Annotated in this window: 221 protein-coding genes, 1 tRNA gene and 2 pseudogenes (1 of these 224 running past the window's edge); 113 read left to right on the top strand and 111 right to left on the bottom strand. The window is 63.9% G+C overall.

Features of this window, described 5'->3' with window-relative positions; all coding sequences use genetic code 11:
* Window positions 1-609, top strand: partial view of a PhzF family phenazine biosynthesis protein gene (locus D3227_RS01125; protein WP_120011848.1) — the 3' portion only. It extends 228 nt beyond the left edge of the window; 609 of the gene's 837 nt are visible here — the last part of the coding sequence; its start codon lies off the left edge, out of view; it ends in the stop codon at window positions 607-609.
* Between the two features lie 2 nt (window positions 610-611).
* Here D3227_RS01125 and D3227_RS01120 read toward each other — a convergent pair whose 3' ends face one another.
* The 3 genes from D3227_RS01120 to D3227_RS01110 form a co-directional block, all read right to left on the bottom strand.
* Window positions 612-1,877, bottom strand: a complete 1,266-nt coding sequence (locus tag D3227_RS01120) for an LLM class flavin-dependent oxidoreductase (protein WP_120011847.1) — start codon at window positions 1,875-1,877, stop codon at window positions 612-614.
* The gene (locus tag D3227_RS01115) at window positions 1,874-2,842 is read right to left on the bottom strand and encodes an LLM class flavin-dependent oxidoreductase (RefSeq protein WP_120011846.1); all 969 of its coding nucleotides are present in this window, start codon (window positions 2,840-2,842) and stop codon (window positions 1,874-1,876) included. Before D3227_RS01115 ends, D3227_RS01120 begins: the two co-directional genes overlap by 4 nt.
* A gap of 99 nt (window positions 2,843-2,941) precedes the next feature.
* Complete coding sequence (locus tag D3227_RS01110; RefSeq protein WP_120011845.1) at window positions 2,942-3,862, bottom strand: LysR family transcriptional regulator; 921 nt, start codon at window positions 3,860-3,862, stop codon at window positions 2,942-2,944.
* 138 nt (window positions 3,863-4,000) lie between these two features.
* On the opposite strand from D3227_RS01110, the gene D3227_RS01105 reads away from it, so the two are divergent.
* From D3227_RS01105 to D3227_RS01090, 4 genes are all read left to right on the top strand, one after another.
* On the top strand, window positions 4,001-5,218 hold the full coding sequence (locus D3227_RS01105) for a urate hydroxylase PuuD (RefSeq protein ID WP_120011844.1): 1,218 nt from the start codon (window positions 4,001-4,003) through the stop codon (window positions 5,216-5,218).
* Window positions 5,219-5,220: 2 nt separating this feature from the next.
* The gene (gene guaD, locus D3227_RS01100; protein WP_120011843.1) at window positions 5,221-6,537 is read left to right on the top strand and encodes a guanine deaminase; all 1,317 of its coding nucleotides are present in this window, start codon (window positions 5,221-5,223) and stop codon (window positions 6,535-6,537) included.
* 73 nt (window positions 6,538-6,610) lie between these two features.
* Entirely contained in the window at window positions 6,611-7,114 is a 504-nt protein-coding gene (locus D3227_RS01095; RefSeq protein WP_120011842.1) for a heme-degrading domain-containing protein, read from the top strand.
* Window positions 7,111-8,391, top strand: a complete 1,281-nt coding sequence (locus tag D3227_RS01090) for a glycerate kinase type-2 family protein (RefSeq protein ID WP_120011841.1) — start codon at window positions 7,111-7,113, stop codon at window positions 8,389-8,391. The genes D3227_RS01095 and D3227_RS01090 overlap by 4 nt, the downstream gene beginning before the upstream one ends.
* Window positions 8,392-8,445: 54 nt before the next feature.
* Here the strand turns inward: D3227_RS01090 and D3227_RS01085 are convergent, their stop codons facing one another.
* The 3 genes from D3227_RS01085 to D3227_RS01075 are packed head-to-tail and all read right to left on the bottom strand — an operon-like array spanning window position 8,446 to window position 11,977.
* Window positions 8,446-9,117 carry a UdgX family uracil-DNA binding protein gene (locus D3227_RS01085; RefSeq protein WP_120011840.1) on the bottom strand — a complete coding sequence of 224 codons (672 nt, stop codon included), beginning with the start codon at window positions 9,115-9,117 and terminating at the stop codon, window positions 8,446-8,448.
* A 59-nt stretch (window positions 9,118-9,176) separates the two neighbouring features.
* Complete coding sequence (locus D3227_RS01080) at window positions 9,177-10,598, bottom strand: glutamine synthetase family protein (RefSeq protein WP_167480559.1); 1,422 nt, start codon at window positions 10,596-10,598, stop codon at window positions 9,177-9,179.
* Window positions 10,595-11,977: an aspartate aminotransferase family protein gene (locus D3227_RS01075; protein WP_120011838.1), complete on the bottom strand. Its 1,383-nt coding sequence runs from the start codon at window positions 11,975-11,977 to the stop codon at window positions 10,595-10,597. Before D3227_RS01075 ends, D3227_RS01080 begins: the two co-directional genes overlap by 4 nt.
* Before the next feature lie 155 nt (window positions 11,978-12,132).
* On the opposite strand from D3227_RS01075, the gene D3227_RS01070 reads away from it, so the two are divergent.
* Window positions 12,133-12,585, top strand: a complete 453-nt coding sequence (locus D3227_RS01070) for a hypothetical protein (protein WP_120011837.1) — start codon at window positions 12,133-12,135, stop codon at window positions 12,583-12,585.
* Between the two features lie 6 nt (window positions 12,586-12,591).
* Here the strand turns inward: D3227_RS01070 and D3227_RS01065 are convergent, their stop codons facing one another.
* Both D3227_RS01065 and D3227_RS01060 read right to left on the bottom strand, forming a co-directional pair.
* On the bottom strand, window positions 12,592-13,566 hold the full coding sequence (locus D3227_RS01065; RefSeq protein WP_120011836.1) for a WD40 repeat domain-containing protein: 975 nt from the start codon (window positions 13,564-13,566) through the stop codon (window positions 12,592-12,594).
* Window positions 13,567-13,812: 246 nt separating this feature from the next.
* Window positions 13,813-14,868, bottom strand: a complete 1,056-nt coding sequence (locus tag D3227_RS01060) for a CobW family GTP-binding protein (RefSeq protein WP_120011835.1) — start codon at window positions 14,866-14,868, stop codon at window positions 13,813-13,815.
* A 166-nt stretch (window positions 14,869-15,034) separates the two neighbouring features.
* On the opposite strand from D3227_RS01060, the gene D3227_RS01055 reads away from it, so the two are divergent.
* Window positions 15,035-15,766 carry an intradiol ring-cleavage dioxygenase gene (locus D3227_RS01055; RefSeq protein WP_120012187.1) on the top strand — a complete coding sequence of 244 codons (732 nt, stop codon included), beginning with the start codon at window positions 15,035-15,037 and terminating at the stop codon, window positions 15,764-15,766.
* Window positions 15,767-15,986: 220 nt separating this feature from the next.
* The gene (locus tag D3227_RS01050; RefSeq protein ID WP_120011834.1) at window positions 15,987-16,457 is read left to right on the top strand and encodes a MarR family winged helix-turn-helix transcriptional regulator; all 471 of its coding nucleotides are present in this window, start codon (window positions 15,987-15,989) and stop codon (window positions 16,455-16,457) included.
* 166 nt (window positions 16,458-16,623) lie between these two features.
* On the opposite strand, the gene D3227_RS01045 is transcribed toward D3227_RS01050, so the two are convergent.
* Window positions 16,624-17,496, bottom strand: a complete 873-nt coding sequence (locus tag D3227_RS01045) for an AraC family transcriptional regulator (RefSeq protein WP_120011833.1) — start codon at window positions 17,494-17,496, stop codon at window positions 16,624-16,626.
* Between the two features lie 35 nt (window positions 17,497-17,531).
* On the opposite strand from D3227_RS01045, the gene D3227_RS01040 reads away from it, so the two are divergent.
* The 5 genes from D3227_RS01040 (at window position 17,532) to D3227_RS01020 (ending at window position 21,675) form a co-directional block, all read left to right on the top strand.
* A complete protein-coding gene (locus tag D3227_RS01040) occupies window positions 17,532-17,939 on the top strand; it encodes a DUF2000 family protein (RefSeq protein WP_120011832.1) in 408 nt (135 codons plus the stop codon).
* A 208-nt stretch (window positions 17,940-18,147) separates the two neighbouring features.
* Window positions 18,148-19,032: a DMT family transporter gene (locus D3227_RS01035; protein WP_167480574.1), complete on the top strand. Its 885-nt coding sequence runs from the start codon at window positions 18,148-18,150 to the stop codon at window positions 19,030-19,032.
* 68 nt (window positions 19,033-19,100) lie between these two features.
* Entirely contained in the window at window positions 19,101-20,123 is a 1,023-nt protein-coding gene (locus D3227_RS01030; RefSeq protein WP_120011830.1) for a LacI family DNA-binding transcriptional regulator, read from the top strand.
* On the top strand, window positions 20,120-21,103 hold the full coding sequence (locus D3227_RS01025; protein WP_120011829.1) for a 2-hydroxyacid dehydrogenase: 984 nt from the start codon (window positions 20,120-20,122) through the stop codon (window positions 21,101-21,103). The genes D3227_RS01030 and D3227_RS01025 overlap by 4 nt, the downstream gene beginning before the upstream one ends.
* A gap of 161 nt (window positions 21,104-21,264) precedes the next feature.
* Window positions 21,265-21,675 (top strand): hypothetical protein, encoded by a 411-nt coding sequence (locus tag D3227_RS01020; protein ID WP_167480558.1) that lies wholly within the window; start codon window positions 21,265-21,267, stop codon window positions 21,673-21,675.
* 9 nt (window positions 21,676-21,684) lie between these two features.
* Here D3227_RS01020 and D3227_RS01015 read toward each other — a convergent pair whose 3' ends face one another.
* On the bottom strand, window positions 21,685-22,458 hold the full coding sequence (locus D3227_RS01015) for a gamma-glutamyl-gamma-aminobutyrate hydrolase family protein (RefSeq protein ID WP_120012185.1): 774 nt from the start codon (window positions 22,456-22,458) through the stop codon (window positions 21,685-21,687).
* A 304-nt stretch (window positions 22,459-22,762) separates the two neighbouring features.
* On the opposite strand from D3227_RS01015, the gene D3227_RS01010 reads away from it, so the two are divergent.
* Complete coding sequence (locus D3227_RS01010; RefSeq protein ID WP_120011827.1) at window positions 22,763-23,872, top strand: TRAP transporter substrate-binding protein; 1,110 nt, start codon at window positions 22,763-22,765, stop codon at window positions 23,870-23,872.
* A 106-nt stretch (window positions 23,873-23,978) separates the two neighbouring features.
* Here the strand turns inward: D3227_RS01010 and D3227_RS01005 are convergent, their stop codons facing one another.
* The 4 genes from D3227_RS01005 to D3227_RS00990 all read right to left on the bottom strand — a co-directional run bounded on the left by D3227_RS01005 (window position 23,979) and on the right by D3227_RS00990 (window position 28,516).
* Entirely contained in the window at window positions 23,979-25,007 is a 1,029-nt protein-coding gene (locus D3227_RS01005) for a zinc-dependent alcohol dehydrogenase family protein (RefSeq protein ID WP_120011826.1), read from the bottom strand.
* Between the two features lie 19 nt (window positions 25,008-25,026).
* Window positions 25,027-26,817: a TRAP transporter large permease gene (locus D3227_RS01000; protein WP_120011825.1), complete on the bottom strand. Its 1,791-nt coding sequence runs from the start codon at window positions 26,815-26,817 to the stop codon at window positions 25,027-25,029.
* Window positions 26,814-27,419, bottom strand: coding sequence for a TRAP transporter small permease subunit (locus D3227_RS00995; RefSeq protein ID WP_120011824.1), 606 nt, complete (start codon window positions 27,417-27,419; stop codon window positions 26,814-26,816). Before D3227_RS00995 ends, D3227_RS01000 begins: the two co-directional genes overlap by 4 nt.
* A gap of 191 nt (window positions 27,420-27,610) precedes the next feature.
* A complete protein-coding gene (locus D3227_RS00990; protein WP_120011823.1) occupies window positions 27,611-28,516 on the bottom strand; it encodes a branched-chain amino acid ABC transporter permease in 906 nt (301 codons plus the stop codon).
* Window positions 28,517-28,598: 82 nt separating this feature from the next.
* On the opposite strand from D3227_RS00990, the gene D3227_RS00985 reads away from it, so the two are divergent.
* The 10 genes from D3227_RS00985 (at window position 28,599) to D3227_RS00940 (ending at window position 40,664) form a co-directional block, all read left to right on the top strand.
* Entirely contained in the window at window positions 28,599-29,207 is a 609-nt protein-coding gene (locus D3227_RS00985) for a CGNR zinc finger domain-containing protein (RefSeq protein WP_120011822.1), read from the top strand.
* Window positions 29,200-29,727 (top strand): hypothetical protein, encoded by a 528-nt coding sequence (locus D3227_RS00980; RefSeq protein ID WP_167480557.1) that lies wholly within the window; start codon window positions 29,200-29,202, stop codon window positions 29,725-29,727. The genes D3227_RS00985 and D3227_RS00980 overlap by 8 nt, the downstream gene beginning before the upstream one ends.
* A 213-nt stretch (window positions 29,728-29,940) precedes the next feature.
* The gene (locus D3227_RS00975) at window positions 29,941-33,414 is read left to right on the top strand and encodes an indolepyruvate ferredoxin oxidoreductase family protein (protein ID WP_120011820.1); all 3,474 of its coding nucleotides are present in this window, start codon (window positions 29,941-29,943) and stop codon (window positions 33,412-33,414) included.
* Between the two features lie 142 nt (window positions 33,415-33,556).
* Complete coding sequence (locus D3227_RS00970; protein WP_120011819.1) at window positions 33,557-35,869, top strand: putative bifunctional diguanylate cyclase/phosphodiesterase; 2,313 nt, start codon at window positions 33,557-33,559, stop codon at window positions 35,867-35,869.
* Between the two features lie 169 nt (window positions 35,870-36,038).
* Window positions 36,039-36,803, top strand: a complete 765-nt coding sequence (locus D3227_RS00965; RefSeq protein WP_245451608.1) for an N-acyl amino acid synthase FeeM domain-containing protein — start codon at window positions 36,039-36,041, stop codon at window positions 36,801-36,803.
* Between the two features lie 127 nt (window positions 36,804-36,930).
* The gene (locus D3227_RS00960; RefSeq protein WP_120011817.1) at window positions 36,931-37,080 is read left to right on the top strand and encodes a DUF3096 domain-containing protein; all 150 of its coding nucleotides are present in this window, start codon (window positions 36,931-36,933) and stop codon (window positions 37,078-37,080) included.
* Window positions 37,081-37,244: 164 nt separating this feature from the next.
* On the top strand, window positions 37,245-37,469 hold the full coding sequence (locus tag D3227_RS00955) for an aa3-type cytochrome c oxidase subunit IV (RefSeq protein WP_006202402.1): 225 nt from the start codon (window positions 37,245-37,247) through the stop codon (window positions 37,467-37,469).
* Window positions 37,470-37,553: 84 nt separating this feature from the next.
* On the top strand, window positions 37,554-38,843 hold the full coding sequence (locus tag D3227_RS00950) for a Re/Si-specific NAD(P)(+) transhydrogenase subunit alpha (RefSeq protein ID WP_120011816.1): 1,290 nt from the start codon (window positions 37,554-37,556) through the stop codon (window positions 38,841-38,843).
* Complete coding sequence (locus D3227_RS00945; protein WP_120011815.1) at window positions 38,843-39,265, top strand: NAD(P) transhydrogenase subunit alpha part 2; 423 nt, start codon at window positions 38,843-38,845, stop codon at window positions 39,263-39,265. Before D3227_RS00950 ends, D3227_RS00945 begins: the two co-directional genes overlap by 1 nt.
* Before the next feature lies 1 nt (window position 39,266).
* Window positions 39,267-40,664, top strand: coding sequence for an NAD(P)(+) transhydrogenase (Re/Si-specific) subunit beta (locus D3227_RS00940; RefSeq protein WP_120011814.1), 1,398 nt, complete (start codon window positions 39,267-39,269; stop codon window positions 40,662-40,664).
* A gap of 77 nt (window positions 40,665-40,741) precedes the next feature.
* Here the strand turns inward: D3227_RS00940 and D3227_RS00935 are convergent, their stop codons facing one another.
* Genes D3227_RS00935 through D3227_RS00910 form a run of 6 tightly spaced genes read right to left on the bottom strand, consistent with a single transcriptional unit; the run spans window position 40,742 to window position 47,806 of the window.
* Window positions 40,742-41,221: a MarR family winged helix-turn-helix transcriptional regulator gene (locus tag D3227_RS00935; RefSeq protein ID WP_120011813.1), complete on the bottom strand. Its 480-nt coding sequence runs from the start codon at window positions 41,219-41,221 to the stop codon at window positions 40,742-40,744.
* A complete protein-coding gene (locus tag D3227_RS00930) occupies window positions 41,203-41,787 on the bottom strand; it encodes an amino acid synthesis family protein (RefSeq protein WP_120011812.1) in 585 nt (194 codons plus the stop codon). The genes D3227_RS00935 and D3227_RS00930 overlap by 19 nt, the downstream gene beginning before the upstream one ends.
* Window positions 41,780-42,661, bottom strand: a complete 882-nt coding sequence (locus D3227_RS00925) for a UPF0280 family protein (RefSeq protein ID WP_120011811.1) — start codon at window positions 42,659-42,661, stop codon at window positions 41,780-41,782. Before D3227_RS00925 ends, D3227_RS00930 begins: the two co-directional genes overlap by 8 nt.
* A complete protein-coding gene (locus D3227_RS00920; protein WP_120011810.1) occupies window positions 42,661-44,199 on the bottom strand; it encodes a 6-hydroxynicotinate reductase in 1,539 nt (512 codons plus the stop codon). Before D3227_RS00920 ends, D3227_RS00925 begins: the two co-directional genes overlap by 1 nt.
* Window positions 44,196-46,949 (bottom strand): molybdopterin-dependent oxidoreductase, encoded by a 2,754-nt coding sequence (locus tag D3227_RS00915; RefSeq protein ID WP_120011809.1) that lies wholly within the window; start codon window positions 46,947-46,949, stop codon window positions 44,196-44,198. The genes D3227_RS00920 and D3227_RS00915 overlap by 4 nt, the downstream gene beginning before the upstream one ends.
* The gene (locus D3227_RS00910) at window positions 46,946-47,806 is read right to left on the bottom strand and encodes an FAD binding domain-containing protein (RefSeq protein ID WP_120011808.1); all 861 of its coding nucleotides are present in this window, start codon (window positions 47,804-47,806) and stop codon (window positions 46,946-46,948) included. Before D3227_RS00910 ends, D3227_RS00915 begins: the two co-directional genes overlap by 4 nt.
* Before the next feature lie 287 nt (window positions 47,807-48,093).
* On the opposite strand from D3227_RS00910, the gene pncA reads away from it, so the two are divergent.
* Entirely contained in the window at window positions 48,094-48,708 is a 615-nt protein-coding gene (gene pncA, locus D3227_RS00905) for a bifunctional nicotinamidase/pyrazinamidase (RefSeq protein ID WP_120011807.1), read from the top strand.
* 129 nt (window positions 48,709-48,837) lie between these two features.
* The gene (locus tag D3227_RS00900; RefSeq protein ID WP_342633986.1) at window positions 48,838-50,163 is read left to right on the top strand and encodes a sodium:proton antiporter; all 1,326 of its coding nucleotides are present in this window, start codon (window positions 48,838-48,840) and stop codon (window positions 50,161-50,163) included.
* Here D3227_RS00900 and D3227_RS00895 read toward each other — a convergent pair whose 3' ends face one another.
* The 8 genes from D3227_RS00895 to gcvA form a co-directional block, all read right to left on the bottom strand.
* Window positions 50,164-50,883: an ABC transporter ATP-binding protein gene (locus D3227_RS00895; RefSeq protein WP_120011805.1), complete on the bottom strand. Its 720-nt coding sequence runs from the start codon at window positions 50,881-50,883 to the stop codon at window positions 50,164-50,166. It lies immediately after the preceding gene.
* Window positions 50,880-51,605 (bottom strand): ABC transporter ATP-binding protein, encoded by a 726-nt coding sequence (locus D3227_RS00890; protein WP_120011804.1) that lies wholly within the window; start codon window positions 51,603-51,605, stop codon window positions 50,880-50,882. The genes D3227_RS00895 and D3227_RS00890 overlap by 4 nt, the downstream gene beginning before the upstream one ends.
* Window positions 51,602-52,564, bottom strand: coding sequence for a branched-chain amino acid ABC transporter permease (locus D3227_RS00885; RefSeq protein ID WP_120011803.1), 963 nt, complete (start codon window positions 52,562-52,564; stop codon window positions 51,602-51,604). The genes D3227_RS00890 and D3227_RS00885 overlap by 4 nt, the downstream gene beginning before the upstream one ends.
* Window positions 52,561-53,442 (bottom strand): branched-chain amino acid ABC transporter permease, encoded by an 882-nt coding sequence (locus D3227_RS00880; protein WP_120011802.1) that lies wholly within the window; start codon window positions 53,440-53,442, stop codon window positions 52,561-52,563. The genes D3227_RS00885 and D3227_RS00880 overlap by 4 nt, the downstream gene beginning before the upstream one ends.
* A 158-nt stretch (window positions 53,443-53,600) precedes the next feature.
* Window positions 53,601-54,905, bottom strand: coding sequence for an ABC transporter substrate-binding protein (locus D3227_RS00875; protein WP_120011801.1), 1,305 nt, complete (start codon window positions 54,903-54,905; stop codon window positions 53,601-53,603).
* 153 nt (window positions 54,906-55,058) lie between these two features.
* Window positions 55,059-56,513, bottom strand: coding sequence for a hypothetical protein (locus D3227_RS00870; RefSeq protein ID WP_120011800.1), 1,455 nt, complete (start codon window positions 56,511-56,513; stop codon window positions 55,059-55,061).
* A 201-nt stretch (window positions 56,514-56,714) separates the two neighbouring features.
* Window positions 56,715-58,019: a nicotinate phosphoribosyltransferase gene (gene pncB, locus D3227_RS00860; RefSeq protein ID WP_120011799.1), complete on the bottom strand. Its 1,305-nt coding sequence runs from the start codon at window positions 58,017-58,019 to the stop codon at window positions 56,715-56,717.
* Window positions 58,020-58,155: 136 nt separating this feature from the next.
* Window positions 58,156-59,130, bottom strand: a complete 975-nt coding sequence (gcvA, locus tag D3227_RS00855; protein WP_120011798.1) for a transcriptional regulator GcvA — start codon at window positions 59,128-59,130, stop codon at window positions 58,156-58,158.
* A 262-nt stretch (window positions 59,131-59,392) separates the two neighbouring features.
* On the opposite strand from gcvA, the gene speB reads away from it, so the two are divergent.
* From speB to D3227_RS00815, 8 genes are all read left to right on the top strand, one after another.
* Window positions 59,393-60,454: an agmatinase gene (speB, locus tag D3227_RS00850; RefSeq protein ID WP_120011797.1), complete on the top strand. Its 1,062-nt coding sequence runs from the start codon at window positions 59,393-59,395 to the stop codon at window positions 60,452-60,454.
* Window positions 60,455-60,534: 80 nt separating this feature from the next.
* Window positions 60,535-61,341, top strand: coding sequence for a transporter substrate-binding domain-containing protein (locus tag D3227_RS00845; RefSeq protein WP_120011796.1), 807 nt, complete (start codon window positions 60,535-60,537; stop codon window positions 61,339-61,341).
* A 100-nt stretch (window positions 61,342-61,441) separates the two neighbouring features.
* Window positions 61,442-62,110, top strand: a complete 669-nt coding sequence (locus D3227_RS00840; RefSeq protein ID WP_120011795.1) for an amino acid ABC transporter permease — start codon at window positions 61,442-61,444, stop codon at window positions 62,108-62,110.
* A complete protein-coding gene (locus D3227_RS00835) occupies window positions 62,107-62,754 on the top strand; it encodes an amino acid ABC transporter permease (RefSeq protein WP_120011794.1) in 648 nt (215 codons plus the stop codon). Before D3227_RS00840 ends, D3227_RS00835 begins: the two co-directional genes overlap by 4 nt.
* Before the next feature lie 68 nt (window positions 62,755-62,822).
* Complete coding sequence (locus tag D3227_RS00830) at window positions 62,823-63,911, top strand: ABC transporter substrate-binding protein (RefSeq protein ID WP_167480556.1); 1,089 nt, start codon at window positions 62,823-62,825, stop codon at window positions 63,909-63,911.
* Window positions 63,912-63,992: 81 nt separating this feature from the next.
* Entirely contained in the window at window positions 63,993-65,030 is a 1,038-nt protein-coding gene (locus D3227_RS00825; protein WP_120011793.1) for an ABC transporter ATP-binding protein, read from the top strand.
* Window positions 65,027-65,881 (top strand): ABC transporter permease, encoded by an 855-nt coding sequence (locus D3227_RS00820; protein WP_120011792.1) that lies wholly within the window; start codon window positions 65,027-65,029, stop codon window positions 65,879-65,881. Before D3227_RS00825 ends, D3227_RS00820 begins: the two co-directional genes overlap by 4 nt.
* Complete coding sequence (locus D3227_RS00815) at window positions 65,878-66,681, top strand: ABC transporter permease (RefSeq protein ID WP_120011791.1); 804 nt, start codon at window positions 65,878-65,880, stop codon at window positions 66,679-66,681. Before D3227_RS00820 ends, D3227_RS00815 begins: the two co-directional genes overlap by 4 nt.
* 56 nt (window positions 66,682-66,737) lie before the next feature.
* Here the strand turns inward: D3227_RS00815 and D3227_RS00810 are convergent, their stop codons facing one another.
* The 10 genes from D3227_RS00810 to D3227_RS00765 form a co-directional block, all read right to left on the bottom strand.
* Complete coding sequence (locus D3227_RS00810) at window positions 66,738-68,141, bottom strand: MATE family efflux transporter (RefSeq protein ID WP_120011790.1); 1,404 nt, start codon at window positions 68,139-68,141, stop codon at window positions 66,738-66,740.
* A gap of 262 nt (window positions 68,142-68,403) precedes the next feature.
* Window positions 68,404-69,990 carry an FGGY-family carbohydrate kinase gene (locus tag D3227_RS00805; protein ID WP_120011789.1) on the bottom strand — a complete coding sequence of 529 codons (1,587 nt, stop codon included), beginning with the start codon at window positions 69,988-69,990 and terminating at the stop codon, window positions 68,404-68,406.
* On the bottom strand, window positions 69,987-70,670 hold the full coding sequence (locus D3227_RS00800) for an HAD family hydrolase (protein WP_120011788.1): 684 nt from the start codon (window positions 70,668-70,670) through the stop codon (window positions 69,987-69,989). The genes D3227_RS00805 and D3227_RS00800 overlap by 4 nt, the downstream gene beginning before the upstream one ends.
* A 16-nt stretch (window positions 70,671-70,686) precedes the next feature.
* Window positions 70,687-72,165: a mannitol dehydrogenase family protein gene (locus D3227_RS00795; RefSeq protein WP_120011787.1), complete on the bottom strand. Its 1,479-nt coding sequence runs from the start codon at window positions 72,163-72,165 to the stop codon at window positions 70,687-70,689.
* A gap of 165 nt (window positions 72,166-72,330) precedes the next feature.
* Window positions 72,331-73,101, bottom strand: coding sequence for an L-iditol 2-dehydrogenase (locus D3227_RS00790; protein WP_120011786.1), 771 nt, complete (start codon window positions 73,099-73,101; stop codon window positions 72,331-72,333).
* A 2-nt stretch (window positions 73,102-73,103) separates the two neighbouring features.
* Window positions 73,104-74,102 (bottom strand): ABC transporter ATP-binding protein, encoded by a 999-nt coding sequence (locus D3227_RS00785; RefSeq protein WP_120011785.1) that lies wholly within the window; start codon window positions 74,100-74,102, stop codon window positions 73,104-73,106.
* A 45-nt stretch (window positions 74,103-74,147) separates the two neighbouring features.
* Entirely contained in the window at window positions 74,148-74,972 is an 825-nt protein-coding gene (locus D3227_RS00780) for a carbohydrate ABC transporter permease (protein ID WP_120011784.1), read from the bottom strand.
* A gap of 11 nt (window positions 74,973-74,983) precedes the next feature.
* Window positions 74,984-75,856, bottom strand: coding sequence for a carbohydrate ABC transporter permease (locus D3227_RS00775; RefSeq protein ID WP_120011783.1), 873 nt, complete (start codon window positions 75,854-75,856; stop codon window positions 74,984-74,986).
* A gap of 143 nt (window positions 75,857-75,999) precedes the next feature.
* Window positions 76,000-77,310 carry an ABC transporter substrate-binding protein gene (locus D3227_RS00770; RefSeq protein WP_120011782.1) on the bottom strand — a complete coding sequence of 437 codons (1,311 nt, stop codon included), beginning with the start codon at window positions 77,308-77,310 and terminating at the stop codon, window positions 76,000-76,002.
* A gap of 199 nt (window positions 77,311-77,509) precedes the next feature.
* Complete coding sequence (locus D3227_RS00765) at window positions 77,510-78,418, bottom strand: LysR substrate-binding domain-containing protein (protein ID WP_120011781.1); 909 nt, start codon at window positions 78,416-78,418, stop codon at window positions 77,510-77,512.
* 110 nt (window positions 78,419-78,528) lie between these two features.
* On the opposite strand from D3227_RS00765, the gene D3227_RS00760 reads away from it, so the two are divergent.
* A complete protein-coding gene (locus tag D3227_RS00760) occupies window positions 78,529-78,714 on the top strand; it encodes a hypothetical protein (protein WP_120011780.1) in 186 nt (61 codons plus the stop codon).
* A 21-nt stretch (window positions 78,715-78,735) separates the two neighbouring features.
* On the opposite strand, the gene D3227_RS00755 is transcribed toward D3227_RS00760, so the two are convergent.
* Complete coding sequence (locus tag D3227_RS00755) at window positions 78,736-79,695, bottom strand: sugar-binding transcriptional regulator (protein WP_120011779.1); 960 nt, start codon at window positions 79,693-79,695, stop codon at window positions 78,736-78,738.
* A gap of 246 nt (window positions 79,696-79,941) precedes the next feature.
* On the opposite strand from D3227_RS00755, the gene D3227_RS00750 reads away from it, so the two are divergent.
* A complete protein-coding gene (locus D3227_RS00750; protein WP_120011778.1) occupies window positions 79,942-80,574 on the top strand; it encodes an HAD family hydrolase in 633 nt (210 codons plus the stop codon).
* A 9-nt stretch (window positions 80,575-80,583) separates the two neighbouring features.
* On the opposite strand, the gene D3227_RS00745 is transcribed toward D3227_RS00750, so the two are convergent.
* The 8 genes from D3227_RS00745 to ureC all read right to left on the bottom strand — a co-directional run bounded on the left by D3227_RS00745 (window position 80,584) and on the right by ureC (window position 86,832).
* A complete protein-coding gene (locus D3227_RS00745) occupies window positions 80,584-81,351 on the bottom strand; it encodes a class II aldolase and adducin N-terminal domain-containing protein (RefSeq protein ID WP_120011777.1) in 768 nt (255 codons plus the stop codon).
* 95 nt (window positions 81,352-81,446) lie between these two features.
* Window positions 81,447-82,088: an urease accessory protein UreG gene (ureG, locus tag D3227_RS00740; protein ID WP_120011776.1), complete on the bottom strand. Its 642-nt coding sequence runs from the start codon at window positions 82,086-82,088 to the stop codon at window positions 81,447-81,449.
* On the bottom strand, window positions 82,085-82,525 hold the full coding sequence (locus D3227_RS00735; protein ID WP_120011775.1) for a DUF3995 domain-containing protein: 441 nt from the start codon (window positions 82,523-82,525) through the stop codon (window positions 82,085-82,087). Before D3227_RS00735 ends, ureG begins: the two co-directional genes overlap by 4 nt.
* Window positions 82,522-83,211 carry an urease accessory protein UreF gene (locus D3227_RS00730; RefSeq protein WP_208646330.1) on the bottom strand — a complete coding sequence of 230 codons (690 nt, stop codon included), beginning with the start codon at window positions 83,209-83,211 and terminating at the stop codon, window positions 82,522-82,524. The genes D3227_RS00735 and D3227_RS00730 overlap by 4 nt, the downstream gene beginning before the upstream one ends.
* Window positions 83,186-83,791 carry an urease accessory protein UreE gene (locus D3227_RS00725; RefSeq protein WP_120011774.1) on the bottom strand — a complete coding sequence of 202 codons (606 nt, stop codon included), beginning with the start codon at window positions 83,789-83,791 and terminating at the stop codon, window positions 83,186-83,188. The genes D3227_RS00730 and D3227_RS00725 overlap by 26 nt, the downstream gene beginning before the upstream one ends.
* Window positions 83,788-84,393, bottom strand: a complete 606-nt coding sequence (locus tag D3227_RS00720) for a glutathione S-transferase family protein (RefSeq protein ID WP_120011773.1) — start codon at window positions 84,391-84,393, stop codon at window positions 83,788-83,790. The genes D3227_RS00725 and D3227_RS00720 overlap by 4 nt, the downstream gene beginning before the upstream one ends.
* A gap of 45 nt (window positions 84,394-84,438) precedes the next feature.
* Window positions 84,439-85,032, bottom strand: coding sequence for a hypothetical protein (locus D3227_RS00715; protein ID WP_120011772.1), 594 nt, complete (start codon window positions 85,030-85,032; stop codon window positions 84,439-84,441).
* Window positions 85,033-85,119: 87 nt separating this feature from the next.
* On the bottom strand, window positions 85,120-86,832 hold the full coding sequence (gene ureC, locus D3227_RS00710; protein WP_120011771.1) for an urease subunit alpha: 1,713 nt from the start codon (window positions 86,830-86,832) through the stop codon (window positions 85,120-85,122).
* Window positions 86,833-86,996: 164 nt separating this feature from the next.
* On the opposite strand from ureC, the gene D3227_RS00705 reads away from it, so the two are divergent.
* Both D3227_RS00705 and D3227_RS00700 read left to right on the top strand, forming a co-directional pair.
* Window positions 86,997-87,377: a hypothetical protein gene (locus tag D3227_RS00705; RefSeq protein WP_120011770.1), complete on the top strand. Its 381-nt coding sequence runs from the start codon at window positions 86,997-86,999 to the stop codon at window positions 87,375-87,377.
* Between the two features lie 147 nt (window positions 87,378-87,524).
* Complete coding sequence (locus tag D3227_RS00700; RefSeq protein WP_120011769.1) at window positions 87,525-88,013, top strand: hypothetical protein; 489 nt, start codon at window positions 87,525-87,527, stop codon at window positions 88,011-88,013.
* Between the two features lie 26 nt (window positions 88,014-88,039).
* Here the strand turns inward: D3227_RS00700 and D3227_RS00695 are convergent, their stop codons facing one another.
* From D3227_RS00695 to D3227_RS00675, 5 genes are read right to left on the bottom strand one after another with little or no spacing between them, the layout of a single operon-like run.
* Entirely contained in the window at window positions 88,040-88,345 is a 306-nt protein-coding gene (locus D3227_RS00695; protein WP_120011768.1) for an urease subunit beta, read from the bottom strand.
* A 10-nt stretch (window positions 88,346-88,355) separates the two neighbouring features.
* Window positions 88,356-88,955 carry a HupE/UreJ family protein gene (locus D3227_RS00690; RefSeq protein ID WP_167480554.1) on the bottom strand — a complete coding sequence of 200 codons (600 nt, stop codon included), beginning with the start codon at window positions 88,953-88,955 and terminating at the stop codon, window positions 88,356-88,358.
* Window positions 88,956-88,983: 28 nt separating this feature from the next.
* Window positions 88,984-89,238 carry a DUF1272 domain-containing protein gene (locus D3227_RS00685; RefSeq protein WP_120011766.1) on the bottom strand — a complete coding sequence of 85 codons (255 nt, stop codon included), beginning with the start codon at window positions 89,236-89,238 and terminating at the stop codon, window positions 88,984-88,986.
* Between the two features lie 9 nt (window positions 89,239-89,247).
* Window positions 89,248-89,550: an urease subunit gamma gene (locus tag D3227_RS00680; protein ID WP_059188709.1), complete on the bottom strand. Its 303-nt coding sequence runs from the start codon at window positions 89,548-89,550 to the stop codon at window positions 89,248-89,250.
* 36 nt (window positions 89,551-89,586) lie between these two features.
* A complete protein-coding gene (locus D3227_RS00675; protein ID WP_167480553.1) occupies window positions 89,587-90,423 on the bottom strand; it encodes an urease accessory protein UreD in 837 nt (278 codons plus the stop codon).
* Between the two features lie 209 nt (window positions 90,424-90,632).
* Here D3227_RS00675 and D3227_RS00670 point away from each other — a divergent pair, with 209 nt between their 5' ends.
* The 3 genes from D3227_RS00670 to D3227_RS00660 all read left to right on the top strand — a co-directional run bounded on the left by D3227_RS00670 (window position 90,633) and on the right by D3227_RS00660 (window position 92,927).
* Complete coding sequence (locus tag D3227_RS00670) at window positions 90,633-90,887, top strand: acyl carrier protein (RefSeq protein ID WP_115141430.1); 255 nt, start codon at window positions 90,633-90,635, stop codon at window positions 90,885-90,887.
* Window positions 90,888-90,891: 4 nt separating this feature from the next.
* Window positions 90,892-92,100 carry a beta-ketoacyl-[acyl-carrier-protein] synthase family protein gene (locus tag D3227_RS00665; RefSeq protein ID WP_120011765.1) on the top strand — a complete coding sequence of 403 codons (1,209 nt, stop codon included), beginning with the start codon at window positions 90,892-90,894 and terminating at the stop codon, window positions 92,098-92,100.
* A 122-nt stretch (window positions 92,101-92,222) separates the two neighbouring features.
* Window positions 92,223-92,927: a glutathione S-transferase family protein gene (locus D3227_RS00660; RefSeq protein ID WP_120011764.1), complete on the top strand. Its 705-nt coding sequence runs from the start codon at window positions 92,223-92,225 to the stop codon at window positions 92,925-92,927.
* Window positions 92,928-92,954: 27 nt separating this feature from the next.
* On the opposite strand, the gene D3227_RS00655 is transcribed toward D3227_RS00660, so the two are convergent.
* The 4 genes from D3227_RS00655 to D3227_RS00640 all read right to left on the bottom strand — a co-directional run bounded on the left by D3227_RS00655 (window position 92,955) and on the right by D3227_RS00640 (window position 97,129).
* Window positions 92,955-93,302, bottom strand: a complete 348-nt coding sequence (locus tag D3227_RS00655) for a hypothetical protein (RefSeq protein ID WP_120012177.1) — start codon at window positions 93,300-93,302, stop codon at window positions 92,955-92,957.
* A 77-nt stretch (window positions 93,303-93,379) separates the two neighbouring features.
* Entirely contained in the window at window positions 93,380-94,006 is a 627-nt protein-coding gene (locus tag D3227_RS00650) for a nucleoside triphosphate hydrolase (RefSeq protein ID WP_120011763.1), read from the bottom strand.
* Between the two features lie 85 nt (window positions 94,007-94,091).
* Window positions 94,092-95,198 (bottom strand): hypothetical protein, encoded by a 1,107-nt coding sequence (locus D3227_RS00645; RefSeq protein WP_120011762.1) that lies wholly within the window; start codon window positions 95,196-95,198, stop codon window positions 94,092-94,094.
* A gap of 113 nt (window positions 95,199-95,311) precedes the next feature.
* The gene (locus D3227_RS00640; protein ID WP_120011761.1) at window positions 95,312-97,129 is read right to left on the bottom strand and encodes a methyl-accepting chemotaxis protein; all 1,818 of its coding nucleotides are present in this window, start codon (window positions 97,127-97,129) and stop codon (window positions 95,312-95,314) included.
* 433 nt (window positions 97,130-97,562) lie between these two features.
* Here D3227_RS00640 and D3227_RS00635 point away from each other — a divergent pair, with 433 nt between their 5' ends.
* The 3 genes from D3227_RS00635 to D3227_RS00625 all read left to right on the top strand — a co-directional run bounded on the left by D3227_RS00635 (window position 97,563) and on the right by D3227_RS00625 (window position 100,146).
* The gene (locus D3227_RS00635; protein ID WP_120011760.1) at window positions 97,563-98,450 is read left to right on the top strand and encodes a D-alanyl-D-alanine carboxypeptidase family protein; all 888 of its coding nucleotides are present in this window, start codon (window positions 97,563-97,565) and stop codon (window positions 98,448-98,450) included.
* A 212-nt stretch (window positions 98,451-98,662) separates the two neighbouring features.
* The gene (locus tag D3227_RS00630; protein ID WP_120011759.1) at window positions 98,663-99,574 is read left to right on the top strand and encodes a DUF1003 domain-containing protein; all 912 of its coding nucleotides are present in this window, start codon (window positions 98,663-98,665) and stop codon (window positions 99,572-99,574) included.
* Window positions 99,575-100,069: 495 nt separating this feature from the next.
* Window positions 100,070-100,146, top strand: a tRNA-Arg gene (locus tag D3227_RS00625).
* 191 nt (window positions 100,147-100,337) lie between these two features.
* Here the strand turns inward: D3227_RS00625 and D3227_RS00620 are convergent.
* Genes D3227_RS00620 through D3227_RS00615 form a run of 3 tightly spaced genes read right to left on the bottom strand, consistent with a single transcriptional unit; the run spans window position 100,338 to window position 101,829 of the window.
* Window positions 100,338-100,919: a nucleotidyl transferase AbiEii/AbiGii toxin family protein gene (locus D3227_RS00620; protein ID WP_281034887.1), complete on the bottom strand. Its 582-nt coding sequence runs from the start codon at window positions 100,917-100,919 to the stop codon at window positions 100,338-100,340.
* On the bottom strand, window positions 100,850-101,245 hold the full coding sequence (locus D3227_RS43670) for a nucleotidyl transferase AbiEii/AbiGii toxin family protein (protein ID WP_281034886.1): 396 nt from the start codon (window positions 101,243-101,245) through the stop codon (window positions 100,850-100,852). Before D3227_RS43670 ends, D3227_RS00620 begins: the two co-directional genes overlap by 70 nt.
* Window positions 101,246-101,250: 5 nt before the next feature.
* Entirely contained in the window at window positions 101,251-101,829 is a 579-nt protein-coding gene (locus tag D3227_RS00615) for a hypothetical protein (RefSeq protein ID WP_120011758.1), read from the bottom strand.
* A 263-nt stretch (window positions 101,830-102,092) separates the two neighbouring features.
* Here D3227_RS00615 and D3227_RS00610 point away from each other — a divergent pair, with 263 nt between their 5' ends.
* The 3 genes from D3227_RS00610 to D3227_RS00600 all read left to right on the top strand — a co-directional run bounded on the left by D3227_RS00610 (window position 102,093) and on the right by D3227_RS00600 (window position 103,476).
* Entirely contained in the window at window positions 102,093-102,455 is a 363-nt protein-coding gene (locus D3227_RS00610; RefSeq protein ID WP_120011757.1) for a hypothetical protein, read from the top strand.
* Window positions 102,456-102,582: 127 nt separating this feature from the next.
* On the top strand, window positions 102,583-102,912 hold the full coding sequence (locus D3227_RS00605) for a protamine-2 (modular protein) (protein ID WP_120011756.1): 330 nt from the start codon (window positions 102,583-102,585) through the stop codon (window positions 102,910-102,912).
* 213 nt (window positions 102,913-103,125) lie between these two features.
* A complete protein-coding gene (locus tag D3227_RS00600; RefSeq protein ID WP_120011755.1) occupies window positions 103,126-103,476 on the top strand; it encodes a hypothetical protein in 351 nt (116 codons plus the stop codon).
* Between the two features lie 51 nt (window positions 103,477-103,527).
* On the opposite strand, the gene D3227_RS00595 is transcribed toward D3227_RS00600, so the two are convergent.
* The 3 genes from D3227_RS00595 to D3227_RS00585 form a co-directional block, all read right to left on the bottom strand.
* Complete coding sequence (locus D3227_RS00595) at window positions 103,528-104,580, bottom strand: IS630 family transposase (protein ID WP_120011754.1); 1,053 nt, start codon at window positions 104,578-104,580, stop codon at window positions 103,528-103,530.
* A gap of 66 nt (window positions 104,581-104,646) precedes the next feature.
* Entirely contained in the window at window positions 104,647-106,125 is a 1,479-nt protein-coding gene (locus D3227_RS00590; protein WP_245451606.1) for an ROK family protein, read from the bottom strand.
* 168 nt (window positions 106,126-106,293) lie between these two features.
* Window positions 106,294-107,199, bottom strand: coding sequence for a tagatose-bisphosphate aldolase (locus tag D3227_RS00585; protein WP_120011753.1), 906 nt, complete (start codon window positions 107,197-107,199; stop codon window positions 106,294-106,296).
* Between the two features lie 172 nt (window positions 107,200-107,371).
* Here D3227_RS00585 and D3227_RS00580 point away from each other — a divergent pair, with 172 nt between their 5' ends.
* From D3227_RS00580 to D3227_RS00565, 4 genes are all read left to right on the top strand, one after another.
* Window positions 107,372-108,298 carry a sugar-binding transcriptional regulator gene (locus tag D3227_RS00580; RefSeq protein WP_120011752.1) on the top strand — a complete coding sequence of 309 codons (927 nt, stop codon included), beginning with the start codon at window positions 107,372-107,374 and terminating at the stop codon, window positions 108,296-108,298.
* 492 nt (window positions 108,299-108,790) lie between these two features.
* A complete protein-coding gene (locus D3227_RS00575; protein ID WP_120011751.1) occupies window positions 108,791-109,771 on the top strand; it encodes an ABC transporter substrate-binding protein in 981 nt (326 codons plus the stop codon).
* A 92-nt stretch (window positions 109,772-109,863) separates the two neighbouring features.
* A complete protein-coding gene (locus D3227_RS00570; RefSeq protein WP_120011750.1) occupies window positions 109,864-110,919 on the top strand; it encodes an ABC transporter permease subunit in 1,056 nt (351 codons plus the stop codon).
* The gene (locus D3227_RS00565) at window positions 110,912-111,664 is read left to right on the top strand and encodes an ATP-binding cassette domain-containing protein (RefSeq protein WP_120012173.1); all 753 of its coding nucleotides are present in this window, start codon (window positions 110,912-110,914) and stop codon (window positions 111,662-111,664) included. Before D3227_RS00570 ends, D3227_RS00565 begins: the two co-directional genes overlap by 8 nt.
* 48 nt (window positions 111,665-111,712) lie before the next feature.
* Here the strand turns inward: D3227_RS00565 and D3227_RS00560 are convergent, their stop codons facing one another.
* Both D3227_RS00560 and D3227_RS00555 read right to left on the bottom strand, forming a co-directional pair.
* Window positions 111,713-112,789: an NAD(P)H-dependent flavin oxidoreductase gene (locus D3227_RS00560; protein WP_120011749.1), complete on the bottom strand. Its 1,077-nt coding sequence runs from the start codon at window positions 112,787-112,789 to the stop codon at window positions 111,713-111,715.
* 77 nt (window positions 112,790-112,866) lie between these two features.
* Window positions 112,867-113,979, bottom strand: coding sequence for a LacI family DNA-binding transcriptional regulator (locus D3227_RS00555; RefSeq protein ID WP_167480552.1), 1,113 nt, complete (start codon window positions 113,977-113,979; stop codon window positions 112,867-112,869).
* Window positions 113,980-114,600: 621 nt separating this feature from the next.
* Here D3227_RS00555 and D3227_RS00550 point away from each other — a divergent pair.
* From D3227_RS00550 to D3227_RS00540, 3 genes are all read left to right on the top strand, one after another.
* Window positions 114,601-115,563, top strand: a complete 963-nt coding sequence (locus tag D3227_RS00550) for a sugar-binding protein (RefSeq protein WP_120011748.1) — start codon at window positions 114,601-114,603, stop codon at window positions 115,561-115,563.
* Between the two features lie 123 nt (window positions 115,564-115,686).
* Window positions 115,687-117,231, top strand: a complete 1,545-nt coding sequence (locus tag D3227_RS00545; protein WP_120011747.1) for a sugar ABC transporter ATP-binding protein — start codon at window positions 115,687-115,689, stop codon at window positions 117,229-117,231.
* Window positions 117,232-117,304: 73 nt separating this feature from the next.
* Complete coding sequence (locus D3227_RS00540) at window positions 117,305-118,300, top strand: ABC transporter permease (protein ID WP_120011746.1); 996 nt, start codon at window positions 117,305-117,307, stop codon at window positions 118,298-118,300.
* Between the two features lie 2 nt (window positions 118,301-118,302).
* On the opposite strand, the gene phnN is transcribed toward D3227_RS00540, so the two are convergent.
* The 9 genes from phnN to D3227_RS00495 all read right to left on the bottom strand — a co-directional run bounded on the left by phnN (window position 118,303) and on the right by D3227_RS00495 (window position 127,715).
* Window positions 118,303-118,932 (bottom strand): phosphonate metabolism protein/1,5-bisphosphokinase (PRPP-forming) PhnN, encoded by a 630-nt coding sequence (gene phnN, locus D3227_RS00535; protein WP_167480551.1) that lies wholly within the window; start codon window positions 118,930-118,932, stop codon window positions 118,303-118,305.
* Complete coding sequence (locus D3227_RS00530) at window positions 118,929-120,068, bottom strand: alpha-D-ribose 1-methylphosphonate 5-triphosphate diphosphatase (RefSeq protein WP_120011745.1); 1,140 nt, start codon at window positions 120,066-120,068, stop codon at window positions 118,929-118,931. Before D3227_RS00530 ends, phnN begins: the two co-directional genes overlap by 4 nt.
* A gap of 18 nt (window positions 120,069-120,086) precedes the next feature.
* Entirely contained in the window at window positions 120,087-120,794 is a 708-nt protein-coding gene (locus tag D3227_RS00525; RefSeq protein WP_120011744.1) for a DUF1045 domain-containing protein, read from the bottom strand.
* A 151-nt stretch (window positions 120,795-120,945) separates the two neighbouring features.
* Window positions 120,946-121,758 (bottom strand): 5-deoxy-glucuronate isomerase, encoded by an 813-nt coding sequence (iolB, locus tag D3227_RS00520; protein ID WP_120011743.1) that lies wholly within the window; start codon window positions 121,756-121,758, stop codon window positions 120,946-120,948.
* Window positions 121,759-121,763: 5 nt separating this feature from the next.
* A complete protein-coding gene (locus D3227_RS00515; RefSeq protein WP_120011742.1) occupies window positions 121,764-121,982 on the bottom strand; it encodes a DUF3329 domain-containing protein in 219 nt (72 codons plus the stop codon).
* A gap of 64 nt (window positions 121,983-122,046) precedes the next feature.
* Window positions 122,047-122,964 carry a myo-inosose-2 dehydratase gene (gene iolE / locus D3227_RS00510; protein WP_120011741.1) on the bottom strand — a complete coding sequence of 306 codons (918 nt, stop codon included), beginning with the start codon at window positions 122,962-122,964 and terminating at the stop codon, window positions 122,047-122,049.
* A 43-nt stretch (window positions 122,965-123,007) separates the two neighbouring features.
* Entirely contained in the window at window positions 123,008-124,852 is a 1,845-nt protein-coding gene (iolD, locus tag D3227_RS00505; RefSeq protein ID WP_120012167.1) for a 3D-(3,5/4)-trihydroxycyclohexane-1,2-dione acylhydrolase (decyclizing), read from the bottom strand.
* A gap of 26 nt (window positions 124,853-124,878) precedes the next feature.
* Entirely contained in the window at window positions 124,879-126,813 is a 1,935-nt protein-coding gene (locus tag D3227_RS00500; RefSeq protein WP_120011740.1) for a bifunctional 5-dehydro-2-deoxygluconokinase/5-dehydro-2-deoxyphosphogluconate aldolase, read from the bottom strand.
* Window positions 126,814-126,986: 173 nt separating this feature from the next.
* Window positions 126,987-127,715, bottom strand: coding sequence for an SDR family NAD(P)-dependent oxidoreductase (locus D3227_RS00495; protein WP_120011739.1), 729 nt, complete (start codon window positions 127,713-127,715; stop codon window positions 126,987-126,989).
* 139 nt (window positions 127,716-127,854) lie between these two features.
* Between D3227_RS00495 and D3227_RS00490 the strand changes: the two genes are divergently transcribed.
* Window positions 127,855-128,745, top strand: a complete 891-nt coding sequence (locus tag D3227_RS00490) for an AraC family transcriptional regulator (protein ID WP_120012165.1) — start codon at window positions 127,855-127,857, stop codon at window positions 128,743-128,745.
* 55 nt (window positions 128,746-128,800) lie between these two features.
* Here D3227_RS00490 and D3227_RS00485 read toward each other — a convergent pair whose 3' ends face one another.
* Window positions 128,801-129,646: a MurR/RpiR family transcriptional regulator gene (locus tag D3227_RS00485; protein ID WP_167480550.1), complete on the bottom strand. Its 846-nt coding sequence runs from the start codon at window positions 129,644-129,646 to the stop codon at window positions 128,801-128,803.
* Between the two features lie 155 nt (window positions 129,647-129,801).
* On the opposite strand from D3227_RS00485, the gene D3227_RS00480 reads away from it, so the two are divergent.
* Window positions 129,802-130,911: a Gfo/Idh/MocA family protein gene (locus D3227_RS00480; protein ID WP_120011737.1), complete on the top strand. Its 1,110-nt coding sequence runs from the start codon at window positions 129,802-129,804 to the stop codon at window positions 130,909-130,911.
* Between the two features lie 40 nt (window positions 130,912-130,951).
* On the opposite strand, the gene D3227_RS00475 is transcribed toward D3227_RS00480, so the two are convergent.
* The 7 genes from D3227_RS00475 to D3227_RS00445 form a co-directional block, all read right to left on the bottom strand.
* Entirely contained in the window at window positions 130,952-132,043 is a 1,092-nt protein-coding gene (locus D3227_RS00475; RefSeq protein ID WP_120011736.1) for a 3-deoxy-7-phosphoheptulonate synthase, read from the bottom strand.
* Window positions 132,044-132,254: 211 nt separating this feature from the next.
* The gene (locus D3227_RS00470; RefSeq protein ID WP_120011735.1) at window positions 132,255-133,049 is read right to left on the bottom strand and encodes an SDR family oxidoreductase; all 795 of its coding nucleotides are present in this window, start codon (window positions 133,047-133,049) and stop codon (window positions 132,255-132,257) included.
* Window positions 133,050-133,079: 30 nt separating this feature from the next.
* A complete protein-coding gene (iolG, locus tag D3227_RS00465; RefSeq protein WP_120011734.1) occupies window positions 133,080-134,072 on the bottom strand; it encodes an inositol 2-dehydrogenase in 993 nt (330 codons plus the stop codon).
* A 105-nt stretch (window positions 134,073-134,177) separates the two neighbouring features.
* The gene (locus D3227_RS00460) at window positions 134,178-134,948 is read right to left on the bottom strand and encodes an ATP-binding cassette domain-containing protein (protein WP_120011733.1); all 771 of its coding nucleotides are present in this window, start codon (window positions 134,946-134,948) and stop codon (window positions 134,178-134,180) included.
* 2 nt (window positions 134,949-134,950) lie between these two features.
* Window positions 134,951-136,027, bottom strand: a complete 1,077-nt coding sequence (locus tag D3227_RS00455; RefSeq protein WP_120012163.1) for an ABC transporter permease — start codon at window positions 136,025-136,027, stop codon at window positions 134,951-134,953.
* Window positions 136,028-136,142: 115 nt separating this feature from the next.
* Window positions 136,143-137,084, bottom strand: a complete 942-nt coding sequence (locus D3227_RS00450) for a sugar ABC transporter substrate-binding protein (protein ID WP_120011732.1) — start codon at window positions 137,082-137,084, stop codon at window positions 136,143-136,145.
* A gap of 333 nt (window positions 137,085-137,417) precedes the next feature.
* Complete coding sequence (locus D3227_RS00445; RefSeq protein ID WP_120011731.1) at window positions 137,418-138,449, bottom strand: LacI family DNA-binding transcriptional regulator; 1,032 nt, start codon at window positions 138,447-138,449, stop codon at window positions 137,418-137,420.
* Window positions 138,450-138,634: 185 nt separating this feature from the next.
* On the opposite strand from D3227_RS00445, the gene D3227_RS00440 reads away from it, so the two are divergent.
* The 4 genes from D3227_RS00440 to D3227_RS00425 are packed head-to-tail and all read left to right on the top strand — an operon-like array spanning window position 138,635 to window position 142,161.
* Entirely contained in the window at window positions 138,635-139,726 is a 1,092-nt protein-coding gene (locus tag D3227_RS00440; RefSeq protein WP_120011730.1) for a fatty acid desaturase family protein, read from the top strand.
* 40 nt (window positions 139,727-139,766) lie between these two features.
* The gene (locus D3227_RS00435) at window positions 139,767-140,081 is read left to right on the top strand and encodes a Rieske (2Fe-2S) protein (protein WP_120011729.1); all 315 of its coding nucleotides are present in this window, start codon (window positions 139,767-139,769) and stop codon (window positions 140,079-140,081) included.
* A complete protein-coding gene (locus tag D3227_RS00430; RefSeq protein ID WP_167480549.1) occupies window positions 140,078-141,316 on the top strand; it encodes an NAD(P)/FAD-dependent oxidoreductase in 1,239 nt (412 codons plus the stop codon). The genes D3227_RS00435 and D3227_RS00430 overlap by 4 nt, the downstream gene beginning before the upstream one ends.
* A gap of 38 nt (window positions 141,317-141,354) precedes the next feature.
* On the top strand, window positions 141,355-142,161 hold the full coding sequence (locus tag D3227_RS00425) for a 3-methyl-2-oxobutanoate hydroxymethyltransferase (protein ID WP_120011728.1): 807 nt from the start codon (window positions 141,355-141,357) through the stop codon (window positions 142,159-142,161).
* 18 nt (window positions 142,162-142,179) lie between these two features.
* On the opposite strand, the gene D3227_RS00420 is transcribed toward D3227_RS00425, so the two are convergent.
* The 5 genes from D3227_RS00420 to hslV form a co-directional block, all read right to left on the bottom strand.
* Window positions 142,180-143,139, bottom strand: coding sequence for a DUF1402 family protein (locus D3227_RS00420; protein ID WP_120011727.1), 960 nt, complete (start codon window positions 143,137-143,139; stop codon window positions 142,180-142,182).
* A gap of 139 nt (window positions 143,140-143,278) precedes the next feature.
* On the bottom strand, window positions 143,279-144,592 hold the full coding sequence (gene hslU / locus D3227_RS00415) for an ATP-dependent protease ATPase subunit HslU (protein ID WP_120011726.1): 1,314 nt from the start codon (window positions 144,590-144,592) through the stop codon (window positions 143,279-143,281).
* A 5-nt stretch (window positions 144,593-144,597) separates the two neighbouring features.
* The gene (locus D3227_RS00410; protein WP_120011725.1) at window positions 144,598-145,197 is read right to left on the bottom strand and encodes a DUF2585 domain-containing protein; all 600 of its coding nucleotides are present in this window, start codon (window positions 145,195-145,197) and stop codon (window positions 144,598-144,600) included.
* Window positions 145,198-145,734, bottom strand: a complete 537-nt coding sequence (locus D3227_RS00405; RefSeq protein ID WP_120011724.1) for a GNAT family N-acetyltransferase — start codon at window positions 145,732-145,734, stop codon at window positions 145,198-145,200.
* A complete protein-coding gene (gene hslV, locus D3227_RS00400; RefSeq protein ID WP_006201294.1) occupies window positions 145,724-146,275 on the bottom strand; it encodes an ATP-dependent protease subunit HslV in 552 nt (183 codons plus the stop codon). Before hslV ends, D3227_RS00405 begins: the two co-directional genes overlap by 11 nt.
* 226 nt (window positions 146,276-146,501) lie before the next feature.
* On the opposite strand from hslV, the gene hisB reads away from it, so the two are divergent.
* From hisB to D3227_RS00335, 13 genes are all read left to right on the top strand, one after another.
* Entirely contained in the window at window positions 146,502-147,101 is a 600-nt protein-coding gene (gene hisB, locus D3227_RS00395) for an imidazoleglycerol-phosphate dehydratase HisB (protein ID WP_006201293.1), read from the top strand.
* 3 nt (window positions 147,102-147,104) lie between these two features.
* Window positions 147,105-147,578: a DUF2628 domain-containing protein gene (locus D3227_RS00390; protein WP_120011723.1), complete on the top strand. Its 474-nt coding sequence runs from the start codon at window positions 147,105-147,107 to the stop codon at window positions 147,576-147,578.
* 1 nt (window position 147,579) lies between these two features.
* Window positions 147,580-148,230 carry an imidazole glycerol phosphate synthase subunit HisH gene (gene hisH, locus D3227_RS00385; protein WP_120011722.1) on the top strand — a complete coding sequence of 217 codons (651 nt, stop codon included), beginning with the start codon at window positions 147,580-147,582 and terminating at the stop codon, window positions 148,228-148,230.
* Complete coding sequence (locus D3227_RS00380) at window positions 148,230-148,520, top strand: DUF1330 domain-containing protein (RefSeq protein ID WP_120011721.1); 291 nt, start codon at window positions 148,230-148,232, stop codon at window positions 148,518-148,520. Before hisH ends, D3227_RS00380 begins: the two co-directional genes overlap by 1 nt.
* Before the next feature lie 2 nt (window positions 148,521-148,522).
* Window positions 148,523-149,254, top strand: a complete 732-nt coding sequence (gene hisA / locus D3227_RS00375; RefSeq protein ID WP_120011720.1) for a 1-(5-phosphoribosyl)-5-[(5-phosphoribosylamino)methylideneamino]imidazole-4-carboxamide isomerase — start codon at window positions 148,523-148,525, stop codon at window positions 149,252-149,254.
* Complete coding sequence (locus D3227_RS00370; RefSeq protein ID WP_120011719.1) at window positions 149,251-150,087, top strand: arginase family protein; 837 nt, start codon at window positions 149,251-149,253, stop codon at window positions 150,085-150,087. Before hisA ends, D3227_RS00370 begins: the two co-directional genes overlap by 4 nt.
* Entirely contained in the window at window positions 150,084-150,878 is a 795-nt protein-coding gene (gene hisF, locus D3227_RS00365) for an imidazole glycerol phosphate synthase subunit HisF (RefSeq protein WP_167480572.1), read from the top strand. The genes D3227_RS00370 and hisF overlap by 4 nt, the downstream gene beginning before the upstream one ends.
* Window positions 150,879-150,886: 8 nt before the next feature.
* Complete coding sequence (locus D3227_RS00360; RefSeq protein WP_120011717.1) at window positions 150,887-151,210, top strand: phosphoribosyl-ATP diphosphatase; 324 nt, start codon at window positions 150,887-150,889, stop codon at window positions 151,208-151,210.
* Window positions 151,211-151,233: 23 nt separating this feature from the next.
* Window positions 151,234-152,193, top strand: coding sequence for a type I pantothenate kinase (gene coaA / locus D3227_RS00355; protein WP_120011716.1), 960 nt, complete (start codon window positions 151,234-151,236; stop codon window positions 152,191-152,193).
* A 78-nt stretch (window positions 152,194-152,271) separates the two neighbouring features.
* Window positions 152,272-153,279, top strand: coding sequence for a glycosyltransferase family 2 protein (locus D3227_RS00350; protein WP_245451605.1), 1,008 nt, complete (start codon window positions 152,272-152,274; stop codon window positions 153,277-153,279).
* Window positions 153,279-154,049: a class I SAM-dependent methyltransferase gene (locus D3227_RS00345; protein ID WP_120011715.1), complete on the top strand. Its 771-nt coding sequence runs from the start codon at window positions 153,279-153,281 to the stop codon at window positions 154,047-154,049. The genes D3227_RS00350 and D3227_RS00345 overlap by 1 nt, the downstream gene beginning before the upstream one ends.
* A 7-nt stretch (window positions 154,050-154,056) precedes the next feature.
* Window positions 154,057-154,473, top strand: coding sequence for a GtrA family protein (locus D3227_RS00340; RefSeq protein WP_120011714.1), 417 nt, complete (start codon window positions 154,057-154,059; stop codon window positions 154,471-154,473).
* A complete protein-coding gene (locus tag D3227_RS00335) occupies window positions 154,470-156,080 on the top strand; it encodes a hypothetical protein (RefSeq protein ID WP_120011713.1) in 1,611 nt (536 codons plus the stop codon). The genes D3227_RS00340 and D3227_RS00335 overlap by 4 nt, the downstream gene beginning before the upstream one ends.
* On the opposite strand, the gene D3227_RS00330 is transcribed toward D3227_RS00335, so the two are convergent.
* The 3 genes from D3227_RS00330 to D3227_RS00320 all read right to left on the bottom strand — a co-directional run bounded on the left by D3227_RS00330 (window position 156,043) and on the right by D3227_RS00320 (window position 158,876).
* Window positions 156,043-156,660, bottom strand: coding sequence for an alpha-ketoglutarate-dependent dioxygenase AlkB family protein (locus D3227_RS00330; RefSeq protein WP_120011712.1), 618 nt, complete (start codon window positions 156,658-156,660; stop codon window positions 156,043-156,045). The genes D3227_RS00335 and D3227_RS00330 overlap by 38 nt on opposite strands.
* 94 nt (window positions 156,661-156,754) lie before the next feature.
* The gene (gene arfB, locus D3227_RS00325; RefSeq protein ID WP_120012157.1) at window positions 156,755-157,192 is read right to left on the bottom strand and encodes an alternative ribosome rescue aminoacyl-tRNA hydrolase ArfB; all 438 of its coding nucleotides are present in this window, start codon (window positions 157,190-157,192) and stop codon (window positions 156,755-156,757) included.
* An 82-nt stretch (window positions 157,193-157,274) separates the two neighbouring features.
* Window positions 157,275-158,876: a phosphoenolpyruvate carboxykinase gene (locus tag D3227_RS00320; protein WP_120012155.1), complete on the bottom strand. Its 1,602-nt coding sequence runs from the start codon at window positions 158,874-158,876 to the stop codon at window positions 157,275-157,277.
* 342 nt (window positions 158,877-159,218) lie between these two features.
* Between D3227_RS00320 and D3227_RS00315 the strand changes: the two genes are divergently transcribed.
* The 13 genes from D3227_RS00315 (at window position 159,219) to D3227_RS00250 (ending at window position 177,068) form a co-directional block, all read left to right on the top strand.
* Entirely contained in the window at window positions 159,219-159,920 is a 702-nt protein-coding gene (locus tag D3227_RS00315) for a response regulator transcription factor (RefSeq protein WP_006201274.1), read from the top strand.
* Between the two features lie 22 nt (window positions 159,921-159,942).
* Window positions 159,943-161,727: a sensor histidine kinase gene (locus D3227_RS00310; RefSeq protein WP_120011711.1), complete on the top strand. Its 1,785-nt coding sequence runs from the start codon at window positions 159,943-159,945 to the stop codon at window positions 161,725-161,727.
* A 17-nt stretch (window positions 161,728-161,744) separates the two neighbouring features.
* Window positions 161,745-162,206, top strand: coding sequence for an HPr kinase/phosphorylase (locus D3227_RS00305; RefSeq protein WP_120011710.1), 462 nt, complete (start codon window positions 161,745-161,747; stop codon window positions 162,204-162,206).
* A gap of 164 nt (window positions 162,207-162,370) precedes the next feature.
* Window positions 162,371-162,772: a PTS sugar transporter subunit IIA gene (locus D3227_RS00295; protein ID WP_010912939.1), complete on the top strand. Its 402-nt coding sequence runs from the start codon at window positions 162,371-162,373 to the stop codon at window positions 162,770-162,772.
* A complete protein-coding gene (locus D3227_RS00290; protein ID WP_120011708.1) occupies window positions 162,769-163,065 on the top strand; it encodes an HPr family phosphocarrier protein in 297 nt (98 codons plus the stop codon). The genes D3227_RS00295 and D3227_RS00290 overlap by 4 nt, the downstream gene beginning before the upstream one ends.
* 176 nt (window positions 163,066-163,241) lie before the next feature.
* On the top strand, window positions 163,242-164,642 hold the full coding sequence (gene ahcY / locus D3227_RS00285) for an adenosylhomocysteinase (RefSeq protein ID WP_120012153.1): 1,401 nt from the start codon (window positions 163,242-163,244) through the stop codon (window positions 164,640-164,642).
* 186 nt (window positions 164,643-164,828) lie between these two features.
* Window positions 164,829-167,387, top strand: coding sequence for a sensor histidine kinase (locus D3227_RS00280; protein ID WP_120012151.1), 2,559 nt, complete (start codon window positions 164,829-164,831; stop codon window positions 167,385-167,387).
* Window positions 167,388-167,395: 8 nt separating this feature from the next.
* Entirely contained in the window at window positions 167,396-168,901 is a 1,506-nt protein-coding gene (gene tsaE / locus D3227_RS00275; RefSeq protein ID WP_120011707.1) for a tRNA (adenosine(37)-N6)-threonylcarbamoyltransferase complex ATPase subunit type 1 TsaE, read from the top strand.
* Window positions 168,898-169,626, top strand: a complete 729-nt coding sequence (locus D3227_RS00270; RefSeq protein WP_120011706.1) for a nucleotidyltransferase family protein — start codon at window positions 168,898-168,900, stop codon at window positions 169,624-169,626. Before tsaE ends, D3227_RS00270 begins: the two co-directional genes overlap by 4 nt.
* Window positions 169,623-172,742: a double-strand break repair protein AddB gene (gene addB / locus D3227_RS00265; protein WP_120011705.1), complete on the top strand. Its 3,120-nt coding sequence runs from the start codon at window positions 169,623-169,625 to the stop codon at window positions 172,740-172,742. Before D3227_RS00270 ends, addB begins: the two co-directional genes overlap by 4 nt.
* Entirely contained in the window at window positions 172,739-176,257 is a 3,519-nt protein-coding gene (addA, locus tag D3227_RS00260; protein ID WP_120012149.1) for a double-strand break repair helicase AddA, read from the top strand. The genes addB and addA overlap by 4 nt, the downstream gene beginning before the upstream one ends.
* 73 nt (window positions 176,258-176,330) lie before the next feature.
* Window positions 176,331-176,654 (top strand): thioredoxin, encoded by a 324-nt coding sequence (trxA, locus tag D3227_RS00255; protein WP_120011704.1) that lies wholly within the window; start codon window positions 176,331-176,333, stop codon window positions 176,652-176,654.
* A gap of 132 nt (window positions 176,655-176,786) precedes the next feature.
* On the top strand, window positions 176,787-177,068 hold the full coding sequence (locus D3227_RS00250; protein ID WP_120011703.1) for a cupin domain-containing protein: 282 nt from the start codon (window positions 176,787-176,789) through the stop codon (window positions 177,066-177,068).
* 25 nt (window positions 177,069-177,093) lie between these two features.
* On the opposite strand, the gene D3227_RS00245 is transcribed toward D3227_RS00250, so the two are convergent.
* The 6 genes from D3227_RS00245 to D3227_RS00220 form a co-directional block, all read right to left on the bottom strand.
* Window positions 177,094-177,513: a VOC family protein gene (locus tag D3227_RS00245; protein WP_120011702.1), complete on the bottom strand. Its 420-nt coding sequence runs from the start codon at window positions 177,511-177,513 to the stop codon at window positions 177,094-177,096.
* A gap of 30 nt (window positions 177,514-177,543) precedes the next feature.
* Complete coding sequence (locus D3227_RS00240; protein WP_120011701.1) at window positions 177,544-178,869, bottom strand: bifunctional folylpolyglutamate synthase/dihydrofolate synthase; 1,326 nt, start codon at window positions 178,867-178,869, stop codon at window positions 177,544-177,546.
* A gap of 62 nt (window positions 178,870-178,931) precedes the next feature.
* The gene (gene accD / locus D3227_RS00235) at window positions 178,932-179,858 is read right to left on the bottom strand and encodes an acetyl-CoA carboxylase, carboxyltransferase subunit beta (protein WP_120011700.1); all 927 of its coding nucleotides are present in this window, start codon (window positions 179,856-179,858) and stop codon (window positions 178,932-178,934) included.
* A gap of 36 nt (window positions 179,859-179,894) precedes the next feature.
* Entirely contained in the window at window positions 179,895-180,734 is an 840-nt protein-coding gene (gene trpA / locus D3227_RS00230) for a tryptophan synthase subunit alpha (RefSeq protein ID WP_120011699.1), read from the bottom strand.
* A gap of 2 nt (window positions 180,735-180,736) precedes the next feature.
* Window positions 180,737-181,987 (bottom strand): tryptophan synthase subunit beta, encoded by a 1,251-nt coding sequence (gene trpB / locus D3227_RS00225; protein ID WP_120011698.1) that lies wholly within the window; start codon window positions 181,985-181,987, stop codon window positions 180,737-180,739.
* Window positions 181,988-182,074: 87 nt separating this feature from the next.
* Window positions 182,075-182,734 carry a phosphoribosylanthranilate isomerase gene (locus D3227_RS00220; RefSeq protein ID WP_120011697.1) on the bottom strand — a complete coding sequence of 220 codons (660 nt, stop codon included), beginning with the start codon at window positions 182,732-182,734 and terminating at the stop codon, window positions 182,075-182,077.
* Between the two features lie 111 nt (window positions 182,735-182,845).
* On the opposite strand from D3227_RS00220, the gene D3227_RS00215 reads away from it, so the two are divergent.
* Window positions 182,846-183,064, top strand: coding sequence for a hypothetical protein (locus D3227_RS00215; protein WP_120011696.1), 219 nt, complete (start codon window positions 182,846-182,848; stop codon window positions 183,062-183,064).
* Between the two features lie 109 nt (window positions 183,065-183,173).
* Here the strand turns inward: D3227_RS00215 and D3227_RS00210 are convergent, their stop codons facing one another.
* The 4 genes from D3227_RS00210 to D3227_RS00195 all read right to left on the bottom strand — a co-directional run bounded on the left by D3227_RS00210 (window position 183,174) and on the right by D3227_RS00195 (window position 186,552).
* Window positions 183,174-183,932, bottom strand: coding sequence for a M48 family metallopeptidase (locus D3227_RS00210; protein WP_120011695.1), 759 nt, complete (start codon window positions 183,930-183,932; stop codon window positions 183,174-183,176).
* A gap of 119 nt (window positions 183,933-184,051) precedes the next feature.
* Window positions 184,052-184,519 carry a DUF2852 domain-containing protein gene (locus D3227_RS00205; RefSeq protein WP_120011694.1) on the bottom strand — a complete coding sequence of 156 codons (468 nt, stop codon included), beginning with the start codon at window positions 184,517-184,519 and terminating at the stop codon, window positions 184,052-184,054.
* A gap of 116 nt (window positions 184,520-184,635) precedes the next feature.
* A complete protein-coding gene (locus D3227_RS00200) occupies window positions 184,636-185,778 on the bottom strand; it encodes a benzoate/H(+) symporter BenE family transporter (protein ID WP_120011693.1) in 1,143 nt (380 codons plus the stop codon).
* 3 nt (window positions 185,779-185,781) lie between these two features.
* Window positions 185,782-186,552: an alpha/beta hydrolase gene (locus D3227_RS00195; protein WP_120012147.1), complete on the bottom strand. Its 771-nt coding sequence runs from the start codon at window positions 186,550-186,552 to the stop codon at window positions 185,782-185,784.
* Window positions 186,553-186,761: 209 nt separating this feature from the next.
* Between D3227_RS00195 and infC the strand changes: the two genes are divergently transcribed.
* The 8 genes from infC (at window position 186,762) to D3227_RS00155 (ending at window position 193,656) form a co-directional block, all read left to right on the top strand.
* The gene (gene infC, locus D3227_RS00190; protein ID WP_081482097.1) at window positions 186,762-187,298 is read left to right on the top strand and encodes a translation initiation factor IF-3; all 537 of its coding nucleotides are present in this window, start codon (window positions 186,762-186,764) and stop codon (window positions 187,296-187,298) included.
* Window positions 187,299-187,453: 155 nt separating this feature from the next.
* A complete protein-coding gene (locus tag D3227_RS00185) occupies window positions 187,454-188,104 on the top strand; it encodes a methyltransferase family protein (RefSeq protein ID WP_120011692.1) in 651 nt (216 codons plus the stop codon).
* 193 nt (window positions 188,105-188,297) lie between these two features.
* The gene (rpmI, locus tag D3227_RS00180; RefSeq protein ID WP_006201248.1) at window positions 188,298-188,501 is read left to right on the top strand and encodes a 50S ribosomal protein L35; all 204 of its coding nucleotides are present in this window, start codon (window positions 188,298-188,300) and stop codon (window positions 188,499-188,501) included.
* Window positions 188,502-188,591: 90 nt separating this feature from the next.
* Complete coding sequence (gene rplT, locus D3227_RS00175) at window positions 188,592-188,993, top strand: 50S ribosomal protein L20 (protein ID WP_006201247.1); 402 nt, start codon at window positions 188,592-188,594, stop codon at window positions 188,991-188,993.
* A 95-nt stretch (window positions 188,994-189,088) separates the two neighbouring features.
* Window positions 189,089-190,174, top strand: coding sequence for a phenylalanine--tRNA ligase subunit alpha (gene pheS / locus D3227_RS00170; protein ID WP_120011691.1), 1,086 nt, complete (start codon window positions 189,089-189,091; stop codon window positions 190,172-190,174).
* Window positions 190,171-190,608: a GFA family protein gene (locus D3227_RS00165; RefSeq protein ID WP_120011690.1), complete on the top strand. Its 438-nt coding sequence runs from the start codon at window positions 190,171-190,173 to the stop codon at window positions 190,606-190,608. Before pheS ends, D3227_RS00165 begins: the two co-directional genes overlap by 4 nt.
* Entirely contained in the window at window positions 190,605-193,013 is a 2,409-nt protein-coding gene (gene pheT, locus D3227_RS00160) for a phenylalanine--tRNA ligase subunit beta (RefSeq protein WP_120011689.1), read from the top strand. Before D3227_RS00165 ends, pheT begins: the two co-directional genes overlap by 4 nt.
* A gap of 40 nt (window positions 193,014-193,053) precedes the next feature.
* The gene (locus tag D3227_RS00155) at window positions 193,054-193,656 is read left to right on the top strand and encodes a nucleotidyltransferase family protein (RefSeq protein WP_120011688.1); all 603 of its coding nucleotides are present in this window, start codon (window positions 193,054-193,056) and stop codon (window positions 193,654-193,656) included.
* A 159-nt stretch (window positions 193,657-193,815) separates the two neighbouring features.
* Here the strand turns inward: D3227_RS00155 and D3227_RS00150 are convergent, their stop codons facing one another.
* A complete protein-coding gene (locus D3227_RS00150; protein ID WP_120011687.1) occupies window positions 193,816-194,811 on the bottom strand; it encodes an aldo/keto reductase in 996 nt (331 codons plus the stop codon).
* Between the two features lie 181 nt (window positions 194,812-194,992).
* Here D3227_RS00150 and D3227_RS00145 point away from each other — a divergent pair, with 181 nt between their 5' ends.
* The 5 genes from D3227_RS00145 to D3227_RS00125 all read left to right on the top strand — a co-directional run bounded on the left by D3227_RS00145 (window position 194,993) and on the right by D3227_RS00125 (window position 199,895).
* Window positions 194,993-195,883 (top strand): LysR family transcriptional regulator, encoded by an 891-nt coding sequence (locus tag D3227_RS00145; protein WP_120011686.1) that lies wholly within the window; start codon window positions 194,993-194,995, stop codon window positions 195,881-195,883.
* A gap of 36 nt (window positions 195,884-195,919) precedes the next feature.
* A complete protein-coding gene (locus D3227_RS00140; RefSeq protein ID WP_120011685.1) occupies window positions 195,920-196,498 on the top strand; it encodes a cytochrome b in 579 nt (192 codons plus the stop codon).
* 67 nt (window positions 196,499-196,565) lie between these two features.
* Complete coding sequence (locus D3227_RS00135) at window positions 196,566-197,141, top strand: YceI family protein (RefSeq protein ID WP_120011684.1); 576 nt, start codon at window positions 196,566-196,568, stop codon at window positions 197,139-197,141.
* 81 nt (window positions 197,142-197,222) lie between these two features.
* On the top strand, window positions 197,223-198,209 hold the full coding sequence (locus tag D3227_RS00130) for a Gfo/Idh/MocA family protein (protein WP_120011683.1): 987 nt from the start codon (window positions 197,223-197,225) through the stop codon (window positions 198,207-198,209).
* Window positions 198,210-198,239: 30 nt separating this feature from the next.
* Window positions 198,240-199,895, top strand: coding sequence for an FAD-binding dehydrogenase (locus D3227_RS00125; protein WP_120011682.1), 1,656 nt, complete (start codon window positions 198,240-198,242; stop codon window positions 199,893-199,895).
* Between the two features lie 55 nt (window positions 199,896-199,950).
* Here D3227_RS00125 and D3227_RS00120 read toward each other — a convergent pair whose 3' ends face one another.
* Together D3227_RS00120 and D3227_RS00115 are read right to left on the bottom strand one after the other, a co-directional pair.
* Entirely contained in the window at window positions 199,951-200,847 is an 897-nt protein-coding gene (locus tag D3227_RS00120) for an alpha/beta hydrolase (protein WP_120011681.1), read from the bottom strand.
* A gap of 53 nt (window positions 200,848-200,900) precedes the next feature.
* A complete protein-coding gene (locus tag D3227_RS00115) occupies window positions 200,901-201,266 on the bottom strand; it encodes a VOC family protein (RefSeq protein WP_120012145.1) in 366 nt (121 codons plus the stop codon).
* Between the two features lie 147 nt (window positions 201,267-201,413).
* On the opposite strand from D3227_RS00115, the gene D3227_RS00110 reads away from it, so the two are divergent.
* The 4 genes from D3227_RS00110 to D3227_RS00095 all read left to right on the top strand — a co-directional run bounded on the left by D3227_RS00110 (window position 201,414) and on the right by D3227_RS00095 (window position 203,355).
* The gene (locus D3227_RS00110; RefSeq protein WP_245451604.1) at window positions 201,414-201,734 is read left to right on the top strand and encodes a hypothetical protein; all 321 of its coding nucleotides are present in this window, start codon (window positions 201,414-201,416) and stop codon (window positions 201,732-201,734) included.
* Between the two features lie 50 nt (window positions 201,735-201,784).
* Window positions 201,785-202,675, top strand: coding sequence for a sigma-70 family RNA polymerase sigma factor (locus tag D3227_RS00105; protein ID WP_120011680.1), 891 nt, complete (start codon window positions 201,785-201,787; stop codon window positions 202,673-202,675).
* Between the two features lie 12 nt (window positions 202,676-202,687).
* Window positions 202,688-202,912 (top strand): type II toxin-antitoxin system prevent-host-death family antitoxin, encoded by a 225-nt coding sequence (locus tag D3227_RS00100; protein WP_120011679.1) that lies wholly within the window; start codon window positions 202,688-202,690, stop codon window positions 202,910-202,912.
* Between the two features lie 98 nt (window positions 202,913-203,010).
* Window positions 203,011-203,355 (top strand): hypothetical protein, encoded by a 345-nt coding sequence (locus D3227_RS00095; protein WP_245451603.1) that lies wholly within the window; start codon window positions 203,011-203,013, stop codon window positions 203,353-203,355.
* A 186-nt stretch (window positions 203,356-203,541) separates the two neighbouring features.
* On the opposite strand, the gene D3227_RS00090 is transcribed toward D3227_RS00095, so the two are convergent.
* The 3 genes and pseudogenes from D3227_RS00090 to D3227_RS00080 form a co-directional block, all read right to left on the bottom strand.
* A complete protein-coding gene (locus tag D3227_RS00090) occupies window positions 203,542-204,408 on the bottom strand; it encodes a diacylglycerol kinase catalytic domain-containing protein (RefSeq protein ID WP_120011678.1) in 867 nt (288 codons plus the stop codon).
* 42 nt (window positions 204,409-204,450) lie between these two features.
* On the bottom strand, window positions 204,451-205,434 hold the full coding sequence (locus D3227_RS00085) for an SPFH domain-containing protein (RefSeq protein WP_120011677.1): 984 nt from the start codon (window positions 205,432-205,434) through the stop codon (window positions 204,451-204,453).
* 20 nt (window positions 205,435-205,454) lie between these two features.
* Window positions 205,455-205,733: pseudogene (locus D3227_RS00080) on the bottom strand (NUDIX hydrolase); the annotation flags it as partial.
* Window positions 205,734-206,039: 306 nt separating this feature from the next.
* Between D3227_RS00080 and D3227_RS00075 the strand changes: the two are divergent.
* The 3 genes from D3227_RS00075 (at window position 206,040) to D3227_RS44235 (ending at window position 208,085) form a co-directional block, all read left to right on the top strand.
* The gene (locus D3227_RS00075) at window positions 206,040-206,294 is read left to right on the top strand and encodes a helix-turn-helix domain-containing protein (protein ID WP_120011676.1); all 255 of its coding nucleotides are present in this window, start codon (window positions 206,040-206,042) and stop codon (window positions 206,292-206,294) included.
* The gene (locus D3227_RS00070; RefSeq protein ID WP_120011675.1) at window positions 206,294-207,607 is read left to right on the top strand and encodes a type II toxin-antitoxin system HipA family toxin; all 1,314 of its coding nucleotides are present in this window, start codon (window positions 206,294-206,296) and stop codon (window positions 207,605-207,607) included. Before D3227_RS00075 ends, D3227_RS00070 begins: the two co-directional genes overlap by 1 nt.
* A 184-nt stretch (window positions 207,608-207,791) precedes the next feature.
* A complete protein-coding gene (locus tag D3227_RS44235) occupies window positions 207,792-208,085 on the top strand; it encodes a DUF7678 domain-containing protein (protein ID WP_425374475.1) in 294 nt (97 codons plus the stop codon).
* A gap of 193 nt (window positions 208,086-208,278) precedes the next feature.
* On the opposite strand, the gene D3227_RS00065 is transcribed toward D3227_RS44235, so the two are convergent.
* Window positions 208,279-208,539 (bottom strand): hypothetical protein, encoded by a 261-nt coding sequence (locus D3227_RS00065; protein ID WP_208646328.1) that lies wholly within the window; start codon window positions 208,537-208,539, stop codon window positions 208,279-208,281.
* Window positions 208,540-208,605: 66 nt separating this feature from the next.
* Between D3227_RS00065 and D3227_RS00060 the strand changes: the two genes are divergently transcribed.
* Both D3227_RS00060 and D3227_RS00055 read left to right on the top strand, forming a co-directional pair.
* Window positions 208,606-208,953, top strand: coding sequence for a hypothetical protein (locus tag D3227_RS00060; RefSeq protein WP_120011673.1), 348 nt, complete (start codon window positions 208,606-208,608; stop codon window positions 208,951-208,953).
* A gap of 488 nt (window positions 208,954-209,441) precedes the next feature.
* A complete protein-coding gene (locus D3227_RS00055; RefSeq protein WP_120011672.1) occupies window positions 209,442-210,086 on the top strand; it encodes a hypothetical protein in 645 nt (214 codons plus the stop codon).
* A 511-nt stretch (window positions 210,087-210,597) separates the two neighbouring features.
* Here the strand turns inward: D3227_RS00055 and D3227_RS00050 are convergent.
* Entirely contained in the window at window positions 210,598-210,951 is a 354-nt protein-coding gene (locus tag D3227_RS00050; protein ID WP_120011671.1) for a hypothetical protein, read from the bottom strand.
* A gap of 246 nt (window positions 210,952-211,197) precedes the next feature.
* Here D3227_RS00050 and D3227_RS00045 point away from each other — a divergent pair, with 246 nt between their 5' ends.
* From D3227_RS00045 to D3227_RS42535, 3 genes are all read left to right on the top strand, one after another.
* Window positions 211,198-212,724: a winged helix-turn-helix domain-containing tetratricopeptide repeat protein gene (locus D3227_RS00045; protein ID WP_208646327.1), complete on the top strand. Its 1,527-nt coding sequence runs from the start codon at window positions 211,198-211,200 to the stop codon at window positions 212,722-212,724.
* A 749-nt stretch (window positions 212,725-213,473) separates the two neighbouring features.
* On the top strand, window positions 213,474-215,219 hold the full coding sequence (locus tag D3227_RS00040) for an adenylate/guanylate cyclase domain-containing protein (RefSeq protein ID WP_120011669.1): 1,746 nt from the start codon (window positions 213,474-213,476) through the stop codon (window positions 215,217-215,219).
* A 335-nt stretch (window positions 215,220-215,554) separates the two neighbouring features.
* Window positions 215,555-216,289 (top strand): YHS domain-containing (seleno)protein, encoded by a 735-nt coding sequence (locus tag D3227_RS42535; protein WP_245451602.1) that lies wholly within the window; start codon window positions 215,555-215,557, stop codon window positions 216,287-216,289.
* Here the strand turns inward: D3227_RS42535 and D3227_RS00030 are convergent.
* From D3227_RS00030 to D3227_RS00015, 3 genes are all read right to left on the bottom strand, one after another.
* Window positions 216,286-218,436: an adenylate/guanylate cyclase domain-containing protein gene (locus D3227_RS00030; RefSeq protein ID WP_245451601.1), complete on the bottom strand. Its 2,151-nt coding sequence runs from the start codon at window positions 218,434-218,436 to the stop codon at window positions 216,286-216,288. The genes D3227_RS42535 and D3227_RS00030 overlap by 4 nt on opposite strands.
* Window positions 218,437-218,721: 285 nt before the next feature.
* Window positions 218,722-219,030, bottom strand: coding sequence for a hypothetical protein (locus D3227_RS00020; RefSeq protein WP_120011666.1), 309 nt, complete (start codon window positions 219,028-219,030; stop codon window positions 218,722-218,724).
* Between the two features lie 216 nt (window positions 219,031-219,246).
* Entirely contained in the window at window positions 219,247-220,434 is a 1,188-nt protein-coding gene (locus D3227_RS00015) for an HNH endonuclease signature motif containing protein (RefSeq protein WP_208646326.1), read from the bottom strand.
* Between the two features lie 232 nt (window positions 220,435-220,666).
* Between D3227_RS00015 and D3227_RS00010 the strand changes: the two genes are divergently transcribed.
* Window positions 220,667-221,044, top strand: a complete 378-nt coding sequence (locus tag D3227_RS00010) for a DUF7678 domain-containing protein (RefSeq protein ID WP_120011664.1) — start codon at window positions 220,667-220,669, stop codon at window positions 221,042-221,044.
* A 42-nt stretch (window positions 221,045-221,086) separates the two neighbouring features.
* On the opposite strand, the pseudogene D3227_RS00005 reads toward D3227_RS00010, so the two are convergent.
* Window positions 221,087-221,507: pseudogene (locus tag D3227_RS00005) on the bottom strand (hypothetical protein); the annotation flags it as partial.

Here is a 221,507-nt window from a genome sequence, read left to right as displayed (position 1 = left end):
GGTGCGGGCCTCGTCCGGCAATTCGGGGACGGGACTTTTGCACTGACCCTCAACCAGGCCAGCATCTCCGTCGAAGGGTTTCGCGAAGGCACGAACATTGCCGCCGCGCTGCAGTCGCCACCGACGCGCAGCAAGGCCGCTCCGCCGGAGCTTCTTGCACAGACGCTGGCGCTGTTCGGCTACTCGGCTGAGGATCTCGATCCGGCCATTCCACCGGCGCTGATCCATGGCGGCGCCGACCACCTCGTGCTTGCGCTGAAGTCGCGCAAAGCGCTCGCAGCGATGGCCTACGACCTGAAAACCGGACAGGCGCTGATGCGCCGCGAAGGGCTGGTGACGATCCTGCTCGCCTACGCCGAGACGCCGCGCCTCTTCCACAGCCGCAACCCGTTCGCCTCCGGCGGCGTCTATGAGGATCCGGCAACGGGGGCCTCGACCGCCGCCTTCGCCGGCTATCTGCGCGACATTGGCTGGCCGCATGGTGGCGGCATCGACATCGTCCAGGGCGAGGATATGGGCATGCGCTCGCGCCTGCATGCCGACATCCCATCCACACCCGGCAGTTCGATCAGGGTGACCGGAACCGCCCGGATGATGAACGGCGGCTAACTTTACGCCGGCCGCTTCAAGCCGAGATGCTCGCGCAAGGTGCGGCCTTCGTACTCCGTGCGGAACAGGCCGCGCCGCTGCAGTTCCGGCACAACGAGCGTGGCAAAGGCATCCAGCTCGCCGGGGAACCAGGACGGCATAACGTTGAAGCCGTCGGCCGCACCGCCTTCGAAGCGCGCCTGCAATTCGTCGGCGATCTGCGCCGGCGTGCCGACGACGCGCCAGTGGCCGCGCGCGCCGGCGAAGTGCCGGGCAAGGTCGCGGATGGAAAGGTTGTCGCGGCGCGACTGCTCGATGACCAGCGCCTGTCGGCTCTTCATGCCTTCGCTGGGCGGCAGTTCCGGCAGCGGTCCGTCGATCGGATAGCGCCAGAGATCGGAGATGCTGAGATAGCTGGAGAGCAGCGCGACGCCGACGTCGTCGGGGATCAGCTCCTGCAATTGCTCGTATTTCTCGCGAGCTTCTGCTTCCGTTTCGGCCACCACGGGTGCTACGCCGGGCATGATCTTGATATCGTCCGGCTCGCGTCCGTAGGCCGCAAGCCGCCCCTTGAGATCGTCGTAAAAGGCTTTTGCTTCCTCGAATGTCTGCGCCGCGCTGAACACGACATCGGCGGTCCTGGCGGCGAGGTCCTTGCCGTCCTCCGATGCTCCCGCCTGCACCATGACCGGCGCGCCCTGCAGCGAGCGCGGCAGGTCGAGCGCATCCTTGACCGAGAAGCTTTGGCCATCATGGCTGAGGCCGCCAGTGTCGGCGCCGCGCCAGAGGCCGGCGACCACGGCGGCGAATTCACGTGCCCGCTCGTAGCGGTCGGCATGCGGGCGCAGGCCGGTCGAGCCGAAATTGGCGGCCTCGATGTGGCTCGCCGAGGTGACCAGGTTCCAGCCGGCGCGGCCGCCGCTCAGTTGATCGAGCGACGCAAAGGTCCGTGCCAGCCCGTAGGGCTCGTTGTAGCTGGTCGAAGCGGTTGAGACGAGGCCGATGCGCTCGGTCTGGACGGCGAGCGCCGCCAGCAGGCTGATCGGCTCGAAGCCGATCGAGCGCGAGGTCTGACTGGCGATGCCGACATTGGCCTCGCGCAGGCCGGCCGCATCCTCGCAGAAGATCATGTCAAGCTTGGCCGCCTCGGCCGTCCGCGCCAGCTGGATGTAATGATCGATGTCGATACCCGCCGTCACATGCGCCTCAGCATGGCGCCAGGCAGCGATGTGGTGGCCTGTCGCCCACAGGAAGGCGCCGAGCTTCATCTGTTTCCTGCGCGCGGTCATGGCCTGTTGCTCCCGCCAAGTCCGAGATGCGCGCGCAGCGTCGTGCCGGTGTAGTCAGGCCGCAGCAGGCCGCGACGGCTCAGTTCCGGCAGGACACGATCGACGAAATCCTCGCCCGCCAAAAGTTCTGCCGGCAAGACCAGGCTGAATCCGTCGCAGCCTTTCGAGCCTAACCTTGCTTCGAGCTTGTCGGCGGCAAGCTCGCGGCCTGCGGCGACTGATATCAGCACCTTCACGGCGTCCGGGTTGCGTCCGGCGCCAAGCGTCCGGCGTTTCAGATCGTCATAGGCGGCTTTCGTGGCCTCCGGCGGTGTTTCCTCTAGCAGGATGACATCGGCCACGCGGACAGCGAAATCGCGATCCGCCAGGCCCGACATGACGAGCACTGGCGTATCCTGCGGCGAGCGCGCGACGTTGAGCGGGCCGCGCACCGTGAAGAACTCGCCCTTGTGGTCGAGCAGGTGCATCTTTTCCGGGTCGTGGAAGCGGCCGCCGGCCTTGTCGAACAGCAGCGCATCCGTATCCCAGCCTTTCCACAAGCCCTGCACGATACCGATGAATTCTTCGGCGCGACGGTGGAAATCGCTCTCCGAAAACCCATCCGGCCGGCTGAAGTTGGCCGCCTCGCGCGGATCCTGGACCATGGCCGCGTTCCAGCCCACTCGGCCGTGGCTGATGATGTCGAGGGAAGCAAAACGGCGCGCCAGATTGTAGGGCTGGTGGGCAAGCGTCGAAGCACCCGCAACGAGCCCGATCCTTTCGGTCACTGTCGCAAGTGCGGCCAGAAGGGTGGTCGCCTCGAACGGGCTGCCTGCTTGCCGGCTGCCTGCCGCGGAGTCGGAAATGATGACCATATCCAGCCCGGCCGCCTCCGCCTTCCGCACGAAGCCAGCTATGCCGCTGAAATCCAGTTCGGCGGCCTGCCCTGCAGCGGAAGCGATATTGAGCGATACAGCGAGATGCATGACGCGAACCTAAGTTCGCCTTCGCGTAAGGCAAGCCCGTCGAGTGGGCCAGCGCGCCATCACTTGCCGGCCAGCGCGCCATCACTTGCCGGCCAGCCCTTATTTGCCAGCAAGTATATCCTTGATCAGCCGCTGACAGCGCTCGGCCATGAAGTCGAGCAGCAGCCGCACCTTGGGGTCCTGCAGCTTCTTGTGCGGGTAGACGGCAGCGAACTGCACCGGCGTCGGCGGCGTGTCGGCAAGGATCACTTTCAGGCGCCGGTCGCGGATGAACGGCTCGACCTCGAAGCGCGGCTTGTTGATGATGCCGCGTCCCGACAGCGCCCAGCCGGTCAGCACATCGCCATCATCGGTGTCATAGGGGCCGTGCACCTCGAATTTCTGCGGGCCGCCCGACATCTGTAGCGTCCACACATATTCGCGCGCACCGGAATAGCGCAGCATCAGGCAGTCGTGCTTCATGCCGATCAGTTCGTGCGGCTCGGCCGGTTCGCCGCGCGCCTCCAGATATTTCGGCGCCGCCACCAGCACGCGCTCGCATTCCATGATGCCGCGCATCCTGAGGCTGGAATCCTCGATGATGCCGAGACGGAAGGCGACGTCGATGCCTTCCTTCATGATGTCGACATTGTGGTCGGAAAGGCGGAGCCTGACTTCGATATCGGGGTATTTGTCGTGGAAATCGGGAATGCCCGACGCCACCAGCCGCCGGCCGAGGCCAAGCGGTGCAGTGACCCTGATGGTGCCACGCGGCTGGCCGGACAGTGCCGAGACGGCAGCTTCCGCCTCGGTGATCGCTTCCAGCACCTGCTTGGCGCCGGTGTAGAACACGGTGCCATGCTCGGTCGGCATCAACTGCCTGGTCGTGCGGTTGAACAGGCGGACGCCGAGATGTTTTTCCAGTTCCTTGATGCGGTTGGAGGCGACCGCCGGCGAAATGCGCATGTCGCGGCCCGCCGCCGACAGATTGCCGAGTTCGACGACGCGGACGAAAACGGCGATGTTGTCGAGATAGGCCATGCGGGTTTCGTGGCTCTCAAGCGGCTGCGTGGAACCAACCTAGTATTTTCCATTTTTTTTTGAAAGTCATCGTGCACCTCGCCTCTTTTCGTTTGCGCGCCACGCCGTAAAGTCAGCTGATCGGCAGGGACGATTGCAATGATGGATTTCGCGATTTTCTGGGACTGGCTGAGTTTCGCCGTGCGCTGGCTGCATGTCATCACCGGCATCGCCTGGATTGGCTCGTCCTTCTATTTCGTCGCCCTCGACCTCGGCCTGCGCCAGCGCCCAGAACTGCCCGCCGGCGCCTTCGGCGAGGAATGGCAGGTGCATGGCGGCGGCTTCTACCACATCCAGAAATATCTGGTGGCGCCGGCCGAAATGCCGGAGCACCTGACCTGGTTCAAATGGGAGTCCTACGCCACCTGGCTTTCCGGCTTCGCCATGCTGTGCGTCGTCTATTATGCCGGCGCCGACCTGTTCCTGATCGATCCGAACGTGCTGCCCATGTCGGTGCCTACAGGCATCCTGCTGTCGCTGGCGACCATCGGCGTCGGCTGGGTGGTCTATGATCTGCTCTGCCGCTCGCCGCTCGGCAAAAGCGACACCGGCCTTATGCTGGTGCTCTATGGCGTGCTGGTGTTTATCGCCTGGGGGCTCACCCATCTGTTCACCGGCCGCGCCGCCTTCCTGCATCTCGGCGCCATCACCGCGACGATCATGTCGGCCAACGTCTTCATGGTCATCATCCCCAACCAGAAGATCGTCGTTGCCGACCTGATCGCCGGCCGCAAGCCCGATCCGAAATACGGCAAGATCGCCAAGCAGCGCTCGCTGCACAACAACTACCTGACACTGCCCGTGCTGTTCCTGATGCTGTCGAACCACTATCCGCTGGCGTTTGCTACCCAGTTCAACTGGGTCATCGCCTCGCTGGTGTTCATCATCGGCGTGCTGATCCGGCACTATTTCAACAGCGTCCATGCACGCAAGGGCAACCCGACCTGGACCTGGCTCGGCGCCGCCGTGCTGTTCGTCATCATCATCTGGCTGTCGACGGCGCCGAAAGTGCTGACCGGCGAGCCCAAGGCCTCCGCCGCGGCCGAGGTCTACATCGCCTCGGCGCATTTCCCGGCCGTGCGCGATACCGTGCTTGGCCGCTGCTCGATGTGCCACACGCAAGAGCCGGCCTATGAGGGCATCTACCATGCGCCAAATGGCGTGATGCTGGACACCGATGCGGCCATCGCCGAGCATGCCCGCGAGATTTACCTGCAGGCAGGACGCAGCCACGCCATGCCACCCGCCAACGTCACCCAGATCAGCGACAAGGAGCGGGCGCTGCTGGTCGCCTGGTTCGAAGGCGCAGGGAAATAAGCATGAGCTCCATCATCCTTCTGCGCGGCCGCACGCTGTCCTTCCTGCGCTGGCCTGAAAGCATCGACGACCATGCCGCCTGGCGCTACGAGGAGGATGGCGGCCTCCTGATCCGCGATGGCCGGATCATTGCGGCCGGCGCCTATGCGCAAGTCGAGAAACAGGCTGGCGAAGGCGTCGAAAAAATCGACCATCGGCCGCATCTGCTGCTGCCCGGTTTCATCGACGCGCATGGGCATTTTCCGCAGATGCAGGTCATCGCCTCCTATGGCGCCGAACTGCTCGACTGGCTGAACAAATACACCTTTCCGGAGGAGACGAAGTTCGCCAACGCCCAGCACGGCCGCCGCATCGCCAGGCTGTTTTTGAACGAAATGGTGCGGCACGGCACGACGACCGTCGCTGCCTATTGCTCGGTGCACAAGGCTTCCGCCGAGGCCTTCTTCGCCGAGTCGCATGACCGCAACATGCTCAACATCGCCGGCAAGGTGATGATGGACCGCAACGCGCCGGACGGCGTGCTCGACACGCCGCAATCGGGCTATGACGACAGCAAGGCGCTGATCGCGGAATGGCACGGCAAAGGGCGGCAGCATTATGCCATCACGCCACGCTTCGCCATCACCTCGTCGCCGGAGCAGTTGGAGATGGCCGGCGCGCTCTGCCGCGAACACCCCGATCTCCACATGCAGACGCATCTGTCGGAAAACCACGCCGAAATCGCCTTCACCCAGGAGCTCTATCCGTGGTCGCGCGACTACACCGACGTCTACGAGCACTATGGGCTTTTGGGAAAAAGGAGCCTGTTCGGTCACTGCATCCATCTGTCGGAACGCGAGGCGGACGCGCTGTCGGGTTCCGGATCGGTGGCGGTGTTCTGTCCGACCTCGAACCTGTTCCTCGGCTCTGGCCTGTTCGACTATCAGCGCTACCGCACGCGTGACAAAGCCCTGCGCATCGCCGCTGCCACCGACGTCGGCGGCGGCACCAACTATTCGATGCTGCGCACCATGGACGAGGGTTACAAGGTGATCGCGCTGAACGGCGAGAAGCTCAACCCGTTCCAGTCTTTCTGGCAATTAACACGCGGCAATGCCGAGGCGCTGTCGGTTGCGGAAAAAGTCGGAACGCTGGATGAGGGAACGGACGCCGACATCGTCGTGCTCGACGCAAATGCCACGCCGGCGATGCGGCTGAGGATGGAGACGGTGGGATCGTTGGCCGAGGAGCTGTTCCTGCTGCAGACGCTGGGAGACGACCGCACTGTCCGCGAGGTCTATGTGGCGGGGCGCCCGGCCAAGCGCGACATGGCGGCCTGATCCGGTGCGTTCCCCGCTTGACCCGGCGGCAGCCATCGGTCAAAGCGTGCGGCGACATTGACAGGGGAACGAAATGGCCGTTGCCGACGACATCGCTCTGATCAAGAAACAGGAAGCCTCGCTCGTCTTTCCTTCCTTTGACGAGGCCGTCGCCTTCAAGATCGGTTCGGCGATCCGCGATCGGGCGCTGGCCGAGACCATGCCGATCATCGTCGACATCAGGACTTTCGACCGGCCGCTCTTCTACGCTGCGATGCCGGGCTCGAACGCCTCCAATCCGGACTGGGCGCGGCGCAAGATCAATGTGGTGAAGCGGTTCCTGAAGAGTACCTACCGCATGGTGCTGGAGCAGCAGCGCCCGGACCGCACCTTCAAGGTGGGCGAAGGGCTGGATATTGCCGATTACGTGCTGGCCGGCGGCGGCTTTCCGGTAACGGTCAAGGGCGCCGGCGTCATCGGTGTCATCGCCGTCTCGGGCCTGCCGGAGCGCGAAGACCACGGCGTCGTGGTCGATGCGCTGTGCAAATATCTGCGCGTTGACGCAGCCGAACTGGCATTGCCGCCGGAAGCAAAATGACAGAATTCGATCCGAAGACCTTCCTCACCTCCGTCTTCAACGCCGCCGTCGCCGCCGCCGATCCCGAACGGACCATCCGGGATCATTTGCCGGCGAAGCCAATGGGCCGCACCATAGTCATCGGCGCCGGCAAGGGCTCGGCGCAGATGGCGGCTGCGTTCGAGAAGGTGTGGGACGGTCCGATCGAAGGACTGGTCGTCACCCGTTACGGCTATGGCGCCAAATGCGAGCGCATCGAGATCATCGAAGCGGCGCATCCGGTGCCGGATGCGGCCGGGCTCGAAGCCTCACGGCGATTGCTGGAGAAGGTCCAGGGACTGAGCGCGGACGACCTGGTGGTGGCGTTGATTTCGGGCGGCGGTTCGGCGCTATTGCCTTCGCCGGCCGACGGCCTGACGCTGGCCGACGAGATCGCCGTCAACGAGGCGCTGCTTGCCTCCGGCGCGCCGATCGCGGCGATGAACACGATCCGCAAGCATCTCTCGACGATCAAGGGCGGCCGGCTGGCCGCAGCCGCCCATCCGGCCAAGGTGGTGTCGCTGGTCGTCTCGGACATTCCCGGCGACAATCCGGCGCTGGTCGCCTCCGGCCCGACCGTTCCCGACACCGGCAGCCGCGAGGACGCGCTGGCCTCGATCGCCGCCTATGGCATGAAATTGCCGGCTTCGGTGATGGCGCATATCAATTCGCCCGCCGCCGACGCGCCGCGCCCGGACGATCCGCGCTTTGCAGCCAATGAAGTGCACCTGATCGCCTCGGCCGGCGTATCACTGGAAGCGGCAGCCGCCGAGGCCAGGCGGCAAGGCATAAAGGCCGTCATCCTTTCCGACTCGATCGAAGGCGAGGCGCGCGAAGTCGGCGGCGTCCATGCGGCGATCGCGCGCGAGGTGGCGACCCGCAACCGGCCTTTCCAAAAGCCGGTGCTAATCCTCTCCGGTGGCGAGACCACGGTGACACTCCGTGCCAAAGGCAAGGGCGGCCGCAACTCGGAATTCCTGCTCGCCTTCGCCATTGGCATCAGCGGCATGGAGGGCGTTCACGCGCTCGCCGCCGACACCGACGGCATCGATGGTTCGGAAGACAATGCCGGCGCCTTTGCCGATGGCTCGACGGTCTCGTGCATGCGCACGGCGGGCGTCGACGCCAAGGCGATGCTAGCCGCCAACAATGCCTGGACGGCCTTCAATGCCGTCGGCGATCTGTTCGTCCCCGGTCCGACTGGCACGAATGTCAATGATCTGCGGGCAATCCTGATCCGCTCTATCCCTTTGTCTTGAGGCAATTCTGGACGGAAAACCGCTACGCACTTTTCTTGGAATTGCTCTGCTGGATCAGGCGGCCATCAGCGACTTTACCGCTTTCATGTCCTGCAGGAATCGCCCGCGTTCGGCGTCCTTGTCCGCCGCTTCGCGGATGCGCAGGATGAAGGACGGATGGATGGTGATGAACACGCGCAGGCCGTCGTCACGCTCTATCACCTGGCCGCGCATCTTGGTTACAGGCACCGCCTTGCCGAGCAGCGACTGCGCCGCCGTCGCGCCCAGCGCTACGACGACATCCGGTTTGATTAGCCCGATCTCCCTGTCCAGCCACCAGCGGCAAGCCTGGACCTCGCCGGCATTCGGCTTGGAATGAATGCGGCGCTTGCCGCGCGGCTCGAACTTGAAATGCTTGACCGCGTTGGTGACATAGGTTTTCTGGCGATCGACGCCGGCATCGTTCAGGATGACATCGAAGATCTTGCCCGCCGGCCCGACGAAAGGTTTGCCGGCCAGATCCTCCTGGTCGCCCGGCTGTTCGCCGACGAAGATAACTTCGGCACTCTGCGGTCCCTCGCCGAACACCGTCTGGGTGGCGTCGCGCCACAACGGACAGCGGCGGCAGCTCTCAGCTGCTTCACGGAGCCCTCCGATGGAGCCGGCATTGTCCTCGCCAAGTTCGGCACGCGGCCTATGTCCGGCGGGTGTCTTCGCCTTGTGCGACAGGCCTGTGGTCGCCGTCATCCGCCTCATCCACTTCGATAGGAAAAAGAGCGGGGCGGACGATGGTTCCGGCCAGCTGCTCACACCTCGTGCAGATAGAGATGATAGTCCAGTTCGCTGACGGTGCGGGCAACGCGCAGATATTCAGATTGCTTGATCGCCACGAAGGTCCGGTGCAGATCTTCGCCGAGCGCACCTTTCAGGAACGTTGAAGCCCGCGCGGCCTCGATCGCGGCGCGCCAGTCCACCGGCATCGTCGTTCGCGTGACAGCCGATTCATAGCCGTTGCCGGTGGTTTCCGGGCCAGGGTCGAGGCCGTCGTCCAGTCCTATGACGATGCCGGCGAGCACCGTCGCCGCCACCAGATAGGGGTTGGCATCAACGCCGGACGGCCGGTGCTCGATGCGCCGGTTTTTGGCGTCGCCCGCCGGCACACGCAACGCCACCGAACGGTTGTTTACACCCCAGGTCGGCGCCACCGGTGCATAGGACTGCGAGACGAAGCGCCGCCAGGAATTTGCATGCGGCGCAAACACCAGCATCGATTCGGCCATCGTCTGGATCAGGCCGCCGAGCCCCTGCAGCAACGGCAGCGACCAGCTTTCTCCGCCGGCTTCGGCAAAGACGTTCCTGCCGGTATCGTCCTGCAGCGAGACATGGAAATGCATACCCGAGCCGGCATATTTCTCGATCGGTTTGGCCATGAAGCAGGCGGTGACACCATGACGACGGGCCTGTGCCCGCACCAGCCGCTTCAGCATGACGAGGTCGTCAGCCGCCCGCATCACATCCATGCGGTAATTCAGCGTCAATTCGTACTGGCCGGGCGCATATTCGGAAATGACCGTTTCGGCCGGAATGCCTTGCGCCTTGGCTGCGGCATAGATGTCGGAAAACAGCGGCTCCATGCCGTGCAGATGGTCAACGGAGTAGACCTCGGTCTTGCCCGAACTGCGGCCATCGAGTACAGCGCGGGCCGGCTGCACCTTACCCTCGGCATCGCGCTCGTTGGCAAGCAGGAAGAATTCGAGCTCGAAGGCGCCGGCCGGGTGCAGGCCCTTGGCCGCCAATATGTCGACTTGCCTGGCCAGAGCCAGCCTCGGGTCGGACGACATTGGCTGGCCGTCGAGGTGATACATCGCCATTAGCACCTGGCCGCGCGGCGGGTTTGTACCGAACAGCGGCACCAGCGTGCCGGGGATCGGCCATGCCCTGAGGTCGCCGTCACCGGTCGTCCAGATCAGCCCGGTCTCGTGCACATCCTCGCCGGTGATGTCGAGGCCGAGAATCGAGATCGGCATGTGCCGGCCGCCCTCGAAAATGCTCATCAATTCGTGCCGGCGCACGATCTTGCCGCGGCCGACGCCGTTGGCATCGGTCAAGACGATGTCGAAGGCTTCGATCTCGGGATGGGCGTCGAGGAAAGCTTTCGCTTCGCTGGGCGTCGAGCCCGAAGGCGAGGTCACTGTCGCATTTGAGGTTGGCATGCGCGCTTGTCTCATGCCGCAAGCCTTGCCGCAACTGCGCCAAAGGCGGTGATCAGCCGGTTCACTTGGGCCGCGGTGGTTGCCGGCGAGATCAGCATCATGTTGTGGAACGGCGCGATCAGCATGCCCTGATTGACCAGTGCGACATGGATCGCGGCCTCGAGTTCCGGCGCATGCGCTGCTTCGGCCTCGGCGCCATTCCGCAAGGGGCCGGGCGCGCAGATGAACTCGACGCGGGCGCCGACACGGGCAGCATGCCAGGGCAGGCGATAGCGGTCGATGACCCCGGTCAGTCCGGCGTGGAGCCGCAGCGCCAAACGGCCCATATGGAGATAGTTCTCGTCGGTCATCACCTCCTCCAGCGTGGCTCGCATCGTCGCGAACTGCAGCGGGTTGCCCGACAGCGTCGTGCCCATGCCGGAATAACCCGGCTCCTTGGTCAGGTTATAGGCAGCATAGCGCGTGGCGACATCCTCGCTCATGCCCCAGACGCTCGCCGGCACGCCGCCGGCGATCGGCTTGCCGAGCACGAACAGATCCGGCTCCAGTCCGTATGTCCTGGTGTAGCCGCCGGGACCGGTCGAGATGGTGTGGGTTTCGTCGATCAAGAGCAGTGTGCCGGCCGCGCGGGTCAGTTTGCGCAGCGCGTCGTGAAAGCCGGGGTCGGGCAGCACCATGCAGGAGTTGGTCAGCACCGGTTCGGTGATAACGCAGGCGATATCCTTGCCGCGCAACGCGGCTTCCAGCGCCGGCAAATCATTGAACTCGATAACCCCGGTCTTCTGGGTGAGGTCGCGGAATTCGCCAGCCAGCCCCGGCCGGTTGACCGGCCTGCCTTCAACCAGCCGCACCATCGTCTCGTCGACCGAGCCGTGATAGCAGCCGTTGAAGACCAGGATCTTTTCCCGACCGGTGACGGCGCGGGCAACGCGCAGCGCAAAGCGGTTGGCGTCGGTCGCCGTCGTCGCAATCTGCCAGAACGGCAGGCCGAAATGCCGCTGCAACAGCGGGCCGATGGCGAGCGCGTCCTCGGAAGGCAGCATGTAGGTCAGGCCGCGCCCGGCCTGGCGGCGGATGGCACGCGCGACCGGCGGCGGCGAATGTCCGAACATCGAGCCGGTGTCACCGAGGCAGAAATCGTCGAGCCGGTTGCCATCGATATCGGTAATAGTTGCGCCTTTGGCGCTGTCGACCAGTATCTGGAACGGTGTCGGCCAGTCGTTCATCCAATGCATCGGCACGCCGCCGAAGAAACCGGGCAGGCCGTTGCCGGCCTTCGCCGCCGATTTCGGCCGCGCCTTGCGGAAAACCTCCGCCTCCGTCTCGCGCAGCCTGGCGATGCGGTCGCGGCCGATACCACCGATCGAAGTCCTTGAATGGTCGATTGAATGCATGAGGGCCCTCTCGCCTGGCACTGTAGACAATCGCAGTCTCAACCCGCAATTGGCCGCCTGGCTGCCCTGCATTGGCTCAGCGCCACCCGGCTGGCGCTTGACCGCGAGGCGAAATCCGGCGCCAATACGGGCGGCTTGTGGTTTGGGGGGGAAAAATGCGGGCGATCATCTGCACTACGACGTTGCTTATGTCGGCTGGCGCGGCCTTTGCGAGCGGCGGTATCTGGTGTTCGGCTGAAGATGCGGCGGCAATATTCCAGGTCGAAGCCGGGGTTACCAGGGGCATGGGCGGGCCGACCTTCAACTTTCGCGGCGATCTCGAAATTCTCAACAGGCCTGCCGGTGACAGCCTGCGCAAGACCGTCTTCGAGGATTCCAACCTGACGCAGTACTGGCTCGATGGCAAGGAACTGCGGCTGAACGTCTATCGCGAGCACGAAGTCGCGCAACGCATCAACTCGGTCGAACTGACGATCCTGACCAAAACCAGTGACGAAGGCGTCTATGACGGGGGCTACACGCTCGCCATCTACGACGCCGCGGCGGATGCGGACCAGGACGGCAAGCCGGTTGAAGTCACCGGCAAGGTATCCTGCGGGGCTGAGTAGGGAAGACTACGCCGTGATGTCGATGACGCCGCAGTCGCCGGCCGCGCTGCCGAAGGCGATGCGGCGCTCTTCCTTGTCCCACATCATCGAGGTGATGGCGCCCTTGCCCGGGCGGCGCAGAAGCACCTCCTTGGCATCGGCAAAGCGCACCGCCATCACCATTCCGTCGTCATAGCCGACGGCGACGACATCCTGGCTCGGATGGCAGGTGACCGTGGTCACCATGGCATTGCCGCGCGTGCCGAGCTCCAGCGGCGCCTTGCCCATCGGCCCGTCCTTGCCCGAAAACGGCCAGACGATCGCCGCCGGCGCGCCGGAACTCGCCAGCCATTTGCCCTTGGCGCTCCACGACAGGCTTTTGACCTTTCCGGGATAGCCGCTCATGCGCATGTGCTTGCCGTCGGCCAGCTTCCAGCCATGCAGTGCATTTTCCTGCATGGTGGTGACGAGGAAGGCGGCGTCCGGCGAAAAGGTGACGCCGGTGTGGGCGCCGGCCCATTCGAGCTCGACCGGCTTGCCCTCAGCTGCCGGGAAATGCAGCGTCGCGCCATTGTAGCGGGCGACACCGAAGCGCATGCCCTTTGGCGAAAAGGCCAGCCCCTCGACCGAGCGCGGATGCGCGAATTGCTTTGTCTTGCCGTCGGCGAAGCGCACATAGGCGGTCTTGCCGGAGGCGAAGGCGACGGCGCCCTGCGGTCCGGCGGCGACGCTGGTGATCCATTTCTTGCCGGCGCTCGCCAACTCCGCGGCATTGCCGCCGGCGTTGACGGCAAACACCTTGCCGTCCTCGCCACCGGTGATCAGCCGGTCGTTGGCCGCGTCATGGAAGGCGGCGAGCAGCCCATCATGGACCTGCACGGTCTTGTGGCCATGGTCGAGCCGGTGGACAGCGCCATCGGCCAGCGCGAAATGCGGCACGTCGCCGAGGAAGACGGCGGCGACGCAGTGGCCTTCGAGGTCAAGCGGGGCGACGGTGGGCATACGAGCTGGTCCATTCGAGATTGTTGGCGGCCGTCTACGCCAGCGCGGCTAGGTTCGGCTCCACCTTCTCGCCTTGTGGGAGAAGGTGGATTGGCGCGCAGCGCCAAGACGGATGAGGGGTGTTGGGCGGATCACCGTCGGTGCCAAGCTGGAACACCCCTCATCCGACCGAGCTTCGCTCGGCCACCTTCTCCCACAAGGGGAGAAGGAAGAAGGGGCAGCGCTAACCCTAAACTGGCCTGGAAATCAAGCGGCCTGGCAGGCCTCGAAGCTCTTCTTCAGCCGTTCGGCATCGAGTTCGCGGCCGATGAAGACCAGCCGGCTCTCGTGCTTTTCGCCGTCCTTCCAGGCGCGCTGGTGGTCACCTTCGATGATCATGTGGACGCCCTGGATGACATAGCGCTCATCGTCGCCCTTGAGCGCGATGATGCCCTTCAGCCGCAGGATGTTCGGGCCTTCCATCTGGGTGATCTTTTCGATCCAGGGGAAGAATTTCTTCGGGTCCATCTCGCCGCCGCGCAGCGACACCGACTGCACAGTCACATCATGGATGTCGGACGGATGCGCGTGATGGTGATGGTCGTGTCCGTCATGGTCATGGTGATGATGATCCTGGTCGTGGTCATGATGGTCGTGATCATGATCTTGCGCCTCGAGGAAATGCGGATCGTTCTCAAGTGCCCGGGAAAGGTCGAAAGCACCGCGATCGAGCACCTCGGCCAGCGCCACGCCGGCGCGCGTGGTGCGATGGATCCTAGCCGCCGGGTTGATGGCGCGGATCGTCGCCTCGACCTTGGCGAGTTCGTCGGGTGTCACGAGATCGGTCTTGTTGAGCACGACGACGTCGGCGAAGGCGATCTGGTCCTCGGCTTCCTTGGAATCCTTCAGCCTGAGCGGCAGGTGCTTGGCGTCGACCAGCGCCACCACGGCGTCGAGCCTCGTCTTGGAGCGCACGTCGTCATCCATGAAGAAGGTCTGCGCCACCGGCACCGGGTCGGCAAGGCCGGTGGTCTCGACGACGATGGCGTCGAAGCGGCCAGGGCGGCGCATCAGGCCCTCGACGACGCGGATCAGGTCGCCGCGCACCGTGCAGCAGACGCAGCCATTGTTCATTTCGTAGATTTCCTCGTCGGATTCCACGATCAAATCATTGTCGATGCCGATCTCGCCGAATTCGTTGACGATGACGGCATAGCGCTTGCCGTGGCTTTCCGAGAGGATGCGGTTGAGCAGCGTCGTCTTGCCGGCACCGAGATAGCCGGTGAGGACGGTTACGGGGATCTGCGTCTGCGCTTCGCTCATGTCTTGCCTCAAAAAGTTAGGGCCTCGAATGATCTGCGCCCCGAAAATCGGGATCTCGAAAAGTCCGGGCCTCGAAAGGGATATTGTCGGTTCCATATAGGATGTGCGCTATGTTTTTGCACGAGGCAAACCACTGGGCCAAACAGGCCGGCGCGAGAGGGGCCAGATGTCCAACAAACCGCCCATAATGCCATTGAACAGGCGTCAGGCGCTCGGCCTCATCGCCGTGACAGCCGGCGGCGGCGCCTTCCTGCCGGCTGCCGCAAGGGCCGCGCAGGCTGCGCCCTATGCCGGGCTTGCCCTGTTCGATGCCGGCGCCGGCGTCTGCACCATCACGCCTGAGGTGACGGAAGGGCCATTTTATTTCGACCCTGAGCTCGAGCGTGCCGATGTCACCGAAGGCAAGAAGGGCGTCGGTCTCAATGTGCGACTGCAGGTCGTCGATGCCACCTGCCAACCGCTTGCCGGTGCCCGCGTCGATATCTGGCATTGCGATGCGCAAGGGCACTATTCCGGCTACCCGGGACAGGGCGACGGCCAGGATGTCGATACCTCCGGCCAGACATTCCTGCGCGGCTGGCAGAAGACGGACGCAAGCGGCATCGTCTCCTTCGCCACCATCTATCCCGGCTGGTATCGCGGCCGCACCACGCACATCCACTTCAAGGTCTTCCCCGACGAACGATCGGTGATGACCGGCCAATTGTTCTTCCCCGACGGCTTGAGCGACCAGATCTTTGCAACGGTCGAGCCCTACAACGACCGTCCTGGCAAACGCGACACCTCGAATGCGCGAGACGGCATAGCGAGACGGGCCGGACCCTTGTCGCAGGCCGCCTTGCGCGAAGCGGCGGATGCCTTTCAGGCGTTGCTGGTCGTTGCTGTAAAGGCTGGCTGAACTCCGTTTGGGCCCCCGGCCGTGCCCACGGGAAAAGTCCTCCGGCCCAAAAAGTCGTTTGTCATCTAACTGAAATAAACATCTGGCATTCACCACGGCGGACATCGCAATGCTTGCCGGCAAAGCTGTTTTCGCAAGCCGGATTCTTTGTGATCGTCGATTGCCAACTGGCAGGCAGGCTCTATGCTGCCGGCACCGGTTCGGCCGAAGAGGGATGACCATGGCCAAGGCGGACAAAACTGCAACAATGAGCCGGCTGCATTCGGCGGCGCGGCTGGCGCGTACGGCACTTGCCGCGCGGCTTCTGGCGCACGGTTTCTATGCCGGACAGGACCAGATCATGCTGTCGCTCGACCGCGAGGACGGCCAGACACCGGGCAACCTCGCCGGCCGCCTCGGCGTGCGCCCGCCGACCATCACCAAGACCATCAACCGGCTGCAGGCGCAGGGTTTCCTGGAAAAGCGCGCTTCGGTGAACGATGCCCGTCAGGCTCACATCTTCCTCACCGGGACCGGCCGCGAGATCATCCACGCCATCGAGAAATCGGTGAAGAAGACCGAGAAGCAGGCGCTGAAGGGCCTCGACAAGAAAGACCAGAAGGCGCTGTTCAAGCTGCTCGCCCGCATCGAAGCCAATCTCTCGAACGAGGAATTGGTGCTGATCGACGACGACGCCGATCTCGATGACTGACGAGCGACGCGTCAGCGTCGTCTCGCCTGCGCGATGCGAAAGCGTCGTCCTCTACCGGCGACGCATCTTGCGTCGTCCTCTACCGGCGACGCATCTTGCGTCGTCCTCTACCGGCGATGCATCTTGCGTCGTCCGGCGTGCATTGTTCACCTTCGTGAGCGGGGGTCTACGCTGCCGCCGCCGATGGGCCGCGCACAAGCGCCGACCAGCGTCCCGGCGTCAGGCCGAATGCCTTCTTGAAATGACGGTTGAAATGGCTCTGGTCGCTGAAGCCGGCGGCAATGGCGATCTCGGCCAGCGCCTCTCCCGCCTCGATCATGCGCCGTGCCCGCTGCAGCCGGCGCATCAAAAGGAAACGGTGCGGGCTCGTGGAATAGGTCGCGCGGAAATGGCGCGAAAGCGCATAGCGGTCCAGACCGGTGACGGCTACCAGTTCATCGGACCGCACCGCCCGCTCGGCATTCTCTTCCAAATAGTCGCGCGCCAGTGCTGCGGCGCGCCAAGCCGTCTTTTCCATCGGCTTTGCCGGCTGTCCGGCATGGCGCTCCAGATTCTGTGCCAGCTGCGCAATGAAATCGGCGACAAACAACTCGTCCAGTTCCTCATCGAGCGACGCCAGTGCGGAAAGCAGCGTGCCACGTAAAGCCGGATCGCTCACCACGGCATCCTCGACGAAAGGCAATGGGGCGCCGCCCAGGCAGTCGAGCAGCAGCGACGGCTCCAGATAGAGTATCCGGTAGTGCAAGCCATCCTCGGTGCCTGCGCCGCCGTCGTGCAGTTCATCGGGATGCAGAACGATGATCTGGCCGGGCAGGCTGTGATGCGCCGCGCCGCGATAGCGGAAGCTCTGTACGCCGTGCAGCGTCACCCCGATCGCGTAGGTATCGTGGCGGTGGAGATCGAAGGCGTTGCCATGGAAACGCGCCTCGATGCGCTCGATGCCGACCGTGTCGGGCGCCGAGACGATGCCATCTTCGGCCGCATCCCAGCACAAACGTTCAAGACCCTGGAGGGCCTCCCGGCCTAGATCGTGCGTCATCGCTTCAACAACACCTTGGAACTGGCGACTGTCTCATGTTCGATACGAAATTTGCAATCGTGCTCAGGCAAGATCTTCCCGTCTGGCAGAAACTCAACGTCACCGCCTTCCTGACCAGCGGCGTCGTCGCGCAATTTGCCGATATCATCGGCGAGCCCTATCGCGACCGTGCCAGCAACATCTACAACCCGCTGTCGATCCAGCCGGTCATCGTGCTCTCGGCCGACGGCGCGACACTTGGCGCGATCCACCGGCGCGCTCTGGAGCGCGGCGTGACGACGTCGCTCTATGTCGAGGAGATGTTCTCGACCGGCTTTGACGCCGCCAACCGCGCCGTCTTCGCCGAATTCGCCCCAGATGACGCCAAGGTTGTCGGGATCGCGCTGCGCGCCGAGAAGAAACTGGTCGACAAGATCACCAAGGGCGCCCGCATGCACGCCTGAAGCAGAATCGGGTTGGATCGCAGCGTTCTGCCGGTGATGCCGTCTCGCTCTGAGCCTGTCGCCGGCGCTTGTTGTGCCAGTCGCTTTTGGCTTGCCGGCAGGCGGCGATTGCCGCAAAGGTGACCTATCTACCTTTCCTTCCGGCCCGAAATTGAGCGTTCCCAGAAAACCAGACGAAAGCGCGACGCCGCCGGCGGCGATGCTGTTGATGCTTTCCACCTATGTCTGCTTCACCTTTCTCGACACCAGCAGCAAGTATCTCGTGCTGGCCGGCGTCTCGGCGCTGATCGTCGCCTGGGCCCGCTTCACCGTCCATGTGTTGCTGGTCGGCGTCTTTCTGCGCGGATGGCGCGAGCCGTCGCGTTTTCGCGCCAACAATCTGTGGGCCCACATTCTGCGCGGCGCCTTCCTGTTCGGATCGACCATGTGCAACATCATGGCGCTGCGAACCCTGCAACTGGCCGAGACCACCTCGATCTACTTCTTCGGCCCGATGGTGATCACCGCACTTGCCGGCCCGCTGCTCGGCGAATGGGCAGGCTGGCGCCGCTGGCTGGCGATCCTGACAGGCTTTGTCGGCGTGCTCGTCATCACCCGACCGGGCGTCGGCGTTTTCGGCATCGGGCATCTCCTTGCGCTCGGCTCGATGCTGTCGAACTCCTTCTATGTCATCATGACCCGCCGCATGTCGGCCACGGAGACTTCGGAGAGCCTCATCCTGTTTTCGGCGCTGGCGCCGGCGGTGCTGCTCCTGCCCACACTGCCGTTTTCGCTGTCGCTGCCGCAGGACGCCTGGCACTGGTCGGTCCTCTTGATGCTCGGCGTGTTCGGCGCCACCGGCCATTGGCTCCTGGTCCAGGCCTATCGCCTGGCAACGACCACGGCACTCGCCCCCTACCCCTATTCGCAGATGGTGTGGATGATCCTGTCCGGCTGGATCATCTTCCACCAGTTTCCCGACCGCTGGACGCTGGTGGGTGCGGCCATCATCGTCGCCAGCGGCCTTTACATCATTCATCGCGAACACCGGCTTCGCCTGCGCAATCACGCGGCGCTGGACGCGGAGGCGGAAACGCTGGCAAAAAAACTTTGATTTGCTCCCGATCGATGGCATAAGAGCCGCCTTTAAACAGTTTAAATCGCTTCGGGGAGCGCAAGGCGCTGGCACAGAAGATCAAGCTTTCGACGATCGCGGATGCCCTTGGCGTGTCCACGGCCACGGTATCGCTTGCGCTGCGCGACAGTCCGCTGGTCGCCGGCAGCACCCGCGACCGCATCAAGGAACATGCCCGCGCCATCGGTTATATCTACAACCGCCGCGCCGCCAGCCTGCGCACCTCGCGCTCGGGCATCGTCGGCGTCGTCGTGCACGACATCATGAACCCCTTCTTCGCCGAGATCCTGCGCTCGATCGAAAGCGAGCTCGACCGCAGCCGGCAGACCTTCATCCTGTCGAACCATTACGACCAGCTCGAAAAGCAGCGCACCTTCATCGACACGCTGCTGCAGCTTGGCGCCGACGGCGTCATCATGTCGCCGGCCATCGGCACACCTGCCGAAGACATCATCATGGCCGAGGAAAACGGCCTGCCGGCGGTGCTGATCGCGCGCTCTGTCGCCGGGGCCGACGTGCCGGTCTTCCGCGGCGACGATGCCTATGGCACTGGGCTTGCCACCAACCACCTGATCTCGCTTGGCCACAAGCGCATCGCCATGATCGGCGGCACCGACCAGACCTCGACCGGCCGCGACCGCTATCAGGGCTATGTCAACGCCATGGAAGCGGCGGGGCTCGAGGTCAGGCCGTCCTGGCGCATCGCCGGGCCGCGCACCAAGCAGGCCGGTTTCGAGGCCGCTGGACAGTTTTTGGCGCTCAAAGACAAGCCAACTGCCGCCTGCTGTTGGAATGATCTCGTCGCCATCGGGCTGATGAACGGCATCGCGCGCGCTGGCCTGGTGCCGGGCGTCGACATTTCCGTCACCGGCTATGACGATCTCGAGGAGGCTGCGATCGCAACGCCGGCACTGACCACGGTCTGGAACGGCCAGCGCGAGGTCGGCCGTCGCGCCGCGAGCGCCTTGCTGGACAAGCTGAACGGACAGACGGTGCGGCCGTCGCAGGAACTGATCAAGCCGGAACTGCATGTGCGTCAGTCGACCGGCAAGCCGGTGGAGCGTGCATGACAAAGCCTGAACTTGGAGAGCCGGTCGCCATTCTGGTGCCCGGCCATTTCAACGAGCACGCCATCGGCCGCATCGACCAGGCATTCCAGCGGGTGACGATCGAACAGGCCGACCCGGCTCTTGTCACCGAGGAGATGCGGCGCACGGTGCGCGGCATCGCTTCGTTCGGCGGGATAAATGCCGCCTTGATGGATGCGCTGCCCAACCTCGAGATCATCGCCAATTTCGGCGTCGGCTATGATTCGGTCGACGCCAGCCACGCCGCGCAAAGCGGCATCATGGTCACCAATACGCCCGACGTGCTGACTGAGGAGGTCGCCGACACGGCGATCGGCCTCTTGATCAACACCGTGCGCGAAATGTATGCCGCCGAGAAATGGCTGCGCGACGGCAGCTGGGTGAAGAACGGCGCCTATCGCCTGAGTCGGCTTACCTTGCGCGGCCGCAGCGTCGGCATCTTCGGCATGGGTCGCATCGGGCTGGCCATTGCCCGGCGGCTGGAAGCCTTCGGCCTGCCGGTCGCCTATCACAACCGCCGCCAGGTCGAGGGCCTGGCCTATCAGTATCATCCGACGCTGAAGGGGCTTGCCGAAGCGGTCGACACGCTGATCTCGGTGGCGCCGGGCGGCGCTTCGACGGAAAAGGCCGTCAATGCGGAGATCCTGTCGGCGCTCGGAGCGAACGGCGTCTTCATCAACATCGGTCGCGGCAGCACGGTGGATGAGGCTGCGCTTGCCGCGGCCCTTGCCAACGGCACCATCGCCGCTGCCGGGCTCGATGTCTTTGCCGACGAACCCAGCGTGCCGGAGGCGCTGCTGGCAGCGCCCAACACCTCGCTGCTGCCGCATGTCGGCTCGGCATCGGAGCATACCCGCCGGGGCATGGCGGACCTCTGCGTCGACAATCTGGTGTCGTGGTTTGCCGAGCGCCGGCCGCTGACCCCGGTGCCGGAGACGATGCATGTGAAAGCGGGCGGCTGAGCGATGGCCCGCCACACTTATTAACGTCGGCTTAACGCTTTGAAATCATCCTGCATACTTCGTTATGCATATTCTCAAAAACCCGCAGGGGTTTTGGGTTCATGCATCAGGGCAAGATTTTGAAGCGCGCTGCCGCGCCTTCGAATGCGCGGAGAAACAGAGTGAAGACGCTTTCAGCACTGATTGCGGTTGCCGCGCTGGCCGGCGGCGTCCAGCTTTTCCACGGCGGCAGTGGCGCAAGTGTCGCCAGCGAAGCCGCACCGGCAAGCACCTACCGGCTGACGGCCAATGGCGATGAAGCCGCCTGCACTGTCCATCGCGGCGCTGAAGTCTCGGACGGTCTGTCGCTGTTGACGATCGCCTCGACCTGCCGCCGGCTTTTGCCTGGCATCGAGCGCGCGAAATTCTGGCGCGAGCAGGACGACGGCACGGTTGCCTTCAGCGTCAACGGTACCGATCCGATCGTCACCTTTGCCGTTGCCGATGGCGACGGCTACGAATCCTACGCACCCGCGTTGCCGCTGCTGTCGCTGGCGGCAGCCGACAGAGATTATTCGGCTGCCGGCAACTGATAATCGGGATTATTCCGCCGCGGCGCGCGCGCCGGACTTCGCCGCCGCATGCAGGCGCACGGCGTCGCCGAAGGCGCGGAATATCTTGGCCGAGTTACCGTCCGACTTGACCCAATATTCAGGGTGCCATTGCACGCCGACTGCGAAGGCGCGCGCGTCTCGCACGGAGACCGCCTCGACCGTGCCGTCGTCGGCGACTGCCTCGATCTGCAGCTTCGGACCGATCTGGTCGACCGCCTGGCGGTGCACGGAGTTGACTGTGATCTCGCCCGCGCCGAACACGCCTGCCAGGCAACTGCCGGGCTTGATCGACACTTTCTGGTGGATGGCGAAGCGTTCGTCCTGATTGTCGCTCACCGGCGCGCGGTGGTCGAGCGTGCCTTCGCGTTCCTGGATCTCGGTGGCTAAAGTGCCGCCCAGCGCCACGTTCATTTCCTGGATGCCGCGGCAGATGGCGAGCAGCGGCACGCCGCGCTCTACCGCCCGACGGATCAGCGGCAGCGTCGTGGCGTCGCGCGCCGGATCGTAAGGACCGTTCTTTTCGCTGGCATCGCCGCCATAGAGCGAGGGATGCACGTTCGATTTCGAACCGGTGACCATGACGCCGTCGACCGACGACAAGAGTTCATCGAAATCGAGCCGATCGCCGAAGGAAGGTACCAGCACCGGGAAGACGCCGGCGCCCGAAATCGCCGCCTCCAGATATTGCTGCGGGGCGGCATGCCAGGTGTAGTTGTCGAATTGGCGGACGTCGGTCGAGATGGCGACGAGCGGCTGCTGCATTTTGGGTCCGGTATCCATTGGGAGCTAAGGAATTATTCTGCCTACAAAATAGGCGATCCGAAGGCACTTTTCCATGACAAGTTTCATCGCGCCTTATGGGCCACGGAATCGGGTCGGGATTTAGCATTAGACTATAGTTGCAGGCCGTGCGCCGGCGCTGCGAATTCCGCGAATGCGCCGTCGTCAAATCCGGCTGCCGCGCTGGACTCGACCTTTTGCCTGTGTATTGTTTCGCCCCAGGCCGAGCCGGGAAATCGAGGATGTTCCCGAAAATTGGTCTGCTGATCCAAAAGGGAGGAACTGCATGGATCGTCGTTCATTCATTCGCAAGGCAGGCGTAACCGGTGTAGGGGCCGCGGCGGCGGCCGCAACGCTTGCCGCGCCCGCTATCGCCCAGTCCAATCCGAAAGTGACGTGGCGGCTGGCTTCGTCCTTCCCGAAGTCGCTCGATACGATCTATGGCGGCGCCGAGGTCTTCTCCAAGATGCTGTCGGAAGCGACCGACGGCAACTTCCAGGTCCAGGTTTTTGCAGCCGGCGAGCTCGTCCCCGGTCTGCAGGCGGCCGACGCCACCACCGCCGGTACCGTCGAGGCCTGCCACACGGTGGCATATTATTACTGGGGTAAGGATCCGACCTGGGCGCTGGGCGCGGCGGTGCCGTTCTCGCTCAACGCGCGCGGTATCAATGCCTGGCACTATCATGGCGGCGGCATCGACCTGTTCAACGAGTTCCTCGCCACGCAGGGGCTGTTCGGCCTGCCGGGCGGAAACACTGGTGTGCAGATGGGCGGCTGGTTCCGCAAGGAGATCAACACGGTCGCCGACCTTTCCGGCCTGAAGATGCGCATCGGCGGCTTTGCTGGCAAGGTGGTCGCCAAGCTTGGCGTCGTGCCACAGCAGATAGCCGGCGGCGACATCTATCCGGCGCTGGAAAAGGGCACCATCGACGCCGCCGAATGGGTCGGCCCCTATGACGACGAGAAGCTCGGCTTCTACAAGGTCGCGCCCTATTACTACTACCCCGGCTGGTGGGAAGGCGGACCGACGGTCCACCTGATGTTCAACAAGGCGAAATATGAAGAGCTTTCGCCCGCCTACAAGTCGCTGGTGCACACCGCCGCCCAGGCGGCCGACGCCAACATGCTGCAGAAATACGACCATCTCAATCCTGCGGCGGTGAAGCGGCTGGTGGCCGGCGGCGCCAAGCTGAAGCCCTTCAGCCAGGAGATCATGGCCGCCTGCTTCGAAAAGGCGAACGAGGTCTATGCCGAAATGGAAGCCTCGAACGCGCCGTTCAAGAAGATCTGGGATTCGATCAAGGCGTTCCGCAAGGAGCACTATCTCTGGGCTCAGGTGGCCGAATACAATTACGACACCTTCATGATGGTCCAGCAGCGCAACGGCAAGCTGTAGACACTTCGACTTTCCTGCTCAAAAAGACCCCGGGCTCCTTCGCCCGGGGTTCTTCTTTTAGCCAACGCAATGTTGGCCTCGACTGGTATCCTCCTGGCCGGGCACTTCAACTGCTGCGTGGCATCACCAGCACCTTGACCTCGCCCGGAGCCGGCGGGTTGGCGATCACCGACGGTGCCTCTTCGAGCGTCACCTGCCTGGAGATCAGCCTATCGATCTCGATCGCACCCGAGGCGATGAGTTGGGCAGCGCGGCCATGGGTGTAAGGATTGAGGAAGGAGCCCAAAACCTTCAACTCCCGAAACAACAGGTCGAAGGGCTCGAACGCCACCTTCATGCCTTGCGGCACCACGCCGACGATGATGACCGTGCCGCCGGCCCTGGCCAGCCGCATCGATTGCTCGACGGTGTCGCGGACGCCGGCGCATTCGAACACCACGTCGACGCCGCCGGGAACCAGCCCCGCCGATCCGGCGACGGCATCGATGACGTCGACCGCAGCTGGATCGACCGTTGCCGTCGCGCCGATATCCTCGGCAAGGGAGCGCCGCGAGGCCTGTCGCGTCGACAGGATGATGGTCGTTGCCCCCGCGAGCTTCGCCAACTGCACGGTGAGCAGGCCGATCACGCCGCCGCCGAGCACGGCCACCGAAGCGCCCGGCTTGATCGCGGCGAGATCGACGCCGTGCAGGCAGCAGGCAAGCGGTTCGCAGAAGGCGCCATGCGTCGGCCTGAGATCAGCCGGCAGAAGAAACGCCTGCTTTTGCGGCAGCACGACATAGTCGGCAAAGCCACCGTCACGGTGGATGCCGATGGCATTCAGATTGCTGCAGAGATTGACCCGGCCGGCGTGACAATGCTTGCAGCGGCCACAGGCGATGTTGGGATCGCCGGTGACCCGGTCGCCGACGGAGAAGCCGGAGACAGCAGCCCCGACCGCTTCGACTATGCCGGAAAATTCATGCCCGGGCGTCACCGGCGGTTTGCAAGGGAACTCGCCGTGGAACAGATGCCGGTCGGTGCCACAGACGCCGCAGGCCTCGATACGCACCAGCAAGTCGTCCGGCCCGGCGGACGGCTTGCCGACCTCACGCAGCGCGATATGGCCCACTGCCTCCAGGCGGACCGCTTTCATTTCTGTCGAGCCTCCAGCATCAGTTGAAATTCGGCGGCTGCGAGAGGTCAGTTGCCGGCGGCGACGGCTTGGCGGGCGGAGCATCGCCGAAGTTCGGTGGTTGCGACAGGTCGTTGGCAGGTGCCGCCGGTGCAGCGCCGCCATTGGCCGGTGCGCCGCCATCCGCCGGCGGCGCGCCCAGCGGTGACAGACCAGGCATGTCCGGCAGCTGAATGTCGATCGTGCCGGGATCGACCGCCGCGCCCTTGTAGTGCATCACCATTTGCGGGAAGGCGATGGTCAGCCCGATCATGATCACCTGGATGCAGACGAAGGGTACCGCGCCCCAGTAGATCTGGCCGGTGGTCACCGGCGCGATCTGCTTACCGGTGAGGCGGTCGAGATAGGGCACGCGCGCGGCGACCGAGCGCAGGTAGAACAGCGCGAAGCCGAAGGGCGGGTGCATGAAGGAGGTCTGCATGTTTACGCCGAGCAGCACGCCGAACCAGATCAGGTCGATGCCGAGCTTGTCGGCGGCCGGCGCCAAAAGTGGCACGATGATGAAGGCGAGTTCGAAGAAATCGAGGAAGAAGGCGAGCAGGAAGACCAGAATGTTGACGCCGATGAGGAAGCCGACCTCGCCGCCCGGCAGCGACGTCAGCAGATGCTCGACCCAGATGTGACCGTTGACGCCGTAGAAGGTCAGCGAGAACACGCGCGCGCCGATCAGGATGAACAGCACGAAGGACGACAGCCTGGTCGTCGAGGCCAGCGCCTGCTTGATCACGTCAAGCGACAGCCGCCCCTTCATCGCCGCCATCAATAGCGCGCCGACGGCGCCCATGGCGCCGCCTTCGGTCGGCGTGGCGATGCCGAGGAAGATGGTGCCCAGCACCAGGAAGATCAGCGCCAACGGCGGGATCAGCACGATAATCACCTGCTGCGCCAGCCTGGACATCATGTTGAAGTTCAGCCGCTGGTCGGCGATCGCCACGATGTAGATCAGGACCACGCCGATCGTGGCGCCGAGGATGTCGGCATTGTCGCCATGCGCCGGCGCTAGATAGCGATAGGCCGCATAGGAAACCGCTATTGTCACCAGCAGCGCCGCGATCAGCGACAGCACGCCATGGCCGAGCGTGCGGGCCTCCAGCGGCAGCGCCGGCATGGAACTCGGCCGGACGATCGACATGATCAGGATGTAGGCCATGTAGATGCCGGTCAACACCAGGCCGGGGATCAGCGCGCCGGCATACATGTCGCCGACGGAGCGGCCGAGCTGGTCGGCCAGCACGATCAGCACCAGCGAGGGCGGGATGATCTGGGCCAGCGTGCCGGAAGCAGCGATGACGCCGGATGCCAGGCGCCGGTCATAGCCGTAGCGCAGCATGATCGGCAGCGAGATCAGGCCCATGGCGATGACGGACGCCGCCACCACGCCCGTCGTGGCTGCCAGCAGCGCGCCGACGAAGATCACCGCATAGGCCAGGCCGCCACGGATCGGCCCGAACAGCTGGCCGATGGTGTCGAGCAGGTCCTCGGCCATGCCGGAGCGTTCGAGCACGATGCCCATGAAGGTGAAGAAGGGGATGGCCAGCAGCGTGTCGTTGGACATCACCCGGCTGCCGTAGAAATTGTCGGGCAGCGCGTGCAGCAGCGGCCAGGCCAGGTTGATCGACCCGCCCGAATAGGGCGACAGCACGACACCGATGAAGAAGAACATGAGGCCGTTGGCGGCGAGCGAGAAAGCAACTGGATAGCCGATCAAAAGGAAGATGATCAGCGAGGCGAACATGATCGGCGCCATGTTCTGGGCGATGAACTCGATCATGGGCGCACCTCCTGGGCGAGCGCCTTGGCTTCTTCGGCGAGTGCCTTGGCCTCGAGCTCCGCCTGTTCATGCGCCGATATGAAGGGATTGGGATCGTCCATGTCGCCGCGCATGATGGCGATCTTCTTGATGATCTCGGAGATGCCCTGCAGCGCCAGCAGGAAGAAGCCGACCAGCAGGATGGCTTTTGCCGGCCAGATGATCAGCCCGCCGGAATTGTTCGACATTTCGCCGCTGCGGAACGACAGCGACACATAGGGGACGAAATAGATCACCATCAGCGTCACGAACGGCATCAGGAAGAAGAGGTGGCCGAGCAGGTCGATCCAGTGCTGCACACGACGCGAGAACATGCCGTAGACGATGTCGATGCGGATATGGTCGTTCTGCTTCAGCGTGTAGGCGGCGGCCAGCATGAAGGCGGCGCCGAACAGGTACCATTGCAGTTCCAGCCAGGCGTTGGACGAAATGTCGAACGCCTTACGGATGACGGCATTGCCGGCGCTCACCAGGATTGCCAGCAGGATCAGCCACGACACCCATTTGCCGATGAACTCGTTCACACGGTCAATCGTTCTGGATAGAGCGAGAAGCCCTGCCATGCATTCCTCCCTGATGTCGGAGGCGCGCCGGTTCCCCTTATTTTCCGTCGCGCCACTGTGGCCCAACGGTATGCCGTGCGTGGCTCGGCGGGTCAACACGGCAGAGGCAGGCTAAACGCTGTTGTGGGGTGGTGAACGGTGCAAAACCGCCAACTCACCACGCGGCATCCAACCAAAGTCGCAGACGCGGTTCAGGCGATCTTCTGCTGGTCGCGGCCGGCGCCGATCAGCACCAGCATGGCGACGAGGAAGAGGTACATCCAGGCATCGCGCCATTCGAGTGGAAAATAGCCGGCCCAGAGCGATTCGGCCATGCCGAAGGCGGCCGCGCCAAGTGCGGCCTTGAGCGGCGAGAGATAGCCGCCGACCGCCGTCACGAACAGGATCTTCAGCCCGTAGACCAGGCCGGTGCCGAAGCTGATATTGCCGTAGTAAATGCCGGCAAGAATGCCGGCCAGCGCAGCGCACAGGCCACCGAACAGCACCGCCAGCCGAAACACCGCGCGCACGTTGACGCCGCACATCGCCGCCGCCCGCGGATCGTCCGACACCGCCCGCCAGGAGCGGCCGAAGCTTGAGCGGGCGAATGCCCAGGCGGCGAGCGCCAGCACACCTATCACGGCAGCGCAGTCGAGCAACTGGATCAGCGTCAGCGTCGCCTTGAAGCCGGCACTCTCAGCAAAGATCACCGGCCGGGCCAGCATCGGCGGCAGCCAAAGATCATGGGTGTCGGCGGCGATGCGGCTGGCCTCCGACAGCACCAGCAAGATGCCTAGGGTCGTCACTACGATCGCGTTCGGCGAGCGGTCGGCAAGGGGTTCGAAGACGCTGCGCGACAAGACATGGCTGATCAGCGCCGCATAGAGCAGCGCCGCAACAATGCCGAGCGCGACCGCGGCGTAGAGGGTCAGCCACAGCGCCTGGTAGCCGAAGGCAGCCGTGAGGATCATCGCGTGCCCGCAAAAGGCGAACATGGCGCCATAGGCAAGGTTGGTCCGGTGCAGCAGGCCGTTGGTCAGCACATAGCCGAAGGCGAGCAAGGCATAGAGCGCGCCCGAATGCAGCCCGTTCAGAACCTGCTGGAAGAAGTAGAGCATAAGAAACCCTTCGGGTCGTGAGGATGAGGTTTGCATTCGAAATCTAACTTGTCAAATGCGATTTATCGGTTAGATTTCGGATATGACAGTCTCCTGGACCCCGCATCGTTTCACTGGCGGCATCCTCGCGCTCGACGCGGCGAACACGGTCGTTTTGCGGTTCGATCCGGAAAAGACCTTCGACCGTTTTGACAATCCGGCCGAGATCGCGCGCTTTGCCGACGCGGCGAGCGGATTTCGCGCGACGGAGCTTGGCGGGCGGCGGCTGGAGGCGCAGTCTCCGGCGGAGATTGCCGCGATCGTGCTGTCGATCCGCGAGACGACCGACCGCCTGTTTCGCCACGCAGTGTCGAAAGGCGCTCTCGCCACCGGCGATCTGCCGGGTTTCCTGCAAGCCTGTGCCAAGGGTCTGGCCGGCAGCCGGACCGAAATCGGCGCGCCGGGGCAGCCGTTCGGAGACCCGGCGACGCCGATCGCCTTCGAGGCAGCACTTGCCGTCTCGGCGCTGTCGCTGTTGCGCGACGATACGGTCGCCAGGCTAAGGATCTGTCCCAACTGCAGCTGGCTGTTCGTCGACCGCAGCCGCAACTCCAGCCGCCTCTGGTGCGACATGGCGGTCTGCGGCAACCGCCAGAAGGCAAACCGCTACTATCGCCGCCGTACGGCGGCCAGGGAGGTCACCAATGTCTAGGACATATTCGCGTTCGATGGTTCTCGGCGCCGCCCTGCTGGCGGCGGCGGCACTTGGCGCCTGCCGCGACTCCGGCAAGGAGCAGCTGTTCGCCATTTCCGGCAAGCTCTTTGAGTTCAACTATCGGCTGGGCATCGCCACCTATGTCATCACGCTCAAGCCGCTGCGGCCGATGGGCGAAGGACAGGTTGCCGTGGTCAGTTTCCAGAACCCGGCCGGTGGCGATCCAATCATCGTCAACCAGAAGATCTGGCCGAAGCTGCCGCATATAACGCTGACCAGCCCGCCGCTGACCTGCGTGGTCAAGGACAAGCCCTATGCGGTGTCGATCCGCATCGAAGATTCCAGCGGCACGCTTCTGCAGAGCTTCGAGACGACGCTGACCTCGTCGCTGGATCAGTCGATCCTGCCCGATCGTCCCCTGGTGGTCGGCCCGGTCTACGAGCTCAACAAGGATATGGCCGGCCATGTCGACGGCAAGCTGCCGGGCGAGCCGAAGCCGGATTGCTCGAAGGCCTGACACGCCTGCAGCGGAGCCGCCGCCGGAACTTTCCTTGCGGACCGCTGCGGCGCAATTTTCATACGCCTATGGATGCGCGCCGGATCGTTCGTTGCGCACTGCCTGGCACCTTCGATTTTGTTTGACCTCCCCTGCAAAGGGGGGAAAGACTGCGGCATCCGACTCCTACGTTGGCTGCGCGCTCCAGCGCGGCCTCCGCAGAGGAAATGCCTTATGACGCTGCACGACGTCGCGCTCGACGACAAGTTCGATCTTGGAAAGGAGCGCATCTTCCTCTCCGGCGCGCAGGCCGTCATCCGCATGCTGTTGATGCAGCGCGAGCGCGACCGCCGCGCCGGCCTCAACACAGCCGGCTTCGTCTCCGGCTATCGCGGCTCGCCGCTCGGCGGCCTGGACATGCAGTTGTGGAAGGCCAAGAAGCAGCTCGCCCAATCCGACATCGTCTTCCAGCCCGGTCTCAACGAGGAGCTTGCCGCCACCGCCTGCTGGGGCACGCAGCAGGCGGAATTGCTGGGTGAAGGCACGCATGACGGTGTCTTTTCGGTCTGGTACGGCAAGGGGCCGGGCGTCGACCGTTCCGGCGACGTGTTCCGCCACGCCAATCTCGCAGGCTCCTCGAAGCATGGCGGCGTGCTTGCCCTGATGGGCGACGACCACATGGCCGAATCCTCGACCAACGCGCATGCCACCGAATTCCTGTTCGTCGACACCATGGTGCCGATCCTCAATCCGGCCGGCGTCCAGGAAATCATCGATTATGGGCTCTACGGCTTTGCCATGTCGCGCTTCGCCGGCACCTGGGCGGCGATCAAATGCGTCAAGGACAACATCGAATCGACGGCCTCGGTCGATGCCTCGCTCGAACGGCTGAACATCGTCGTGCCGGAGTTCGAGATGCCGCCCGGCGGCCTCAACATCCGCCATGAGATCGACATGCTCGGCCAGGAAGAGCGGCTGCATGAATACAAGCGCGCCGCCGCATCCGCCTTCATCCACGCCAACGGGCTGAACCGGATTGTCTATTCAGGCGGCCGCAAGCCGAAGCTTGGCGTCATTACCATCGGCAAGAGCTATCTCGACGTCCGCCAGGCTCTAGAGGATATCGGCATCGACGAGGCGGCAGCCAACCGCATCGGCATCAGGCTGTTCAAGGTCGGCTGCCCATGGCCGATCGACCTCCAGCATATCGCCGAGTTTGCCCGCGGCCTCGATACTATCGTCGTCGTCGAGGAGAAGCGCTCGCTGATCGAGGTGCAGCTGCGCGAAAACCTCTACGGCACCGCGACGCAGCCGGTCATCGTCGGCAAGAAGGACGAACGCGGCGACTGGCTGTTCCCGGCCAAGGGTGCGCTCGATCCCAACGAGATCGCGATCGCGCTCGGCGAGCGCATCTTGCGCACCATCGGGCCGTCGGAAGAGATCGCCAAGCGGGTGGCGAAATTGCGCCAGTTCCAGGCGATGCTCGCCGACACGTCGGACATCGCCTCGCGCACGCCGTTCTTCTGTTCCGGCTGCCCGCACAATTCCTCGACCAAGGTGCCCGACGGCTCGCTGGCCGCCGCCGGCATCGGCTGCCACTTCATGGCGCTGTGGATGGACCGCAACACCGTCGGCTTCACCGCCATGGGTGGCGAGGGCGCGCAATGGGTCGGCCAGGCGCCGTTCTCGAAGCGCAACCATATCTTCCAGAACCTCGGCGACGGCACCTACAACCACTCCGGCGCGCTGGCGATCCGCTTCGCGCTGTCGACAGGCGCCAACATCACCTACAAGATCCTCTACAACGACGCCGTCGCCATGACCGGCGGCCAGCCGCATGAGGGCGGCCTGACCGTCGACATGATCGCCAGGCAGGTGCGCGCCGAGGGCGTCGAGCGCATCGCGGTCGTTACCGATGAGCCGGGCAAATATGCCGGCAAAGCCGAGTTCCCGGCCGGCGTCACCATCCATCACCGCGACGACCTCGACCTCGTCCAGCGCGAATTGCGCGCGGTCAAGGGCATCTCCGTGCTGCTCTACGACCAGACCTGCGCCGCCGAAAAGCGCCGCCGCCGCAAGCGCGGCACCTTCCCCGATCCCGACAAGCGCGTCTTCATCAACGAACTGGTCTGCGAGGGCTGCGGCGATTGCGGCGTGCAGTCGAACTGCGTCTCGATCCAGCCGGTCGAGACCGAATTCGGCCGCAAGCGCAGGATCGACCAGTCGAGCTGCAACAAGGATTTCTCCTGCGTCAACGGCTTCTGTCCGTCCTTCGTCACCGTGCACGGCGCCAAAATCCGGAAGGCCGAGGGCACCGCCGGCAAGTCCGATCCGCTGGACGGCGTGCCGGCGCCGGCCGAATTCCCGCTCGGCGAGCAAGGCTGGGCGGCGATCATCGACGGTGTCGGCGGCACCGGCGTCGTCACCATCGGCGCGGTGCTCGGCATGGCGGCCCATCTCGAGGACAAGGGCTGCGGCATGATCGACATGGCCGGGCTGGCCCAGAAGGGCGGCTCGGTGTTCACCCATGTGCGCATCGCGCGCACGCCCGACGATATCCACGCCATCCGGGTTTCGGCCGGCAAGGCCGATCTCGTGCTGGGCTGCGATCTCGTCGTGTCCGGCGCCCAGAAAGTGCTGGCGGCGGTGCGCGAGGGACACACCATCTTCCTCGCCAACACCGCCGAGATCATGCCAGGCGAATTCGCACGCTCGGCCGACTTCTCGCTGCCCGTCGAACGGCTGAAAAAGGCCATTCGCTCCGCCGCCGGTGACGACAGGGCGCACTTCTTCGATGCCACCAGCACCGCAACCGCTTTGTTCGGCAATTCGCTCGGCGCCAACATGTTCATGCTCGGCTTTGCCTTCCAGCATGGCGGGCTGCCGCTGTCGGCCGAGGCAGTCGAGAAGGCGATCGAACTCAACGGCCAAGCGGTGGCGATGAACATTGCCGCCTTCCGCTGGGGCCGCCGCGCCGCCCACCAGCCGGATTTGGTGCGCGGTCTCATCGCCCAGCCGGGCAAGGCGTCCAGCGCGGTCGCCGAGACGCTGGACGACATCATTGCCCGCCGCGTCGCCTTCCTGAGCGCCTATCAGAACGCCGCCTATGGCAGGCGCTTTGCCGACAAGATCGCTCCGCTGCGCGCTGCCGAAGCCAGGGCAGTGCCGGGTTCGACCGCGGTGACCGAGGCCGCCGCAAAAAACCTGTTCAAGCTGATGGCGATCAAGGACGAGTATGAGGTGGCGCGGCTCTACACCGACGGCTCCTTCGCCGCCGAACTGTCAAAACAGTTCCAGAGCTACGAAAAACTCGAATTCCACCTGGCGCCGCCGATCATGGGCCGGCGCGGCAATGACGGAAAGCCGCGCAAATCGAGCTTCGGCCCGTGGATGATGAAGGGGTTCCGCCTGCTGGCGGCGATGAAAGGCCTGCGCGGCACCGCTTTCGACCCGTTCGGCTACAGCGCGGAAAGGCGCATGGAGCGGCAGCTTCTTGCCCAATACGAGGCCGATCTGGAGCTTGTCGCCGCGGCGCTGGCGCCGGGCCGGATCGAGGCCGCCGCCGCGCTGGCCTCGGTGCCGGCGCTCATTCGCGGTTACGGCCATGTCAGGCAGGCGAGCGCCGAAAAGGCCGCCGGAGAACGCTCGCGGCTGCTCGAGCGCCTGGCAAAAGTGCCGGCAAGGCCCGAACTTCAAGCCGCCGAGTAGGCCGATACGCCTTGTTTACCTGAAGACCAGTTTCCCGGGCTTGCCCCCGGGAAAATACTTGACGGCAGGGCCTGAAACGGCGTCTCTAAACCTTTCTTAAGGCGAATGTGAAATGACTGCGGTTCGTGCGACACCGCGGGCCATGCAAGAACACAAAACCGGAGAGATAGGTGAGGACGTCTATGCTGGGTTCGTGCGATCGTTGTTCAACGATCCCGGAATCCTGCTGATCGGCGCTTTTTGCCACGGACTCATCGGTGTTCTTGTCTATCTGACCTCAAAGCATCCGGCCTACCTCGCCCTGGCGGCAATCATGCTCGGCGCCGGCCTTTACCGCTATTACGGCATCCGCAAAGGCCAGCGCGAAGGCAATTTCGACAGCTATGAAGCGGCCAAGACCTGGGAACGCTACTACCTGGTCGGCGGCACCATCCAGGCTTTCTTCATGGGGCTTTTCTGCCTCACGACCATCTACCTCATCCCGGACATGTTCGGAGAAAGTGCCGCGATCGCCGTCATAATGGGCTCGACGGTGACGATCGTCGGCCGCAATTACGGCTCCAAGACCATGGTTGCGGTGCAGGCCTTCACGGTCGTGCTGCCGATCGCGATCGGGCTGATGCTCAAGGGCGACGTGCCCACCTTCATCCTCGGCCTCTATATCGTGCCGTTCATCTTCATCATCACCCGAATGGCCGCACACGTCCGCACCGTGCTTTTCGATGCCATTTCGGAGCGCAAGACCGCGGCCAGGCTGGCAGAGCGCTTCAACCGGGCGCTGAACACCATGTCGCATGGCCTGGTGATGCTTGGTCCCGACGGCAAGGTGGTGGTCGGCAACGCCGAAGCCGCGCATCTGATGTCGCTGAAATCGCCTGACCAATTGCTCGGCCGATCGATCCACTCGCTGCTCCTGCGCGGCGTTGCCGGCGGCATGCTGTCGCCAAAGGACTGCCGCTATGTCGAGGCGCAGCTGACGCGGGCGCTGCGCGAGGGCCGCGACCGCAAGGTGCTGGTTTCCTTCTCCACCGGCCAGCACTACGAGTTTTCGGCACGCGAAGGCAGCCAGGACCTGGGCGTCATCACCTTCGAGGATGTCACGGCGCGCGTCGAAGCCGAGGAAAAAATCCGCTTTATGGCGCGCTATGACAGCCTCACCGGCCTGCCGAACCGCGCCTATTTCCACGAACTGGTCGGCGAATCGATGGCCTCCGGCGACCGCGACCGTCTCTGCGGCCTTGCGGTACTCGACCTCGACGATTTCAAAAGCGTCAACGACACGCTGGGCCACCCGGTCGGCGACGGCCTGATTTACGCCGTCGCGGAGCGGCTGGCGGCCGTTGCCGGGCAAGGCATCACCGTCAGCCGCTTCGGCGGCGACGAGTTCATGGTCTTCTTCGACCGCATCGAGGATGAAAGCCACCTGACCAGCCTGCTCGACCAGATTTTCGGCGACCTGCAGGGCGAAGTCGACGTCGCCGGACATGGGCTGCGCATCCAGGCCAGCGCCGGCGCGGTGCTGTCCAAAGTCGAGGACACCGATGTCGACGCCATGATCGTCAAGGCGGACCTGGCGCTCTACAAGGCCAAGGAGCTCGGCAAGAACAACTGGCGGCTGTTCGAGGCCGCGATGGACGCCGCCTTCCGCAACCGCCAGCTGATGAAGGCGGACCTGCGCAGCGCGATCGAGAGCAAGGGCCTGCGCGTCGTCTATCAGCCGATCGTCTCGATGAGCACGATGCGCATTGCCAGCTGCGAGGCATTGTGCCGCTGGGACCATCCCGATCTCGGGCCTGTTTCGCCAAGCATCTTTATTCCACTGGCCGAGGAAATGGGCATCATTTCCGAGATCAGCACCTTCGTGCTTCAGGCGGCCTGCGGGGAATGCGCCAAATGGCCCGACCAGACCAGCGTTTCGGTCAACCTTTCCGCCAAGGACTTCCGCAACAGCGACGTCATCCAGAAAGTCCGCGACGCGCTGGCCACGTCCGGGCTCGCGGCCGCCCGCCTGGAGATCGAAGTCACCGAAACCGCGCTGCTCGACGACAAGTCGCTGACCCGGCAGTACATCGAGGAGCTGAAACAGCTTGGCGTGCGTATCGCGCTCGACGATTTCGGCACCGGCTATTCGAGCCTGAGCTATCTCCACAAGCTGCCGCTCGACAAGATCAAGATCGACCGTTCGTTCCTGATGGACGTAACCCAGAACCCGCGCTCGCTCGACCTGTTGAAGGGCGTCGTCGACCTGACCCGGATTCTCGGCCTGACCGTCACCGTCGAAGGCGTGGAGACCTTCGAACAGCTCAAGATCCTGCTGCATTCGGTGAAGCCGGACCTGGTCCAGGGCTTCCTCTTCGGCGCCGCGCTCAGCGCGTCGGGCATCGAGACCATGTCCAACGTGACCTGGCCCTTTGCCGCGGAATTGCGCCCGGTCGCAAAGCGCGCCACCACCTGATCCACAATCACGCTTGAAAAGCCGGCTCAAGAGGAGTTGAATCGTCAATGGCGTTAACCAATTGTTAAGGTTAACCTTCGGTAAACGCAGACGATCGTAGTTTTATCTTCTTGTTCATTATGTCGTCCGATATTGTTCTCCTGCGGTGGTACGAGGGAAGAATATGGACATGCGTGAGTCAGGTCTGCCTGCGGCGACTTCGGCGGCCAGGCCTCAGCCTCCTTCGCTGTTCGCGCGCAACGTGCTCCAACTTCTGGAGCGCGTCGAGTATCGGCGCTGCGAAAGCGGCGAGGATTTCGAAGCGATCTCGCGGCTGCGCTACAAGGCGTTCCATTCGCACGGCCTGCTTGACACCATTGTCGAACAGAAGCTTTCCGATCATCTCGACGAAGTCCCGAACTGCTATTGTTTCGGTGTCTTCATGGAAGGCGAGCTCGTCAGCACGGTCAGGCTTCATCACCTGACCCGCGAGACTCCCGAAGCGCCAATCATGACGGTGTTCGGTGACAGGCTGCTCCTGCGCCTGGCGCGAGGCGAAACCTTCATCGATCCCAGCCGACTGGCGGTCGACCCGCAATTGTCGTCGACCTACCGGGCCCTGCCGTATGTCACGCTGCGGCTTGCGGTCATCGCCAACACGTTCTTCAACGCGACGAGTTGCATTTCGATGATCCGGGAGGAGCACACGGCCTTCTATCATCGCATCTTCAGCTCGGTGCAGGTCGGCGAGCCGCGCATCTATCCGCCTTTCACCATGCCGATCTTCTTCTATGAATCGCTTTGCGAGCAGAACATGGCGCCGACGCTGCAGCGTTTTCCGTTCTTCCACTCGACGGCGCTCGAGCGGCGCATGCTGTTCGCGAAAGCGCCGACCGGCGAGCTTGCGCCGCTGACCATCCTGCCGACGGCCAAATATTTCCCCGAAGCCGCCTGAGCCTTCACGGGTTTTGTGATGGTGCCGGCAAGGAGCTTTCCGGCCGTGCCGGCGTTGTCGTGGCGACAGATACCGTCGCTGCATCGGCTGAGGACGGCGGACATCAACTCGAGAAAGGACACCCAACATGACCATTTCCGCGATCACGCTCACCCCGCTGATCTCGCTGATCGCCGGCGTGCTGATCCTGGTGATGCCGCGGCTTTTGAACTACATCGTCGCGATCTATCTGATCATTGCCGGCCTGCTCGGACTGTTCCCGCACCTGGCGGGCTGATATCCCGGACCCCGTCACTCCGCCACGAAAGCCAGGGGCCCCCGACGGGACGGCTTTCAACTTTCCTTTGAGGCAGTTGTCTCCGGTGATGCGGCAATAGCGCCATTGCTCTCCGCCCGGCTTTTCGCTATGTGCCTCAAAGATGTCTTCGAAGGGGTATTCCTATGGCTGAGCACACGCCGTCCGGTCCTGTCGAACTGGGCGCGAAGATGGACTATGCCGAGCACGACCGCACCTATGCGGGCTTCCTGGCGCTGGCCAAATACGGTTCGCTCTTTTGTCTTGCCATAGTTATCGCGATGGCGTTCGGCTTCTTCGTTGGCGGTTTCTTCTCGGCGACCATCCTCTGCGCCCTGATCCTGGCTGCCGGCGCCTTCATTCTCCGATAGAATTTCCGAAATCCTTCGCCAGGGACGCTGCCGGAGGTCCGGCTGGCGTCTTGCGCAACAGGTTCCAGCCGAAAGGATCATGCGGTGGGACAGACGGTTTTCATCCCTCGTGAACTCGATGCGAACGAGCCGCGCGTTGCGGCCTCGCCCGACACGGTGAAACGGTTGGCGGGGCTGGGGTTCGACGTGACCGTCGAGACCGGCGCCGGCACGGCCTCGCGCATTCCGGACGAGGAGTTCGCCAAGGCGGGCGCCGCGATCGGCAAGGCCGGCGATGCCGCCAAAGCCGATGTGGTGCTGAAAGTGCGACGGCCAACGGAAGCCGAGATGAAGGGCTACAGATCCGGTGCGGCTGTCATCGCCATCATGGACCCTTATGGCAACGATGCCGCCGTCGCGGCTTTGGCCAAGGCAGGCGTCACCGCCTTCTCGATGGAATTCATGCCGCGCATCACCCGCGCGCAGTCGATGGACGTCTTGTCCTCGCAGGCCAATCTCGCCGGCTACCAGGCGGTGATCGACGCGGCCGCCGAATATGACCGGGCTTTGCCGATGATGATGACGGCGGCCGGCACGGTGCCGGCGGCGAAGGCCTTCATCATGGGCGTCGGCGTCGCCGGCCTGCAGGCGATCGCCACGGCGCGCCGGCTTGGCGCCGTCGTCACCGCCACCGATGTGCGCCCGGCGGTGAAGGAACAGGTGCAGTCGCTCGGCGCCAAATTCCTGGCCGTCGAGGACGAGGAATTCAAGGCGGCCGAGACGGCTGGCGGCTATGCCAAGGAGATGTCCAAGGAGTATCAGGCCAAGCAGGCGGCACTGACCGCCGAGCACATCGCCAAGCAGGACATCGTCATCACCACGGCGCTGATCCCCGGCCGGCCGGCGCCGAAGCTGGTCTCGGCGGCGATGGTCGCCTCGATGAAGCCGGGTTCGGTGATCGTCGACCTCGCCGTCGAGCGCGGCGGCAATGTCGAGGGCGCAGTAGCCGGCAAGGTCGTCACCACAGCCAACAACGTCAAGATCGTCGGCCATCTCAACGTGCCGGGCCGCGTCGCGGCGTCGGCCTCGCTGCTCTACGCCAGGAACCTCTTTGCCTTCCTGGAGACGCTGGTCGACAAGACGACGAAGACGCTTGCCATCAAGCGCGATGACGAGCTGGTCAAGGCAACCATGCTGACCGATGCCGGCAAGGTCGTGCACCCGGCCTTCGCCAAGGCGGCAGAGCCGCCAAAGGGCCAGCATGTCGAACCGGCCGCGATCCCGGCGAAGACCATGGTCGCCGCCGCATCGGTGAAGAAAGCCGCGCCGAAAAGGGCCGCTGACAAGAAAGTCGCCACGGGCAAGTCCGCTGCCAAGCCGAAGGGGATCGCGTGATGGATCAGACCTTGCAGAAAGCCCTCGACCAGCTCGACCAGGCGAGCGCCGCAGTGCGCCTCGCGGTCCAGAACCTCGCCACCGCGCCCGGTACCGAGGCGGCGGGTGACGCCGCGCACGCGCTGTCCGGCGGCGCCATCGATCCCTTCGTCTTTCGCTTCGCCATCTTTGTCCTGGCGATCTTCGTCGGCTACTACGTCGTGTGGTCTGTCACGCCGGCACTGCACACGCCGCTGATGGCCGTCACCAACGCCATCTCCTCGGTCATCGTCGTCGGCGCGCTGCTTGCCGTCGGCATCTCGGCGTCCGGCATCGCCACCGGCTTCGGCTTCGTTGCGCTGATGCTGGTCTCGGTCAACATCTTCGGCGGCTTCCTCGTCACCCAGCGCATGCTGGCCATGTACAAGAAGAAGGACAAGTGACGTGAACGCCAACTTCGCTTCCTTCCTCTATCTGGTCTCCGGTATCCTGTTCATCCTGGCGCTGCGCGGCCTGTCGCACCCGACCACCAGCCGCCAGGGCAATCTCTACGGCATGATCGGCATGGGCATCGCCATTGCCACGACGCTGGCGCTGGCGGTTCCGTCGGCCGGTGGCTTCGGCCTGATCGTGCTCGGGCTGCTGATCGGCGGTTCGGTCGGCGCCGTCACGGCGCGGCGCATCGCCATGACCTCGATGCCGCAGCTGGTCGCCGCCTTTCACTCGCTCGTCGGCCTTGCCGCCGTCATGGTGGCGGCCGCCGCGATCTATGCGCCGGAAAGTTTCGGCATCGGCACGGTCGCCGATATCCACGCCCAGGCGCTGATCGAGATGAGTCTTGGCGTTGCCATCGGCGCCATCACCTTCACCGGCTCGGTCATCGCCTTCCTCAAGCTCGATGGGCGCATGTCGGGCAAGCCGATCATGATCGGCGGCCGCCACTTCATCAACATCGCGCTGGGCGTCGCTTTGGTCGTGCTGATCGTGCTTTTGGTCACGACCGAATCCAAGCTTGTGTTCTGGCTGATCGTGGCGGCTTCGCTGGTGCTGGGCGTGCTGCTGATCATCCCGATCGGCGGCGCCGACATGCCGGTCGTCGTGTCGATGCTGAATTCCTATTCCGGCTGGGCGGCAGCGGCACTGGGCTTCACGCTCGGCAATCTGGCGCTGATCATCACCGGCGCGCTGGTCGGCTCGTCCGGTGCCATCCTGTCCTACATCATGTGCAAGGGCATGAACCGCTCCTTCATCTCGGTCATTCTCGGCGGCTTCGGCGGCGAGACGGCGGCTGCCACCGATGACGGTATCGAGCGCACCGTCAAGCAGGGCTCGGCCGATGACGCCGCCTATCTGATGATGAACGCGCAGAAGGTCATCATCGTGCCCGGCTACGGCATGGCGGTCGCCCAGGCACAGCACGCGCTGCGCGAGATGGCCGACAAGCTCAAGGCCAATGGCGTCGACGTGAAGTACGCCATCCACCCGGTCGCCGGCCGCATGCCCGGTCACATGAACGTGCTCTTGGCCGAAGCCAATGTGCTCTATGACGAGGTGTTCGAACTCGAGGACATCAACTCGGAATTCGCGCAGGCCGACGTCGCCTATGTCATCGGCGCCAACGACGTCACCAACCCGTCCGCCCGCGACGACAAGTCCTCGCCGATCTATGGCATGCCGATCCTCGACGTCGACAAGGCCCGCACCTGCCTGTTCGTCAAGCGCTCGCTCGGCTCCGGCTATGCCGGCATCGACAACACGCTGTTCTACAAGGACGGCACCATGATGCTGCTCGGCGACGCCAAGAAGATGACCGAAGAGATCGTCAAGGCCATGGATCACTGATCCAGCCAGACGTCTCGCTGAAACGAAAAGGCCCGGCTTCGCGCCTGGCTTTTTCGTGGTCCTTCAGGAAGTGCGTCCTACGCCAGCTTGGACAGCAGCCGCATGAAGGTCGCGGCTTCCTTGGCCGACAGCGGCGCCAGCGTTTCCGCCGTGATGTCGCGGGCAAGCGGGATCAGCCGCTCGATTGCCTCGCGGCCCTCGGCGGTCAGATTAACCAGCAGGCGCCGTTTGTCGACCTCGTGCTTGGAGAGTTCGACCAGGCCGCGCGCCTTCAGCCGGTCGATGACCCCCTTCACCGTCGCCGCGTCCATGGCGATGAGGGTGCCGAGCTGGTTCTGCGAGGTCTCGCCGACATCGTGCAATTTGGCCAAAGCTGCGAATTGCGGCGGCGTCAGATCGGCGATGTGGGCGGCGAAGATCGCGACATGGCGCTGGTGCGCCTTACGCAGGATGAAGCCGACCTGCTCCTGCAGATGGTAGTCGTTTTCCTCGGGCTCGTCGGCCTCGACCAGCTTGAGTCTGACGTCCTCGCCGGCGCTCACCGCAGCCCATCCCATGCCTTGATGTCCTTGGCTGCGAGACCGCCCATGCGGTCGTGAATGCGCGGGCCGCAGGTCATCGCCAGACAGAACAGTATCTCGTCGGGACGCGGCCCGTCGCTGACGCCGACTTCCATTGCGTCGAAATGGCTGCGCACATAGGCCGCGTTGATGTGGCCGAGCGGCACGTCGAGCTTCGCACCGAAGGCGCCGACCTTCTTTGCCGACGGTACGATCGCCTTGGCGTCGCCGAGCCGCTCGCGCATCGCGTAACCGCCCGGTACGTGCCAGAGAGCACCGTGCTCGAGTTCACCGGCGGAGCCGACGATGGCGCCCTTGCCGTAACCGTCGATTTGCCTCACGTCGCCGCCAAGTGCTGCGATCAGCCGGTCGGCGAGCATCAGCCCGAGCGGCTTCAGATCGTCCATGGCGCTCTGCAGATCCTCGACATAGCGGCCGGCGAAGGGGTTCTTCACCAGCGCCAGGGCCGCGGCGCGGCGGCGCGGCTCTTTTGGCGCCGGCCCGCCGTCGTGAAAGATTTCTTCCGTCAGAACCGCGATCTTGCGGATCGGAAACTCAGGCATGGGCAACTTCCTTCCCTGGGATTTTTGTGGGCGCGGCAAGCGCCATGGAACCACTGATGCGGGTTTGGCCGGCAAGGAAAAGCGCCGAAGCTGATATCAGGCCATTTCGGCGAAAATCATCGGCGACAGCGAGCCCGCTGTCCAGTGCGGTGGCGATTTCTACCGGTGAAAGCGGACCGACAGCCGTCGTCACCAAGCGGTCGCCCAAATCGTTGTCGGGCGCCAGATCGCGTGCAGGCTCGCGCTTGACGGCAGGGTGATCGGGAAGATCGACGGCGTTGGCAATCAACGTCGCGGCGGCATCGGCCTCGGCGCCTGTCCGCGCCAGCACGGTGACGGCATCGGCGATGCCCAGAGAAAAGGAGCGGCCACGCCAGCCGCTGGTGGCGACACCGCGAATTCCGTCCTCGGCGCGGATGGCGATGCGGTCTGCCAGTCCGTGGCCGGTCCCAGCGATGGCAAGTGTCATCGACTGGCCCGGGCCGAGATGGATGGCACTGTCGCCGCCATTGTTGACATATGCACGATCGAGCCTTCGCCCGGCAAGCAGCGAGCTAAGCATTTGGTCGGCTACCGAGCCGGCGACGGCGGCCATAGGCGTGATGAAGTTTTTTGACAGCGGCGCGACCGCCGCTTCCATCCGGCGCGCCACTGGTCCGGCGAACAGGCGCGGATGAAAGCTCGCTGGTTTACGCAGTTCCGGCAGTTCATCGACCAACTCGGTCAGGATCGTCTGGAAGCGTGCGACCGCCTGACCACAGGCGGCTCGACATTCTTCGGCCGGGCCAAAGACCTCGACGATGAGGTCGATCGGGCCGTGGTTGAGATGCAGCCGCCTTCCGTCATCAAGCCAATGCGCCTGCGGGCCGTTCATCAGCCGGCCCCGTTCGCCGCGCGCCGCAACTGCGCCAGCGGCGGCCAGGGGTTGCTGACCGGCGCGCCGGTGCCGCGACGCGGATTGAGGTATTCACCGCCCTTGGCAAGAATGTCCTCGACGCTGCGTATCTCGCCTTCGTAGCCGCCCAGCCTGACATAGTCGTCGCGGCGCAAGGTGAACTCGATCGGCGCCACCAGCGCCGGGGTCGGCACATAGCCGAAGGCGCCTTCCGGCACGCGGGTGACATCGACCATCAGCGTGATGCCGCCGCCCGGCCAGACATAGACCGGCGCGCCGCCGACGGTCACATAGGTCTTCAGGCCCTGCACAGAGCGGGTGAGGTTGACCGGGTTCTCGGTGACGCCGGCGCGCAGCGAGCCGCCGGCGCCGCCGACGAACAGCACGGTGCACAAAGCCGGCTCGCAATTCTCCTCAATCAGGCCGACGGATTTCTGCAGCCGCTCCGGGAACGGCTTTTCGACCGGTTTCAGATCGTCGTCGAGCTCGTAATAGGCGAACTGCTCGCCGGTGGTCGATACCATCAGCAGCGACAGGCCGGGACGCGCGCCCTTCTTGACGTTCCACTCGCCAAGGATCGACAGCGGGTCGGAAATGCTGGTGCCGCCCCAGCCGAGACCAGGCTCCGATACTTTGAAATAGCGGCCAGGTGTCGAGCGGCGGCCGATGATCTTTATGCCGGTATCCTGCCAGCCCAGCACCTTGCCGGCCTGATGCTCGGAGACGACGCCGGTGATGTGGTCGTCGACCACCACCACTTCGTCGACCAGGCCACGCCATTGGGTGGCGAACATGCCGATGGTGGCCGAGCCGCAGCCGACGCGCATGCGGTGTTCGATCTTGCCGTCGATGACGGGTGGTTTGCCGGCTTCGACGATGACCGTGGCACCGCCGTCGATGGTCAGTTCGACTGGCTTGCGGTTGCAAAGATTGAGCATTGCATCGCAGGTGGCGCGCCCCTCCGACTTGGAGCCGCCGGTCAGGTGATGCACGCCGCCCAGCGACAGCATCTGCGAGCCGTACTCGCCGGTCGTGACATGACCGATCGCCTCACCTTCGGCGCGCACTGTCGCGGTTTCCGGGCCGATATGGCGGTCGGTGTCGATCTTCACCTTGACGCCGCAATAGGAGAAGATGCCCTCCGTCACCACGGTGACGAGATCGACGCCTTCGACCTCCTGGCTGACGATGAAGGGAGCGGGCTTGTAGTCGGGATAGGTGGTGCCGGCGCCGATCGCGGTGACGAAGCGGCGCCCGGTGTTGACCAGTTCGCCGTCCCATTGCTCGCCCTCGGCAACGAAAGGCACCACCGCACCGCCGGTCTCTGCCGCGTGGTCGAGGATGGTCAGTGGATCCATGCGCACGATGCGGCCACCGACATTGCCGTAGCGGTCGCAGGCGCCAGTGCGGCCGTCGGCGATGTAGCACATGACCGGACAGGCATCGCAGCGGATCTTTTCCGCTACCTGCTTCTCGCCGGGGTCGTGGGTTTCGAAACGTTCGGCAAGCTCGCTCATTGGCGTGCCTCCTTGTCGCGGATTGCCGCGCGGATACGGCTTGGCGTCGCCGGAACCTTGGTAACCAGCACGCCGGCGGCGTGGCGGATGGCATTGAGGATCGCTGGCGCGGTCGGGATCAGCACATGCTCGCCCAGGCCCTTGGCGCCGAACGGTCCTTCCGGGTCCGGAACTTCTATGAGAATGGTCTCGATCGACGGCACGTCGCCGATGGTCGGGATCAAATAGTCGTGCAGATTCTCGGTGCGGCCGGGGATGTATTCCTCCATCAGCGCCATGCCGATGCCTTGTGCGATGCCGCCCTCGATCTGGCCCTCGACGAGCAAAGGATTGATCGCCTTGCCGACATCGTGTGCCGCAGTGATCTTGATCAGCTTGACCGTGCCGAGCTTGAGGTCGACTTCGAGTTCGGCGATCTGCGCGCCATAGCCATAGACCGCGTAGGGCTTGCCTTGGCCCTTGGCGTCGAGCGGCAATGTCGGTGGGTCGTAGGTTTCTTCGGCGACGAAGACCAGGCCGTCGGCGTCGGCTTGCAGCGTCGAGAGCTCGACCCGTCGCGTCGCCTCGCCCTCGCGGATGGTCAAGTTTGCTCCATCCAGCGCAATCGCCGCCCTCTCCGAGACATTGGCAAAGCGCAGGATCGCTTCGCGCAAGGCGCGGCCGGCCCTCTCGGCGGCCTTGCCGGTGACGAAGGTCTGGCGCGAGGCGGAGGTCTTGCCGGCATCGGGGGTGATGGCGGTATCGGCGCTTTTCAGCCGGAACTTTTCGAGCGGCAGGCCTAGCGCGTCGGCGCAGATCTGGGTGATGACGGTGTTCGATCCCTGTCCGATATCGACAGCGCCCTGATGTAGGACGATCTCGCCTTGGGACGAGATGCCGACCTTGATCGTCGACGGATTGGGCAGCGAGGTGTTGCCGCAGCCATACCAGCAGGAGGCGACGCCGACGCCGCGCTTTTTTGTGCTGCTGCCGGCGTTGAACAGCTCCGTGTCGGCCAGGGCCCGCGTCCAATGCGGCTGCAGCGCCTCAAGGCATTCGGCAATGCCGACGCCGGAGTCCAGTTTTTGCCCGGTAACCGTTTCGGAGCCGTTCCGAAGGCAATTCTTCAAGCGAAAATCGAGTCTGTCGATACCTAGCTTGCCGGCCAATTCGTCGTAGAGCGTCTCCTGCATGATCGTCGCCTGCGGCACGCCGAAGCCGCGAAAGGCGCCGGAGATCGGGCCGTTGGTGTGGATGGCGCGGCCTTCGGCACGATAGTTCGGCGTGGCATAGGGACCGGACGCATGCACCGGGACGCGGTTGGCGACGGTCGGCCCCCAGCTTGCATAGGCGCCGGTGTTGAAATCGCCGGCAAAGACCATTCCGGTGACATAGCCGTCGGCGTCGGCGCCGATGGTCGCCTGCATCTCGGCCGGATGGCGCTTGGTGGTCGAGATCATCGATTCGTTGCGCGTATAGGCAAGTGCTGCCGGCCGTCCCGTCTTCATCGCCACCAGACCGATGAGAGGCTGCAGCGAGACGTCGAGCTTTGAGCCAAAACCGCCGCCGGTGGCAGTCGGCACGATGCGCACCTTGTCGACGGCGAGACCCAGCACCTTTGCCGTGTCGTCGCGGTCCATGTAGGGCGCCTGCGTGCAGGCGACGACGACCAACGTATCGCCGTCCATATAGGCATAGCCGGCTTCCGGCTCGATATAGGCGTGCTCGACATAGGAGGTGTCGATGGCGCCCGACACGGTGACGACGGCGCCGGAGAGCGCCGCGTCCGGATCGCCGCGTTCGACAAAGCCGGAGGTCAGCAGGTTTGCCGGTCGGTGCTGGTGGACCAGTTCGACGCCGTCGGCCTGCGCCTCACGGGGCTCTAGGACATGCGGCAGTTCGGTCCAGGAAACAGGGAAGTCTGAAAGGTCGAGATCGAGGATAGTCTCGCGCTCGCCGGCGACCAGCGCAACCGCCTCACCGCGAAAACGGGCAAAGCCTTCGGCCAAGGCCGGCTGATCAGCGAAGGGCCCGATGACGCCGAAGCAGTTTTTTCCCGGAATATCGGCGGCAGTGAAGACGCCGGCAACACCGGGACGAGCCCTCGCCCACGAATCCAGGTCGCCGAAAGCGAAACGGGCATGATAGTGCGGCGAGCGTACCACCAGCACGGCCAGCGCATCGGCCGGGAAGGAATCGCCGCCAAACTTTTCGCCGCCAGTGACTTTGGGCAAGCCATCGAGGCGGATCGGCGAGGCGCCGACGGCATGGCCGGACTGCGGCATGCGGCGGTTGAGGCTTTCAACGTGACGCGAGGCGTCCATCACTGCGGCAACGATCTTCCTGTAGCCGGTGCAGCGGCAAAGCACGCCGCCCAGTGCATCCTGCGTTTCCACCTCCGTCGGAAAGGGATTTTTCTCCAACAACGCCGTTGCCGCGACCAGCAGGCCGGGCGTGCAGATGCCGCATTGCGCCGCGCCATGCTCGAGGAACGAGGCCTGCAGCGCCGACAGTTTTCCGTTGGCCAGGCCTTCGACGGTGGTTATCGCTGCACCGGCCGCCGAGGCCGCCGACATCAGGCAGGCGCAGACAGGTTCGCCGTCGACCAGCACCGTGCAGGCGCCGCAGTCACCGGCGTCGCAGCCGACCTTGGTGCCGGTCAGCCGCAACTCGTCGCGCAGCACCGAAGACAGCCGGCGCAGCGGCGGCACATTGACCGAAATAGCGGCGCCGTTGACCTCGAAGGCGATGTCGGCGCGTTCGATACTCATGCCGCCACCTTGCCGCCGGCTGAATGGTCGATGGTGCCAAGCACGGCGCGGGCGACGATCTCGCGCGCCGCGTCCTGCCGGTATTCGGCGCTGCCGCGGACATCGCCAATTGGCGACAATTCATCCATCGGGGCGGACTGCACCGCAGCCGCGAGGGCATGGTTCGCGGGCTGGGCACGCAAGGCGGCTTCGACGCCGGCGAGACGTTTGGCAACCGCCGAGCAGGAACCGACGGCGATGGCGGCTTCGCTGACGACGCCATTCTCGACAACGACGCGCGCTGCCACCATGGCGATGGAGATGACGAGATATCGCCGCGCGCCAAGCTTTACGAAGGCGGATGTGCCGGTAGCAGCGGGTTTCGGGATGCGAATGGCGGTGACCAACTCGCCCGGCAGCAAGGCCGTGCGGCGATTGCCGAGGATAAATTCCTGCAGTGGCAGATGACGTGTCGCTTGTGCCGAGCGCAGTTCGACCTCGGCATCGAGCACCAGCAATCCCGGCACGCCGTCGGCAGCCGGCGATGCATTGCAGAGATTGCCGGCAATGGAGGCGACGTTCTGGATCTGGACAGACCCCACTTCGCGCGCAGCCTGCTTCAAAGCATTGAATGCGGACGGTAGCGGATGGCGGATGAGATCGGTCCAGGTGGTGCGCGCGCCGACCAGCCAGTGGCTGTCGGTCTCGACAATGCCGCGCAACGCGGCGAGACCGTTGATTTCGAGGACATTGTCGCGAAAAGGCTTGCTGCCTTGTGCCGGATAGAAATCGGTGCCGCCGGCAAGAATGCGCCAGCTATCCTCACCAAGCAAAGCGAGCGCCTCGTCGACCGTGGTGGGTTTCGCGTAACGGATCACGCCCTACCTTCCAAAACAAAAGGGACCTTCCCAGAAACAGGCCGCCTCGAAAGGGCCTCCCGACAGATCCTGCCGGCGTCCGGACCGGTCAAATTCATTCGTATGCAAATGATATCAAGCCGACAGGAATTGTCAAAGCCAGAGTTTGCACTGCTGCCCGCGTCGTGCGGGCCGGCACGCAATTGTTATGGCGTTGGAGGTTGACGCCGCCGGCCATCTGGTCAAGTTTCTGCGTCCGGTCGCGTCGGCGGTGAAGCCTGAGCCGAGACAGATAAGAAGGAGGCCCCATGGCCGACGAAGCGCTTGTTGTCATCGACCTGCAAAACGACTTCTGCCCGGGCGGCGCGCTGGCGGTCAACGGCGGCGACGAAATCGTGCCTTTGGTCAACGATCTGATCCGGCGAACCGAGCATGTCGTGCTGACGCAGGACTGGCACCCCGCCGGCCATTCGAGCTTTGCCTCCAGCCATCCGGGAAAACAGCCTTTCGAGGCGATCGATATGCCCTATGGACCGCAGACACTGTGGCCGGATCATTGCATCCAGGGCAGCCTGGGTTCGGACTTCCACTCGGGACTGGCCTGGACGAAGGCCGAACTGGTGATCCGCAAAGGGTTCCGATCGGCGATCGACAGCTATTCGGCCTTTTTCGAGAACGACCATGCGACGCCCACCGGACTCGCCGGCTATCTCAAGGAGCGCGGTGTCGAATCCGTGACCTTGGTCGGCTTGGCGACCGACTTCTGCGTCGCGTTTTCAGCGCTAGATGCGGTCAAGCAAGGCTTCAACACGACGGTTCGGCTCGACGCCTGCCGCGGCATCGACCTCAACGGCTCCGTCGAGTCGATGCTGAAGCGGATGCGCGAGGCCGGCGTGAGGCTCGAAGACCAGGCATCGGACTAGACCGTGAGGCACTGGGGGGGCTTCAAACAATTGTCTACGGTTTTGGCGGCAGGCACCTTGGCCGTCGCCATTCTCCTGTTTCCGGGACTGGCCGTCGCGGCGGAAGCCCACGAATTGCCCGGCGCGACCATGTCGCTGTGGTGGACGCTGCCCTTTGCCGGCCTGCTTCTGTCTATCGCCACCGGGCCGCTGCTCTTCCACCATGTCTGGGAGCACCACTACGGCAAGATCACCGCGCTGTGGGCGGCGCTGGTCGTGGTGCCGCTAGCGATCGTATTCGGTATCCCCCCGGCGAGCGAAGCGGTGCTGCACACGCTGCTCACCGAATACATGTCCTTCATCATCCTTTTGTTTGCGCTCTACACGATCTCCGGCGGCATCCTGCTTGCCGGCAACATCCATGGCACGCCCCAGGTCAATGCCATGCTGCTGCTGATCGGCGCCATCCTCGCCTCGGTCATCGGCACCACCGGCGCCTCGATGATCCTGATCCGGCCGATCCTGCGCGCCAACGACAACCGGCCGTTCAACGCCCATGTCGTCATCTTCTTCATCTTCCTGGTGTCGAACATCGGCGGCTCGCTGACGCCGCTTGGCGATCCGCCATTGTTCGTCGGCTTTCTGCGCGGCGTCGATTTCTTCTGGACGACGACGAATCTCTGGCGCGAGACGCTGTTTGTCGGCGGCCTGGTGCTGATCGTCTTCCTGGCCATCGACATCGTCCTGCACCGCCGCGAAGGCGGCGCACCAAAGATCAAGGATCCGACACCGGATACGACAGTGCGGCTTCGCGGCCTGGCCAATCTGCCGCTGCTGGCCGGCGTGATCGGCGCGATCCTGCTTTCCGCCGGCTGGAAGCCGGGTATCAGCCTTTCCATCCTTGGCGTCAGCCTCGAGCTGCAGAATCTGGTTCGCGACGCCATCATCCTGGCACTGGCCTTCCTGTCGCTCCGCGTCTCATACAAGAGCCATCGCGAGGCGAACGGCTTCACCTGGGGGCCGATCGCCGAGGTAGCAAAATTGTTTGCCGGCATCTTCATCTGCATCGTGCCGGTCATCGCCATCCTGAGGGCCGGCCATGAGGGGTCGCTTGCGCCATTGGTCGCGCTCGTCACCTCGCCCACGGGCCAGCCCAACGACCTCGCCTATTTCTGGCTGACCGGGGCGCTGTCGTCCTTCCTCGACAATGCGCCGACCTATCTGGTGTTCTTCGAACTCGCCGGCGGCGATCCGCAGCATCTGATGACGGAGGCCGCGTTGACGCTTGCCGCGATCTCGGCCGGCGCGGTGTTCATGGGCGCCAACACCTATATCGGCAACGCGCCGAACTTCATGGTCTTTGCCATCGCCAGGCATCGCGGCGTCAAGATGCCGGGCTTCTTCGGCTACATGGCGTGGTCGGGCCTGGTGCTGATCCCGACATTTTTGATCGCCGGCTTTCTGTTCTTTGGCTGATCAGCCGACGCCGACATAGCGGCGCACCGCGGAAGGGTCCGCGCGCAGCTCCTCGACATCGACCGTTTCGCGGTTATGCCCGTTCTCGATGAAGCAGACGCGGTCGGCGACCGACAGCACGGCGTCGACCCGTTGCTCGACGAGGATGGTCGACACTCCGAGCTCGCGCAGCTTGGCCACCGTCTCGCGGATCTTGGCGATCATCGACGGCATCAGCCCTTCGGTCGGCTCGTCGAGCAGCAGCACCTGCGGTTCGAGACAAAGCGCGCGGGCCATGGCCAGCATCTGCTGCTCGCCGCCCGACAAAGTACCGGAGCGTTGTCTCAACCGCTGGCGCAGCAGCGGGAAGAGATCGAGCACGTTCTCGCGCGTCGCCTTGCCCTTGGCGCGTGCCATCAGGCCGATCTCGATGTTTTCGGCCACCGTCATCTCGGCAAACAACCGCCTGCCCTGCGGCACATAGGCGATGCCGGCCTTCGGCACCTCATGCGCCGGCAGGCCGGTCAATTCCTTGCCGTCGAGCCTGATCGAACCGGCGCTTGCCGGCACCAGGCCCATGATCGCCTTCAGCGTCGTCGTCTTGCCGGCGCCGTTGCGGCCGAACAGACACAGCACCTCGCCCTTGTTCAGCACGAGATCGAGGCCGTAGAGCACCTGGACCTCACTGTAGAAGCAGTCGAGCCCGGAGATTGTCAGCGCCTCAGGCGGTGTTTCGATCATGGGGTCGTCCCCAGATAGGCTTCCTGCACCTCGGCGTTTTCGCGGATCGCATCGGGCGTGCCCTCGGCGAGAATCCTGCCGGCGTTGAAGACTGTGATGCGGTCGGCAAGCTGCATGACGACCGGCATGTTGTGCTCGATCAAGAGCACGGTGGCGCCTTTGGCGATCTCGCGTACCAGGGTGATGAAATTGTCGATCTCGCTGTCGGCCAGGCCTTGCGTCGGTTCATCGAGGATCAGCAGGCGCGGCTTCAGCGCCAGCCCCATCGCAACTTCGAGCAGGCGCTGGTGGCCATAGGACAATTGCCCGGCCGGCATGTGGGCGCGGTCGGCAAGGCCGGTGCGTTCGAGCGCCGCCATGACGCCGGTGCGGACAGCGCCCTTCGAGCGGCCATCGGTCAGCGTGCGCTGCACCGGCAGCGCGACATTGTCGTAGGCGGTCAGGTTGGCGAAGACGCTGGTGATCTGAAAGGTGTAGGCGACGCCGAGCCGAACCCTGGCGTAGGCCGGCAGGCTGGTGATGTCGGCGCCGTCGAAGACGATCATGCCCGACGAGGGCTGGATGCGGCCGCTGACCAGGCTGACGAAGGTGGTCTTGCCGGCGCCGTTGGGACCGATGACGGCACGGATCTCGCCGGGCATCAGCGCGAAGTCGACGCCATCGACGGCACGCAGGCCGCCGAAACTGCGCGACAGGCCTTTGGTCGTCAGCAGCGGCATCATGGCAGCCACCCAAGCCAGCGTTGGCGGATGGTTCCCAGAATGCCTTTCGGGAAGAACAGCACCAAGAGGATGAGCGCGATGCCGACGATCAGCAGGTAGGCTGAGGTGAAGCCGCTGGTGATGTCGATGACATAGTACATGAACAGCGTGCCGATCAGTGGACCGAGCGTGGTGGCGGCACCGCCGAGCAGCACCCAGAGCAGCGGCAGGATGGAGTACTGCACCGAGGCGAAGCTCGAGCCAACATAGCCGAACAGCAACGCATAGGCCGCACCCGAAGCCGCGCAGATGGTGCCGGAGACGACGACGGCGATGAGCTTGTTGGAGAAGGTGTCGTAGCCCAGCATCTTCGTCCGCTCCTCGTTCTCGCGGATGGCGACCAGCACGCGGCCATATCTGGAGCGAACGATGGCAAGCGTGACGAGCAGCACGATCGAAAACAATGCCAGCGCGCTCATGTAGCGCACGGTCGGGTTGGTCAGGTCGAACGACGCTGAGCCGAGGACAAGGACACGCGCCGCTTGCTGAACGACCAGACCCTGGTCGCCGCCGGTCCATGACGCGAAATAGAGGATGACGAGATAAAACACCTGCGCGAACATCATGGTGACGATCATGAACGCCACACCCGTGGTGCGCAGCGCCAGCAGGCCGATCACCAGTGCCAGCAGCGCGCCGCAGGCAAGGCCGGCGGCAAAGGCGGCCGGCACGTTCCATCCCAGATGATAGACGGTTAGGCCGGCGCCATAGAGCCCGGCGGAAAAGAACATGGCGTGGCCGAGGCTGAGCAGCCCGACATAGCCGAACAGCATGTTGTAGCCCATGGCGAAGACCGCCAGCACCATGATGCGGGCGAGCAGGCCGTGATGATAGCCCGGGAGGACGAAGCTGAGCGCAAAGAGCAGGGCGATGACGCCGAGATGCAGAGCATAGGGCTTTGTCGGCGAAGCTTCGGTCATCGCGACGCCGTCCCAAACAGGCCGTGCGGCCGGAACACCAGCACCATGGCCACCAGGAAAGTGGCGATGATCTTGGCCAGGGTCGGCGAGAAGAACACCGAGATGATGCCGTCCGACAGGCCGATCAGCACGGCGGCGACGACGGTGCCGCGCAGCGAGCCGAGCCCGCCGATGATGACGACGATGAAGGACAAGAGCAGCGGGTCCTGCCCCATCAGGTAATGCGCCTGGCTGATCGGCACGATCAGCACCGCGGCGATGGCCGCCAGCATGGCGCCGAGCGCGAAGACGCCGGCATAGACGCGGTCGACGGGGATGCCGAAGGCCTGCGCCGTCTCACTATCATACTGGGTAGCGCGCATGACGAGGCCGATCTTCGTGCGCGTCAGCACCAGCCATGTCGCGACGAGCAGAAGTGCCGAGGCGGCGATGACGGACAGCTTGTAGCCGGAATAGCCGAACCACGGCAAAAGGATGCGGTAGGTGAAAGGCGGCTCCACGGGGCGCGCCTCCGGACCGTAGAAAGTCAGTGCCAGCTGCTGGATGATGTAGAGCATGCCGATGGTGGCGACGATGGTGGCTTCCGGATTGTAATGGAGCCGGCGCAGCACCAGCCGCTCGGCGACGAGCGCAATGGCGCCAACGATCAATGGCGCCAGCACCAGCGCTGCCAGGAAGCCGACCGCCGGGTGGCCCGAAATTGCCGTCGAGATCGCCCAGGCGAGCACCGCGCCAAGCATGAAGAACTCGCCATGGGCGACATTGACGACGCGCATGACGCCGAACACCAGCGACAGGCCCAGCGCCGTCAGCGCCAGCACGGCGGAGGTGACGAGGCCTTCGAGGGCAGCGAGGAGGAGGTGGGGTCCGAAGTGCATTCAGGGCGCCCTTTACCCTCCCCCTTGGGGAGGGTGACCGCGCAGCGGTCGGGTGGGGGAGTGGGGCATGGATCGTCGCGACCCCACCCCGTCTCACAAGCTTCGCGTTCGCGAAGCTTGCGTGCCGACCCTCCCCACAAGGGGGAGGGTGAGGCGCCTCACAGCGCCTGCGTCGTATAGTCCCCTTCCGGCTCGTAGAGGCCGTCCTCGATCTTGGTCTTGTGGACGACCTTCAGCTTGCCGCCCTCGACTTTGGAGATGTTCTGGATGCCGAAGCACTGGTGGATCTTGCCGTTGAAGGTTTTTGGCCCCTGCGGGTGCTCCGGCCCCTCGGCGAATTCGGTCAGGGCCTCGGTTGCCTCGACCAGCTTGGCGCGGTCTTCCGGCCCTTTGTACCCGGCATCTTCCATCGCCTTCTTGACGACGTAGAGCGTTTCCCAGCAGCCGAACATGTGCGAGGCGGTGGAGACATCCTTGGGATCGCCGACGGCCGCACCATTGTCGTCGATGCCGACGGCGGCGCGGTAGGCCTTCTGCGCGGCGGAATCATCGGGCTGCGCATAGCGCGGCGAGCCTTCCCAGAAATGGCTGCCGTCGAGGAATTCCAGCCCGGGGCTGTTGATGTCGGTGGCCTCGAGCGAATCCATGAAGCCGAACAGCTGCGGCCGATTGGAGCCGTAGAACTCGCCGAGTTCCTTGACGAAGGTGAGCACCGCCGGACCGACCATGACGTGGTAGATCACCTCGGTTTCGGCCGGGATCTGCGGAAAATATTTGGTGAAGGAGGATTCCGTCGGCGGGATGGCGATCTGGGCGATGACGTCCGCCCCTTGCGCCTTCAGTGCCGGCGGCAGGTAGTCACGGTGGTCGTAGCCGAAGGCGAAATCCGGGAATATCTGCGTCACCTTCTTGCCGGCATTGGCGGCGATCCACGGCGCCATCGACTGGATCTGGCTCTTCACGTCGGTGATGCCGGGCTGGAAGACGTAGCGGTTGAGCTTGGTCGAAGCGACGTGGTGGCCTTCGCTGACGACGAAATAGGGGATTTTGGCCTCGCCGGCGGCGGGCGCCGAGCCGATGACGACATGCGAGAACAGCGTGCCGAAGACGATGTCGGTCTTGTGCTGAGAAGCGAACTTGCCGACAACTTCGGCGCCGCGGGCGGGATCGGTGCCGTCATCCTCGATGATCACCTCGACGGGGCGTCCATTGATGCCGCCGGCATCGTTGATGGCCTTGACGGCGGCTGCGGTGGTCTTCTCATACCAGCGGCCATAGGCGGCGCCGATGCCGGTGCGGTGCGACTGGAAGCCGATCTTGATCGGCGCCGAGCTCTGCGCCTGGCTGTAGCGGACGAAGCCTGGCGCTACGGCAAGGCCGGCGCCGGCGGCGAGGCCCTTCAGCGCGGTGCGGCGAGAAAGAGTGGTCTTGGAGAGGTCGAAAAATCCGTTCTTGTCAGCCATGTCCGTTCCCCTGTTTTTCAGTCTTGACCAGCGATAAGGCGGCTCATCCATCCTCGGGCAGAGGATGAAAAAATTGCATGTGTACAAACTAAATCACCAAAGCCTCGACGTGGCAAGCGAGCTTTCCCCAAAGGGGATGTTGGTCGCCTTGTCTCATCCCGCGGTCGGTGTGGCAAGCAGCCAGAGGCCGAAGACGGTATAGGCGATCATCAGCACGGTGAGCGGCAATTGGCTGAGCGCTGCACGCGACGGAACCGGGTGCAGCCGCCAGGCGAGACCGTGGGCAACAAGCACTGCCAGCATATGGCCGGCGATGATGATTCCGGCCTGCAGATTCCACAGCCACCAGGCCGAGTCGGCACCAGCAACGACGCCAGCTTCGATCTGCATGTCGGCGGTGCCGAACAGGTTCCAGCCCAGCGCAAACGGGTCGGAAAGGGCAGCAATCGCATACTGGCCGTCGACCAGCAACGCCTTCAGATAATGCGCGACGTGATAGGCGAGCGCGATCGGCACGATCGACCAGACCAGCAGACCTGTCGCCTGACCGAAGGAGTGCCGGCTGGCGGCAAGATGCTGGCCGAGCACAACGGTCAGAAAGAATGCCGCCGCCAGCAGTACGAATGTCAGCACGAGGCCAAAACTGCCAATGCCGATCAGCGCCGTGCGGCCCGGATATTCGAGCGGATTGATACTGAAAAGGCCGAGCCAGAAGAAGGTTTTGGACAGACCGTCGAAAGACACCGATGACAGGCTGAGCAGCAGGAAGGCGATGCCGCTTGCCGGCAGCGGCTCGGCGGCCAGCAGCTTCGCGCCTGGCCAGCAGAGATTGAGCCGGCCGTCTTCATCGCGCTCGACTTCATTGCGCTCAAGGAGGGCGAAACGCGCCACCATGGCGAAGAAGACCGTCAGGAACTCACAGCTGCGGCTCCAACCGCGATAGCCGAAGACCAGCATGGCGATGAAGGTCGCCAACCAGTAGAGGCCGGCGGCAAAGGCCAGGCGCGCTGGATCGTCTGGCGCCGGATCGATCAGCTCGAACCAGGCGAAGGCGAAGAAGAGGAAGACCGCCGGCCAGCAGCCGAGCCAGGCGGGCGGGCGTGTTTCCTGCGCCTCGTCTTCGCGCCCGATCAGGCGACTGATGATGCGCCATGGTCCATACCAGGGATTGAGCCACGACCAGAGATCGCCGAGTAGCCCCTGCAACATGGCCAAGCCTACCCACAGCAGCGTCCATATGACGAGGGGCAGCGGGTTGGAGAGTGGGTCGCGACTGCCGAACAGTCCGGCGGCGATGAGAAATACAAAGCCGGCGAAGGAGACCAGGCTGACGATTGTGCGGAGGCGGTCACCGAAGGCGATGAGCGGCAGGTGGCGTCGCCAGAAGCGGCCGAGCGCGTCCGGCGGCAGCAGGGCCAGGACCAGGAAGCTGATGGCGACAGCAAGTGCGCCGCCGGTGACGTAGTAGCCGGTGGGGAGCAGAAGCACATGGCCGCGGTCGGAGGCGTGCGCGAAGGCGGGGGTGGGAAGCATTGCGAGGGCAGGCGGGAGAAGGGCTAACCGGTGACGACAGCACTCGACGGCGCCCCCCTCTGTCCTGCCGGACATGTCCCCCACTTGGCGGGAGATTGGCGGTTTCGCCGTCGGCTCTTCCCTTGCAGCGTTGGAGATTGGCGAAGGCGGAGATGCGAGCGCAATCTCCCCCTTCGTGGGGGAGATGTCCGGCAGGACAGAGGGGGGCGCGAAGGAACTCAACCTATCCAAATTTATTGCCTTGAGTGGCGATGCCCGTAGCCGGCGATCCCTCCCTCACACCTTGACCAGCTGCTCCACGCGGTCCTTCGCACCGAATATCCTCAGATACCTCTCGATCTCCCTGAGGTCGCCCGTCGCCTTGGCCGGATTGTCCGACAGCTTTACTGCCGGCCTGCCATTGGCCTCGGTGACCTTGCAGACCAGCGATATCGCATCGAGGCTGTTGGTCTCCGTGGGCGCGCAGCCCTCGAAATCATTGGTCAGGTTGGTGCCCCAGCCGAAGGACATGCGCACCTTGCCCTTGAAGTGGCGGTAGGTCTCCTCGATGGTCTCGACCTCGAGCCCGTCGGAGAAGATCAGCAGCTTCTGCTTCGGGTCCCTGCCCTTCTCGCGCCACCAGGAAATGATCTTCTCGCCGCCTTCGATCGGCGGTGCGCTGTCGGGGCGGAAGCCGGTCCAGTCGGCGACCCAGTCGGGCGCGTCGCGCAGGAAGGAGGCGGTGCCGAAGGCATCGGGCAGCACGATCAAGAGATTGCCGCCATAGTAGCGCTGCCAGTCCTGCAGCACCTTGTAGGGCGACTGCTTCAATTCCTTTTCCGAATTGGCAAGGGCGGCAAACACCATCGGCAGTTCATGCGCGTTGGTGCCGAGCGCTTCCAGGTCGTTGTCCATGGCTAAAAGCACGTTTGAGGTGCCGGTGAAGGCCTCGCCGATGCCTTCCTTCAGCGCCTCGACGCACCAGCGCTGCCACAGGAAGGAATGGCGGCGGCGCGTGCCGAAGTCGGAGATGCGGATGCCGGGCAGCGCCTTCAACCGCTCGGTCTTGGCCCACATCTTGGCCTTGGCGCGGGCATAAAGCACATCGAGCGCAAAGGGGCCGAAGGCGCGCATGGCGGCGCGCGAGCGCAATTCGTTGATGATGGCGAGCGCCGGGATCTCCCACAGCGTGGTGTACATCCATGGGCCGCTGAAGCTCAGCTCGTACTGGCCGTCGCGCTTGGAAAGCTCGTATTCGGGCAGCTGGAAGTCTTCCAGCCAGGCGAGGAATTCCGGTTCGAAGATCTGCTTGCGGCCATAGAAATTGTTGCCGCCCAGCCAGATCATCTCCTTCTTGGAGAAGCGCAAGGTGCGGGCGTGGTCTAGCTGGTCGCGCAGCTCCGCCTCGTCGATCTCCTCGGCGAGACGCACCGAGGTGGTGCGGTTGATCAGCGAGAAGGTGGCGTCGACCTTGGGGTACATGCCCCAGATCATCTGCAGCATCAAAAGCTTGTAGAAATCGGTGTCGAGCAGGCTGCGGACGATCGGGTCGAGCTTCCAGGTGTGGTTGTAGACACGCCGCGCAATATCGGTCTTTGCCATATCTCGATGCCGCCTTCGCTGCTCGCTTCCCGCGAAATGCCTCATAGCATTGAATTTTTGAAAGCGCTGCCCGGTTTGCGGTCTGGCCCGACAAAAAGCGCCCCCTGCGCAAGCGCCGGGTTTACTTGAAACGGCCTCAGGAAGCGCTCTTGGCGCCGATCACCCGCAATGCCGGACGTTTCCTGCGGATGCCGATGCGGCCGGCCACCGGCGCGTCGGCGCGGCCGTCGGCCTGCTGCTTCTCGGCAAACAGCCAGTCGACGAACAGCTGCACGATCGGCGTCGAGCGCATCTCGTTGCGGCAGACGACGTAGAAATCGTCGACCGCCGGCACCGACAGGCTGAACGGCGCGACCAGCAGGCCCCTAGCGAGCAGCGTGCTCGCCGTGACGGAATCGCCAAGCGCCACGCCATGGCCATGAACCGCGGCTTCGGTGGCCGTGCGGGCATCGCCGAGATGGTGGCGGCGACCGCGCTCCAGATCGAGCCCGTCGGCGGCGGCCAGCCAGGTGTGCCATTCGCGGCCGTCATCGCCATGCAGGAAGACATGGTCGGCGAGATCGCGGACGGTGCGGATTGGACGGTTGTTGATCAGCGTCGGGCTGACCACCGGGAACAGTTCCAGGCCCGACCATTTGCGCATCCAGCAGTCGCTCCAGCTGCCGTCGCCATAATGCACGCAGACATCGATATGCGGCGCGCGGATGTCCCTGGCGTCGTTGGACGGGACGAGCGTCAGCCTGATGTCGGGATATTGCGACATGAAGCTGCCGAGCCGGGGCGCCATCCATAAAAGCAGCAGCGCCGGCACGCAGGAGACCGAGAGCGTGCCGGCGCTGGCCGGCCTCGTCATGCGCTGGGTGGCGGCGGCGATGCCGTCGAAGGCGGTCGACACCGCCGGCAGAAGTTCGGCGCCGTGCGGCGTGAGCTTCACCCGTTGCCCGGCGCGCTCGAACAGCTTGACGCCGAGCGATTGCTCGAGCGCCTTGATCTGGTGGCTGATGGCGCCGTGCGTGACGTTGAGCTCGGTCGCCGCCTTGGTCAGCGAGGCGTGGCGCGCCGTCGCCTCGAAGGCACGCAGCGGATTCAACGGGGGCAGACGCTTGGCCATCGGCACTCGCTAAGCACGATCGTGAGGCCGGTTTTCGGACAAGATCGCTCGCCAAATTGATTGTGAGATTTTCTCACAGTAATTACACTAACAATATCAATTGATTTTTCAATCCAGCTGCCGGACACTTTGAACCAGAGCAGCATCAAGACGTGAAATTCGAAGGCAGCCAGAGCGGGACAGCGGTCCGGCCGGATGGTGGTCAGTTCGCCAAGCGTCGCCGAGGCCTTTCGAGTCATCATTCAGACAGGAGGAGACCGACATGGGTTATGATCGCGGCAAGCTCGAAGCGTTGCGTCGCAAATATGGCGAGGGCCATGGCGGCGAGATGTTCGACCCGAAATTCCGCAAGGTCGCCGACAAGATCTTCTCCAAGAGCGGCACAAGGCTGGCGCCCTATTCCGGCATCCCGACCTTCCTTGCAGCACCCTATCGCGAGATTGCCGCCGAAAATCCAGACTTCGGCGACCTGCAGGTGGCAATCATCGGCGTGCCGATGGATCTCGGCGTCACCAACCGGCCGGGCTCGCGCTTCGGGCCAAGGGCGCTGCGCTCCATCGAACGCATCGGCCCCTACAACCATGTGCTGGAATGCGCGCCGACGCACGAGCTGCGGGTGGCTGACATCGGCGACGTGCCGTTCCAGAGCCGCTACCGGCTGGAGACCAGCCATGACGACATTGAGCGCCGCACCAACCAGATCGTCGACGCCGGCGTGATCCCGCTTTCGGTCGGCGGCGACCATTCGATCAGCCATCCGATCCTGAAGGCGGTCGGCAAGAAGGCGCCGGTCGGCATGATCCATATCGACGCCCATTGCGACACCAGCGGCCTCTTCGACCTGACCAAGTTCCACCACGGCGGCCCGTTCCGCAATGCGGTGCTGGACGGCGTGCTCGACCCGTCGCGCACCATCCAGATCGGCATTCGCGGCGCAGCCGAGTATCTGTGGGAATTCAGCTACGAATCCGGCATGACCGTGGTGCATGCCGAGGAGGTGACCGGCCTCGGCATGCCCGCCATCATCGAGAAGGCGCGCAAGATTGTCGGCGACGGCCCGACCTACATCTCCTTCGACGTCGACAGCGTCGATCCGGCCTTCGCGCCGGGCACCGGCACACCGGAGATCGGCGGTCTGACGACGCGCGAGGTGCTCGAACTGCTGCGCGGCCTCAAGGGTCTCAACATCGTCGGCGGCGACGTCGTCGAGGTGGCGCCGCAATATGACGCGACCACCAACACCGCGCATGTCGGTGCGCAAATCCTGTTCGAGATCCTGAGCCTGATGGTGTTCAGCCCGGCGATCACGAGCAAGGGATCCTGACACTAAACAATCTAAGGCGGCCGCCGCGCTGGAGCCGGCGGCCGGCCTCAAACAAACAAGCTTCCAGCAGGGGAACGACAATGACTTTTCACATGAAGCTCAAATCATCCATCGCCGCCGCGCTGATGCTCGGCGCGACCGGCTTTGGTTTCACCACGCAGGCCAATGCCGACGCGGTCGACGATATCGCCAAGGCCGGCGCGATCAATGTCGGCATCTTCTCCGACTTCCCGCCCTTCTCCTCAGCCAGCGCCGACATGAGCATCAAGGGCTATGACATCGACGTGGCGCAGGCGATCGCCGATTCCCTGAAGGTCAAGCTCAACCTGGTCAGCGTCACCGGCCAGAACCGCATCCCCTATCTGACCGACAAGCGTGTCGATATATTGATGAGCGTCGGCTATTCCAAGGAACGCGAGCAGGTGATCGATTTCGCCGCCGCCTATGCGCCTTACTACATCGCCGTGATCGGTCCGACCGCACTCGCCGTCAAAGGCAAGGAAGATCTCGCCGACAAGTCGATCGCGGTCAACCGCGGCACGCTGGAGGATACTTCGCTGACCGAAGCGGCGCCCGCTTCGGCCGACATCCGCCGCTTCGACAACTACAATTCCGTCATCCAGGCCTTCATCTCCGGCCAGACCCAGCTGATGGTGGTCGGCAACGATGTCGGCGCCCAGGTGCTGGCCAAGCAGGACGCGCTGCAGCCGGAGCAGAAATTCCAGTTGCTCACCTCGCCTTCGCATATCGGCCTCAACAAGAACGAGGACCGGCTGAAGCAGGCGGTCAACGACGCGGTCGCCAAGATGCTGGCCGACGGCAAGCTGGATGAGAGCTCGAAGGCCTGGCTGAAGACGCCGCTCAATCCCGACAACCTCAAGGATTGATATCCAGAGCCATTGATACTTGGAGCGGTTCAGCCTCTAATGAATCGCCGACCCGCTCTAAGTATTTGTTTTTACGCAATTCCGGACGGGACCTTTCCTCATGGGCTACAGCCTCGACTTCGGCTGGCTTGCGGGTGCTGTGGGCGCGATCGCGCGCGGCGCGGCTACGACGATCCTGTTGATCGTCGTGACCACGTTCGTGGGAACGCTGCTCAGCGTCCTCGGCGCGGCCGGCCGGCGAAACGGCCCGCTGCTGCTGAAGCGGGCGATCGGCGTCTATGTCGAGGTGATGCGCAACACACCGTTCCTGGTGCAACTCTTCTTCATCTTCTTCGGCCTGCCCAGCCTCGGCATCAGGCTCGATCCGATCCTGGCCGCCATGCTGGCGATGACGCTCAACATGGCGGCCTACACGATCGAGATCGTTGGCGCCGGGCTCGACGCCGTGCCGCGCGGACAGACGGAAGCCGCGCTGGCGCTCGGACTCAGGCCGCGCCAGGTGTTCGTCAAGATCGTGCTGCCGCAGGCGCTGAAGGTGATCTACCCGGCGCTGACCAGCCAGGTCGTCATCATGATGCTGGAATCCGCCGTGGTGTCGCAGATCGCCGTGCGGGAACTGACCTATGAGGCCGACATGCTGCAGGCACGCACCTTTCGCGCCTTCGAAACCTATTTCGTGGTGACGATGGTCTATCTGGCGCTGTCGATGGGGCTGCGACGGTTGCTGGTGTCAGGCGGACGCCAGGTTCTGGGAGCCGGCGTGTCATGATCGAATTCACCTTCTGGGATATTCTGCGCAACCTGTTGCTCGCCGCCCGCTGGACGGTGCTTTTGTCGCTGGCCGCTTTCGTCGGCGGCGCGCTGGTCGGCCTCGTCGTGCTGTTCTTCAGGATCGCCAAGAACAAATGGAGCCGGCGCATTGCCTCCGGCTACATCGCGCTGTTTCAGGGTACGCCACTGCTGATGCAGCTGTTCCTGATGTTCTTCGGCCTGCCGATGCTCGGCCTGCGCATCGAACCGTGGACGGCGGCGGCACTTGGCCTGACCTTCTTCGCCAGCGCCTATCTGGCCGAGATCTGGCGCAGCGGCGTCGCTGCGTTGCCGCAGGGACAGTGGGATGCCGGCGCCAGCCTCGGCCTCCATTATCTGCAGGAACTCAGGCTGATCATCCTGCCGCAGGCCTTCTCGATCACCCGTGCGCCGACTGTCGGCTTTCTGGTGCAGCTAATCAAATCGACGGCGCTGACCTCGATCATCGGCTTCGAGGAATTGGTCAGGGCATCCAACGCGATCAACAACGCCACCTTCGAACCGTTCAAGGTCTACGGGCTGGTGGCGCTGATCTTTTTCGTCATGTGCTTTCCACTGACGCAATACGCCCGCACGCTCGAACAACGAGCGGCGGCTCACTGACGCCAGGCGGCGAAACAGTGTGTGAAGGGAACCCGCCGGTTAGCCGGCATCAACTGAGGAGAAACGAGATGAACAGACTGATCGGAAAATCCCTGACACGACGCCGCGTGCTTGGCGCCGGCCTCGCAACGGCAGGCATGCTCGCCATGCCGTCGATCCTGCGGGCGCAGGACAAGTCGCTGAAGGTCGGCGTCTATGGCGGCTACTTCAAGAAATCCTTCGACGAGCACGTCTTCCCGGATTTCACCAAGGCAACCGGCATCGCGGTGGAGTCGGTCGCCGAGCCGACCGGCGAGGCTTGGCTGGTGCAGCTGGAGCAGGCGGCCAAGGCCGGGCAGGCCCCGGCCGACCTTTCGATGATGTCTCAGACCTCAACGATAAAGGGCCAGTCGACCGAATTGTGGACGCCGCTCGATACGTCGAAGTTCAAGCACTATAACGACCTGCTGCCCCGCTTCGTCAGCAAGTATCCGGATGGCCGGGTGGCCGGCATCGGCGCCGTTGCCTGGTGGATCACGCTGGTCACCAACACCGACGTCTACAAGGAGGCGCCGACATCGTGGGCGGCACTGTGGGACAAGGGCAACGAGGACAAGCTCGGGCTGCTGGCACTCGCCTCCAACTCGTTCCTGCTCGAAGTGACGGCCAAGACCTTCATGGGCGGCACCAATGCGCTCGACAGCGAGGACGGGCTGAACAAGGCGTTCGAAAAGCTCGCCGAGGTCAAGCCGAACGTCCGCCTCTGGTATCGCGACGAAGCACAGTTCGAGCAGGCCTTGAAGTCGGGCGAGATTCCGATGGGCCAGTATTATCACGACGTCACCGGGCTCGCGGCCGCCGACGGCTTCCATGTCCGCTCGACCTTCCCGAAGGAAGGTGGCATCCAGGATTCCGGCAATTGGGTGCTGTCGCGCGCCTCGACCAAGGTCGACGAGGCGCACACCTTCATCGACTATATGAGCCAACCCTCGATGCAGGGCCTCATGTCGCGCAAGGTCGGCACGACGCCGACGCTCAAGAAAGAGGTGCTCGACCTCAAGCCGGAAGAGTTCGCCGCGGTGTCGTCGGACATCGAGCCGATCATCCCGCGCTACGACCTCTATACGTCGAAGGCCGACTGGATCAACCAGAAGTGGACCGAGCTGATCGTCGGCTAAGCAGCCGACCTGCATCAACCTGACCGGCCGCCGGATAGCCTCCGGCGGCCCTTGCAGAGCAATGCCTGAGAAGGGTGAGCCATGTCCGGATTGAACATCAACGCCATCACCAAGAAATTCGGCAGCTTCGCCGCCGTCGACAATGTCCAGCTGAACGTGCCGCACGGCACCTTCGTGTGCCTGCTCGGGCCATCGGGCTGCGGCAAGACCACGCTGCTGCGCATGATTGCCGGGCTGGAGGAGCCGACCAGCGGCGCCATCGTGCTCGATGGCGAGGACATCACGCCGCTGCCGACGCACAAGCGTAATCTCGGCATGGTGTTCCAGTCGCTGGCGCTGTTTCCGCATCTTTCCGTCGGCGACAACATCGCCTATGCGCTGCGCATTCGCGGCGCCTCCCAAGGAGACCAGAAAAAACGCGTCGACGAATTGCTGAGCCTGATCCACCTGCCCGGCTTTGCCGACCGTCCGGTGGCGAAACTGTCGGGCGGCCAGCGCCAGCGCGTGGCGATCGCCCGGGCGCTGGCGCTGTCGCCGAAACTGTTCTTGCTCGACGAGCCGCTGTCGGCGCTCGACGCCAAACTGCGCGAGGCCATGCAGGTGGAACTGCGCCAACTGCAGCAGCGGCTCGGCATCACCACCATCGTCGTCACCCACGACCAGCGCGAAGCCATGACCATGGCCGACCTCGTCGTCGTCATGGGCCACGGCAAGATCCTGCAGGCGGCGCCGCCGATCGAGATCTACCGCAAGCCGGCCGACGCCTTCGTCGCCGACTTCATCGGCATCACCAATCTGTTGCCGGCGGAAATCGACGGCGCCGGGCGCACCACCATCCTCGGCACCGCCATTCCCGGTCTTGCCATGCCGGCGGGGCAAACCAAGGCCTCGGTGTCGATCCGTCCCGAGGATGTGCATCTGGGTGCTCCCGGAGGATCGGCTATCACCGGCGAGGTGAGTTTCGTGCGCGATCTCGGCGGCACCATCGAGACCTTCGTCGAGGTTCGCGGCACCAGCATCATCGCCGTGACGACGCCGCGCGAGCGGCATGACGTGCCGGTCGGCGCCAAGGTCGGCGTCACGCTGCCGCCCGAAAGCTGCGTGGTGCTCGGCTCATGAGACGCGAAGCACCAAAGTCGGTAGCCGACTACACGCCGCTGTTCTTTCCGGCGCTGATGCTGATCGTCTTCTTCGTCGTGCCGTTCTCGACGATGATCGCGGTGAGCTTCTTCAAGCGCAATCCCGCCGGATTCTACACACCGGATTTCGTGTTCGACAATTACGCACGTTTCCTGTCGGTCTTCTTCGGCGGCGTGCTCGGCTTTTCGCTGATGCTGGCGGTGCTGGTCGCCGTCTGCTGCGTCGCCATCGCCTTCCCCTTCACCTATCTTTTGACCAGGCGGCCGCGCCGCGTGCAAACGCTGTGGCTGGTCGGGCTCTTGTCGGTGCTGTCGCTGTCGGAAGTCATCATCGGCTTTGCCTGGTCGACGCTGTTTTCGCGCACCGCGGGCATCACCAATCTGTTCGTGGCGATCGGGTTGATGGACAAGCCGGTGGCGCTGCTACCGACCTTCGGCGCGGTGCTGACCGGCATGGTCTATCAGGCGCTGCCCTACACCATCCTGGTGCTCTACCCAGCCCTTGTGCGCCTCGACCCGACACTGCTCGAGGCGGCGCGCACGCTCGGCGCCTCGCCGGTTCGGGCCTTCTTCAACGTCGTGGCGCCGGCGCTCAGAAACACCATCGTGGCGACATTGATCATGGTCTTCGTCTTTGCGCTCGGTTCCTATTTGTTGCCGCAGATTCTTGGGCGACCGCAGCACTGGACACTGTCGGTGCTGATCACCGACCAGGCGATCTACCAGTCCAACATGCCTTTCGCCGCGGCGATGGCGGTGTTCCTGGTGCTGATCTCGCTGGCGCTTGTCGGAATGACGCTGCTCGTCGGACGCAAGGAGAACGCGCTATGACCGAGACCTGGCTTCGCCGCTTCTATTTCGGCCTCGTCGCGCTGTTCCTGGCGGCGCCGCTCATCGTTGTCGCCGGCGTCTCGGTCAACGAGAAGCAGGACCTGGCTTTCCCGCCGGTCGGCTTCTCGCTGGCGTGGTACGGACAGATCTTCACCGACCCGGAATGGCGGCTGGCGCTGATCCATTCGGTGACGCTCGCCGTCTGTTCGGCTGCAATTGCTGTCGCCGTAGCCCTGCCGCTCGCCTGGTTCTTGTGGCGGCGCATCGCGCCATGGGCGAATATCTTCCAGGTGCTGGGGCTGGCACCCTTCATCCTGCCGCCTGTCATCACGGCGCTCGGCTTCCTCAGCTTCTGGGCGACGGTCGGGCTGTTCGGCCAGTTCTTCACCGCCATCATCAGCCACGCCATCTTCTTCGTGACGCTGCCGCTGGTGACGCTGTCGCTGGGCTTTGCCTCGATCGACCGCTCGCTGGTCGAGGCCGCCGCCACCATGGGCGCCGACGACCGCACCGTCTTGAAGACCGTGGTGCTGCCGCTGATCCTGCCCTACCTGGTCTCGGGCTACGCCTTCGCCTTCGTGCTGTCGCTCAACGAGTATATCGTTGCCTACATGACAATCGGCTTTACCACCGAGACGCTGCCGATCAAGATCTTCAACGCGCTGCGCTACGGCTATACGCCGACCATGGCCTCGGTGTCGGTGTTCTTCGTCGCCGTGGCGGCACTTGTGTTCGGTGCGATCGCTAGGTTCGGCGATATCCGCAGGCTGCTCGGCGCGATGTCGTCCGACGGCAACTGAGCGAGCTCACCCAAACGAAAGCGGCCGCCGGAACCTGTCCGGCGGCCGCTTTGTCTTCAATGCCCGAAGGCAAGCGACGGCGCGATCCGGTCGCGCCGCAACCAGCGCGCCAGAAGCATTGCCGCCACGACGGCCAGCCCCGACGACAGGCCGATCCAGATGCCGACGCCGTTGAAGCCGAAATGGAAGGCGAGCAGCACGCCGAGCGGCAGGCCGATGCCCCAATAGCCGATCGCGGCATAGATCATCGGCACCTTGGTGTCGTGCAGGCCGCGCAGCATGCCGGCGGCCACCGCCTGCGCGCCGTCGAAGATCTGGAACAGCGCCGCAAACGCCAGGAAAGACACGGCAAGCGCGATCACCCTGGCATTGGCCGGATTGGTAAGATCTATGAAGGCGCTGATCAACAGATGCGGCCACAGGATCATCACCAGCCCCATCAGCGCCATGAAGGAGACGCCGATGACGAAGGCGGTCCAGCCGGCGCGGGAAACCCCCTCCGGATTGCCCGCACCATGGGCAAGGCCGACCCGCACCGTCACCGCCTGATTGAGGCCGAGGGGCACCATGAAGGAGATCGAGGCGATCTGGATGGCGATGGCATGAGCGGCCAGCGAATCCGCATCGATCAGGCCCATCAGAAGCGCTGCCGCGTTGAAAATCGTCACCTCGAAGGCGAGGAGGCCGGCGATCGGCATGCCGAGCCGAAGCAGGCCCTTGAAGCGCGGCCAGTCGGCGCGCCAGAAACGACCGAACAGACGGTAGCGGCGGAACTTCTTCTCCAGCATCACCACCGCCACCATGCCGCAAAACATCAGGGTGCTGGAGAGCGTGGTGGCGAGACCGGAGCCGGCAATGCCCATCGAGGTGACGCCGAGATTGCCGAACATGAACACCCAGTTGAAGAAGGCGTTGCAGGCGACGGCGACGAAGACGATGATCAGCGCCCAGCCCGGCCGCTCCAGCGCCGAGATGAACGAGCGCAGCACGATGTAGCCATAGAAGGGCAGCACCGCCCATTCCAGCCAACGCAGATAGATGCCGGCCTGATGCGCCAGTCTCGGCTCCTGGCCCATGGCCAACAGAATTGCCTCGCCGTGCCAAAGCGCAATCCAGATCGGAATTGAGATCAGGATCGCCAGCCACAGACCCTGGCGTACGGTGCGGCGCAGGTCGCGCACCGAATGACGGCGGCGGCCGAGTTCGGTCGCCATCATCGGCGAGGTCGCCAGCATCAGGCCGAGGCCGAAGATCAGCGGCATGAAATAGAGGTTGGCGCCGAGCGCGCCGCTGGCCAGTGTGTCCGGTCCGAGCCTGCCCATCATCATGACGTCGGTGGCGGTCATGGCCGTCTGGCCGAGATTGGTCAGCACCATCGGCCAGGCAAGCGCCAGTGTCGCCCTGATTTCCTGACGCCAAAGATTTTCCGGCGCGCGAGCGCCGGCTTCGATCGCAGACATTGTCCTGCTCTTTCCGATTGCGGCGCGTCGGGACCCTGCCCGGAAGCCGCATTGCAAACGGCAAAACCTTCGGTTTCGCGGCGTTTGCGCCGTCTATTGAACGAAATGCGACATGAAGGCAAGGGAGGAGGAGCGGGCAGCTATTGAGCCAGAGCTTGTCTAGAGCGGTTTTCCGTCTCACGGAATCGCAGAACCGCTCTATCTGTTTGTTTTGACGCAATTCCGGACGGAAAACCGTTTCACACTTTTCCTGGAATTGGGTCTAGCGGATCTCGTCGAGCGCCTGCCGCTGGCGGTGCATCTCCAAAAAGATGCGGTAGTCGCGGTCGAAGCGGGTGCCGGCGGCCGGGTTGGCGGCGCGCTTCCTGCCGCCCTGCTGCATGGCGACACAAGCCGCGTTCAGGTCGGGGAAAAGCCCGGCGGCAGTGGCCGCGACCATGCCGGTGCCGAGCAGCACTGCCTCGTCGGCCAGCGGTTCGACCACCGCGCAGCCGGTGGCGTCGGCATAAAGCTCCATCAAAAGCGGGTTCTTGGTGTGGCCGCCGGTGACGTGCAGCGTGTCGATCAAATAGCCGTTCTCGTTCAGCGCCTCCAGCACATGGCGCACGCCGAGTGCGATGCCGACGGCGGTGCGCCAGTAGAGCTTGCACAGGCTGTCGAAGGAGGAATCGAGTGTAAGCCCGCTGACGACGCCGACCGCATGCGGGTCGGCCAATGGTGAGCGGTTGCCGTGGAAATCCGGCAGCACATGCAGCCTTGCCGCGAGGCCCTCGCCCTCGGCGGCGCGCAGTTCGGCGACGCGCCGGGCGATCTTTGCGTGCATGGCGGCATCAGGCTCGCCACCGGCACCGTGCCAGCGGATGATATGGTCGAGCAGCGCACCGGTTGCCGACTGGCCGCCTTCCGACAGCCAGAGTTTTGGCAGTGCCGCGCCGTAATATGGTCCCCAGACGCCGGCGAAGGGCTGCGGATCGGGCGACATCGCCATGACGCAGGAGGAGGTGCCGGCGATCAGCGCCAGATGGCGGCTGATATTGCTGTCATCGCCGGCAAAACCGCCAAGCACGCCGAGCGCGCCGGCATAGGCATCGATGACGCCGGCGCCGACCCGGCATTTTTCCGTCAGGCCAAGCTCTGCCGCCGCTTCGGCGCTGAGCGGGCCGATGTCGGCGCCCACCGGACTTGCCCTCTCGGGCAGATTGCCATGCTCGAAAAGATCACCAAGACCGACCGTCTCGAAGAAATCGCGCCGCCAACCGGTCTCTTCATGCGCCAGATAGGTCCATTTGGCGGTCAGCGTGCATTGCGAGCGGGCGAGCGAGCCGGTCGCCTTCCAGGTCAGGAAATCGGTGAGGTCGAATAGGTAGCCGGCTTCATTCCATGTCCCGGGCAAATTGCGCTTTAGCCACATCAGCTTCGGCGTCGCCATTTCCGGAGACATGACGCCGCCGATATAGTCGAGCACGGCATGGCCGCTTTCCGTGCATTCGTCGGCCTCGGCGATGGCGCGGTGGTCGAGCCAGACGATGGTGTCCCAGCGCCGCTCCCCAGTTACCGAAACGCTGAGCTGGCCGCCTTGCCTGTCGCGCACCACCAGCGAGCAGGTGGCATCGAAGGAGATGCCGACAATGTCGCCTGCCGCCACGCCGGCCTTCTCGCGAGCGGCACGCACGGCGATGCACACGGCCGACCAGATATCCTGCGAATCATGCTCGGCGTGATCGGCCTTGGGCTGGTGCATGGCGATCGGGTGATCGGCGCGGCCAAGCAAGGTACCCTTGGTGTCGAGAATGCCGGCGCGGGCGCTCCCGGTGCCGACATCGACCGCGCAAACAAAACTGTTGGTCAAGATGCTTTTACTCTCGCTCCCAGGCCTGCAATCAGATCGGGCAATTGCAGCATGTCAGCGAATATAAAGTCCGGTTCACTCGACGCAAGCCGCGCTTTCAATGCGGGGTTGCCGGCATGCGAGCCGCCGGTGAAGGCAAAGACGCGCATGCCCGCCGCCCGCGCCGCCGCAATGCCGGCCGGGCTGTCCTCGATGACCAGGCATTTGCGCGGATGGGCGCGCATGCTGGCGGCCGCGTGGAGAAAAAGGTCCGGCGACGGCTTACCTTTAGCCACCATGGTGGCGCTGAACAGATGCGGCTCCAGAAGGCCGAGCAATCCGGTGACGTCGAGCGCATAGCTGATGCGCTCGAGCGTGCCGGAGGAGGCAACGCAGAACGGCACGCCGAGCCTCGGTAGCACGTCCTTGATGCCTGGGATGGGTTTCAGCTCCTCGCGGAATTTGCGCATCAATTCGACGCGCATCGCAGTCAGTTGCTGGTCGGTGATGTCAAGCCCGAAGTCGCGGCCGAGGATCTCGCGGACGCTCTTCATGCTCTTGCCGAGGAAATGCTCGTAGGCCTGATCCTCGCTGACGGCGCCGCCGGCAAGCGTGATCATGCCGAGCAGGGCCGAGACGGAGAGCGCCTCGCTGTCGACCAGAACGCCGTCACAGTCGAAGATGACCAGTTCGGGCGTCATTCGATGCGTCCAGTCGTCAGAGCTGGCCGGCGAGATAGCGCGTCAGCGTCGCGCGCGCACCGTTCGCCCACAAAACGTTGAGCGCATGCGCGAACGCCTCGCCGAAGACCGGCGAGCGGCCGACATCGCCATAGATGTCCTCCATGGCAAGCCAGGTGCTGGGCGCATCCTTCGCCGCCTTCGCGGTCGCCTGCAGCCGGTCCCAACTCGGATCGTTGGGCTCGATGACGGCGCCCGAGTCCGTCGTGCCGAAGCAGTAGCGGCACCAGAGCGCCGATTCCAGCGCCAACCCAGCCACGCTCTTTCCCGCCTTCAGCCGGTCCCCGATGGTCGGGATGATGAATTTCGGCTGGCGGTTGGAGCCGTCGAGGCAAAGACGCCTGATGGTGTCGCCGATCTTCGGGTTGGAGAAGCGGCGTTCGATGAGCTGGTAATAGTCCTCCAGCACGGTGTCCGGCACCGGCGGCACGGTCGGGATGATCTCGTCGCGCTCCAGCTTGGCGAGAAAGCCGCGCACCAGCGGCTCCTGCATTGCCTCGTGGACGAAATGGATGTCCATCAGCCCGGCCGGATAGGCGATCGTCGCATGGCCGCCATTGAGGATGCGGATCTTCATCAGCTCATAGGGCGCGACATCTTTGACGAACTGCACGCCGACCTTTTCCAGAGGCGGGCGGCCGTCGGTGAAATGATCCTCCAGCACCCATTGCTTGAACGGCTCGCAGAACACCGGCCAGTTGTCCTCGAGGCCGAAGTCGCTGGCCAGGATGCCGCGCTCGCGGTCGGTGGTGGCGGGCGTGATGCGGTCGACCATGCCGTTCGGAAAGGCGACGTTGTCACTCACCCAATTGGCGAGATCCTCGTCGATCAGCCGGGCAAGACCGATTACGCCATCTGAGGTGACATGGCCGTTGTGGGGGATGTTGTCGCAGGACATGACGGTGAAAGGCACGACACCGTCGCCGCGGCGGCGCATCAGGCCGGCGAGGATCAGGCCAAAGACGGTCTTCGGCGTCGCCCCTGACTGCGCATCGGCAACGATATCAGGATGGGCCGGGTTGAACACGCCGGAGGCCGGGTCGATGAAATAGCCGCCTTCGGTAATGGTCAGCGAAACGATCCTGATTGCCGGATCGGCAAGCTGCTCGATGATCGCCGACGCATCGCCGGGCGTCAGGAAGTCGATCATCACGCCGGTGACGCGAGCGCTCATATGGCCCGAGTCCTGCTCGACCACGGTGGTCAGCCAATCCTGCTCCTGCAGCTTGCTGCGGCCGACCTTCTCGCCCTCGAAGACGCCGGCGCCAACCAGCGCCCAGTCGTGGCCAAGGCCCGCATTGAAAAGATCATCGAGGTAGACGGCCTGGTGCGACCGGTGGAAATTGCCGACGCCGAAATGCACGATGCCGGCCTTGAGTGCCGAGCGATCGTATTTCGGGCCGGCGACCTCCGAGGGAAGCTTGGCGAGGATGGAAGACGAGAGTTTCACGGTCATCTGCTTTTACCCTTTGGCCGGCACTTGGCCCGACAATTCCGCTGTTCCCAGTCCGTCAGGGCTGAGCGGCGGTGAGGGGCGGCATTTGCTTTCCAACATCCATGCTGCCCCTCACCTGCCCCGGTGGCGCCTTCTCCCCGGAGGAAGGGAGAGGCACCTTCCCCCTCAACTCATCCACTGACCGCCATCGACATTGTAGGTCTGAGCGACGATGTATTCGGCGTCCTCGCTGGCCAGGAATACGGCCATGCCGGTCAGGTCTTCCGCCTTGCCCATGCGGCCGTAAGGCACGCTCTCGCCGACCAGTCTCTTCTTCTCGCCCTTCGGCCGGTTCTCGTATTTGGCGAACAGCGCATCGACATCATCCCACATGTCGCTGTCGACGACGCCCGGCGCGATGCCATTGACGTTGATGCGGTGCTTGATCAGATCGAGCCCCGCCGACTGGGTGAGCGAGATGACGGCAGCCTTGCTGGCGCAGTAAACAGCGACCAAAGGTTCGCCGCGCCGTCCGGCCTGGCTCGCTATGTTGATGATCTTGCCGCCCTTGCCGCGTGCGATCATCGAACGGGCTGCTGCCTGCAGCATGAACAGCGTGCCGGCGACATTGACCGAAAACAGTTTGTCGTAACTTGCCTTGGTGATCTCGACGATCGGGGCGAGATCGAACAGGGCGGCGTTGTTGATCAGTATGTCGAGCCCACCCGTCCTGGTCTCGACCGCTTTCACTGCCGCTTCGATAGAAGCCAGGTCGCTGACGTCAAGCTTGACCGCATAGGCCTTCCCGCCGATCTCCGAGGCTGTCTTCTCGGCAGCTTCGAGGTTGATGTCGGCAATCGCCACCGTCGCGCCTTCGCGCGCATAGGCTTCGGCGAAGGCCCTGCCGATGCCGCGCGCCGACCCAGTGATCAGCGCCGATTTGCCGGCCAGGCGCATGCTCACATCGCCTTGCCGTCGGGGCCGAAGCGATGCAGCTTGGCCTTGTCCGGGGTCAAATGGATGGTGTCGCCGTGATGGACGGCGAGCTCGCCGTCAGCGCGCACCGTCAGCGGCCCGACGCCGTCGGCCTGGACGTGCAGGAAGGTGTCGGAGCCGAGATGCTCGGCAACGCCGACGGTCGCTTTCCACTCGCCAGCGGTGGTCGAAATCTCCAAATGCTCGGGACGGATGCCGATCGTCTTGGCGCCGTATTTGGCGGCCGGCGCGCCTTCGATCAGGTTCATCTTCGGCGAGCCGATGAAGCCGGCGACAAACAGGTTCTTCGGCGTCTTGTAGAGTTCCATCGGCGAGCCGACCTGTTCGATGTTGCCGGCATTGAGTACGACGATCTTGTCGGCCATGGTCATGGCTTCGACCTGGTCGTGGGTGACGTAGATCATCGTCGTCTTGAGCTGATGGTGCAGTTCGCTGATCTCGAGGCGCATGGTGCCGCGCAGCGCTGCGTCGAGGTTGGACAGCGGTTCGTCGAACAGAAAGGCCGAAGGCTGGCGCACGATGGCGCGGCCGATAGCGACGCGCTGGCGCTGGCCGCCGGAGAGCTGGCCGGGGCGACGCTCGAGATAGTTGGTGAGGTTCAAGACGCGCGCCGCGTCCTTGACCTTCTTGTCGATGGTCGCCTGGTCCTCGCCCGCCATCTTCAGCGGGAAGGCGATGTTCTTGGCCACCGTCATGTGCGGGTAGAGCGCGTAGGACTGGAACACCATGGCCAGCTTGCGCTTGGCCGGCGCTTCGCCGGTCACGTCGCGGCCATCGATGTTGATGGTGCCGCCGCTGGTGTCCTCCAGCCCGGCGATCAGCCGCAGCAGCGTGGACTTGCCGCAGCCGGACGGGCCGACAAAGACGACGAACTCGCCATTCTCGATGACCAGGTCGAGGCCGGGGATGATGGACGTCGATCCGAAGGATTTGGAGACGTTCTTGAGCGTGATGTTTCCCATGGTTTCCTCCCGGGGATTGGTGTCCGTCGTCCGCCTGCGGCGTTGTTATTTCACCGCGCCAAATGTCAGGCCGCGCACCAGCTGCTTCTGGCTGAACCAGCCCATGATCAGGATCGGCGCGATCGCCAGCGTCGAGGCTGCCGACAGCTTGGCCCAGAACAGGCCTTGCGGGCTGGAGAAGGAGCTGATGAAGGCGGTCAGCGGTGCTGCTTCGGTGGTGGTCAGCCGGATCGTCCAGAACGCCTCGTTCCAGGCCAGGATGATGTTGAGCAGCATGGTCGAGGCGATGCCCGGCACCGCCATCGGCGTCAGCACATAGACGATTTCGTTCCACAGCGAAGCGCCGTCCATGCGCGCCGCTTCGAGGATCTCGCCGGGGATCTCGCGGAAGTAGGTGTAGAGCATCCAGACCACGATCGGCAGGTTGATCAGCATCAGCATGACCATCAGGCCGGCGCGGCTGTCGAGCAGGCCCGAGTCGCGGAAGATCAGGTAGATCGGGAACAGCACGGCGACCGCCGGCATCATCTTGGTCGAGAGCATCCACATCAGGATGTCCTTGGTCCGCTTGGTCGGTGAAAAGGCCATCGACCATGCCGCCGGTATGGCGACGAGCAGGGCCAGGATGGTCGAGCCGACCGACAGCAGCACCGAGTTCAGGAAGAACTTGAAGTAACCGCTCTGTGCCTGGACCTCGGAATAGCTCTCAATGGTCCCGGACGGGATCAGGGCAAAGCCCTGGATGGCCTCCTGTTCGGACTTGAACGAGGTGATGATCGTATAGAGGATCGGGAAGAAGATCAGCAGCGCGACGATCCAGGCGGCAGCGGTCGCGATCGTCTTGTGCTGGGTGGTGACTGCACGTGCCATCTTAGCCTCCCTTACTTGTCCAGGTTCTTGCCGACGGCGCGCATGGCGAAGAAGGCGACGATGTTGGCGAGAATGACGGCGATCACACCGCCGGCGGATGCCTGGCCGATTTTGAACTCCAGCAATGCCTTCTGGTAGACGAGGAAGGGCAGGTTGGTGGAGGCGTAGCCCGGGCCGCCATTGGTGGTGACCAGGATTTCGGCATAGATCGACAGCAGGAAGATGGTCTGGATCAGGATGACGACGGTGATCGCCCGCGACATGTGCGGCAGCGTCAGATAGATGAAGCGGCTGACGAAGCCGGCGCCGTCCATCTCGGCGGCTTCCTTCTGTTCGCCATCAAGCGACTGCAGGGAGGTCAACAGGATCAGCGTCGCGAATGGCAACCACTGCCAGGCGACAATGATGATGATCGCCAGCATCGGATGCTGCCCGAACCAGTCGATCGGCTGCATGCCGAAGAAGCGCGCAATGTCGGCAAAGACGCCGTATTGGGGATGCATGATCATGTTCTTCCAGACCAGTGCGGCCACCGGCGGCATGACGAAGAACGGCGAGATGACGAGGATGCGGACGATGCCTTGTCCCCACATCGGCTGATCGATCAGCAGCGCCAGCATGATGCCGCCGATCACCGTGATCAACAGAACGCTGCCGACGAGGACAAGCGTGTTGAGGATCGACTGCAGGAAGGCCGGGTTGGAATAGAAAAGCGCGTAGTTCGAGAAGCCGACGAACCCGTCGCGGATCGGGTTGAGCGGATTGTACTGCTGGAAGGAGAACCAAATGGTGATGACCAGCGGCACGATCATCCAGACGAACAGCAGCACCACGGATGGCGCCATCATGAAGCGGGCAAGCGAGCGGGTCTGCTGAGTAGCCATGACGGTCACCCTCCAAAGGTCAGCCAGATTTTTAGAGTCGTGCCAGAATTTCCAGGATTTTGAAGGTGGCCGCCCGAACTGGGATTCGGGCGGCCCCTTTGCCGGCTACGATGGGCAGCCGACATTCGGCACCGGGAGGAGCCTTACTTGATATAACCGCCCTCGGTCATCGCTGCGGTGGCGGCGTCCTGGGCCTGCTTGAGGGCATCGTCGACACTCGACTGGCCGGCGAGTGCGGCCGAGAAGAGCTGGCCGACCGTGGTACCGAGACCCTGGAACTCGGGGATGGCGACGAACTGGACGCCGACATAGGGCACCGGCTTGACGGTCGGATGCGTCGGGTCGGCCGCGTTGATGGAGTCCAGCGTCATCTTGGCGAACGGAGCCGCCTTCTGGTACTCGGCATTGGCGTAGAGCGAGGAGCGCGTGCCCGGAGGAGCGCTGGCCCAGCCTAGCTTGGAAGCGACGAGCTCGGAGTAATGCTTGCTGGTTGCCCAGGACACGAACTTCTGTGCCGCGTCCGCCTTCTGCGTGCCGGCCGGAATGGCCAGCGACCAGGCCCACAGCCAGTTGCCGCGCTTGCCGAGACCGTTGTCAGGCGCCAGCGCATAGCCAACCTTGTCGGCGACCTTCGAGCTCTTCGGGTCGGAGACCATGGATGCGGCGACCGTGGCATCGATCCACATGCCGCACTTGCCCTGCTGGAACAGCGCCAGGTTTTCGTTGAAGCCGTTGGACGAGGCGCCCTCGGGGCCGTTGGCCTTCATCAGGTCGACGTAGAACTGCAGCGTGTTCTTCCATTCGGGCTGGTCAAACTGCGGCTTCCAGTTCTCGTCGAACCAGCGTGCGCCGAAGGAGTTCGACATGGCGGTGAGGAAGGCCATGTTTTCGCCCCAGCCGGCCTTGCCGCGCAGGCAGACGCCGTTCACGCCATTGGCGCGGTCGGTCATCTTGTCGGCGGCCTGCTTGATGAAGTCCCAGGTCGGCGCGTCGGGCATGGTGAGCCCTGCCTTCTCCATCAGGTCCTTGCGGTACATGACGAAGGAGCTCTCGCCGTAGAAGGGCGCGGCATAGAGCTTGCCGTCGACCGACAGGCCGCCGGCGATGGCCGGCAGGATGTCCTTGGCGTCGTAGTCGTCGCCGAGCTTGTCGAGCGGCAACAGCCAGCTCTGCTTGGCCCAGATCGGAACTTCATAGGTGCCGATGGTCATCACGTCGTACTGGCCGCCCTTGGTGGCGATGTCGGTGGTGACGCGCTCGCGCAGCACGTTCTCTTCGAGCGTGACCCAGTTGAGCGTGATGTCGGGGTTCGCCTTGGTGAAGTCGTCCGTCAGCGTCTGCATGCGGATCATGTCGGCATTGTTGACGGTGGCGATGGTGATGGATTCGGCGTGCGCGGCGAACGCAAGAGCGCTGGCCGACAACAGGCCTAGGGTGAGCGTGCGAAGTTTCATCAAATTCCTCCCATAAACCAAGATGAGCATTTGCCTTGGCTGTGAGCAATTACTCACTTGGCATCAATTAAGTCAAGCCGGATTCGTTGCTGCAGCGCAGCACGGCGAAGCGCACGGCGTCGTGCGCCAAGCGCTTTGTGGGCGTTGGAGATGGATGTCGCCGGATTTTTCGGCGCGCTGCGGGGAAAGGCTGGCCTGCCTATTGGCAGGCGATCTCGGCCAGGATCCAGTCGCGAAAGGCCCGGATCTTCGGCACATTGCGCCGCGCCGTCGGATAGACCAGCCAATAGGCATGACCGTCATCGCCGACCAGATCGAAGGGCTGGATCAGCCGGCCGTCGGCGAGCTCGGCCTTGAACAGCGCCCTAGTTAGGATCGCAACGCCATGACCGGCAATGGCGGCATTCGCCTCATAGGCCTGTGCCCCCATGCTGGTGCCGGGGCGGCTGGCAAGTTCTTCCGCCGGCACGCCGGCAAGCGCGAACCATTCCTTCCACCAGATATCGCAAGGATCGAGAATGGGCAGCTTGAGCAGGTCGGCCGGTTCGTTGACGCCACCGATGCTGGCAGCGAGCCTGGGGCTCAGCACCGGCGTGAAATCGGCCCTGAACAGCATGTGGGTTTCCACCCCCGGCCAGTTGCCGCCGCCGGAGCGGATGGCGATGTCCATATCCTCGCGGGCGAAATCGACCACCCGGTTCGAAGTGTCGACACGCACCGCCAGTGACGGATGCGCGACCTGGAAGGAGCCGAGGTGCTGCGCCAGCCAGTTGGAGGCGAAAGTCAGCAGCGTCGAGACACACAGCACTCCGTCGGCGCCGGTGCGCGCGGCGGAATAGGCTCCGCTCAACAGGGCGAACGCCTCGCTGACGGCAGGCGCCATGCGCTGCCCGGCCTCGGTCAGCACGATCTGCTTGGGACGGCGCAGGAACAGAGGCGCGCCGACGCGCTCTTCGAGAAGCTTGATCTGATAGCTCGCCGCCGCCTGCGTCATGCCGAGCTCCTTGGCCGCCTTGGTGAAGGATAGATGCCGGGCCACGGCTTCGAACACCCGGATCGCCGCGAGTGGCGGGAGCTGGGAGAACTGCCGTGGGTTGAGTTCGGGCATAAGGCCTCCTTATGGGCCATGATCGACGTTTGATTGGAAGAGGGGGCCGATCAAGCCGATATCTGGGGTCGACGATCACTCTCGTCCAGACATAGCGGAGGCTGACGATTATGACCACGGTACAGGAAAAACTGTCCTTCACGCCAGGCTACAGCTGGTTTTCGTTGCTGGCGCGCGGATTTGCTCGGCACACGGCAAGGCGGCGGACCTACATCGACATAAGGGAGTTGTCGCCGCATCTGCAGCGCGACATGGGATTTCTCGACGGCAACGACCCCCGTAAGCCGTACAAATAGGCTTGCCGATCTTATGGAAAGTCAACTGGCCGCCAGCAGCGCGGCAGCGGTTCGCTCATCGGTGATAAGGCCGTTCACCAGCCGCCGGTTTACTGCCGCAAGTATGCCCGGAAGCTTGCGCTCGCCCATGGCCAGCGCAATGACCAGCGACCTTTCGCGCGACGGCAGTGCGGCCGACGACACGCGGTCGTTGGTGATGCCCTCGATCATGCGGCCTTCGCGGTCGAACACCCAGCCGACGATCTCGGCGATGCCGCCGGCCTTCTGCAATGCCTTTAGCTCACTCTCCGAAATGAAGCCGTCCTCGTAGAGCGGCGCCTTCGGGCCGAGATCGCCGATGCCGACGAAGGTCACATCGGCCTCTGCCGCGAGCGCCAAGGTCGGCTGGATCATCGGCTGGGCGAGCAGCATCTCGCGCTCCTCCGGCGAAGAGGCGATGACCGGCAGCGGCATCGGGAACGAGCGTGCCTTGACCCTGTCGGCCATGGTGAAGATGACGTTGTAGAAGGCGGCCGAGCCGTCAGGCGAAATGTTGCCGGTCAGCGACACCACCTTGTGCTGCGGACACTCCATCGGCGGCAGCTGCTCGATCGCCGCCTTCAGCGTGCGCCCGGTGCCGATTGCCATGACGATCGGCGCCGGCGATCTCAGCCGCCTCTCGATCTCCGCCGCAGCCGCCTCGGCAACGCCGACGATGGTGGAAGAGGAGGTCGGGTCGCTCGGCACGACCTCGACCAGATCGAGCGCGAAGCGCGATTTCAGCCGCGCCGCCAGATCGAGGCAATTGGCGATCGGGTGGTCGACGCGCACCTTGATCAGCCCTTCCGACACGGCCAGCGACACCAGCCGCTGCGCCGTCTGCCTGGAGATGCCGAGCGTGGCGGCGATCTGGTCCTGGGTGTTGCCGGCAACATAGTAAAGCCAGCCGGCGCGCGCCGCGTCGTCCAACCGGTTGCTGCCGCCATCTTGCCGCGAATTCACGTCTTGCCTCCCAAGCCCCGCCTAGTATGCAAGCGGGCGCTTTAGCTTACAAGGAATGGCGCTGTGCGCAATTGTCTATCGAAAAGGGCAATTGCTTAAGCCCTTTGGCACCCTTGGGCGGGAAACTGGCATTGCAGGTCAGGACCTCCGCGAAGCGGCTGCAGCCTCATCAATATCGGGGATCGCGGGTTCGACGGTTTATCTCCGGACACAAACGCTTTATGGGGGTCACAAAAGGAGCCTTGCATGACGCCGAAAGCGGTTTTCTGGGATATGGACGGCACGCTGGTCGACAGCGAGCCGCTGCACGAGGCAGCCCTGGTGGCAGCGCTGCGCAGCGTCGGCATCGCGCCGCCGACCAATTTGCACGAGCGGGTGCTGGGCGTCGCCGCATGGCCGGTCTACGAGATGCTGCGTGGCGAGTTCGGCCTCGACCTGCCCTTCGACGACTGGATCGTGCGCAAATACGATCATTATCTGCCGCTGGCCGAGACGCTGAAGCCGCGTCCCGGTGCGATTGAGATCTTTAACGAGTTGCGCGAACGCGGCGTGCAGCAGGCAGTGGTGTCCAACTCCGACCGGCTGATCGTCGATGCCAATCTGCGCGCGGTCGGACTGATCTATCCCGGCATGAAGACGATCAGCCGCAACGATGTGCACGAAGGCAAGCCGCATCCAGAACCCTTCCTGCGCGCCGCCTTCCTCGCCGGCGTCGAGCCGGCTGACGCTGCGGCAGTCGACGACAGCCGCACCGGCGCCATGGCCGGGCTGGCGGCGGGAATGCGCACGATGTTCTGGCCGGAGGCGCCGATGGAAGGGCCGCCAGGTGCTGTCGTCATCAACAGCGCCGAAGATCTGCGCCGGGAATTCGGGCTTTAGAAATAGCTTTCAGTTCCGGTAGACCGGCTCCTGCTCGTCGAGGATCGCCTTCAATTCGCCGAGATGGCGCTCGGCCTGGCCGGGATAGTCGTCCATCTCGCTCGCCGTCTTCTCGGCAATGGCGTCGGACAGCGTGCGCAGCGGACGGCCAGTCCACAGCGCCTTGATGTAGGTTTCGGCGGCGCGCTCGAAGTAGAACATGCGGTTGAAGGCATCGGCGACGTTGTCGCCGATGACCAGCACGCCGTGATTGCCCATGACCATGACCTTGACCTTCGGATCGGTCAGAAGCTGCGAGCAGCGCTCGCCCTCCTCCTCGAAGGCCAGCCCGCCATAATTGGCGTCGACGACATGACGGTTGAAGAACATGGCCGAGTTCTGGTCGATTGGCGGCAGGGTGGAGTCGGCGAGCGATGCCAGCACGGTGGCGTGGACCGAGTGCACATGCATGACGCAGCGCGCATGCGGCACATTGCGGTGGATGGCGCCGTGCAGGCCCCAGGCCGTCGGGTCGGGCGCATTGGGGCCGGAGAGCGTCTCGGGATCGTTGGCGTCGATGAGCAGCAGGTCGCTGGCCTTGATGCGGGAGAAATGCACCTGGTTGGGATTCATCAGGAACCTGGTGCCGTCCTCGTTGACGGCCAGCGAGAAATGATTGGCCACTGCCTCATGCATGTTGAGCCGCGCCGTCCAGCGGAAGGCGCAAGCGAGATCGACGCGCTCCTCGTAGAAGGGCAAATTGGTCAGCGGCTCTTTCTGCAGGCGGGCAATGCTCATCGACAGTACTCCGTGAAAGACGCGAAGATGCCGCGCGACTGACAAGCGCGCAACCGGTTTCGTTTGGTGCAGACCCAGTAGGATGAGGCTGCGCCCTACGCCGCCGTGCTTGTGGCGGCACCGACGCTGAGCCCACCATGCTCGACGATGAAATCGATCACCTCCTGCAGGCCTTTGCCGCGCGACAGGTCGGTGAAACCGAAGGGCCGCTTGCCACGCATGCGGGCGGCGTCGCTTTCCATGACATCGAGATTGACGTTCACATAGGGCGCCAGATCGCTCTTGTTGATGACAAGGAAATCGGAGCGGGTGATCGCCGGTCCACCCTTGCGCGGGATCTCCTCGCCCTGGCAGACCGAGATGACATAGAGTGTGAGATCCGCGAGATCGGGAGAGAAGGTGGCGGCAAGGTTGTCGCCGCCGGACTCGATGAAGATGACGTCGAGATCCGGAAATTTCTTGTTCAGCTCGGCGATCGCCTGCAGGTTGATCGAGGCATCCTCGCGGATGGCGGTGTGCGGGCAGCCTCCGGTCTCGACGCCGACGATGCGGTCTTCGGGCAGCGCCTGCAGCCTGGCCAGCATCATGGCGTCTTCCCTGGTGTAGATGTCGTTGGTGACGACGGCGATGGAGAACTCGTCGCGCAGCGCCTTGCAGAGCTTTTCGGTCAGCGTCGTCTTGCCGGAACCGACAGGGCCGCCGATGCCGATGCGAAGGGGACCGTTGGCTTGGGTCATGTCGAGAACTCCGTGATGGCAAGGACTGCAAAGCCGAGCCCGATCAGCAGGCAGAGCGGCGAATAGTAACTGACGTCGAGCCGCGCGAAAGGCTGCTCGGGCGTGAGCCGCCGCCACCAGGGCGTGAAGCCGGCAATGCCGCGCCCGAGAAAAACAAGCGCAATCAGCATCGATGTGGCGGCGAGCCCGACATTGGGAAAGGGCGACGCGAACACGCCCTCGAGCGCCAGCGGCCACAATGTCGCCAGGCCAAGGCAGGCGGCGACGGCAAAGCTGGCAAAGGGCGAGGGCATCTCACTGACGCCGCGAAAGCCGACGACGGCATGGGCGCAGGACGCAGCGTCCCTGCCCGGCCAGACACCGCCAATGCCCCAATAGACATGCAGAGCGGTGATCACGAGCAGGACGAGTGACAGCGCAAAGGCGAGGAGGATCATGAGCGAAACAGTCGCGAATATTGAGTTTCGTGCTTCATCGCCATGACGTCGGAGACGAAGGCGCAGCCGCCGAGATCGTCTGTTGTCGAGCCGGCGGCACGGGCCGCCGTCGCCAAGGCCAATGGCTCGAAGCCGGCGAGCAGCACGGTGGCGTCGCGCTGGCCGACGACGCCGAGCCGGATCGCCGCCTGGACGAGGTTTGAGAAGAAGGCCTGCAGGAAGGCGGACAGTGCGTCGTGCAAGGCGATGCCATTGCCGCCGGCCACGGCACCGACAGCGACGCAATAGGCGCAGTCCTCCGGCAAACGGTCCAGCACCTGACACGACCAGGCCGAAGCCGCTTTCAGGAAGGCGGCGCCCTGCAGCATGGTCTCGGCATGACGCTCTCGCGAGCCCGCCAGCGCCTCGGCGAAGGCGGCAATCTCATCAAGGTCGCCGGTTTCGCGGGCGCGTCGCCAGGCTTCGGCGAACAGCACGGCATCGTTCCAGCCCGAGCCCATCTCGACCAGCGTCTCCAGCCAGGCAGCGAGGCTTTGCCTGTCGGTTACCAGCCCGTCATGCACGGCGCGTTCGAGACCATGGCTGTAGGAGAAGCCGCCGACCGGAAAGGCCGGCGACAGCCATGCCATCAGCCGCAGCAAGGCGATGCCGGAAGGCTGGTCAGTCATGGTGGTGATGGTCGTCATCATGCGAATGGGTATGACCATGCGAATGGGAATGCGACTCGCTGTGGCTATGCGAATGCGCTTCGGCATGGCTGTGCGCATGTGCATGACCGTGATCATGGCCATGGCCGCCATGACCGGAATAGGCACCGCGCACCGGCTTGAACGGCTCGGAGACGTCGCTGACAGTGGCGCCGAGCCCTTCCAGCATCGTCTTGATGACATGGTCGCGCAGGATGAGGATGCGGTCGGCCTCGATGCTTGCTGCGAGGTGGCGATTGCCGATATGCCAGGCGAGTTCGGCCAGATGCACGGCATTGCGGGCGCGGATGTCATAGACCTCTTCATGCGCCGCGACGATCTCGACATGGCGACCGTCCTCCAGCACCAGCCGGTCGCCGTCGTTCAAGGCGACCGCCTCCGGCAGATCGACCAGCACCTTCTCGCCGCCTGACGTCTCGATGGCGCGGCGGCGCAAGTGCCGCTCGTCATGAGCAAGCACAGCCTTGGCGTAAGGCACGGTCGTTCCCGCCTGGCCGGCGGCAAGCACGGAGACGGCACGCGGAAACTTGGTGAAGTCCGTGCGGATATCGAGCTTCATCTGGAAGATCCTCCATTGGCCTGCGCGCGGGCGCGGGCCGGCCGGGCCAGCACGCGGTCGAAATAGGCGTTGACGCTGTCGGACCCTATCGGAAACCGGCCGGCGCGAGCCCAGCTACCCATATCGCCTAAAAGCACGTCGATAGCGGAAAAGCGGTCGCCAAGTGCAAAGGGCCGGTCGCCAAGCCGGCGGTCCAGCGCTTTGACCTCCGTGGCGAAGTCATAAGCCGCGGCGGGGCCGACATCGACCCGGACCTCCTTCGGCAGCAAAAAGCGGTGGCGCACTTTGTTCCACAGCGGCGCCTCGAATTCCGACTGGGCAAAATGCATCCAGGAATCCATCTCGGCGCGGCCGGCGAGACCGGGATTGGCGCCCATGCCCTTATCCGCGTGCTTTTCGCCGAGATAGACGCAGATCGCCGCCGAATCCGTCACCGTGAGCTCGCCGTCGATCAGGATCGGCACCTTGCCGGACGGGTTCAGCGCATAGGCTTCCGGCGAGCGCAATTTGACCTCAACGAATTCATAGGGCTGCCCGAGTTCCTCGAGCATCCAGAGAACACGGCTGACCCGGGATCCGCGCGATCCAACGGCCTTGTACATGGTTGAAACCTGCCTTTTCCGAGAAGCCTAATCCATCCGCTGCCGTCATACGATCGTGTCGAAGAGCCGCAGGATGAACGATACCTGATAGATCAGCGTGCCGGCGACGAAGACGATGTGAAAGCGGCGATCGCGGACCAGGATGGCTGCGATACACAGCGCAACGAAAACCGGGGTGCGGATGAGATATTCATTGCCGTAGTGGGCGAAATGCTCCGGCCCTTTCAGCAGCGTGTCGACGACATCGAGCAGATAGGTCATCGCCAGCAGGCCGAAGAACCAGGCGCGACGCGAGTAGAAGAAATCCTCGTAGCCGGTGTAGTCGAGCATGGAGTCCGGGAACAGCAGCGCGCAGAGCAAGAACAGCGTCACGGCATAGAAGATGAGGAACAGGTACGTGCCGAAGGTCCAGGTCTCGATGGCGTAGAGGCCGAATTCCCACCACCAGAAATGCACCAGCAACAAAAGCATGGACCCGACCCAGGCCAGATGCACGGGATAGAGCTTGTACTGGCCGGGATGCTGGACGATGCGGGCGAGCCCCGACAGCAGCCGGGTGACGCCGAGGCCGATCACCATGCCCATGACGATGCGGATATGCGGGAAGACGTCGTGGGGAGAAGCTATTTCGGTGGCCATGCCTGATCACAATGCGGGTTCTGCTCGACGGCATATTGCGGGGTCCGGATTTCAGTCGCAACGCATTTTGCCCGGGCAATGCCGGCGTCAAAACAGAAAATACCTTTGCGCCATCGGCAGCACGGTGGCCGGCTCGCAGGTCAAGAGCTCACCGTCGGCGCGGACCTCGTAGGTTTCGGGGTCGACCTCGACATGCGGCGTGGCGTCGTTGAGCACCATCGAGTGCTTGCCGATGCCGCCGCGCGTGTTTTCGACCGCGACCATGGCCTTGTCGACGCCGAGCCTGGCCTGCAGTCCTGAGTCGAATGCTGCCTTGGAAACAAAGGTCACCGACGAGTTGGTCAAGGCCTTGCCATAGGCGCCGAACATCGGCCGGTAGTGCATCGGTTGCGGCGTCGGGATCGAAGCGTTGGGGTCGCCCATAGGCGCGGCTGCAATCGAGCCGCCGACCAGCACCATCTCCGGCTTGACGCCGAAGAAGGCCGGGTTCCACAGCACGAGGTCGGCGCGTTTGCCGACCGCGACAGAGCCGATCTCCTTCGACAGGCCATGCGCGACGGCCGGGTTGATGGTGTATTTGGCGATGTAGCGGCGGACGCGGAAATTGTCGTTGTCGCCGGTCTCCTGCGGCAGCGAGCCGCGCTGGCGTTTCATCTTGTCGGCGGTCTGCCAGCAGCGGATCGCCACCTCGCCGACGCGGCCCATGGCCTGCGAGTCCGAGGAGATAATCGAGAAGGCGCCGATGTCGTGCAGGATGTCTTCGGCGGCGATGGTCTCCTTGCGGATGCGGCTTTCTGCGAAGGCGATGTCTTCGGGGATCGACGGCGACAGGTGATGGCAGACCATCAGCATGTCCAGATGCTCGGCCAGCGTGTTGACGGTGTAGGGACGGGTCGGATTGGTCGAAGACGGGATGACGTTGGGCAGGCCGCAGACCTTGATGATATCGGGGGCATGGCCGCCGCCGGCACCCTCGGTGTGGAAAGCGTGGATGGTGCGGCCCTTGATCGCCGCGACGGTGTTTTCGACAAACCCCGACTCGTTCAGCGTGTCGGTGTGGATCATCACCTGCACGTCGTACTCGTCGGCGACCGACAGGCAGCAGTCGATGGCCGCGGGCGTCGTGCCCCAGTCCTCGTGCAGCTTCAGCGAGCAGGCGCCAGCGAGCACCATTTCTTCAAGGGCGGCCGGCAGCGAGGCGTTGCCCTTGCCCGACAGGCCGATGTTCATCGGGAAGGCGTCGAAGGACTGGATCATGCGTGCCATGTGCCACGGCCCCGGCGTGCAGGTGGTGGCCAGAGTGCCGTGCGCCGGACCGGTGCCGCCGCCGAGCATTGTTGTGATGCCGCTCATCAGCGCTTCCTCGATCTGCTGCGGGCAGATGAAGTGGATATGCGCGTCGAAGCCGCCCGCGGTCAGGATCTTGCCCTCGCCAGCGATGATCTCGGTGCCGGGGCCGATGATGATGGTAACGCCGTCTTGCGTGTCCGGATTGCCGGCCTTGCCAATGGCGGCGATGCGGCCATCCTTGAGGCCGATATCGGCCTTGAGGATGCCGGCCGACGCATCGATTACCAGCGCGTTGGTGATGACGGTGTCGACAGCACCTAGCGCCCGCGAAACCTGGCTCTGGCCCATGCCGTCGCGGATGACCTTGCCGCCACCGAATTTCACTTCCTCGCCGTGAACGGTGAGGTCCTTTTCCACCTCGATGAACAATTCGGTGTCGGCCAGCCGCACCTTGTCACCGACGGTCGGGCCGTACATCTGGGCGTAGGCGGCGCGGGTAATTCTAGCCATCAGAAACTGCTCCCGAAATGCGGCTGCGAAGCCGTGCTCCACATTGCCGCCATCCTATGGTCACGCAATGACCTGCTAAGCGACACCTTGTGTTCCCATTTGGCGGTTGAGGTGGGCGAGTCACCCCAAAACGACCGTTTGCCAAATCGATGGAAGGAAGATCCATGCGCAAAGCGATACTTATTGCGGCCGCCGCCACCCTGGCGCTGGCGAGTGCAGCCAGCGCCCAGCAGCAGCCTGCCCAGCAACAACCCACTCAGCCGCCGGCGGCACCCGCCGCGCCCGGCGCGCAGCCCGCCGTGCCGACGATCCAGAGCGTTAACATCGTCGACATCACGGAGCTGCCCAAGGACACCCAGACGCAGGTCAACCAGGTGATCGCCCAGCGCGGCGAGGCCGGCCTGCAGAAGCTGCGCAGTTCGATCGACGCGACGCCCAAGGTCAAATCGGCGCTCGAAGCCAAGGGGCTGAGCTCGGCGCAGGTGATCGCCGCCAGCATGAACACCGACGGCGCGCTGACGCTGATCACAAAGAAGGCGAGTTGATCCGAGAAAGCGAGCTGACGCGTGGTTGCGGCGGGCCGACACCCGGCCCGTCCGCCACATCAGAAAGGGAACCTTCGCCGGGCGGGATTCGTTTCTATCTTTTCGCGCTGAACCGCGTCCCGAAAAGAGTTCCGTCTGGAGCGAGCGATGGCGATCACCCCCTACTTGACCAAAAAATGGCTGCGCACGGTTGCGGCTATAGCTTTTCTCGCGGCGACCGCTGCCGAACTGAACGCACAAGGCCTCCAAAACACGGAGACCGTCGACCGGATCGTCGGCTCGGACGTCAAGCAGGAAGAGGCCAGGACAAGCACTGAAGCAGGGAAGGTCAGCGTCGCGATCGACCGGACGCGCGAAAACATCGGCACCGTGCGCAAGACATCCAAGCTCGACAAGGTCGATATCGTGTTCCTCACCGACGCGGCGCGCAGCGAAGGCGGGCCGCCGCCGGCGATCGAGACCAAGATCAAACAACATCAGGACGATATCGCGGAACTGCGCAAGGAAATCGAGGCGAACGCGCTGCTGTTCAACGCCATCGATTCCAGGCGCGTGCTCGCCGAGGACGTTCTCGCCGTCGAGTTCGACGATCCGGGACGAGTCGTCATCTATGCGGCGGCCAAGCCGTCGGGCTGAGCCAAAAGCTGTCGACTCAATCGATCTCACAGCTTGCCCATCACCTTCTGCTGGAAGCCGTAGACCTCGCGCTTGCCGCCGAGCGGCACCAGCGTGACGTCGCGTTCCTGCCCCGGCTCGAAGCGCATCGCCGTGCCGGAGGCGATGTCGAGGCGCATGCCGCGCGCCTTGGCGCGATCGAATTTCAACCCTTCATTGGTCTCGAAGAAATGGTAGTGGCTGCCAACCTGGATTGGCCGGTCGCCGCTATTGGCCACTTTCAGCGTCACGGTCGGCAGGCCCTTGTTCAGTTCGATCTCGCCGCTCGCGGTGATGATTTCGCCCGGGATCATCTGGCGCGCCTCACAGCACGCCGAAGACGAGACCGACACCAACGGCCGTGCAGGCGGCGCCGGCCGCGCGAGCTAGGCCGCGGAAACGCGTACCGAGGCCCAAACCAGCCGCAATGCCCGTTGCGTGGAGCAGCGCGGTGGCGACGGCAAAGCCGGCCATGTATTCCAGCCCGCCAGCGTTCTCAGGCACCTCAGTGCCATGGGCGTGGCCATGGAACAGCGCGAACAGGCCGAGAATGCCGACGCCTGCCGAGACAGGCAGATCAACCGCCAGCGCCACCAGCAGGCCCAACACCACGACGGAGGCGAGGACGCCCGGTTCGACGAAGGGCAGCGGCATGTGCAGCATGCCGAGCGCGCCGCCCACCAGCATGACGCCGACAAACGCCGCCGGCCATGCCCAGATTGCCTTACCGCCCTTGCGCGCCGCCCACAGCCCGACCGCGATCATCACCGTCATGTGGTCGAGGCCGGACAGCGGGTGCATGAAGCCGGCGGTGAAGGACGAGGTGGTGCCGACACCGACATGAGCGTAGGCGGGCATGGCGGCGGCGAGGAGCAGGATCGCCGCGAGCGTGGTGCGTTTCATCGGAGCTGATACTGATATCATCGAAATGCCTTCTCTCTGGTCGTGCCGGTCACGCGGCCTTGCGGGGACCGCAGCCCTCGGCTTTGAGCACGCGTTTGGTCGAAGCGGGATATTTTTGCAGCATCGCGGCCGGGCGGATCGGCCGTGCCGAAAAATTGCCGCCGCAGTTCGGGCAGACACCGCCAAGCAGGTTTTCCGCGCAATCAGCGCAGAAGGTACATTCGAAGGTGCAGATCAGCGCATCCGTCGCCTCTGGCGGCAGGTCCTTGTCGCAGCATTCGCAGTTCGGCCGCAGTTCGAGCATCTTTTCTCCTCACCGTATCGGTTCGTGCACGGTCACCAGTTTGGTGCCGTCGGGAAACGTTGCCTCGACCTGGACGTCGTGGATCATCTCGGCAATGCCATCCATCACCTGCGCGCGGGTGACGACATGGGCGCCGGCCTCCATCAGTTCGGCGACCGAACGGCCGTCGCGGGCACCCTCGACGACGAAATCGGTGATCAGTGCAATCGCCTCCGGATGGTTGAGCTTGACGCCGCGTTCGAGCCGCTTGCGTGCCACGATCGCCGCCATGGCGATGAGCAGCTTGTCCTTTTCCCTCGGCGTCAGGTTCATGCGTTTTCCCAAACAGGTAGAATCAAGGCGGCAGAATCAAAGTGACCATAATTTGGGCAGACCCGCCCGCCCGTTGAGCAATTCGACAAGCGGAACCAGCCGCTTGCGGAGCTGGTAGCCGTCCTCGGCAAACAGCCTCGCAAGAAGCTTGCCAGATTTTTTCACGCCCCAGGCACTGGCGTCGCCCTCACTGCCGATGATTGCGCGCACCGGATCAAGAAACGCCTCGGCGCGCGGCGAGACCATCAGCACCGTCGTTATCGCAGCGGCGCCGCCGGCGACGGCCGGACGGCCAAGGCTGGCGGCAATGTCCGGTCCGATGCGGAAATCCTCGGCGTGGACGAGCGCACCGTCCTGGCGCACGCGCCAGCGGTCGTGAAAGTCGCCATGCGTCGTACGCTCGCCCATGGCCAGGCGACCGAAGACGGTCGCCTCGAGCAGCAGCGCTTCGGCATCGGCGGCAAGCTCTACGTCGAGCGTGCGGGCGAAGGCCGCCCGATCGAAGACGATGGTTTCCTGCGGCAGCCAGGCGATGCGGCCCCCGGCGCCAACGGTCAGCCTCACCCGCACCTCGGCGCGATCCGATGCCGCGCGATAGATTTTTTCGCAGGCCTGGGTGGTGATCGATGCCGAGGCGCCGGCGCCGACATCCACCTCCCAGTCGAGACGGTCGCCGCCGGTCAGGCCGCCGGCGGTGTTGATCAGCACGGCTTCAAGCGGATCGGCGGCGACGGCCGGCATGCGGATTTTGGCCGAGCCGTCCTGATAGAGACGCCGAAGGCGTGTGCGACCATCGGCCTTGCCGCAGAAAAGCCTGGCTCGCCCCGCAACACGCTGGGCCGCGGGCGCTGAAGTCGAGATAGTTTCCATCATGTCCACACGACCAACGTTAAGCACTCCCGTGGCTTTGTCGATATATAGCTTGTTGCCTCACAACGTTTCGGTTTCTATAGAGGGAGCCACCTTGGAACGGTCACGCAGCGCCTGGCGGGGTATAGGGCGACGACGACGATGTGAATCCGGGGACAAAGGGGCGCTGATCAGTCGGCGTCGGGAAACGATAAAGTTGGGGAAGAAACCGAATGGCTGACCAGCTGGCAACGGACATCATCGAAAAGATCAAGGCTCATGCCGAGCCTGGCGGCGAAGAGATCACCACCAATACCGAATTGACGTCGCTGGGCATCCATTCGCTGGAACTGACGGAGATCATCTTCGATCTCGAAGAACAGTATGGCATCGAGATCGAGATGAACACGGTCGATGCCTGGAGCAATTTGAAGAATGTCGGCGACATGGTCGAGGCAGTTCGCGCGCTGATCGCGAAAAAAGCCTGACCGAATGCTGAAGCGCGTCGTCATCACCGGCATCGGCGGGATCTGCGGGCTCGGCACCGATGCGCCAGCTATCTGGAACGAAATGCGCGCCGGCCGCTCGGCGATCGGCCCGATCGACAATCCGCTGCTGCATGATTTGAAGGTCAAGATCGGCTGCGAGATCAAGGCGCTGCCCGAGCACGGCATCGACCGCAAGCAGCTGGTATCGATGGACCGGTTCAGCCTGCTGGCGGTGATCGCCGCGCGCGAAGCCATGCAGCACTCCGGATTGACCGCGCATGCCGACAACACCTACCGCATGGGCACCATCGTCGGCGTCGGGGTCTGCGGGTTTGAGGCGGTCGAGGAAAACTATCGCGCGATCCTGATCGAGAAGAAGAACCGCGCCGGCATCTTCACGGTGCCGAAAGTGATGCCGGGCGCGGCCTCCGGCCAGGTCAGCATGCATCTTGGCCTGCGCGGGCCGGTGTTTGGCGTCACCTCGGCCTGCTCGTCGGCCAACCATGCGATTGCCTCGGCGGTCGACCAGATCCGGCTCGGCCGCGCCGACGTCATGGTCGCCGGCGGCACCGACGCGCCGCTGGTCTGGGGCGTGCTGAAGGGCTGGGAGGCGCTGCGCGTTCTGTCGCCTGACACATGCCGACCGTTCTCGGCCGATCGCCAGGGCCTGATCCTCGGCGAAGGCGCCGGCATGGCGGTGCTGGAAAGCTACGACCACGCCATGGCGCGCGGCGCCACCATCTTGGCCGAGATCGCCGGCACCGGCCTGTCCGCCGACGCCTCCGACATCGTCGCGCCGACCATCGAAGGGCCGGAAGCGGCGATGCGCTTTTGCCTGGCTGACGCCGGGTTCAATCCGGAAGACGTCGATTATCTCAACGCGCACGGCACCGGCACCAAGGCCAACGACCAGATCGAGACGGCGGCGATCAAGCGCGTCTTCGGCGAGCACGCGCGTAGCCTCTCCATCTCCTCGACCAAGTCGATGCACGCACATTGCCTCGGCGCGTCGGGCGGGCTGGAGATGATCGCCTGCGTCATGGCGATCCGCGAAGGCATCGTGCCGCCGACGGCGAATTTCCGCGAGCCAGACCCCGATTGCGATCTCGACGTGACGCCGAACGTGGCGCGCGAGCGCAAGGTGCGTGTCGCGATCAGCAACGGTTTCGCCTTTGGCGGCACCAATGCGGTGTTGGCCTTCAAGGCGATCTGAGGCCGTTCTGCACCATTTGGCCGGAACTTTCGCCGGCCATATTGATCGGGCCCGGGCCTCCTCCTAATTCTTTGCGACTCGCCCCTTGCGCGCCTGTTCCGCGCCCGATCCCGGAGCCTTCCATGACCGACCTGTCCGCCTTTCCGATCACCAAGCGCTGGCCGGCCAAGCATCCAGACCGCCTCCAGCTCTATTCCGCGACAACCCCCAACGGCGTGAAAATCTCGATTGCTTTGGAGGAGCTCGGCCTGCCCTACGAGGCGCATGCGGTCAACATCGGCAAGAACGAGAGCTGGACGCCGGAATTCCTGTCGCTGAACCCGAATGGCAAGATTCCGGCGATGATCGATCCCAATGGCCCCGGCGGCCAGGCGATCGGCCTGTTCGAATCCGGCGCCATCCTGCTCTATCTCGCCGACAAGACCGGCAAGCTGATGCCTGCCGATCCGATCCGGCGCTACGAGACGATCCAGTGGGTATTCTTCCAGATGGCCTCGATCGGACCGATCTTCGGACAGGTCGGCTTTTTCAACAAATTCGCCGGGCGCGAGATCGCCGACAAGCGGCCGCTGGAGCGCTACCGCGACGAATCGCGGCGGCTGATCGGCGTGCTCGAAACCAGGCTGAAGGGTCGGACATGGATCATGGACGACGACTACACCATCGCCGACATCTCAATGCTCGGCTGGGTGCGCAACCTGATCGGTTTTTACGAGGCGCGCGAACTGGTCGGCTTCGACGATTTCCCGATCGTCGGCGCTTGGCTGGAGCGCGGCCTTGCGCGGCCCGCGGTGCAAAAAGGCCTGACCATCCCAGCGAGGCGCTGAGCGCGGCCGATAAGGAAAAGGCCGGCCCTATTTCGCCTTGGCTTTCGAGCCGCCTCTGCCGATGACGGAAGCAGCGAGCGATGCAGCACCCCTGGCCGTAGCGACAACTGCCCCGGCTGCCGTGCGCATAGCCCTGCCGGCTGCCGATCCGCTGCCGGCGGCGGGCTTTTTCGGCTTAGAGGTCTTGGCCGTCGAGGTCTTGGCCGTCACCTTCGCTGCCACGCCGGGCACCACCTTCTTCGGCGGCGCCTTGCCGAAGGCAGGCTTGGCGTCCTTCGAGCGCTCGGCGATTGCCGGGCCGGCACCCGCTTTTGCCTGCGTTGCCCTGGGTTGAACTGACCTGCCCTTGGCGGGTTTTTTGGTCCTGGTTGCCATCGTATTTTCCCTGATCCAGCTAAATGCCGTGTCGGGCATAACGACCGGAAAGTCTTAAGGTTCCCCGACCAACAATGCTAAAATCCAGCATGATCGCCGATGACAAGATCGGCGGGCTGCCGCCGCGCAAGCACGCGGTCGATGTTGGGCATGTCGTTGGAGGCGATCCAGGCGCGGGCGTCTTCATCGGAGCGGCCATGCTCGTGCCAGCGCACCAGCAGGCGGCGTTCGAGTTCGGCGCGCGGCACGTCGACGAAGATAGTGAAATCGAACAGCGGCGCCAGCCGCGACCACGGCTCTTCGTCGAGCAAGAGATAGTTGCCCTCGACCAGGATGAACTTGGTGCCGGCACCGACGATTGCCGCGGCGGCCCGCGACAGTTCCATGCTGCGGTCGAACACCGGGATGGCGATGTCGGGCTCGCCTGAGCGGATGCGCTTCAATAGCGTTTCGAAGCCGGCAAAGTCGAAGGTTTCCGGCGCGCCTTTTCTTGGCCGAAGGCCGCGCTGGTTGAGCACGATGTCGTCATAGTGGAAACCGTCCATCGGCACGACTTCCGAAGACCCTTCCGGCAGCAGGTCATGCAGGGAGGCCGACAGCGTCGACTTGCCGGCGCCGGGAGGGCCGGCGATGGCGACGACGAAGCGCGGCGCCTTGCCGGCACGCTTGAAGATGGTGGCGGCGAGATGGGCGATTTCGGACATGTGGCATTCCTGGCTGGATGTTCCGCGGGGTAATCGACGCATCTTGGCGGCAGTCGGCGGAAATTTCAAACGCGGCGCTCGCGCCTCAGGCCGGGACGGACCGGCCGATGCGCAGGAAGTCGCCGTCGAAGGCGATCTCCTTCGCCTTGCCGTCGGCCGCGACGATGCGCATCCGGTCGCGCGCGGTTTCGATGTCGCGCGGCGGCTCGCCGCCAGCCAGGGGGACGGCGCCGATGACATGGCGGAACGACACCGAGCGCCCTTCGGCAAGCGCAAAGGCCGTCGCCACGCCTTCACGCTTCAGCCAGTTGTCGCCGAGCGAGGCGGCATGGCCGACGGCGGCGCGGCCGTCCTCGATGCCGAGCACGCCGCGGTGGCGGCCGTTCCACGGTGCGTAGTCGCGCCCGCCATTGCTGAACCACAGCATGGTGATGGGCAGTTCGGCCGGGTTCTTCAGTACCAGCACCAGGTCCTGCTCGGCACGCCGCGCCAGCGCCGTCCAGCCTGGCCCGCCGTGATCGGCCTCGACCAGAGTGAGGAAATCCTCGCGCAGCCGATCGCTGCGATAGTCGCCGAGGTCCGCCGTGCCGCCGCCGGCGGTCGGAAACCGCGACAGGTCGGCTGAACGCGCCGGATAGGCGAGCATGAAGCGGCCGCGCGCCGGATCGGGCTCCAGCGGATCAGCGGGTGTGGCGGCGAAGCGCTTGGGCGAGAAGGCCAGCCTGCCGCCGTCCTTCATCGCCGTCATCGGATGATGGGCGACGGAAATGGCGCCCGCGCCGCCCGAGAAGACATGTTCCTGGTAGAGGAAGGGGTTGCCGTCGCGCAGGGTCAGGACCTTGTCGACGTTGGCACCCATGACCTTGCGGCGCAGCCGGAAGGTGGCGCGCCAACCATCGGCGATGGCGCTGTTTTCGACGACATCCCAGGCGCTATTGGCCGGCCAGCCATGCAGCGGCGCCTCCTCGACATCGCTGCGCGAAAACGGCGCGCAGAGGAAATCGCCTGACAGCCGCACCGTGCCTTCGGGCAGGTTTTCAGGCAGCGTTTCGCGCGGCGCGCCGACCCAGGGCGCGCGATGCAGCGGCTGCAGCCGGCGGCCGTCGATGTCGATCGCCATGTCGGCGAGGTGGCCGACCGCGAGATCGACCGAGACCGAAATGCCCTTTGCGCCGATTGTGAGCGTATCCATGTCCACCTGCCGATTCTACCGGCGCCAGCAAAGCCCGCTCGGGTTGATTGCGCAAGCGTGGCGGCAGGCATTTTGCATCACTACCCTCCCGCTTGTGGGGAGGGTAAGGCGCCCTACTGCCGCTTGTACTCCCTGACTGGCGACTTGGTGCCGTCGGTGTAGGTGACCTGCACCGACATTGACTTCACGCTGTCGGCGACTTTGAAATAGGGCTGGTAGTCGTAGGGGATGGCGTAAGGGTCCTTCTTGTCGCAAGGCGGCATCTTGATCTCCTTGTCGAGCGCGGCACCATTCAGGCCATAGTGCACCTGTTTGATGGCGCAGCGGAACGACAGCATCTGCGAGAAATAGACCAGGCCATGATTGCCGCTGGCATCGAAGGCGATCCACGACGTCCAGAATTGGTCGAGGATCTGCTTCGAGCCTTGCTGAAGGGCGGCGTCGGGATCGAAGCTTATGTCGAACGGGCCGGTCTCGCGTCCGCGGAGATCGAGATACTTTATCCCGATGGTGGTGGCGGCGGTGCTGTCGGGCAGTTCGAAGCTCGGATTGGGCATTGGCTTGCCGGTCCGCTGGTCGTTCATCGCCATGAAGCCGGTGTCGGTGAACGGGCTGCTGCTGCCCAGGCGCCAGGAAATGGCGGTCGCCGGCTCGGGCAGCGAGATGGTCATCGACCAGCCCTGGTTCGACCGCATCGGCGTCAGCGTCGGGGCGAACAGCGCAGGATCGAGCACGTCGCCAAGGGCGGCCAGCCGGCTGCGGCTGCGATCCAGCCAATCGGCAAGCTCTCTCTGGTCGACGAAATATTTGAGCAGCCCGCCATCCTTCTCGTAGGCGACGAATTTGGTCAGCGCCTGGGCTTCGCTGCGCTTGTCGGACAGCGACTGGGACCCGAGGCGATCTTCGGAAAACTCCTGCGCCAGCAGGAAATAGGCCGGGGCGAAGTCGGCATGGACAGCTATGAAGGCGTTGAGCTTGTCGAGGCGCTGGACGTCGTCGAACTGCATGAGATGGACCAGCTTGATCGACAGCGCCTTGCCCTTGTCGGCAAGCGCGCCGAACACCTCACGGGCGCCGGCCTTGCCGTCCTGTACCCGAAGCAGCGTCGCAAACCGGGTGTAGGGATCGACGGCGTCGACATCGAAGCCGGCGAAGGCGAGGTAGGAGCGCCTTGCATTGAGCATGTCGCCCGACAGCTCGTAGACGCGGGCATTGTGGTAATACTCGTCGGGACGCTTGGGATCGGCGATCGCGCCGCCTTGCGCGGCAAGGGCGGCAAACCCCTTGGCGATGGTGTCGGTCGAGGCGGCGATTTGCTCGGTCGTTGCCTGCAGCTTTTCGGCCTGCGCCGCCTGCTGCTGCTGGCCGGCGGCCAGCGTGTCGGTGGTTTGCTTGACCGCTTCGACGGTCTTTTGCGTCTCGGCGCCCTGCGCGGTCTGCTGCTTCCCAGCGGCCGCGATCTCCTCGGTCTTTTTCGCCACGGTGTCCGTCGACTGCTTGACGGCTTCGACCGTCTTCTGCGTCTGCGTGACGGTCTGCTCGATCTTGGCCACCTTCTCGGCGACGATGCCCATCGACTGCTGCAGCTCGGCCACCGCCGGCACCAGGCTGGCAATCACCCCATTTTGCGAATTGGTCTGCTGTTGCAGGCCGTAGACGCCTCCGGCGACCGCCGCCGCACTGGTGGCGAAAATCAGCGCGGGCACGGCCTTGGCCGCGAGCACCAGCTTGAGCACGACGGCAATCGCGATGATGACCGCCGCGACCGCGGCGATCAAAGCGATATAGGCGGCAAACGGCGCCAACGGATTGAGCACGTCGGAAACGGCGCCACTGACGAAGGCGACGCTGCCGGCCCACTTGCCGGTGCGGCCCAGCGATGCCCTGATAAGAGACGGCGCTTTGGCGCCGAGTTCCATTCCACTCGTCATGTCGTTCCCCAAGCCAATGCCGCGCGCATAATAGCAGCGCGACCCCGTGAGCAAAACAGGACAGGAAGCGGGCGATTTCGGGGCGGGCGGGTGTGAGAGGCAGTGGGCGGCAGAGGGAAACCGCCAACTACAGGGGCCGGCGCTGCCCCTTATTGCCCTGCCGGGCATTTCTCCCCGTATAGTGACGGGGAGAAAGGGCTGGCCGCCGCACTAGCGCTGTCTTTGCAACGCTGGCAATTGGCGAAACCCGCTGCCGCAGCGTCCCTCGCCCCGTTTACGGGGAGAGGATGCCGGCAGGCAGGTGAGGGGCAGCGCCAGCCTCTGAAACCTGGGCAAATGCGTCATCACAGGTATTAACCAAATGGACGCGGCAGACGCGTTACGTTAGCTTCGCCGCATCTCAGCAACAGCCGCGTTCAGAACAGTCCAGCCCTTGTCCAACCAGCGTCCCTTCCCGCTCATCCAGAAATTGGTGGCCGTGTTTGCCCTGCTGGTGCTTGTCGCCGGCTGCACCACCGCGCCGCCCGACACCGTGCTGGCGGTGCCGGCGGCGCCGCAAAAATATGCGGCGATCGTCGTCGATGCCAGGACCGGCAAGCAGCTCTTCGAGGTCAACTCGACGGCGCAGCGCTATCCGGCCTCGCTGACCAAGATGATGACGCTCTATCTGCTGTTCGAGGCGCTGGAGAGCGGCCGCGTCAGCAAACAGATGCAGATCCCGGTCTCGGACAATGCCGCCAGGCAGCCGCCGACCAAACTGCGGTTCCGGCGCGGCGAGACCATCGACGTCGATTCTGCGATCCGCGCCATCGTTGTCAAATCGGCCAATGACGTGGCGGTGGCGGTCGGCGAATATCTGGGCGGCAGCGAGGAGCAGTTCGCCGCCATGATGACGGCCAGGGCGCGCCAGCTCGGCATGACCAGCACCAATTTCCGCAACGCGTCGGGCCTGCCCGACGGCGGCCAGGTGACGACGGCGCGTGACATGGCGGTGCTGGGCATGGCGCTGCGCAATCGCTTCCCGCAGCATTTCCACTATTTCTCCGAAAGCGACTTCATGTTCCGCGGGCGGCTGGTGCGCGGCCACAACGACATGCTCGGCCGGGTGCGCGGCGTCGACGGCATCAAGACCGGCTATATCAGGGCCTCCGGCTTCAACATCGTGACCTCCTACAGCGCCGATGGCCGCCAGCTGATCATCGTGGTGATGGGCGCCGACAGCGCCCGCCAGCGCAATGACCATGTCGAGGCGCTTATCCAGCGCAGCTTGTCGCCAACAATCGCCGATGCGAAGACGCGGCTGATGTTCGTGCAGCAGTAGGGCGCGCTCTTCGTGCCTGCCGGCACATTCGGCACGCAGGGCGGCAAAGGGCGCCCTTCTCGCGCGATCGTGAACGCACCGCTGCTGCTCGGCCGCTTCTCCCACTCGACCGGAAAAGGCGGACATGGGATGCGGAATCCGCCCGAACGGTGGATATGCTCCGCCGCCCTGGCGTACCGTCTGGCGCAGCGCGACAGCAGGAGCCCGCACCCATGAGCACCGCCCCCAAGACGCCCGAAAAGAAGCCAGAGAACGACAGCGGCGGCGAATATTTCGAGGCGCCGACTATCGGGGACACCGGTCAGGGTTCGGACGAGCACCTCGAAACACCTGATGTGCCGGACTCCGAGCCGGCCTTGCCCGGAGCATCCCGGGTAAAGCCGAAGAAGAAACCGTCGGCGATCTCAGGTCGGAAATTCCGCAAGCGCGACCTCGTGCGCATCGACGATTTGCGCCCGAGCTTGGCCGACCGGATCCGCTCCGATCACCCGGATCTGCCGACCGGCGCCCGCATCAGCCGCGAGGAGCTTGGCCGCTACCGGATGCGCTACATGGAGGAGCTTCTGCAGCAGGAGCACGGCGAATTCTCCGAGCTGGACCGGCAGGTGGTGGAGAGCATCGCCAGGCAGGACACGATTTCCGAAAACAGCGAAGAGGAGTTCGAGGAGCACCGGACGTTTGCCGACCGCGTCTCCGACAATATGGCGGCCTTCGGCGGCAGCTGGTGGTTCCTGATCTCGTTCGGCAGCGTGCTTTTGGTGTGGATCGGCATCAACCTGCTCGAGGGCACGGTGGGCGCCTTCGATCCCTACCCCTTCATCCTCTTGAACCTTTTGCTCTCCTGCATTGCGGCCATCCAGGCGCCGATCATCATGATGAGCCAGAAGCGGCAGGAGACCAAGGACCGGCTGCGCTCCTTCAACGACTATCGGGTCAACCTGAAGGCCGAGCTCGAAGTGCGGCACCTGCACGAGAAGCTCGACTATCTGATCTCGCGCCAGTGGACGCGGCTGGCCGAAATGCAGCAGATGCAGCTGGACGCCATGCACGAGCTGACCGGCGCTAAGAAGCCGAAGCGGGCGCCGCGCCGGAGGCGGACTGTGAAGAGTGAGGCGGGGGAGTGAGGGCGGCGCGAGCCAGCTTTCATGTTTGTAGGCGCCGACAGGCCGCCCAGCGCAGCGACCATGTCGAGGTGACTGCAGCCTTACGCCGATGGCGGATGCGAAGACGAGGCTGATGTTTGCGGAGCTGCCGTGAGGGGCCGCTGCTCCGTTGCGGGCGGAACCGGGCGCTCGCGATCGGTTGCCCGATGACGGCAATTATGCCATAAATTTGTGCATGGTGCTGATTTGCGCCAGCGACCCGCCGCCGAGGCGGGTTTTTCGTTTCAGGCTAGCGGGCCTTCGGGCTTGGCTTCGCGTTGGACGGCTGTTTTCCCGTTCGATCTGGCTCTCCTTCGGCACATAAATGGCGCACCTGGCTGGATTCGAACCTGTGACCTCTGCGCGAGGAGGCAGCGCACCTCCAATTGCCCGTTGAAGCCCGCCGCTCCTTCCGCTAAGAAGCCGTGGCTGGCCGGTTCACCGGCTGGTTCGTTTTCAAGATCGCCGATCCTGAAGGCACCCGTAGCTCAGCTGGATAGAGCGCTGCCCTCCGAAGGCAGAGGTCACAGGTTCGAATCCTGTCGGGTGCGCCAATAAAATCAAAGACTTAGGTGAAAGTGCCATCTCGTAGAAATTGCCAGTGTCACCAAAGTGTCACTGCAAAAAAGGCAATTTCAGACTGACGGAGGCTTGGTCTAGTTCCCCTTCGCTGACCTGCTGGCAGGACCACGGCCTGCCATTTCGCCCTTGTCGACCAAGCGGCAGCGCGGTGACCCTCAAGGAATCACAATCGATCGAGATGCGCGTCCAGCTGAGCGAGGATTGCGTCGAGTGAAGGCCGGTCCCTGTAGTAGAGGGCGCGGGTTCGCTCATAGGCGTCGGCGTAGATCTGTCGGGTCGCAGGGTCGCTGAGGCGAAAGGCCTCGTTCCGCCGCAGGTTCGGCTCATCCCCGCCTCGGAACCTGCCGATAAAGGCTTTGACACCCTCGTCTTCCAGAAGACAGGAGACGTCGTAGTAGTGGCGCATGAAGTTGACGGGCATCTCTCCGGAAGCCTGCTGCTGCCGGAACTTGGTGGAGAGGGTCTGCAGCTTTTCGACGAAAGTGTAGCCGGGCTCATAGCAGAGAACATCGACGGCGCGGTTGTCGATCAGGTCCGGCACGCCAGATGCGACCGCGCGGTCGTAGGCCCAAGAGGAGATGAGGCAGGCCCGATTGGGCGCGACCCGATCGAATCCCGCCTCCAGCAGAATGCCGGCCTTCAGCCCGGCGGGCAAGGGATTGAGCGCCGGATAGATCAGACGAATTCCAGCGCCGCGCATCCGGCCGGTGGGGTCGTCAAAGGCCTGATCACGCTCGGCGCGCAAAAAGCCGGGTATGTCCAGTCGGGGCCGTCGAAGAATTCCCGGCGCTGTTCGATGTGGACCGGCTTGTCGTGATTTCTACCGATCGGCAGATCGCCTTGCGGATGGATGAGGATGTCGATGTCTTCGGAGAACCGGTGGATCAGGCGATATCCCTTGGACAGCGACGTGCCGCCCTTGAGCTCGAAGCGGAAACCGAACTGCTGCAGGCCCCACAGGGCGTGCATGATCCAGTAGTCCTTCTCGACCAGGCCGGAATCGATCTTCATGTCCGCGGCGACGACCGTGATCAGATCGCTGAAGTCCCCGAGGTCGTGTAGAAGCGGCATACGGATCAGGCCGCTTCCAGCGCCTGGCTCACCAGCCGCCCGGCGCGAACCGAACCGAAATCCCGCGCCGCCTTGGCCAGATAAGCGGGGTTCATGTCGCGGGCGCGCTTGAGGGCGCGAGGCAACACCTCGGCCTTGTTCTCGGCAAGACGATCAAGGTTCTGGAGAAGGTCGACCAGCAACACTTCCTGGGTCAGTTTCGCAGGCACCGAGGGCTTCTTGCGGAAGTCGTAGAAACGGCCGCCGAGCTGAAAGCGTCCATGACGCTTGAGGTTATAGACCACCGGTTCGTTGTAGAGCTGGGTCGTGCCCACCCCCAGGCTGTTATAGGCGCTGGGGGAGACCATCAGAAAGCGATCGTCCTTGAGGAACGTCTCGACCAGTTTCTCCGCAGCAGCCGGAGCCTTGCCGAAACGCGTGCTGCGCGGAGCCATGTACAGTCCGCCCGAAACCTTCTCGAGCCGACCTTCCTCGACAAGCTGACGCAGGTGGCGATCCACAGCCGTGGACCACTTCTCGAGGTCCTTGCGCCGATAGACCTGTCCAGGTCGCAACCGCTTCTTCAGTTCGTTCAATGCGGACATCGTCAAATCCTTCGTCCTCCACTTAGGACGCTGCGCTCCATTTTGCAATGATTTTCGTTTAAAATTCATGCACACGAGCAGGCCACGGGTCCATGTCGATGGGATGAACCTCCTTTGCTTGAACTCGTCCGGCGCGCCAGATTTAGCACTGAACTGGCCATCCGACCTCGACCCAATGCTGCCTTGCTCTATCCGACCCCTGCGGAGAAGTTCGCTGAGTGTGTTGCAGCGATCGGTTGAGCCCGCCGCCCAAGAGCGCCACAATGGTTCGCAAAGCCGCGCTCGATGCGTTGCCGGGATGGTATCGAACGACGACTATCGCCTCTGCTGCCTGGCTTTTGAATGTCCTGACGGCGCGCCGCGGCAAAGTCGGATTCATTGACGACGTCATGGCGGCACATCGAATCCATCGCGACAGCGTGACGCTTCTCTACGGAACCAGACGCATGCTCGCCGACAACCTCGCCGCATTCGAGATGTTACGCCCCTACTTTCCTCAGCAGGAAGAGGCGCTTCTGCGTGCTGAACGCCGGATCCGCCGCAGGCTACGCATGCTGGACCTCAGCCCGCACAGCTATGCCTTTCTTCAGTGGCTCTACAATCGCGTCACTGCGCGGCGCGCCTAGGCTCCTTTCAGGCCGCCAATCCCGCCTCCAATCCCGCCTCCAAGCCCGCCCTCTAGGCTTTCTCCTCCAGCGCGCTATCTCCCCTTTGCTAGCCTTGTTTTCGCTGGTTAGAGATCGGGAGGTTTTGATGGATCGGCGATCATTCTTGACGGCAATGTTTGGTGTTGCGGGAGCCGCGGTCCTTGCCAGCGCGGTTCGGCCTGTCAATGCGGTGGCCGGGGTTCCAAATGTCGGAAACGGCATTCTCGATGAGCTCGACGCGCCGGATACGGAGCCTTTCGACGACGATGGCACGCAGGCGGATCTGGAGCCTGTCTATCATCGCCACTGGCACCGCCGCCAATATCGCCGCCGCAGGCGCCGCGTCTGGAGACGGTACTGCCGCAGCTATTGGCGCTATGGCTACCGGCGCAGGCGGTGTTATCGCCGGCGTGTCTGGGGCTTCTACCGGTTCTAGATCCTTGTCCCATCCCGATTTGATCAGGATGGGACTTTATCCCAGTGCTGGAGCTTGATCTTTTCGGGATCATGCTCAGCAACCGGCTGTGTTGAAACCTCCGGGAGTCGAGGCTGGGGCCAAGGCCCGAGAGGGTGGTTGCTGTCAGTTGGGAACCATGCGCCGCGGCTCGCCGTTGACCCCCCGGAGCCCTTCAGCAAAGGAGAGACAACAATGGCCGACGACCCGAACGAAACCACGGCACCGAGAATGACGCAGCGCGAGGCTCAGGAAGCCCTGGAAAAGCAGGTCGCGCAGCTGAAGCGCGAGATCAACAAGATCAACCGGACGCTGGCCGAGCGGGCCGAAGAGGCGGTCGAAGAGGCCAATGGCTGGTATGACAGTGCCACCGACCGCGCCTCCCGCACCGCGCAGGCGCTGCGCAGCAGGGCACAGTCGGTGACGGGTGTCGTTCACGACAATCCGGGCACGGTGTCGTCCGCCTTCATCCTGGGTGGTGCGGCGGGCCTGTTGCTGGGTCTTGCGCTTAGCGCCAGCGAGCCGCGCAGGGAGCGCTGGTTCTAGGGTCTGTCGGTATTCAGGTGATGCCGGCCTGACCTTAAATCTCAACGGACCCTAGTGTTTGATGGTGCTGAGGATATCGTCGGCCGACTTGGTCCATTTGAAGGGTTTTGGATCGGCATTGACGGCTTCGATGTAAGTTGTGATTGCCGTCTCCAGCTCCTGTGTCGACCTGTGGACGCCGCGCCTGATCTGCTTTTCGGTCAGGTTGGCAAAGAAGCGTTCGACCTGGTTGAGCCATGACGCTGCTGTCGGCGTGAAATGGATATGCCAGCGGGGACGCTTGAGAAAGAAGTTGCGGATGGCGCTGGTCTTGTGGGTGGCATAGTTGTCCATGACGATATGGATATCGAGGTCAGCCGGCACGTTGGCTTCGATCTCGCGCAGGAACGTCAGAAACTCTCGCGCGCGATGGCGCTTGAAGCAGCGACCGATGATCTTGCCGGTGGCGGCATCAAGCGCGGCGAAGAGCGAAAGGGTCCCATGCCGCGTATAATCGTGGCTGCGCCGCTCGATCTGGCCGGGGCGCATCGGCAGACAGGGCTGGGTGCGGTCCAGTGCCTGGATTTGGCTCTTCTCGTCCACGCACAGGACCAGCGCCCGCTCGGGCGGCGCGAGGTAGAGACCGACAATGTCGCGCACCTTCTCCACAAACAGCGCATCGGACGACAGTTTGAAGCTTTCGGCGCGATGCGGCTGAAGGCCAAAGGCCGTCCAGATGCGGTGGATCGTCGAGGGTGCATGGCCAACGGCCTGCGCCATAGACCGCAAACTCCAATGGGTTGCGTCCCGCGGCGTCGTCTCCAGCGTCAACCGGATCGTCTCGGCAATCTCCTCATCGCCGATCTGCCGCGGCGCGCCGGGACGTGGCTCATCGTAAAGGCCATCGAGCCGCTGTTCAGCAAAGCGCCGGCGCCATTTGCCCACTGTGTTGGGCATCGCGCCAAGACGCGCGGCAATCTCCTTGTTCTCGATCCCGTCACTCGCCAGCAGTACTATGTGCGCTCGTCGCGCCAGCCCTTGCGCCGTGCCACGGCGACGAACCAGACCCTCCAGTTCACTCCGCTCCTGCACCGTCAAAACGATCTCTACCGCTGCCTTGCCCATCAATCATGTCCTCCAAGATGGAAAAACATGATCTCATAAATTTGTCGATCAGGACACTAGTGCGGCCTACGACGCCAGCGTCGTGCGTAGCCACGCCGTGATGGTGTCGAAGGCGATGGGTTGCGTGGTGTCGACGTCGAAGAGCGGGCCGCGGCGCAGCGGCTCAGCGCGTTTGGCGAGTTCGCTCAGCTCGGGGATGTAGGCAGCGCCCGGATGGCCGGGGAGGCGCTGGTCGAGCCGGGTGCGATAGCGCTCGGCTAGGATTTCGCCGGGCGCATGGCACCAGATTTCGGCGGTCTCAACGACGCCAGCCCGCTTCAGGTGATCCTCGAGCACCTGGCGCGGCTGGAAGCCGAACCAGGCATCGACGACGAAAATCGATCCCGCCGGGGCCTCGCCGACGAGCGACCAGATGGCTGCGTAGCTGGCGCGGCCGAGCGTGCGGTTGAACTCGCGGTCGGCGCCGCCCAGCAATTCGAGGAACGGGTTCTTGATGGTGTCCAGCGCCAGCAACGGCCAGCCCATGCGCTCCGAAATGCCACGGGAGATCGTGCTTTTGCCCGAAGCGGGAATGCCGTTGACCAGCACGGCGCGCCGGGCGGGCACGGCGGGCCGGACACGGCCCGGCAGGGCGGGTGGCTGAGGTAAGGGCGACGCGTGGGGAGCTCTCGTCTCGGCCGCGAGTGCCTGCAGGCCGGCGCCGATCACGCCGGCGTCGTCGCCGAGCAGTGCCGGCCGCACCGGCGCCTGGTACCAGGGCGCGAGAGCGGGAGCATTGGCGAGCGCCCTGTGCGCCGCTCCGCCCAGTCCGCCACCGAGCAGCACCAGATCCGGGTTGAACATGGCGACCGCCGTATCGATCGCGGCGCGTAGCGGCCGCGCCCAGGCATTCAGTATGCCGCGCGCCGTCCCGTCGCCGGCGGCGTCGCGGGCAAAGAGCTGGTCGATCGTGATCTCCGGGCCGAGACCGGCGCGGGCGATGTGGCGGCCAAGCGCGGTGCCGGAGCTGGTGGTTTCGACGCAGCCGCGCCGGCCACATTTGCAGGTTTCGCCGTTGAGGTCGACGGCGATATGGCCAAGCTGGCCCGCCGTCGCCTTGCCACGCACGATGCGCCGACCTTCAGCCACGGCGCCGCCGATGCCGGTGCCGATGGTGAACATGACGATGCTGTCATGGCCGGCGGCCGCACCCCTGGCCACTTCGGCTGTTAGAGCCATGTTGCAGTCATTGTCGATGGTGACGGGCTTGCCGGTCATGCTTTCCAGCCGCTGCGCCAGCGCGACCGAGGCGAGGTCGACATAGCCTCCCGACAGCACCGTGCCGCGCCGCGCATCGACGCGGCCGGGAACGCCGATGCCGATCGCTGCCACTTCCGGAGTATCGAGCTGGTGCACCATGTCGGCGATGCGGCCGAGCACCAGCTCCGGGTCGGGCGCGCTTTTCTCGGAAATGCGCTTGAGGATTTCACCCGTGGCGGAGATGCGGGCGGCACGCAGATTGGTGCCGCCGATATCGATCCCTATGGCCATCGATTTTTGTCGCATGACGTCTCGTGCTTGTTCGTCCGACTCTGCTCCAAGGTGTGTTGAGATTCAGGTCAGGCCGAGCCGAGAATGGTGGAGAACCGGGACGGAGAGTACTTCAAGTACGTAAGCACCGGAAGCGCAGGAAGCCATCGCTTGCAGGCCGGCCTCACCTGAATATCATCATGCCTAAGCGGCCTTGCGCCGGTAGTTACCTATCACCGCTTGGATCTCGCGCAGTCTCGAGACCGCGATGGTCCTCAGCTTTTCACGCTGGATGTCGCGGTCGAGTGAGATGCAGTCCTTCCACAGCGAGCGGCCGGCAATAACACCCGAGGCGCCATTGCGCATGGCGATCTCGACCTGGCCGAGGAAGGTCGAATGGTTGACGCCGGCCGACAGCACCGCCCATGGCACGTCGCCGGCCAGCCTGGTGATCCTGGCGCAGGCATCGGGTGTGCCGGGATAGGGAAGCTTGAGCACCTTTGCCCCGCACTGCAGCGAAATGCGCGTGCCCTCTTCGATCAGCGAGGGGATTTTGGCGGTGTAGTCTTCGACGCTTTCGCCCTCGAGCTGGTAGGTCAGGAACTCGACGACCAGCAGCAGGTCCTCACTGGCGAAGTCGGCGATGCACTGGTTCAGGATGGCGATGTTGTGCTCGTTCGCTTCGGGCTTGTCGGCCCTCAGATAGACCATGATCTTGCCGCCGGTGCCGCCGAGCTCACGCACGCGGCGCGCGTTGATGCCGGGAACGAGGCGCGACAGCCGATAGCCGTCGGGCGAGACATCGAAGCCCGAAGCGTCGAGGCCGATAAGCAAAGCCGTGTCGCGGTTCAGCACGCCTTCGTCGACCACCCGCGGCACCGCGCAGAGCGGGTCGAGCAGCACGCAGGAGGCCTCGCTGGCGAGGTAGCGCGTGATGTCGGCCTTGGTGTCGCCAAGCATGTCGTTGGTGATCTTGGCCTGCTCATCCGGATCCGACGCCAGCAAGGTGCGCATGCCGCCGCGCTGGTCGCAGGCGATGGCCATCATCGCCCCGTCCTTGCCGCATATCTGCTGGTAGCCGCGCAGCTCCGCGGTGGTCATCCTGGTCATGGTCTTTTATCCGATCCTGGCGCCCTCGGGACGCGATATGGAAGCGAGCCCAAGTTGCGGCTTTGCCAAATTTGAGCGATAACTCCCGTGGTCGGCAGGTCTGTAACACATTGCTGAAAGGAATTGCAAGCTGTCTGTTCCTCCCATCCAGGATGCGACCGCCTCGCGCACGATGCTGCATACGGTCGCCAAGCTGCACTACGAGGCGGAGATGTCGCAGGTCGATATCGCGCGGCGGCTGGGAGTCTCGACCGCCACCATTTCGCGCCTGCTGCAGCGGGCGCGGGCGGAAGGAATCGTGCGCATCGAGGTGCTCGATATCGTGACGCCCGAAGCTGCCACCGCGCAGTTGATCGAGGGGCTTGGGCTGCGCGACGCGGCCGTCGTAGAGACGCCGGCAGCTGGCGTGCTGACGGCGCTGGCAGCACCCCTGGGCGGCCTGCTCAGGCAAGCGGAACTTTCGGCCGGCTCTGTTGTGGCCATCGGCTGGGGGCGCGCGATCCGTGAGGTGATCCGCGCCGGCCTGCCGCGCATTCCAGGCGTGCTCACCGTTGCCGCCACCGGCGGCATGCAGCAGCAGGCGGCGCATTTCCAGATCAACGAATTCGTGCGGCTCGCCGCCGAGGAGTTCGGCGGGACACCGCATTTCATCCATGCGCCCTATCTGCCGTCGACCGAATTGCGCGATGTCTTCCTCGGCGATGCGGCGATCAGCGACAGCGTCGCCCTCTGGGACCGGACCGATGTCGCGATCGTCGGCGTCGGCCTGCCGCATGCCATCAACCCGCCCGAGGCAAGCGCGGCGACGCTCAGCGAGCAGGCGCTGTTCCAGGCGGCCGGAGACGTCCTTCGCCACTATTTCGATGCCGAAGGCACGCTGATCGCCTGGGAAGGGGAAAGCCGGATGATCGCCATGACGCCGGCCCAGCTTCGCGCCGTTCCGCTGGTGATCGGCGTCGCCGCCGGGCCGGAGAAGGCGACGGCCATCATCGGCGCGGCGCGCGCCAAGCTGATCAATGCCCTGATCACCGACACCAAGACGGCGCAGGCCATCCTCGAGGCGCTCCTGCCCGCTAGAGCAATTCCAGGAAAAGTGTGAAACGGTTTCCGTCCGGAATTGCGTCAAAACAAAAGATAGAGCGGTTCTGCGTTTCCGTGAAAACGATGAACCGCTCTAGGCCGGCCATCGAAAACAGCCGTTGTGCCGTCGCCGGGTTGGGGCGATAGTCCCCGTGCGGGGACTCTGCGGAGCAGACAGATGGTGTACGATCTGGAAATCGCTGCGGTTCGGCCCGCCAAAGAGCCGCTTGCAATTTATTTCAGCAAAGTGTTACAACTCTGCGAACCCGGTGCGAATGCGTGCCGGGCGGCGCGGTTTTGTCGACCTTGCGGAGGCGCGGGACAAGACCGCTGACATTACAATGGCCGGTTTCGACTGGCTGAACTGACGACAGGGGCGCTTGGGAGGAAAGCCGCCCGCAACAGCCAGGCATGCGAAATCCGTTTTTCGGCCGACGCCATGGTCGCGATCCGAGATCGACGGCCATTCCAATGTCCACAGCATATCTGCCAACACCATGAGGAGGAATTCATGAAGAAGATCGTTGCCGCGCTCGCGGCGCTCGCCATCTCGGCATCGGCGCTGGTCGCGCCTGCGTCGGCGCAGGACAAGAAGTACACCATTGCACTCATTCCTGGCCTGACCACCGACGGCTTCTACATCACCATGCGCAAGGGCGCCCAGGCAGCTGCCGATGCGCTCGGCGTCAACCTGGTTTTCCAGGGCGCCCCGGATTTTAATCCCGTGACGCAGGTGCCCGTGCTTGACGCGGTCATCGCCAAGAAGCCGGACGCGATCCTGATCGCGCCGACCGACAAGGTCCAGCTGGTCGAGCCGCTGCGCAAGGCCAGCGATGCCGGCATCCCAGTGATCACCGTCGACACTTTCATCGGCAGCGGCGTCTACCAGACCGGCGCCGGCGACGCTGATTTCCCGCTTTCCTACATCGCGTCGGACAACATCCTCGGCGGCGAGATTGCCGCGCGGGCACTGGCCACTGCCATAGGCGACAAGGGCAAGGTCTACGTTTCAAACGTGAAGCCTGGCATTTCGACCACTGACCAGCGTGAAGAGGGCTTCAAGAAAGAGATGGCGGCCAACCATCCCGGCATCACCGTTCTCGAAACGCAGTTCAACGACAATGACGCCAATAAGGCCGCCTCGCAGCTGCAGGCTGTGTTCGCGCGCAATCCCGATCTCGTTGGCGTGTTCGGCGCCAACCTTTTCTCCGCGCTCGGCGCGGCGAATGGCGTCCAGCAAGCTGGGCAGACTGGCACCGTCAAGGTCGTGGCGTTCGACGCACCGACCAGCATCGTCGACAACATCAATACCGGCCTGGTCGACGTGGCTATAGCCCAGCATCCCGCCGAGATCGGCTATTTTGGCGTCGTTTCAGCCTATGCCCATCTGACCGGCCATTCGATCCCGGTTGCGATCGGCACCGGCTTCACGATCATGGACAAGTCGAATATCGCCGACCCGAACATCTCGAAGTATCTCTACTCCGAGTGAGTCCTGACCTGCCCGGTCTCCTTCCGGCTTGCCGGAGGGGACTGGGTCCTGGGACTGTTTGAAGAAGGCCGCGCCGCGGATCGGAACCATTCATGACCACAACATCATCAACCGGCGAAACGCATGTTGCCCCCCAGGCGGACCACGGTGATCCCGCAAGAAGCCTGATCGCACGTATCGCCGATGGACGTGCCTGGCTGTTCCTTGCCGGCCTGATCATCTGTTTCGAGGTCTGGTCGCGGCTCGCCTTCGGCGCCACCTTCGTGCTCAACCCGTTCAACCTGCAGTCCATCGCGATCTTTGCCGTGGCACCGCTGCTCTTGGCGACCGGCCAGACATTCGTCATCATTTCGGGAGGCATCGACCTCTCGCTCGGCTTCATCATGGGCCTTGCAGCCGTCGTCGCCGCCCATGCCACGAACATGGCGGGAGCCGCAATCCCGCTGCCCCTGGCAATGCTGGCAGGTATTCTGGCTGCCGTGCTTGTCGCCGGCGTGCCGGGTATCATCAACGGCCTGCTGATCTCGCGGCTGAGAATTCCGCCCTTCATCGGCACGCTCGGCATGTTCGGCGTGGCGCGCGGTGCTGCCTATCTCCTTGCCGGCGGCACGACTGTGCCGGTGCAGAATTCCTGGTTCGCGCTGCTCGGCAACGGCAAGTTCCACGGCGTGCCCTACCTTGTCATGATCACCGCCGTCTTTGTCGTGGTGATGCATTACATCCTGAGCCAGACCCGGTTCGGCCAGCACAATTACGCCATCGGCGCCAATGTGCAGGCGGCGCGGCGCGCCGGCATCGACATCAAGGATCACATCCTTCGCCTCTACGTGCTGTCGGCGATGTGCGCCGGCCTCGGCGGCGCGCTCTATGCCGCGCGCTTCACCGCGGGCGCGGCGCAGGCCGGCGAGCCATTGCTGCTCGACAGTGTCGCGGCCGTCGTCATCGGCGGCGCCAGCCTGTTCGGCGGCTCCGGCACCATATTCGGCACGGTCGCCGGCGCCCTGGTGATCGCGGTCATCCAGTACGGGCTGGTCTTCGTCAATGTCGAGCCGTTCTGGCAGTTCATCGCCGTCGGCCTCGTCATCATCATTTCCGTCCTTATCGACCAGGCGCAACGCCGGTTCAGTGGAGCCCGCCAGGATGAATAACCAGGAACAGACCCCGCTGCTGGAGGTCCGCAACCTTTCCAAGCATTTTGGAGCCGTCCGCGCCTTGAACGATTTCTCCATGGTCGTGCGGCCGGGTGAAGTGGTGGCGCTGGCCGGCGACAACGGCGCCGGCAAAACGACGCTGATCAAGGCGATATCGGGCGTCTTCCAGCCGACCGGCGGCGAGATCCTGCTCAGGGGTCAGCCGGTGAGCTTTTCGACGCCGCAGGAGGCGCGCGAGAAGGGTATCGAGACCATCTACCAGGACCTGGCGCTGGCCGACAATCTGTCGATCGGCGCCAACATCTTCCTTGGCCGCGAACCAATGCGAAAGGCCTTCGGCTTCCTGCCGGTGCTCGACCGCAAGGCGATGGCGGTTGCCGCCAAGCAGACCATGGGACGGCTGGATTTCCATGTCAGCCGGCTCGATGCCCCGGTCAGCAATTTCTCCGGCGGCCAAAGGCAGGCCGTCGCCATCGGCCGCGCCGTCTATTGGGACGCGCAGATCCTGATCATGGACGAGCCGACCGCGGCCCTCGGCGTGCCCGAGCAGCGCAAGGTCATTTCGCTGATCCACCAGCTCAAGGCGCAAGGCCGTGGCGTGATCTTCATCTCGCACAATCTGCAAGACATCTTCGCCGTATCCGACCGCATCGTCGTGCTCAGGCGCGGTATCCAGGCCGGCGAGCGCAAGATCTCGGAGACCAACCACGACGAAGTCGTCAAGCTGATGGTTGGTGGGTAGGCGAAGGGCTGGTTTCGAACCGGGCCGCCTCGCGGTCCTGCCACCGCATTATGCCGAGAGGGCGTCGAATACCGCCTTCGTTTCGGCGACAAGCGTGCGCATCAACTGCCCAGCCGGAAGCTCTTTGTTCAGCGCGGCTGCTTGCCCGTAAAGGTGAAGATCGAAATCTCCATTCCCCTTTGCGTGCCCGGCATCGCCGAGCGGCGCGCTGAGCGCATACATTTGCGGGAAATCCGGCAGGCGCGTTCGGCTCTCTTCCATCTCCAGGGCGTAGCGCGAGCGCTTCGCCCGTGCCGCACGGCCGGAAAAGGCATCGCTGACGATTGTATCCATGTCGGTCGCGGAGCGGATCAGGGCGCGGCGCGGCGCATCCGTGCCGGCCTCGTCGCAGGACAGAAAACCGGTGCCGATCTGCACGCCGCTGGCGCCAAGGGCAAAGGCGGCCGCTATGCCTCGGCCGTCGGCTATGCCTCCCGCGGCAATGACCGGGAGATCGATGGCATCCACGATTTGGGGAACCAGCGCCATCGTCCCTACACCGTCTCCGGGATGGGTCGGGACGTGAGAGCCGCGATGCCCGCCCGCCTCCCATCCCTGGGCGATGACGGCGTCGATGCCGGCTTCGCCGAGCTTGCGCGCCTCGGCGACGTTCGTCGCGGTGCTGATGATCACGATCCCGGCCTGCTTCAGTCTGGCAATCGCGGCAGCCTCCGGAATGCCAAAGTGGAAACTGACGACGGGCGGGTGAACCTCCAGCACGAAATCGAGCCTGGCGTCGTCGAAGCCCGGTCCCAGCGATGGCAGCCTTGCCGGCGGCGCGCCGAGGGACAGCTCCGCGTAGTAGGGCCGCAACCTGTCAATGGTCTGCGCCAGGACCGCATCGCTCGTGTGGGGTTGCGGATGAGCGAAGAAATTGAGGTTGAACGGATGATTAGTCCCCGCTCTGACCTTGCGAACCGCTTCACGCAGACCATCCGGCAGCATCGATGCGCAGCCGAGCGATCCCAACCCGCCGGCATTGCTCGCTGCCGCGGCGAGCTCCGGCGTCGCCGAACCAGCCATTGGGGCCTGAATGATCGGATGCTCGATCTTCAGCAGATCGCATAAACGACGGTTCGGCCACATGAGCGTCTTTCCAGTACCCAAGGGGGGATCGCACGCGATCCCAGCATAGGCCTTGCGATGGGGTCGGGTCACCGGAATTATGCGGGCGCCACGACACCGACCGACTCCCGCTCCACTAACGGGCATTCAAGCTTGGTGATGGGATAGCGGCCGCGGCCCGGGGTTGGGGGCGCTTCCAGCTGCTCGATCGCCCATTGCCCCATCGCCATGTGCGGCAGGATCGATGTGGTCAGCGGCGGGAAGAGATGACGGGCGATCTCCTCGTCGTCATAGCCGACGACGGAGATGTCCTGCGGGATGTGCAGGCCGGCCTCCTTCAGCGCCTCGTAGCAGCCGATAGCCGTGCGGTCGTTCTGGCAGAAGATGGCGGTCGGGCGGTCCTTGAGCGCCAGCAGCTTCACGGTCGCTGCATAACCCGCACTTGCCGACCAGTCGCCCTCGACCACCAGTTCCGGGTCGAAGGGGATATCGGCCGTCGCCAGCGCGCGGCGGTAGCCCTTCAGCCTGTCCTGAGCGGCCTGCATCCAGGGCTCGCCGGTGATGGTGGCGATGCGGCGATGGCCGTGGCCGATCAAATGCCGGGTCGAACTCTGGCCGCCGGCGATCTCGGATGGCACCACGGCTGGGAAGGCATAGTCGGCCGTGTAGCAGTTGAGCAGGATGACCGGGATGTCGAGGCCGTAGAGGAAATCCGGCGCCGTGATCTCGCGGGTGAAGATGGTCATGTAGATCAGCGCCGAGATGCCTCGCCTGGTGAGGGCCTGGATGGCGCGCGGCTCCATGACGGCATCGCCCATGGTCTGCGCCACCAGGAGCACGTTGCCGGCGTTCCACGAGGCCTGGCGCGCGCCTTCGATGGCGACCACCGCCTCGGGGCTGGTCGCCAGTTGGTCCACGGCAAAGCCGATGACGCCATCCAGTCCCTCGAACGGCGTGACAAGCGGCCGCAGGGCGGAAAACATGGGCGGTGAGTAACCGAGCGCCCGCGCCGCTTCGATCACCCGATCGCGGGTCTGCTGCGACAGCCGGATGCCCGGTGAATTGTTGAGAACGAAGGAGACGGTTGCCTGCGAGCAGCCGGCGGCTCGGGCGATGTCGGTCATGGTGACGCGACCTTTTAGGCCCCTGGCGGACGGCTTACGGCGCTTGGAAGACTCCGGGGGGTCGCGCAATTCCGTCGGTTCGCTCATATCGGCATCGTTCCCCAAACCCGGCCTGTCTTACGAAAAAGCCGGCATTAACGGCAAGGCGGTTGTCGTTTGGGTGCGTTGGTCGGAAACGCACGTCACTTATAACTATTATCAAGCGCATCGCATTCAGCACCAGTAGCGCCGCACGGCGACGAAAACAACTGGCCACAACCCGAAAAGCGACTATTTACTGGGCTCTCCTTGTAAGTAGCGGCCTTGCCTGCAGCCGCTCTCCTTGCTCCCTCGAATACCCGCGGCTATGGTTCTTCGCCAACGCGGGATGCGCCCTTCCAGCGCCATAACTAATACTATTTACTAATAGCGGTAAGCGCTCTACTGTCAATTCGCCGTCACCGATCCGGGCTCGGACCGGTGGCGGCGAGAAGCGGCGTGTGGCGCGCCACCGGTCCGGTGAGCTACCGGAGGAGGCCTGCCGCACACTCACGAAAATGTCAGACAAATCGGACTATTTACGAACAGCGAATGAGTGTCTAGTGTTTCGGTCGCGGCTGGATTGGCGCCGTTCCTAAGTTGCCAGACCATTGGGCCAGCCCCTTGAGGAGGAGGGCGTGCGGGCCGCAGCCGAGACATCAGCGATGAGTTTCAAAAGGGAGGTTGAACATGAAATTTGTGATCCGTAATGCATCCATCGCCGCCGCGGCCTTGGCTCTCGGCCTGTCGGCGAGCGCAATCGCGCGCGCCGACGACAAGCCGACGCTGGCCTTCGTCGTCAACGGCGCGTCGGACTTCTGGAAGGCGGCGGAAGCCGGCGTGAAGAAGGCGCAGGGCGAACTGCCCGACTACAATCTTGAGCTGAAATATCCCGAGCAGTCGTCGGTCGCCATCCAGCAGCGGCTGATGGACGACCTTGTGACCGCCGGTGTGAAGGCGATCATGGTGTCGGCCGTCGACCCCAAGACCTCCACCGACGGGCTCAACAAGATCGCGTCGGAAACGGCGCTGTTCACCACCGACAGCGACGCCCCGCAGACCAAGCGTGTTGCTTATATCGGCTCGTCCAATGTCGATGCCGGCAAGCAGGCGGCCGAGATCGCCAAGAAGGCGATGCCGGACGGCGGCAAATGCCTCGGCTTCGTCGGCCTGCTCGGCGCCGACAATGCCAAGGAGCGCATCCAGGGCATGAAGGACGGGCTCGCCGGCACCAAGATCGAGCTGGTCGACGTGCGCGGCGACGACATCGACCAGGCCCGCGCCAAGAAGAATGTCGAGGACGCGCTCGTTGCCAGCCCCGACGTGACCTGCATGGTCGGCTTCTACTCCTACAACACGCCGCGCATCTATGAAGCGCTGCGCGACGCCGGCAAGCTCGGCCAGATCACCGTCGTCGGCTTCGACGACGATCCGATCACGCTGGGCGGCGTCAAGGAAGGCACCGTGGCGGCAACCGTCGTGCAGCAGCCCTTCGAATGGGCCTATCAGGGCATGAAGCTGATGGCCGCCTATCTCAAGGGCGACAAGTCGGGCGTTCCGGCCGACGGCCTGATCATCATCCCGACCAAGATCATCGGTAAAGACGATGTCGACGCTTACGCCGCCAGTCTGAAGGCGATGTCCGGCAACTGAGGCGAAAACAGCTGCGCCGGCTCAAGGTTCGCCTTGAGCCGGCGTTCGTATTGACGGGCCTGGCAAGGCCCGTCAGTCTGCTGAAGGGGTCGTTTTGGGACCTAACGGCTGCTGCCAGGCGTGATGAATTATTCCGACACATCCATCGTTGCTTCGACTGCCGCTCCGTTCCTGAGCCTGGAGAGCGTGCGCAAGACCTATCCCGGCGTGGTGGCGCTGGACGGGTTCTCGATGGAGGTGAGGCCGGGCGAAGTGATCGGCCTGGTCGGCGAGAACGGCGCCGGCAAATCGACGCTGATGAAGATCCTGGGCGGCGTGACGAGGCCGGACACCGGCACCATCACCGTCGACGGCGTCACCCATGACGGGCTGACGGTCGAAGCCAGCCTTGGCTCCGGCATCGCTTTCGTCCACCAGGAACTCAACCTGTTCGAAAACCTCGACGTTGCCGCCAACATCTTCTTCGGCCGCGAGCCGCTGCGTGGCGGGCCGCTGAAGCTGGTCGATCGCGCCAAACTGCGCATCATGGTGGCGCCACTGCTGAAGCGGGTCGGCGCCAATTTCTCGGCCGCCGCGCCGGTGGCCTCGCTTTCGCTCGCCCAGCAGCAGATGGTCGAGATCGCCAAAGCGCTGTCGATCAAGGCGCGGCTGGTGATCCTCGACGAGCCGACCTCTAGCCTGCCGCTCGCCGAAACCGACAAATTGCTCGACGTCATCAAGGCGCTGAAGGCGGAAGGCATCAGCGTCATCTTCATCTCGCACCGGCTGCACGAGGTCGAGCGGGTCGCCGACCGCGTCGTGGTGCTGAGGGACGGCATGCTGGCCGGCACGTTGCCGAAGAGCGCCATCAACCACGACCAGATGGTCAAGCTGATGATCGGCCGCATGCTGAAGGAACGCGAGAAGGCCGCCGAGTCAGCACGCGCGCCGGGCGGCGTAGCACTTTCGGCCAAGGCCGTGCGTACCAGCGCCTATCCCGACCGTCCCGTCGATCTCGACGTCAGGCATGGCGAGATCCTCGGCCTTGCCGGCCTGGTCGGCTCCGGCCGCACCGAGCTGGCGCGGGTGCTGTTCGGCATCGACGAGCGGTTCGGAGGCAGCGTGCTCCTGGACGGCAAGCAACTCGCGCTCGGCTCGGCCGCGGATGCGGTGGCCAGCGGCATCTTCTTGGTGCCCGAGGACCGCAAGCTGACCGGCATCCTGCTCGACCTCTCGATTGCGCAGAACATCTCGCTGCCCAATCTGCCAGCGCATGCGAAGCGCTCGCTGGTCTCAGCCAGTGCCGAAGTCGCCACTGCCGAGAAGCAGAAGGCAAATCTCGGCATCAAGGCGCCGTCGGTGGCGACGCGCACCGGCACGCTGTCGGGCGGCAACCAGCAAAAGGTGGTGCTGGGTAAGTGGCTGGCGATGAATCCCAAGGTGATGATCCTCGACGAGCCGACACGCGGCATCGACATCGGCGCCAAGGCGGAAATCTACGGGCTGATGCGGGCGCTGGCCGATGCCGGCGTCGCCGTGCTGATGATCTCCAGCGACATGGAAGAGGTGATCGGCGTCTCGGACCGGATCGCCGTCATGCATGAGGGCCAGATCTCGGGCATTCTCGACAAGGACGATTTCAGCCAGGAAAACGTGCTGCTGCTCGCGGTCGGCAAGAAGCCGAACTAGATTTTGTTTCGCCGCAGGTTCTGGTCGCAAAACCGCGGAACACTTTTGCGGAACCTGCTTTGGGGAGAAGACGATGAGCAAGAAAGATCTCGGCCTGCTGATCCTCATCCTGGTGGTGGGAACGGTGGTGGCGATCATCAATCCGCGCTTCCTGCTGCCGATCAACCTTGCCAACACCTCGAACCTGATCGGCCTGTTTGGCATCCTGTCCATCGGCCAGGCCTTCGTCATCATCACCGGCGGCATCGAACTGTCGGTCGGCTCGGTGGTTGCGCTGCTCGGTACTCTGTTCATCGACTTCATCGCCGTGCGCGGGATGGATTGGCCGCTGGCCTTCGTGCTGATCATCGCGCTCGGCGCCGTTATCGGGCTGGTGCATGGCTGGCTGATCACGCGACTGAAGTTGCAGCCCTTTGTGGTGACGCTCTGCGGCCTGCTTATCTATCGTGGCGTGGCGCGCTTCTACACCGCCGACGGCACGGCGGGTTTCGGCTTCGGCCAGAATTTCCCGGACCTCGAATTCCTGACCGCCGGCCGCAGCTATGGCGTGCCGAACAGCTTCATCGCGCTGATCGTCATCTCCATTGTGATGTGGGTGGTGCTGCACCGTTCGGTGTTCGGGCGCTATCTCTATGCCATCGGCAAGAACGAGGAAGCGGCGAAATATTCCGGCATCCGAACAGGCCGCGTGGTGATGGCCGCTTACGTCATCTGCGGCGTGCTGACGGCGCTGTCGGCGATCTATTTCGCCATGTACACACGCTCGATCTCGCCGGCCAGCCACGGCCAGTTCTACGAGCTTTACGCCATTGCCGCCGCCGTGCTCGGCGGCTTTTCGCTGCGCGGCGGCGAAGGCTCGCTGGTCGGTGTCATCCTCGGCACGGTGCTGCTGCAGGAACTGCAGAACCTCGTCAATTTGCTCGGCATCCCCTCCTCGCTCAACTTCGCGGTCATGGGCGGGGTGATCCTGATCGGCGTGCTGGTCGATCAGCAATGGGGCGTGTTCCGCGCGCGGCGGCAGATGCTGGAAGCAACACGCAAGGGCGTCGCCGGCGCGCCGGCGGAGTAGCGCTAGATCATGCTCGACAGGTCGGAGAACGCCATCGCCTTGCGCAGCACTTCTGCAAAGCGCTCGCCTGCCACTTCGCGGGCGCCGCTGTTGTCGATCGAGGTGACATCGGGGCCGGACAGCGCGACGGACGTGCTGCGCGCCAGGCGCGCCAGCACCTCGCCGCGCGATTCGCGGCCGCGCATGGCCAGCCGCTCGGCGAGGATTTCCGGCGTCGCGGTGATCTCGACAACGGCCAGATTGGCGTAGCGGTCGCGCAGCGTCGGGATGATGGCGCGCGAGACGTTGGCGACGGCGACCTGACCGTTGGCGACCGACCAGTCGACATCGGCCGGAATGCCGTAGCGCAGGCCATGCGCTTCCCAGGCTATGGCAAAGGCGCCGTCGGCCTCGGCCTCGGCAAAGGCGGCGTCGGCCAGCGTGTCGTGGTCCTCGCTCGCCGCATCGCTCGGCCTTGTGATGACCCGGCGTACGAACTCAAGCCGGCTCTCGTCGGCGAAACACGCCTTGGCATAGCCGATCATCGTGTCCTTGCCGGCGCCGCTCGGCCCGACCACGGCGACGAAGACGCCGTGGCGGATCGGAAAGGTGTCGGTGGACAGTTCTCGTTCGATCAACGCCGAGACCATCATGCGACCCGGCGCCCCTGGCGCCAGACGGTGCGGACGACCGGCACATGGTCGTCGACGCGCACACGCACCAGATCGGCGCGCCGTCCCTGTTCGATGACGCCGCGATCGCTGAGGCCGACCGCCTCGGCGGGGTTCTTCGACACCATGGCCACCGCCTGCGGCAGCGAAATGCCCTCTACGACATCGCCGAGGAAGAAAGCCGACTGGATCAGGCTGAAAGGAATGTAATCCGACGACAGGATGTCGAGCAGGCCGTCGCCGGCGAGTGTGCGGGCCGAGACATTGCCCGAATGCGAAGCGCCGCGCATGACGTTGGGCGCGCCCATCAGCACGCCGAGCCCGGCCGCTTTCGAGGCCCGTGCCGCTTCCTCGGTGGTCGGGAATTCGGCGACACGCACGCCTTGCTCGATCGCCTCCTCGACATGGCCCGAGGTGGCGTCGTCGTGGCTCGCCAGCACGATGCCGCGCTCATGGCAGGCGGCGGCGATGAAGACCCGGTTCGGGCCGGAGTTCATGGCCGATTCCGCCATGCGCTTTTCGCAGAACTTCTGAAAGGCGCGATCGGTCAGCTTCAGCTTGCGCTGGTAATAATAGGCATAGGTTTCAAGATTGACGAACTGGCGCTGTCCCGGCGCATGATCCATCAGCGAAGCCAGCTTCACCCTTTCATCGGTTTCGAAATTGGCGAAGGCTCTGAGGCAATCGGGCGCCGAAACCTCGCAGCGCAGATGGATGAAGTGATCGGCCCGCAGCCGATCTTCGCGCACGCTGTCCTCGATCGCATCGGCGAGCTTGCGGATGTCGGTGGAAGTCAGGTCGGCGTCCTCGTCCATGCCGACGCGCAAGGCATCGAGCACGGTGGTGATGCCGGCAGTCGCCACCTGCGCGTCATGGGCAAGCACGGCGGCGATGGGGTTCCAGCGCACTTTCGGACGCGGCGCATAATGGCCCTCGAGATGGTCGGTGTGGAGTTCGACCAGGCCGGGGATGACGTAGTCGCCGCCCATGTCCTCGCCGTTGCGGCCGGCGCCGGTGTCGATGGCGGCGATCAAGCCGTCGCGCAGCACGAGCGAGCCCTCGACGATCTCGTCGGCAAGCACGATGCGGGCGTTGGTGAGAACGGTCTCGGCGGTCATTTCAGGCAGTCCTTGATCTCAAGCAGTTTTTCTGGCCGGGCGGCGCCCGAGCGCGTGATGGGAAAGCACCATGAACGGGGCGCCCGGTTCGGTTTCGACAAACAGCGTCAGCGCATCCACCGACACCGGCCGCAGCAGCACCCCCGCAAACAGGCTGTCGATTGCTGCGCGCAGACGAGGGCTTTCCTGTGACGCGGCGCGGCCGGACAGCGTCATGTGGAAACGAAACGTCTCGAAGACGTAAGGGTAGCCCCACTGGCAGAGGTTGCGGAATTCGGCAGGCTTCAGCGAATCCGGGCTGCGTCGTTCGATCTCAGCCTCGGTCAACGGCGCGCGGAAGCGGTCGAATCCGAGCACGACGTCGTCGGCAAAGCGGTTGAGCGCCGGCAGCGGCGCCTCGGGAACCAGCGCGAAGAAGCCGTCGATCTGGCTGACGACCAGGCGCGGGATTGTGACTGCCGGCGTCGCTTCGGCAAAAGCATCAAGTGCCGCGCGAAGCGAGGCTTCCGTCTCGTTCGGGGCCAGCCGGAAGGGCGCCTTCAGCGTCGCATGGAAGCCGTAACGCCGCGCCGAGGCAGTGTGGAAGGCAACTTCCGCCGCCGACAGGTCACCAACGGCCTCGACCGGCCGTGTCGCGGCGCCGAACGGATCGCGGCCCAGCCAGTTGGCGGCGATGCGCGCCAGCGGCTCGTCCTGGCTTGGGGTGAAATAGATGGCGTAGCGCATAGAAAGTCCTCGTCAGACCCGCTGCCATAGGCGATTTGCATGACGGATTGACGAAGCTTTGAAGGGTTTTCGATGGCAAATCGACACGGCAAGTCCTTAGCCGACGTTTTTTCCGTGCTGGACCAATAGCTTCAGCGGAAAGGCCGATCGATCAGGCCTTCATCAACCATTCGTGCTCGGGCGCATTGTGGAACTTCCAGGTGCGCTTCGGTCCGGCCATGACGTTGAGATAATAGAGGTCGTAGCCATGACAGGCTGCGCAAGGATGATAACCCTTGGGCACCAGCACGACATCACCGTCCTCGATCGCCATCGCCTCGTCGAGATCGCGGGCGCCATTCTTGTCGCCATCGGTGTAGACGCGCTGGAAGGCAAAACCCTGCGGCGGGTTGAGGCGGTGATAGTAGGTCTCCTCCAGATAGGACTCCGCCGGCAGATTGTCCTGGTCGTGCTTGTGCGGCGGGTAGCTGGATGTGTGGCCGCCCGGCGTGATCACCTCGACCACCAGCAGCGAATCGGCCGGCTTGCCCTCCGGCAGGATGTTGGTGACGTAGCGGGTGTTGGTGCCCTTGCCGCGGGTTTCCTGGCCGAGATCGTCCGGCGCGATGACCCGCACCGGCAGGCCACCGCCGAGGCCGGGCGCCGAGCACACGGCAAGTTCCAGTTCGGTGTCGGCCGTCACCGACCAGTCGGAGTCCTCGGGCACGTAGACCGACCAGGGCTTGCCTTCGAAAGGCGACATGCGTTCGCCGAGCAGGCCAAGTTCCTTGCCGTCGGCCTTTGTCGTGCCCTTGCCGGTGACGAAGACCAGGCAGACCTCGCGATCGCTCGTTTGCCCGGAAGCGCGTTCGCCGGGCTTGAGCCGATGCAGATCGAAACCGACATAGGTCCAGCCGGCATTTTCCGGCGTGACGTGGGCGACGCGGCCGTGACCCTTGTTGGCTTTGACGAGCAGCTTCGACATCTGGGTTACTCCTTCGGTTCGGGCTCGGTCGGCGCCTTGCCCTCGTCGGCCGGCTTGTAGAGATAGAAGAACTGCCAGACGGCGTAGCCGGCGAAACCGAGCGCGATCACGCCCCAGAACGGCGTGCCGGAGGCGAACTCGATCGCCGACCAGATCAGGCAGACCGCGACGACGGCAACGCGCCGCCACAGCGGCCGGAAGAACGGGTGCTCAGAATCTTTCATCGGGCCAATCCGGGTTTCACCAACCGGACATCAGATAGGCCGCCGGTCACGGCAAATCCAGCGTTCATGCGTTGGGGAAGCCTTGCGTCTCGACCGTGTAGCCCGACGCCGTCATCACCCGCATCAGCTCCTTGTAGCCGACCTGAGCCATTTTAAGCGGTGGGTTCTTCTTCGGATCCTGCTCGGCCTCGACGACGAACCAGCCCTCATAGCCATTATCGGCCAGCCTCTGCACGATGGCGCCGAAATCCAGCGAGCCGTCGCCCGGCACGGTGAAGGCGCCGAGCGCCACGGCATCGAGGAAGGACTGCCTGGTGCGGTCGAGACTGTCGATCACACCCATGCGCACATCCTTCACATGGACATGGTTGATGCGCTTGTGGTGGTTGTCGATGGCGCGCAGCACGTCGCCGCCGGCAAAGGCCAGATGACCGGCGTCGAGCAGCAGCGGAATGCCCTCGCCCGAATGGCGCATGAAGGCGTCGAGCTCCGGCTCGGTCTCGACGACCGCCGCCATGTGGTGATGATAGGACAGCGGCATGCCTTGCTCGGCGCACCATTCGCCGAATTCGGTCAGCCGCCTGGCGTAGGCCTTCATCTCGTCGCCGGAAAGTTTAGGCTTGGTGGCTAAAGGCTTCGAGCGGTCGCCCTGGATGGAACGTCCGACCTCGCCATAGACGATGCAAGGCGCATTCACCGCCTTGAACAGATCGATCATCGGCTGGATGCGATCCTTGTTCCTGGCCATCTCCTCATCGACCAGCGTGCCGGAGAACCAGCCGCCGCACAGCGTCACGTCGGCCTCTCTCAGGATCGGCAGCATGACATCAGGGTCGCTGGGAAAGCGGCGGCCCATCTCCATGCCGGTGAAGCCGGCCGAGCGGGACTGGCGCAGACATTCCTCCAGCGACACGTCATCGCTCAGTTCCGCAAGATCGTCGTTCCACCACGCGATGGGGGACATGCCCAGTTTGGCTTTCAAGTCGTCGCTCCAGGTTCAGTTCGTTGCGAGGCGGATGCCGGGCTCAGCCCTGCCGGCTGCCCACGGCTTCCTCGTATTTCTTGCGCGCGGCGTTCACCTGCGGCCGCGACGAGACTTCCGGCACCGCGACATCCCACCAGTAGCCACCCGCATCTGTCGAGACCAGCGGGTCGGTGTCGATGACCAGCACGGTGGTGCGGGCGTTCTTCTTCGCCTGCTCCAGCGCCGTCTCCAACCCGGCGATCGACGACACCTTCTCGGCGATCGCGCCGAGGCTTGCAGCGTGCGCGGCGAAGTCGATGTCGGGCAAGATCTCGTGGCGCGAGTCTTTCAGCAGATTGTTGAAGTTGGCGCCACCGGTCGCCATCTGCAGCCGGTTGATGCAGCCATAGCCGCGGTTGTCGAGCAGCACGATTACCAGCTTGAGGCCGAGCATGACCGAGGTGGCGATCTCGGAATTGAGCATCAGATAGGAGCCGTCGCCGATCATGACGACGACTTCCTCGTCGGGCTTGGCCATCTTGACGCCGAGCCCGCCGGCGATCTCGTAGCCCATGGTCGAGAAGCCGTATTCGGCATGGTAGGAGCCGGGCGCGCCGGCCTGCCAGAGCTTGTGCAACTCGCCGGGCAGACCGCCGGCGGCATGCAGCAAGGTCACGCCTGAGCCCATTGTACGCTGCACGGCGCCAATCACCTGCGCGTCGGACGGATAGGCGGCATTGGTCGAGGCGGTCACCTTGGCGGCATCGGCCTGCCAGTTGGTCTTGCCCTTGATCGCATTGTCGGTCCAGGCGGCAGGCGCTTTCCAGCCCTTCAGCGCCGCGCCGAGTTCGGCGAGCCCTTCGGTCGCGTCGGCGACCAGCGGCAGCGCCCAGTGCTTGCCGGCATCGAAAGGCTGGCTGTTCAGCCCGATGATGGTCCTGCCGGAGTTCTTGAACAGGGCCCAGGAGCCGGTGGTGAAATCCTGCAGTCTGGTGCCGACGGCGAGCACAACGTCGGCCTCTTCCGCCAGCCGGTTGGCGGCCGACGTGCCGGTGACGCCGACCGCAGCCATGTTGAGCGGATGATCGTCCGGCAGCGAGGATTTGCCGCCTTGCGTCTCGCAGACCGGGATGCCGGCGCCCTGGACCAGCTTCGCCAGTTCTCCAGAAGCCTGCGAATAGAGCACGCCGCCGCCGGCGATCACCAACGGCTTTTTCGCGCCCTTGAGCGCCGCGACGGCGGCGGCCAGTTCCTGGCGGTCCGGGCGCACCCTGCGCGGCGTCCACACCCGCTCGGCAAAGAAGTTTTCGGGATAATCATAGGCCTCGGCCTGCACGTCCTGGCACAGCGACAGCGTCACCGGGCCGCATTCAGCCGGATCGGTCAGCACCTGCATGGCGCGGTTGAGCGCCGGGATAATCTGTTCCGGCCTTGTGATGCGGTCGAAATAGCGCGACACGGCGCGGAAGCAGTCGTTGACGGTCGCCGTGCCGTCGGAAAAATCCTCGGCCTGCTGCAGCACCGGATCGGGCAAGCGGTTGGCGAAGACATCGCCGGGCAAAAACAGGACGGGCAGTCTGTTTACATGCGCAAGCGCTGCCGCCGTCACCATGTTGAGCGCGCCGGGGCCGATCGAAGAGGTCGCCGCCATGAAGCGGCGGCGGAAATTGGCCTTGGCATAGGCGATCGCCGCATGCGCCATGGCCTGCTCGTTGTGGGCGCGGAAGGTCGGCAGGTCGTCGCGCACCTGGTAGAGCGCCTCGCCGATGCCGGCGACATTGCCGTGGCCGAAGATCGCCCAGACGCCGCCGAAGATCTGAACCTTCTTGCCGTCGATCTCGGTCATCTGGCGGGACAGAAAGCGGGTCACAGCCTGCGCCATCGTCAGGCGAACGGTCTTTGTCATGTCGTTTCCTCCGGCTTTCCGTCTTCTTATGCGGCCTTGCGGCCGCGCGCGGCAAGCCATGCCTCGGTCAATTGCTCGAAGCGCGATGCCATGTCGGCTACCGCTTCGTCATCCGACATCCTGCCGGCAAGCCATTGTTCGGCGGCGTTGATGAAGATGGTGCGACCGACGGCAAAGCCTTTGACGATGGGCGCCTTGGCGGTGGCGGCAAAGGCCGCCTCCAACTCGTCCTGCGGCGCTTCCAGCCCGAGCAGCACGACGCCGCGGCACCATGGATCGTTCCTGACGATCACCGCCTCGATCTTCGCCCAGGCGTTCGCCGAAGCCTGCGGTTCGAGCTTCCACCAGTCGGGTTTGATGCCGAGCGCATAGAGTTCCTCCAGCGCGCGCGGGATCGTGGTGTCGTCGAGCTTGCCGTGCTTGCCGGCGATGATCTCGATGAGAAGTTCTCTGCCTACTTTCCGCGCGGCCTCGAACAGGCTTCTGAGCTTCTGCTGCTGCTCTTCCTTCAGCGCCGCCGGATCGTCGGGATGATAGAAGCACAGGCACTTGATGCAGTGCTCGACCGGCCATTCGACCAGTTGTGAGCCTATGTCCTGCGAGAATTCGAAGCGAAGCGGCCGTGAGCCCGGCAACTCGACCGGGCGGCCGAGCCAGGCGAAGGGATGGCGGGCGTATTCGAACATGGCGTTGCGGCCGAATTTCTCGTCGAGCAGCATGCCATAGCCGGCGCGGCCGGCGGCAACCCTGGCCGCTGCCTTGACGGTCAGCACCTTGAAATCCTCGATGCGGGCCGGGTCGGCACCGACCTTGGCGGCGACGTCCTCGAGCTGGACGCGATGGTCGCAGGCCAGCGCCATCAGCGAAGGAATGTCATGCCGGCGCGTCGTCGCCCAATGGATGTGGTTGATCGCCTCGTCCTTGCGCAGCGCCAGATGCTTGCTGCCGTGCTTGAGGAAGAATTGCAGCTCCTCGAAGGTCGGATATTCCGGTGCGCAAAGCAGCCTAGACACGGCAAAGGCGCCGCAGGCATTGGCCCAGGTCGCCGCCGTGGCAAGATTTTCGCCGCCGAGCCAGCCGCGCAGGAAGCCGGACATGAAGGCATCGCCGGCGCCGAGCACGTTATAGACCTCGATCGGAAAGCCCTTGCCGACGACGCCGTCCTCGAGATCGTCGCTGATTGGGCCGTCATAGACGATGCAGCCCATGGCGCCGCGCTTGAGCACGATGGTGGCCTTGGACAGCGCGCGGATGGTCTTCAGCGCGCTCAGGCAATCGTCGGCGCCCGACGCGATCATGATCTCCTCTTCGGTGCCGACGATGAGATCGCAATCGGGCAGCACCGTCTTCAGCTGCGCCGAGACGCGGTCGGATTTGACATAGCGCTCAAAACCTTCTGCATGGCCGGCGAGGCCCCAGAGGTTGGGGCGGTAGTCGATGTCGAACACCACCTTGCCGCCCTTGGCCTTCATGATGCGGATCGCCTTGCGCTGCGCGGCATCGCTGTTGGGTCGCGAAAAATGCGTGCCGGTGACGACGATGGAGCGCGCCGAGGCGATGAAAGACTCATCGATGTCCTCCTCCGCCAGCGCCATGTCAGCGCAATCGGAGCGATAGAAGATCATCGGCGAGACGCCCTCTTCCTCGACCGACAGGAGCACCAGGGCGGTCAGCCGGTCCTTGTCGGTCTTGAGGCCGTCGACCGAGACGCCTTCACGCCGGAGCTGTTCGCGGATAAAGCGGCCCATCTGCTCGTCGCCGACGCGGGTAAGCAGGGCCGAGCGCAGCCCGAGCCTGGCCGTGCCGACCGAGATGTTGGCCGGGCAGCCGCCGACCGACTTGGCGAAGGAGGTGATGTCCTCCAGCCGAGAGCCGATCTGCTGGCCATAGAGATCGACCGACGCACGGCCGATGGTGATGACGTCGAGCGGTGTATGTCTCGCTTCCACGGCTTCGCCCATTGGAACCTCCCATCGGCCTTGTTGTCTTGAGTAACTTCATTTTGGGGTACACGTGCGAGCGGCAGCGTGGCGCCGTCAATATGAAATAATAATTCCAATCAGTAGTCAAGATGGAATGAGCATTCCTTTGCTGCAAAGTGCCACCAAATGGGTGCGAGGCGGATTTGGCTCCATCACCAGGGAAGCGGACCATCGTCGTTGAAGTACCCGGCGTTCGGGCCATCGGCATCCAGGGTCGCCAGGCGTATGATTATCTCAGCCGCCTGCTGCACGGTGCGGTGGCCTCTATGCCCATTCAGGTCGGTGGCGGTGTAGCCGGGCGCCGCTGCATTGACCTTGACGCCTTGCGGCGCGAGCTCCCGCGCGAAGGCCACGGTGATGGCGTTGAGGGCCGTCTTAGAGCTACCATAGCCCATCAGGTTGACCGACTGGTTCGGGCTGCTGGAGTCGAGCGCGCGGCCGATGGAACCGGTAGAACTGCTCACCATGACGACGCGGGCGGCCGGCGCTGCAAGCAGCAGCGGCAGGAAGGCCTGTGTCACGCGGATCGGTCCGAAGACGTTGACGTCATAGGTGGCCTGAATATCGGCAAGAAGCTGCTCGCTTGGCGGCAACTCGTAGTTGATGGCGACACCGGCATTGTTGACCAGCACGTCAAGGCTGGGGCTTTCCGCACTGACTGCTTTGGCGGCGGCAGCTACGCTTTCATCCTGCGTAACGTCCAGCTCAAGCCATCGAACGTCCAGGCCTTCGGCGCGCAATTCCTGCGCCGCTGCCATGCCACGTTCGGCATCCCTGGCGCCGAGCCACACCTTGAAGCCCATCGTCGCCAACCGCTGGGCGATTTCGCGGCCGATGCCCTTGTTGGCGCCTGTCACCACAGCGCTTTTCGTAGTCGTCATTTAGGTGCTCCATCTATCCATGTCGAAAGGCACGAAGATGGCGCGCCGCAAGGAACGCCGCGCGCCGAAAATTCTCCCGCTCTTGCCTGATCCTCTCACGCGGGTTGCCCGGCTCGCGTGGATGCGCGATGCTGGCGCAATGAGCGAGGCATTGCAGGAGCTGATCGGTATCGCCGGCCGCCATGCGCGCGGCCGACGAACAAGAACGGCGATCCCGCGCGTTTCGATCGGTCGCAGCGAAGTCACTAGCGCACCACTGCCGGGCGTGTGGGGATCGGGTATCTTGTTCGTGCTGCAGGGCGCGAAGACCGTTCTGATCGGCGACCAGGCCCTTCGTTACAACCCCGCCAGCTATTTCATCTACACTGTCGAGACGCCGACTATCAGCCAGATCGTCGAAGCGAACGCCGCGCGTCCCTACCTGGCCATCGGCTTGACCCTTGACCTCCAGGCCGTTGCCGCGCTCCTGGTCGAGCACGAGCCCGCGCTAGGCGGCGATAGTTTCTCCACATCTCCCGTCAATGACGACCTGCTCGACGCGTTGCGTCGGATGATGCGGCTTCTTGACCGGCCGGCGGAGATCCCCGTGCTGGCGGCCATGCTCGAACGCGAGATGTTGTTTCGGCTCCTGCAAGGTCCCCAGGGTGGCAAGCTTCGCCAGCTTGCGCGCGCCGATGGCCATCTGTTCAGGATCGGCCAGGCGATCGCCTGGATCCGGACGCATTGCCATCAGACAATCCGGGTCGCAGATCTGGCCGAAATTGCGCATATGAGCAACGCTGCATTCTACCGCCACTTCAAGGCGGCGACGGCTATGAGCCCGATCCAGTATCAAAAACAAATCCGGCTGCTGGAGGCCCGCCATCTGCTGGTCGCCAAGCCAGGCAACGTCGCACAGGTCGCCTTCGCCGTCGGCTACGAGAGTGCATCCCAGTTCAGCCGGGAATATGCCCGTCAGTTCGGGTCGCCGCCTGGCCGCGACGCAGCACGGCTGTTGGCGGCAGGCGAAATGGCCGTAGAGGTCATCTAAGTATTTGTTTTTACGCAATTTCGGACGGAAAGCCGCTACGCACTTTTCCTGGAATCTAAGCCTTGCGCTTGCGGCCCGTATCGCGCCGCTTCTCGCCGACGGCGACGGTCAGCGCCATGGCCAGCGCCATTGTTGCCGACAATGAGCGGAAGCCGCCGAAATCGGCCTCGGCGACCTCGAACCAAACCTTGGCGAACTGGGCGAGCGGCGAAAACGAACTGTCGGTTATGGCCACGATCGGCACGCCCTGCTCCGAGATGGCGCGCGTCTCCTCGATGGTCGCCGGCGCATAGGGCGAAAAACTGATGGCGATGACCGCATCGCTCGGCGTGGCAAAGGCAACCATCTCGGCGTTCAAGCCGGCGGCCGATTCGATCAGCTGGTTGCGGATCTTCAGCTTGCCCAGCGCATAGGCGATGTAGGACGCGACCGGGTATGAGCGGCGCTTGGCCAGCACATAGATGGTCTCGGCCTTGGCCAGCAGGGCGATCGCCTCTTCGAAATGCGGTTCGTTGAGCGTGCGCGAAATGTCGCTCAGCGAGGTGCTGGCGGCGGCGACGAAGCCGTCGAAAATCGCCCGGTGGCCGGCACCCTCCTCGGCCTTGGCCCGCAGCGCGGCCAGCCTTTCGTCATAGGAGGAATTGCGCTCGCGCAGGCGCTCGCGAAACACCTGCTGCAGGCTGGTGAAGCCGTCGAAGCCGAGCTGCTGGGCGAAGCGGATCAGGGTCGAAGGCTGAACGCCGGCGGAAGCGGCGATGCTGGCGGCGGTGCCGAAGGCGATATCGTCGGGATTGTCGAGCGCATAGGCGGCGATCTGGGCGATACGCTTGGGCAGGCTCTGGCGCCGCTCAAGGATCGTCGCGCGCAGCGTCTCGAAATCGCGGGGCACCCGTTCGTCCATCGTCGCTCCGCCCAAGCCCATCTGTCGACGCCCCCTGTGTGCACATCATAGCGAGAGTGTGCAAGAAGGCCATAAAAAATGAGTCACACGTTCCATTTCCAAATAAAATGGATTAATTCATCCACACTATTTTTCCCCAAGTGGAGATTGCAGAGATGGTCGGAGTCGGTCTTATCGGTACGGGCTTCATGGGCAAGTGCCATGCGATCGCCTGGAGCGCGGTCGGAACCGTCTTTCCCGATGTGGCCAAACCGAGACTGGTCCATCTCGGCGAGGTCAATGACGAGCTTGCCAAACGCAAAGCGGGCGAGTTCGGCTTCGCCAAGGGTTCTGGCGACTGGCGTGCCGTCGTCAACGACCCGGAGGTCGATGTCGTCTCGCTGACCACGCCCAACCAGTTCCACCCGGAAATGGCCATCGCCATCCTCGAGGCCGGCAAGCATCTGTGGTGCGAAAAGCCGATGGCGCCGGGCTTCGCCGAGGCGCAAGCGATGGCCGCTGCCGCGAGGAAGTCCGGCAAGGTGGCGGCGCTCGGCTACAACTACATCCAGAACCCCGCCATCCGCCATATCGGCCAATTGCTCGAGGAAAAGATCATCGGCGAGGTCAACCATCTGCGCATCGAGATGGACGAGGATTTCATGGCCGACCCCGAAGCGCCGTTCTTCTGGAAGCATGAGGCAGCCTCCGGCTACGGCGCGCTCGACGATTTCGCGGTGCATCCACTGTCCCTGGTCAACGTGCTGTTCGGCCGCGTCGCCCGCGTCATGTGCGACATGGCCAAACCCTATGCCGACCGCAAACTGGCATCGGGCGGACGCCGCGCGGTCGAGACCTACGACATCGCCAGCGTGCTCATGCATCTCGAAAACGGCATCGCCGGCACGCTGCTGGTCAACCGTTCGGCCTGGGGCCGCAAGGGCCGCATCGCCATCCAGATCTTCGGCTCCAAAGGCTCGATCCTCTATGATCAGGAGCGGTTCAACGAGTTCCAGCTTTACGTCACCGCCGACAGGCCGACCGAGCAGGGCTACCGCACCATTTTGGTGGCGCCACACCACAAGCCCTACGACGCCTTCCTGCCGGCGCCCGGCCACGGCCTCGGCTTCAACGATCTCAAGATCATCGAATGCCGCGAACTCCTGACCCGGCTGGCCGGCAAGCCGGCGCGGATCATCGACTTCGACGAAGGCCTGGAGATCGAGCGCACAGTGCATGCGATGGCGCGCTCGTTCGAGGAACAGCGGTGGGTGGATGTGCGGTAAGGGCAGCCGCGCCGGTTCCGACGCGGCTGTTTCAAAAGCGTCAGGCGGCTCCCTGGCGGCTGTCGATCATGGCGCGGCGGGCCGAGCGGCGCCACTCGACGGCGCCGGCAAGGCCGTGCAGCACCGTCTCGGTGGTCGCCCAGTCGATGCAGCCGTCGGTGATGCTCTGGCCATAGACGAGCGGCTTGCCGGGCACGACGTCCTGCCGGCCGGCGACGAGATTGCTCTCGATCATGACGCCGATGATGCGCTCGTCGCCCGCAGCGACCTGGCCCGCCACGTCGGCGGCCACCTTCGGCTGGTTCTCCGGCTTCTTGGAGCTGTTGGCGTGGCTGACATCGATCATCAGCCGGGGCGCGATGCCGATGCGGCCGAGTTCGGCAGAGGCGGCGGCGACGCTCGCCGCGTCATAGTTGGGCTGAATGCCGCCGCGCAGGATGACGTGGCAGTCCTCGTTGCCGGTGGTCGTCGCGATGGCGCTGCGTCCGCCCTTGGTCACCGCCATGAAATGATGCGGCTGGGCGGCGGATTTGACCGCCTCGGCGGCGATGCGCAAATTGCCGTCGGTGCCGTTCTTGAAGCCGACCGGGCAGGAGAGACCCGATGCCAGTTCGCGATGGATCTGGCTCTCGGTCGTGCGCGCGCCGATCGCGCCCCAGGCGACGAGGTCGGCAATGTATTGCGGCGTGGTCATGTCGAGGAATTCGGTCGCCGCTGGCAGGCCGAGATTGTTGACGGCCGAAAGCACGTTGCGGGCCATACGCAGCCCCTTGTCGATGTTGAAGCTGCCGTCGAGGTCGGGATCGTTGATCAGGCCCTTCCAGCCGACCGTGGTGCGCGGCTTCTCGAAATAGACGCGCATGACGATCTCCAGCCGGTCCGAAAGACTCTCGCGCAGCGCCGCCAGACGGCTGGCGTAGTCCATGGCGGCGACAGGGTCGTGGATCGAACAGGGGCCGACGACGACCACCAGCCGATCATCGGCCCCGGTCAGTATCGAGTGGATGGCGTTGCGCGATGTGGCAACGGTGCGCGTCGCGGTCAGCGTGCGCGGTATCTCCCGCATCACCTCTTGCGGCGTACTCAGTTCCTTGATTTCGGTGACCCGAAGATCATCTGTGGTGGTCAACACGGCTTTCTGCTCCTGATTGGGAGACCTGCCGGCTGAAACAAAAAAGCCGCCAGGTCTGGCGGCTGTTCGGATTTTGATGCTGCAATCTTCAGATCGAGCGCAATCCTCCCGCCGCCAGCGAGCTACCGTAGCTAAAGTACCAGAACGTGGCGGTCAGGTGGATCATGCGGCTCATATAGTCGAAGCCGAAGCATTTGTCACGCGTCTGATGCTACTCTGGCGACGACCCTGCGATGTTCTGGTCGTAGTCGACCAGCGATCCGGTCATGACGCCGGATTGCGGGCTGACCATGTAGCTGATCAGGCGGGCGAGCTGCGCGGGCTTCACCAATTGACCCATCGGCTGCGCGGCCTCGGCCTTTTCCAGCCAGTCATCCGGCGCGTCGTGCCACTTCTTTTGCACGATCGCTTCACCCTCGGTGTCCATCCAGCCCGGCAGCACCGCGTTGCAACGGATGCGATTGGTGCGATAGGCGCTGGCGACATTCTTGGTCAGCGTCATCAGCGCGCCCTTGCTGGTCGAATAGGGCGTCAGGAACGACTGGCCGCAATGTGCAGACATCGACAGAACGTTGACGATCGAGCCGGGCGCCTTGCGGCCGAGCAGATGCGCCACCAGGCCCTGCATCAGGAAGAACGGGCCGCGCACATTGGTCGCAAAGATCGTGTCGAACAGCTCCTCGCTCGTCTCGACCAGCGAGCCGCGCGCCGAGGTGGCGGCGGCGTTGACCAGCGCGTTGATGGTGCCGAAATGGGCGATCGCGGTGTCGACGGCGCGCTTGCAGTCGGCGACCTTGGCGACATCGGCGCTGATGAAGATGGCGTCGACGCCGGCCTTCTTGAGCGTGGCGACCGCCTTGTCGCCCTTCTCCTGCGAGCGGCCGATCAGCGCCAGTGCGCGGCAGCCTTCATCGGCCAGCGCCTCGGCGACGGCGAAGCCGATGCCTTGCGCGCCGCCGGTGACGATGGCGCGGGTCTCGGAATTGCGACCGGTTGAACCGTTCATCGCTCTGCTCCTTTTCGAAATTCAACAGGCTTAGTCGAGGCGGACGGTCTTGCCCGACTTCGCCGATTTCAGTGCCGCATCGGCCAGCTTCAGTGCCACGAGGCCATCCGCTCCGCTTGGTGCCGCCTTCTTGCCGTTTGTTGCCGCGGCAATGAAGGACGCGATCTCGTTGGCATAGGCGTCGAGGTAGCGGGTCATGAAGAAGTCGTGGAGCGGCGGGCGCGTATAGCCCTTCTCATTGGCCAGTTCGATCGACACCGGCCGCTGGTTCTCGGCCGCGACCATGCCTTTCGAACCATGCACCTCGATGCGCTGGTCGTAGCCATAGGTGGCGCGGCGCGAGTTGGAGATGACGGCCTGCTTGCCGGAGGCGGTTTCGAGGATGACGCTGACGCTGTCGAAATCGCCGGCCTCGCCGATCTTCTTGTCGACCAGCACCGAGGCATGGGCGCTGACCGCCACCGGCTCCTCGCCGAGCAGGAAGCGCGCCATGTCGAAATCATGGATGGTCATGTCGCGGAAGATGCCGCCCGAACGGGCGATATAGTCGAGCGGCGGCGCGCCGGGATCGCGCGACGTGATCGTGACCATCTCGACCGTGCCGATGGCGCCGTCGTCGATCGCCTTGCGCACGGCGGCGAAATGCGGGTCGAAGCGGCGGTTGAAGCCGACCATCAGCGTGGCCTTGGCCTTGTCGACCACGGCCAGGCATTTTTCGACGCGCTTCACATTCAAGTCGATCGGCTTTTCGCAGAAGATCGCCTTGCCGGCCTTGGCGAAACGCTCGATGAGGTCGGCATGGGTGTCGGTCGGCGTGCAGATGATGACGGCATCGATGTCCTTGGCCTTCTCGATGGCTTCGATGCTGCGCACTTCGGCGCCGTAGGCCGATGCCAGATCCGTCGCTGCCTTCTCGAAGGCGTCGGCCACGGCAACCAGTTTTGCCTCGGGGTTGGAGCCGACGGCGCGAGCATGGACCTTGCCGATGCGGCCGGCACCGAGAAGAGCGAAGCGAAGTGTCATGGAATTTCCCTTGAAGATGGTTCGAAAGCTAAGTCCGCGCCTCTCGGGCGCGGACGATCTTGTGGTTGCAGCGGGTCAGCCAGAGGCTACCGCCCGCAAGATATACTAGGCCGCCGCAAGCGCTGCCTCCCCGGTCTTGGAACCGGTGATGTAGGCGACGATATCGTTGCCGTCGGTGTCCTGCTTGCGCAGATTGGCGACGATCTTGCCGCGGCGGAAGACGACGATACGGTCGACCAGGTCGAACACCTGACGCATATTGTGGCTGATCAGGATCAGCGGCTCGCCGTTTGCCTTCAGCGTGCGGATGATGTTTTCGACCTGTGCCGTCTCCTGCACGCCAAGTGCCGCCGTCGGCTCGTCCATGATGATCAGCTTGGAGGCAAAGGTCGCGGTCCTGGCGATCGCCACGCACTGGCGCTGGCCACCCGACATGTGGCGGATTGTGCTGGACAGGTTGGGGATCTTCACCGCCGTGCGGACCAGTGCGGCCTCGGTCGCCTTGCGCATGTATTTGCGATCGAGGATCGAGAAGGGGCCGAGATTGAACAGCACCTTTTCACGGCCGAGGAACAGGTTCGACGGCACGTCGAGATCGTCGGCGAGCGCCAGGTTCTGGAACACCGTTTCGATGCCCGCCTCACGCGCTTCGATCGGGCCGGCGAAGTTCACTTCCTTGCCGTCGAACCACACCTTGCCGTCGGTGCGCTGCTCGACGCCGGTGATCTGGCGCACGAAGGTCGATTTGCCGGCGCCGTTGTCGCCCATGATGGCGACATGCTCGCCCTTGCGCAGCTCGAAGTTGGCGCCTTCGAGCGCATGCACGCCACCATAGCGCTTGGTCAGGTTTTCGGTCTTGAGAACGATGTCCGACATGGTCAAGCTCCTATCGCTCGTCTGCGCTGGCGCCATTGATCGAGAACGACCGCGCCGACGATGATCACGCCCTTGACCATCTCCTGGTAGTAGGCGTCGAGGCGCAGGAAGGTGAAGCCGGAGATGATGACGCCGAAGATCAGCGCGCCGATCACCGTGCCTATGATCGAGCCGCGGCCACCCGATAGCGAGACACCGCCGATGACCGCCATGGCGATGGCGTCGAGTTCGTACATGACGCCCATGCCGGCCTGGGCGGTGAGGTTCTTGGAGCACAGCACCACGGCGGCGAGCGAGGCCAGGATGCTGGCGATGACATAGACCAGCACCTTGTGGTTGGCGATCTTGATGCCCGACATGCGCGCGGCGTCCTCATTGGAACCGATGGCATAACAGTGCTTGCCGTATTTGGTGTAGCTCAGGATCAGCTGGAACAATATCGCCAGCGAGATGAAGATGACGACCGGCATCAGGCCCTTGCCCATTGCCGCGAAACTCTCGGTCGGGAAAGAGATCGGCTGTCCCTTCGACCACCATTTGGCGATGCCGCGCGCGGTGACCATCATGCCGAGCGTGGCGATGAAGGGCGGGATGCGCGTGTAGGCGATCAAGGCGCCGTTGACCAGGCCGGCAATCAGGCCGCAGCCGATGGCGACCAGCAGCGGCACGATCACCGGCAGGTCGGTCAAGCCATAGTCGATGAACATCGCCTTGGGGTTCGGGTTGCCATTGACCGTCGCCACCTGGGCGAAGCTCATGGCTATCATCGCCGTGGCGCCGACGACCGAGCCCGAGGACAGGTCAATGCCGCCGCAGATGATCACCTGCGTCACACCGATGGCGATGATGCCGACGATCGACACCTGCAGGATGATGATTTGCAGGCGCTGCTCGTTGAAGATCGCATCGACATTGTCGCGGGTGTTGAACAGGAAACTGTCACCGAGAAAGACCCGGCCGATCAGTTCAAAAGCCCCGACGAGGATGACGAGCGCCAGGAGAACGTTGAACTCGGCAGGCCATGCGCGCTTCTTGGCATCGTAAGTCAGTCCGCCGACGCCATGAGATGTCTGTGCCACGTCTTTTTCCTCCGTCGGCCGCATTCATCCTCCCGCCCGCTGGGGCGGGAGGAAAGTGAGGAGCGGCGCTGTTTTTCTGCTTTGATGCGCCGCCCCTTTTGTCGAAGCGCCTGCCTCAGTTCTTCTTCAGGAACTTGTCGATGTTGGCCGGCGTGACGAGCTGGAAGGGGATATAGACCTTGCGCTCCACCTTCTCGCCCTTGGACAGCTTGAGCGCCGCGTCGAGAGCGCCGGCGCCCTGGCCTGCCGCGTCCTGGAAGACCGTTACATCGAGATCGCCGGCCTGCATGGCGGCCAATGCGTCCTGGGTGGCGTCGACGCCGCCGACGACGACCGACTTCATGTCGATGTTGGCGGCCTTCATCGCCTGGATCGCGCCGATGGCGCTTTCGTCGTTGTTGGCGATGACGCCGTCGAACGGCTTGCCGGTCGACAGCCAGTTGGTCATCAGGTTCTGGGCCTGATCACGGTCCCAGTTCGAGGTCTGCTTGTCGATGATCTTGATGAAGCTGCATTCCGGCGTGGCGATCACGTCGTCAATGTCCTTGGTGCGCTGCACGGCGGCCTGGTTGGAAAGCTCGCCCATGATCACATAGACATTGGCTTCCTTCTTGCCGGCTTCAGTGAACAGGCGGCAGGCTTCCTTGGTCTCGAGCGTGCCGGATTCGGCCTCGTTCGAGGCGACGAAAGCCTGGGTTTCCGGCAGCGTGTCGACGTTGACCGGCTCGCGGTTGACGTAGACCAGCGGAACCTTGGCCGCGGCCGCGGCATCCGACATAGCCTGGGTGGCCGAGGTGTCGACCGGGTTGACGATGATGGCGTCGACGCCCGAGGCGACGAAGTTCTTGATCTGATCAAGCTGCTTGGCGACGTCGTTCTGCGCGTCCTCGACCTGCAGCTCAACGCCGTCCATGGCCTTGGCCTGCTCGATCATGCCGTTGCGTAGCACGGTCAGGAAGTTATCGTCGAATTTGGCCATCGACACGCCGACCTTGGCCGCGAATGCCGACGAACTCATCAGCGCCGCAAAGGCGACGCCCAAAATCAGTTTCTTCATTGTATTTCTCCTCCACACATTGGTGTCCGGCTGCACCGATCTCGCCCGGAATCCCCGATCTCCCGAGGAATCTCTCCCGCCTGCTCCCCTGATCCGGATGGCGTTTTCCCAGCGATTGGAACGCCAAGCCCTCTGTTTGAAACAGATATTCCGGAACGAAAGGACCAAAATGCCTAGGCAGTGAAATATTTATTCCATTTTGGGGGAGGCCGTCAAGGGCGATTCCAAAAACCGATGCCGGATTTTCGCGGCAGGGCCTTGCAATATTCTATCAGAGTGATGGATTCCATCATTCCGAACAGGCCCGTCGTGCCGGGGCACCGGGTCCATGGCCTAGATGTTTTCCGGCAGATAGATGTCGAACGGCAGGAAGGTCTGGCCCGGCGCATTGGCGGCGCCGGTTTCGATGGCATGCGCCATCAGGCCGACAAGCTCGCGGCAGAGGGCCGGCAGCGGCGTGGAAATCACCATGGTGAGGATGTTGTCGGCGAGCGCCGCGCGCGATTCGGCGTTGATCTCGTTGCACACGACCACCGGCATGTTTTCGGGCCTCGCCGCCCGCAGCGCCGAGACCGCGCCTTCCATGCCGCCGCCGGCGACGTAGCAGCCGGCAAGATCCGGATAGCGCGCCAGAAGATCTATCATCGCATCATGGGTCACCTGGTTGGCTTCCAGGTTGACCAGCGTCTCCATCACCGTGAAATCCGGCGCATGCTCGCGGAAGAATGACCTGAAGCCGATCTCGCGCAACTCATGGCCATGGAAGCGATGGCTGCCGACGAAAAGGGCGACCTTGCCAGGCTTCCTCGCCGCCTTGGCAATCATCCAGGCCGCGCTGCGACCGACCTTGCGGTTGTCGAGGCCGACATAGCCCTCGCGGATGCCGGCGGCAAAGTCGGACAACAGAGAAAACACCGGTTGCCCCCTCGACTTCAGCGCCTCGACGGCCGCCGTCAACGTCGGATGGTCCGGGCCGACGACGGCGACGGCCCTGGATTTCGCCGCCAGCTTGCGCATCTGGGCGGCGATCTCGTCGGGGGCCAGCGAACTGGCGAAGTCGATGGTTGCGACGCCACGGAAGCGCTGCGATTGCGACACCGCCAGTTCGAGCTCCCGCGCGAAATCGCTGTAGAAAACATCATTGCCCCTCAGCAGCAGAAAGCCGAGGCGGTATTCCGGCAATTCCTGACGCATGCGCTGCTTGATCAGCCCGGCGGCGTGATAGCCGATGCCGGTCGCGGCCTCATAGACACGACGCGCTGTTTCCTCGCGCACCGGCAGGCGATTGTTCAGCACCCGGTCGACAGTGGCAACGCTGACGCCGGAGATGCGCGCCAGATCGGTGATGGTCGGCCGTTTTGCCATGACTGCCCTCTGAGTTGTCGAACCCTTTTACATCATCCTGATGGGAAATGATAGAAACTATCTTTGTGAGATTGATCCTATCATCCAGTAGCGCTATTTTGAATTCCGACGCCTGCGATCATACCCTTGGCATTCGCCGGGAAGGGATCGCGAGGCGCTGGTGGAGGTTTGCAATGGCGGCAACAATGTCTGCAACGCCATCCCGGCGCGACTACAGCCTGGTGGGCCGCGATACGCAGCTGGCCGTCGAGAACGGGCTGGCGGCGGCCGAGTGGTACCATACCGACGTTCCGCGCAAGCAGATGAAGGAGCTGATGCAGCGCTCGGACCAGCCGGCGATCCGCGACACCATCATCTGGCTCGGCGCGCTTATCCTGAGCGGAGCCGGCGGCGCCTGGTTCTGGGGAACCTGGTGGTGCGTGCCGTTCTTCTTCGTCTACGGCACGCTTTACGGCTCATCGACCGATTCACGCTGGCACGAATGCGGCCACGGCACCGCCTTCCGCACGCAGTGGATGAACGATGTGATCTATCAGATCGCCTGTTTCATGATTATGCGCAACCCGGTGACATGGCGCTGGAGCCATACGCGCCATCATACCGACACCATCATCGTCGGCCGCGATCCGGAGATCTCGGTCATGCGTCCGCCCGACCTCGTCCGCACCATCCTCGCCTTCGTCGGCGTCCTCGATGCCTGGCACGCGATGAAGGACATGGTCCGCCACGCGGCCGGCATCATCAGCGCCGAGGAAAAGGCCTATGTCCCCGAACAGGAACAGCCGAGGGCGATCTTCTACGCCCGCATCTGGCTGGCGATCTATGCCGCGACGATCGCGCTGGCGCTCTATATGGGCTCGTTCCTGCCCTTCATGCTGGTCGGGCTGCCTAGGCTCTACGGCGCCTGGCACCATGTGCTGACGGGCATCCTGCAGCATGGCGGGCTGGCCGACAACGTCATCGATCACCGGCTCAACAGCCGTACCGTCTACATCAATCCCATCAGCCGCTTCATCTACTGGAACATGAACTACCACGTGGAACACCACATGTTCCCGATGGTGCCCTATCACGCGCTGCCCAGGCTGCACGAACTGATCAAGCATGATCTGCCGGCGCCGACGCCGTCGATCCTGGCCGGCTACCGCGAAGTGATCCCGGCCTTCCTGCGCCAGTTGCGCAACGAAGACTATTTCCTCAAGCGCGAGCTGCCGCCGACCGCCAGGCCGTATCGCGAGGAATTGCACAACGACAACTCCGTCGCGGCGGCTGAATGACCGGCTGGCGCAGAGCAAATCCAATTTTCCGGAGGAACCAATGAGCGACTGGGTCGAGGCCTGTGACGCCGAAGATATCGATGAAGAGGACGTGATGCGGTTCGACCATGGCGGCCGCACCTTCGCCATCTACCGCAGTCCCGACGACGAGTATTTTGCGACGGACGGGCTTTGCTCGCACGAAAAGGTGCATCTGGCCGACGGGCTGGTGATGGACGACATCATCGAATGCCCGAAGCACAATGGCCGCTTCAACTACAAGACCGGGGCGGCGAGAGGCGCGCCGGTCTGCGTCAACCTCAGGACCTATCCGGTCAAGCTCGACGCCGGCAAAGTCCTTATTCAGATCGGATGACGGTGATGACAAAGGCAATGATCATCATCGGCGCCGGAGAATGCGGCGGACGCGCAGCACTTGCGCTGCGCGATCTCGGCTTCGAGGGCCCGGTGACGCTGGTCGGCGACGAGCCGCATCTGCCCTATGAGCGGCCGCCGCTGTCAAAGGAAGCCATGACCGGCGAGGCGCCCGTGATCAAGGCGATCACCAGCGATGAAATCCTGGCCGAGCGGTCGATCCGGCATATCCATTCGGTTCAGGCCGTGGCGATCGACCGCGCCGCCCATGCCGTGCGCCTGTCGGATGGCTCGGCGCTGCCGTACGACAAGCTCCTGCTGGCGACCGGCTCGCTGCCGCGCAAGCTGCCGATGCCGGGCCTCGGAGCGCGCTGCGTGTATCTCAGAACCTACAATGACGCGCAGGCCATCCGCGCCCATCTCAGGGCCGGAAACCGCGTGGCAATCGTCGGCGGCGGCTTCATCGGTCTCGAACTCGCCGCCTCGGCGCGCAAACTCGGCGCTGATGTCACCGTCGTCGAGGCGCAGCCGCGCATCCTGATGCGCGGCGTGCCCGCCGAAATCGCCGAGATCATCCACAAGCAGCACGAGGCCGAAGGCGTGACGATCCTCGCCGGCCAGGGCATCTCGGCCATCGCCGATGACGGCGCCGAGGTGCGCATCACGCTTGCCGGCGGGCTGGAGGTCGTTGCCGACCTCGCTATCATCGGCATCGGTGCCGTGCCGGTGACAACGCTGGCCGCGGAAGCTGGATTGTCCATCGATAACGGCATCGCCGTCGATGCCGAACTTCGCACCGGCGATCCAGACATCTTTGCCGCCGGCGACTGCTGCTCGTTTCCGCTTGCCGTCTATGGCGGACGGCGGGTGCGGCTGGAAGCCTGGCGCAACGCGCAGGAGCAGGGCGCGCTGGCGGCCAGGAACATGCTGGGCGCCGGCGAGGCCCATGCCGCCGTGCCCTGGTTCTGGTCGGATCAATATGGCCTGACCTTGCAGATCGCCGGGCTTTCGGACGAGGGGCATAGCGTTGTGCGCCGCGACCTCGAAGACGGTGCCTTCATCCTGTTCCATCTGGCGGGGGACGGCCGTCTGGTCGCTGCAAGCGGCATCGGGCCGGGCAATGCGGTCGCCCGCGACATCAGGCTGGCCGAAATGCTGATTGCCAAACGGGCAACGCCGGCGCCGGAGGCGCTCGGCTCGCAGACAGTCAAGCTGAAGTCTCTGTTGGCGGCGTGAGCCGCGCCATCCGGAATCAAGGACATAGAGGGAAGAAAATGCCGCGCACCAGACCGACGGTCGCCGACCTGCAATCGCTGAAGGGCGAGCGGCAGCTTTCCAAGCTCAGGGTCTTTTCTATGGAAGAGGCCGAGGCCGCGGAACGGGCCGGCATCGACATCATCTCCGTCCCCTATGACCTGATCTTCGATCCGCGTTTTCGCGATGCGGCACCGACGTGCTTTGCCATTCCCGGCGACGAGCAGTCAAAAATGGGCGCTACCACGGACGAGATCTTGCGCATGGCGGTGAAGCTGCGCGCGGCAAGCGCCGACGCCATGTACTGTTCGGCCAGCCTGCAGACGATCCGGAGGTTGCGCGACGAACACATTCCGGTTTGCGGCCATGTTGGGCTGATCCCGGCGCACGCGACCTGGACGGGTGGCTTCAAGGCGGTCGGCAAGACCGCCGAAAGTGCTACCTTCGTCTGGAAACAGGTCAGGGACCTGGAAGCGGCGGGCGCGTTTGCCGCCGAAATCGAGGTGGTGCCGGCCGAAATGGCGAGCGCGATCTCCAGGCGCACGCCGCTGATCATGATCTCGATGGGGGCCGGCGCCGGCTGCGATGCCCAGTATCTGTTCTCGGAAGATGTGCTAGGCACCCATCGCGGACACTATCCGCGCCATGCCAAACGATACCGCGACCTGGCGGCGGAATTCGATCGTATCCAGACCGAGCGCATTGCCGCGTTCAGCGAATATGCCGCCGACATCCAGTCCGGCGCCTATCCGGCGCTGCAGCACGTGGTCGGGGTGGATGCCGAGGAACTGCGCAAATTCGAGGCGTTCCTCGAATCCCAGACCTGAGCGGCTTATCCCTCAGCTCTAAAAGAGCGCCTTCAGCTCCGACAATTTGTCGTTGACCAGCCAGCCATAATAATTTTCCTCGGGCAGCTTTTCGGGCTCGCCGGCGGCTCGGCGCTTGTCGTTCTCGGCCTTCAGCGCATCGGCGCGCTGCTCGGGATTGCCGACATTGTAGAGCGTCGCGGTGAGGCCGGGATTGCCCGAAATGTCGAAGCCGGCGATGCCCTTGTAGGCGTCGATCGATTTCCTGATCGTCGCCGCGACGTAAGGAAGCGTCAGGTCCGGATCCATGATGGTCTTGTAGACCCCGTTCGGATCGGTGACGTCGAGCTTGGGCAGGCCGGACACCTTGTGCACGAAATCGCTCATCTGCAGCGCGGTCAGCGGATTGAGCTGGCCAAGGCCGAAGGTCTGGCCGGCATAATAGGGCTGGAAGAAGGTGGCGCCGAAACGGTCGTTGGGAAAGCTCTCGCCGCCCACACTCTTGCCGCGGAAGGCATGGTTCCACACCTGCTCGCGGCACTCCCACAGATCGTAGCTGTCCGACAGGCCGGCGCATTTCTTGAATTCCGGCCGCTGCACGAAATCCGTGATGTCCTCACCGTCATACGCGAAGGAGAGCTTGCTCGACAAATAGGAGATCGCCTTGACGTAGTAGGTCTGCAGCCGGTCGTAGGCGTCGACATTGTAGGTATGCTCGCCGACGATGGCCCCGACGATGTGAATGGGATCGATGCCATAGGCCGCCGCCTGCTGTTTGATCTTGCCGCGAAGGTCGGCGTCGTTCTGCAGCAGCGCGTAGACCTTGCGGTACTTGGCCTGGAAGGTGGTGCTGGTGGCCTGGGTGCGGCGGCTCGAGGCGCCCGGTATGTCGGGCTGCTCGGCATTACGGTTTCCCGGCGGCACCAGCGTCGCCGCATCGGCAACGGGCACCGCTGCCGCCAGCGCCAAGCCGAGAAAGAGAAGTATGCGTTTTTTCATGCGCCGCCGCCTGTGAGTCGCCGGGCAAACTAGGTAAAGCTCAATGGAGAGTCGAGAGAACCGCCTCGTCGCCCGGACGAAAGCGGCCAGATGCTTCCATTTGGCCACACCCGCGCCGGGAACCTGCCCGGCGCCGCTTCTATAGGATGAATCTGGACAAATCCGTGTTCCTGGAAAGGTCGCCGACATGCTTTTGCACATAGGCGGCATCGATGGTGACCGTCGTGCCGTTGCGGTCCGGCGCATCGTAGGAAATCTCGTCCAGCACCCGCTCCATCACCGTCTGCAGGCGCCTGGCGCCGATGTTCTCGACGCTGGCGTTGAGATCGACGGCGATGCCGGCCAGCGAATCGATGGCGTCGTCGGTGAAGCTGAGCTCGACGCCTTCGGTCTTCATCAGCGCGATGTACTGCTTGATCAGGCTGGCCTCGGTCTCGGTCAGGATGCGGACGAAATCGTCCTTCTCGAGCGCCCGCAGTTCGACGCGGATCGGCAGGCGGCCCTGCAGTTCCGGCAGCAGGTCCGACGGCTTGGCGACGTGGAACGCGCCCGAGGCGATGAACAGGATGTGGTCGGTCTTCACCGGTCCGTATTTGGTCGCCACAGTGGTGCCCTCGACCAGCGGCAGCAGATCGCGCTGCACGCCTTCGCGGGAGACGCCGGCGCCGATGCCGCCTTCTCGCGAGGCGATCTTGTCGATCTCGTCGAGGAAGACGATGCCGTCGTTTTCGGTCGATTCCAGCGCCCTGCGCACCACCTCGTCCTGGTCGAGCAGTTTGTCGGACTCGTCGCTGATCAGCAGCGCGTAGGATTCCTTCACCGTCGTCTTGCGTGTCTTGGTCCTCTGGCCGCCCATCGCCTTCGACAACATGTCGTTGATGTTGAGCACGCCGATATTGCCGCCCGGCATGCCGGGAATCTCGAAGCCGGGCATGCCACCGGTGCCGGTGTCGGCCACTTCGACCTCGATCTCCTTGTCGTCGAGCTCGCCGTCGCGCAGCTTCTTGCGGAAACTGTCGCGTGTGGCCGGGCTTGCCGTCTTGCCGACGAGCGCCTCAAGCACCCGTTCCTCGGCATTGATGTGGGCGCGCGCCTTGACGTCCTCGCGCATCTTCTCGCGCACCAGGCCGATGGCGATCTCGACCAGGTCGCGGATGATCTGCTCGACGTCACGGCCGACATAGCCGACCTCGGTGAACTTGGTGGCCTCGACCTTGACGAAGGGCGCACCGGCAAGCCGCGCCAGGCGGCGCGAGATCTCGGTCTTGCCGACGCCGGTCGGCCCGATCATCAGGATGTTCTTCGGCATCACCTCTTCGCGCATCTGGCCTTCGAGCTGTTGGCGGCGCCAGCGGTTGCGCAAGGCGATGGCCACGGCGCGCTTTGCGTCCTTCTGGCCGATGATGAAGCGGTCAAGTTCCGAAACGATTTCGCGCGGGGAGAATGTGCTCATATCACTCAAATTCCACTTTGCCACTGCCGGATGGACTCGAACGGATGCAGCAGCATGATCACGTTGAGCGTCAAATTGTCCCGGATGATGTAGCCGGTGCCCAGTTCGAAGATCACGGCAAGGCTGACGATCACCCATATAGGAAGCTTTCGCGCCATCACAAATCCCAGCACCATGGCGAACGTATCCGCCACAGAATTGATGATGCTGTCGCCGTAATAGTTGAGTGAGATGGTGCCGGCCCGATAGCGGTCGATGATGAAGGGGCTGTTTTCCAAGAGCTCCCAGCCGCCTTCGATGAGGACGGCGAAAGCCAGCCGCAGCCCGACCGGCGAGCGCGGAAACAGAAACCACGCCAGCGCATAGAATAGAAAGCCGTGGATGATGTGCGAGAATGTGTACCAGTCGGAAATATGCTGGGAATTCTCGGAGCTGTTCACCACACCGTGCCAGAGCTTCACGTAGCCGCAGGTGCAGATCGGCGGATGGCCCATGCCGTAGAGGACACCGGCCTGGAAGATGACCAGCGCCAGCACGAGCAGAAGCCCCATCCGCCAGCTGTCTTCATAGGCCGAGAGCGTCTTGTCTTCGCCGGTCGTGTTCATTCAATGCCCCTCTTGCGCGTCGCCATCCGCCGCATCAACGGCCATCAGCACGGCGTCCCCATATTCCGATTTCCTGCGCCCGATCGCCTTGAAGCCGGCCTTTTCATAGGCGCGGATGGCGCGCGCGTTCTCCGGGTGCGGATCGATGATGACGCGCGGCACCCCTTCCTCGAAAAGCTGTTCGACGAACTGCCGCACGATGGCCGAGCCATGGCCGACGCCAACCAGCTCCGGCCTGCCGATGGACAGGTCGATGCCCAGCGTGCCGAACGGCTGGTCGGCATAGGGATGATCGTCCTCCAGATGCGGATCGTAGCTCTGCAGATAGGCGATCGGCTGGCCGTCGAGCTCGACGATCAGCGGCTCGACCGAGATCGAACCGATGTGCTCGCGGATCTCGGCGATTTCCTTCTTAGAATCGTCCCACCATTCGGCGACATGCGGCTCGGCCAGCCAGCCGGCGATCATCGGCAGGTCTTTTTCGGTCACCGGCCGAAATTCGTATGCATCGCTCTGTTTGGCCCGCTCAGGCGGCATCGAGCGTTTCGATGACGAAGTTGTTGTTGGTGTAGACGCAGATGTCGGACGCGATCTGCATCGCCTTGCGGGCGATTTCCTCAGCGTCCTTGTCGGAATCCATCAGCGCGCGGGCGGCAGCCAGCGCATAATTGCCGCCGGAGCCGATGGCCATGACGCCATGTTCGGGTTCGAGCACGTCGCCGGTGCCGGTCAGCGCCAGCGAGACCGACTTGTCGGCCACCAGCATCATCGCTTCCAGCCGGCGCAGATAGCGGTCGGTGCGCCAGTCCTTGGCGAGCTCGACGCAGGCTCGCGTCAGCTGCTCCGGATATTGTTCGAGTTTGGCCTCAAGCCGCTCCAGGAGGGTGAAGGCATCGGCGGTGGCACCGGCGAAACCGGCAATGACATTGCCGCCCTTGCCGATGCGGCGCACCTTCTTGGCGTTGCCCTTCATGATGGTCTGGCCAAGGCTGACCTGGCCGTCGCCGGCAATCACCACCTTGCTGCCCTTGCGCACCGTCACGATGGTCGTGGCGTGCATGGTCAGTTCATTCGACATTTTCTGCTCCGATTAGCACCGATCCCGATAAGGCGATCCGGCGCGTTACGAGTGACTTGATCGGCCATATGTATGCATGGGTCAAGCGATTGCAAACCGGCCTTAGGCAAGCCTCGATAGCGCCGCGCAAGGCAACTGGCAATCGCCGGATCATGCTGCTAGAAGGCTCTCGCTTTCAAGCGTTTGACGGCTTGGAAGGCGTGAAACCCTGGACAAGGATGAGGTCATGTCGCCCCGTTCCGCCGAAGCAAGCCGCAAGACCAAGGAAACCGATATCTCCGTATCGGTCCATGTCGACGGCTCGGGCAAGTCCGACATTGCGACGGGCGTCGGCTTCTTCGACCATATGCTCGACCAGCTGTCGCGCCATTCGCTGATCGACATGACGGTCAAGGCCAAGGGCGATTTGCACATAGACGACCACCACACGGTCGAGGACACCGGCATCGCGCTCGGACAGGCGCTGGCCAAGGCGCTCGGCGAGCGGCGCGGCATCATGCGCTACGCCTCAATCGACCTCGCCATGGACGAAACGCTGACCAGGGCGGCGATCGATGTCTCCGGCCGTCCGTTCCTGGTCTGGAACGTCTCCTTCTCGTCACCCAAGATCGGCACTTTCGACACCGAGCTGGTGCGCGAATTCTTCCAGGCGCTGGCCCAGAATGCCGGGATCACACTGCACGTGACCAATCATTACGGCGCCAACAACCATCACATCGCCGAAACCTGCTTCAAGGCAGTGGCGCGCGCGCTGCGCGCGGCGCTCGAACGCGACCCGCGCCAGCCGGACGCAGTGCCCTCCACCAAGGGATCCCTGAAAGGATAGGCGATGGCCATCTATGTCGTGATGGAACCGCCCGCGGGCAGTAACAAGGCCGACACGACCTTCGTGCGCGACGGCTTCACTTGGCTCGGTTTCCTGTTCTCGCCGCTCTGGCTCGCCTGGCACCGGCTGTGGGTGGAGGCGGCATTGGCCTTTGTCGTCATGGCCATCCTGTCGATGCTCGGCCAGAAGCTGGGGCTCGAATGGGCCGGCTCGCTGCTGTCGCTGCTGGTCTCGCTTTACATCGGTCTGGAGGGGCAGGCGTTGCGGATCGCAGCACTGCACCGCCGCGGCTGGCATGAAAGGGGCGTTATCGCGGCCGACAGGCTTTATGACGCCGAGACGCGCGATGCGCTGGAGGCCGAAGCGATGGCGCAAGAGCAGGCGACGATGCAGCGCATCGTTCCGGACGCCGCGATGGCGCGGCCGCCTCAGACCGGCATTGCATTGGGCCTGACCCACACGCCCGGAAAGCCCTGACATGAGGGTTGCGATCATCGATTACGGGTCGGGCAATCTGCGCTCGGCCACCAAGGCCTTCGAGCGCGCGGCGCATGAGGCGGGCATCGCGGCGGCGATCGAACTGACGGCGGATGCCGAACGCGTCCGCACCGCGGACCGCATCGTGCTGCCCGGCGTCGGCGCCTATGCCGACTGCGCGGCCGGCCTCAAGGCCGTCGCCGGCATGTGGGACGCGGTGGAAGAGGTGGCGATCGTCAAGGGCCGGCCCTTCCTCGGCATCTGCGTCGGCATGCAGCTGATGTCGGAACGCGGCCTGGAAAAGACGATCACCAAGGGTTTTGGCTGGATCGCCGGCGACGTCAAGGAGATCACGCCCACCGATCCGGCACTGAAGATTCCGCAGATCGGCTGGAACACGATCGAGATGACGCGCAAGCATCCGCTGTTTTCCGGCATCGCTACAGGAACCAAGGGATTGCACGCCTATTTCGTCCATTCCTACCATCTCGATGCTAGGAAGCCGGAGGAGGTGCTGGCGGTTGCCGACTATGGTGGCCCGGTGACGGCAACGGTCGCGCGCGACAATCTCGTCGGCACGCAGTTCCACCCCGAAAAGAGCCAGGCGCTCGGCCTTGCCCTGATCACCAATTTCCTGCGCTGGAGGCCTTGATGAGCAAGAAGGGCTATTGGATGGCGATGATCGATGTCCGCGACCCCGAAATCTACAAGCAGTACATAGAGGCCAACGCAAAAGCCTTCGCCAAATATGGCGCGAAGTTCCCCGTGCGTGCCGGACGTTACGTGAGCCCGGAAGGACCGACCGGCAACCGCCACGTGCTGGTCGAGTTCGAGTCCTACGAGACGGCGGTCGCCTGCTACGAATCGCCTGAATACAAGCAAGCCTCGAAGTTCCGGCTGGCGGCATCGACCGGCCACTTCGTCATCGTCGAGGGTGCCTGACCGTGATCCTGTTTCCCGCGATTGACCTCAAGGACGGCAAGTGCGTGCGCCTGAAGCACGGCGATATGGCGACCGCGACGATCTACAATGACGATCCGGCCGCGCAAGCTAGAGCCTTCGAGGAGCAAGGCTTCGAGTGGCTGCACGTCGTCGACCTCAACGGTGCTTTCAAGGGCCAGAGCGTCAACAGCGCGGCGGTCGGCGCCATTCTCAAGGCAACGAAGAACCCGGTTCAGCTCGGCGGCGGCATCCGCACGCTGGCGCAGATCGAGGACTGGCTCGACCGCGGGCTTGCCCGCGTCATCCTCGGCACGGTTGCGGTACGCGACCCCGACCTGGTCAGGCAGGCCTGCAGGGCCTTCCCGGGCAAGATCGCCGTCGGCATAGACGCCAAGGGCGGCAAGGTGGCGGTCGAAGGCTGGGCCGAGGCGTCGAGCCTGGGCGTCATCGAACTGGCGAAGAAATTCGAAGGCGCCGGCGTCGCCGCCATCATCTACACCGACATCGACCGCGACGGCGTGTTGACCGGCATCAACTGGGACGCCACCATCGACCTTGCCGAGGCGGTGTCGATCCCGGTGATCGCTTCGGGCGGGCTCGCCTCGATCGCCGACATCGTGCGCATGACCATGCCGGATGCGCAGAAGCTAGAGGGCGCGATCTCCGGCCGCGCGCTCTATGACGGGCGCATCGATCCGGCCGAGGCGCTGGCGATCTTGGAGGCAACGCCGTGAACGTCACGATCATCCTGGCGTCCTATGACAGCGGTCACTATCACGGCGGCTGCGGCCAGGGGCCGGACGCGTTGATTGCCGGCGGGCTGACCGAGGCGCTCAAGCTTGCTGGGCACGACATTGACGTTCACGACATAGGCAGGATGAGCGACGAGCAGGAGCGTGAGATCGCAACCGGCTTCGCCGTCTGCAACGCCGTGTCGGGTGAAGTCCGCATTGCCCGTGACCGTAGCCGGTTTCCCATTGTGCTTGCCGGCAATTGCCTGACCAGCGCCGGCGCGGTGGCCGGCGAAGGCGCCGATGCCATGATCTGGGCCGACCAGCATGGCGACCTCAACACGCCCGATTCCTCGACATCGGGGTTTCTCGACGGCATGGCGCTGGCGACCGTGCTCGGGCGTTGCTGGCGACCGATGGCGGCGCAGATCCCCGGATTCAAGGCAATCGATCCCGCCCGCTGCGTGCTGGTCAACGCGCGCGACCTCGACACCACGGAAAGGCAATTGCTGGAGACATTGCCGGTCATCCGCACGGAATGCCCCGACTGGGTCGTCGCGGCGCAAAGGCTGAAGAGCACCGGCGCCGAGCGCGTCCATATGCATCTCGATCTCGACGTTCACGACCCCGAGGATCTGCAGGCCAACCGCTACGCCAGCCCTGGCGGCCCGGCGCCGGAGCAGTTGCGCCAGGCGATGTGCGGCATGGCTGGCTCGTTGCCAATCTCCGGCCTCACCATCTCCGCCTACGATCCGGCATTCGACGCCAAGGGCGATGTGCCGCCGCTGGTCGGTCAGCTGCTGGTCGACCTGCTCGCGACCTTGGAGAAGAGCTGATGCTGAAGGCCCGCGTCATCCCCTGTCTCGATGTCAAGAACGGCCGCGTCGTCAAGGGCGTCAATTTCGTCGACCTGGTCGATGCCGGCGATCCGGTCGAGGCAGCCAAGGCCTATGATGCGGCCGGCGCCGACGAGCTCTGCTTTCTCGACATCACCGCGTCGTCGGACAACCGCGAGACCATCTTCGACGTCGTCGCCCGCACCGCCGAACAATGCTTCATGCCTTTGACCGTCGGTGGCGGCGTGCGCCAGGTGGCCGACATCCGCAAGCTGCTTCTGGCCGGCGCCGACAAGGTGTCGATCAACACGGCGGCGGTGAAGAACCCGGATTTCGTCGCGGAAGCCGCCGACAAGTTCGGCAACCAGTGCATCGTCGTCGCCATCGACGCCAAGAAAGTGTCGGCAGCCGGCGAGGCCGACCGCTGGGAGATCTTCACCCATGGCGGGCGCGAGAAGACCGGTATCGACGCCGTCGACTTCGCAAGACAGATGGTCGATCGCGGCGCCGGCGAGATCCTTTTGACCTCGATGGACCGCGACGGCACCAAGGCCGGCTACGACCTTGCGCTGACCCGCGCCATTGCGGACGCGGTGCGCGCGCCGGTCATCGCGTCGGGGGGCGTCGGCACGCTCGACCATCTGGTGGAAGGCATACGCGACGGCCATGCCGGCGCTGTGCTCGCGGCCTCGATCTTCCATTTCGGCACCTACACCATCGCCGAGGCCAAGGCGCATATGGCTGCCGCCGGACTGTCCATGCGGCTGGACTCCCTGGATAATCGGCTCTAAACGGCGCCATGGCTGACTTTTCGCTGCTCGATCTGGAAAAAATCATCGGCGAACGCGCCCGGTCCGGTGACCCGGACTCGTGGACGGCAAAACTGTTCGCGAAGGGCATCGACAAAGCGACACAGAAGCTCGGCGAAGAGGCGGTCGAGACGGTGATCGCCGCCGTAAAGGGCGACAAGCAGGCCCTCGTTTCGGAAAGTGCTGATCTTATATATCATTGGCTTGTCGTTCTCGGCATCGCTGGGGTTCCGCTGGACGACGTGCTGAGGGAACTCGAGGGCCGCACCGGCCGCTCGGGCGTCGCCGAAAAGGCATCCCGGTCGAAGGGCTGACCGCGAGGAGGGCAGGAAACTCGATGGACCAGCTTGCTCCTACCGAGAAATATTCGCCCTATCGTTTCTTCTCGGCCGAGCAATGGTCGCAGTTCCGCGCCGACACGCCGCTGACGCTGACCGAAGACGAGATCAACCGGCTGCGCTCGCTGAACGACCCGGTCAACCTCGAAGAGGTCAAGCGGATCTATCTGTCGCTGTCGCGGCTGCTGTCGGCGCATGTCGAGGCGAGCCAATTGCTGTTCAGGCAGCGGCAGGCCTTTTTCAACGCCCAGGATGTGGTCAAGACGCCCTTCATCATCGGCATTGCCGGCTCTGTCGCGGTAGGCAAATCGACTACGGCGCGCGTGCTCAAGGAGCTTTTGGCGCGCTGGCCCTCGAGCCCCAAGGTCGATCTGATCACCACCGACGGCTTCCTGTTGCCGAATGAGATCCTGCGCCGCGACAATTTGATGGAGCGCAAGGGCTTTCCCGACAGCTACGACGTCGGCGCCCTGCTTAGGTTCCTGTCGGGCATCAAATCGGCGCAGCGCAATGTTCGCGCGCCTGTCTATTCACATTTGACCTACGACGTCATTCCCGGCGAGTTCGTCACGATCGACCGGCCGGACATACTGATCTTCGAAGGCATCAATGTGCTGCAGCCGGGTAAATTGCCGAGGGACGGCAAGATCGTGCCGTTCCTGTCCGACTTCTTCGACTTCGCCATCTATATCGATGCCGAGGAGGCGCTGATCCACCAATGGTATATCCAGCGCTTCATGCGGCTGCGCGAAACCGCCTTCCGCAATCCGGACTCCTTCTTCCACCGCTATTCGCAGCTTTCGGAAGACGCGGCGCGCGCCATTGCCGAGGGGTTGTGGGCCAACATCAACCTGAAGAACCTGCGCGAAAACATCCTGCCGACGCGCGCACGGGCCGATCTCATCCTGCGCAAGGGCGCCAATCATCTGGTCGAGGAAGTAGCCCTTAGAAAACTGTGAAATTTCGAAGCATTCCTTAAAGTCATCTTAACCCAGCTTTTCTATTGTCGGCCCCGATCTGGGGGCTTCGACAAGTAAATGAACGCGCCATTCCTTCATATTGCTGGGCCGGCAACTGGCCGCGCGGCGCTGCCGGAGAACGGGACGGCCACGGTTGCCCTGATCGTGCCAGTACACAATGAGGAAGGCGCGATCGCTCCGTTTCTGGCAGCTGTGCGTGAAAATACCGACCCGCTTAAGGATGACGGCGTCGCCTTCGAATTCATCTTCATCAATGACGGCAGCAACGACGCGACGCTCGAACGGCTGATCGAGGCACAGCGAACCGATCGGCGTATCCAGGTGATCGACCTGTCGCGCAATTTCGGCAAGGAAGCCGCGCTCACCGCCGGTCTCGACTGCTGCGATGCCGATGCCGCGATCCCCATGGATGTCGACCTGCAGGATCCGCCGCATGTCATTCCGCTGCTCGTCGAAAAATGGCGCGAGGGTTTCGAGGTCGTGCTCGCCAAACGTGCCAACCGATCGAGCGACAGCTTTCTCAAGCAGCGCTCGGCGTCGATGTTCTACCGCGTCCACAACTGGATCGCGCAGCAGAAGATCCCGCATGATGTCGGTGACTTCCGACTGATCGACCGGCAGGTGATCGAAGCGCTGCGCTCGTTGCCCGAACGGCGCCGCTTCATGAAAGGCCTGTTCGCCTGGGTCGGCTTTCGCACCGCGACCGTCGAATACAAACGTGACCAACGCATCGCCGGACGATCGAAATTCTCGGGCTGGAGGCTGTGGAACTTTGCGCTCGAAGGCATCACCAGCTTTTCGACCGCGCCGCTCGAGATCTGGACCTATGTCGGCGCGACGATCTCGGCTTTGTCGTTCCTCTACGGCCTGCTGATCATCGCCAAGACACTGGTGTTCGGCATCGACGTGCCCGGCTATGCCTCGCTGCTGGTCAGCGTCCTCTTCCTCGGCGGCATCCAGTTGCTCGGCATCGGCATCATCGGTCAGTACCTCGGTCGCGTCTATGCCGAGATCAAACAGCGCCCGATCTACATCGTGCGCCGCACATATGAGGGGACGGACTGATGGAGCTCGACGCTTACCGCCAGATGGCAGCCACCGAGGACGAGCATTGGTGGTTTTGCGGGCGGCGCGCCATCGCCGAAGCAGTCATCCGCGGTCTCAAGCTGCCCGAGAAGGCGCACATTGTCGAGATCGGCGCCGGTACGGGGGGCAACATCCGGATGCTGGAGCAGTTCGGCGCAGTAACGGCGGTGGAAATGAGCGATCTGGCGCGCCAGATCGCCCGGGAAAAGACCGGCCGCGACTTTCTTGCCGGCCATCTGCCGAACAACATTCCTGTCGCGCCGCAAAGCTGCGACCTCGTCTGCCTGTTCGATGTGCTGGAACACGTCGCCGAGGATGAAGCTTCGCTGACGGCAATCCGCCAAATGCTGAAACCAGGTGGCCGCGTCATCCTTACCGTGCCGGCACATCAATGGCTTTGGAGCACGCATGATGTGGGGCTGCACCACATGCGGCGCTATTCACGCAACCTGCTGCGCGAACGAATCGACAAGGCCGGGTTCACGATCGACCGGCTAAGCTACACCAATGCGACGCTGTTTCCCGTCGCGGCGCTGGCACGATTGATGGACAGGGTACGCAAACCGGCCCGGCCGGCAGGTCATGCAACGCCGCCGAAACCGATCAACGCGGCGATGAAGGCGGTGTTTTCGGCAGAGGGCCGCATCGTGCCAAATGCAACTTTGCCGTTCGGCGTTTCATTGCTGGCGGTGTTTCGCGAAAACACCGCGCTCGATAGCCGTCACTTCGGCGACAAGCTGGCAGCCTGAGCGCACCATGGTGAGTACTGGTTCGTATCGTCGCCTGTCGCGCTTTGCCCTGATCGGGATTGCATCCACGCTGGTCTATGCGGTGTGCGCCTTCTTGCTGTCCTCGCTTCCGGGTTTCGCGCTGCCGGCGACGCGGGCTTCGGTTGCCGCCTACGTCATTGCTGCGATCTTTTCCTATGCCGGCCACAAATATGTGACCTTTGTGTCGCCGGGGTCGCATGCGTTCGAGGCGCCCCGGTTCTTCCTGCTAACGGCGCTTGGGCTCGGTTTTTCCTGGCTGTTGCCACTGATTCTGGTCGATGGTCTTGGTGCGAAACCAGTGCTGTCGATCGCTATCATCTGCGCCGCCGTGCCAGCTTTCAACTACTTCGTCCTCGACCGGTGGGTGTTCGCGCCGGGCACCAAGATGCGGGCGGTTTCATGAGTATTTCGAATGATGTCAGCACCCTGGAGCGCTGGCGCAGCCAGGATCTGGCGACGTCGCTATTTTCCAGTCGCAATGCCCTTGCCTTCGCGGCCATCACGATCTTCTCGATCGTCTGGCAGATGCGCTGGGGGACCATTCCGGACACGAGCTGGCTGATCACGGCGTGCGAGCGCATGCTCTCCGGTGAGCGGCTGTACTCCCAAATCTACGAGACCAATCCTCCGTTCAGCGTATGGCTGTACTGGCCGCCGGTGGCGGCGGCTCGGATGCTGGGAATCGCTCCTGAAATCCTGGTCCAGGCCTGGACCTACCTGGCCGCGCTTGCCGGACTTTTGTTCTCGGGCGCCATCATCAAGCGCGCAGGTTTTCCTGAAACGGCATCATTGTTTAAGCTTGCCCCCGCCTTCTACGCGATGCTGGTCATCTTTCCCGGCAACGCCTTCAGCGAGCGGGAGCATATCGGCGTTGCGTTTTTCATCCCGCTGTTGGTGCTTCATGCCTGGCGCGCGCGCGAAAATGCGACACCGCCGAGCCTCGGCCTTGCCGCGCTAGCCGGCCTGTCGGGCAGCATGCTGCTGCTGGTCAAACCCTACTATGCGATCATGGTGTTGGTGCCAGCGCTGCTCGTGGCAGTGCGTCGACGCAGCTTGAAGCCGATCTTCGCTCCCGAACACTGGGTCATCGGAGGGGTTTGCATCGCTTATCTTGGAGCGGTCAAACTGATCTATCCGGAATTCCTGCACAACGTTTATCCGCTTCTGGCGGATGTCTATGCGCAAATCGGCGTTTTCCAACCCATCCTCGCCCGTTACGGTTTTGCGTGGTGTTTTCTGCTGTTCTCCGCCTTTCGGCTGTGGCCGGCAGGGCGGTTTCCTGAGTTGACGGCAGTGGGGCTGGCCGCATCGGTTGCGGGCATGTTTCCACTTTTTTACCAGGCGAAAGGTTGGGCCTATCACGCCTACCCCACCATTTTCTGTGCCATCGCAGCCATTTTTTGCCTGCTGGCATATTTGAGGAGCGAGCGACACTCGGAAAACTTGTTGTCCCTTGTGCCCGGTACAACGCGTGCCCTGATGCTGGCAGGGGTGGTGGTCGCCTTCTGCCCATATTGGAGCAGCCAGAAGCCGGACTCAACGCTGGTTGCGACCATTCACACCGCGACAGACCAGCCGACGGTCGCACTGATCGGTTCCGACATTGCTGCTGGCCATCCCCTCAATCGCATGATCGGCGGGCGTTTCGTCTCGACCCATGTCAGCGATTGGCTGGGGGCATACTCGCTCTATCTGTCCAAACTGGCGGAACTTTCAGGCAATGCCGCCGAAGCAACGCACTACAATACGATCATGGTGCGCTATGCCGAAGGCAAGCGTGAAGAATTCGAACGTCGGCGCCCAGACGTCATCGTCTTCCAGAAGGACGATATGTACTGGACGAACCGGCTGAGGAAACGATTTGGCTTTGACGCCATCCTGGCTCACTACCGCGTACTTGCCGAGGACGATATCGTGCGCATCTATCTGCGCGACGACTATATCCGCCCTCAACCGCTGACGGATGATCTCGTTACACTGCTTTCGTCACCCGCCGCAGTGTCAGATTGATCCGGCCGCCATTCTTGAGCAGCGCCGAGGTCGACGGGTAGATCCGATCGACGCCGTGGAAGCAGAGGCGGCCCTCGCCGCCAAGCACGACGACATCGCCGCTCTTCAGCCTGAACGATCGGGTCGCCCCGTCGCGCGTCGTCTGGCCGACCCTGAAAAGGCAGTCGTCGCCCAATGACACGGAGACGACGGGGGCGGAAAAATCCGCCTCGTCGCGGTCCTGATGCAGGCTCATCTTGGCGTCCTCGGCATAGAAATTGACCAGGCAGGCCTCAGGCGGATGCGGATAAGCCGCCACCTTTTGCCATAATTCCAGCAGCGGGTCCGGGATGGGCGGCCAGGCCGTTCCTGTCACCGGGTGGGTCGGCTGATAGCGATAGCCTTGCTCCTTGTCGGTGACCCAGCCGAGCGCGCCACAATTGGTCATGCGCACGCTCATCTCCTTGCCGGTGCGCGGCATCGCCGGCACGAACAAAGGTGCGGCCTGCACCACCTTCCTGATGTCCTCGACCAGCGCCTCTTGCGCGGGACGCGGCAGGTAGCCGGGCATATGGCGCACGCCTTTGGGCAGAACGAGCATCAGAGTTTCCGCCTCATCCGGTTTGTCTGGCACAGAATGCCATCATCAGAAGAAACCGGCGACCCGAAAGCCGCTTTCGCCGGGCAAGGCAATTTCAGTCGTCACCGACCCGGCCGCGCAGTTTCTTCACGGTGGATCGCCCGGCCTTGGTCTTGAGACGGCGCTCGACGGCGCCCTTCGACGGCCGGGTCTTCTTGCGCGGCGGCGGTGGCGGCTCGGCCGCCTTGGCGACCAGAGCCGTCAGCCTGGCGCGTGCGTCCGCCCGGTTCTGCTCCTGCGTGCGAAAGCGCCCGGCCTCGATCACGATGACGCCGTCCTTGGTGGCGCGCTGGCCGGCGAACTTCAGCGCCCTTTCGCGCACGCGATCCGACAGGCCCTGCGCGTTGGCGGCGTCGAAGCGCAGCTGCACCGCGGTCGCCACCTTGTTGACGTTCTGGCCTCCAGGACCGGACGAGCGGATGAAATCCTCGTGCAGGTCGCCCGGGTGGATCACGGCGTCGTCGGCAATGGTGATCTTGTCGTCGTTGGTCATGCCGCAGTCATGGCGCGGCGGAGGAAAAAAGAAAAGACCCGACCGGAGCCGGGTCTCGATACGCAAGCGGATGCCGAAAAGGCTATTCCGCGGCTTCCTGCAAGCGCGGTGCAGCGCCCCTGATCGTTGCATCGACATGGGGCTCGAACTTCTCGAAATTGGTGGCGAACATGCCGACCAGCCTGGCTGCCTGCCGGTCATAGGCCGGCTTGTCGGCCCAGGTCGAACGGGGATCGAGAATGGCGCTGTCGACGCCGGCAACCGCCACCGGCACCGCGAAGCCGAAATTGGCGTCGGTGCGGAAATCGGCTGATTTCAGCGAGCCGTCGAGTGCGGCTGCGAGCAGCGCCCGCGTCACCTTGATCGGCATGCGGCGGCCGGTGCCATGGGCGCCACCGGTCCAGCCGGTGTTGACCAGCCAGCAATCGGCGTCGTGGTGGGCGATCAGTTCGCGCAGCAGATTGCCGTATTCCGACGGATGGCGCGGCATGAACGGCGCGCCGAAGCAGGTCGAGAACGTCGCTTCCGGTTCGGTGACGCCCTTTTCGGTGCCGGCCACCTTGGCCGTGTAGCCGGAGAGGAAATGGTACATCGCCTGCGCCGGCGTCAGCCTGGCGATCGGCGGCATCACGCCGAAGGCGTCGGCGGTCAGCATGATGATGTTTTTGGGATGGCTGGCGCGTCCCGTCTTGCTGGCGTTGGGAATAAAGTCGAGCGGGTAGGCGCAGCGCGTGTTTTCGGTGAGCTGGCCGTCGTCGAAGTCCGGCACGCGGTCGGCGCCGAGCACGACATTTTCCAGCACGGTGCCGAAGCGCTGCGTGGTCGCGAAGATCTCCGGCTCGGCTTCGGCCGAAAGCCTGATCGTCTTGGCGTAGCAGCCACCCTCGAAATTGAAGATGCCTTGCGGGCCCCAGCCATGCTCGTCGTCACCGATCAGCGTACGCGACGGATCGGCCGACAGCGTCGTCTTGCCGGTACCCGACAGGCCGAAGAACACGGCCGCGTCGCCGGCCGGTCCTTCATTGGCCGAGCAATGCATCGGCATCACGCCCTTCGCCGGCAGCAGATAGTTGAGCATGGTGAAGACCGACTTCTTCATCTCGCCGGCATAGGAGGTGCCGCCGATCAGCACGATCCTGCGCGTGAGATCGACCGCGATCACCGTCTCGGTGCGGGTGCCGTGGCGGGCCGGATCGGCGCGGAAGGACGGCAGGTCGATGATCGTCATTTCGGGCACGAAATGCTCGAGTTCGGCGGCTTGCGGGCGGATCAGCAGGTTGCGGATGAACAGCGAATGCCAGGCGAATTCGGTGATAACCCTGGTCGGCAGTTTCAACTCCGCGTCGGCGCCGCCGACCAGATCCTGGACATAGAGATCCTTGTCTGCCGCATGGGCGCGGAAATCGGCCAGCAGCGTGTCGAACTCAGCCGGCGAAATTGCCTTGTTGTTGTCCCACCAGACGTGCGGCGCGGTTGCTGCGTCGCGGACGACGAATTTGTCTTTGGGCGAACGGCCGGTGTGCTGGCCGGTCTCGGCGACAAGCGCGCCATGGGCGGTGAGCCGGGCCTCGCCGCGGCCGATCGCCTCCTCGTAAAGCGCGGCGGCACTAAAATTATAGCGCACCATGCCGGTGGTCTCGAGATCGATCTTGCATGCGGGATTGCGTTTGCCGGCTTCCGACATCAAGTGTCCCTTCTGTGATTTGCCGTTCCTGGCCGGTGAATTACCGGCACCTCACGAAGGAGGCTGAGACGGTCAGAACCAGAAAACCCGAATGATATCAAATCATTAATCGATTTAAAAATTTTGAAAGTTGTTTAAATCGTTTATATGTGCAAAAAAGTCCGATGGTTGCCCAAAGGATTGGCAATCGTTGATCGTCCAATCCGCATAGGGTGCGATAGTGGCCGCCGGCATGCCGTCCGTGACAGCGGGCGGAGCCTATGCCACATTTTGTACCTAATTTGTCCTGCAAAAGCCCCTTCTCTACGAAAGAAGGGACAGCTCATGAGGGAGCCGCTTGAAATGGCAACAATCGCGCTTGTCGATGACGACCGCAACATTCTGACGTCTGTGTCGATTGCCCTCGAATCGGAGGGCTACCGCGTCGAGACCTATACGGATGGGGCGTCAGCGCTGGAAGGCCTGGCGGCGCGGCCGCCGAATCTCGCCATCCTCGACATCAAGATGCCGCGCATGGACGGCATGGAGCTGTTGCGCCGGATGCGCCAGAAATCCGACCTGCCGGTGATCTTCCTGACCTCGAAAGACGACGAGATCGATGAGCTGTTCGGCCTCAAGATGGGCGCCGACGACTTCATCCGCAAACCATTTTCGCAGCGTCTTCTGGTCGAGCGGGTCCGCGCGGTGCTTCGCCGCACCAGCGCCCGCGAGGCGGCGGCCAAGGCGCCTAGCCAGCAGGCCCGCTCGCTGGAACGCGGCCAGCTGGTCATGGACCAGGAGCGCCACACCTGCACCTGGAAGGGCGAGCCGGTGACGCTTACGGTGACCGAGTTCCTGATCCTGCATTCGCTGGCGCAGCGCCCCGGCGTGGTAAAAAGCCGTGATGCGCTGATGGATTCGGCCTATGATGAACAGGTCTATGTCGACGACCGCACCATCGACAGCCACATCAAGCGGCTGCGCAAGAAGTTCAAGGCCGTCGACGATGACTTCGAGATGATCGAAACCCTTTACGGAGTCGGATACCGGTTCCGCGAGGCTTAATTTCAGCGGGAGCTGCTATTCGATGGCAGTGGACGTAGAGCGGAGCAGAAGGGCGGGCGCTGCCAGGCGCCCGTCGAGGATTCTGCCCGCATTCCTGTCGAAGATCACCGTGCCGATGCGCCGTTTCCTAGGCCATCACATCTTTTCCAGCCTGACACGGCGCATCCTGTTCCTCAACCTTGCCGGCCTCGCCGTCCTGGTCACCGGCATTCTCTACCTCAACACCTTCCGCGACGGGCTGATCGATGCCCGTGTCGAAAGCCTGATGACGCAGGGCGAGATCATCGCCGGCGCGATCGCGGCGTCGGCGACTGTCGAAACCGATTCGATCAGCATCGATCCGGAAAAGCTGCTTGAGCTGCAAGCCGGCGAAAGCCTCGGACCCGGCTCCGACCAGCTCGACAATCTGGATTTCCCGATCAATCCGGAGCGCGTCGCGCCGGTGCTCAGGCGCCTGATCTCGCCGACGCGCACGCGCGCCCGCATCTATGACCGCGACGCGAACCTTCTGCTCGATTCGCGCCATCTCTATTCGCGCGGCCAGATCCTGCGCTACGACCTGCCGCCGGTCGACGAGGAGGAGCCAGACCTTTTGGAGCGGGTGCAGAAATTCGTTTTCGACTTCTTCCGCAACACCGACCTGCCGGTCTACCACGAACAGCCGGGCGGCAATGGTGCTGCCTTCCCCGAAGTGGTCAAGGCGCTGACCGGCAGCCCGTCGACCATCGTGCGCATCAGCGAGCAGGGCGAACAGATCGTTTCGGTGGCCGTGCCGATCCAGCGCTTCCGCGCCGTGCTTGGCGTGCTGATGCTGTCGACCGAGGGCGGCGACATCGACAAGATCGTTGCCGCCGAACGCAAGGCGATCCTGCGCGTCTTCGGCATCGCCGCACTTGTCACCGCCATCCTGTCGATGCTGCTTGCCTCGACCATCGCCAATCCGCTCCGGCGGCTGTCGGCCGCTGCCGTCAGGGTGCGGCGCGGCGTCAAGAACCGCGAGGAAATCCCCGACTTTTCCGATCGCCAGGACGAGATCGGCAATCTTTCGATTGCCGTGCGCGACATGACCAATGCGCTCTATGCCCGCATCGAGGCGATCGAGAGTTTCGCGGCTGACGTCTCGCATGAATTGAAGAACCCGCTGACGTCGCTGCGCAGCGCCGTGGAGACCTTGCCGCTGGCCAAGAACGACAATTCGCGCGGCCGGCTGATGGAGATCATCCAGCACGATGTCCGCCGGCTTGACCGGCTGATCACCGACATTTCCGACGCCTCCCGGCTCGACGCCGAACTCGCGCGGGAAGACGCCGGGACAGTGGACCTGAAGAAGTTCATCACCGATCTCGTCGCGGTGTCGCGTGAGGCGACGCGCAACAAGAAGGCGGTCGAGATCGAGTTCAAGGTTGCCAAGCTGCCGCAGGGCGTCAAAGGCTATTTCGTCACCGGCCACGATCTCAGGATCGGCCAGGTCGTCACCAATCTGATCGAGAATGCCCGCTCCTTCGTGCCGGAAGACCATGGCCACATCGCCATTTCGCTGGCGCGCGCCGGCAAGGTCAACATCGTCACGGTCGACGACAATGGCCCCGGCATCCGGGCCGACAATATCGACCGCATCTTCGAGCGCTTCTACACCGACCGTCCAGCCGGCGAAGCCTTCGGCCAGAATTCCGGCCTCGGCCTGTCGATCAGCCGACAGATCGTCGAGGCCCATGGCGGCACGCTGACGGCCGAGAACATCCCGGGCACCAAGCCCGGCGAGATCAAGGGCGCGCGCTTCGTCGTCACCTTGCCCGCCGAAGGCTGACCCGGCCGAACACGATCATGCCCGATGCCGCCACGAAGCCTGAAAACATCCACGGAACCGCGATCCTGATCGGCGAGCGCGGCGTCCTCATCACCGGGCCGTCGGGCGCCGGCAAGACGACGCTGGCCCTTATACTCCTGGACCATTGCCGCACACGGGGGCTGTTTTCACGCATGATCGGCGACGACAGGCTGCTTGCCTCAAGTCATGCGGGGCGGCTGGTCTGCCGCGTGCCGGCAACCATCGCCGGCCTCGCCGAAGTGCCTGGGCTCATTCCGCGTCCGCTGCCGTTCGAAGCGGGCGGCGTGATCGACCTGCATGTGCGGCTGGTGCCGAAAGCAGAGATGGCCCGTTTTCAGGAGGAAATCAGCGAGCCGGTCGCAGGCTGCCCGGTGCAGCGTATCGACCTTGCCGAGCGCAACGCCGCCACGGCCTTGCCGGCGGTGATGGCGCGGTTGTCCATCGCGCCTTTTTTATGATCCGGTTCGGATTATTTGTTGCAATGCGTCAAAATGGCCCGGGCCGGCGCAATTTTGGGCTTGTCAACGCGCCTCGCGTCGACAAGATAGCGCTCCCGCCGCCTGGAATGGCTGGCGAGCATAAAATGCGCGTGTGAAGCGGCGATGACGGGAGCCACCAACGAATGATCGGACTCGTGCTTGTAACGCACGGTCAACTGGCCACCGAGTTCCGACATGCCGTGGAACATGTCGTCGGGCCACAAGACAATTTCGAAACCGTGGCGATCGGTGCCGATGACGATATGGAGCAGCGTCGCCGCGACATCGTCGACGCCGTGGCGCGCGTCGACACCGGGGCCGGCGTCATTGTCCTGACCGACATGTTCGGCGGCACGCCTTCAAACCTCGCTATTTCGGTGATGGAATCCGGCCGCACCGAGGTGATTGCCGGCATGAACCTGCCGATGCTGATCAAGCTGTCGTCGATCCGCAAGGGCGACAACATGGCCGCTGCGCTCGACGAGGCTCAGGCGGCGGGGCGCAAATACATCAATGTGGCCAGCCAGCTCCTGAGCAGCAAATGAACGCGCTGTGGCCGGAGAAAGACCAGGTCGTGCGCGAGTTTCCGATCGTCAACCAGCGCGGCCTGCATGCGCGCGCCTCAGCCAAGTTCGTCCAGGTCGCCAGCGGTTTCGACGCCACGGTCGATGTCGAGAAGGACGGCGTCAAGGTCGGCGGCACGTCGATCATGGGGCTGATGATGCTGGCGGCGAGCCCCGGCTATTCTATCCGCGTCACCGCCAGCGGGCCGCAAGCCTTGCAGGCTATGGACGCGCTGGAGCAACTGGTCGCCTCGCGTTTCGGCGAGGAAAGCTGACCGCGGCTTGCCTGAAATGCTGACGGCGTCCGGCAGAGACATGCACGAATAAAGATTTCTTTATATCCCATTGTCGTTTGGCGGCCGATCTGCTAGTCAGGGCCGGCAATTCGCGCCCCTCCATGCGCCTTCCGGCGCGGGCGCGTGCCACAGACATTTCACATCGGAGCACTGCCATGACGGGTAGCAAGGACTATGTGGTCGCCGACATCTCGCTTGCCGGCTGGGGCCGCAAGGAGATCGAGATCGCCGAAACGGAAATGCCGGGCCTGATGGCCTGCCGCGAGGAGTTCGGCGACAAGAAGCCGCTCAAGGGCGCGCGTATCACCGGCTCGCTGCACATGACGATCCAGACGGCGGTGCTGATCGAAACGCTGAAGGCGCTGGGCGCCGACATCCGCTGGGCCTCTTGCAACATCTTCTCGACCCAGGACCACGCGGCGGCGGCGATCGCCGAGGCCGGCATCCCGGTGTTCGCCGTCAAGGGCGAGACGCTCGAGGATTACTGGGACTACACCGACCGGATCTTCCAGTGGACCGATGGCGGCACCTCCAACATGATCCTCGACGATGGCGGCGACGCCACCATGTACATTCTGATCGGCGCCCGCGCCGAAGCCGGTGAGGACGTGCTGTCCAACCCGGGCAGCGAAGAGGAAGAGATCCTGTTCGCCCAGATCAAGAAGCGGCTGAAGGCCTCGCCCGGCTTCTTCACCAAGCAGAAGGAAGCGATCCGCGGCGTCACCGAAGAGACGACGACGGGCGTCAACCGGCTCTATCAGCTGCAGAAGAAGGGCCTGCTGCCGTTCCCGGCGATCAATGTCAACGATTCCGTGACCAAGTCGAAATTCGACAACAAATATGGCTGCAAGGAATCGCTGGTCGACGGCATCCGCCGCGGCACCGACACCATGATGGCCGGCAAGGTCGCCGTGGTGTGCGGCTATGGCGATGTCGGCAAGGGCTCGTCGGCGTCGCTGAAGGGCGCCGGCGCCCGCGTCAAGGTCACCGAGGTCGATCCGATCTGCGCGCTGCAGGCGGCGATGGACGGTTTTGAGGTCGTCACGCTGGAAGACGCCGCTCCCACCGCCGACATCGTCATCACCACCACCGGCAACAAGGACGTCGTCACCCTCGACCACATGCGCTCGATGAAGGACATGGTGATCGTCGGCAACATCGGCCACTTCGACAACGAGATCCAGGTGGCGTCGCTGCGCAACCTCAAATGGACCAACGTCAAGCCGCAGGTCGACATGATCACCTTTCCGGACGGCAAGCGGATGATCCTTTTGTCGGAAGGCCGGCTGCTCAATCTCGGCAACGCCACCGGCCATCCGAGCTTCGTCATGTCGGCCTCGTTCACCAACCAGGTGCTGGCCCAGATCGAGCTCTACAGCAAGCCTGGCCAGTACCAGAACCAGGTCTACGTGCTGCCGAAGCATCTCGACGAAAAGGTCGCGCGCCTGCATCTGGGCAAGCTCGGTGCCCGGCTAACCGAACTGTCCGGCGAACAGGCCGCCTATATCGGCGTCACGCCGCAGGGGCCGTTCAAGCCGGAACACTACCGCTATTAACCAAAGCGAAATTTGCTACCACATATTGAAGCCGGGCGATTGACTTTTCGCCCGGCTTTATTTTTGCGCCGATTGATTCTTCACGCGGATTCCAGCAAGCGCTATGTTGTGATTCGCGGTCCGGGGACGAGGGACGGCGCACGCGTCAGGGCGGTCTTGCATTCAGGCGGCGAAGAGGACCAAGACATGCCGGGGGAAAACCCGCGTCAGGCGGGACAGGCCGTTTCCGGCGGCCATTGTGATTCGACAAAGACCGGCCCCGCCGTTGCGGGCGGGCGCCTTTTATGGCGTGCCGGAGCCCGCATCGGGACATTTCTTGCCACCTCGGCGCTTTCCGGTCCGCTGCTTGTATTTGCCGCGCATGCCGAACCAACGCAAAAGGCCGGACTGGGGGTCAGCGCGGTCGAGGTCATGCAAATGGCCATGTTCGCCGGCGTAATGGGTGCGGCACTCGTGTCGGCCATTTTCCTGATCCGTGAGAGGGCGCGCACCTCGGCGCAGAATGCCGAACTCAGGACCCGCATAGCCGACGTCAACGCGGCGCTGCAGCGCTCCGAGGCGTTGCTCAACCTGCGCGACCAGCGCGTTGTCGTCTGGGCCTCGGAGAACAAGAAGCCTGAACTTCTCGGAACCTTGCCGGTGGAGAGCGGCGCGCCCGAGGACCGGGCGGCGTTCCTCGCCTTCGGCCGCTGGCTGATGCCGCGTTCGGCGGCGGCGCTGGAACATGCCGTGGCCGCCTTGCGCGAGCAGGCCAAGACTTTCGACCTCGTCATCGAAACCCAGGCCGGGGTGCCGCTCGAAGTCTATGGCCGCAAAAGCGCGGCGCATGTGCTGGTGCGTTTCGTCTCGCTGTCGGAAACGCTGCGCAGCCAGGCAAGGCTCAAGATCGAGAACCAGCGGCTCAGCGCCGACTACGACACCATGCTCGGCCTGCTCGACGCGCTGAAGATGCCGACATGGCTGCGCACGGCCGACGGGCGGCTGAAATGGGTCAACCGCGCCTATAGCGAGGCGGTCGAGGCGCCGAACGCCGAAACCGCGGTTCGCGAGGCCAAGGAATTCCTCGGCGGCCAGGCGCGCGAGACGATCGCCGAACAGCACAAGATGCGCCCGGTGTTCGAACAGACGCTTTCGACGGTGATCGAGGGCGATCGTCGCGTTTTCGCGGTGACCGACTTCGCCGGCACGGACGGCTCGGCCGGGCTTGCCTGCGACACCAGCGCCACCGAGACCATCCGCGGCGAATATGAGCGTACCGTCCGAAGCCACGCCGACACGCTAGACCAGCTCAACACGGCGGTCGCGATCTTCGACACCGACGAAAAGCTGCGCTTCTTCAACCAGGCGTTCCAGAAGCTGTGGAACCTCGACAGCGGCTTCCTGCACAGCGCCCCGGACAACGCCCTGTTGCTCGACCGGCTGCGCAGCGAAGGCAAGATCGCCGAGCAGCCCGAGTGGCGGCGCTGGAAAGAAGGCCTGCTCAGCGCCTACCGCGCCGTCGAATCGCAGGAGCACTGGTGGCATCTGCCCGACGGCAAGACGATCCGTGTTGTCGCCAACCCACAGCCCAAGGGCGGCGTGACCTGGGTGTTCGAGAACCTGACCGAGAAGATGGACCTCGAAAGCCGCTACCAGACGGCGGTGCGGGTCCAGGGCGAGACGCTGGACAATCTGGCCGAGGGCGTGGCGGTGTTCGGACCCGACGGGCGGCTTCGCCTCTCCAACCCGGCCTTCGTCGCGCTGTGGGGGCTGAGCCAGGACGTGGTCAAGCCCAACGTCCATGTCCAGGCGATCCGCGACCTGTGCGACCAGCGTGCTGCGGACAGCCCGTGGGGAGGGTTCGTCGCCGCCATCACCGGCTTCGACGACGAGCGCCGCGACCGCCACGGCCAGACCGAGCTCACCAACGGCACGGTGTTGCGCTACGCCGTCATCCACCTGCCCAACGGCCAGGTGATGATGACGTTCGTCGATGTCACCGACAGCGTCAATGTCGAGCGGGCGCTGAAGGACAAGAACGAGGCGCTGGAGAAATCCGACCAGCTGAAGAACGATTTCGTCCAGCACGTTTCCTACGAGTTGCGCTCGCCGCTGACCAACATCATCGGCTTCACCGAGCTTCTGTCGCTGCCGGCGACCGGGCCGCTGACGCCGAAGCAGCGCGAATATGTCGAGCATGTCGGCTCATCCTCCTCGGTGCTGCTCACCATCGTCAATGACATACTTGACCTGGCGACGGTCGACGCCGGCATCATGCAGCTGGACATCTCCGAGGTCAGCGTCGAGCGGACCATCGCGGCTGCGTCCGAGTTGGTCGCCGAGCGGCTGGAGGAGCATTCGATCAGGCTCAAGGTCGATGCGGCGGCGGCGCCGAAAAGCTTCCACGGCGACGAGACCCGCATCCGCCAGATCCTCTACAACCTCTTGAGCAACGCCGCGAACTACGCGCCGGAGGCAAGCACGGTCACGCTTGCCTGCCGACAGTTGGCCGAGGGCGTGGAATTCTCCGTCCATGACGACGGACCCGGCATGCCGCCGGACGTGCTCGATTCGGTGTTCCGCCGCTTCGAGCCGAGGACCAATGGCGGGCGCCGGCGCGGCGCCGGGCTTGGCCTGTCGATCGTCAAGAGCTTCGTCGAATTGCATGGCGGCAGCGTCCGCATCCAGACCGGCAGGGACAGCGGCACCACGGTCATCTGCACCTTCCCCGACGCGCCTTCGGGCATTCGCGCCGCGGCCGAGTAGCGCGCTTCATGGCAGGGCTGGAGCGTTTTCTCGCCGACGAGGCCGCGACCGCAAGGCTCGGCGAGGATCTCGCCATGGCGCTGCGCCCCGGCGATGTGCTGGCGCTGAAAGGCGATCTCGGCGCCGGCAAGTCGACGCTGGCACGCGCGCTGATCCGGGCGCTGGCCGACGATACGGCCCTCGACGTGCCGAGCCCGACCTTCACGCTGGTGCAGAGCTACGACACGCGCGTTCCCGTCCATCATTTCGATCTCTATCGGCTGTCTTCGGCGTCCGAACTCGACGAACTCGGCTTCGACGATGCGCTGACGCAAGGGGCAGCACTGGTCGAGTGGCCGCAACGGGCCGAAACCCGGATGCCGGCAAGCGCGCTGTGGATCGAACTCGACCATCAGGGCGAGGCCCGCCGGGCAAGCCTGTCGGGGCAAGGTGCCACGTTCGAGCGCGCGGCACGGTCGCTGGCGATGCGCGATTTTCTCGACTCGGCCGGATGTGGTGGGGCGAGCCGCCGCCATTTCGTCGGCGACGCTTCGGCCCGCTCCTACGAGATCGTCTCGCACGCCGGCTTTGCGCCGCGCGTGCTGATGAATTCGCCGCGGCTGGTGCTGGGGCCGCCGGTGCGTGACGGCAAGCCCTACGCCGTGATCGCCCACTCCGCGCAATCCGTCACGGCCTTCGTTGCCATCGACAAGGCGTTGCTGGCCGCCGGCGTCAGCGTGCCGGAGATCCATGCCGAGGATCTCGACCAGGGCTTTTTGCTGCTTGAGCATCTCGGCTCGGATGGGTTCCTGGGCAGCGACGGACAGCCGGTGGCCGAGCGCTATGCGGCAGCGGCCGAACTGCTGGCCATGATGCACGGCAAGGCCTGGCCCGAGCGCATGCAGGCAGCGCCCGGCATCTTCCACGACGTGCCGCCCTTCGACCGCGACGCCATGATGATCGAGGCCGAGCTGCTGGTCGACTGGTATGTGCCGATGGTCACCGGCGGCCCGGCCAGCGAAGCCTTGCGGGCCGGCTACGCCAGGGAATGGAACGCGGTTCTCGACCGGCTCGCGGCTAGCGAATACACGCTGATGCTGCGCGACTTCCATTCGCCTAATATCATCTGGCGCGGCGAGCGCTCTGGGCACGACCGCCTCGGCATCGTCGACATCCAGGACGCGCTGATCGGCCCCGCCGCCTATGACATCGCCTCGCTGGCGATGGATGCCCGCGTCACAGTCTCGCCCGACATCGAGAAGCGGACGCTCCACGCCTATATCGCGGCGCGCCACGCCGCCGGCGGCTTCGACGAGGCGGCCTTCAAGGAAGCCTATGCAATCATGGCGGCGCAGCGCAATTCGAAGATCCTCGGCATTTTCGTGCGGCTCGAAAAGCGCGACGGCAAGCCCTATTACCTCAGGCACCTGCCGCGCATTCGCGACTATCTGCGGCGGGCACTGGCGCATCCGGCGCTCGCCGGGTTACACGCCTTCTATGTCGCCCATGGCTTGCTGGAAGAACGACCGCTGTGACCGCTAACCCCACGACTGCGATGGTGCTTGCCGCGGGGCTTGGCAGGCGCATGCGTCCGATCACCGACACGATGCCGAAGCCGCTGGTGAAAATCGCCGGCAAGACGCTGCTCGACTGGGGGCTGGACAGCCTGGCCATGGCAGGCGTCGAGACGGCTATCGTCAACGTTCATTATCTTCCCGAGCAGATCGTTGCCCATGTCGCTGCACGGCGGGCGCCGAAGATCGTCATCTCCGACGAGAGTGAGGCCTTGCTCGATTCGGCCGGTGGCATCGTCAAGGCGCTGCCGGAGTTGGGCAAAGATGCCTTTTACATCATCAACGCCGACACATTCTGGATCGACAGCGGCCAGCCCAGCCTCGAGCGCCTTTCCCTTGCATGGGACGGCTCGAGAATGGATATTCTGCTGATGCTTACGGATCTCGACTCAGCGACCGGACACTGCGTCGGCACGGATTTCCTGATGGCGCCGGATGGCGCCCTGCGCCGATCGAAGGGCGACCCGGCCGGCGTGATCTATGCCGGGGCGGCGATCATTCATCCGGGCATCTTCAAGGACGCACCGGCAAAGCCGCACTCGCTCAACGCCTATTTCGATACGGCCATTGCCGCTGGCCGCCTGTTCGGCATGAAGATGCAGGGCCGCTGGATCACCGTCGGCACGCCCGACGCCATTCCGCTGGCGGAAGCGGCGGTGGCCGGCGCCCTCGCGAAAGTCATATGAGCGGCTCGCGCCGCGTCTTCTCGATACCATCTGGAGCGCCGTTCCTGCCGACGCTGGCGGAGGCCCTGCTGGCTGGCCGGCTGGTTCCGGGTTTCCGCTTCGACGGCGACCCGCTGGCGCTCGCCGACGTCACCATCTATGTGCCGACCCGCCGCGCCGCGCGGGCGCTGCGCGGCGCCTTTGTCGACCATCTGGGCGGCCGATCGGCGATCCTCCCGGTGGTGCGCCCGCTCGGCGAGTTCGACGAGGACGAGGCCGGCTTCGATGCCGAGGGCGCTTTAGCCATCGATCTGGCGCCGCCGATCGCGGCGCAGGAACGCCTGCTCCTGCTGGCGCCGCTGGTGCGGCTGTGGAAGAGCCGTCTGCCGGCAGCGGTCGCTGCCCGTTTCAACGAGGAGATCGTCATTCCGGCCTCGGCCGCCGATGCGATCTGGCTGGCGCGCGACCTTGCCCGGCTGATGGACGAGATCGAGACCGAGGGCACGGACTGGGCCAAGCTCGCCACGCTGGTGACCGGCAATCTCGCCGGCTGGTGGCAGGTGACGCTGGATTTTCTCGGCATCGTCACCGACAGCTGGCCGCAGCTGCTGGAAGAGCGCCACCGCTCGAACCCGGCCGCGCATCGCAGCGCGCTGATCCGGCTGGAGGCGGCGCGGCTGAAGCGCAATCCACCGGCCGGCCCGGTGATCGCCGCCGGCTCCACCGGCTCGATCCCGGCGACCGCCGAATTGCTGGCCGCCATCGCCGGCCTGCCCAATGGTGCCGTCGTGCTGCCCGGCCTGGACACCAGGCTGGACGAGGCGTCCTTCGCCGCACTTTCGGCACCCGGCGCGCGTCCGGCCCTGCTTGGCCACCCGCAATTCGGCCTGGCCAAACTGATCAACGGCATCGGCGTGCTGCGGGCGGATGTCGAGGAGATCGCCGCCGCGGACCGGCCGCTGGCGCTGCGCGCGGCCCTGGTCGGCGAGGCGCTGCGGCCGGCCGAGACCACCGAGCTGTGGACCGAGACGCGGCTTGCTTTCCAATCCGGCGATATCGCCGAAGCCCTGGCCGATGTGACTTTGGTGGAGGCCGCCAGCGAACGCGACGAGGCGGTGGCGATCGCGGTGGCGCTCAAACGCGCCGTCGAACAGCCCGGCCAGCGAGCCGCGCTCGTCACCGGCGACCGCGCGCTGGCGCGGCGCGTTTCGGCGGAGCTCAAGCGCTTCGGCGTCATCGCCGACGATTCCGGCGGCACGCCTTTAGCCAACACGCCGGCGGCCAGCCTGCTGAGGCTGGCGCTGCAGGCCATGTTCCGGCCGGGTGACCCGGTCGGCCTGCTGTCGCTGCTCAAGCACCCGCTGCTCGGCCTCGGCCTGGAGCGCGCTGACGTCCGCCATGCGGCGGAAATCATCGAACTGGTGGCGCTGCGCGGCGGCACCGGCCGTCCCGACGCCGCTTTACTCGCGGAACTCTTCGAAGCCCGGCTCTCGGGCCTTGGCGATAGCCGGCCGCCCTTCTGGTTTTCGCGCCTGACGGTGCGCGGCGTCGAGAATGCGCGAGATGTGCTTGCCCGTCTGGTGGCCGCACTCACTCCACTCCTCGCCTTTCGCGGCGAAGCCGACGCCGATCTCGCCGCGCTGACGCGGGCGAGCATCGTTGCGCTGGAAAACCTTGGACGCACGGTGGATGGCAGCCTTGCCGAGCTCTATGCCGGCGACGCCGGCGAAAAACTCGCCGAACTGCTGCGCGGTCTGGTCGCAGCGTCAGCGCCGTTCTCGTTTGCGGCGGCCGAATGGCCCGACGTGATGGAGGCGCTGATGGCGGCGGAAACGGTCAAGCCGGCACAGGGCACCGACCGCAACATCGCCATCTGGGGCGCGCTGGAAGCACGACTGCAGAACGTCGGCACGCTGGTCATCGGCGGGCTCAACGAAGGCGTGTGGCCGCGCAAGCCGGAGAGCGACCGCTTCATGTCGCGGCTGATGAAGACCGGTATCGACCTGGAGCCGCCGGAACGGCGTATCGGCCTTGCCGCGCACGACTTCCAGATGGCGATGGGGGCGAGACAGGTCGTGCTGACGCGCTCGGCCCGTTCCGGCGACGCACCAGCGGTGCCGTCGCGCTGGCTGCAGCGCCTGGTCACCTTCATCGGCAAGGAGCATGCGGCAGCACCGTTGCGGCGCGGCGACGAGTTGCTGGCCTGGGCGCGCGCGCTTGACGCCGGCGAAAAGCAGGATTTTGCGCCAAGGCCGCAGCCGAGGCCGCCGCTCAGCGTCCGGCCGCAGAATTTCTCGGTCACCGAGATCGAGACGCTGCGCCGCGACCCCTATGCGATCTATGCCAGGAAAATCCTCGGCCTGGTGCCGCTCGATCCGGTGATCCGCGATCCGGGTGCTGCCGAGCGCGGCACGCTGTTTCACGCCACCCTGCATCTGTTCTCGCGCCGCGTGCTGGACCCGCGCGAACCCGGCGCCTTGAACGGCCTCATCGAGGCCGGCCGCAGCTGCTTTGCCGAGGCCGCGCTGCCGCCCGATGTCGAGGCGGTGTGGTGGCCGCGCTTCGAAAAGCTCGCCGCCAACATCATCGAATGGGAGCACGGCCGCGCCGAAGCCGTGACACGGCGCCATGCCGAGGAGCGGGCGGAGAAGACCGCTGTCGGCCGCACCGGCGTGACGCTGTCCGGCTATGCCGATCGCGTCGACCTGCTGGCTGGCGGCATGGCCGACATACTCGACTACAAGACCGGCTCCTCGCCATCGAAGGCGCAGGCGCACACGCTGCTGGCGCCGCAGCTGGCGCTGGAAGGCGCGCTGCTCAGGCGTGGCGCTTTCAGGGATCTTGGCGCCCGCGAGCCGTCGCAGCTCGCTTTCGTCAGGCTGAAGCCGAATGGCGATGTGTTCGAGGAATCGATCCTTGAATACAACCGCAAGCCGAGGACCGCCGCCGATCTCGCCGAAGAAGCCTGGGCGCGGCTGGAGAACCTGCTCTTCCATTATGCCGACCCGATGACCGGCTATCTGTCGCGCGCTCTGCCCTTCCGCGAGGGCGAGGCCGACGGCGACTACGACCATCTCGCCCGCGTGCTCGAATGGTCGGCCGGCGGCGACAGCGGCGACGAGGCGGGGGAGGCATGAAGAAGGCCTACCCGATCCCGAGCGACACCGCCGCCAGCCAGGCGCGCGCCTCCGACCCGCTGAATTCGGCCTGGGTGTCGGCCAATGCCGGCTCCGGCAAGACGCATGTGCTGGCGCAGCGTGTCATCCGGCTTTTGTTGTGCGGCACCGATCCGTCGAAGATCCTGTGCCTGACCTACACGCGCGCCGCCGCCGCCAACATGTCGAACCGGGTGTTTTCGACGCTTTCCGAATGGACGTTGCTCGGCGACACGGAATTGGCCGCACGGATCGAAGCGCTGGACGGCCGGCGAGCCGATCGCGACACCATGCGCCGGGCACGGCGGCTGTTCGCCGAGGCGCTGGAGACGCCGGGCGGGTTGAAGATCCAGACCATCCACGCCTTTTGCGAATCGGTGCTGCACCAGTTCCCGCTGGAGGCCAACATCGCCGCGCATTTCGAAATGCTCGACCCGCAGATGGAGGCGTCGCTTTTCGCCACCGCCCGCCGCGACATGATCTCGGGCACGACCGCCGGCGACGCCGGACTGGCGGAGGCCTTCGCCACCGTGTTGGAGCGCGGCGGTGAAGCCGGGCTCGACGCACTGCTTGCCGAGATCGTGCACAAGCGCGACGGCTTGCGCGCCTTCATCGGCGCGCTTGGCCGTGACGGGCGCGGCTTCCAGCCGCTGTTCGACGAATTTCGGTTCCGCGCCGGAGAAACGGCCGAAGGCATAGCCGCCTCGGCTTGGCCTCTGCCGGGCTTCCTGCCCGACTATTTTGCCGGCTTCGCCCATGCCGCCGAAGCCACCGACGCCCGCACCGTGCTGAACAATCTGCTGCCCTATGCCCGTGCCGCCTTCGCCGAGAACGACCCGATCCGCCGGTTGCAGATGCTCGGCAAGGCCTTCCTCAAAGCGGACGGCGACCCCTATGATCCGCAAAAGGCGTTCAAGAAGGCGCTGCTCGACCGGTTGCCCGACCTTCCAGAGCGCTATCTGGCGGCGGTCCATGCCATTCTCGACGCCTCGGACAGGTTGGCGCTGTTCCGGATGCTGGAGGGCACCTGTGCCGCGTTGACCGTCGCCGGCTGGCTGATCGCGCGCTACGAACAGCTGAAGCGCGGCCGCGGCTTCCTCGATTTCAACGATCTCATCACCCGCACGGTCGGCCTGCTGGCGCGACCCGACGCCGGACCCTGGGTGCAATACAAGCTCGACCAGGGCATTGACCATGTCCTGCTCGACGAGGCGCAGGACACCAGCCCCGACCAGTGGGAGGTGGTGAAACGGCTGACGGAGGAATTCTTTGCCGGGCTCGGCCAGCGCGAGACCGTGCAGCGCACCGTGTTTGCCGTCGGCGACGAAAAGCAGTCGATCTATTCCTTCCAGGGTGCCGCCCCGGACTCCTTTGCCGACAGCAGGCTTTTGTTTGCCGGACGCGTGCGCGACGCGGACGCCTCGTTTGCCGACCTCAAGCTGACCTGGTCGTTCCGCTCGACCGACGACGTGCTGGCTGCCGTCGACCGCGTCTTTGCCGAACCGGGCGTGCGGCGCGGCATCAGCCATGATCCCGACCCGCTGAACCACAAGGCGATCCGCACCGATGCGCCCGGCTATGTCGAGGTCTGGCCGTCGATCGGCGCCGATGCGGTCGAGGAACCCGACGACTGGACCTTGCCCGTCAACCATGCCAGCGCGCCGGCGGTGCGCGTTGCCGAGCATGTCGCCGCGACCATCCAGAGCTGGCTCCGGGACGGCGAGACCATCGAAGGCAAGGGCCGGAAGCTGACGGCGGGCGACATACTTGTGCTGGTGCGCAAGCGCGACCGCTTCGTCCATGCGCTGTCGCGCAGCTTGAAGAACCGGCAGATCCCGGTGGCCGGAGCCGACCGGCTCAGCCTGCCCGGCCATATCGCGGTCAAGGACCTGATCGCGCTCGGCCATTTCCTCATCCAGCCACAGGACGACCTGTCGCTGGCCGCCGTGCTGCGCAGTCCGATCTTCGATGTTTCGGAGGAGCGGCTTTTTGCGCTGGCAAGCGGGCGGGCGCCTGGCCTGTCGCTGATCGGCTCACTGAGACTGCATGCTGGCGAAGACGCCGCGCTGGCCGCCATCGTTAGCCAGCTCGATGCCTGGGCGGATGAGGCGGCGTTCAAGCCGGTGTTCGAATTTTATGCCGCGGCACTGGCCCGCGACGGGCTGCGCAAGAAGATGATCGCGCGGCTCGGACCGGAGGCCGGTGATATCATCGACGAGTTCCTGAGCTTCTGCTTGGCCGAGGAGCGGACCGGCCTGCCGGGGCTGGAAGCCTTCCTGGCGACGTTGGAAAGCACCAGCCCCGAGATCAAGCGCGAGATGGACCAGACCCGCGACGAGGTGCGCGTCATGACGGTGCACGCCGCCAAGGGCCTGGAGGCGCCTGTCGTCTTCCTGGTCGATGGCGGCTCGGCGCCGTTTAGCGACCAGCATCTGCCGCGGCTGATGCCGTTCCAAGGCTCGGGCGAGCATTTTCGCGGCAAGGGCTATCTCTGGCGCTCGGCCAGCGACGTCGCCAACGGCTTTTCCAAGGCCGCCGCAACTCGCGCTCGCGAACTCGCCGACGACGAATACCGCCGGCTGCTCTATGTCGGCATGACGCGCGCCGAGGACCGGCTGATCGTCTGCGGCTATCATGGCAAGCGGGCGCCAAGCACAGGTACCTGGCACTCGATCGTCAGCCGCGCGCTGATCGGCGCTCCGGAAAGCGCCGAGCGCCGGCATCCCGCCACCGGCGAGCCCGTACACTGCTTCCACATGACCAAGCTGCCGCCGGTACCAATCGCGGCAACCGGGGAGAACAGGCCGGCGCACCCGTTCGCGCCATTGCCGGCGAGCCTATTCCGGCCCTTGCCGCCTTACGAGGACCTGCCGCGGCCGCTGTCGCCGTCCGGCGCTTCGGCACTGATCGACGAGGGCAAGGAAACGGTGGCCGACACGCGCTCACCGGTGCTGGATGCGGAGGCGGAGCCCGGTTTCGCTGTTATGCGCGGGCTGGCCCTGCACAAACTGCTGCAGATGCTGCCTGGGATCGCCGAGGACGAACGCCGGGATGCGGCCGAGCGCTATCTGGCGCGTGCCGGCGCCGAGTGGCCCGAGGCCGAGCGCGACAAGGCGCTGGCCTCAGTGTTCGCAATCCTCGCAGACCCGCGCTTCGCGCCGCTGTTCGGCTCCACGTCGCGCGCCGAGGTTTCGATCATGGGCAGCCTCGAGGTGAAGGGCAAGAAACGCTCCATCTCCGGCAAGATCGACCGCCTGGCAGTGGCCTTGGGCCGCGTGTCGATCGTCGACTACAAGACCAACCGGCCGGCGCCTGCGACGATTGCAGAGGTGCCGCCGGCTTATGTGCTGCAGCTCGCGCTCTATCGGGCGCTGCTTCATCCGCTTTATCCCGGCTACGAGCTGTCGGCTGCACTGCTGTTTACCGAGGCGCCCCGGCTGATCGAGCTGCCGGCGGCGGTCATGGACGATGCCCTTGCCCGACTCACGGGAGCGTGACACAAGAACTGCTTGAAGAAGGGCGCGACAGCCACCACATTTGGTGCAACTGAATTTTCGAAAGGATTTCCGCATGGCCACCGTGAAGGTCGACAAGAGCAATTTCGAGGCCGATGTGCTCAACGCCAAGGAGCCGGTCGTGGTTGATTTCTGGGCCGAATGGTGCGGCCCGTGCAAGATGATCGCGCCGGCGCTCGAAGAGATCGCCACCGAACTCGGCAGCAAGGTCAAGATCGCCAAGCTGAACATCGACGAGAACCCGGAATTGGCGGCGCAGTTCGGCGTGCGCTCGATCCCGACGCTGATGATCTTCAAGGGTGGCGAACGGGCCGATATCAAAGTGGGTGCTGCGCCGAAGACCGCGCTGTCGCACTGGATCAACGGCAACCTCGGCTGAGCCCAATCAAACTGTTTGAAGGACAAGCCCGGTCATCGTGCCGGGCTTTTTCTTTGGCGTCATCGCTCGGCCACGCTGGCCCTCGCGCACCGGTCTCCCATGCCTTCTGCTTGAAAGAGACAGGAGAACCCCATGACCGGATCCGCCAAGGCCACCGTCTTCATCGACAATGAGCGCGTCATCGTCACCGAATACCGCTTCCAACCGGGCGACAACACCGGCTGGCACCGGCATGGCCACGACTATGTCGTCGTGCCGCTGATGGACGGCAAGGTGAAGCTGTTGACCAAGGACGGCGACTCCTTCGCCGAGATGAAGAAGGGGGCGCCCTATTTCCGGAAGCAAGGCGTCGAGCACGATGTCATCAACGCCAATGAGGGCGAATACGCCTTCATCGAGATCGAGCTGAAATAACCCGCCAAGGGCCAGCGCCCAGCGATCACCAGTCGGCGATGCGATCGCCGCCGGCGAATTGCGCACTTTTTTCGGTGTATTCGAACAGCTCGATCTTCACGCCGTTGGGGTCGCGGATCCAGGCCTGCCAGGTGTCGTCGCAGGCGTGTTTCTTTGCCGTGACGTCGATGCCATTTGCCCTTATGTGGGCGATCGCCGCGTCGATGTTTTCCACTTCGAGGCAGAAATGGTTGATCTGGTTCAGGTCGCCGTAGCGGGCCTCGTCTTTCTGGAACACCTCGACATGGCTGCGGCCGCCGCAATTGAGGTAGAAGCCGAAAACCGTGCCGTCGCGCAGGAAATTGAACTGGGTGTCCATGCCAAGCGCGTCCCGGTAGAAGCTTCGCGTCGCTTCCAGGTCATGCGCGAAAATGCAGACGTGAGCGAGTTGCTTTACCTTGATCATCACTGGCTCCTTGCGGTGATCGTCGCGCGCTCAGGCTGGCGGCGTGCCGTTCTCGGCCAATACGGCGCCGGCCAGGTACAATGAACCGCCGATCAGGATGCGCGGCGGCGGGCCGTCCCATGTGTCGCGCAGCAGCATCAGGGCGCTGGCGACCGAGCTCACCGGCTCGGCCGACAGGCCTGCCTCGACGGCACGGATGGCCAGTTCGTCATTCGGCACGCCGGCATCGCTCATGCTCACCGGGACCGTATAGACATGCCGGGCCAGGCCCTTGAAGGCGCGGAAATAACCGCTCTGATCCTTGGTGTTGATCATGCCGGAGATCAGAAACAACGGACGCGGGTTCTTGTCCTCCTGCTCGGCCAGTGCCTCGGCGACGACGATGCCGGCGCCTGGATTGTGGCCGCCGTCGAGCCAGATGTCGGCGCCCTTCGGCGCCAGCTCCGCCAGCCGGCCCTGCGCCAGCTTTTGCATGCGACCCGGCCAGGCGACACTGGTCATCGCCTTCTCGGCGGCGCGGTGGCTGATCTCGAAGCCCGCCGCCTTGACCGCGGCGATCGCGGCAGCGGCATTGGCGAACTGATGACGCCCCGGCAGGCGCGGCGGTGGCAGGTCCATCAAGCCGTCCTCGTCCTGGTAGACCATGCGTCCGTTCTCCTCGTAGGCGAGGAAATCCTGGCCGTAGACGAAGGTCGGACAGTCGAGCCGCTCGGCGGTTTCGATCAGCACCTGGAGCGCCGTTTCGGTTTCCTGCGCGCCGATGATCACCGGACAGCCTGGCTTGATGATGCCGGCCTTTTCGGCGGCGATCAGCTCGACACGGTCGCCGAGATAGGCCTCGTGGTCGAGCGAGACCGGCATGATGACCGACACTGCGGGCCTAGCCACGACATTGGTGGCGTCGAAGCGGCCACCGAGGCCAACCTCGATGATGGCGGCGGCGGCCGGATGTTCGGAAAACAGGATGAAGGTGACGGCGGTGAGGATCTCGAAGACGGTTATCTTCTGGCCTGCATTGGCCTTGGCGACGCGGGCGATGGCCTCGGCGAAAACCTCGTCGTCGACCAGCCTGCCCCCGCCATCGGCCGCAAGACGGTAGCGCTCATGCCAGTTCACCAGATGCGGCGAGGTATGCACGTGGACGAGATGGCCAGCGGCTTCGAGCAGCGCCCGCGAGAAGGCCGCGCACGAGCCCTTGCCGTTGGTGCCGGCGATGTGGATGACCGGCGGTAGCCGGTCCTGCGGATTGCCCAGCCGCTCGAGCAGCCGCGAAATCCGGTCGAGCGAAAGGTCGAAGCCCTTCGGGTGAAGCGCCATCAGAGCTTCGATTTCGCGGTCGGCGGCAAGCGTGGTCATAAAAGAATCCTAAGCGTGCGCGGAGTCTCGCGCAATCGCGGTTCGCGGCTAAGAATGTCGCGTCAGGCCTGCGGCCGTGCTTCCGGCTGTGTAAGCGCCGGCGGCAGGATTTCCGGCTCCAGCGGCTTCTGCTCTTCCGGCATCTTGAGCAGCATCTTCAACAGCCGCGAAATCGTCTGGCGCAATTCGAGCCTCGACACCACCATGTCGACCATGCCGTGCTCCATCAAATATTCGGCGCGCTGGAAGCCGTCGGGCAGTTTTTCGCGGATGGTCTGCTCGATGACACGCGGGCCGGCAAAGCCGATCAGTGCGCCGGGCTCGGCGATGTGGACATCGCCCAGCATGGCGTAGGAGGCGGTAACGCCGCCGGTGGTCGGGTTGGTCAGCACGACGATGTAGGGCAGGCCGGCCTCCTTCAGCCGGTCGACGCCGACCGTGGTGCGCGGCAATTGCATCAGCGAGAGAATGCCTTCCTGCATGCGGGCGCCGCCGGAGGCAGCGAACAGGATCAGCGGCCGCCTACGCTGCAGGGCGACCTCGAAGGCGTGCACGATGGCGTCGCCCGCGGCCATGCCGAGCGAGCCGCCCATGAAGGCGAAGTCCTGCACCGTGACCACCACCGGCAGGCCGTCGATGCTGCCCAGCGCATTGACGATGGCATCCTCCAGGCCGGTCTTGGCCTTAGCGTCCTTCAGCCGGTCGGTGTAGCGCTTCTCGTCGCGGAATTTCAGCGGATCCTGCACCACCTTGGGGTTTTCGAGCGTCTCGTATTTGCCGTCGTCGAGGAAGAATTTCAGCCGCTCCTTGGCCGAGATCTTCATGTGATGGCCGGAGGACGGGATGACGAACTGGTTCTGCTCCAGGTCCTTGTGGAACACCATCTCGCCGGTCTCGGGATCCTTGATCCAGAGGTTTTCGGGCATGTCGGTACGGCGGCCGAGCATCGAATTGATCTTCGGGCGGACGTAATTGGTGATCCAGTTCATCGCTTCGGCTCCTGTCCTGACGAAGAGGTAGGAAGATTATTCGGCGGCAGCAAGGCGGGCCGAACGCACGCCTTGCGACAGGCCACTGACCAGCGTGGCGACTGCTTCGGCAGGGTCCGCGGTCTTTTCGCCCTTGGGGCCGAGTACATTGGCCACCGCATTGACGATCGCGGTGCCGACAACGACACCATCGGCATTGGCGCCGATGGTGCGCGCCTGCTCGGCGGTCTTGACGCCGAAGCCGACGCAGACCGGCAAGTCGGTGTGGCCCTTGATGCGCTTGACCGCCGCCGCGACCTTGCCAGTATCAGCCAGGGCAGAGCCGGTGATGCCGGTCATCGAGACGTAGTAGACGAAGCCGGAGGTGTTCTGCAGCACCTTGGGCAGGCGCTTGTCGTCGGTGGTCGGCGTCGCCAGGCGGATAAAATTGATGCCGGCCTTGAGCGCCGGGATGCAAAGTTCCTCGTCCATTTCCGGCGGCAGGTCGACGACGATCAGCCCGTCGATGCCGCTGGCGATGGCGTCCTTGAGGAAGCGGTCGACGCCGTAAATGTAGATCGGGTTGTAGTAGCCCATCAGCACGATCGGCGTCTCGTTGTCGCCGGTGCGGAAGTCCGCCGCCATCTTAAGCGTCTTGACCAGCGTCTGGCCGCCCTTCAGCGCACGCAGGCCCGCCGCCTGGATCGCCGGGCCATCGGCCATCGGATCGGAAAACGGCATGCCCATTTCGATGATGTCGGCGCCTGCCTTCGGCAGCGCCTTCATGATCGACAAAGCGGTGTCGTAGTCCGGGTCGCCGCTCATGAAATAGGTGACTAAAGCCGGGCGGCCTTCGGCTTTCAGTTTTGCCATGCGGCGGTCGATGCGGGTGGTCATGATCAGATCTCCATGCCCAGCATCGAGGCCACCGTGTGCACGTCCTTGTCGCCGCGGCCGGACAGGTTGACGATCACGATCTGGTCCTTGTCCATGGCCGGCACGATCTTGACCGCATGCGCGATGGCATGGGCCGATTCCAGCGCCGGGATGATGCCTTCGACGCGCGTCGTCAGCTGGAACGCTTCCAGTGCCTCATCATCGAGGATCGGCACATATTCGACGCGGCCGCTGTCGCGCAGCCAGGAATGCTCCGGCCCGACGCCGGGATAGTCGAGGCCGGCCGAGATCGAATGACCGTCCATGATCTGGCCGTCGGCATTCTGCAGCAGGTAGGTGCGGTTGCCGTGCAGCACGCCGGGCGCGCCGGCATTCATCGAGGCGCAATGCTCGATGCCGTCGAGGCCACGACCACCGGCCTCGATGCCAATGATGCGGACCTGCCTGTCGTCGAGGAAGGGATGGAACATGCCGATGGCGTTCGAACCGCCGCCGACGCAGGCGATGATGGTGTCGGGCAGCCGGCCTTCCTGCTCGAGGATCTGGGCGCGCGCCTCGGACCCGATGACCGACTGGAAGTCACGCACCAGTTCCGGATAGGGGTGCGGGCCTGCGGCGGTGCCGATCAGGTAGTAGGTGTCCTCGACATTGGTGACCCAATCGCGAAGGGCTTCGTTCATGGCGTCCTTCAGCGTGCCGTGGCCAGCGGTCACTGGCCTGACTTCGGCACCGAGCAGCTTCATGCGGAAGACATTCGGGCTCTGGCGGGCCACGTCGGTGGCGCCCATATAGACGACGCAGGGAAAGCCGAAACGCGCCGCCACCGTTGCCGAGGCGACGCCATGCTGGCCAGCGCCGGTCTCGGCGATGATGCGCTTTTTGCCCATGCGCTTGGCCAAAAGGATCTGGCCGAGGCAGTTGTTGATCTTGTGCGAACCGGTGTGGTTCAGATCCTCGCGCTTGAAGTAGACCTTGGCGCCGCCCCCCAGGCCCTTCGCCGAGGAAACCTCACGAAGATGCCTGGTCAGGCCTTCGGCGAAATAGAGTTTCGACGGCCGCCCGGCATAATGGGTCGACAGGTTCTGCAGCTCGGCCTTGAAATCCGGATCGTTCTTGACCTCGTTCCAATGCCGTTCCAGGTCGAGGATCAGCGGCATCAGCGTCTCGGCGACGAAGCGGCCGCCAAAGATGCCGAACATGCCCTGCTCGTCGGGTCCGGTGCGGAAGGAATTGGGTGTCGCCGGCTTGTCCATCGCCGATCTCCTAGTCTCGATGTCTGAACATGTCCTTGTCGGAAAACCGGTTCCCACTTTTCCAGGACATGCTTTGGTTTAGAGCACTCAGGCGGCGCGGTCGTCGCGCGCGGCCCTGACGGCCCGGAAAAACTGCTCGATCAGCGCCGGATCCTTGACGCCCGGTGCGCTTTCCACGCCCGACGAAATGTCTATTCCGGGCGGATTGGCAAGCTGAAGGGCATCGCCGATATTGGCGGCGTTGAGCCCACCGGAAAGCATGTAATCGACGCCGGCGTCAAGGCCGGCCAGAATGCGCCAGTCGAAGGCGACGCCGTTGCCACCCGGCAATTCCGAACCTTTCGGCGGCTTGGCATCGAACAGGAAGCGGTCGGCGATGCCGACGATGGGCTTTATCCGCTCGAGATCGGCGGGCGCGCTGACCGACAGCGCCTTCATGACCGGCAGGCCGTAACGGGCTTTCACCTCAGCCACCCGCTCCGGCGTTTCCGAGCCGTGAAGCTGCAGCATGTCGGGGTGCATCTTGCCGACGATTTCATCCAGGAATGCGTCACTGGCGTCGACCGTCACGGCGACCGCCCTGGCCTTGCCGATGGCCGCCTGGCGCAGGCGGCCTGCTTCCGCCGGGTCGACATAGCGCGGGCTCTTGGCGAAGAAGATGAAGCCGACATGGCTGGCGCCGCCGGCGAGCGCCGCGGTCAGTGCTTCATCGGTCTTCAACCCGCATATCTTGATGTCGAGCGCCATAGCGCGGGGATTGGCACGAAAAGTGGCACGAGTCGAGAAAAAGCGTCCTGTTTGCCGGCGGGGCCGAACGCACTACCTTCTTCTTAGGGATATAGGCGGGAGCAAACGACCATGACAGACCAGAGCGTTGCCCAACTCAGGCAAAAGATCGCGCAGGCGCGCGAGGTCATCGCGCATCTGATGGACAAGGCCGCCTTCAACGGCGCCGAGGCGCACCGCGCGCTCGACTATTTCGGCGGCGACGCCTTCGAGCGAAATTTTCTGCCGTGGCCGCGCCAGGGCGATGAGGGCTTGAGGCCGGAGGAACTCAATGCGGCGAATGATGATTGAGCTCTTGTGATTTCGTCATCCTAAGGCGAAGTGACGCGAAGCGGAACGCAGACCCTAGGATGACGAAGTTGGGATGGCTTCGCGAATCTCAAGCGCCTGCGCTAACGGCTCAATCGAACACGATCGCCTGTAGCGCACCGCCATTGCGTTTCAGCCAGTCCTTGCAGCGATCGGTGTCGGGGCAGAGCTGTTCGCACAATTTCCAGAACTTCGGGCCGTGGTTCATCTCCTTGAGATGCGCCACCTCATGCGCGACGAGGTAGTTTATGACCGGTGCGGGCGCCATCATGATACGCCAGGAGAAGGACAGATTGCCGTCGGAGGTGCAGGAGCCCCAGCGGCTCGACGTGTCCTTGAAGCGGATCGCCTTGGCGCGCTTGCCGATCGCCGCGCTGTGCTTGGCCACCAGGCGCTCGATCTCGCGCTTGGCCTCGCGCTTGAGGAAATCGGCGATGCGGCGCGGCAGATGCACGCGCTCGCCATGCACGATCAGCAGCGGACCACGCTCGTCGCGCGAGACGGTGACGGTGCCGCGCTTGGCCGATTCATGGACGATGCGGTGGGCCACGCCGCGCACCGGGATCTTGATGCCGGGCCGCACCTGCGGCCGTGTCGGCACCTTGGCCAGCCGCTGCTCCAGCCAGTCCTGGTGACGGTCGAGGAATTTTTCGACCTCGCCGCGGCGCAGGCCCGGCGGCACGGTGATGCGCAGGCCCTGGCCGCCGGAATCGATGCGCAGCGTCAGCCGGCGGGCCCTGGCGCTCTCGACGATCTTGAGCGGCAGGGTGCGGCCGGCGACGCAATGCTCGCGCTCGACGACGGGCGACGGCTTGGGCTTGGTCAGGTTGCGGAAGAAGCCGAAGGACATGGCTGGACGATACGCGATTCGAGGAAAACGACCAGTGGAGCGAAGCCGAAAAGAGAACAAAAAAGAAACGGCGCCGCTTGCGCGACGCCGTTAGTCATGCCGAGACCTGTCGCAGGGGCTCAGTCGTCAAGCAGGTTCGAACCTTTGCGCTTGGGTGTGGTCGGCTTGGTCGTCGTCGGAGCAGTCGACTTGTTGCGGTTCGCCATGAAGCGGTCGAACTCGTCCTGGTCCTTGGCGCGGCGCAGTTCGCGAGCGTAGTCGTCGAACTCGGTCAGCATCTCGTCGAGCTTGCGGCGCTCTTCGGCGAGGCGCTCAAGCTCCTTTTCGCGCCAGTCGTCGAAAGCGACGTTGCCGGTGCGGGCGGAGCCGTGGCCCCAGCGCGCGGCCTTGTCGGAGCCGCGGCGGCAGCCGGCGAAGATGCCGTCGGTGGCGCGGTTGACGTCACGCTTGAAGCCGTCGAGCCGGTCGCCCCAGATGATGTAGGCGAGCATGGCGAAGCCGAGCGGCCAGAACACCATGAAGCCGATCACCATCAACGCGATGGTCGCCGGCGTCCAGGCCGGACGGATCAATGCAGTCGTGTTCATTTTCTCCCAGTCCTTCCGTTGGAGACAGCCAGATCGGCTGCGTGGAATCGAAATGGGATGGGGAAAACGGCGATTCAAGACAGATCCGGCCAAAACCGGACAAGGGGCTGAAATGATTATTTCTTTTTGAGCACTTCGAGGAAAAGCACGGCCATGCCGGCAACCAGGCCCCAGAATGCTGCGCCGACGCCGGACAGCGTCAGCCCCGAGGCGGTGACGGCGAAGGTGACGGTGGCGGCCATGCGCTCGCCCTCTTCCTTGAGCGCGATCGACAGCGCGTTGGCCAAAGGCGCCATCAGCGCCAGGCCTGCAACCAGCACGATCAGGCTCTGCGGCAGCACGGCGAAGATCGCCACCAGCGAGGCGCCGAAGATGGCGAAGACAAGATAGGCGAGCGCATAGAAGGGACCGGTTTTCCAGCGCTCGGCGGGATCAGGATGCACGTCCGGGCCGGTGCAGATCGCCGCCGACATCGCCGCCAGATTGGTGGTCGAGGCGCCGAATGGCGCCGACAGCAGCGAAAACAGGCCGGTAACGCCAATCAGAGGGCCGGGCTCGGGATGGTAGCCGGCGGCCCTCAACACAGCGAGGCCGGACAGGTTCTGCGAGGCCATGGTGACGAGGTAGAGCGGCAAGGCCAGGCCGATGATCGACGCGGCGCTGAAATGTGGCGCAATCAGTGTGAGCGTCGATAGTTCCGGCGTCGGCAGGCCGCCGACGCGGCCGGTGAGGAAGGCGGCGAGGCCGCCGCCGATCAGCACCGCCAGAACCGACAGCGCCGGATTGAACAGGCGGATGACAAAAAAGGCCGCGATCAGCGGCAAGATCAGCCAGGGGTCGGCGGGTATGGTCTTGACCGCGCCGGTGGCGAAGCTGACGAGGATGCCGGCCAGCATGCCGGAAGCGACCGAGGCCGGGATCCTGGCGATCAGCTGGGTCAGCGGCTTGAACATGCCCGTGGCGATCAACAGGATGGCGGTGACGATGAAGGCGCCCACCGCATCATTTATCGTAAAGCCGCTAGATGCCGCGATCAACGCCAGGCCCGGCGTCGACCAGGCGGTGATGACGGGCATTTTCGTGCGCCAGGACAGCCACAGGCATTCGATCGCCATCGCCAGACACAGCGCCGTCACCCAACTCGCGGTCTCGACCTGGGTGGCGCCGACCGCCTTGGCGGCGGCGATGACTACGGCCAGCGTGCCGCCAAAGCCGACGATTGCCGCGACGAAGGCGGATATCGGGATGGAAATGCGCATGACCTACCCTGCTCGCCGCACCATCTCACCCACTGCCCGCAGTAGCATGTCGAGATCCTGGGGACGGGACAGGCGGTGGTCGCCGTCAGGGATGAGCGACAGCGTGACGTCATCGGCCGGCATCAGGGCAGCGAGCTTCAGCGCATGGCTCGACGGCACGTCGGCGTCGGCCAGGCCCTGCAGGATGTGGACCGGACAATGGGTGTCGATCGGCCCGGTCATGACAAGGTTCTTCCTGCCATCCTCGATCAGCGCGCGCGTGTAGATATAGGGCTCGGCCGAATAGTCGGACGGCTCTTCGAAAAACCCCTTTTCCTGGAGATCTCGCTTCTGCGCCTCGGTCAGCACCGGCTCGACCAGCTCGGCGGTGAAATCCGGCGCCGGGGCCAGCAGCACCAGGCCGGCGATGCGGTCGTCGCCCGCCTTGCGCAATTCCTGGCTCATGCGCAGGGTGATCCAGGCGCCCATGGACGAGCCGACCAGGATCTGCTTGCCCTTGGTGAAGCGACGGAAGACGGCGAGGCTTTGCCCAAGCCATTTCGAGATGGTGCCGTCGGCAAAGGCGCCTCCCGATTCGCCGTGGCCGGAGTAATCGTGGCGCAGGAAGGCGCGGCCTTCCTTTGCCGTCCATTCAGCCAGCGTCTGCGCCTTCGTGCCCAGCATGTCGGATTTATAGCCACCGAGCCAGACGATGCCGGGCGCTGCCCCCGGCGCGCGCCTGACGGCGATGTCGGTTCCCTCGACTTCCAGAAACTCAGGCGCAGTGGCGGTCATGGCTTTTCCCTCACGCCGGGTCTTTTGGCACAGCCGGGCGTTCAACGAAAAGCGGTCTGCAACTTTCTTTGCTTGGTGCAGGCTCGCGATCAGGTGATTTCCTGAGAAGGCTGTGCTATTGACTTGCGCCGCGCGCTCACCACATTGGCGCGTCCTGAACATCCGAACTGCAACAACCCTGAACGAAACGGCTCAAGGAGACCACGACCATTCGCAGACCTTTCAAAGCAGCGGCGCCCACCAAGGATGGGCCGCGCTCCAACCGCGACATCCGGGTTCCCCGGGTCCAGCTTATCGACGCAGAAGGCCAGAACCGCGGCGACGTTTCCATCAACGACGCATTGCTGCTCGCCGAAGAGGCCGGGCTCGATCTGGTCGAGATATCGCCCAATGCGGTACCGCCCGTCGTAAAAATCCTCGATCTCGGCAAGTTGAAATACGCCAACCAGAAGAAGGCGGCCGAGGCGCGCAAGAACCAGAAGGTCATCGAGATCAAGGAGATCAAGATGCGCCCGAACATCGACAGCCACGACTACGAGACCAAGATGAAGGCCGTGCGACGCTTCTTCGAGGAAGGCGACAAGGTCAAGCTGACGCTGCGCTTCCGCGGCCGCGAGATGGCGCATATGGAACTCGGCATGCAGCTTCTGAACAAGGTGCGCGAGGAAGTGGCGCCGATTGCCAAGGTCGAAGCGGAACCGAAGCTCGAAGGCCGCCAGATGATGATGGTTCTGGCGCCCCGCTGATCACGATCAGTTCAGCGTGCTCATCGCGCTCTAAATCCGCCTGAATCATGGCCCAGGGCGTCCCGGCGATCGGCGGGACGCCTGTTTCTTGTCCAGACGCTGCGATCGCCGCCGGAGCAATTTTGCTCTGGATTCCTCGACGATCGGATCCCGACATGGTCAATGAAGTGAAGCCTGCCGACGTCAAGGACGTCAAATATGGGCTGGGCAACTACCAGCACACGCGCCGGATGGTGCTTGCGGTGCTCGTTGTCGTCCTGTTCGCGGCGCTGCTGTTCGGGCAGTCGACCTTTCCGCCAGACACCCCGGTGCACGAAACGATCGAGATGTTCGGCGTGCTTTTGATCTTCCTCGGCGTCGTCGGACGTCTGTGGTCGACGCTCTATATTGGCGGGCGCAAATCCTCCGAGGTGGTGACCGGCGGACCTTACTCGATCACCCGAAACCCGCTCTATGTCTTCTCGAGCATAGCCGCCGCCGGCGTCGGCGCGCAGATCGGCTCGATCACGGCAACGATCGGCTTTGGGCTGCTCTGCGCGGGCGCCTTCTATATTGTCATCCTGCGCGAGGAGAAATTCCTCAAGGAGGCTCTCGGCGTGCCATACCAGGCCTATTTGGTGAAGGTGCCGCGCTTCTTCCCGAAGCTTTCGCTTTATGAGGAAGGCGATACCGGCAGCTTCAAGCCGCGTCTGCTTCTGACCACGCTGCTGGACGGCCTGGTGTTCCTGGTGGCGCTGCCGGTCTTCGAGACCATCGACGGTGCGCAGCAGTCGGGCATATTGCCGGTGCTGTTCCGGCTGCCATAACGTCGCATCCCGGCGGGTGTTGCGCACCGGCCTGCTTTGACGTATAGGACCGCCGTTCCAAGAAAACCGCCCGGCAGGGCATGCCGTGGCGGTTTCATTTGCTTTTCGGGCTTTGGTCGGCCCGAAGCGAACAAAACAAGAGGCGCGGAGTGCCGAAGGCACGACAGGGACCTCGTAGAAACGGAGTAGCAAAATGCCCAAGATGAAGACCAAATCGGCCGCCAAGAAGCGGTTCAAGATCACAGGTACGGGTAAAGTCCTGTCGGCTGCGGCCGGCAAGCGTCACGGCATGATCAAGCGTTCCAACAAGTTCATTCGAAATGCCCGCGGCACGATGGTTCTGGCTGAACCGGATGGCAAGAAGGTCATCAAGAATTTTCTGCCGAACGGCCTCTAAGGCATTCGGTCCGGACGCATTTGTTTTACGCAATTCCGAACGGAAAACCGCTAGGCACTTTTCCTGGAATTGCTTTAAGGAGATCATGACATGGCACGCGTAAAAAGAGGCGTCACCTCGCACGCCAAGCACAAGAAGGTCCTGAAAGCCGCCAAGGGCTTCTACGGCCGTCGCAAGAACACCATCCGCATCGCCAAGCAGGCGGTGGAAAAGTCGCTGCAGTACGCTTATCGCGACCGCAAGAACCGCAAGCGCTCGTTCCGCGCGCTGTGGATCCAGCGCATCAACGCCGCGACGCACGAACACGGCCTGACCTATGGCCGCTTCATCGACGGCCTCAACAAGGCCGGCATCGAGATCGACCGCAAGATCCTGTCGGACATGGCCATCCACGAGCCGCAGGCGTTCGCCGCTCTCGTGGCCAAGGCCAAGGTCGCGCTCGAATACCTGAAGAACACCACGCCGAACGCTTTTGAAAGCGCTGTCGCTTAAGACCAGCGCTTCCCAAGCATTCGCAATTCTGATTTGGGGAACCCGCGCTGGCACGGCTGGCGCGGGTTTTTCTTTGGCTCAATCGGGTCTGGAACATGAGCGACATGGAAACTCTCGAAAATTCCCTGATGGCCGACATTGCCTCGGCCGCCGACGAGGCGTCGATCGAAGCCGTGCGCGTTTCGGCACTCGGCAAGAAGGGCTCGGTCTCCGAAATGCTGAAGACGCTTGGCGCGATGAGCGCCGAGGAGCGTCAGGTCAAGGGCCCGGCGATCAACGGCCTGAAGAACCGCGTCACCGAGGCGCTCACCCAGCGCAAGGCCGAGCTGAAGGATGTGGCGATCGCTGCCAGGCTTGCCGCCGAGACAGTCGACGTGACGCTGCCGGTGCGCCAGTCGCCGGCCGAGCGCGGCCGCATCCACCCGATCAGCCAGGTCATCGACGAGATCGCCGCGATCTTCGGCGATCTCGGCTTCGCCATCGCCGAAGGCCCGGATATCGAGAGCGACTACTACAATTTCACCGCGCTGAATTTCCCCGAGGGGCATCCGGCGCGCGAGATGCACGACACCTTCTTCTTCCAGCCGGACGAGAAGGGCGAACGCAAGCTGTTGCGCACCCATACTTCGCCGGTGCAGATCCGCACCATGGAGCGGCAGAAGCCGCCGATCCGCATCGTCATCCCCGGCAAGACCTACCGGCAGGATTCCGACGCCACCCACTCGCCGATGTTCCATCAGGTCGAGGGGCTGGTGATCGACAAGTCGGCCAACGTCGCCAACATGAAGTGGGTGCTGGAGGAGTTCTGCAAGGCCTTCTTCGAGGTGCCGAGCGTCAAGATGCGCTTTCGCCCGTCCTTCTTCCCGTTCACCGAGCCGAGCCTCGAGGTCGACATCCAGTGCGACCGCTCGCGGCCTGGCGAAGTGCGCTTCGGCGAAGGCTCCGACTGGATGGAGATCCTCGGCTGCGGCATGGTGCATCCCAATGTGCTGCGCCATGGCGGGCTCGACCCGGACGAATACCAGGGCTTCGCCTGGGGCATGGGAATCGACCGCATCGCCATGCTGAAATACGGCATGCCGGACCTGCGCGCCTTCTTCGACGCAGACGTACGCTGGCTGTCGCATTACGGCTTCAGGCCGCTCGACATGCCGACCTTGTTCGGCGGCTTAAGCGCATGACAGCGCCGCACACTGGTGGCTGCCGTTGCGGCGCCGTGCGGTTCGAGGCTTCGGCCGAACCGCACCATGTCAGCTATTGCCATTGCGGCGATTGCCGGCGGGCGAGCGGCGCGCCGGTGTCGGCCTTTGTCGGCTTCCTGACCGACCAGGTCGCCTTCACCGGCAAGGCGCTGAAGATGTACGAGAACGGGCCGGTGACGCGCTCGTTCTGCGGCATCTGCGGCTCGCCGATCGCCTATGTCGACGAGCGGCTCGAAGACCACATCTATTTCACGCTCGGCGCCATGGACATGCCGGCCTATTTCCGGCCGACGCATCATGCCCATGTGCGTGAGCAGTTGCCCTTCCTGCACATGCCGGACGACTTGCCGCGTCATCTCAAGACCAGCGTGCCAAGACCATCGTCGTCTAACCCGGACGGAACACAGTCATGAAATTGACCCTCTCCTGGCTCAAGGATCACCTCGAGACCGACGCATCACTGACGGAAATCGTCGAGCGGCTGACCTCGATCGGCCTCGAAGTCGAGCATGTCGACGACAAGGCCGGCCTGAAACCCTTCGTCATCGCCAAGGTGCTGACGGCGGTGCAGCATCCCGACGCCGACCGGCTGCGCGTGTTGACCGTCGATACCGGTGACGGCAAGGCTCCCATCCAGGTCGTCTGCGGAGCGCCGAACGCCCGCGCCGGCCTGATCGGTGCCTTTGCCGCGCCCGGCACCTATGTTCCCGGCATCGACGTGACGCTGACGGTCGGCAAGATCCGCGGCGTGGAGAGCCACGGCATGATGTGCTCGGAGCGCGAGTTGGACCTGTCGGACGAGCATCACGGCATCATCGATCTGCCCGCCGATGCGCCTGTCGGCACCAGTTTCGCCGCCTATGCGCATCTCGACGATCCGGTGATCGAGATCAATTTGACGCCGAACCGGCCGGACGCGACTAGCGTGTACGGCATCGCGCGCGATCTGGCCGCGAGCGGCCTTGGCCGCCTCGTCGGCGGTGCGATCATGCCGCATGCCGGCAGCGGCATGTGCCCGGTCAAGGTCACGATCGAAGCGCCGGAGCTCTGCCCCGGCTTCGCGCTGCGGCTGGTCAAGGGCGTGAAGAACGGCCCGTCGCCGAAATGGTTGCAGCAAAGGCTGATCGCCATTGGTCTCAGGCCGATCAGCGCCCTGGTCGACATCACCAACTACGTCACCTTCGACCGCGGCCGGCCGCTGCATGTGTTCGACGCCAAGAAGGTCGCCGGCAATCTGACCGTGCGGCGCGCACGCGACGGCGAGAAGGTGCAGGCGCTCGACGATCGCGAATACGCATTGACGCCGGAAATGTGCGTCATCGCCGACGAGGATGGCGTGGAATCGATCGCCGGCATCATGGGCGGCGAGCATTCGGGCTGCGATGAGAGCACCACCGACGTGCTGATCGAATCGGCGCTTTGGGATCCGATCACCACCGCGCGCACCGGCCGTATACTCGGCATCATCAGCGATGCGCGCTACCGCTTCGAGCGCGGCGTCGACCCGGAATTCATGGTACCGGGCGTCGAGCTGGCGACCAAGCTTGTGCTCGATTTCTGCGGCGGCACGCCGACGGAGATGGAAGTGACCGGCTATGCCGGCCATACGCCGAAGATCGTTGCCTTCCCGCTGTCGGAAGTGAAGCGGCTGACTGGCATCGAGGTACCCAGGGCGGAAACCCTCGACATCCTGTCGCGCCTCGGCTTCGAGCCGCAGGGCACGGGCGACATCGTCGACGTAAAGGTCCCCTCCTGGCGGCCGGATGTCGACGGCAAGGCTGATCTGGTCGAGGAAGTCATGCGCATCCACGGCGTCGACAACATCGTGCCACAGCCGCTCGGGTCGCACGACGCGGTCAATTCCAAAATCCTGACCACGCTGCAGATCCGCACCCGCACGGCCAAGCGTGCGCTTGCCGTGCGCGGCATGATGGAGGCCGTCACCTGGTCGTTCATTCCGGCCAAACACGCCGAACTGTTCGGCGGCGGCCAGACGGCGCTGAAGCTCGCCAACCCGATCGCAGCCGACATGTCGGACATGCGGCCATCGCTGCTGCCCGGCCTGATCGCCGCTGCGCAGCGTAATGCCGACAAGGGCATCGGCGACGTGGCGCTATTCGAGGTCTCGGGCACCTATGAGGGTGACGGCGCCGACCAGCAGCGGCGCGTGGCCGCCGGCGTGCGCCGCGGCACAGCCAAGCTCGACGGCTCCGGCCGCAACTGGGCCGGCAATTCAGGCCCAGTCGGCGTGTTCGACGCCAAGGCCGATGCGGTCGCAGCACTCGAAGCCTGCGGCGCGCCGGTCGACCGGCTGCAGATCGAACCCGGTGGACCCGACTGGTATCATCCCGGCCGCTCCGGCACGATCAAGCTCGGACCAAAAGTCGTTTTGGGTACGTTCGGCGAATTCCACCCGAAGACGCTGGAGGCGCTGGATGTTTCCGGACCGCTGTGCGGCTTCGAGGTCTTCGTCGACGCCGTGCCGGAGCCGAAGGCCAAGCCGACGCGGACTAAGCCGAAGCTGGAGCTGTCCGCCTTCCAGGCGGTGAAGCGCGATTTCGCCTTCGTCGTCGACAGGGGAGTCGAAGCCGGCACGCTGGTGCGCGCAGCTTTGGCCGCTGACAAGAAGCTGATCACCGGCGTCTCGGTGTTCGATGTCTTCGAAGGCGCGTCGCTGGGAGCGGCCAAGAAGTCGATCGCCATCGAGGTGGCGATCCAGCCGGTCGAAAAGACCTTGACCGACGAAGATTTCGAGGCGCTGGCCAAGCGCATCGTCGAGAATGTCGGCAAGCAGACGGGCGGTGTGCTGAGGGCGTAGAGGGATTGCGGAGGCATGGCGAATCGCCGTCCAAAGGGCGATGGATCATCTGCGCTATTCCGGCCTCGCTTTCGAAGAGCAGCGCGCGGCGTTCATTAAGATCGTCGTGGCTGATCCGCTGCTTGCCGAGACACTGGCGCGGGTGCGCCAGCTTGATCTGCCGGACTGGCTGGTGGTGTCCGGCGCGCTCTACAACAGCATCTGGAACCACCTGACCGGCAAGCCGCTGGGCTATGGCATCAAGGATGTCGACCTGTTCTATTTCGACGACAGCAACCTGTCCTACGAGGCCGAGGACGCCGTCATCCGCCGGGCGGCGCAGCATTTCGGGGGGCTGAGACTGCCGATCGAAGTGCGCAACCAGGCGCGGGTGCATCTGTGGTACCCGCAGAAATTCGGGCAACCGTGTCCGCGGTACACGAGTTCCAGTGAGTCAGTTCGTTATTTCGCTTCGAAGACCCATGCGGCGGGCGTCCGCTTCGACGGGGATGGGCAGCTCGAATTGGTGGCGCCGTTCGGGCTCGACGACATTTTTTCGTTTCGCATCACGCCGAACCGGGCAATGGATAATCAGCGAACGCATGAGGCCAAGGGGGTGCGAGCCAAGGAGAACTGGCCGGAGATTTCGGTCGTGCCGTGGTGACCTCACCCTGCCCCTTGTGGGGAGAGTCGCGAAGCAATGCCGCAAGGCGGGTTTTGCGAAGCGGGGTGGGGGTTCTCGTAGGGGCGCTACCCCACCCCGTCTTGCTCCGCTTCGCTGCGACAGCGAGCCGACCCTCCCCACAAGGGGCAGGGTGAAGGCCTAGCCATTCACCAGCGCCAGCAACTCCTCGGTGTAGCGCTCGCCGACCACCTTGTCCGGCGACAGCGCATCGCCAATGGCCGCCACCTCGGCAGCGCTAAGATCAATCCCCGCCGCCGCCGTGTTCTGCTCCAGATGGCGGATTTTTCGGGCGCCGGGGATCGGCACGATGAAATCGCCCTGGTGCAGCACCCAGGCCAGCGCCAGCTGCGCCGAGGTCACGCCTTTCTCCACCGCCATCTTTTCCAGCACGGCGATAACGGCTGCGTTAGCCGCCATCGCATCTGCCTGGAAACGTGGCAGGCTGCGGCGCCAGTCGTCGGCGCCGAGAACCTCCGGCTTGGCGATGGTGCCGGTCAAAAGGCCACGGCCGAGTGGGCTGTACGGAACAAAACCGATGCCGAGCTCGCGACAGACGGCGAACACCTCGTCCTCGGGATCGCGGCTCCACAGCGAATATTCGCTCTGCACAGCCGATATCGGATGCACGGCATGCGCCCGGCGGATGGTCGCCGCACTCGCTTCCGAGAGACCCAGCACCCGCACCTTGCCCTCTCGCACCAGCTCGGCCATGGCGCCGACCGTGTCCTCGATCGGCACGGTCGGGTCGACGCGATGCTGGTAGTAGAGGTCGATGACGTCGGTGCCCAGCCGCTTGAGCGACGCTTCGGCCACCGCCTTGACGTGTTCGGGACGGCTGTCGAGGCCGGCCATGCGCTCGGTGCCGGTGCCTTCGTCCAGGATCTTGAAGCCGAATTTGGTGGCGATCGTCAGCTTGTCGCGGAAAGGTTTTAGCGCCTTGCCGAGCAGGATCTCGTTCTCGTAGGGACCGTAGACTTCGGCCGTGTCGAAGAAGTTGACGCCGAGTTCGACGGCGCGGTGCAGCGTTGCGATCGCGTCCTTCTCTTCCTGGCCGCCGTAAACAAAACTCATGCCCATGCAGCCAAGGCCGACCGGGTAGACGTTCAATTCAGTGCCTAGTTTGCGGGTTTGCATCGCGCATCTCCTTGTTGTGATGCCTAGAGCGCGTCGACAACGCGCTTTAGGTCTTTGTTTGTGCATGTCATTGCCCCAAAACCGCTACGCACTTTTGGGCGACATGCATTAGGAGATAGCGGCTTGCTTCCTGTTCGATAATCGGCTCTCATTTGCACGGGCTGTTCTAAAAGATAGATCAATGAACCGAGCGCATCTTTCCCAACTGGCGGTGCTGGCAACCGTCGCCCAATGCGGCAGTTTTCGCGGCGCGGCCAGGGAGCTGGCCATTGCGCCATCGGCGGTCAGCCACGCGGTGTCCAGCCTGGAGGCGCGGCTCGGCGTGCGGCTGCTGGCGCGCAGCACGCGCAGCGTCGCGCCCACCGAAGAGGGTGCTCAGCTGCTGGAGCGCCTGCGGCCGGCGCTGTCGGAGATCGACCTTGCGCTGGAATCGGCCGTAGAGTCGCGCGAGCGGCCGGCCGGCAATCTCAGGCTGACCGTGCCACGCACCGCCGCGCATCTGGCGCTGACGCCGCGGCTCGGCGCTTTTGCGGCCGCCTATCCCGACATCGTGCTGGAGATCGTCATCGAGGACCGCTTCACCGACGTCGTCGAAGGCGGCTTCGACGCCGGCGTGCGCCTCGGCGAGAGCCTGCAGCGCGACATGATCGCGGTGCGCATCGGGCCCGATATTCGCGGCGCGGTGGTCGGCGCGCCATCCTATTTCGCGACGAGCCCCAAGCCGCGCCATCCGCGCGAGCTGGCCGACCATCGTTGCATCCGCTTCCGCTTCTCCAGCGGCATCCTCTATCGCTGGGAATTCGAGAAGGGCGGCGAAGAGATCGAGTTTGCCGCGCAAGGCCCGCTGATCCTCGACGAGGATCACCTCGTCGCCAGGGCGGCGGTCGACGGCGCCGGACTTGCCTTCGTGTTCGAGGACTATATCCGCAAGCCGCTTGCCGATGGCAGGCTGATCCGCGTGCTGGAGGACTGGTGCCCGACCTTCGACGGTTTCTTCGTCTATTATCCAAGCCGGCGGCAGATGCGGCCGGCATTGCGCGCCTTCGTCGACTTCTTCAAGGTGAGTGGCTGACCGGACGAAAGATGGCCCGGCCATCGTTGAGTGACCATGACGACAATGATCACCAACAGCCCGACCCGCTATGGCTGGGCGTCGATCATCCTCCATTGGCTGATCGCGCTGATCTTCATCGGCCAGTTCGTGCTTGGCTTCATCATGGTGCGGATCGAGAGCCAGCGCGCGGCCTTCGAGCTGATCCAGCTGCACAAATCCTTCGGCTTCCTGCTGCTCGGCCTGGTGATCCTGCGCATCGCCTGGCGCCTTGGCAATGCGACGCCGGCGTTGCCAAGCTCGGTCGGAGCCTTGGAGCGGCGAACGGCGCCGGTCGCGCATTTTGCACTCTACGCGTTCCAGCTTGCCTTGCCGTTTTCCGGCTGGGCGCTGGTGTCGGTGTCGATGCTGGAAATCCCCAGCATGCCGTTCAGCCTGTTCGTCATTCCGAATTTGCCGCTTGCCATGTCGGACGCAGCGGAGAGCTTCTGGACGGAAGCGCACTGGTATCTTGCCTATGCCGGCATCGCGCTTGTCGTCCTGCATGCGCTGGCTGCGCTGCGTCATCATTACTGGCTGCGCGACAGCGTGCTCGTTCGCATGATCACGCCTTCGTCAGCACAGGATGTGGAATAGGACGAGCGGCTGATACGTTCATGGGACGAGGACGCAGACAGTGCGTGTCTCCAGAAGGAAAAAACCCATGTATGCGCGCATCCTCGGATTGGCGGCTTTTGCCGCTTGCCTTGCCATGCCTGTTTTCGCCGCGGTGGCGCTGAGCGATGCCGCCGGCAGCTATACGATCAGCCCGGCGGGTTCCAGCATCCGCTTCACCATCGGCAAGGCCGGCGGCGGCGGGTTCGACGGCGCCTTCGCCCGTTTCAAGGGCACGATCCGCATCGACAACAGCGATGTCGGGCGCTCCGCGGTCAATCTCACCATCTACCCGGAAAGCGTCGGCACCGGGCAGGGCCGCATCGATGCCTTCCTGCGCTCCGACGCAGTGTTCGACGCGGCCAACAGCCCGGAAATCAAGTTCCGCTCGACCAGCGTCAAGCGCACCAGCGACACGACGGCCCTGGTCACCGGCCAACTGACGGCGCGCGGCAAGACGTTTGCCGAAAAATTCACTGCCGAACTCGGCGGCCTCAAGGGTGGCACGATCAAGTTCCATGTCACCGGCAAGGTGCTGAGGTCGCGCTACGGCATGGATGTCGGCACGCCGATCTATTCCAACGTCGTCAACTTCGACATGACGCTGACCGGCAAACGCGGCTGAGTCCGCGGCAGACCGGTCATTGGCTTTTCCATCGATTTCGGGCAAACCTCGACGCCTGCAATCTAGAGATGGAGAAGCCGGATGTTCCGATGGGGTGTTTTGTCGACGGCCAAGATCGGCCGCGAGCAATTGTTGCCAGCGATCGTCGAGGCGGAGAACGGCGTGCTGTCGGCGATCGCAAGCCGCGACCTATCGAAAGCCCGCGCGCTGGCCGACCGTTTCGGCGCGCCGCATGCCTTCGGCTCTTATGAAGAGCTGCTGGCCTCCAACGACATCGACGGCGTCTATATCCCGCTGCCGACCTCGCAGCATGTCGAATGGACGGCGAAGGCAATCGAGGCCGGCAAGCATGTGCTGGTCGAAAAGCCGCTGGCGCTCGACGCCAAGGACATCGCGCCGCTGATCGAGCTGCGCGACGCCAAAAAGGTCCTGGTCTGCGAAGCCTTCATGGTCACCTACCACCCGCAATGGATCAAGGTGCGCGACCTTATCGCCAGCGGCGCCATCGGCCGGCTGCGGCATGTGCAGGGCGCGTTCTCCTATTACAATGTCGACCCCAAGAACATGCGCAACCAACTCGATCTCGGCGGCGGGGCGCTGCCCGATATCGGCGTCTATCCGACCGTGTCGACGCGGTTTTCGACAGGCAAGGAGCCGCTGCGCGTGCAGGCGACGATCGAGCGCGACAAGAATTTCGGCACCGACATCTACTCCTCGATCCGCGCCGATTTCGGCGACTTCGAACTGTCCTTCTATCTGTCGACGCAGATGGCGGCCCGGCAGGTGATGGTGTTCCACGGCGAGAAGGGTTTCATCGAGGTGTTCTCACCGTTCAATGCCGGGCTCTACGACCACCACCGCATCGAGCTGCACAACCAGAACCACACCGAGGCGCAGGTGTTCCGCTTCCCCGGCACGCAGCAATACCGGCTGGAGGTCGAGACTTTCGCGCGCGCGGCACAGGGCGGCAAGGAGCGGGTCTTCACGCTGGAGGAATCGGTGCTCAACCAGAAGGTCATCGACGCCATCTTCCGCGCCGGCGGCAAGGACGGCTGGGAGAACGTCTGATACTTTTCCAAAGCCTGGGGGGAGAAAAAGTTGGCTGACGACGCTGATGTGATCATTGTCGGGGCGGGGCTGGCCGGCCTCGTCGCGGCGGCGGAACTGGCGGAGACCGGCAAGAAGACCATCATCGTCGATCAGGAGCCGGAGCAGTCGTTGGGCGGCCAGGCGTTCTGGTCGTTTGGCGGGCTCTTCCTCGTCGATTCGCCGGAACAGCGGCGCATGCGCATCCGCGATTCGCATGATCTGGCGCTCGAGGATTGGATGGGCACCGCCGCCTTCGACCGGCCTGAGGATTTCTGGCCGCGCAAATGGGCCGAGGCCTATGTCGGCTTTGCCGCTGGCGAAAAGCGCTCCTGGCTGGTCGAGCGTGGCATCAAGTTTTTTCCGGTCGTCGGCTGGGCCGAGCGCGGCGGCGGCAACGCGATCGGCCACGGCAATTCGGTGCCGCGCTTTCACATCACCTGGGGCACCGGCCCCGGCGTGCTCGAACCTTTTGTCCAGCGCGTGCGCGAGGCTGAGAAGCGCGGATTGATAAGCTTCAGGTTCCGCCACCGGGTCAACGAGCTGACGCGGACGGGCAAGACGGTGACCGGCGTGCGCGGCGATATCCTGGAACCAAGCACTATCGAACGCGGCCGCAAGAGTTCGCGCCAGACGTCAGGCGATTTCGAGCTTCATGCGCAGGCGGTGATCGTCGCCTCCGGCGGCATCGGTGCCAATCCCGAGCTTGTGCGCAAGAACTGGCCGCAGCGGCTGGGCGCGCCGCCGAAGCGCATGATCACCGGCGTGCCCGACCATGTCGACGGCCGCATGCTGGCGATCACCGAACAGGCCGGCGGTTCGATCATCAACCGCGACCGCATGTGGCACTATGTCGAGGGCATCAAGAACTGGGCGCCGATCTGGACCGACCATGCCATCCGCATCCTGCCCGGCCCGTCCTCGTTGTGGCTCGACGCGCGCGGCAAACGGCTGCCGGTGCCGCTCTATCCGGGCTTCGACACGCTGGGCACGCTCAGCCATATCATGAGCACCGGCTTCGACTATTCCTGGTTCATCCTGACCAAGAAGATCATCCAGAAGGAGTTCGCGCTGTCGGGCTCCGAGCAGAACCCGGACCTGACGAACAAAAGCTGGCGCCAGGTGCTGCAACGCGCCACATCGGGCATTCCGGGCCCGGTCAAGGCGTTCATGGAAAAGGGCGAGGACTTCATCGTCGAGGCCGAGCTGCCGGCGCTGGTCGCGCGGATGAATGCGCTGGCCGGCGGAGAGCCTTTGCTCGAACTCGGGCAGGTCGAGCGCGAGATCCGCGCCCGTGACCTGCAGCTCGACAATCCGTTCTCGAAGGATATGCAGATCACCGCCTTGCGCGGTGCACGCGCCTATCTCGGCGACAGACTGATCCGCACCGCCAAGCCGCACAAGATGCTCGATCCGGCGAACGGGCCGCTGATTGCGGTGCGCCTCAACATCCTCACCCGCAAGACGCTGGGCGGCCTGCAGACCGACCTCGACAGCCGTGTTCTCGACGCCGAAGGCCAGCCGGTCCCGGGGCTCTATGCGGTCGGTGAAGCCGCCGGCTTCGGCGGCGGCGGCGTGCATGGTTATGCGGCGCTGGAAGGCACCTTCCTCGGCGGTTGTATCTTCTCGGGCCGGAGCGCCGGGCGGGCGGCGGCTGCGGTTGGGTGAACGCAAACGGCGCCCGCACGCGGACGCCGTTGTCTCTCTCGAATTACGAGCGAGGCTATGCCTTGGCTCCCGCGCCGCTGAGCGCCGAGTGCAAGGTCTCCGCGAACCTATCGGGGTAAGGGGCAAAGCCCATATGGTCGCCGGGAAAGGCGACCCGCTTGGTGCCGAGCTTGTCGGCCAATGCCTTGCCCATGTCATCGATCGGTTGGCCGACGGAGTCTTCGCCGATACCGACCACGACAGGGGCGCCGCGCAGCGCCTCGACGTCGGGTCGGTAGAGCGACAGCGGCATGATGCCGTGCGCCAGCCAGTATTCGAAATTGCCGCTCACCCGGGCAAAGGTTTCGACCTCCTCCGGCGTCGAGGCAAACTGCGGCGCCGCCGGCTGTTCGGTGTCTTCCTGCCCGGCCTCGTCGTGGTCCGGTCCCTCTGACAGGCCATTGTCGCTGAAGAACTTCTGCATCGCCGCCTCGACGCCGTGGCTGCGATAGGTGTCGTGGAGGTCGCGCATGCCGGCCACGGCCTGCGACGGGTCATCGAGCATCATCATGCTGGGTGGCTCATGTGCCACCAGTACACGCACACGCTGAGGATGGCGGGCGGCGAGATTGAGGCCGATCTGGGCGCCGCCGCTGGTGCCGAACACATAGGCCGGTCCGACGCCGAGCGCCTCGATTAACCGTGCGGCATCGTCACCGTGGACATCGAGACTCTGCGCCTCGGCCTGCCCGTCGAACGTGCTGCGCGAATTGCCGCGCGGGTCGTAGGCGACCACCGTGTAGCGGTCGGCGAGGTGGCGCGCGACATCGGCGAAGACGCCGGCGTCCTGCGGCCCGCCGGCGATGATCAGCAGCACCGGGCCGGAACCGCGCGTCTCGTAGTAGAGGCTGGCGCCCGGTACTTTCAGCGTCGAAGCGGTGATACCGTTGCGGGTCGTGTCCTGATAATTCATGGCAATATCTCCTCTGGGTTCGAAAAATGGATGCTCGGCAGCGACGGTTTTGCCTATCTGCTGGCGAGGACCATGCGGTTGCCTTCGCTGTCGCGGAATTCGGCGACGGTGCGGCCTGGCTGCCAGGGTGCTTCCTGCGGCTCGGTGACAATCTCGACGCCCCGCGCCTTCAGGGCCGCGGTCGTTGCCTCGACATTTTCGTCGACCAGCACCAGCACCGGCTCCGCGCTTGGCGCTGCGTCGGCCCGCCTGACGAAATGCAGGTTGGTGACCGCATGGGGAAATGCCAGCTCGATCCAACGCCAGCCACTGTCGCCCATCGGCTCGTCGGCTATGAGCTGGCAGGCAAGTTGATCGGTGTAGAAGGCCTTTGCGCGGTCCTGGTCGAACACGGGAAGTTCGGCAAACTGGATATGCATGATGTCTCTCCTCATCACAGAGACCGCGGCGCGGCCTCGACGGATGAAAGACGACGGAGACGATCGAAAAGATTTGCAGGATGCCAAGAATCTTTTTGGCGATACGCAACGTCTTTCTCGTGCAGACCCACCAATCAGGAGACAACAATGGGCTACAATCTCATCCGCTACGGCGTGAAGGACGCCAGCATCGCCGACAACCGGGCGCTGGTGGCAAAGGTGTTCGAGGCGCTCACCGAAACGAAGCCGCAATCCGTGCGCTATCTGGTGCTGGAGCTGGAGACTGGCGAATTCGTCCATCTCGTCGGCCAGGACAAGGACAGTTCCGCTCTTACCGGGCTCGACGCCTTCAAGGCGTTCAGCGCCGATCACGCAGCGCGGCGCTCCGGGCCACTCACCAGATCGACGGCAAAAATCGTCGGCAACTATCGTATGCTGACGGATGCCGATGAGGTCATGCCAGCCTGACCACGGGTGCCGGTATGGCGTCTGGACCAGCTACGCGGAGAACGAGGACCATGAGCTCACCAAAACTCGACCGCGCGGCGCTGGAGACGATGCTTGCTGGTCTGCGCCCGAAACTGCATCGCTACTGCGCCCGCATGGCCGGCTCGGTGATCGACGGTGAGGACATCGTGCAGGAGACGATGCTGAAAGCGCTGCAGGCGCTCGACGGCAACGTCTTGGTCGAACGTCCCGAGCAATGGCTGTTTCGCATCGCCCACAATGCGGCGCAGGATCATCTGCGCCGGCGCCAGCGGGAGCGGTCGCGTATGACCGAGGCCGACATGACCAAGATCGAGGATCCGTCCGAGAGTGCCGATGCGCGGCTCGCCGCTGCTGCCAGCCTGCGCAGCTTCATGCAGCTTTCGGTGGCGCAGCGCAGCGCCGTGATCCTCGTCGATGTGCTGGGCCTCAGCCTTGCCGAGACCTGCGAGGTGACGGGCGCGACGCTGGCTGCCACCAAGGCGACGTTGCATCGCGGCCGGGGCGAGTTGAAAGCCCTGGCTTCGGCGCCGGAAGAGACAGCCCTGCCGAGACTCGATGGCGACGACGAGCGCCGCCTGCGCCGCTATGTCGACCTGTTCAACGCGCGCGACTTCGATGCGGTCAGGGCGCTGATCGCCGAGGATATCCAGCTCGAGGTCGTCAACCGCGCTCGCCTCAGCGGCAAGGCGCAGGCCTCGACCTATTTCGGCAATTACGACCGCGCCAGCGACTGGGCACTGTCGCTGGGCTTTGTCGAAGGTCAGCCGGCGATCCTGATCCGCGACCCGCAGTCGCCTGACGGCGCGGTGCGCGGCTTCATGCTGGTCGAGTGGCTGGACGAGCAAGTCATCGCGATCCGCGATTTCCGCTACGCGCCCTATTGCATCGCCGATGCGGACATCCGTTTCGTTGAGGACTGACCGAAGTGCCGGGTGGAAAACACAGGCTCGCAATTGGAGGCCGCGTTCCGCGGTCCTGTCGACATCACCAAGCGCGGCAAACGCAAATTCGTGCTTCTGACAGCCGAACAATTCGACCGCCTTACCGGTCGCAGCCCCCAGCGGGCGCACCGTGTCGAGGATCTGTCGGCCAAGGATCGTGAAGAACTCCTCGCCGGCCTCGACGCCGTCGCGCGAGACGATGACTTGGATGACTGAGCCCGACCACGGCCAGGTCATTCTTCTATTCCTATTTGTGGGCACGGGAATATGAGCGGGGCGAGGAAAGCGGGCGCAAGGCTCGGCCGACCTGCGTGATGCTGATTGTCGTGGGCAAGAACGATCGCCGGAAGACCCTGCTCTTTCCCATCACCAGCCAGCCGCCACTTTCTGGTGCGCGCTGCGTGGAGATTCCGGAGACCGAAGCCCGCCGAGCAAAGCTCTACACTCCGGCCTGGGTTATCGTCGACGAGTTCAACACCGATGATCTCGCAACGTCATGGCGCTCGAAGACGCCAAGCCTCTGGGCCAGTTTTCGCGCAAATTCATGTCGCGGATTGCCGCCGAGGCCGCCGCGGCAATCCGCGCAAGCGTTGCGCAAAGCGTTCCCAGGCGATAGCGGCGACCGCAAGGTGTGGTGCCGATCAGTATCATACAGGTAGAGACCGAGAGCACGTCGGATACTCTGGGATGCCGTGACGTGCATTGAGGCGGGAGGCTGGAAATGGTGAGGCATTCCGGCCTGTGATAGGCGCCGACCCTCTCGCTGGCGGCGCGCCGGAAGAAATGGTCGCGCCGAGGCTTGGTACCGACGACGAGAGGGGCTTTGCGCCGCTATGTCGAACTGCTCACTGGCCGACGACAAGACGCAGCACTCGGGCGGCTGGCAAAAGTCGCACACGCCTGCCCCAGTCAAAGGCAATGAAGTCCTGCTCGATGCCATCGGCGAAAATCACGCCGCCTTCATTCATCCGGGAGGTGATCAGAAGAGGCCTTTCGGTGACCTTTCCGGCGCGCAGCCTTGTGGCCGTGGCCACGCTTGGAAAGGGCTCGCGCACCCAGAAGCCGACCGCGTGCTCCTCACGGCCAAGCTCCAGATCGAGATGCGTTGCGTCCATGATCGAGCGGGCCCAACCGGTCGCGCCGGTGCCGGAGGCGACGATGAGACCGCTAGAGGAATGATCCTCCGCTTCGCCTTCGGCCTCGATGCGGTAACGGGCCGACTGGTGGCTGCGATGGCCGACGAAAATTTCATTGAGTGCGAGAAGCGTTTCGCCGCCGTCGAGTTCAGCCTCGACCATCGTTCGCGATTCCATGCCTGCATCCCCCGCGATGCTGGCGGCCAGCAGCCTGGCCAGCCTGCCGACGCCGATTCGCACCAGGACCCCGTCATAGAGATCCGGTGCCGGATTGACGCCAAGGACCGGCTGCCCATCGAGATATTTGGCGACATTGGCAACCAGCCCATCCTGCCCCACCGGCACCACGACGTCGTCAGAGGCGAAGAGAAACCGGTCGAGGTCGGCACGTCGGACCAAAGCCTGCCGCCAGTCCGCGGGCACCGAGCCCCGAGCCGCCGCCAGCACCGCGTGGAAGGCGTGGTGGCGGGCCTCGATATCCTCGATGCGCTGGCCGCGCGTCTGCAGGAAGAAGCGAGCCTGATCGCGCGTGGCGTGGCGCGCGACCAGAAGCTCGTAGTCGGTCTCACGCGTCACGAAGACGGGCGCGGGGACGCTTCACCGTCATTTTCGCCCCTTTCAGCGGGCATCGACGAGTGCCGGGCCCTTGCGGAATTCGCCAAGAACGGTGGCGAGCAGGTCCGGCGTTACATTGAGATGCTCTATCCTGTCCAGCTTGCCGGCGAGCTGCTGGGCGGCGAGGCCGAGCAGGATGGCCGGCGGCAGGTCGCGATAGATCGCGATGCGCTGCCGCTCCGCTTCGGCCCTGGCGCCTTCCACCGTGCGGATACGCTCGGCCTCGGCCGCTGTCTCCACCTGCTGCGCTTCCGCCACGCCGGCGGCGCGGTTGCGGGCATTCTCAGCCTCTTCGGCGATCAAGAGCTTCTCGCGCCGCGCCAGTTCCGTCCTGGTGGCCAGTTCGTTCTCGGCAATGGCGCGCTCCTTCTCGACGGCGAGCGCCCGCCGCTCGAAGGTCGCCTGGTCGGCCTTCTGCTGCAGCGCCTCGAAGGTCGGCGTCTGCAAGGCGCGATCGAGCTCGCTCGTCGGAATGAGGTTGGTGAGCCGTACCGTGACGGCGGCGACGCCGATATCCGTCAGCGCCGGATCGGCGGCAACCACCGCCTGCAGCCGCTCGCGCAAGGGCGCGGGGCCGGCATCGAGCAGGCCCCGCACCGGCGCCTGCCCCAGATATTGCTGCACGGCCTGATTGGCGATGCCGGCAATACGCGCCTGTATCGTCTCGATCGGCTCGCCATGCGTTCTGCCGGTTCTCAGGTCGATGCTGAAATCGACGCGTTCGGCCAGCCGTTTCGGATCGACGACGTGCCAGCCGACCGTGCCCTGCACGGTGACGGTCTGGAAGTCCTGGCTGCGGCCCTTGACGAACAGCGTCATCTCGCGGTCGTCCATCGGCACTTCGGCAATGCTGGCGGTCTCAGGCGCGAACCAGAAGACCAGGCCCCGGCCGCTCTGCATCACCTTACCATTGCGATAGCGAATGACGTGGCTGCTTGCCTCGCTGCGAAGCTGGGCGATGAAACCAAAGTTGCGGATGGTGGCCATGATGGTTCTCCCTCAGTCGGTTACGGACGTTGAAAACGATAAAGCTCCGCCGGGCGATAGGCCGTGCCCGCCTCATGGGCGCCCGTGGCAGTAAGCCAGCCCTTGTCGAGCTGACCGCGGCGGAAGGCCGGCTTGTTGAGCGACGTGCCGAGAATGGCCTCGTGCACATCCTGCAACTGGCGCAGCGTGAAGAGCTCGGGCAGGAACGCGAAGCCGACATCCGAGTAGTCGAGCTTGCCGCGCAGCCGCAGCACCGCCATCGCCAGGATATCGGCGTGGTCAAAGGCGAGCGTCAGCGCCCCGGTTTCCGGCGACAGCAGACCTACCGGACCGCCGGCCTCGCCGGACCAAGGCACTTGGATCGCGGCCGGCAGCAGGGCCGGCTTGCGGCGGACGAAGGGACCGGTCGCCAACTCGCAAACCGATCCAGAAACCAGAGTCAGCGCGTTCTATGCCGGCAGCGCCAGCTGGATGGAGCCACTGACTTTATACGGATTCACGTATATTTACATTTTATACGCGATCGCGATTAAAGCCATATTATACGGCTACGCGTATATTGACAATTTATACGGCTTCGCGTATATTGGTCATTGGAGGCTTCCATGACCGATCAGATCGCCCGCACAGAAAAACAACTCGGCGCCATTGTGCGCCGCGCCCGCAAACGGTCAGGCCTTACCCAAGGCGGACTGGGTGATCGCATTCACCTGCGCCAGGGGACCGTCTCCCGCCTTGAAGCCGGAGAGCCCGCGATCCAGCTGCGGACGCTGATGGCTGCGCTCTCGGCGCTCGACCTCGAACTCGTCATTCGCTCCCGCACGAAGGGCAGCGCCGCCGACATTGAGGACCTGTTCTGATGGGACGACCGCGCGCCCATGCGCCCCTCAACGTCTTCCTGAACGGCCGCCTTGTCGGCGTGCTGCGGCGCGAGTCCACCGGCGCGGTCGATTTCAAATACGCAGACGACTGGCTGTCATTCCGCGGCACCTTCCCTGTATCTTTGTCGCTGCCGCTGCGGGAGGACCGCTATATCGGCGAGCCGGTCATCAATGTCTTCGACAACCTGCTCCCCGACAGCAGCGACATCCGCAAGCGCGTCGCCGAAAGGGTAGGCGCGGCCGGGACCGATGCCTACAGCATGCTGACCGCGCTCGGCCATGACTGCGTCGGCGCGCTGCAGTTCCTGCCCGACGGCGCCGATCCCGGCACCGCCGGTGACGTCAACGGTAAGCCGGTCACCGGCGCCGAGATCGGCGACATCATCAACAACCTCGCCTCCGCTCCGCTCGGTATGGGCGAAGACGAAGATTTCCGCATCTCGATTGCTGGCGCCCAGGAGAAAACAGCGCTGCTGCGAAACGACGGCCAATGGTTCAAGCCGATCGGCACGACGGCAACCACCCACATCTTGAAGCCGCAGATCGGCCGCCTGCCGAACGGTATCGACCTGTCGACCAGCGTCGAGAACGAATATCTGTGCCTGAAGCTGCTGGAAGGCATGGGCGTTCCGGTCGCCTCTGTGGAGATCGCTGATTTCGGGGAGCGGCGCACGCTGGTTGTCGAGCGCTTTGACCGTCTCTGGACAAGAGACGGCCGCCTGCTGCGCCAGCCGCAGGAGGATTGCTGCCAGGCCCTGTCCGTACCGCCGACCAGAAAATACCAGTCGGAGGGCGGCCCCGGCATGCGCGACATCATCAACCTGCTCAAAGGCAGCGACACGCCCGACGCCGACATCCTGACATTCATGAGGGCCAGCATCATTTTCTGGCTACTGGGCGCGACAGACGGGCACGCCAAAAACTTCAGCATCTTTCTGTCACCAGGCGGCGGCTACCGCATGACGCCGCTCTATGACGTGCTGAGCGCGCAGCCGAGCCTCGATACCGACCAAATCCCCCGCAAGAAATTCAAGCTCGCAATGTCCGTTGGCAAGAGCAACCACTACTCGCTGCACGAGATTGTGCCGCGCCACTTCCTGCAGACGGCCGATCTTGCCGGCGTCGGCAAACCGGCGATGTTATCGCTGTGCGATGATCTGGCGGCCAGCGCGGAACGCGGGGCCGCGGCGGTCATCGACAAACTCCCCAAAGGCTTCCCGGAACCGCTCGTCCAATCGGTCATGACCGCGATTGCCGACAGGGCCCGCCTCCTCGCTGATGTGAAGGCCTGACGGCCTGCGCGGCGTCGGAGACGTTCGAAACTACCCCCCACGCGGATTCCCCGAGGAATAGCGGCCGAAAACAACGCGAGACTCCTCCAGCAGACCAGGAAGGAGTCACCGCCATGGAAAGCGGACCGATTGTGGATACCGACCGCATCACCATCACCAAGGCGATGTTAGAAATGATCTCTGGGTGAGCGGCTCAGTCAACGAAAACCCCGCCTACAGCTTCACCGCCAAAGTCTTTGACGTCGGAAGCAGGTATGGGCTGGACGGCGGCCAGATTTCAAAGCTCAGCCTCTACCACGGCGGCCACGAAGTCGCCTCTTACGATCGCGACTGGACAACCCGCCCCAGACACAAGACGACAAGCGCGCAGTCGAGATCATCAAAAGCTCATTCCAGGAGCGTGAATAGACCCAAAACCCCGACACGATCCGGGTGCACCTGCAATGGCCGCCGCCGGCCGCAGCTGCAATGCCGATGACACCGGCCGGGAGCGTTAGCTGCCGGCCGCCGGCGGCCGCCTTCTTGCAATGGGCGCTGCTGCGCACCGCTGCAATTCAGCCTGCTTCGCCTGGAGCCGTCCGTCGCCTCACAAGAGGCGGGCGACGGCGCGACAGCGAACAGGCTGCCGGGCTGCTTTGGTGGCGTGTTCCCGAGCCTCTTTGCGAAAACCTCTAGTGAAGCTGCGGGAACCCCTTGAACGCAGGCTGTACCCTCGTCTTGCGAATTGCATCCGCCCAATGCGCCGCCTCGGTGCTGCCTCTTGCCGCAATTAGTCGGAGTGCGATGTCGACGCGCCCGAGCAAGGGAAGCGACTGCCGTTCGATGGCCTCGTCGATCCATTCTTCGCCATTGTTCATTGCCGCCCTTGGAGGCCGCTCCGGCACGGAGCAGACGTCCGAACTGACGCAAACGGGCACCTGGAGGGTGGTCATGCGCAGTGACTTCGGCCGCACAGGAGTGTAGCCTGACAAGGCTTCCGCCAGCCCGAAGTTCGCCGTATGCCCCGCTTTCTTGCCGTCTACACGATGAAGCCCGAAGACCTTGCCCGCTTTCGCAGCCTGCCCAAGCCCGAGCAAGATGCGATTGATACCGTCGGCTTGCAGCAGTGGGTGGACTGGGAGGAGAGAAACGCCGCATTCTTCCCTGATCGCGGCGGTATGGTCGGCAGAACGACGCGCGTTACAAAAGACGGCATCGCCGACGCCGTGAACCCTTTCTGCGGCTACATTGTCATCGAGGCCGATACCATCGAGGCTGCCGCCCGCCTGTTTGAGAACCACCCGCATTTCACCGTCTTCCCGGGAGACGGCGTGGATATCATGCCCTTCCTCACCGACCCACAATGACTTGAAACTCCAGCTGCCGCTTTCTGATGTCGAAAAGCCGTCTGTCAGCTCTCGGCCGGTAGCACCCTGGCAGAAGTAGGGCGGATGCCAGACGATTTAAGTGGGTATGCGGAGTGGCTGCGACAGATCATTCGATAAAAATCAAGCGAACAGCACGCCTTTATTGACTGCTAAGCCACAAGGATTGCGCTGGGCCGCCAGCTATTTAGAGCCTAGGCCAGTCTCCACCAGTCGGCGGAAAGCTTCTGATCTAGTGGGAAGATCGGGCTAATTGCGACGCCATTCGTCAACGCGAGCAAGCAAGTCACTCGAGAGTCGCAATTCGAAGCGCTCAGTTTTGGTGTCAACAGGATCAGGCGTATTTGACAATGGGCGTGTCCGTAATGTACGGTATGTACGTAACTTGTGGTTCGCGCTTTGCAGCCGAACGACGTGCTCGAACACGTCGCTCGGCCTGACCACAACCCAAGCTGTTTGGAGCTCGGATCATGGCTGATTCCGACAATAGCACGACTTTGCCTTCCGTCACCCGCGGGGGACTATTTCGCGCAACACCGGCTCCAATCGCTGGATCGCAGCCAGGAGCCGTTGCCAGTAACGATCTAGAAAGAGACCAATCAGCCGATCCTGCCGTCGCAGTGTGGCGCGAATGGCAAGCTGCTCATGAAGAGACCGATCGGTTGAGCCGCGAGCAGCAGCGTTTGGAGCGCAAGCTCGCAGAAGAAGTCGGCTTTCCCAATGTGATGATCCAGTTGTCCGATGATGGGCCCGCTACGCTGCGTTCACCCGAGGCGCTTCGCGATGTGCTCGGCGTCGGATCTATGGAGACGGAGGGAGGTGCGAAGGCCGAGGCCGATTTGGCGACTCATAAGGCGCGCTGGGATGCCTATGACCGGGCGATTGGCTATTCTGCCACATTGCGTGCTGAAAGCGAGGCAGCTGGTCGGGCGGAGACTTTGCTTGGGGTATTGTCAGAAACGCCAGCTATCTCCCTTGCCGGTGTCGCAGCGAAGCTTGATGCCATACTCAGGGAAGGGCAGCCGTCGAAGGACGATGCCGAGTTTCCTTGGCCGCAAATCCGCTCGGTCCTGGAGGATATTGGTCGGATCGGTGGGCAGGCAGAGCCAAGCTGACTGCACAAGGCCGTTTCGAGCACTTGGCAGCCTCCCTATCATTCCGAAGTTTGGCGAGTCTCGCGAGGGGAGCCTACCGCGACCAACGTTGGAGAGTCTAAAAAGCAAGCAATTTCAATTGGATGGAATGGCGCACCGGTCAGGATGAAACTGGGCACCGCTATGTCATTGCTGCGCCCATTGATTTTTGAGATCTCCTCGGAGGCAAGGTCGGCTTTGCGCCGATACCGTTGAAAAAGTCCGGGTCGCGGCTGCAAATGGCATTTGCGTAGAATGGTGTTTCCGCAAAGACCCAAAATTGAATCCTGATTCCATGCAATACGCTGGGGTGGAAAGGGATTCTATTATCGGTGGCGACATTGCGGTGCGGCGGACTTTTTCAACAATATCCGCCATGAGCTGCCGTTCGGCGCAAGCGGCCCAACGGCGGAGTTGGCGCGAAGCCGTAGCCGCCCTTGGGTGAGTCCTCCTCTCGATGCAACGTGTCCCGGATCGCGGGTTGGGCAGCAGTTTAGGACGGTTCGCGGGTGTCCCGCCGAATGACCGGCACAAAGAGATACTTCACGACGCGTTCTTTCATCAGCAACAGCGCCTTCGTCGTGTCCATATCGGGGGTCGCGGCCGGTCGGGTGCAGAGATAGAAATCGTCGCTGGTGCTCAGGATGATGCGAGGGTCACCCTCACTGACCTGCTCCCTGAGGCTGGTAACATAGAAACCGCCGGGGTTTGGACGGGCATCGTCCCTTGAGGCGGCCTCGTTGACATGGTCCGAGCCGCAGAGTTTCGCGATGCGGGAATCCGCTTCCGCAGCCGTTTGCGCTGCCAAAAGAAGAGCGAGAGCGATGATGAGCTTGGTGCGTTTCATGTTATCCTCCTTTCCAATCCGGTGCTGCCGGGATCGCTTGGAAGCGAAGGCGCGAAGGCCGAATTGGCTAGAGTTAGGAAGCGCGCCGGGAGGGTGAAATGTCCCGAACGGCTCCTGAAATTGAGCCGAAATCTGCTGAAACGATCACGTTCGGCGGTTTTGTCTTTCTGACGAACCACAAACAGCTTCAACCAGTCGAAGGTAAAGCGGTTGACCTTCGCAGCCAGTCTGCCGAGGTGCTCATCCGTGCTCGCGGCGCGACCGGGCGAGATCGTGTCCAAGGACGCGCTGATGCAGGCGGTTTGGCCCGATACCTTCGTGACCGACGACAGCCTCACGCAATGTATTGCCGATATTCGCCGCGCTTTGGGGGACCACGAGCACGTGATCGTGGAAACCCTCCCCAAGCGAGGCTACCGGCTGAATGCCGATCCATCGGACGCAGCGGACCCAAACGCCGCAGCCGGCACGGAACGTGCCAAGACGCGTTTCTCGCGACGCGGCTTCATTCTGGCTGCAATCGTTCTCGTTGCGGCAGCGATCGGCACATATTACGGCGCACAAATATGGCGAGCCACTCCGGTTCGTTCGAGCGACATGCCGAGGATTGCGATCCTTGCCTTCGACGACATGAGTGCCGGCGCGGACAAGGGATATCTCAGTGATGCCGTCGCTGAGGGGATCATCACCGAGCTTGCGCGGAGCAAGACTTATGCCGTGATCGCGCGGAACTCGAGCTTCAGGTACCGCGACCAGCCGATCGACATCAGGCAGATCGGAGATGAACTCGGCGTCGACTACCTGCTCGAGGGCAGTCAGCAGAAGATCGGAGGCCGGCTGAAAGTGACCGCCCAGTTGCTGAATGCGCATGACGGATCGCATGTCTGGGCCAACACCTACAACCGGGAGATTGGCGATTTTTTCGTCGTCCAGGAGGAGATCATCCGCACGCTTGCGGATCGGGTCGGGTCGAGCATCGAGCGCCCCCTGCCAAAGAGCGACGCCGCGCAGGTCAGCGCGCTCAGCTATTACCTGATGGGGAGGGCCGAGATCGTCGAGGACTTCTCAGCCGCGGGGAACGAGTTGCTGCAGCAGTTCAGCCTCAAGGCCATCGAAGCGGATCCGAACTCCCAATTCGGCTATATCGGGATGGCCTGGACCTATCGCAATGACGCGGTATTCTGGCACAAGCAGGAAAATAACCCCGACGAGGCGTTGAAGCGCGCCGCCGAGTACGCTGACAAGGCAATCCTGCTCGGTCCGTACGATGCCGACTCGCATCATATCCGCGCCCAAATCCATAGCGAAGCCGGCGAGATGGAGCTGGCCCTTGCACGGTTCGACGTGGCGATAGCCCTGAACCCCAGCGACCCGAATATCCTCGTCCACAGTGCGGGCGTGCTGCTCGATGTTGGCCGCACCGACGAAGCGATCGGTCGGATCGAGCAGGCCAAGGGCATCGATCCTTTCTACCCTGACTGGTTCAACTGGCAGATGGGCTGGGCGCTCTACGAAAAGAACGATTGCGGGGCTGCGCTGACGGCGATGCGGAAAATGTCCAGAATCCCGAGCGGCGCACACCGAATGCTTGCCGGGATCCACGCCTGCCTGGGAAACCAGCCGGAGGCAAAGAAAGCGCTTGCGGTTTTCCTCCAGGACTCGCCCGGCGACTCCATCAGCAAACAACGCAAGCAGTGGGAGAAGACCTACCTCGCCCCCGGAGCCCTCGACCGATGGCTCGAACACATGCGGTTCGCTGGGCTGCCGGAGTGACGGCTGACCGTCTGCGGCCCGGCAGAAGCCAATTGGCCGCAAAAAACCGTTGAAGCCTATCTGTTACGAGCGCTGGCTGCCCTCGATGTTGGGTGCGGGAAAGTCGGCAATGCAGCCCGGCTTGCGCCATAGTGCGCTCGCACCCGAACTTCTGGAACGGGGTCAGAACCGGACGTCGCGCCACACGATTTTGGGATGTGCATTACAAATGGCGCGCCCGACAGGATGAAACTGGGCACTCATATGTCATTGTTTGCGCTATCTAATTTCTGTAGCAGCGGTCCGCTTTGGATGGAAACTTGCCATTTCCTTCGTCAATCTCAAGGGGCAAGGAGCGCCACTTTCCGACCTCAGAACCTCTAAGCGCGAACGTCTGGTGTGATGCCCGATGCGCGCGTTCGTAGGGCATCTCGCTGTTACATCGCGGTGACAAAAGCACCGCCACGGTGGCGTCAACCGGTTACCAACGGCAGCAATTATCTCCGGCCTTCTGGGAGTGGCGTGTCAGCGTCCCCAGAGGCTGCGTGGGCGTGTCGCCGGTTGGCTGTTAGCGCGACGACTGGATCGCTCCACGCCTCGCAAGCGGGATAGCGAAATCTCGTGAAGGCAAGGTCAAGCTGCGTTCTCCGTTCTGAATCGGCGACGGGCGGCGGCTGGGAGAGGTGGATGCCATGCACGTTGGGCGTCTGGAAGTTGGCGGGGCATGGGCGCGAGGCAGCCCGCGTGCACGCGCCTGGCCGGGCGGTGCAATGACCGCGCAGCGCCGCCTCGCGGCGATCCTGGCTTGCGACGTGGTCGGCTATTCGCGCCTGATGGAGCGCGACGAGCGCGGCACGCTCGAGCGGCTCAAGACATACCGCAAGAACCTCCTCGAACCGCTGGTCTCCGAGCATCAGGGCCGGATCGTCAAGCTCGCCGGCGACGGCATGCTGTGCGAGTTCGCGAGCGTCGTCAACGCGGTGACCTCGGCGATGGCGATCCAGCAGGCTTTGGCAGAACACGAGGCGGAGACGCCCGAGGAAGAGCGGATTCGCTTCCGCATCGGCGTCAATCTCGGCGACGTGGTCTGCGAGGAGGACGGCGACCTCTACGGCGACGGTGTCAACATCGCCGCCCGCCTCGAAAGCATCGCCGATCCCGGGGCCGTGGTCGTCTCGGGCACCGCCTACGACCACCTTCAGGGCAAGCTCGACGGTGGCTTCACGCCGCTCGGCGACCTGCGCCTCAAGAATATCGAGCGGCCTGTGCGCGCCTATCGCGTCGAGACCGACGCCAGCGCCTCGGTGGCTGCACCGCCTCCCCTGCCCGCGAAACCCTCGATCGCGGTTCTGCCTTTCACCAACATGAGCGGCGACCCCGACCAGGAATACTTCGCCGACGGACTGGTGGAGGACATCATCACGGGATTGAGCCGGGTGAACTCCTTCTTCGTGATCGCCCGCAACTCGTCCTTCACCTACAAGGGCCGGTCGGTGGACCTGCGCCAGGTCGGGCGCGAGCTGGGCGTCCGCTACGTGCTCGAAGGTAGCATCCGCAGAGCAGGATCGCGGGTGCGTATCAGCGGGCAGCTGGTGGACGCGATCAGTGGGCACCATGTCTGGACCGACCGCTTCGAGGGCGACGTGAGCGATATCTTCGACCTGCAGGACAAGGTGACCGAGAGCGTCGTCGGTGCGGTCGAGCCGAGCATCCGGCTGGAGGAAATCAAGCAAGCGCGCATGAAGCCGACCGACTACATCGGTGCCTACGACCTCTACCTTCGTGCGCTGCCGCGCTTCTACAGCATGACGCGCGAAGGCTTCGCCGACGTGCGCCGGCTCACCAACGAGGCGCTCAGCATCGACCCAGGCTTCACCCTGGCGAAGGCACTCGGTGCCTATATCCGCAGCCTGTCCGTGAGTCAGTGCTGGCACGAGCCCGACGATATCCGCGTCGCCGTGCGCATGGCCCGCGAGGTGCTGGCGGACGCGCGAGACGACCCGACAAGCTTGCGTTTCGCCGCGCAGGTGATCGCTTACAGCGCCAAGGATTACGAGACGGCGCTGGACACGATCGAACGGTCCCTGCTCCTCAACCCCAATTCGGCGCAGGGCTATACGGGCAGCGGCTGGGTGAACGCCCATTCCGGCCACTCCCTCGTCGCGATCGAGCACTTCCACAGGGCAATGCGGCTGAGCCCGGTCGACCCCGAGAAGGGCATCGCGCTCTCCGGCATCGGGATGAGCTACCTGATGCTCGAACGCTACGAGGAAGCGCTGGCTTGGGGAGAACGAGCGCTGCGCGAGATGCCGAATTACGGCTCCTCGCACCGGGTGGTGATCATGGCGCTGGTCAAACTCAATCAGCCGGACGAAGCGCAGGCGGCGGCGCGGCGGCTGATGGAGGCGTTCCCGACCTACACGCTCGGCCTGCAGAGGCAGATCAACCCGTGGCGGGACAAGGTGTTCGCCGAGCGCTACGTCGAGGCGCTGGGTATTGCCGGCGTGCCGGAGTGATCGTCGCGTTTGCAAAGATGCCGCGCGTCACGTCCGGCCAGGCGACGTCCCTTGATCCCGCGTCGCTTCTGGAAGGATAGTTCTCTGGCCGGCTTGTCCGAGGACTGAGCGCGTAGAGCAGCTGTGAACAGCCGGCGAGCTCTCTGTTGGGTTCGCGTCGAAGGTTCCGGTTTCCACCCTGACGAGATCGACGGTCCAGACAAATGTCGCCTTCGGGTCACTGTCGCAAGTTCAGCTGAGGACGGGCGAGTTTCTGCTTGGAGTCGGAAAGCCGGCCCCCAGTACCCAGTTTTGTTCTGGAATGGCGGAAATTTGGCGCGCCGGACGAGATGAATATGGGCACCACTATGTCATTGCCGCGCCTATTGATTTCTGAAATCGTCGCTCGGAATGGAAGGTTCGCCTTGCGCGCCATAAGCAGACGAAGAATGGAGCCCGGCACCCCTGCAATGGGCGCCGGCCTCACCACACTCGAACTCCGAAAATCCCCGAAACGTGTTGCGGCCGAGCGCTACAAGAGCGATAATCAGTGCCCGAACGGAATGACGCAGACGGCTTCGTTTGCCGCGGGGCTGGTAGCGGCCCGAGAAGGGCAAATCAGGGAGTTCGCCATGCACAATGTCTCTCGGCGAAATGCCATTCACCTCGTTATGGCGGTCGCAGCCGCCCTGTCTGCGAGCTCGATGCCCTCTTTTGCCACGGAAGCGGTTCCGCTGGCGATCAAGGGTTATGACCCGGTCGCCTATTTCACCACCGGAAGCCCCACGCGCGGGCTGCCGGAGATCGAGTACGAATGGGACGAGCACCGCTACCTCTTCGCGAGCGCCGAGCATCGCGAGCTTTTCAAGGCCGATCCTGTTCGCTACGCGCCGCAGTTCGGAAATTTTTGTGCAATGGCGCTGGCCCTGGGCGAGGTCGACGAGGCCAACCCGGAGAACTGGCTGATCAGCGACGGCAAGCTTTATATTTTCGGCAAACCGGCCCCGATGGGACCCGCGCTCTTCCAGCAGGACCTTGCTGCGAACATCGCGAAGGCCAACCAGAACCGCGCGCTACTTGAAGGACATTAGCGGTTCATTCTCTCGGCCGGTCGCAGGTCGCCTGTGACGGGGTAGAGGCGGGCCTTGCGGAATCCGTCGCGCAGATGTTCGAGATCGCCGGAGTTTAGAAACTTGGTTCCGAACTCCTGCGGGTCGAAGGTTGGGTCGATGCGGCGTATCATCGTCACGACACGCGCAGCGTCCTCCGCTCGGTTGTGTTGTGCATAGGCGGCCGCCAACAGGATACGGCTGAAGTTCGCGCCGGCGGTTGTTCGAAGACTAAGTTCCGCCTGTTCGATCGCCGCGTCGTAACGCCGTTTCAGATAGTAGGCCAGGCTCAGCGCAAAGCGATCGATCGCATTGAGATCGGGGTCGATACGCTGCGCCTGCTCCAAGGCCTCGATCGCCGCATCCGTCTGTCCCAGCCACAACAGGATGGTGCCGCGCCCGGCGAGGCCGTGGGCATCGTTTGGATTGATCGCAATGGCGCGCTCGATCTCCGCCTCTGCCTCGTTGTATCTCTGACGAAAGAGGTGGATGTGGCCGAGAGTGATGCGCGCGCGCACTTCGGAATCATCAAGTCTCAGCGCCTTGATTGCCAGTTCCTCGGCACGGCTCAGGAAGGCGGTTGGCGATTCCGCCCAGCCCATCGAGCTGGCAAGATGATAGGTTTCGGCAAGTGCCGCATAGGCAGCAGCGTAGTTCGGGTCAAGATCGATGGCGCGTTTGAGCAGGGCGCGCGCCTCCACATTGTTTGCGTGCGTCGGGCGCTGCAATGCCGGCCTGGCGCGCAGCACGTAATCATAGGCTGCGAGATTTTCGGTTGGCTTTGCGAACACCCGATTTTGTTCGATCTGCGTCACGCGAATCGCCAGGACTCTGACAATGTGACTGACAATGTTGTCCTGCAGCGCAAACACGTCCGCCAGCACCTCCTCGAAGCGTGCAGACCAAAGCACTCGTCCCTGCCTTGTGTCGACGAGTTGCGCGATGACCCGCACACGGTCGCCGGTCTGGCGAACGCTGCCTTCAACCAGATAGGTGACGGCGAGACCGCGGCCGATCTCCTCCGGGCTTGCGGGCGTTCCTTTGTAAGGGAAGACAGCGTTCCACGACATCACGGTCAGCCCGGAGAACCGACCCAGTGCGTTGATGATATCCTGCGTCAATCCATCCGCGAAATGCTCACGAGCCGAATCGTCGCTGTGGTTCAGGAACGGGAGAATGGCGATTGCGGGTTTCGTGCCAACTTCAGCACTTTTTGTGAATTGATCGCCAGAGCGCAGACTGCTGAGAAATTTCCACTCAAAGCCAAGACCGGTCCACAGAGCGCCTACAATAAGCAAAATCATCAGAGCCAGAGCGGCGAACAATCCGCGGCGCCAGCCGGCGAGCGCCGGAGCGGCTGTGGCGTCGAGCCGCACGCGAAAGGCGCGCACCGGCCGAGCGATGTTCTTGAGCTTCTGTTCGCCGATATCCTCAAAGGCAATGTCGAGCTTGCCTTGCGCGTCTTCCTGCACGCGGGCCGAGACGCAGATGCCGCCAGGCTCCGCGAGCCCCTCCAAGCGAGCCGCCACGTTGACGCCATCCCCAAAAATGTCATCACCCTCGATGATGATGTCGCCGACATTGATGCCGACGCGGAACTCGATGCGTTGTCCTGCCGGCGCCGCGACATTGCGTTCCGCCATGCCGCGCTGGATCTCGACGGCGCAGCGCACGGCCTCGACCACACTCGCGAACTCGACCAGCATCCCATCGCCGGTGGTCTTGACAATCCGCCCGCGGTGTTCGTTGATCTTTCGGTCGACCAGAGCACCCCGATGCGCTTTCAGCTGAGCGAGCGTACCTTCCTCGTCGTTGCCCATCAGCCGGCTGTAGCCGGCGATGTCGGCCGCTAGAATGGCCGTAAGTCGCCGCTCAACATGCTCGATTGACAATCCGACTCTCCCAGCGCGGAGTAGCCCACCACATCGGCAGCAAGAATGGCAGTAAGCTCGCGATCCACGACGGCGTTTTTTAAGACCACTTATGCCCGAGGAATGCACCGTAGCAGAAGTCGGACGCATTGTATCGCCGCAAGGCCCTTTGCTGTGCATGCACCGGAAGGTCTGGAATGGATCGATAGCGTTGAAAAAGTCGAACGGGGACGTGCGGTCTACAACGATATCGATCAAAACCGGACGTACTTGGCACTGTAATCGACCAGGATGTGAAACTCGTCCTTAGCGATTTTCGACAGTTGGGCGGCAGGCTTCCCGGTGCTTGTGTAGGGCAGAAGCATGGGCGTCACTCTGGGACCCTTGTGCGGCTTCACTCTGTTTTTCGAGTTGGGATAACCAAGGCAGGTGTAGGTCCGGCCTTCGGTCGAAGCCACCGACCGGCTGATGTCCGCCTCCGTGATAAATTTTGCAACTGACAGGGCTGCCAACAGATCGGCATCGACCGGTGCGATGGCAAAATCAGCATGGTCCCTTGCACGCTTGCCCGTCAGGCGCGGTGGTCACAAGCGCCTCAAACTGCAAGAGCTTGAACTGGTCGGCTCCCAGGTAGAGAGACGTTTCGCTGTTAGCGTCGATCACATGGGCAGCGGTCAGCAGGAATCGTCCTTCCGGAAGCTCAAGAAGCAATGCTGTCCCGATTTGATCGGGAGTGCCCTTGTCGGTCACACCATAGATTGGCCTTACCGCGTCCCGGAATTTGGCAAGCGCGGCCTGCGCCGCTTCATCAAGGTATTCTCGTGTGATTTCATCGATCGTCTTAATCGCCATGCCCGTTTGCGCCTTCGCGCTTAACTCTAGCTGCTTCGTCTGGAGCCGCCCGTCGCCTCACCCGATGCGGGCGACGGCGATACAGACGAGAAGCCTGCTTTGGTGGTGTGTTCCAGAGCCTCTTCTTGCGCAAGGGATCGTCACCCACCGGGCCGAGACGCAGAGCGGCTCGCGGCGTGCGCCTAGAGCCCGGCCCGCCAGGGTGCGCCACACTACCTAACAATAGTCGTCGATCGAATCCTCATACCCATCCGTCGGCGCGCCGATCGCAAGGCAGTGAGCCTTCATCGCGCCTTCCAATGAGAAGAACATGCCGCCTGACTCATGGCAGATCATCTCACCCTCCAAAAACACGCGCGCACGGCTCCAGCCCTTGATCCCGGAAGGAGTGCTGCACACGACTGACAGCGCGCCGTCAGGTCCGATTGCCGCCTCCAAGACCGTGTTCTCGCCATACTGGTTGCGTCCGAAAACCGCGCCCGGCACAAGGCGCGCCAAATAGTCCTGAAGAGCCCCCGGCGATACCGCCCCGGGACAGTTTGGAAACTCTGTCGGTGTCCTCCATTTCCGCTGAACAGCCTGCGCCGTCAGCGAGGGCGTATCGAGAAGTTTCGGCTCGGGAGCCATGACCCGAACATAGCCCTGACGCCGAGGTGCAGCGCCCATAACGCCTGACGTGAATGTCGGCACTTCGAAGGCCTCGCGCTGAATGGCGCTCAACGCCGAAACATCGAAGTTTTCCGGCTCCGGCGGCGTGGATATTCTACCGGGCTCATAGAGCCAATCGCCGAGCGCCCCGCCGGTCCCAACCTGTCCGGTCTCGGCCCAGGCTAGCAGCCGCTTGCGGCACTCCTGCGCCTCCTCCTTCGTGACGACCTTCATCCACTCCCACTTCGGAACGAAGGACGCACCCGGATTCTCAAAGAACGCTTCGAGCGAGCCATAGGCGATAATGATGCGCGCGCGGGTGATAGGATTGAGAAGGATGTTTTCCAGCCGTGTAACCCAGCGCAGGTTTTCGGGGCGGTTGTTCAGCCTGTTCGTGTCGATGTGATCGACGACATGATCTGGTGATGGCCCCGGCCCGTGAAAGGCCCTCGCGACGATCCTATGCACGACATGCCCGGCGATCTCGAAGTAGCCGGAATGCCGGTTGAAGGTCCCGAACGTCCAGACTTCGTCCAGCAGTCTGCGCCGGGCGTTCGGGCGCACGCATCGGGACACCGCGCCGTTATCTCGCACAAGGAAGATTTCGTCCTTGAAAGCGACTTCAAGGACCTTCTCGAAAATAGAAAGAATGTCAGCAAGCGGCGGCTGCTCGGCAGTCAAATCCAGTGCCGGCATCCGCGCAAACGCACCCGTGTCGTGCATGGCACGCCGCCGTATGTAGGTTGTGGGACTCATCAGCCTTGCCAGTACATACTGGTGCTGGATTCTTAGTGGCCGCAGGTATTCGAAGGTGCCAGGCGCAGCCTTATGCTCACATGCACGGGAAAAGTCTGCCTTTCCTCTGGATAGGTGTCAACCACGCTCATACAAGCGAAAATCGTGCCCCCCGCGAGGATCAAGCGAGGAAAAAGGCGCTAGGCGCTCTCTAGATTTGCCTTGAGACAACGTGCAGATCAGGAGAAGACAATTGTCAGAAGGCAAAGGCAACGATACGGCCTTCATCGAAGGGTTCTCCGGCCCAGACACCGCCTATGCCTGGATCGCGCAAGTATCCCGGGAGCCTTCGGAACAAGGGCTTGACGGCGGCCGCATCCAGTACCTGAATATCACCAAGTGGGGTGACAACAGCTTCGACGCGCCTATAGCGCGCTATGAGAATGGAATGCTCAGATACGCATCTGTAGACTCTCACGCTGCTGAGGTGGTCAATGAAATTAAAGAGAGTTTCAGCGACCGGAACATCGGGCATTGGCGTGATTGCTTCCCGCAGGAAGAAAAGCAGGAAATTAGGATAAGCCGTTCGGGGTCCCGCACGAGGAGCGATTCTGACGGTCGCGAACGCTAACACCGCTGGCCGGTCCAACTTTCTGCGCCAAGGCTCCGACGTTCATGCGATTATTCTTGCATAGAGATTGTCAGTCTCTCTCACAGATTGGACATCACCGTTTCTGGCACTTTCCAGAGGCCGCAGGCGGAGAATGCTTCTGTCATCTCCTTTGGCCTCCATCAGGACTTCGCTGCCGTTGAGGAACAGGGCTTGATCGCCGGAATTGAGTTCGGCCCAAAAGCCGTCAGTAGCTATCACCAGCTCCCTGTCAAACGCCATCGCCATCGCGTCGGGCGGCATGAACTCCCTTGCACGGAAACTGCGCGTCAATCGCTGGCGGGCCGGAACATCTACGTAACCGGTGTTCTGCCCCCACATTGCCCGCTGTCGCCTGATCTGTGATCGAGTTTCCATGGACGAGCGACAAGGAGTTTCTCCATGGACACTACATTGGAGGTTCTCACGACCCGGCGGAACCGAC

The sequence above is a fragment of the Mesorhizobium waimense genome, from assembly GCF_003601975.1.
GTDB classification, from domain to species: domain Bacteria; phylum Pseudomonadota; class Alphaproteobacteria; order Rhizobiales; family Rhizobiaceae; genus Mesorhizobium; species Mesorhizobium waimense.
The sequence above is the reverse complement of the archived record's forward strand: the minus strand, read 5'-3'. Positions and strand labels throughout refer to the sequence as shown.

What these genes read in the sequence shown, in the direction of transcription:
- D3227_RS01120 (WP_120011847.1), bottom strand. Translation starts at nt 1,877, where the DNA reads ATGACCGCGCGCAGGAAACAGATGAAGCTCGGCGCCTTCCTGTGGGCG.
- D3227_RS01115 (WP_120011846.1), bottom strand. Translation starts at nt 2,842, where the DNA reads ATGCATCTCGCTGTATCGCTCAATATCGCTTCCGCTGCAGGGCAGGCC.
- D3227_RS01110 (WP_120011845.1), bottom strand. Translation starts at nt 3,862, where the DNA reads ATGGCCTATCTCGACAACATCGCCGTTTTCGTCCGCGTCGTCGAACTC.
- D3227_RS01105 (WP_120011844.1), top strand. Translation starts at nt 4,001, where the DNA reads ATGATGGATTTCGCGATTTTCTGGGACTGGCTGAGTTTCGCCGTGCGC.
- guaD (WP_120011843.1), top strand. Translation starts at nt 5,221, where the DNA reads ATGAGCTCCATCATCCTTCTGCGCGGCCGCACGCTGTCCTTCCTGCGC.
- D3227_RS01095 (WP_120011842.1), top strand. Translation starts at nt 6,611, where the DNA reads ATGGCCGTTGCCGACGACATCGCTCTGATCAAGAAACAGGAAGCCTCG.
- D3227_RS01090 (WP_120011841.1), top strand. Translation starts at nt 7,111, where the DNA reads ATGACAGAATTCGATCCGAAGACCTTCCTCACCTCCGTCTTCAACGCC.
- D3227_RS01085 (WP_120011840.1), bottom strand. Translation starts at nt 9,117, where the DNA reads ATGACGGCGACCACAGGCCTGTCGCACAAGGCGAAGACACCCGCCGGA.
- D3227_RS01080 (WP_167480559.1), bottom strand. Translation starts at nt 10,598, where the DNA reads ATGAGACAAGCGCGCATGCCAACCTCAAATGCGACAGTGACCTCGCCT.
- D3227_RS01075 (WP_120011838.1), bottom strand. Translation starts at nt 11,977, where the DNA reads ATGCATTCAATCGACCATTCAAGGACTTCGATCGGTGGTATCGGCCGC.
- D3227_RS01070 (WP_120011837.1), top strand. Translation starts at nt 12,133, where the DNA reads ATGCGGGCGATCATCTGCACTACGACGTTGCTTATGTCGGCTGGCGCG.
- D3227_RS01065 (WP_120011836.1), bottom strand. Translation starts at nt 13,566, where the DNA reads ATGCCCACCGTCGCCCCGCTTGACCTCGAAGGCCACTGCGTCGCCGCC.
- D3227_RS01060 (WP_120011835.1), bottom strand. Translation starts at nt 14,868, where the DNA reads ATGAGCGAAGCGCAGACGCAGATCCCCGTAACCGTCCTCACCGGCTAT.
- D3227_RS01055 (WP_120012187.1), top strand. Translation starts at nt 15,035, where the DNA reads ATGTCCAACAAACCGCCCATAATGCCATTGAACAGGCGTCAGGCGCTC.
- D3227_RS01050 (WP_120011834.1), top strand. Translation starts at nt 15,987, where the DNA reads ATGGCCAAGGCGGACAAAACTGCAACAATGAGCCGGCTGCATTCGGCG.
- D3227_RS01045 (WP_120011833.1), bottom strand. Translation starts at nt 17,496, where the DNA reads ATGACGCACGATCTAGGCCGGGAGGCCCTCCAGGGTCTTGAACGTTTG.
- D3227_RS01040 (WP_120011832.1), top strand. Translation starts at nt 17,532, where the DNA reads ATGTTCGATACGAAATTTGCAATCGTGCTCAGGCAAGATCTTCCCGTC.
- D3227_RS01035 (WP_167480574.1), top strand. Translation starts at nt 18,148, where the DNA reads ATGCTTTCCACCTATGTCTGCTTCACCTTTCTCGACACCAGCAGCAAG.
- D3227_RS01025 (WP_120011829.1), top strand. Translation starts at nt 20,120, where the DNA reads ATGACAAAGCCTGAACTTGGAGAGCCGGTCGCCATTCTGGTGCCCGGC.
- D3227_RS01015 (WP_120012185.1), bottom strand. Translation starts at nt 22,458, where the DNA reads ATGCAGCAGCCGCTCGTCGCCATCTCGACCGACGTCCGCCAATTCGAC.
- D3227_RS01010 (WP_120011827.1), top strand. Translation starts at nt 22,763, where the DNA reads ATGGATCGTCGTTCATTCATTCGCAAGGCAGGCGTAACCGGTGTAGGG.
- D3227_RS01005 (WP_120011826.1), bottom strand. Translation starts at nt 25,007, where the DNA reads ATGAAAGCGGTCCGCCTGGAGGCAGTGGGCCATATCGCGCTGCGTGAG.
- D3227_RS01000 (WP_120011825.1), bottom strand. Translation starts at nt 26,817, where the DNA reads ATGATCGAGTTCATCGCCCAGAACATGGCGCCGATCATGTTCGCCTCG.
- D3227_RS00995 (WP_120011824.1), bottom strand. Translation starts at nt 27,419, where the DNA reads ATGGCAGGGCTTCTCGCTCTATCCAGAACGATTGACCGTGTGAACGAG.
- D3227_RS00990 (WP_120011823.1), bottom strand. Translation starts at nt 28,516, where the DNA reads ATGCTCTACTTCTTCCAGCAGGTTCTGAACGGGCTGCATTCGGGCGCG.
- D3227_RS00985 (WP_120011822.1), top strand. Translation starts at nt 28,599, where the DNA reads ATGACAGTCTCCTGGACCCCGCATCGTTTCACTGGCGGCATCCTCGCG.
- D3227_RS00980 (WP_167480557.1), top strand. Translation starts at nt 29,200, where the DNA reads ATGTCTAGGACATATTCGCGTTCGATGGTTCTCGGCGCCGCCCTGCTG.
- D3227_RS00975 (WP_120011820.1), top strand. Translation starts at nt 29,941, where the DNA reads ATGACGCTGCACGACGTCGCGCTCGACGACAAGTTCGATCTTGGAAAG.
- D3227_RS00970 (WP_120011819.1), top strand. Translation starts at nt 33,557, where the DNA reads ATGCAAGAACACAAAACCGGAGAGATAGGTGAGGACGTCTATGCTGGG.
- D3227_RS00965 (WP_245451608.1), top strand. Translation starts at nt 36,039, where the DNA reads ATGCGTGAGTCAGGTCTGCCTGCGGCGACTTCGGCGGCCAGGCCTCAG.
- D3227_RS00960 (WP_120011817.1), top strand. Translation starts at nt 36,931, where the DNA reads ATGACCATTTCCGCGATCACGCTCACCCCGCTGATCTCGCTGATCGCC.
- D3227_RS00955 (WP_006202402.1), top strand. Translation starts at nt 37,245, where the DNA reads ATGGCTGAGCACACGCCGTCCGGTCCTGTCGAACTGGGCGCGAAGATG.
- D3227_RS00945 (WP_120011815.1), top strand. Translation starts at nt 38,843, where the DNA reads ATGGATCAGACCTTGCAGAAAGCCCTCGACCAGCTCGACCAGGCGAGC.
- D3227_RS00935 (WP_120011813.1), bottom strand. Translation starts at nt 41,221, where the DNA reads ATGGGATGGGCTGCGGTGAGCGCCGGCGAGGACGTCAGACTCAAGCTG.
- D3227_RS00930 (WP_120011812.1), bottom strand. Translation starts at nt 41,787, where the DNA reads ATGCCTGAGTTTCCGATCCGCAAGATCGCGGTTCTGACGGAAGAAATC.
- D3227_RS00925 (WP_120011811.1), bottom strand. Translation starts at nt 42,661, where the DNA reads ATGAACGGCCCGCAGGCGCATTGGCTTGATGACGGAAGGCGGCTGCAT.
- D3227_RS00920 (WP_120011810.1), bottom strand. Translation starts at nt 44,199, where the DNA reads ATGAGCGAGCTTGCCGAACGTTTCGAAACCCACGACCCCGGCGAGAAG.
- D3227_RS00915 (WP_120011809.1), bottom strand. Translation starts at nt 46,949, where the DNA reads ATGAGTATCGAACGCGCCGACATCGCCTTCGAGGTCAACGGCGCCGCT.
- pncA (WP_120011807.1), top strand. Translation starts at nt 48,094, where the DNA reads ATGGCCGACGAAGCGCTTGTTGTCATCGACCTGCAAAACGACTTCTGC.
- D3227_RS00900 (WP_342633986.1), top strand. Translation starts at nt 48,838, where the DNA reads ATGTCGCTGTGGTGGACGCTGCCCTTTGCCGGCCTGCTTCTGTCTATC.
- D3227_RS00895 (WP_120011805.1), bottom strand. Translation starts at nt 50,883, where the DNA reads ATGATCGAAACACCGCCTGAGGCGCTGACAATCTCCGGGCTCGACTGC.
- D3227_RS00890 (WP_120011804.1), bottom strand. Translation starts at nt 51,605, where the DNA reads ATGATGCCGCTGCTGACGACCAAAGGCCTGTCGCGCAGTTTCGGCGGC.
- D3227_RS00885 (WP_120011803.1), bottom strand. Translation starts at nt 52,564, where the DNA reads ATGACCGAAGCTTCGCCGACAAAGCCCTATGCTCTGCATCTCGGCGTC.
- D3227_RS00880 (WP_120011802.1), bottom strand. Translation starts at nt 53,442, where the DNA reads ATGCACTTCGGACCCCACCTCCTCCTCGCTGCCCTCGAAGGCCTCGTC.
- D3227_RS00875 (WP_120011801.1), bottom strand. Translation starts at nt 54,905, where the DNA reads ATGGCTGACAAGAACGGATTTTTCGACCTCTCCAAGACCACTCTTTCT.
- D3227_RS00870 (WP_120011800.1), bottom strand. Translation starts at nt 56,513, where the DNA reads ATGTCCGGCAGGACAGAGGGGGGCGCCGTCGAGTGCTGTCGTCACCGG.
- pncB (WP_120011799.1), bottom strand. Translation starts at nt 58,019, where the DNA reads ATGGCAAAGACCGATATTGCGCGGCGTGTCTACAACCACACCTGGAAG.
- gcvA (WP_120011798.1), bottom strand. Translation starts at nt 59,130, where the DNA reads ATGGCCAAGCGTCTGCCCCCGTTGAATCCGCTGCGTGCCTTCGAGGCG.
- speB (WP_120011797.1), top strand. Translation starts at nt 59,393, where the DNA reads ATGGGTTATGATCGCGGCAAGCTCGAAGCGTTGCGTCGCAAATATGGC.
- D3227_RS00845 (WP_120011796.1), top strand. Translation starts at nt 60,535, where the DNA reads ATGACTTTTCACATGAAGCTCAAATCATCCATCGCCGCCGCGCTGATG.
- D3227_RS00840 (WP_120011795.1), top strand. Translation starts at nt 61,442, where the DNA reads ATGGGCTACAGCCTCGACTTCGGCTGGCTTGCGGGTGCTGTGGGCGCG.
- D3227_RS00835 (WP_120011794.1), top strand. Translation starts at nt 62,107, where the DNA reads ATGATCGAATTCACCTTCTGGGATATTCTGCGCAACCTGTTGCTCGCC.
- D3227_RS00830 (WP_167480556.1), top strand. Translation starts at nt 62,823, where the DNA reads ATGAACAGACTGATCGGAAAATCCCTGACACGACGCCGCGTGCTTGGC.
- D3227_RS00825 (WP_120011793.1), top strand. Translation starts at nt 63,993, where the DNA reads ATGTCCGGATTGAACATCAACGCCATCACCAAGAAATTCGGCAGCTTC.
- D3227_RS00820 (WP_120011792.1), top strand. Translation starts at nt 65,027, where the DNA reads ATGAGACGCGAAGCACCAAAGTCGGTAGCCGACTACACGCCGCTGTTC.
- D3227_RS00815 (WP_120011791.1), top strand. Translation starts at nt 65,878, where the DNA reads ATGACCGAGACCTGGCTTCGCCGCTTCTATTTCGGCCTCGTCGCGCTG.
- D3227_RS00810 (WP_120011790.1), bottom strand. Translation starts at nt 68,141, where the DNA reads ATGTCTGCGATCGAAGCCGGCGCTCGCGCGCCGGAAAATCTTTGGCGT.
- D3227_RS00800 (WP_120011788.1), bottom strand. Translation starts at nt 70,670, where the DNA reads ATGACGCCCGAACTGGTCATCTTCGACTGTGACGGCGTTCTGGTCGAC.
- D3227_RS00795 (WP_120011787.1), bottom strand. Translation starts at nt 72,165, where the DNA reads ATGACCGTGAAACTCTCGTCTTCCATCCTCGCCAAGCTTCCCTCGGAG.
- D3227_RS00790 (WP_120011786.1), bottom strand. Translation starts at nt 73,101, where the DNA reads ATGCGCCTGGCCGGCAAATCGGCGCTGATCACTGGGTCGGCGCGCGGC.
- D3227_RS00785 (WP_120011785.1), bottom strand. Translation starts at nt 74,102, where the DNA reads ATGGGAAACATCACGCTCAAGAACGTCTCCAAATCCTTCGGATCGACG.
- D3227_RS00780 (WP_120011784.1), bottom strand. Translation starts at nt 74,972, where the DNA reads ATGGCACGTGCAGTCACCACCCAGCACAAGACGATCGCGACCGCTGCC.
- D3227_RS00775 (WP_120011783.1), bottom strand. Translation starts at nt 75,856, where the DNA reads ATGGCTACTCAGCAGACCCGCTCGCTTGCCCGCTTCATGATGGCGCCA.
- D3227_RS00770 (WP_120011782.1), bottom strand. Translation starts at nt 77,310, where the DNA reads ATGAAACTTCGCACGCTCACCCTAGGCCTGTTGTCGGCCAGCGCTCTT.
- D3227_RS00765 (WP_120011781.1), bottom strand. Translation starts at nt 78,418, where the DNA reads ATGCCCGAACTCAACCCACGGCAGTTCTCCCAGCTCCCGCCACTCGCG.
- D3227_RS00760 (WP_120011780.1), top strand. Translation starts at nt 78,529, where the DNA reads ATGACCACGGTACAGGAAAAACTGTCCTTCACGCCAGGCTACAGCTGG.
- D3227_RS00750 (WP_120011778.1), top strand. Translation starts at nt 79,942, where the DNA reads ATGACGCCGAAAGCGGTTTTCTGGGATATGGACGGCACGCTGGTCGAC.
- D3227_RS00745 (WP_120011777.1), bottom strand. Translation starts at nt 81,351, where the DNA reads ATGAGCATTGCCCGCCTGCAGAAAGAGCCGCTGACCAATTTGCCCTTC.
- ureG (WP_120011776.1), bottom strand. Translation starts at nt 82,088, where the DNA reads ATGACCCAAGCCAACGGTCCCCTTCGCATCGGCATCGGCGGCCCTGTC.
- D3227_RS00735 (WP_120011775.1), bottom strand. Translation starts at nt 82,525, where the DNA reads ATGATCCTCCTCGCCTTTGCGCTGTCACTCGTCCTGCTCGTGATCACC.
- D3227_RS00730 (WP_208646330.1), bottom strand. Translation starts at nt 83,211, where the DNA reads ATGACGACCATCACCACCATGACTGACCAGCCTTCCGGCATCGCCTTG.
- D3227_RS00725 (WP_120011774.1), bottom strand. Translation starts at nt 83,791, where the DNA reads ATGAAGCTCGATATCCGCACGGACTTCACCAAGTTTCCGCGTGCCGTC.
- D3227_RS00720 (WP_120011773.1), bottom strand. Translation starts at nt 84,393, where the DNA reads ATGTACAAGGCCGTTGGATCGCGCGGATCCCGGGTCAGCCGTGTTCTC.
- D3227_RS00715 (WP_120011772.1), bottom strand. Translation starts at nt 85,032, where the DNA reads ATGGCCACCGAAATAGCTTCTCCCCACGACGTCTTCCCGCATATCCGC.
- ureC (WP_120011771.1), bottom strand. Translation starts at nt 86,832, where the DNA reads ATGGCTAGAATTACCCGCGCCGCCTACGCCCAGATGTACGGCCCGACC.
- D3227_RS00705 (WP_120011770.1), top strand. Translation starts at nt 86,997, where the DNA reads ATGCGCAAAGCGATACTTATTGCGGCCGCCGCCACCCTGGCGCTGGCG.
- D3227_RS00700 (WP_120011769.1), top strand. Translation starts at nt 87,525, where the DNA reads ATGGCGATCACCCCCTACTTGACCAAAAAATGGCTGCGCACGGTTGCG.
- D3227_RS00695 (WP_120011768.1), bottom strand. Translation starts at nt 88,345, where the DNA reads ATGATCCCGGGCGAAATCATCACCGCGAGCGGCGAGATCGAACTGAAC.
- D3227_RS00690 (WP_167480554.1), bottom strand. Translation starts at nt 88,955, where the DNA reads ATGATATCAGTATCAGCTCCGATGAAACGCACCACGCTCGCGGCGATC.
- D3227_RS00685 (WP_120011766.1), bottom strand. Translation starts at nt 89,238, where the DNA reads ATGCTCGAACTGCGGCCGAACTGCGAATGCTGCGACAAGGACCTGCCG.
- D3227_RS00680 (WP_059188709.1), bottom strand. Translation starts at nt 89,550, where the DNA reads ATGAACCTGACGCCGAGGGAAAAGGACAAGCTGCTCATCGCCATGGCG.
- D3227_RS00675 (WP_167480553.1), bottom strand. Translation starts at nt 90,423, where the DNA reads ATGATGGAAACTATCTCGACTTCAGCGCCCGCGGCCCAGCGTGTTGCG.
- D3227_RS00670 (WP_115141430.1), top strand. Translation starts at nt 90,633, where the DNA reads ATGGCTGACCAGCTGGCAACGGACATCATCGAAAAGATCAAGGCTCAT.
- D3227_RS00665 (WP_120011765.1), top strand. Translation starts at nt 90,892, where the DNA reads ATGCTGAAGCGCGTCGTCATCACCGGCATCGGCGGGATCTGCGGGCTC.
- D3227_RS00660 (WP_120011764.1), top strand. Translation starts at nt 92,223, where the DNA reads ATGACCGACCTGTCCGCCTTTCCGATCACCAAGCGCTGGCCGGCCAAG.
- D3227_RS00655 (WP_120012177.1), bottom strand. Translation starts at nt 93,302, where the DNA reads ATGGCAACCAGGACCAAAAAACCCGCCAAGGGCAGGTCAGTTCAACCC.
- D3227_RS00650 (WP_120011763.1), bottom strand. Translation starts at nt 94,006, where the DNA reads ATGTCCGAAATCGCCCATCTCGCCGCCACCATCTTCAAGCGTGCCGGC.
- D3227_RS00645 (WP_120011762.1), bottom strand. Translation starts at nt 95,198, where the DNA reads ATGGATACGCTCACAATCGGCGCAAAGGGCATTTCGGTCTCGGTCGAT.
- D3227_RS00640 (WP_120011761.1), bottom strand. Translation starts at nt 97,129, where the DNA reads ATGACGAGTGGAATGGAACTCGGCGCCAAAGCGCCGTCTCTTATCAGG.
- D3227_RS00630 (WP_120011759.1), top strand. Translation starts at nt 98,663, where the DNA reads ATGAGCACCGCCCCCAAGACGCCCGAAAAGAAGCCAGAGAACGACAGC.
- D3227_RS43670 (WP_281034886.1), bottom strand. Translation starts at nt 101,245, where the DNA reads ATGCCGCTTCTACACGACCTCGGGGACTTCAGCGATCTGATCACGGTC.
- D3227_RS00615 (WP_120011758.1), bottom strand. Translation starts at nt 101,829, where the DNA reads ATGTCCGCATTGAACGAACTGAAGAAGCGGTTGCGACCTGGACAGGTC.
- D3227_RS00610 (WP_120011757.1), top strand. Translation starts at nt 102,093, where the DNA reads ATGGTTCGCAAAGCCGCGCTCGATGCGTTGCCGGGATGGTATCGAACG.
- D3227_RS00605 (WP_120011756.1), top strand. Translation starts at nt 102,583, where the DNA reads ATGGATCGGCGATCATTCTTGACGGCAATGTTTGGTGTTGCGGGAGCC.
- D3227_RS00600 (WP_120011755.1), top strand. Translation starts at nt 103,126, where the DNA reads ATGGCCGACGACCCGAACGAAACCACGGCACCGAGAATGACGCAGCGC.
- D3227_RS00595 (WP_120011754.1), bottom strand. Translation starts at nt 104,580, where the DNA reads ATGGGCAAGGCAGCGGTAGAGATCGTTTTGACGGTGCAGGAGCGGAGT.
- D3227_RS00590 (WP_245451606.1), bottom strand. Translation starts at nt 106,125, where the DNA reads ATGCGACAAAAATCGATGGCCATAGGGATCGATATCGGCGGCACCAAT.
- D3227_RS00585 (WP_120011753.1), bottom strand. Translation starts at nt 107,199, where the DNA reads ATGACCAGGATGACCACCGCGGAGCTGCGCGGCTACCAGCAGATATGC.
- D3227_RS00580 (WP_120011752.1), top strand. Translation starts at nt 107,372, where the DNA reads ATGCTGCATACGGTCGCCAAGCTGCACTACGAGGCGGAGATGTCGCAG.
- D3227_RS00575 (WP_120011751.1), top strand. Translation starts at nt 108,791, where the DNA reads ATGAAGAAGATCGTTGCCGCGCTCGCGGCGCTCGCCATCTCGGCATCG.
- D3227_RS00570 (WP_120011750.1), top strand. Translation starts at nt 109,864, where the DNA reads ATGACCACAACATCATCAACCGGCGAAACGCATGTTGCCCCCCAGGCG.
- D3227_RS00565 (WP_120012173.1), top strand. Translation starts at nt 110,912, where the DNA reads ATGAATAACCAGGAACAGACCCCGCTGCTGGAGGTCCGCAACCTTTCC.
- D3227_RS00560 (WP_120011749.1), bottom strand. Translation starts at nt 112,789, where the DNA reads ATGTGGCCGAACCGTCGTTTATGCGATCTGCTGAAGATCGAGCATCCG.
- D3227_RS00555 (WP_167480552.1), bottom strand. Translation starts at nt 113,979, where the DNA reads ATGAGCGAACCGACGGAATTGCGCGACCCCCCGGAGTCTTCCAAGCGC.
- D3227_RS00550 (WP_120011748.1), top strand. Translation starts at nt 114,601, where the DNA reads ATGAAATTTGTGATCCGTAATGCATCCATCGCCGCCGCGGCCTTGGCT.
- D3227_RS00545 (WP_120011747.1), top strand. Translation starts at nt 115,687, where the DNA reads ATGAATTATTCCGACACATCCATCGTTGCTTCGACTGCCGCTCCGTTC.
- D3227_RS00540 (WP_120011746.1), top strand. Translation starts at nt 117,305, where the DNA reads ATGAGCAAGAAAGATCTCGGCCTGCTGATCCTCATCCTGGTGGTGGGA.
- phnN (WP_167480551.1), bottom strand. Translation starts at nt 118,932, where the DNA reads ATGATGGTCTCGGCGTTGATCGAACGAGAACTGTCCACCGACACCTTT.
- D3227_RS00530 (WP_120011745.1), bottom strand. Translation starts at nt 120,068, where the DNA reads ATGACCGCCGAGACCGTTCTCACCAACGCCCGCATCGTGCTTGCCGAC.
- D3227_RS00525 (WP_120011744.1), bottom strand. Translation starts at nt 120,794, where the DNA reads ATGCGCTACGCCATCTATTTCACCCCAAGCCAGGACGAGCCGCTGGCG.
- iolB (WP_120011743.1), bottom strand. Translation starts at nt 121,758, where the DNA reads ATGTCGAAGCTGCTCGTCAAAGCCAACAAGGGTCACGGCCGCGTCGCC.
- D3227_RS00515 (WP_120011742.1), bottom strand. Translation starts at nt 121,982, where the DNA reads ATGAAAGATTCTGAGCACCCGTTCTTCCGGCCGCTGTGGCGGCGCGTT.
- iolD (WP_120012167.1), bottom strand. Translation starts at nt 124,852, where the DNA reads ATGACAAAGACCGTTCGCCTGACGATGGCGCAGGCTGTGACCCGCTTT.
- D3227_RS00500 (WP_120011740.1), bottom strand. Translation starts at nt 126,813, where the DNA reads ATGGGCGAAGCCGTGGAAGCGAGACATACACCGCTCGACGTCATCACC.
- D3227_RS00495 (WP_120011739.1), bottom strand. Translation starts at nt 127,715, where the DNA reads ATGACGACTACGAAAAGCGCTGTGGTGACAGGCGCCAACAAGGGCATC.
- D3227_RS00490 (WP_120012165.1), top strand. Translation starts at nt 127,855, where the DNA reads ATGAGCGAGGCATTGCAGGAGCTGATCGGTATCGCCGGCCGCCATGCG.
- D3227_RS00485 (WP_167480550.1), bottom strand. Translation starts at nt 129,646, where the DNA reads ATGGACGAACGGGTGCCCCGCGATTTCGAGACGCTGCGCGCGACGATC.
- D3227_RS00480 (WP_120011737.1), top strand. Translation starts at nt 129,802, where the DNA reads ATGGTCGGAGTCGGTCTTATCGGTACGGGCTTCATGGGCAAGTGCCAT.
- D3227_RS00470 (WP_120011735.1), bottom strand. Translation starts at nt 133,049, where the DNA reads ATGAACGGTTCAACCGGTCGCAATTCCGAGACCCGCGCCATCGTCACC.
- iolG (WP_120011734.1), bottom strand. Translation starts at nt 134,072, where the DNA reads ATGACACTTCGCTTCGCTCTTCTCGGTGCCGGCCGCATCGGCAAGGTC.
- D3227_RS00460 (WP_120011733.1), bottom strand. Translation starts at nt 134,948, where the DNA reads ATGTCGGACATCGTTCTCAAGACCGAAAACCTGACCAAGCGCTATGGT.
- D3227_RS00450 (WP_120011732.1), bottom strand. Translation starts at nt 137,084, where the DNA reads ATGAAGAAACTGATTTTGGGCGTCGCCTTTGCGGCGCTGATGAGTTCG.
- D3227_RS00445 (WP_120011731.1), bottom strand. Translation starts at nt 138,449, where the DNA reads ATGGCAAAACGGCCGACCATCACCGATCTGGCGCGCATCTCCGGCGTC.
- D3227_RS00440 (WP_120011730.1), top strand. Translation starts at nt 138,635, where the DNA reads ATGTCTGCAACGCCATCCCGGCGCGACTACAGCCTGGTGGGCCGCGAT.
- D3227_RS00435 (WP_120011729.1), top strand. Translation starts at nt 139,767, where the DNA reads ATGAGCGACTGGGTCGAGGCCTGTGACGCCGAAGATATCGATGAAGAG.
- D3227_RS00430 (WP_167480549.1), top strand. Translation starts at nt 140,078, where the DNA reads ATGACGGTGATGACAAAGGCAATGATCATCATCGGCGCCGGAGAATGC.
- D3227_RS00425 (WP_120011728.1), top strand. Translation starts at nt 141,355, where the DNA reads ATGCCGCGCACCAGACCGACGGTCGCCGACCTGCAATCGCTGAAGGGC.
- D3227_RS00420 (WP_120011727.1), bottom strand. Translation starts at nt 143,139, where the DNA reads ATGAAAAAACGCATACTTCTCTTTCTCGGCTTGGCGCTGGCGGCAGCG.
- hslU (WP_120011726.1), bottom strand. Translation starts at nt 144,592, where the DNA reads ATGAGCACATTCTCCCCGCGCGAAATCGTTTCGGAACTTGACCGCTTC.
- D3227_RS00410 (WP_120011725.1), bottom strand. Translation starts at nt 145,197, where the DNA reads ATGAACACGACCGGCGAAGACAAGACGCTCTCGGCCTATGAAGACAGC.
- D3227_RS00405 (WP_120011724.1), bottom strand. Translation starts at nt 145,734, where the DNA reads ATGCCGCCTGAGCGGGCCAAACAGAGCGATGCATACGAATTTCGGCCG.
- hslV (WP_006201294.1), bottom strand. Translation starts at nt 146,275, where the DNA reads ATGTCGAATGAACTGACCATGCACGCCACGACCATCGTGACGGTGCGC.
- hisB (WP_006201293.1), top strand. Translation starts at nt 146,502, where the DNA reads ATGTCGCCCCGTTCCGCCGAAGCAAGCCGCAAGACCAAGGAAACCGAT.
- D3227_RS00390 (WP_120011723.1), top strand. Translation starts at nt 147,105, where the DNA reads ATGGCCATCTATGTCGTGATGGAACCGCCCGCGGGCAGTAACAAGGCC.
- hisH (WP_120011722.1), top strand. Translation starts at nt 147,580, where the DNA reads ATGAGGGTTGCGATCATCGATTACGGGTCGGGCAATCTGCGCTCGGCC.
- D3227_RS00380 (WP_120011721.1), top strand. Translation starts at nt 148,230, where the DNA reads ATGAGCAAGAAGGGCTATTGGATGGCGATGATCGATGTCCGCGACCCC.
- D3227_RS00360 (WP_120011717.1), top strand. Translation starts at nt 150,887, where the DNA reads ATGGCTGACTTTTCGCTGCTCGATCTGGAAAAAATCATCGGCGAACGC.
- coaA (WP_120011716.1), top strand. Translation starts at nt 151,234, where the DNA reads ATGGACCAGCTTGCTCCTACCGAGAAATATTCGCCCTATCGTTTCTTC.
- D3227_RS00350 (WP_245451605.1), top strand. Translation starts at nt 152,272, where the DNA reads ATGAACGCGCCATTCCTTCATATTGCTGGGCCGGCAACTGGCCGCGCG.
- D3227_RS00345 (WP_120011715.1), top strand. Translation starts at nt 153,279, where the DNA reads ATGGAGCTCGACGCTTACCGCCAGATGGCAGCCACCGAGGACGAGCAT.
- D3227_RS00340 (WP_120011714.1), top strand. Translation starts at nt 154,057, where the DNA reads ATGGTGAGTACTGGTTCGTATCGTCGCCTGTCGCGCTTTGCCCTGATC.
- D3227_RS00335 (WP_120011713.1), top strand. Translation starts at nt 154,470, where the DNA reads ATGAGTATTTCGAATGATGTCAGCACCCTGGAGCGCTGGCGCAGCCAG.
- D3227_RS00330 (WP_120011712.1), bottom strand. Translation starts at nt 156,660, where the DNA reads ATGCTCGTTCTGCCCAAAGGCGTGCGCCATATGCCCGGCTACCTGCCG.
- arfB (WP_120012157.1), bottom strand. Translation starts at nt 157,192, where the DNA reads ATGACCAACGACGACAAGATCACCATTGCCGACGACGCCGTGATCCAC.
- D3227_RS00320 (WP_120012155.1), bottom strand. Translation starts at nt 158,876, where the DNA reads ATGTCGGAAGCCGGCAAACGCAATCCCGCATGCAAGATCGATCTCGAG.
- D3227_RS00315 (WP_006201274.1), top strand. Translation starts at nt 159,219, where the DNA reads ATGGCAACAATCGCGCTTGTCGATGACGACCGCAACATTCTGACGTCT.
- D3227_RS00310 (WP_120011711.1), top strand. Translation starts at nt 159,943, where the DNA reads ATGGCAGTGGACGTAGAGCGGAGCAGAAGGGCGGGCGCTGCCAGGCGC.
- D3227_RS00305 (WP_120011710.1), top strand. Translation starts at nt 161,745, where the DNA reads ATGCCCGATGCCGCCACGAAGCCTGAAAACATCCACGGAACCGCGATC.
- D3227_RS00295 (WP_010912939.1), top strand. Translation starts at nt 162,371, where the DNA reads ATGATCGGACTCGTGCTTGTAACGCACGGTCAACTGGCCACCGAGTTC.
- D3227_RS00290 (WP_120011708.1), top strand. Translation starts at nt 162,769, where the DNA reads ATGAACGCGCTGTGGCCGGAGAAAGACCAGGTCGTGCGCGAGTTTCCG.
- ahcY (WP_120012153.1), top strand. Translation starts at nt 163,242, where the DNA reads ATGACGGGTAGCAAGGACTATGTGGTCGCCGACATCTCGCTTGCCGGC.
- D3227_RS00280 (WP_120012151.1), top strand. Translation starts at nt 164,829, where the DNA reads ATGCCGGGGGAAAACCCGCGTCAGGCGGGACAGGCCGTTTCCGGCGGC.
- tsaE (WP_120011707.1), top strand. Translation starts at nt 167,396, where the DNA reads ATGGCAGGGCTGGAGCGTTTTCTCGCCGACGAGGCCGCGACCGCAAGG.
- addB (WP_120011705.1), top strand. Translation starts at nt 169,623, where the DNA reads ATGAGCGGCTCGCGCCGCGTCTTCTCGATACCATCTGGAGCGCCGTTC.
- addA (WP_120012149.1), top strand. Translation starts at nt 172,739, where the DNA reads ATGAAGAAGGCCTACCCGATCCCGAGCGACACCGCCGCCAGCCAGGCG.
- trxA (WP_120011704.1), top strand. Translation starts at nt 176,331, where the DNA reads ATGGCCACCGTGAAGGTCGACAAGAGCAATTTCGAGGCCGATGTGCTC.
- D3227_RS00250 (WP_120011703.1), top strand. Translation starts at nt 176,787, where the DNA reads ATGACCGGATCCGCCAAGGCCACCGTCTTCATCGACAATGAGCGCGTC.
- D3227_RS00245 (WP_120011702.1), bottom strand. Translation starts at nt 177,513, where the DNA reads ATGATCAAGGTAAAGCAACTCGCTCACGTCTGCATTTTCGCGCATGAC.
- D3227_RS00240 (WP_120011701.1), bottom strand. Translation starts at nt 178,869, where the DNA reads ATGACCACGCTTGCCGCCGACCGCGAAATCGAAGCTCTGATGGCGCTT.
- accD (WP_120011700.1), bottom strand. Translation starts at nt 179,858, where the DNA reads ATGAACTGGATCACCAATTACGTCCGCCCGAAGATCAATTCGATGCTC.
- trpA (WP_120011699.1), bottom strand. Translation starts at nt 180,734, where the DNA reads ATGACCACCCGCATCGACCGCCGCATGGCAAAACTGAAAGCCGAAGGC.
- trpB (WP_120011698.1), bottom strand. Translation starts at nt 181,987, where the DNA reads ATGGACAAGCCGGCGACACCCAATTCCTTCCGCACCGGACCCGACGAG.
- D3227_RS00220 (WP_120011697.1), bottom strand. Translation starts at nt 182,734, where the DNA reads ATGGCGCTCGACATCAAGATATGCGGGTTGAAGACCGATGAAGCACTG.
- D3227_RS00215 (WP_120011696.1), top strand. Translation starts at nt 182,846, where the DNA reads ATGACAGACCAGAGCGTTGCCCAACTCAGGCAAAAGATCGCGCAGGCG.
- D3227_RS00210 (WP_120011695.1), bottom strand. Translation starts at nt 183,932, where the DNA reads ATGTCCTTCGGCTTCTTCCGCAACCTGACCAAGCCCAAGCCGTCGCCC.
- D3227_RS00205 (WP_120011694.1), bottom strand. Translation starts at nt 184,519, where the DNA reads ATGAACACGACTGCATTGATCCGTCCGGCCTGGACGCCGGCGACCATC.
- D3227_RS00200 (WP_120011693.1), bottom strand. Translation starts at nt 185,778, where the DNA reads ATGCGCATTTCCATCCCGATATCCGCCTTCGTCGCGGCAATCGTCGGC.
- D3227_RS00195 (WP_120012147.1), bottom strand. Translation starts at nt 186,552, where the DNA reads ATGACCGCCACTGCGCCTGAGTTTCTGGAAGTCGAGGGAACCGACATC.
- D3227_RS00185 (WP_120011692.1), top strand. Translation starts at nt 187,454, where the DNA reads ATGGTCAATGAAGTGAAGCCTGCCGACGTCAAGGACGTCAAATATGGG.
- rpmI (WP_006201248.1), top strand. Translation starts at nt 188,298, where the DNA reads ATGCCCAAGATGAAGACCAAATCGGCCGCCAAGAAGCGGTTCAAGATC.
- rplT (WP_006201247.1), top strand. Translation starts at nt 188,592, where the DNA reads ATGGCACGCGTAAAAAGAGGCGTCACCTCGCACGCCAAGCACAAGAAG.
- pheS (WP_120011691.1), top strand. Translation starts at nt 189,089, where the DNA reads ATGAGCGACATGGAAACTCTCGAAAATTCCCTGATGGCCGACATTGCC.
- D3227_RS00165 (WP_120011690.1), top strand. Translation starts at nt 190,171, where the DNA reads ATGACAGCGCCGCACACTGGTGGCTGCCGTTGCGGCGCCGTGCGGTTC.
- pheT (WP_120011689.1), top strand. Translation starts at nt 190,605, where the DNA reads ATGAAATTGACCCTCTCCTGGCTCAAGGATCACCTCGAGACCGACGCA.
- D3227_RS00155 (WP_120011688.1), top strand. Translation starts at nt 193,054, where the DNA reads ATGGATCATCTGCGCTATTCCGGCCTCGCTTTCGAAGAGCAGCGCGCG.
- D3227_RS00150 (WP_120011687.1), bottom strand. Translation starts at nt 194,811, where the DNA reads ATGCAAACCCGCAAACTAGGCACTGAATTGAACGTCTACCCGGTCGGC.
- D3227_RS00145 (WP_120011686.1), top strand. Translation starts at nt 194,993, where the DNA reads ATGAACCGAGCGCATCTTTCCCAACTGGCGGTGCTGGCAACCGTCGCC.
- D3227_RS00140 (WP_120011685.1), top strand. Translation starts at nt 195,920, where the DNA reads ATGACGACAATGATCACCAACAGCCCGACCCGCTATGGCTGGGCGTCG.
- D3227_RS00135 (WP_120011684.1), top strand. Translation starts at nt 196,566, where the DNA reads ATGTATGCGCGCATCCTCGGATTGGCGGCTTTTGCCGCTTGCCTTGCC.
- D3227_RS00130 (WP_120011683.1), top strand. Translation starts at nt 197,223, where the DNA reads ATGTTCCGATGGGGTGTTTTGTCGACGGCCAAGATCGGCCGCGAGCAA.
- D3227_RS00120 (WP_120011681.1), bottom strand. Translation starts at nt 200,847, where the DNA reads ATGAATTATCAGGACACGACCCGCAACGGTATCACCGCTTCGACGCTG.
- D3227_RS00115 (WP_120012145.1), bottom strand. Translation starts at nt 201,266, where the DNA reads ATGCATATCCAGTTTGCCGAACTTCCCGTGTTCGACCAGGACCGCGCA.
- D3227_RS00110 (WP_245451604.1), top strand. Translation starts at nt 201,414, where the DNA reads ATGGGCTACAATCTCATCCGCTACGGCGTGAAGGACGCCAGCATCGCC.
- D3227_RS00105 (WP_120011680.1), top strand. Translation starts at nt 201,785, where the DNA reads ATGAGCTCACCAAAACTCGACCGCGCGGCGCTGGAGACGATGCTTGCT.
- D3227_RS00095 (WP_245451603.1), top strand. Translation starts at nt 203,011, where the DNA reads ATGCTGATTGTCGTGGGCAAGAACGATCGCCGGAAGACCCTGCTCTTT.
- D3227_RS00085 (WP_120011677.1), bottom strand. Translation starts at nt 205,434, where the DNA reads ATGGCCACCATCCGCAACTTTGGTTTCATCGCCCAGCTTCGCAGCGAG.
- D3227_RS00075 (WP_120011676.1), top strand. Translation starts at nt 206,040, where the DNA reads ATGACCGATCAGATCGCCCGCACAGAAAAACAACTCGGCGCCATTGTG.
- D3227_RS00070 (WP_120011675.1), top strand. Translation starts at nt 206,294, where the DNA reads ATGGGACGACCGCGCGCCCATGCGCCCCTCAACGTCTTCCTGAACGGC.
- D3227_RS00065 (WP_208646328.1), bottom strand. Translation starts at nt 208,539, where the DNA reads ATGACCACCCTCCAGGTGCCCGTTTGCGTCAGTTCGGACGTCTGCTCC.
- D3227_RS00060 (WP_120011673.1), top strand. Translation starts at nt 208,606, where the DNA reads ATGCCCCGCTTTCTTGCCGTCTACACGATGAAGCCCGAAGACCTTGCC.
- D3227_RS00055 (WP_120011672.1), top strand. Translation starts at nt 209,442, where the DNA reads ATGGCTGATTCCGACAATAGCACGACTTTGCCTTCCGTCACCCGCGGG.
- D3227_RS00050 (WP_120011671.1), bottom strand. Translation starts at nt 210,951, where the DNA reads ATGAAACGCACCAAGCTCATCATCGCTCTCGCTCTTCTTTTGGCAGCG.
- D3227_RS00040 (WP_120011669.1), top strand. Translation starts at nt 213,474, where the DNA reads ATGACCGCGCAGCGCCGCCTCGCGGCGATCCTGGCTTGCGACGTGGTC.
- D3227_RS42535 (WP_245451602.1), top strand. Translation starts at nt 215,555, where the DNA reads ATGGGCACCACTATGTCATTGCCGCGCCTATTGATTTCTGAAATCGTC.
- D3227_RS00020 (WP_120011666.1), bottom strand. Translation starts at nt 219,030, where the DNA reads ATGGCGATTAAGACGATCGATGAAATCACACGAGAATACCTTGATGAA.
- D3227_RS00015 (WP_208646326.1), bottom strand. Translation starts at nt 220,434, where the DNA reads ATGAGTCCCACAACCTACATACGGCGGCGTGCCATGCACGACACGGGT.